The 230686-nt window shown below is 53.2% G+C and carries 184 protein-coding genes and 2 tRNA genes (2 of these 186 cut by a window edge); 84 read left to right on the top strand and 102 right to left on the bottom strand.

All coding sequences use genetic code 11. From position 1 onward, the window contains the following. Positions 1-4001, top strand: partial view of a M56 family metallopeptidase gene (locus HG66A1_RS27180; protein WP_145191709.1) — the 3' portion only. Its footprint begins 136 nt before the window's first position; 4001 of the gene's 4137 nt are visible here — the last part of the coding sequence; its start codon lies off the left edge, out of view; its stop codon occupies positions 3999-4001. A 224-nt stretch (positions 4002-4225) separates the two neighbouring features. After that, positions 4226-4894 carry an SGNH/GDSL hydrolase family protein gene (locus tag HG66A1_RS27185; RefSeq protein WP_145191713.1) on the top strand — a complete coding sequence of 223 codons (669 nt, stop codon included), beginning with the start codon at positions 4226-4228 and terminating at the stop codon, positions 4892-4894. Between the two features lie 85 nt (positions 4895-4979). Here the strand turns inward: HG66A1_RS27185 and HG66A1_RS27190 are convergent. The 6 genes from HG66A1_RS27190 to HG66A1_RS27215 form a co-directional block, all read right to left on the bottom strand. Next, positions 4980-5053 (bottom strand) — tRNA-Arg (locus tag HG66A1_RS27190). Between the two features lie 306 nt (positions 5054-5359). Beyond that, a complete protein-coding gene (locus HG66A1_RS27195; protein WP_197996837.1) occupies positions 5360-5755 on the bottom strand; it encodes a hypothetical protein in 396 nt (131 codons plus the stop codon). A gap of 489 nt (positions 5756-6244) precedes the next feature. After that, positions 6245-6535, bottom strand: a complete 291-nt coding sequence (locus tag HG66A1_RS27200; RefSeq protein WP_145191717.1) for a hypothetical protein — start codon at positions 6533-6535, stop codon at positions 6245-6247. Positions 6536-6861: 326 nt separating this feature from the next. Beyond that, positions 6862-7794, bottom strand: coding sequence for a fumarylacetoacetate hydrolase family protein (locus HG66A1_RS27205; protein WP_145191720.1), 933 nt, complete (start codon positions 7792-7794; stop codon positions 6862-6864). A gap of 128 nt (positions 7795-7922) precedes the next feature. Then, on the bottom strand, positions 7923-10175 hold the full coding sequence (locus tag HG66A1_RS27210; protein WP_145191723.1) for an ABC transporter permease: 2253 nt from the start codon (positions 10173-10175) through the stop codon (positions 7923-7925). Further along, positions 10172-11305, bottom strand: coding sequence for an HlyD family secretion protein (locus HG66A1_RS27215; protein ID WP_145191726.1), 1134 nt, complete (start codon positions 11303-11305; stop codon positions 10172-10174). The genes HG66A1_RS27210 and HG66A1_RS27215 overlap by 4 nt, the downstream gene beginning before the upstream one ends. Positions 11306-11849: 544 nt before the next feature. Between HG66A1_RS27215 and HG66A1_RS27220 the strand changes: the two genes are divergently transcribed. Both HG66A1_RS27220 and HG66A1_RS27225 read left to right on the top strand, forming a co-directional pair. Continuing rightward, a complete protein-coding gene (locus tag HG66A1_RS27220) occupies positions 11850-12422 on the top strand; it encodes a type II secretion system protein (protein WP_232106685.1) in 573 nt (190 codons plus the stop codon). A 591-nt stretch (positions 12423-13013) separates the two neighbouring features. Continuing rightward, positions 13014-13748 (top strand): flagellar motor protein MotB, encoded by a 735-nt coding sequence (locus HG66A1_RS27225; RefSeq protein ID WP_228030224.1) that lies wholly within the window; start codon positions 13014-13016, stop codon positions 13746-13748. On the opposite strand, the gene HG66A1_RS27230 is transcribed toward HG66A1_RS27225, so the two are convergent. From HG66A1_RS27230 to HG66A1_RS27240, 3 genes are read right to left on the bottom strand one after another with little or no spacing between them, the layout of a single operon-like run. Beyond that, on the bottom strand, positions 13745-15346 hold the full coding sequence (locus HG66A1_RS27230) for a hypothetical protein (RefSeq protein WP_145191729.1): 1602 nt from the start codon (positions 15344-15346) through the stop codon (positions 13745-13747). The genes HG66A1_RS27225 and HG66A1_RS27230 overlap by 4 nt on opposite strands. Positions 15347-15366: 20 nt before the next feature. After that, the gene (locus HG66A1_RS27235) at positions 15367-15987 is read right to left on the bottom strand and encodes a MarC family protein (RefSeq protein ID WP_145191732.1); all 621 of its coding nucleotides are present in this window, start codon (positions 15985-15987) and stop codon (positions 15367-15369) included. A 35-nt stretch (positions 15988-16022) separates the two neighbouring features. Next, positions 16023-17420: a sulfatase gene (locus HG66A1_RS27240; protein WP_145191735.1), complete on the bottom strand. Its 1398-nt coding sequence runs from the start codon at positions 17418-17420 to the stop codon at positions 16023-16025. 165 nt (positions 17421-17585) lie between these two features. Between HG66A1_RS27240 and HG66A1_RS27245 the strand changes: the two genes are divergently transcribed. Then, positions 17586-18572 (top strand): Gfo/Idh/MocA family protein, encoded by a 987-nt coding sequence (locus HG66A1_RS27245; protein WP_145191737.1) that lies wholly within the window; start codon positions 17586-17588, stop codon positions 18570-18572. A gap of 13 nt (positions 18573-18585) precedes the next feature. On the opposite strand, the gene HG66A1_RS27250 is transcribed toward HG66A1_RS27245, so the two are convergent. Next, positions 18586-19827: a lactate racemase domain-containing protein gene (locus HG66A1_RS27250; protein WP_197996838.1), complete on the bottom strand. Its 1242-nt coding sequence runs from the start codon at positions 19825-19827 to the stop codon at positions 18586-18588. Between the two features lie 228 nt (positions 19828-20055). On the opposite strand from HG66A1_RS27250, the gene HG66A1_RS27255 reads away from it, so the two are divergent. From HG66A1_RS27255 to HG66A1_RS27275, 5 genes are all read left to right on the top strand, one after another. Next, positions 20056-20643 (top strand): RNA polymerase sigma factor, encoded by a 588-nt coding sequence (locus tag HG66A1_RS27255; protein WP_145044372.1) that lies wholly within the window; start codon positions 20056-20058, stop codon positions 20641-20643. 119 nt (positions 20644-20762) lie between these two features. Next, a complete protein-coding gene (locus HG66A1_RS27260) occupies positions 20763-21317 on the top strand; it encodes a PspA/IM30 family protein (protein WP_145191743.1) in 555 nt (184 codons plus the stop codon). A 446-nt stretch (positions 21318-21763) separates the two neighbouring features. Beyond that, positions 21764-23296: a hypothetical protein gene (locus HG66A1_RS27265; RefSeq protein WP_145191746.1), complete on the top strand. Its 1533-nt coding sequence runs from the start codon at positions 21764-21766 to the stop codon at positions 23294-23296. 217 nt (positions 23297-23513) lie between these two features. Beyond that, positions 23514-24575 carry a BPSS1187 family protein gene (locus tag HG66A1_RS27270; RefSeq protein WP_232102060.1) on the top strand — a complete coding sequence of 354 codons (1062 nt, stop codon included), beginning with the start codon at positions 23514-23516 and terminating at the stop codon, positions 24573-24575. Positions 24576-24586: 11 nt separating this feature from the next. Next, positions 24587-25195 carry an HAD family hydrolase gene (locus HG66A1_RS27275; RefSeq protein WP_197996839.1) on the top strand — a complete coding sequence of 203 codons (609 nt, stop codon included), beginning with the start codon at positions 24587-24589 and terminating at the stop codon, positions 25193-25195. Between the two features lie 22 nt (positions 25196-25217). Here HG66A1_RS27275 and HG66A1_RS27280 read toward each other — a convergent pair whose 3' ends face one another. Continuing rightward, positions 25218-26030: a methyltransferase domain-containing protein gene (locus HG66A1_RS27280; RefSeq protein ID WP_197996840.1), complete on the bottom strand. Its 813-nt coding sequence runs from the start codon at positions 26028-26030 to the stop codon at positions 25218-25220. 391 nt (positions 26031-26421) lie between these two features. Here HG66A1_RS27280 and HG66A1_RS27285 point away from each other — a divergent pair, with 391 nt between their 5' ends. The 4 genes from HG66A1_RS27285 to HG66A1_RS32235 all read left to right on the top strand — a co-directional run bounded on the left by HG66A1_RS27285 (position 26422) and on the right by HG66A1_RS32235 (position 29689). Further along, positions 26422-26949 (top strand): sigma-70 family RNA polymerase sigma factor, encoded by a 528-nt coding sequence (locus tag HG66A1_RS27285; RefSeq protein WP_145191754.1) that lies wholly within the window; start codon positions 26422-26424, stop codon positions 26947-26949. Further along, positions 26949-28316: a FecR domain-containing protein gene (locus HG66A1_RS27290; protein WP_145191759.1), complete on the top strand. Its 1368-nt coding sequence runs from the start codon at positions 26949-26951 to the stop codon at positions 28314-28316. The genes HG66A1_RS27285 and HG66A1_RS27290 overlap by 1 nt, the downstream gene beginning before the upstream one ends. Before the next feature lie 127 nt (positions 28317-28443). Then, positions 28444-29481, top strand: coding sequence for a DUF1559 domain-containing protein (locus HG66A1_RS27295; protein WP_145191763.1), 1038 nt, complete (start codon positions 28444-28446; stop codon positions 29479-29481). Between the two features lie 37 nt (positions 29482-29518). Then, entirely contained in the window at positions 29519-29689 is a 171-nt protein-coding gene (locus HG66A1_RS32235; RefSeq protein ID WP_197996841.1) for a hypothetical protein, read from the top strand. Positions 29690-29788: 99 nt separating this feature from the next. Here the strand turns inward: HG66A1_RS32235 and HG66A1_RS27300 are convergent, their stop codons facing one another. The 3 genes from HG66A1_RS27300 to HG66A1_RS27310 form a co-directional block, all read right to left on the bottom strand. Continuing rightward, on the bottom strand, positions 29789-30307 hold the full coding sequence (locus HG66A1_RS27300) for a hypothetical protein (RefSeq protein WP_145191767.1): 519 nt from the start codon (positions 30305-30307) through the stop codon (positions 29789-29791). Positions 30308-30579: 272 nt separating this feature from the next. After that, positions 30580-30849 carry a hypothetical protein gene (locus HG66A1_RS27305; protein ID WP_145191770.1) on the bottom strand — a complete coding sequence of 90 codons (270 nt, stop codon included), beginning with the start codon at positions 30847-30849 and terminating at the stop codon, positions 30580-30582. 205 nt (positions 30850-31054) lie between these two features. After that, positions 31055-32434 (bottom strand): hypothetical protein, encoded by a 1380-nt coding sequence (locus HG66A1_RS27310; protein ID WP_145191772.1) that lies wholly within the window; start codon positions 32432-32434, stop codon positions 31055-31057. Between the two features lie 378 nt (positions 32435-32812). On the opposite strand from HG66A1_RS27310, the gene HG66A1_RS27315 reads away from it, so the two are divergent. From HG66A1_RS27315 to HG66A1_RS27335, 5 genes are all read left to right on the top strand, one after another. Next, the gene (locus tag HG66A1_RS27315) at positions 32813-33634 is read left to right on the top strand and encodes a sugar phosphate isomerase/epimerase family protein (protein ID WP_145044386.1); all 822 of its coding nucleotides are present in this window, start codon (positions 32813-32815) and stop codon (positions 33632-33634) included. A 556-nt stretch (positions 33635-34190) separates the two neighbouring features. Continuing rightward, entirely contained in the window at positions 34191-34430 is a 240-nt protein-coding gene (locus tag HG66A1_RS27320) for a hypothetical protein (protein WP_187781869.1), read from the top strand. A 259-nt stretch (positions 34431-34689) separates the two neighbouring features. Next, complete coding sequence (locus HG66A1_RS27325; RefSeq protein WP_145191775.1) at positions 34690-36591, top strand: transglutaminase-like domain-containing protein; 1902 nt, start codon at positions 34690-34692, stop codon at positions 36589-36591. A gap of 246 nt (positions 36592-36837) precedes the next feature. Then, complete coding sequence (gene hflX / locus HG66A1_RS27330; RefSeq protein ID WP_145191778.1) at positions 36838-38193, top strand: GTPase HflX; 1356 nt, start codon at positions 36838-36840, stop codon at positions 38191-38193. A gap of 229 nt (positions 38194-38422) precedes the next feature. Then, the gene (locus HG66A1_RS27335) at positions 38423-40609 is read left to right on the top strand and encodes a tetratricopeptide repeat protein (protein WP_145191781.1); all 2187 of its coding nucleotides are present in this window, start codon (positions 38423-38425) and stop codon (positions 40607-40609) included. Positions 40610-40655: 46 nt separating this feature from the next. Here the strand turns inward: HG66A1_RS27335 and HG66A1_RS27340 are convergent, their stop codons facing one another. Both HG66A1_RS27340 and HG66A1_RS27345 read right to left on the bottom strand, forming a co-directional pair. Then, positions 40656-41663 (bottom strand): ParB/RepB/Spo0J family partition protein, encoded by a 1008-nt coding sequence (locus tag HG66A1_RS27340; protein ID WP_145191784.1) that lies wholly within the window; start codon positions 41661-41663, stop codon positions 40656-40658. 158 nt (positions 41664-41821) lie between these two features. Then, a complete protein-coding gene (locus tag HG66A1_RS27345; protein ID WP_145191787.1) occupies positions 41822-43627 on the bottom strand; it encodes an ArnT family glycosyltransferase in 1806 nt (601 codons plus the stop codon). A 287-nt stretch (positions 43628-43914) separates the two neighbouring features. Here HG66A1_RS27345 and HG66A1_RS27350 point away from each other — a divergent pair, with 287 nt between their 5' ends. Continuing rightward, the gene (locus HG66A1_RS27350; RefSeq protein WP_145191790.1) at positions 43915-44232 is read left to right on the top strand and encodes a tetratricopeptide repeat protein; all 318 of its coding nucleotides are present in this window, start codon (positions 43915-43917) and stop codon (positions 44230-44232) included. A gap of 88 nt (positions 44233-44320) precedes the next feature. Here HG66A1_RS27350 and HG66A1_RS27355 read toward each other — a convergent pair whose 3' ends face one another. The 24 genes from HG66A1_RS27355 to HG66A1_RS27470 all read right to left on the bottom strand — a co-directional run bounded on the left by HG66A1_RS27355 (position 44321) and on the right by HG66A1_RS27470 (position 78070). Next, positions 44321-45136 (bottom strand): hypothetical protein, encoded by an 816-nt coding sequence (locus HG66A1_RS27355; RefSeq protein WP_145191793.1) that lies wholly within the window; start codon positions 45134-45136, stop codon positions 44321-44323. Between the two features lie 89 nt (positions 45137-45225). Further along, positions 45226-45831 (bottom strand): ATP-dependent Clp endopeptidase proteolytic subunit ClpP, encoded by a 606-nt coding sequence (gene clpP, locus HG66A1_RS27360; protein ID WP_145191795.1) that lies wholly within the window; start codon positions 45829-45831, stop codon positions 45226-45228. A gap of 72 nt (positions 45832-45903) precedes the next feature. Then, positions 45904-46530 carry a ClpP family protease gene (locus HG66A1_RS27365; protein ID WP_145191798.1) on the bottom strand — a complete coding sequence of 209 codons (627 nt, stop codon included), beginning with the start codon at positions 46528-46530 and terminating at the stop codon, positions 45904-45906. 481 nt (positions 46531-47011) lie between these two features. Further along, positions 47012-48058 carry a DUF1559 domain-containing protein gene (locus tag HG66A1_RS27370; RefSeq protein ID WP_145191801.1) on the bottom strand — a complete coding sequence of 349 codons (1047 nt, stop codon included), beginning with the start codon at positions 48056-48058 and terminating at the stop codon, positions 47012-47014. Positions 48059-48117: 59 nt separating this feature from the next. Then, on the bottom strand, positions 48118-49173 hold the full coding sequence (locus HG66A1_RS27375) for a DUF1559 domain-containing protein (RefSeq protein ID WP_145191804.1): 1056 nt from the start codon (positions 49171-49173) through the stop codon (positions 48118-48120). 79 nt (positions 49174-49252) lie between these two features. Next, positions 49253-50314 (bottom strand): DUF1559 domain-containing protein, encoded by a 1062-nt coding sequence (locus HG66A1_RS27380; protein ID WP_145191807.1) that lies wholly within the window; start codon positions 50312-50314, stop codon positions 49253-49255. 209 nt (positions 50315-50523) lie between these two features. Further along, complete coding sequence (locus tag HG66A1_RS27385) at positions 50524-51621, bottom strand: DUF1559 domain-containing protein (protein WP_261344697.1); 1098 nt, start codon at positions 51619-51621, stop codon at positions 50524-50526. A 289-nt stretch (positions 51622-51910) separates the two neighbouring features. Then, positions 51911-56860 (bottom strand): hypothetical protein, encoded by a 4950-nt coding sequence (locus HG66A1_RS27390; protein ID WP_145191813.1) that lies wholly within the window; start codon positions 56858-56860, stop codon positions 51911-51913. An 83-nt stretch (positions 56861-56943) separates the two neighbouring features. After that, a complete protein-coding gene (locus HG66A1_RS27395; protein ID WP_145191816.1) occupies positions 56944-58560 on the bottom strand; it encodes a type II secretion system protein in 1617 nt (538 codons plus the stop codon). A 53-nt stretch (positions 58561-58613) separates the two neighbouring features. After that, positions 58614-59930, bottom strand: coding sequence for a hypothetical protein (locus HG66A1_RS27400; RefSeq protein WP_145191819.1), 1317 nt, complete (start codon positions 59928-59930; stop codon positions 58614-58616). Next, on the bottom strand, positions 59927-61318 hold the full coding sequence (locus tag HG66A1_RS27405; protein ID WP_145191821.1) for a Tfp pilus assembly protein FimT/FimU: 1392 nt from the start codon (positions 61316-61318) through the stop codon (positions 59927-59929). Before HG66A1_RS27405 ends, HG66A1_RS27400 begins: the two co-directional genes overlap by 4 nt. A 5-nt stretch (positions 61319-61323) precedes the next feature. Further along, positions 61324-62397 (bottom strand): type II secretion system protein, encoded by a 1074-nt coding sequence (locus tag HG66A1_RS27410; RefSeq protein ID WP_145191824.1) that lies wholly within the window; start codon positions 62395-62397, stop codon positions 61324-61326. Beyond that, positions 62394-63278, bottom strand: coding sequence for a prepilin-type N-terminal cleavage/methylation domain-containing protein (locus tag HG66A1_RS27415; protein ID WP_145191826.1), 885 nt, complete (start codon positions 63276-63278; stop codon positions 62394-62396). The genes HG66A1_RS27410 and HG66A1_RS27415 overlap by 4 nt, the downstream gene beginning before the upstream one ends. A 240-nt stretch (positions 63279-63518) precedes the next feature. After that, entirely contained in the window at positions 63519-64781 is a 1263-nt protein-coding gene (locus HG66A1_RS27420) for a type II secretion system F family protein (protein WP_145191828.1), read from the bottom strand. Positions 64782-64843: 62 nt separating this feature from the next. Beyond that, positions 64844-66550 carry a GspE/PulE family protein gene (locus HG66A1_RS27425; protein ID WP_145044426.1) on the bottom strand — a complete coding sequence of 569 codons (1707 nt, stop codon included), beginning with the start codon at positions 66548-66550 and terminating at the stop codon, positions 64844-64846. Between the two features lie 80 nt (positions 66551-66630). Further along, positions 66631-67752 carry a type IV pilus twitching motility protein PilT gene (locus HG66A1_RS27430; protein WP_145044427.1) on the bottom strand — a complete coding sequence of 374 codons (1122 nt, stop codon included), beginning with the start codon at positions 67750-67752 and terminating at the stop codon, positions 66631-66633. A gap of 402 nt (positions 67753-68154) precedes the next feature. Continuing rightward, the gene (locus tag HG66A1_RS27435; protein ID WP_145191830.1) at positions 68155-69855 is read right to left on the bottom strand and encodes a GspE/PulE family protein; all 1701 of its coding nucleotides are present in this window, start codon (positions 69853-69855) and stop codon (positions 68155-68157) included. A gap of 389 nt (positions 69856-70244) precedes the next feature. Further along, positions 70245-71417, bottom strand: coding sequence for an aminotransferase class V-fold PLP-dependent enzyme (locus HG66A1_RS27440; protein ID WP_145191832.1), 1173 nt, complete (start codon positions 71415-71417; stop codon positions 70245-70247). A gap of 33 nt (positions 71418-71450) precedes the next feature. Next, positions 71451-72452: a GTP 3',8-cyclase MoaA gene (moaA, locus tag HG66A1_RS27445; protein WP_145191834.1), complete on the bottom strand. Its 1002-nt coding sequence runs from the start codon at positions 72450-72452 to the stop codon at positions 71451-71453. 103 nt (positions 72453-72555) lie between these two features. Continuing rightward, positions 72556-72987 (bottom strand): molybdenum cofactor biosynthesis protein MoaE, encoded by a 432-nt coding sequence (locus tag HG66A1_RS27450; protein ID WP_145191836.1) that lies wholly within the window; start codon positions 72985-72987, stop codon positions 72556-72558. Between the two features lie 37 nt (positions 72988-73024). After that, positions 73025-73279 (bottom strand): MoaD/ThiS family protein, encoded by a 255-nt coding sequence (locus tag HG66A1_RS27455; protein ID WP_145191838.1) that lies wholly within the window; start codon positions 73277-73279, stop codon positions 73025-73027. Then, entirely contained in the window at positions 73276-76254 is a 2979-nt protein-coding gene (locus HG66A1_RS27460) for an anaerobic glycerol-3-phosphate dehydrogenase subunit C (protein ID WP_145191841.1), read from the bottom strand. The genes HG66A1_RS27455 and HG66A1_RS27460 overlap by 4 nt, the downstream gene beginning before the upstream one ends. A 256-nt stretch (positions 76255-76510) precedes the next feature. After that, a complete protein-coding gene (locus tag HG66A1_RS27465) occupies positions 76511-77539 on the bottom strand; it encodes an alpha/beta hydrolase family protein (RefSeq protein ID WP_145191844.1) in 1029 nt (342 codons plus the stop codon). Positions 77540-77578: 39 nt separating this feature from the next. Further along, on the bottom strand, positions 77579-78070 hold the full coding sequence (locus tag HG66A1_RS27470; protein WP_232106686.1) for a hypothetical protein: 492 nt from the start codon (positions 78068-78070) through the stop codon (positions 77579-77581). A gap of 107 nt (positions 78071-78177) precedes the next feature. Here HG66A1_RS27470 and mazG point away from each other — a divergent pair, with 107 nt between their 5' ends. Further along, the gene (mazG, locus tag HG66A1_RS27475; RefSeq protein WP_145191847.1) at positions 78178-79116 is read left to right on the top strand and encodes a nucleoside triphosphate pyrophosphohydrolase; all 939 of its coding nucleotides are present in this window, start codon (positions 78178-78180) and stop codon (positions 79114-79116) included. Between the two features lie 6 nt (positions 79117-79122). On the opposite strand, the gene HG66A1_RS27480 is transcribed toward mazG, so the two are convergent. The 4 genes from HG66A1_RS27480 to HG66A1_RS27495 form a co-directional block, all read right to left on the bottom strand. Further along, the gene (locus HG66A1_RS27480) at positions 79123-80079 is read right to left on the bottom strand and encodes an ornithine cyclodeaminase family protein (RefSeq protein WP_145191850.1); all 957 of its coding nucleotides are present in this window, start codon (positions 80077-80079) and stop codon (positions 79123-79125) included. 91 nt (positions 80080-80170) lie between these two features. Then, complete coding sequence (locus HG66A1_RS27485; protein ID WP_145191853.1) at positions 80171-81127, bottom strand: GNAT family N-acetyltransferase; 957 nt, start codon at positions 81125-81127, stop codon at positions 80171-80173. 101 nt (positions 81128-81228) lie between these two features. After that, positions 81229-82182, bottom strand: a complete 954-nt coding sequence (locus tag HG66A1_RS27490; protein WP_145191856.1) for a transketolase family protein — start codon at positions 82180-82182, stop codon at positions 81229-81231. Positions 82183-82293: 111 nt separating this feature from the next. Beyond that, complete coding sequence (locus HG66A1_RS27495; protein WP_145191859.1) at positions 82294-83136, bottom strand: transketolase; 843 nt, start codon at positions 83134-83136, stop codon at positions 82294-82296. A gap of 460 nt (positions 83137-83596) precedes the next feature. Here HG66A1_RS27495 and HG66A1_RS27500 point away from each other — a divergent pair, with 460 nt between their 5' ends. Next, the gene (locus HG66A1_RS27500) at positions 83597-84019 is read left to right on the top strand and encodes a hypothetical protein (protein WP_145191862.1); all 423 of its coding nucleotides are present in this window, start codon (positions 83597-83599) and stop codon (positions 84017-84019) included. A 14-nt stretch (positions 84020-84033) separates the two neighbouring features. Here HG66A1_RS27500 and HG66A1_RS27505 read toward each other — a convergent pair whose 3' ends face one another. Continuing rightward, positions 84034-85629, bottom strand: coding sequence for a sulfatase (locus HG66A1_RS27505; RefSeq protein WP_145191865.1), 1596 nt, complete (start codon positions 85627-85629; stop codon positions 84034-84036). A 128-nt stretch (positions 85630-85757) separates the two neighbouring features. Further along, a complete protein-coding gene (locus tag HG66A1_RS27510; RefSeq protein ID WP_145191868.1) occupies positions 85758-86465 on the bottom strand; it encodes an LON peptidase substrate-binding domain-containing protein in 708 nt (235 codons plus the stop codon). A gap of 156 nt (positions 86466-86621) precedes the next feature. Here HG66A1_RS27510 and nth point away from each other — a divergent pair, with 156 nt between their 5' ends. Then, positions 86622-87299 (top strand): endonuclease III, encoded by a 678-nt coding sequence (gene nth, locus HG66A1_RS27515; RefSeq protein WP_145191871.1) that lies wholly within the window; start codon positions 86622-86624, stop codon positions 87297-87299. A gap of 129 nt (positions 87300-87428) precedes the next feature. Then, positions 87429-88001 carry a dCTP deaminase gene (gene dcd / locus HG66A1_RS27520; RefSeq protein ID WP_145191874.1) on the top strand — a complete coding sequence of 191 codons (573 nt, stop codon included), beginning with the start codon at positions 87429-87431 and terminating at the stop codon, positions 87999-88001. 81 nt (positions 88002-88082) lie between these two features. Here the strand turns inward: dcd and HG66A1_RS27525 are convergent, their stop codons facing one another. From HG66A1_RS27525 to HG66A1_RS27545, 5 genes are all read right to left on the bottom strand, one after another. Continuing rightward, a complete protein-coding gene (locus HG66A1_RS27525) occupies positions 88083-89105 on the bottom strand; it encodes a 2-oxoacid:ferredoxin oxidoreductase subunit beta (RefSeq protein WP_145191877.1) in 1023 nt (340 codons plus the stop codon). Between the two features lie 68 nt (positions 89106-89173). Beyond that, positions 89174-91045, bottom strand: a complete 1872-nt coding sequence (locus HG66A1_RS27530; protein WP_145191880.1) for a 2-oxoacid:acceptor oxidoreductase subunit alpha — start codon at positions 91043-91045, stop codon at positions 89174-89176. A 753-nt stretch (positions 91046-91798) separates the two neighbouring features. Next, complete coding sequence (locus HG66A1_RS27535) at positions 91799-92884, bottom strand: class I SAM-dependent methyltransferase (RefSeq protein ID WP_145191883.1); 1086 nt, start codon at positions 92882-92884, stop codon at positions 91799-91801. Positions 92885-93123: 239 nt separating this feature from the next. Next, the gene (locus HG66A1_RS27540; protein ID WP_145191886.1) at positions 93124-94548 is read right to left on the bottom strand and encodes a sulfatase; all 1425 of its coding nucleotides are present in this window, start codon (positions 94546-94548) and stop codon (positions 93124-93126) included. A gap of 140 nt (positions 94549-94688) precedes the next feature. Further along, positions 94689-95057, bottom strand: a complete 369-nt coding sequence (locus tag HG66A1_RS27545; protein ID WP_145191889.1) for a chromosome partitioning protein ParB — start codon at positions 95055-95057, stop codon at positions 94689-94691. Positions 95058-95357: 300 nt separating this feature from the next. Here HG66A1_RS27545 and HG66A1_RS27550 point away from each other — a divergent pair, with 300 nt between their 5' ends. Together HG66A1_RS27550 and HG66A1_RS27555 are read left to right on the top strand one after the other, a co-directional pair. Next, positions 95358-96335 (top strand): YihY/virulence factor BrkB family protein, encoded by a 978-nt coding sequence (locus HG66A1_RS27550; RefSeq protein WP_145191892.1) that lies wholly within the window; start codon positions 95358-95360, stop codon positions 96333-96335. 53 nt (positions 96336-96388) lie between these two features. Then, positions 96389-96814, top strand: a complete 426-nt coding sequence (locus HG66A1_RS27555; RefSeq protein WP_145191895.1) for a DUF4112 domain-containing protein — start codon at positions 96389-96391, stop codon at positions 96812-96814. Positions 96815-96844: 30 nt separating this feature from the next. Here the strand turns inward: HG66A1_RS27555 and HG66A1_RS27560 are convergent, their stop codons facing one another. Further along, entirely contained in the window at positions 96845-97852 is a 1008-nt protein-coding gene (locus tag HG66A1_RS27560) for an ankyrin repeat domain-containing protein (RefSeq protein ID WP_145191898.1), read from the bottom strand. Between the two features lie 294 nt (positions 97853-98146). On the opposite strand from HG66A1_RS27560, the gene HG66A1_RS27565 reads away from it, so the two are divergent. The 6 genes from HG66A1_RS27565 (at position 98147) to HG66A1_RS27590 (ending at position 101865) form a co-directional block, all read left to right on the top strand. Beyond that, complete coding sequence (locus tag HG66A1_RS27565) at positions 98147-98629, top strand: hypothetical protein (protein ID WP_145191901.1); 483 nt, start codon at positions 98147-98149, stop codon at positions 98627-98629. Positions 98630-98685: 56 nt separating this feature from the next. Continuing rightward, the gene (locus tag HG66A1_RS27570; RefSeq protein WP_145191904.1) at positions 98686-99123 is read left to right on the top strand and encodes a GNAT family N-acetyltransferase; all 438 of its coding nucleotides are present in this window, start codon (positions 98686-98688) and stop codon (positions 99121-99123) included. A gap of 385 nt (positions 99124-99508) precedes the next feature. Continuing rightward, on the top strand, positions 99509-100294 hold the full coding sequence (locus HG66A1_RS27575) for a hypothetical protein (RefSeq protein WP_145044484.1): 786 nt from the start codon (positions 99509-99511) through the stop codon (positions 100292-100294). Positions 100295-100388: 94 nt separating this feature from the next. Further along, positions 100389-100835, top strand: coding sequence for a hypothetical protein (locus tag HG66A1_RS27580; RefSeq protein WP_145191907.1), 447 nt, complete (start codon positions 100389-100391; stop codon positions 100833-100835). 118 nt (positions 100836-100953) lie between these two features. Then, on the top strand, positions 100954-101274 hold the full coding sequence (locus HG66A1_RS27585; protein ID WP_145191910.1) for a transcriptional repressor: 321 nt from the start codon (positions 100954-100956) through the stop codon (positions 101272-101274). A 30-nt stretch (positions 101275-101304) separates the two neighbouring features. Next, on the top strand, positions 101305-101865 hold the full coding sequence (locus HG66A1_RS27590) for a hypothetical protein (protein ID WP_145191913.1): 561 nt from the start codon (positions 101305-101307) through the stop codon (positions 101863-101865). 15 nt (positions 101866-101880) lie between these two features. Here HG66A1_RS27590 and HG66A1_RS27595 read toward each other — a convergent pair whose 3' ends face one another. Further along, positions 101881-102087, bottom strand: coding sequence for a hypothetical protein (locus HG66A1_RS27595; protein WP_145191917.1), 207 nt, complete (start codon positions 102085-102087; stop codon positions 101881-101883). An 18-nt stretch (positions 102088-102105) separates the two neighbouring features. Here HG66A1_RS27595 and HG66A1_RS27600 point away from each other — a divergent pair, with 18 nt between their 5' ends. Beyond that, positions 102106-104025 (top strand): PQQ-dependent sugar dehydrogenase, encoded by a 1920-nt coding sequence (locus tag HG66A1_RS27600; RefSeq protein ID WP_145191920.1) that lies wholly within the window; start codon positions 102106-102108, stop codon positions 104023-104025. Between the two features lie 75 nt (positions 104026-104100). Here the strand turns inward: HG66A1_RS27600 and HG66A1_RS32240 are convergent, their stop codons facing one another. The 3 genes from HG66A1_RS32240 to HG66A1_RS27615 form a co-directional block, all read right to left on the bottom strand. Continuing rightward, positions 104101-104826 (bottom strand): hypothetical protein, encoded by a 726-nt coding sequence (locus HG66A1_RS32240; protein WP_197996842.1) that lies wholly within the window; start codon positions 104824-104826, stop codon positions 104101-104103. A gap of 15 nt (positions 104827-104841) precedes the next feature. Next, the gene (locus HG66A1_RS27610; protein WP_145191923.1) at positions 104842-105408 is read right to left on the bottom strand and encodes a hypothetical protein; all 567 of its coding nucleotides are present in this window, start codon (positions 105406-105408) and stop codon (positions 104842-104844) included. A 396-nt stretch (positions 105409-105804) separates the two neighbouring features. Next, on the bottom strand, positions 105805-107292 hold the full coding sequence (locus HG66A1_RS27615; RefSeq protein WP_145191926.1) for a PLP-dependent aminotransferase family protein: 1488 nt from the start codon (positions 107290-107292) through the stop codon (positions 105805-105807). 118 nt (positions 107293-107410) lie between these two features. On the opposite strand from HG66A1_RS27615, the gene HG66A1_RS27620 reads away from it, so the two are divergent. From HG66A1_RS27620 to HG66A1_RS27655, 8 genes are all read left to right on the top strand, one after another. Next, entirely contained in the window at positions 107411-107902 is a 492-nt protein-coding gene (locus tag HG66A1_RS27620; protein WP_145191929.1) for a carboxymuconolactone decarboxylase family protein, read from the top strand. A 136-nt stretch (positions 107903-108038) separates the two neighbouring features. Further along, complete coding sequence (locus HG66A1_RS27625; protein ID WP_197993691.1) at positions 108039-108410, top strand: cupin domain-containing protein; 372 nt, start codon at positions 108039-108041, stop codon at positions 108408-108410. Positions 108411-108432: 22 nt separating this feature from the next. Then, positions 108433-108879 (top strand): DoxX family protein, encoded by a 447-nt coding sequence (locus HG66A1_RS27630; RefSeq protein WP_145191935.1) that lies wholly within the window; start codon positions 108433-108435, stop codon positions 108877-108879. A 176-nt stretch (positions 108880-109055) separates the two neighbouring features. Further along, entirely contained in the window at positions 109056-109358 is a 303-nt protein-coding gene (locus tag HG66A1_RS27635; RefSeq protein ID WP_145191938.1) for a hypothetical protein, read from the top strand. Positions 109359-109367: 9 nt separating this feature from the next. After that, a complete protein-coding gene (locus tag HG66A1_RS27640; protein WP_145191940.1) occupies positions 109368-109670 on the top strand; it encodes a hypothetical protein in 303 nt (100 codons plus the stop codon). Between the two features lie 246 nt (positions 109671-109916). Then, positions 109917-110459, top strand: coding sequence for a hypothetical protein (locus HG66A1_RS27645; RefSeq protein WP_145191943.1), 543 nt, complete (start codon positions 109917-109919; stop codon positions 110457-110459). 165 nt (positions 110460-110624) lie between these two features. Continuing rightward, on the top strand, positions 110625-112037 hold the full coding sequence (locus HG66A1_RS27650) for a sulfatase (protein WP_145191947.1): 1413 nt from the start codon (positions 110625-110627) through the stop codon (positions 112035-112037). 10 nt (positions 112038-112047) lie between these two features. Beyond that, positions 112048-112701: a hypothetical protein gene (locus HG66A1_RS27655; protein ID WP_145191950.1), complete on the top strand. Its 654-nt coding sequence runs from the start codon at positions 112048-112050 to the stop codon at positions 112699-112701. A gap of 37 nt (positions 112702-112738) precedes the next feature. Here HG66A1_RS27655 and HG66A1_RS27660 read toward each other — a convergent pair whose 3' ends face one another. The 5 genes from HG66A1_RS27660 to HG66A1_RS32580 all read right to left on the bottom strand — a co-directional run bounded on the left by HG66A1_RS27660 (position 112739) and on the right by HG66A1_RS32580 (position 118480). After that, positions 112739-113053 carry a hypothetical protein gene (locus HG66A1_RS27660; RefSeq protein ID WP_145191953.1) on the bottom strand — a complete coding sequence of 105 codons (315 nt, stop codon included), beginning with the start codon at positions 113051-113053 and terminating at the stop codon, positions 112739-112741. A 159-nt stretch (positions 113054-113212) separates the two neighbouring features. Next, positions 113213-115141, bottom strand: coding sequence for a M56 family metallopeptidase (locus HG66A1_RS27665; protein WP_145191956.1), 1929 nt, complete (start codon positions 115139-115141; stop codon positions 113213-113215). 3 nt (positions 115142-115144) lie between these two features. Then, positions 115145-115528, bottom strand: coding sequence for a BlaI/MecI/CopY family transcriptional regulator (locus tag HG66A1_RS27670; RefSeq protein ID WP_197993692.1), 384 nt, complete (start codon positions 115526-115528; stop codon positions 115145-115147). A gap of 160 nt (positions 115529-115688) precedes the next feature. Then, the gene (locus HG66A1_RS27675) at positions 115689-116408 is read right to left on the bottom strand and encodes an NAD(P)-dependent oxidoreductase (protein WP_145191962.1); all 720 of its coding nucleotides are present in this window, start codon (positions 116406-116408) and stop codon (positions 115689-115691) included. Between the two features lie 65 nt (positions 116409-116473). Next, on the bottom strand, positions 116474-118480 hold the full coding sequence (locus HG66A1_RS32580; RefSeq protein WP_232106687.1) for a GDSL-type esterase/lipase family protein: 2007 nt from the start codon (positions 118478-118480) through the stop codon (positions 116474-116476). Between the two features lie 238 nt (positions 118481-118718). On the opposite strand from HG66A1_RS32580, the gene HG66A1_RS27685 reads away from it, so the two are divergent. After that, positions 118719-119246, top strand: coding sequence for a hypothetical protein (locus HG66A1_RS27685; protein WP_145191964.1), 528 nt, complete (start codon positions 118719-118721; stop codon positions 119244-119246). A gap of 10 nt (positions 119247-119256) precedes the next feature. Here the strand turns inward: HG66A1_RS27685 and HG66A1_RS27690 are convergent, their stop codons facing one another. Then, positions 119257-120279 (bottom strand): alpha/beta hydrolase family protein, encoded by a 1023-nt coding sequence (locus HG66A1_RS27690; RefSeq protein WP_145191967.1) that lies wholly within the window; start codon positions 120277-120279, stop codon positions 119257-119259. A gap of 473 nt (positions 120280-120752) precedes the next feature. On the opposite strand from HG66A1_RS27690, the gene HG66A1_RS27695 reads away from it, so the two are divergent. Beyond that, the gene (locus HG66A1_RS27695; RefSeq protein WP_145191970.1) at positions 120753-120992 is read left to right on the top strand and encodes a hypothetical protein; all 240 of its coding nucleotides are present in this window, start codon (positions 120753-120755) and stop codon (positions 120990-120992) included. A 21-nt stretch (positions 120993-121013) separates the two neighbouring features. On the opposite strand, the gene HG66A1_RS27700 is transcribed toward HG66A1_RS27695, so the two are convergent. The 3 genes from HG66A1_RS27700 to HG66A1_RS27710 form a co-directional block, all read right to left on the bottom strand. After that, the gene (locus HG66A1_RS27700; RefSeq protein ID WP_145191973.1) at positions 121014-121532 is read right to left on the bottom strand and encodes a hypothetical protein; all 519 of its coding nucleotides are present in this window, start codon (positions 121530-121532) and stop codon (positions 121014-121016) included. A gap of 100 nt (positions 121533-121632) precedes the next feature. Next, positions 121633-124725 carry a M56 family metallopeptidase gene (locus HG66A1_RS27705; protein ID WP_145191976.1) on the bottom strand — a complete coding sequence of 1031 codons (3093 nt, stop codon included), beginning with the start codon at positions 124723-124725 and terminating at the stop codon, positions 121633-121635. Then, positions 124722-125108 (bottom strand): BlaI/MecI/CopY family transcriptional regulator, encoded by a 387-nt coding sequence (locus HG66A1_RS27710; RefSeq protein WP_145191979.1) that lies wholly within the window; start codon positions 125106-125108, stop codon positions 124722-124724. The genes HG66A1_RS27705 and HG66A1_RS27710 overlap by 4 nt, the downstream gene beginning before the upstream one ends. A gap of 253 nt (positions 125109-125361) precedes the next feature. Between HG66A1_RS27710 and HG66A1_RS27715 the strand changes: the two genes are divergently transcribed. Together HG66A1_RS27715 and HG66A1_RS27720 are read left to right on the top strand one after the other, a co-directional pair. Next, positions 125362-126633: a formylglycine-generating enzyme family protein gene (locus HG66A1_RS27715; protein ID WP_145191982.1), complete on the top strand. Its 1272-nt coding sequence runs from the start codon at positions 125362-125364 to the stop codon at positions 126631-126633. Between the two features lie 285 nt (positions 126634-126918). Continuing rightward, the gene (locus HG66A1_RS27720) at positions 126919-128289 is read left to right on the top strand and encodes an MBL fold metallo-hydrolase (RefSeq protein WP_145191985.1); all 1371 of its coding nucleotides are present in this window, start codon (positions 126919-126921) and stop codon (positions 128287-128289) included. A 202-nt stretch (positions 128290-128491) separates the two neighbouring features. On the opposite strand, the gene HG66A1_RS27725 is transcribed toward HG66A1_RS27720, so the two are convergent. The 6 genes from HG66A1_RS27725 to HG66A1_RS27750 form a co-directional block, all read right to left on the bottom strand. Next, a complete protein-coding gene (locus tag HG66A1_RS27725) occupies positions 128492-129904 on the bottom strand; it encodes a HEAT repeat domain-containing protein (RefSeq protein ID WP_145191988.1) in 1413 nt (470 codons plus the stop codon). Between the two features lie 108 nt (positions 129905-130012). Next, positions 130013-130492, bottom strand: a complete 480-nt coding sequence (locus HG66A1_RS27730) for a hypothetical protein (protein ID WP_145191991.1) — start codon at positions 130490-130492, stop codon at positions 130013-130015. Positions 130493-130740: 248 nt separating this feature from the next. Then, positions 130741-130815 (bottom strand) — tRNA-Pro (locus tag HG66A1_RS27735). A gap of 231 nt (positions 130816-131046) precedes the next feature. Beyond that, positions 131047-131739, bottom strand: coding sequence for a GntR family transcriptional regulator (locus HG66A1_RS27740; RefSeq protein WP_145191993.1), 693 nt, complete (start codon positions 131737-131739; stop codon positions 131047-131049). 63 nt (positions 131740-131802) lie between these two features. Continuing rightward, entirely contained in the window at positions 131803-133320 is a 1518-nt protein-coding gene (locus HG66A1_RS27745; protein WP_145191996.1) for a DUF1501 domain-containing protein, read from the bottom strand. 30 nt (positions 133321-133350) lie between these two features. Continuing rightward, positions 133351-136710: a DUF1553 domain-containing protein gene (locus HG66A1_RS27750; protein ID WP_145191999.1), complete on the bottom strand. Its 3360-nt coding sequence runs from the start codon at positions 136708-136710 to the stop codon at positions 133351-133353. A 284-nt stretch (positions 136711-136994) separates the two neighbouring features. Between HG66A1_RS27750 and HG66A1_RS27755 the strand changes: the two genes are divergently transcribed. After that, positions 136995-137975 carry an alpha/beta hydrolase gene (locus tag HG66A1_RS27755; RefSeq protein WP_145192002.1) on the top strand — a complete coding sequence of 327 codons (981 nt, stop codon included), beginning with the start codon at positions 136995-136997 and terminating at the stop codon, positions 137973-137975. Between the two features lie 12 nt (positions 137976-137987). On the opposite strand, the gene HG66A1_RS27760 is transcribed toward HG66A1_RS27755, so the two are convergent. Then, positions 137988-138530 carry a hypothetical protein gene (locus HG66A1_RS27760; RefSeq protein ID WP_145192005.1) on the bottom strand — a complete coding sequence of 181 codons (543 nt, stop codon included), beginning with the start codon at positions 138528-138530 and terminating at the stop codon, positions 137988-137990. Positions 138531-138541: 11 nt separating this feature from the next. Beyond that, the gene (gene proB / locus HG66A1_RS27765; RefSeq protein WP_145192008.1) at positions 138542-139687 is read right to left on the bottom strand and encodes a glutamate 5-kinase; all 1146 of its coding nucleotides are present in this window, start codon (positions 139685-139687) and stop codon (positions 138542-138544) included. A 283-nt stretch (positions 139688-139970) separates the two neighbouring features. On the opposite strand from proB, the gene HG66A1_RS27770 reads away from it, so the two are divergent. Both HG66A1_RS27770 and HG66A1_RS27775 read left to right on the top strand, forming a co-directional pair. Further along, a complete protein-coding gene (locus tag HG66A1_RS27770; protein ID WP_145192011.1) occupies positions 139971-141566 on the top strand; it encodes an amidophosphoribosyltransferase in 1596 nt (531 codons plus the stop codon). Between the two features lie 37 nt (positions 141567-141603). Beyond that, positions 141604-141999, top strand: coding sequence for an acyl-CoA thioesterase (locus tag HG66A1_RS27775; RefSeq protein WP_145192014.1), 396 nt, complete (start codon positions 141604-141606; stop codon positions 141997-141999). Positions 142000-142184: 185 nt separating this feature from the next. Here the strand turns inward: HG66A1_RS27775 and HG66A1_RS27780 are convergent, their stop codons facing one another. From HG66A1_RS27780 to HG66A1_RS27795, 4 genes are all read right to left on the bottom strand, one after another. Further along, a complete protein-coding gene (locus tag HG66A1_RS27780) occupies positions 142185-143168 on the bottom strand; it encodes an acyl-CoA desaturase (protein ID WP_145192017.1) in 984 nt (327 codons plus the stop codon). A gap of 459 nt (positions 143169-143627) precedes the next feature. Continuing rightward, positions 143628-144584 carry a hypothetical protein gene (locus HG66A1_RS27785; RefSeq protein ID WP_145192020.1) on the bottom strand — a complete coding sequence of 319 codons (957 nt, stop codon included), beginning with the start codon at positions 144582-144584 and terminating at the stop codon, positions 143628-143630. 3 nt (positions 144585-144587) lie between these two features. Further along, complete coding sequence (locus HG66A1_RS27790; RefSeq protein WP_145192022.1) at positions 144588-145199, bottom strand: hypothetical protein; 612 nt, start codon at positions 145197-145199, stop codon at positions 144588-144590. After that, positions 145196-145786, bottom strand: a complete 591-nt coding sequence (locus HG66A1_RS27795) for a hypothetical protein (RefSeq protein ID WP_145192026.1) — start codon at positions 145784-145786, stop codon at positions 145196-145198. The genes HG66A1_RS27790 and HG66A1_RS27795 overlap by 4 nt, the downstream gene beginning before the upstream one ends. A 222-nt stretch (positions 145787-146008) precedes the next feature. Between HG66A1_RS27795 and HG66A1_RS27800 the strand changes: the two genes are divergently transcribed. Further along, complete coding sequence (locus HG66A1_RS27800) at positions 146009-146989, top strand: hypothetical protein (protein WP_145192029.1); 981 nt, start codon at positions 146009-146011, stop codon at positions 146987-146989. Here the strand turns inward: HG66A1_RS27800 and HG66A1_RS27805 are convergent. Beyond that, on the bottom strand, positions 146986-147498 hold the full coding sequence (locus tag HG66A1_RS27805) for a hypothetical protein (protein WP_145192032.1): 513 nt from the start codon (positions 147496-147498) through the stop codon (positions 146986-146988). The two genes, HG66A1_RS27800 and HG66A1_RS27805, sit on opposite strands and share 4 nt — an antisense overlap. A gap of 262 nt (positions 147499-147760) precedes the next feature. Between HG66A1_RS27805 and HG66A1_RS27810 the strand changes: the two genes are divergently transcribed. Next, positions 147761-148084 (top strand): ABC transporter, encoded by a 324-nt coding sequence (locus HG66A1_RS27810; RefSeq protein WP_145192035.1) that lies wholly within the window; start codon positions 147761-147763, stop codon positions 148082-148084. 43 nt (positions 148085-148127) lie between these two features. Here the strand turns inward: HG66A1_RS27810 and HG66A1_RS32705 are convergent, their stop codons facing one another. Together HG66A1_RS32705 and HG66A1_RS27815 are read right to left on the bottom strand one after the other, a co-directional pair. Further along, positions 148128-148253 (bottom strand): hypothetical protein, encoded by a 126-nt coding sequence (locus HG66A1_RS32705; RefSeq protein WP_261344698.1) that lies wholly within the window; start codon positions 148251-148253, stop codon positions 148128-148130. Between the two features lie 134 nt (positions 148254-148387). Next, a complete protein-coding gene (locus HG66A1_RS27815; protein WP_145192038.1) occupies positions 148388-149959 on the bottom strand; it encodes a hypothetical protein in 1572 nt (523 codons plus the stop codon). 383 nt (positions 149960-150342) lie between these two features. Between HG66A1_RS27815 and HG66A1_RS27820 the strand changes: the two genes are divergently transcribed. Further along, the gene (locus HG66A1_RS27820) at positions 150343-151449 is read left to right on the top strand and encodes a class I SAM-dependent methyltransferase (RefSeq protein WP_145192041.1); all 1107 of its coding nucleotides are present in this window, start codon (positions 150343-150345) and stop codon (positions 151447-151449) included. On the opposite strand, the gene HG66A1_RS27825 is transcribed toward HG66A1_RS27820, so the two are convergent. From HG66A1_RS27825 to HG66A1_RS27850, 6 genes are all read right to left on the bottom strand, one after another. Beyond that, entirely contained in the window at positions 151427-151819 is a 393-nt protein-coding gene (locus tag HG66A1_RS27825; protein ID WP_145044648.1) for a hypothetical protein, read from the bottom strand. The genes HG66A1_RS27820 and HG66A1_RS27825 overlap by 23 nt on opposite strands. A 3-nt stretch (positions 151820-151822) precedes the next feature. Beyond that, a complete protein-coding gene (locus tag HG66A1_RS27830) occupies positions 151823-153460 on the bottom strand; it encodes a HEAT repeat domain-containing protein (RefSeq protein ID WP_197996844.1) in 1638 nt (545 codons plus the stop codon). A gap of 255 nt (positions 153461-153715) precedes the next feature. Continuing rightward, entirely contained in the window at positions 153716-154552 is an 837-nt protein-coding gene (locus tag HG66A1_RS27835; RefSeq protein ID WP_145192047.1) for a sugar phosphate isomerase/epimerase family protein, read from the bottom strand. A 95-nt stretch (positions 154553-154647) separates the two neighbouring features. Then, on the bottom strand, positions 154648-155307 hold the full coding sequence (locus HG66A1_RS27840; RefSeq protein WP_145192050.1) for a DUF1080 domain-containing protein: 660 nt from the start codon (positions 155305-155307) through the stop codon (positions 154648-154650). A gap of 168 nt (positions 155308-155475) precedes the next feature. Continuing rightward, positions 155476-157350 carry a vWA domain-containing protein gene (locus tag HG66A1_RS27845; RefSeq protein WP_232106688.1) on the bottom strand — a complete coding sequence of 625 codons (1875 nt, stop codon included), beginning with the start codon at positions 157348-157350 and terminating at the stop codon, positions 155476-155478. Between the two features lie 194 nt (positions 157351-157544). Further along, positions 157545-159461 (bottom strand): vWA domain-containing protein, encoded by a 1917-nt coding sequence (locus HG66A1_RS27850; RefSeq protein WP_145192056.1) that lies wholly within the window; start codon positions 159459-159461, stop codon positions 157545-157547. A 427-nt stretch (positions 159462-159888) separates the two neighbouring features. Here HG66A1_RS27850 and HG66A1_RS27855 point away from each other — a divergent pair, with 427 nt between their 5' ends. Continuing rightward, positions 159889-160464: a DUF456 domain-containing protein gene (locus HG66A1_RS27855; RefSeq protein ID WP_145192059.1), complete on the top strand. Its 576-nt coding sequence runs from the start codon at positions 159889-159891 to the stop codon at positions 160462-160464. Positions 160465-160642: 178 nt separating this feature from the next. Here HG66A1_RS27855 and HG66A1_RS27860 read toward each other — a convergent pair whose 3' ends face one another. Together HG66A1_RS27860 and HG66A1_RS27865 are read right to left on the bottom strand one after the other, a co-directional pair. Next, positions 160643-161086 (bottom strand): hypothetical protein, encoded by a 444-nt coding sequence (locus tag HG66A1_RS27860; RefSeq protein ID WP_145192062.1) that lies wholly within the window; start codon positions 161084-161086, stop codon positions 160643-160645. A 64-nt stretch (positions 161087-161150) separates the two neighbouring features. Beyond that, on the bottom strand, positions 161151-162086 hold the full coding sequence (locus HG66A1_RS27865) for a DUF1559 domain-containing protein (RefSeq protein WP_145192065.1): 936 nt from the start codon (positions 162084-162086) through the stop codon (positions 161151-161153). Between the two features lie 546 nt (positions 162087-162632). On the opposite strand from HG66A1_RS27865, the gene HG66A1_RS27870 reads away from it, so the two are divergent. Continuing rightward, positions 162633-163589, top strand: a complete 957-nt coding sequence (locus HG66A1_RS27870; protein WP_145192068.1) for an alpha/beta hydrolase — start codon at positions 162633-162635, stop codon at positions 163587-163589. A gap of 159 nt (positions 163590-163748) precedes the next feature. Next, positions 163749-164177: a carboxypeptidase-like regulatory domain-containing protein gene (locus HG66A1_RS27875; protein ID WP_145192071.1), complete on the top strand. Its 429-nt coding sequence runs from the start codon at positions 163749-163751 to the stop codon at positions 164175-164177. 119 nt (positions 164178-164296) lie between these two features. On the opposite strand, the gene HG66A1_RS27880 is transcribed toward HG66A1_RS27875, so the two are convergent. Both HG66A1_RS27880 and HG66A1_RS27885 read right to left on the bottom strand, forming a co-directional pair. Then, positions 164297-165211 (bottom strand): DUF1559 domain-containing protein, encoded by a 915-nt coding sequence (locus tag HG66A1_RS27880; RefSeq protein ID WP_145192075.1) that lies wholly within the window; start codon positions 165209-165211, stop codon positions 164297-164299. A 236-nt stretch (positions 165212-165447) separates the two neighbouring features. Then, positions 165448-165972, bottom strand: coding sequence for an SMI1/KNR4 family protein (locus HG66A1_RS27885; protein ID WP_145192078.1), 525 nt, complete (start codon positions 165970-165972; stop codon positions 165448-165450). Between the two features lie 409 nt (positions 165973-166381). Here HG66A1_RS27885 and hrpA point away from each other — a divergent pair, with 409 nt between their 5' ends. Beyond that, positions 166382-170371, top strand: a complete 3990-nt coding sequence (hrpA, locus tag HG66A1_RS27890) for an ATP-dependent RNA helicase HrpA (RefSeq protein ID WP_145192081.1) — start codon at positions 166382-166384, stop codon at positions 170369-170371. 1217 nt (positions 170372-171588) lie between these two features. On the opposite strand, the gene HG66A1_RS27895 is transcribed toward hrpA, so the two are convergent. Continuing rightward, positions 171589-172647 (bottom strand): potassium channel family protein, encoded by a 1059-nt coding sequence (locus tag HG66A1_RS27895; RefSeq protein WP_145192084.1) that lies wholly within the window; start codon positions 172645-172647, stop codon positions 171589-171591. 10 nt (positions 172648-172657) lie between these two features. Continuing rightward, entirely contained in the window at positions 172658-174112 is a 1455-nt protein-coding gene (hpnE, locus tag HG66A1_RS27900; RefSeq protein WP_197996845.1) for a hydroxysqualene dehydroxylase HpnE, read from the bottom strand. Positions 174113-174250: 138 nt separating this feature from the next. Here hpnE and HG66A1_RS27905 point away from each other — a divergent pair, with 138 nt between their 5' ends. From HG66A1_RS27905 to HG66A1_RS27920, 4 genes are all read left to right on the top strand, one after another. Continuing rightward, complete coding sequence (locus HG66A1_RS27905) at positions 174251-175009, top strand: ComF family protein (protein WP_145192089.1); 759 nt, start codon at positions 174251-174253, stop codon at positions 175007-175009. A 73-nt stretch (positions 175010-175082) separates the two neighbouring features. Beyond that, positions 175083-176267 carry a DUF502 domain-containing protein gene (locus tag HG66A1_RS27910; protein ID WP_145192092.1) on the top strand — a complete coding sequence of 395 codons (1185 nt, stop codon included), beginning with the start codon at positions 175083-175085 and terminating at the stop codon, positions 176265-176267. A 78-nt stretch (positions 176268-176345) separates the two neighbouring features. Beyond that, positions 176346-177314 carry a hydroxymethylbilane synthase gene (gene hemC, locus HG66A1_RS27915; RefSeq protein WP_145192095.1) on the top strand — a complete coding sequence of 323 codons (969 nt, stop codon included), beginning with the start codon at positions 176346-176348 and terminating at the stop codon, positions 177312-177314. 177 nt (positions 177315-177491) lie between these two features. After that, positions 177492-178613 (top strand): citrate/2-methylcitrate synthase, encoded by a 1122-nt coding sequence (locus tag HG66A1_RS27920; protein ID WP_145192098.1) that lies wholly within the window; start codon positions 177492-177494, stop codon positions 178611-178613. Here HG66A1_RS27920 and HG66A1_RS27925 read toward each other — a convergent pair. Further along, positions 178602-180896 (bottom strand): efflux RND transporter permease subunit, encoded by a 2295-nt coding sequence (locus HG66A1_RS27925; RefSeq protein ID WP_145192101.1) that lies wholly within the window; start codon positions 180894-180896, stop codon positions 178602-178604. The genes HG66A1_RS27920 and HG66A1_RS27925 overlap by 12 nt on opposite strands. A gap of 467 nt (positions 180897-181363) precedes the next feature. On the opposite strand from HG66A1_RS27925, the gene HG66A1_RS27930 reads away from it, so the two are divergent. The 4 genes from HG66A1_RS27930 (at position 181364) to HG66A1_RS27945 (ending at position 187872) form a co-directional block, all read left to right on the top strand. Beyond that, positions 181364-182728, top strand: a complete 1365-nt coding sequence (locus HG66A1_RS27930) for a glycosyltransferase family 39 protein (protein WP_145192104.1) — start codon at positions 181364-181366, stop codon at positions 182726-182728. Positions 182729-182972: 244 nt separating this feature from the next. Continuing rightward, positions 182973-186026: a hypothetical protein gene (locus tag HG66A1_RS27935; protein ID WP_145192107.1), complete on the top strand. Its 3054-nt coding sequence runs from the start codon at positions 182973-182975 to the stop codon at positions 186024-186026. A gap of 14 nt (positions 186027-186040) precedes the next feature. Next, a complete protein-coding gene (locus HG66A1_RS27940; RefSeq protein WP_197993696.1) occupies positions 186041-186475 on the top strand; it encodes a diacylglycerol kinase family protein in 435 nt (144 codons plus the stop codon). A 116-nt stretch (positions 186476-186591) separates the two neighbouring features. Then, complete coding sequence (locus tag HG66A1_RS27945; protein ID WP_145192113.1) at positions 186592-187872, top strand: alpha/beta hydrolase family protein; 1281 nt, start codon at positions 186592-186594, stop codon at positions 187870-187872. 3 nt (positions 187873-187875) lie between these two features. Here the strand turns inward: HG66A1_RS27945 and HG66A1_RS27950 are convergent, their stop codons facing one another. Both HG66A1_RS27950 and HG66A1_RS27955 read right to left on the bottom strand, forming a co-directional pair. Beyond that, complete coding sequence (locus tag HG66A1_RS27950) at positions 187876-189798, bottom strand: DEAD/DEAH box helicase (protein ID WP_145192116.1); 1923 nt, start codon at positions 189796-189798, stop codon at positions 187876-187878. A gap of 62 nt (positions 189799-189860) precedes the next feature. Further along, a complete protein-coding gene (locus HG66A1_RS27955; RefSeq protein ID WP_145044696.1) occupies positions 189861-190433 on the bottom strand; it encodes a hypothetical protein in 573 nt (190 codons plus the stop codon). A 310-nt stretch (positions 190434-190743) separates the two neighbouring features. On the opposite strand from HG66A1_RS27955, the gene HG66A1_RS27960 reads away from it, so the two are divergent. The 5 genes from HG66A1_RS27960 (at position 190744) to HG66A1_RS27980 (ending at position 197934) form a co-directional block, all read left to right on the top strand. Further along, positions 190744-192051 (top strand): phenylacetate--CoA ligase family protein, encoded by a 1308-nt coding sequence (locus HG66A1_RS27960; RefSeq protein WP_145192119.1) that lies wholly within the window; start codon positions 190744-190746, stop codon positions 192049-192051. Positions 192052-192121: 70 nt separating this feature from the next. Continuing rightward, the gene (locus tag HG66A1_RS27965) at positions 192122-193600 is read left to right on the top strand and encodes a sulfatase-like hydrolase/transferase (protein WP_145192122.1); all 1479 of its coding nucleotides are present in this window, start codon (positions 192122-192124) and stop codon (positions 193598-193600) included. Positions 193601-193714: 114 nt separating this feature from the next. Further along, positions 193715-194980: a PQQ-binding-like beta-propeller repeat protein gene (locus HG66A1_RS27970; RefSeq protein WP_145192125.1), complete on the top strand. Its 1266-nt coding sequence runs from the start codon at positions 193715-193717 to the stop codon at positions 194978-194980. 92 nt (positions 194981-195072) lie between these two features. Further along, positions 195073-196668, top strand: coding sequence for a hypothetical protein (locus HG66A1_RS27975; RefSeq protein WP_145192128.1), 1596 nt, complete (start codon positions 195073-195075; stop codon positions 196666-196668). A gap of 57 nt (positions 196669-196725) precedes the next feature. Further along, positions 196726-197934, top strand: a complete 1209-nt coding sequence (locus HG66A1_RS27980) for an SGNH/GDSL hydrolase family protein (protein ID WP_145192131.1) — start codon at positions 196726-196728, stop codon at positions 197932-197934. A gap of 27 nt (positions 197935-197961) precedes the next feature. On the opposite strand, the gene HG66A1_RS27985 is transcribed toward HG66A1_RS27980, so the two are convergent. Both HG66A1_RS27985 and HG66A1_RS27990 read right to left on the bottom strand, forming a co-directional pair. Further along, the gene (locus tag HG66A1_RS27985; protein ID WP_197996846.1) at positions 197962-199434 is read right to left on the bottom strand and encodes an arylsulfatase; all 1473 of its coding nucleotides are present in this window, start codon (positions 199432-199434) and stop codon (positions 197962-197964) included. Positions 199435-199548: 114 nt separating this feature from the next. Continuing rightward, a complete protein-coding gene (locus tag HG66A1_RS27990) occupies positions 199549-200463 on the bottom strand; it encodes a metallophosphoesterase family protein (RefSeq protein WP_145192137.1) in 915 nt (304 codons plus the stop codon). Positions 200464-200646: 183 nt separating this feature from the next. On the opposite strand from HG66A1_RS27990, the gene HG66A1_RS27995 reads away from it, so the two are divergent. The 8 genes from HG66A1_RS27995 to HG66A1_RS32245 all read left to right on the top strand — a co-directional run bounded on the left by HG66A1_RS27995 (position 200647) and on the right by HG66A1_RS32245 (position 209383). Then, positions 200647-200955 (top strand): ArsR/SmtB family transcription factor, encoded by a 309-nt coding sequence (locus tag HG66A1_RS27995; protein ID WP_145192139.1) that lies wholly within the window; start codon positions 200647-200649, stop codon positions 200953-200955. Positions 200956-201008: 53 nt separating this feature from the next. Beyond that, on the top strand, positions 201009-201575 hold the full coding sequence (locus HG66A1_RS28000; RefSeq protein ID WP_145192142.1) for a rhodanese-like domain-containing protein: 567 nt from the start codon (positions 201009-201011) through the stop codon (positions 201573-201575). A gap of 17 nt (positions 201576-201592) precedes the next feature. Continuing rightward, a complete protein-coding gene (locus HG66A1_RS28005; protein WP_145192146.1) occupies positions 201593-202969 on the top strand; it encodes an MBL fold metallo-hydrolase in 1377 nt (458 codons plus the stop codon). Between the two features lie 125 nt (positions 202970-203094). Next, positions 203095-203631, top strand: coding sequence for a tetratricopeptide repeat protein (locus HG66A1_RS28010; protein ID WP_145192148.1), 537 nt, complete (start codon positions 203095-203097; stop codon positions 203629-203631). 83 nt (positions 203632-203714) lie between these two features. Continuing rightward, the gene (locus HG66A1_RS28015; RefSeq protein WP_145192151.1) at positions 203715-204602 is read left to right on the top strand and encodes a M28 family peptidase; all 888 of its coding nucleotides are present in this window, start codon (positions 203715-203717) and stop codon (positions 204600-204602) included. A 47-nt stretch (positions 204603-204649) separates the two neighbouring features. Beyond that, entirely contained in the window at positions 204650-205420 is a 771-nt protein-coding gene (locus tag HG66A1_RS28020) for a DUF480 domain-containing protein (RefSeq protein WP_145192155.1), read from the top strand. Next, complete coding sequence (locus HG66A1_RS28025; RefSeq protein WP_232106689.1) at positions 205417-206862, top strand: sulfatase; 1446 nt, start codon at positions 205417-205419, stop codon at positions 206860-206862. The genes HG66A1_RS28020 and HG66A1_RS28025 overlap by 4 nt, the downstream gene beginning before the upstream one ends. Positions 206863-207019: 157 nt before the next feature. Next, the gene (locus HG66A1_RS32245; protein ID WP_197996847.1) at positions 207020-209383 is read left to right on the top strand and encodes a hypothetical protein; all 2364 of its coding nucleotides are present in this window, start codon (positions 207020-207022) and stop codon (positions 209381-209383) included. A gap of 89 nt (positions 209384-209472) precedes the next feature. Here HG66A1_RS32245 and HG66A1_RS28035 read toward each other — a convergent pair whose 3' ends face one another. Beyond that, complete coding sequence (locus tag HG66A1_RS28035) at positions 209473-210615, bottom strand: hypothetical protein (protein ID WP_145192158.1); 1143 nt, start codon at positions 210613-210615, stop codon at positions 209473-209475. 416 nt (positions 210616-211031) lie between these two features. On the opposite strand from HG66A1_RS28035, the gene HG66A1_RS28040 reads away from it, so the two are divergent. Both HG66A1_RS28040 and HG66A1_RS28045 read left to right on the top strand, forming a co-directional pair. Further along, positions 211032-211493 (top strand): GNAT family N-acetyltransferase, encoded by a 462-nt coding sequence (locus HG66A1_RS28040; RefSeq protein WP_145192162.1) that lies wholly within the window; start codon positions 211032-211034, stop codon positions 211491-211493. A gap of 90 nt (positions 211494-211583) precedes the next feature. After that, on the top strand, positions 211584-212306 hold the full coding sequence (locus HG66A1_RS28045) for a creatininase family protein (RefSeq protein WP_145192164.1): 723 nt from the start codon (positions 211584-211586) through the stop codon (positions 212304-212306). 29 nt (positions 212307-212335) lie between these two features. On the opposite strand, the gene HG66A1_RS28050 is transcribed toward HG66A1_RS28045, so the two are convergent. Then, the gene (locus HG66A1_RS28050) at positions 212336-213466 is read right to left on the bottom strand and encodes a prenyltransferase/squalene oxidase repeat-containing protein (protein WP_145192167.1); all 1131 of its coding nucleotides are present in this window, start codon (positions 213464-213466) and stop codon (positions 212336-212338) included. 342 nt (positions 213467-213808) lie between these two features. Here HG66A1_RS28050 and HG66A1_RS28055 point away from each other — a divergent pair, with 342 nt between their 5' ends. The 6 genes from HG66A1_RS28055 to HG66A1_RS28080 are packed head-to-tail and all read left to right on the top strand — an operon-like array spanning position 213809 to position 219056. Then, entirely contained in the window at positions 213809-214702 is an 894-nt protein-coding gene (locus HG66A1_RS28055) for an RDD family protein (protein WP_145044737.1), read from the top strand. Then, the gene (locus HG66A1_RS28060) at positions 214692-215771 is read left to right on the top strand and encodes a stage II sporulation protein M (RefSeq protein WP_232106690.1); all 1080 of its coding nucleotides are present in this window, start codon (positions 214692-214694) and stop codon (positions 215769-215771) included. Before HG66A1_RS28055 ends, HG66A1_RS28060 begins: the two co-directional genes overlap by 11 nt. After that, entirely contained in the window at positions 215768-216688 is a 921-nt protein-coding gene (locus HG66A1_RS28065) for a hypothetical protein (RefSeq protein WP_145192170.1), read from the top strand. Before HG66A1_RS28060 ends, HG66A1_RS28065 begins: the two co-directional genes overlap by 4 nt. Then, complete coding sequence (locus tag HG66A1_RS28070) at positions 216685-217467, top strand: DUF4129 domain-containing protein (protein ID WP_145192173.1); 783 nt, start codon at positions 216685-216687, stop codon at positions 217465-217467. Before HG66A1_RS28065 ends, HG66A1_RS28070 begins: the two co-directional genes overlap by 4 nt. After that, positions 217439-218689 (top strand): DUF4350 domain-containing protein, encoded by a 1251-nt coding sequence (locus tag HG66A1_RS28075; RefSeq protein WP_197996848.1) that lies wholly within the window; start codon positions 217439-217441, stop codon positions 218687-218689. Before HG66A1_RS28070 ends, HG66A1_RS28075 begins: the two co-directional genes overlap by 29 nt. A gap of 13 nt (positions 218690-218702) precedes the next feature. After that, a complete protein-coding gene (locus HG66A1_RS28080; RefSeq protein WP_145192179.1) occupies positions 218703-219056 on the top strand; it encodes a Rieske (2Fe-2S) protein in 354 nt (117 codons plus the stop codon). Here HG66A1_RS28080 and HG66A1_RS28085 read toward each other — a convergent pair. From HG66A1_RS28085 to HG66A1_RS28095, 3 genes are all read right to left on the bottom strand, one after another. Continuing rightward, positions 219053-219736 (bottom strand): metal-dependent hydrolase, encoded by a 684-nt coding sequence (locus HG66A1_RS28085; protein WP_145192182.1) that lies wholly within the window; start codon positions 219734-219736, stop codon positions 219053-219055. The two genes, HG66A1_RS28080 and HG66A1_RS28085, sit on opposite strands and share 4 nt — an antisense overlap. A gap of 76 nt (positions 219737-219812) precedes the next feature. Next, complete coding sequence (locus HG66A1_RS32735; RefSeq protein WP_145192185.1) at positions 219813-227879, bottom strand: hypothetical protein; 8067 nt, start codon at positions 227877-227879, stop codon at positions 219813-219815. Between the two features lie 84 nt (positions 227880-227963). Continuing rightward, positions 227964-230686, bottom strand: partial view of a hypothetical protein gene (locus HG66A1_RS28095; protein WP_145192188.1) — the 3' portion only. Its footprint extends 838 nt past the window's final position; only the last 2723 of its 3561 coding nucleotides appear in the window; its start codon lies beyond the right edge, outside the window; its stop codon occupies positions 227964-227966.

Below are 230686 nucleotides of genomic sequence, written 5' to 3' on the forward strand. Positions count from 1 at the left end.
AAAAGCGTTATGGTTTTCATCTCGCTGCCCTGTTAATCGGTCTGGCCAGTCTGCCACTCACTTTTTATTACGTCATGCTCCGTACAACCCCCATCAAATCCACAGTGACTCTGATCACCGCACCTCGTTCGACTTCGCTTCCGACTTTGACGCCAGCAGAGAAACCTGGTGACCACATTTTTACGCCTGCCGTCCCCGCAACAGCACCAGCGCCCGACATTCAACCAAAGGAAACAGCTCAACGGCTCTCTCCCCTGCCCGAGCAGCAGTCAGGTTCATTCATTTCCCAGTGGAACTGGAACCGTTACCTGCCCTGGATCGCCGGCGGCTATCTGCTCGGAGTCAGCATCATGCTGTTCCGCCTGTTGAGATCCATGCTGCAGGTGAACCGCTTGAGCTCACGCGCGATACAGTTGACGGAAGGCCCCTTGGTAGAAATTGTCAGCACGCTCGCCTCCCGGTGGTCTCTCAAACTGGCTCCCCGGATTGCAGAAACGAAAGAACTCCTCGTGCCGACTGTCGTCGGCCTCTTCCGCCCGCTGATCCTGCTGCCCACTTCCATGCTGAGTGGCCTCAATCCGGCTGAACTGGAACTGATTCTGACCCACGAACTGGCGCATATCCGACGCTGGGACATGTGGATCAACCTCTTACAGCGTCTGGCTGAGACCATCCTGTTCTTCAACCCCGGTCTCTGGTATGTGAATCGCAAAATCAATTTGCTGCGCGAGTTCTGTTGTGATGAAATGACCTGTAATCATGAGCCTTGTGATCAGCACACTCAGAGGGTCAACTATGCGAGTGCCTTACTCCGCGTTCTGGAACTGGCACAACCCCAACATCCCCGGGCCGCGGATCTGGCTTCCCTGGCCGTCAGTGGTGCCTCACCATCTGAAGTCCGCCGGCGTGTCGCCCGACTATTCGGGGAACCATTGTCTGAACCGTTCCGGCTGTCCCGAGGTTTCTTTTGGGGCGTATTAACACTGGCTCTCCTATCGGGCCCCGGTATCTGGGCTTTTCAGAAAACGCCGGGAGGTAGAAATTCCACTTCCGATGAATCATCGCTCATCTTCAAAGACACCCAAACAGCGCCGGCGGAATTAGAGCTGCTGACACTAGGCACGTATGCAGAGACGCCTCAACACTGGTGGAACAGCGATGGCCGAGCCCAGGACTCAATTCCTTATCAAATTCGAGATACTTCATTACCCCGGGGAAAGAATCAAGTTCAACGTCAGGTGATCTTTCGCTTTCAAGATTTGCCTGAGAATTCGTCGGTGGGCTGTGAATTCTTTCTCCCTCAGGGGGAAGGCGAAAACAAATTTCCGATCTCCTCTCGAGCCACGACTGTTTTGAATGGCAAGCAACAGCTGGCACCCGATGTATTCGCTTACGTGTTTTCTGTTGATCATCAGGCAAAAGCAGTCAACCTGCGTTTTAGAGCCGCCAGCGGTTCCTGGGACACCAAGATCAGACTCCCCGCAGATAACACCTATGGAGATCGGGGCCTTTCAGAATCGGGTGGTTCAGGCGAAACGTATCACATGCAGATGTCCGGGCCTTATCAGCAACAGGACCGTATTGTTGTGGTGGCGACACACGATAATCATGATCGTCAGGTTCGTATCATCGCCGTCGATAAGACGGGGAAAGAACACCGCACCTCACAGTCTGCCAATTCGAGTATCTCCCAGAACAGCTACTTTACATACCGAGCCTATTTCAAGAATCTCAAACTGGAAGACCTTGATTATTTCGAATTCCAGGCACGTCCTTATGAATTTATCGAGATTAATGACGTCCCCTTGAATCCCGTTGAAACAGACTCCACAACACCCCGAAAACCTCGAGCAAAAAAAACTGCAGAGCGGGTCAAAGTCTCAGGTAAAATCCTACTTGAAGATGGTTCGCCTGCTGAAAATCAAGGACAACTCTGTTACAAGAGTCCAGGTATCCAAGGAACGGTTGGCACATTCACAGATCGTTTTCAGGGCCGCTTTCCAGTTGGTGAACTGGTCCTGACCTACTTTCCTGATAATTATGCCCCCGTCCGCCTGGATGCTGGAACCTTAAAAGCCGGCGCTCCCCGCGACGATCTCGAGCTCATACTCAAACCCGGTCATCAACATCAACTCAACATTCAGAACGAGCAGGGTGAGCCGGTCACCGAGGCGACCGTCGTGGTTCACCCAACCTGGGGTGAAAGTGGCTCCGGCCCCATCTTCCCGCTAAAAGTCAACATGGAGGGCGCTCTCACTCTGCAGCATCTGGCCGATACCTCGTACGATGTCAATGTCTCAGCTCCTGGATATGAACCCAGTCAGTCGAAACAGCTTCCCGTCAAAGCAGACGGCACAAGCACGATCACCCTGAAAGCCAGTCAGAAAACCACGGGGCGGATTCTAGATGAAGCGGGCAAGCCGGTCGCGGGTGTGACACTCTATCTGAAACGTCAGTTTGGCGGCCAGCGTCCCAACACATTTACCAGATCCGGCAGAGGGAACTACTGGGGCACTCCCTTAACGAAGACAGATCAGGAAGGTCGGTATGAACTGACAGAGATGACGACGGATGCCGAATACCTGTTCGTATTCGAGGCCCCTGATGGCCGACGTGCCATTGTACAAAACCTCCAGGCAGGCCGGGATCAGGAATTTGTGATTCCCGATCGGCGGGACCTGCGCATCACGTTTTCCAAAGAGTTTCTCCAGAAGTATTCAATCAAAAACGCCTCAAGAGTGGCCATTAGACAGCATGTCATGTGCGAACCTGCAGGACAGATTCGTTTTGGGGAATTGATCGGCGCAGACGTCCCCATCAAGGTGACCGAATCAGAGGGAACCGCGTTCTTTCCCGGTCTCGCCATCAATATTCAATCACAGAATCAGCCTCAAGAAGTTTCAGTCGGACTGCAATATCACAAAGGACCCAAACAGGTTGTAAAGATTAACCCGAGTGAAGAAACCCGAGTCAATTTTACGTTGGCGCACGCTGAGTCTGAAACAGGACAGACGACTGCTCCGAAACCGGCGCCAGCAGCGATTGAGAAATTCCCCGTTGTGATCGCACAACATCTGATGTTGCTCAACGGTCGTCAGCCGATCTCCTGGGGTGAATTAAACACGAAGTTTGCCGAGTTGAAAAATCCTTCGCAAGTACAGCCCACCTTTTACATTACCCGAGGAGCCATGGCTGCCAGGCGAATGGAAGAATTTTTAAAATTCAGGAGCCGGGTATCGCGTAAGGGATTTCAGTTTCATGGGTTCAGTCAGGGGTCGCTTTCAGCTCGGGCTGATTACTACTATGACCACATCCAGACAGAGGCAGACCTGCAACCTGATCCAGCTGATAAACTGACCGGACGGATTGTGGATCTCAATGGCAAACCAGTTGCCGATGCCGAAGTTGTGTTGATCACTTCCGTTCCCGAACCGATCTCTTATAAGACTTACGAAATGGCTCTGGTTCAGGGACGCATTCGCAATCCGCTCGAGCACAGGATGACTCGTTCAAATTCCCAGGGGGAGTTCACGCTTTACCCCCCGGCAGGAGAAAAATACTACATCATGGCCCTGCACCCGGAACAGGGTTTCAAATTTGACAGTAACGAATCTTTTGCGTCTCAAAACGAGATCAAACTCCTGCACTGGTCGGGTCTCAAGGTCAACCTTGCCAAAGTGCCGGAAGAAACCCAGACCGTCAACCTGAGTACTCGCGTCGATGCCCGCGCGGGCTTGCCTGAAATCTCTATCAATCAATATTGGAGCGACCTGCCCGCGGAGGCGCAGAAACAGCAGTTCGCCTATCACCATATTCCCCCCATCAATCAGACACTGATCTCTCGCAACTTTCATAACGAGGACGGAAGCAGTATTGGACTGGCAGGCGTTTCAGTCAGCCTGTTACCAGAAGAAGTACGCGAAATCAGCCTCGGCCCCCTTTCCAAACAGCAGTCACAACAACTGGAATGGATGCGCAAGCGCTCAAGCAGTCAAAAGTAATTCCTGAATATCGGCTTCTATTGCATCAATTATATTGATGCCATCTCGCGAGTAGAATATTGTTTACTGCAGTCGGTGTACTTCAGCAGGGCGCGGTTCAGGTGCTTCAACTGATTAAATTCACGCCACTCGCTCCGATTAAACTCACAGGAATAACTATGAACAAAATGCATCTGCTCAGAAATCCCCCTCTCTCTTTAATACAATGTCCTCTGGTCTGGTCCATGATAGTTGTAAGCTGCTTGCTAATTCAGCCTGCTCAAGCGGAAGAAACACAGCCTGCAAAGCAGTTCCAGAGAATCCTGTTTCTGGGGAACAGTATCACCCTGCATGGTCCTGCTCCCAAGATTGGCTGGAAGGGCAACTGGGGAATGGCGGCCAGCGGTCCCGAGAAAGACTACGTGCATCTGGTGACTAAAGCACTGACGAAGTCTCCGTCCGAAAAACCGCAAACGATGGTGAAAAACATCGCCACGTTTGAAAGAAACTATGCAGACTACAATCTCAAGGAACACCTGCAGGATGCGTTCTCATTCAAACCGGACCTGGTGATCCTCGCGATTGGTGAAAATGTTCCGCAGTTGAAATCCGATGCGGAACAGGCCCGCTTCAAAAGCAGTGTAGATGAACTGCTGAAACTGGTGCAGTCAGAGAGCCAGCCTACGATCATTGTCCGCAGCAGTTTCTGGTCAAATCCCGCCAAAGACACGGCGCTGAAAGCAGCCTGTGCGCAGGCCGGTGGCACCTTTGTTGATATCAGCAAACTGGGTAAGAATGAAGCGAATTACGCCCGCGCGGAGCGAAAATTTGAACACGCCGGCGTAGCGGCTCATCCGGGCGACCAGGGAATGCAGGCGATCGCGAATGCCATCGTGAAAGCAGCGAAACCGTAGAAAGCCCCCGGAAACGCAAAAAGCCTTCGTCAGAGTGACGAAGGCCTGTCATTTGTAAGCGATTATCTCAAGAGGAGATAATAAGTACACCCCGCAGGGTTCGAACCTGCAACCTTCGGTTTCGTAAACCGATGCTCTATCCAATTGAGCTAGGGGTGCCCGTCCCGATTGGGAAAGAGTATTTTAGCGAGCCCGTTCTCCGTTTTAAAGCGTTTCGGAAGCTGCATTTGAATCTTTTTGGCAGCTCATCCCCGGTTTTGGGAGTGGAATCACTCCCACAGTATGCTTTTTGACGGTTTTTCGGGCTCGAATCCATCCATTTGACGATCGGCGCCTGTTGATATGAGACAGTTTTCAGCCTGATCAGGTTCCCGACCGCACAAGAAAAAAGGCTCTGTTCCCTGGAAACAGAGCCTGGTCTCACTAAAAGACGGGACTAATCTGAGAGCTTTCTCAGTATCAACCTTAGTGATGGCCGTGATGGTGATGACCACGATGTCCATAACCGCCACGGTATCCACTTCGGTAACCGCTGCGATATCCGCCATAATAGCCGCCCCGGTAGCCGCTACCGCTGTAAATTCCGATCCCGAAGGAAGGACTGCTGTAGTAAAAGCCGCCCGATCCATAGCTGGGATAAGAATTATAGTAACCACGGTTTCCGTAACTGGGATAGGAATAGCCATAGCCACCGTATCCATAACCGGAATAGCATCCGTGGCCTGCTTCAGCCTGTTGGGTCGGCATCAGTAAAAACGTACCGCCGAGTACCAGTCCCATACACAGTGCCAGCTTCAGTCCTTTACGCTTTTTGGGAGTAGCTGTTTTGCCTGCATCAACCGTATCTGTGCTCTTTTGCATCGTTTCGCTCCTTGGAAAAATGAACCATGTGAGTGTCACAGACGAGTTGGAATCAGCATCCTCGCTATTTGTCTGGCACTCGGTTGCAGAACGGTTGAGAATCCTTCACTCATTACATACTTGTCCGCCTGCTCTGATTCTGAAAATCGCTATAAGTGTGCCAAAATCCCAAACTGTAGATGGCCATCCCTAACCTGTGTTTTAATTCAGACTTAGGAAAACAGCTGATTCCGGCACCAGCGGCGGGTTAGAAAAAAGCGTCTCAGTCTTGCAACAGACGAGATCAATCTGATGCCAGTCAACCTGACCATTACGGCAGAAACTGCCGATCGAGTGGGTATAAAAAAACAAGCCTCCCATTCAAATGATCGGGCCGAACCAGATGAATGAAAGACTTGAGAATATTTGCCAAATTGAACCTGTCAGACAGGAACCGGCCCGACAAGATCAGCTAAAACCTGATCAGGGCGGATCTATTATAAATATGGATTACCATCCATAGTAGAAACCGAAACCGGGTGAGTAATAACCGCCCCGGTAACCACGGTACCCACGATAATAACTACCATGGTTGTATCTGCGGTTATGTCGGCGGTAATGGTTTCGGTATCGATTGTAGGAACGCTGATAGTCCCGCCTTGCATGGCGGTAATTTCGTTCAAATTTACGATAGTTGTTACGTGCCCGTTTCCAGGCAGGTGGCCTTGCCTCGGTTGTGTGTGTGGCCCCGAGTAAAAATACACTACTCACGAGCAGGGCGACGGTCAGTGCACGTTTCATGGTCTTGTCTCCTTGATAAGAACCCTGTTGTTGCCTGACTTCATCCCTGTTTGAATGAAACCAGAAGTCAAAAAATCTTTGACTGTCTTATCAGAGGGAAAACGCAATAGCTGTGCCATTTGCGTAGAATTTGACGATCAATCGCCTAAACCATGACAGAGTTTTGGTTTAAAGAGAGTTTTTTACTCAAGTCGAAGCAGGGCCACTACTTGAAACTGTTGTAGAATTGAAAAAAGTGTGGTCGAAAAGAGAACAATTAAGCCGCCCACCGGCCAGTTTTGCTGATTGATGGGCGGACAACTCTTGTTCTCTGCAAGAACCTGCATTTAAACAACAGGGTTTTGCAGGACACCAATTCCTTCAATCTCGGCTTGCATCTCATCCCCATCTTTGAGGAATTTGTTTTTCGAGGCACCAACGCCGCTGGGCGTTCCGGTGGAAATAACATCACCCGGTTCCAGTTGTACAAAGCTGGAAATAAATTCAACGATCGCTGCTACGGGAAAGATCATCTCAGCGGTAGACGAATCCTGCTCCACCTCTCCATTCACGGAGAGTTTCATTTTGAGCTGCTGTGGATCCTCAATATCACAGGCCGGAGTGACACAGGGGCCCATCGGGCAGAAGGTATCGTGCCACTTACCGTGTAACCAGTCGAAGAAGCCGTCCTTTTCCCGCTGGGTCCGCTCCGGGTTGGGACGGAACTTGCGGTCGGAGATATCATTGATCACGGTATAGCCGGCCACGTAATCGAGGGCCTCTGCTTCTGAGACTCCCTTACAGGATTTCCCGATCACAATCCCCAGTTCCAGTTCCCAGTCAATATGATCGGGTGAGACAGCAGGAATTTTCACCGGCTGTCCCGGATGAGTGAGCGTCGTCAATGGAGGCTTCATGAACACATAGGGAAACGTCTTCTGGCGCTCCTCGGCTTTGCCGCCCCCTTCTTCGATGTGTTTTGAATAATTCCCAGCCAGAAGCAGCAGCTTGGAAGGCTCAGGCACGGGGACGAGCAACTGCACATCTTCCAGAATGATCGACATCGGAAAGAGTTCTTCATCCATGGACTGCTTCAACTGCCGCTCGATCACCAGGATCGTTTCCCGCTGTGCTCCGCCGGGGAGAAAGGGAATCAGTCCCTCAGATTCATCTATCTCGACGCCCGCCAGGTCAGCTGCAGCACTCAGGGGTAGAACGGAATCTTCTGTATAAAAACCGCAGGCAATCTGGTTATCTAACTGATAGCGACACAGTCTCATGGTCTTTCAACTCCTGATCGGGATCTGCAAATCGGTGGGTCAGTCTTGATGACGGAACGAATTCCTGAATGAGTCTCTCCCTGTTCATGCTAACGTCTGCGGCAGGAAAGACCAGTTTGCAGGAACGTTTATGTTAGCTGCTTCTGAAATCTCTTTAAACTCACAGCCAGGATGACCACGCAACAGAGACTGAGCCCAGTGAAGTAAGGGAGCAGATCCGTGATCCCCGCCCCCCGCAGAACAATGCCTCTTAAGATCTCCAGGAAATAAGTTACCGGAATGATGAAGGTAAACAGGTAAATCGGCAGCGGCATCTGGGAACGGGGGAACATGAATCCCGAAAGCAGCACTGAAGGCAGCATAATCAGAAACGCAAACTGCACCGCCTGCAACTGTGTCTGTGCGATGGTGGAGACCAGCATCCCCAGCCCAAGGCCGCAAATCAGGAACAGCAGCGAAAGTGTCAGCAGTTCCCAGAGATTACCATGTATCGGCACGCCGAACAGGAAGACCATCACTGTTAAAACAATCAGGGTTTCCACAAATCCGATCATCGCATAGGGGACCAGTTTTCCCAGCAGCAAACCGGACTTGCTGACCGGCGTCACGAACAGCTGCTCCAGTGTCCCCAGTTCCCGTTCGCGGACGATGGCAAACGAAGTCAGGAACAGGGTCACCAGTTGCAGAATAATTCCAACCAGACCAGGCACGAAGAAATGTGAGCTATCCAGATCCGGGTTGTAGAGCAACCGCGGTCGGATCTCCACCGGGAGCGCAACCTTCCCTTCGGCATTGCGAGAGGGCACGACATTCAGTGTTTCGGCAAACTGTTTTGTAATGTTGGTCGAGAAATTAAACCCGAGCAGGCTGGAAGCATTAAGCGCCGTCGTAGCGACCTGGGAATCGCTGCCATCAATTAATACCTGAACCGAGACCTGCTCCCCCTTGAGCAGACGATCGGAATAATCGGGCGGAATAACGACCCCCACCTTGGCCCTGCCAGACTCGAAGGCACGACGGAAGGCATCATGATCATAAACCCGATCGATGATCATAAAGGTACGGGTGTTTGCGAACGCCTCACGGAGCTCGCGCGCACTGGAGCGACCGTCCAGATCAAAGATGACCGTCGGTATGTTTTCAATCTGGGTGTCGATCGCAAAGCCGAAGATCAGGGTCTGTAATACCGGGACAGCAAAGGCGAACAGCAGCGTCGATGGTTCACGTCTGATATGCGAAAATTCCTTGACCAGAATGGCCCAGAACCCCGCCAGCATCTTCTGCCTGAAATGGGGAGCCTGCTTGCTGCGGGCTTTAGTATCACCTGGTAATTTCTCAGGAGCAATTTGTGGCTCAGTCAGCGCGTCACTCGTCTCTGCCTGTGCTGCAGATGCCTGCGTTGTAGTTGCCTCCGGCACAGTCCCAGTGTGAGTATCTTCGTCGTGATTCAATCCCTCCGCCCGGCTCAGGGTCACAAACACATCTTCGAGTGAAGGTGTGATCGGCCTGACTTGAACGGTCCCCTGCGATTCTGGAATACGGTTAACGAAATCATGTTCTGACAGACTCTGATCCGCGAGCACGTGAATTGTTTGACCAAACAGAGTGGCGTCGTGCACGCCGTCCATATCGCGATAGGTACCCAGCCACGTCGCTGGATGAGGAATATCGATTTCCCAGCGCGCCGATCCGGGGGGAGTCACGCTGGATAACTGTTTCAACTCTTCCGGCTTTCCACAGACAATCAGTCGCGAATTATAAATATAGCCCACATCGCTGCAACGTTCGGCTTCATCCATGTAATGTGTGGTCACAAACAGGGTCACCCCCTGCCCCGCCAGTTCAAAGAGCAGGTCCCACAAATCGCGGCGGGCAACCGGGTCAATCCCGGCAGTCGGTTCATCCAGAAACAGCAATTCCGGTTCATGAATCAGAGCACAGCCCAGAGCCAGACGCTGCTTCCAGCCTCCGGATAAATTTCCCGCCAGCTGATCCAGGCGGTCGCCCAGAGAAGTCAGCTCTATGATCTCCTCAAACCGCTGTTCCAGTTTCTCGGGACTCAACCCGTAGATTCGACCGTAGAATTCGATGTTCTCCCGGACGCTCAAGTCGGCATAGAGACTGAAGCTTTGAGACATATAGCCAATCCGGCGTTTGATCAGCTCGGCTTCGGTACTCACGTCATAACCCAGAACCTGTGCTCCGCCGCCCGTTGGTTCCAGAACGCCACACAACATGCGGATGATCGTAGACTTACCGCTGCCATTCGGTCCCAGCAGGCCGAAGATCGCCCCCCGTTCAACTTCAAAGCTCACCTGATCAACGGCCCGCAGAGCACCAAAGTCACGCGTCAGCTGATCAAGCTGAATCACCGAGTTCATGAGCGGTCTCCCCGTTGATCCAGCCAGACATCAGCCGCCATCCCGGGACGGAGCAGGCGTTCTTCATTCTGCAGCCTGACTTTCACTCGAAAGACCTGCTTGGACCGCTCTTCGGGTGTCTGCACGTTGCGAGGCACAAACTCAGCCTGACGAGAAACGAATGAAATGACACCTTCAAAGCTGCGATCAGGATAACTGTCGATGGTGACCTTAACCCGCTGATCGATGCGAATACCCAGATGGTTTTCAGGAACGTAACAACGAACCCAGAGGTGATTCAGATCCAGTATGGAGATGACCGGCGCGTTGCTTCCTACCAGATCTCCCGGTTCCAGGTTAACGGCTTCAACAACCCCGTCCGCAGGCGAAATGATTTTCAGCTCGCTAATCTGCTTTTCAATTGTCTGCAGGGTTGCTTCTGTTTTTTTCACTGCCGCTGCCGCCTGTTCGATATCTTCCCGGCGACTTCCGTTTTTCATCAACTGCCAGGCATCCTCTGCCTGCTTCAGTTCTGCCCGTGCTGCATCGATCTCCTCTTTGCGGGTGCCCTCTTTGAGCAGTTCCAGTGCCTGCTCCTTGACCGATTTTCTGGCGGCTGCCACCTGGAATTCCGTGTTGGCGGTATCCAGCTCGTCCTGGGAAGCAGTTTTTTCAGCAAACAGAGTTTCGATGCGGGCCTGTTGCGCCTGTGCCAGTCGGAACTGGGCATCAGCGAGTCTGAGTTCAGCAACGGCCGTTTCAATTTCCTGGGGACGTGGTCCATTCACCAACTGTGTGAGATGCGCTTTGAGCTGATCGACCTTTGCTGCCGCTTCAGCGATTTCTTCCGGGCGAAAGCCGGCTACGAGTTTACTGTGATATGCTTTCGCTTCCGCCAGTGCCGCTTCGGCCTCGGCCTTTCGTTCCAGCAGATCGTAAGGCTCCAGTTCAATCAGCAGTTCTCCCCTGCTGACCTTTTGTCCCTCTTCGATAAGAACCTGCCTGACTCTCCCCCCCACTCTGGAACCGGGTCGAATATCATCCGCCTCAATGAACCCGGAGACCTTTAAGGGTTCATAGCGATTCTGGCTCATGACCAGGGCCAGGATCAGAATCACTCCCAATCCAATCAGTCCCAGAATTTTCTTCAATGGTCTATCCTTGTTTGAAAGTATGAACACGTCTGGCAGGTAGATCGCATTATATACATTTAAGTCCGATTCATCTTAGCGGGCCTTTAGAGAATTCCAAATGAACGCCGGGAATCGAATCAGTTCCCCTGTATCAATCATCACGTCCGCATTCTCAACCATCACAGCTCGACAGGGTAGCAACCGCAGAGAGCTCCCTTGATGCTGCTTAAGAATCGGGCAGCTCTCGATGGTGACTGCGGGAGTTTGATGATTCAAAAAATAAATTCCTCTTAACACACCATATCTTCAGTCGTCTTATCTCTTTTAATCTATTGAGGATAGAGCCCCAGGCAATGTTGTTTTTTCGGACGAAAACAGATTTGGCACATCATTCGCTTTAGTACCAAATCACAATAATCATCAAACAGAAACAATCCCTTAAACATGTGCCCTTATAAATCCGGGCGTTAAGAGTTTGTGCTCGTAACTGTTTGTTGAGCATGTTGTGGTTTTCGTTAAATAAGGAGAGATGATGAGAACATCATCATCTAAGAAAAGAGGAATGAGAAGAGGATTCACACTAATCGAATTGATGGTCGCTATCGCAACGATAGCTGTTTTGATCGCATTACTTTTACCAGAGATTCAGAAGGCACAGGATGCCTCCCTGCAAAGTAAACAGAAATCGGGCCCCTATTGGGTATACCGCGAATACGAATACGCGGGTGGTCCGGTAATCACCGAAATTTCGGGAACCTATAAACACTCCCTCCAGGAAATCCTGGACATGTACGCCATCAACCTGAAAAAACAGCAGAAAGCTCATGCAGATGAACTGATGGCTGAAGAAACAGGTGAAGAACCCGTTTCTGCCCCGAAAGTAGTTGCCCTGGCATCTGCTCCCACCAATGACATCACTGAAGTCAATGACACTGTGACACATGACCCTAATCTGGTCGAATACGATCACGTAGAGATGACCAAAGAAGAAAAGATAGACAAAGCTAAACGAGCTTTAAAGAACTTTAAATATGATCTGTCTCAGAATACCGCCTCACTGGTTGCACGCCGGAATTTGACTGAAGCGATCGAATTGCTGAAGCGGGATCTGAAACGCCTGGAAGCAGAACCGTAAGCCCGAATCTATTTCCGCTATACAACGAAGACACTCTCCTGAAAACAGGTGGAGCTTGATTTGAGCGTCAAGTTTCACCTGTTTTTCTTTATTAATGGTCTGACCGCTGCAACTTACGAAGACCCATTTTTTGTAGATCTTTCAAACTGAAAAAATGCGATCTTTTTTAGGAAAGTTGGTCTTGGCAGAAAAAATCAATCCCATTATAAATCCGCCTCTGCTGACTTCTGAATGAGTAAAACTCTCTCACTTCACTTTACTGATTCAGGCCTTCAGCGGGACACGTCCCCACGTGTCATATCTCAAAACCTACCACCCCATCAAAATTGATTTTTTTCCATTCATCTTTCCTTGAATCAGCTTGGCTTTTCCAGGAACTGTGATGCGTCGTCCGATGTTCTCGATCCCCGGATCAATTTCACATCGCCTCGATGAATCGCGCCCTGGCAAATGTGATTCTATTCAGAGATCGATAAAGGAGCACTTAAGATGCCCATCTTCGTACGGGTATGCCTGCTTAGCGCAGTAACTTTATTCAGCATCACTCAGGTCGGTTGCCATCGCGGGCCAAACGCGCAGGTACGGCAGAGCATGTATCGCTCACAGCAACTCTATGATCAGAACATGGAGTTGGCCATGCAGCGTGATCAGTTCCAGCAGTCTGCATCTCTGTTGCAGCAGGAACGCGATCAGCTGGCCATGCGGGCGCAGACGCTGGAATCGAACCTCAACATTGCTAATAAGCGGCTCGACAATCTGAATGCAGAGCGTTCAGAAATGCAACAGCGTTATGTCAGTCTCATGAAGCAGGCCAAAGGACAGCCCAGTCCACTGGATGGCGAAGCCACTCGTCGCTTCCAGGAACTGGCTGATAAATATCCTGACTTCGAATTCGATCCGCATACTGGCGTCAGTAAATTCCATTCTGACATCCTGTTTTCCTCTGGTAGCGATCAGCTCAAACCTTCGGCCAGAGAGATCCTCAACCAGTTTGCAGCCATCATGAACGATGGGAATGCGAAACGTCTGAATGTTCTGGTTGTCGGTCATACCGATGACAAACCGATCTCCAAAGCAGCCACACAGCGGCATCATCCGACCAACTGGCACCTGTCTACCAACCGGGCTAACTCAGTCGTCCTCTCACTCTCGAAATTTGGAGTCAAGCAGGAACGCATGGGAGCCGCCGGTTACAGTATGTTTCAGCCGGTCGTACCGAATGCCAACGATTCCGCCCGGCAGAAAAACCGCCGTGTTGAGATCTTCGTCCTCGCACCGGATGCCGTCGTTGCCGGCTGGGATCCGAATCCGACACTGCTGAACTAGTCGGCTCTTTCCGACGCTCCAAATCTTAGATGTCTTCCCGGTAATGGCTCACCATGTGACTGGATGGTGAGCCAGCCGATGACTCCGCATAGTAGCGGAACAGCCAAAGCAACTCCCACGCTGGTCCACAATTTGAACGACCAGCGTGTATCTTCAGCCGGCCAGAAGTCGCTCGGCAGAATCTGATCCGTTTCCAGAGTTCGTACGACCAGCATCGTGCAGAGCGCACCTGTGATCCAGAACGAGATCTGTACGACAAACACCGCCCGACTCTCCAGTCGGGGCAGGTTCCCACAGAAATCTCCTGCGAGCGACATCCAGAGCATCAGCAGGAACAGCCATTGTGCCCGCCCCAGGTTTGATCTGGGAATGAGAGCCAGCTGATGCCGCCTCGCCTGACAGATCGCAGAGCCAACCGCTACCGAAAGCAGAATTCCCACGATCAGAAACCAGAACATACCGGAAAGCCCGGCAAATTCGTCTGGCACCCAGCCCGCCTCCTGCCAGCGAAACACATTTTTATGCAGGTTCTTCCAGGGTAATACGATCAGCAGAAAGATCAAACCGATGAAGTTCATTCCCCTGGATTCCACATCTTCCTGAGGCGCTGCCAAAGCGATGACGGGAATTGGTTGCCCATTCTCTCCCTGATCCGATCTTGGAGCGGTCTGTTGCCGTGCGAAAGTTTGTGCGCCCCAGCCGATCCCGGCCCCCATAATCAGCCCGAACAGCTGCTCCATCCATTTCCAGTAATCCAGACCCTGTAACACGGGCCAGGCGCCGATGATCGACCACTGGGCTCTCCCCAGCATGTTCACAAAATCCCCCAGCAGAAAACCCAGCCCTCCAAACAGAAAGCCATAGCCACACCAGCGCAGAGCGGCCCGATTCTGTTGTTGCCTGAGTTCATATATCAGAGCCAATAAGACACCGACACAGCCGGCCCAGTTATCCCCGCGGGGCGGCGTCATGCGGAGTCCCAGCACGAGTGTCAGTAAAAAAAAACCGAGCAACCAACCGATCGCCAGCCGCAGCATCAAACCACAGGGGGCGTGAAAGTCCGAGCGAGCGCGGTAGAGCATCAAACTGACCAAAGCAGCAGAACCGGCAGCCACCCAGTCCACATCATACGGGTTCCAGAGTTCGAACAGCCAGGAGGTCAAACCGCTGAAGTCCAGTGCCAGCCAGAAGAGCCACAGAAAGACCAGCGGAACCGTAAAACGCTCCAGCTCGGATCGTTTCAGGGTAACCGACAGCGCCAGAATTCCGGCACCAATGCCTCCCCAGAGTGCTCCAATCAGAAACAGGCTGGCGTAGCCATAGACGACATCCGGAAGTTCCATTCCCGCGGTATAGCCGATCACGCGGCCATAACTCATCTGCCCGCCGAACGACCAGCCAATCGCCCCCAGGAATGCCATCAGGGTGGACCGCTGCCACCATTCGGGCCTGTGCGAAGTAAGACAGACGGCCAGAGCAACCAGCGCTCCCGGGACCATCGCCCCGGCTTCATGTCCGTAATTCCCACGAAAGCCCCAGCCAACAGACATGGCCAGCGCGGGTAACAGAATCTGGCTGCAATGGTGCGCGGATCGCATACATCCCCCCAAATCTCTGATTACAGAGCAAAGTAGCTTTTGATTCCACTCAATACGCTGTCGACGGCCACTGAGGCCAGAATGAGACCACTGATCCGGCTCACAATACTCGCCCCGGCATCACCAATCACTTTCTGAATTGGTCCGGCCAGCAATAGAAACCCATACGTGATGATCAGGACAGCCAGCATTGTGATCGTAGCGAGAAACTGTTCGCCCACATGAAACCGGTGATTGTCCGTGATCAGAACGACTGCCATCATTGCTCCGGGAGAGGCGATCGAAGGAATCGCCAGTGGAAAAACCGCTTTATTCTGGTGATAGTTGGCACGATTCGATTCTTCGATCTCTGACTCAGGTTTACTCTCGCCAAAGATCATCGTCAGGGAAAACAGAAAGAGGACAAGTCCCCCGGCAATCTGAAATGCAGAGAGGGGAATATCCAACTGCTCCAGCAACAGCTGACCGCCGACAATAAACAGAATCAGTACGAGTGCCGCAGTAATGATGGCACGCAACGCGATTTTACGTTGTACCGCTCTGCTGGTCCCCGCAGTCACGGCGATAAAAACCGGAATACTCCCCACAGGATCGACAACCGCCCAGAGGTAGATAAAATCCTTGAGAATGTCGTCCCACATGAGATGTTATGTCTTTCCTGTTACCCGGGGTCGAGTCAGTTAGCCTGTTGATAATGAGGGTTGGGATCGGAAGGAATCGCCGCTTGGACCTGTTTCTGCCAGCGATGCAGTTCGTTTGTGAGAACTGTTGCTTTTTCCGGCTGGCTGTCAATCAGGTTCATCGTTTCGCCGATGTCACTGCGGGTGTTATAAAGCTCCCGATGCCCGTCTTCAAAAAACTCCAGCAGCTTCCAGTCTCCCTGTCGGATGACCGAGACTGGCGTTGTACGAAATCGCTGCTGCATGCCCTGGTATTTTTGCAGATAAGCCGGAAAGTGCCAGAACAGAGACCGTTTTTTCAGGCTGCTTTGTGGATCTTTCAACAGGGGGACCAGACTTTCGCCGTCTAACTGGTAATCTTGCGGAACCGGAATCTCCGTCAGATCCAGAAAAGTCGGGTAGAGATCCAGATTGATCACTGGTTCTTCACTGGAGCTTCCCGCCTGTGTCACGCCGGGCCACTTAATCAGCAGCGGCACACGGATGCCTCCCTCATACAACATTCCCTTGGAACCGCGGAGAGGTTTCATCGTGGTCGCGGGGCCGTAACCACCATTGTCCGAAGTGAAGACAACGACAGTGTTCTCTTCCAGCTTTTGTTCTTTCAGAGTCTGAAGAACACGACCGATACTGTCATCCATACTTTTCACCATCGCCGCATACGTTGCATGCTGATGCAGCTTGCCTGCAGGTTTGTCTTCAAAATGTTTCTTATATTCCTCTTTGGCCTGCAGTGGTGTGTGCACAGCATAATGTGTGAGGTAGAGGAAAAAGGGAGAGTCCGCGTTATCTTTGATGAAACTGCAGGCTTCCGCGGTCAGTCGATCTGTCAGGTATTCCCCCGGATCTCCATTCGAGAGTTGCGGATTGCGATAGGGACTGAAGTAACCGCCCCGCGGACTGCCCGACTGATTTCCGGCGATATTTACCTGAAAACCCTGAGAACGCGGTGACTTACCGAGATGCCACTTGCCGATGCTGGCACACTGGTAACCCGCTTGAGAAAGTGTCTCAGCAATCGTCACGAATCGATCTGCCAGCACGACATTATTTTTAGCGGGGATCAGCTTGCGATAGCGGTCATTCCCACGTGCCGGATCACCAACCGTGTAAACGCCATGTCGAGGCGTATATTGTCCCGACATCAGACAGGCTCGACTCGGTGCACAGTTCGGAGCTGCTGCATAAGCCGAGGAGAATCGCATTGATTTCTGTGCGAGCTCATCGATATGGGGTGTTTCGTAGAAGTCACTCCCCATGTAGCCGACGTCACGCCAGCCCAGGTCGTCGATGAAAAACAGGACAATGTTCGGTCTGTCAGGAGCAGCGGAGATTGGCGTAAGCAGACCAGGCATCCAGCAGAACAGGCAGGTAAGAACCAGCGAGCGAAGCATCAGGTTTCCTTCCGGGACGAAGATCGAAATGAATGGTTTTTCTTACGACGATGGTTTAGGATTGAAGCAGATTTATTCTAAACCCCCGGCGAACGGATGTCATTCCTTTAGCTGGCAATTCGAACCAGATATGGAATCACTCGCTTACAGCCCGAAGGAACCAGCATGGTAGACAAGATCAAAGTCGGACAGATCGGTGTAGGACACCCTCACGCCGGCGGTAAAATGCAGGCCTTTCGCAAATCGGCCGACTATGAAGTTGTAGGCGTCGTAGAACCCGACCCACAACTTCGCAAGTATGCAGAATCGACGGGCATTTACCAGGGGCTCCCGTTTCTGACGGAAGAGCAACTGCTCAATATCGATGGCCTGCAGGCGGTCGCCGTGGAGACCGAGGTCCCCGATCTCTTGAATACTGCGGAAACCTGCATTCGGGCGGGCAAACACATCCATCTCGATAAACCGGCTGGACTTTCACTACCCCACTTCAAACGAATTCTGGATCAGGCCGCCCAGAAACACCTGCTGCTGCAGATGGGTTATATGTATCGCTACAATCCCGGTGTGGTGCTGCTGCGAGATCTCCTGCAAAAAGGCTGGCTGGGTGAACCATTTGAAGTACACACTGTCATCAGCAAGAAGATGGATTCTGCCAGTCGAACTAAACTCGAACCCCAGCCGGGAGGAATGATGTTTGAACTGGGGTGCCATGTGATCGACCTGGTAGTTCAGATTCTGGGCCGCCCCGAAAACGTCACTGCGTTCTCACAGCATGCGTCCCAGATCGATGATCAACTGCAGGACAACATGCTGGCTGTGTTTCAATATCCCCGAGCGCTGGCCACGGTGAAATCGAGCTGTAATGAAGTGGATGGTTTCAACCGACGCCACATTCTTGTCTGTGGTTCCGAAGGCACTTATCATCTGCAACCATTCGCACGACCGACGGCAAAACTGACTCTCGAGAAAGCCAAAGGCAAGTACCGCAAAGGGTCACAGGAAATTTCCTTCGACGGATATACCCGTTACCAGGATGATGTGGCGGACATGGCTCGAATCATCCGACGTGAAAAAGATATGGACTTTTCCTATCAGCATGATCTGGACGTGCAGGAAACTGTGCTTAAATCGGCCAGCCTGCCGATCACCTGAGTTGCAAATCCACTCAGACCTGCTTGAGTTGACCGTAGGTATGCTGCGCAGAAGCGATCACGGTGACTGTCTCGTCGGTCTGCAGCAGGCGGCGGATCTCTGCTTCGTCTTCCAGGGGGATGATAAACAGATCTTCGACCCGGTCGCTGTCCGCCTGGCTTAACAGACAGACCAGCGCCCAGTCACCCGCCAGCGCAAGTTGGGTCGCAGCCACCAGATCCAATGGCAGTTTGTCACGGAGTGGTTTGATCGCATCCAGTGGTTCATGACAACTGGCCAGCAACTGCATGCCTTCACCAAAGTCTGCGTCGATTTGAGTCAGTAGCACAACGCGACCATCCTGCGTCACCAGATTGCGTGCCGTCTCCAGGACGCTTCCCAGCTGATTCCACTGGTGCCCCGCTGGTCCGCTCTCTATCGCAACCAGGATCATCTCGGCTTTATATTCCGGCTCGACGCGCCAGACACGATCGAGCAGTTCCTTGCCTTTTCGAAATGCAGCTTCCAGGCTGCCAAATATAATATCCGCAGCCTGTTGACCGCCGGCAGGAATGACCTGCAGGCTGTATTGTAATCCCAGCATCCAGCCCACTTCATCGATCAACTGCCGCAGGGGCCGACTGTCGGAGGGAGTCAGCTCACGGTGCGACTGCCCTCGACTTCTAACGATCGCTTCCATTGAGGAGAAGCCGGGGTACAGCGAACTGCCGCCCCCCGCATATCCGATGAGCGGATCGTAGCCGACTTTTTCGATCGGCAGAATGAAATCCGCTTCCAGCAGATGGCGGGAGAGGTAAATCCGTTCGCCTCCTGTCGACGTGCCCAGATATCCGAGGTCGTCTTGCGACTCAGGATTGTGAACGACCCAGTTCGCCTGTTGCTGCAACTCATCTGACACTGAGTTCTGAAGATCCGATGCCCCACCCTCAGAATCAATGGCGGCCTGCAGAATCGTCAGATCTTCGATCGAAATTCCACATTTTAAAAGATACGCCCAGACGGCATCGATGATGGTCCCGGCTTCCGGTGCCTGCGGATCAACCAGGATGGTAATTTTATCTCCCGGTACAATGGCCAGATTGAGAGGCGGGAGTTCCAGCGGGCTGTTTAATGCCTGCTGCATTTTCTGCTTCACATCGGACAATGGTTCGGGCGACTGATGGTAGCAGATGACTCTTTCGGACGGGATTTCACATTGGAAATCCCCAGTCTGACCATATTTCAGTTCAATTTTGACAGTATCCGTGAGCGACACAACTTGATCCTGACTGACGCAACAACACTGGCTGATCCGATATGACGCGTCGAATCAGGGATTCTGGTTGTTGATTTAAGTGAAATCGGGTGACACACTGAAATGTTAGCGGTTTAGAGGTGAATTCTACAGGAATTGTGATCACAATATTAGAATAACATTGCAGATTGCGGTTCAGGAACCCGACCAGTTTCTTGAACAGCACCTGTTTTTTCCAGAAAGGTCATCATGACAGAAGACGATCAATTAATGATTCGAATTCAAAGTGGTGACCAGCGCGCCTTCGATGAACTTGTGGAAAAATATCAGGGCCCCCTGATTGGATTTTTTTTCCGGAACACCCGCGACTCCCAGCTCTCTGAAGACCTGTCCCAGGAAACGCTGCTGCGGGTCTACAACCAGTCGTGGGATTACCTGCCCCAGGGACGGTTCCGGGGCTGGATGTATCGAGTGGCCCGCAATCTGATGATCGACAGCATCCGCCGACAGTCGCATGATGCCCTGATCAAAGCATATACGGGAAAAAAACAGGACGAAGATGATTCCCTGAATCGACTGGCCAGCGAGGTCGTCTCGCCGGAAGAGAAGGCAAATATCAAGGAATTAGCGTTGATTGTAGATGAACTGCTGGGAACAATTCCTGAAGACCAGCGACTGACCTTCACACTGCACCATTATTCCGAACTGACCCTGAATGAGGTCGCGGACGTCATGGAAACAAACCTGGCCACGGCCAAAAGTCGCCTGCGGCTGGCTCGCGAGAAACTGCGGGAAAAACTGAAACTGATGGGCGTCACTGGCCCGCAACAAAATTAAGAAATCACGAACTTTAAAAAGATATGAACCCACCGGCAACCGATTGCGTTGGTGTGAGCGGGCCTGGGAAATCGCATCCATTTTCATCAATTAACTGAAACAGTACGGAGAAGAGGGGAATGAGCTATTTCAGCCGGCTCACTGATATTGTGACCTGTAATCTGACTCATCTGCTGGAAAACGCAGACGATCCCATTCAGGAAATCGAGCAGATCATAGCCGAAATGAAAGAAGGCCTCGCGGGCGCTAACCGCAGCGTGAAAACTGCGACCTCCAACGAACGGGCGATTCAACAGGAACTGGAAGAACATCAGCAGCAGATCTTTCAATGGAAAGAGGCAGCCAAGAACGCCCTGGCGCTGGGTGATGAAGCGGAAGCCCGCAACTCCCTGGTCCGAAAACAGGAGATCGAAGATCTCAAAGCCGGCCTGGAACAGCAGCACCGGGCAGCAGTCGCAACCCGCGAACATTTGACAACCACGCTGCACGCCCTGGAAGCCAGACTGGCCGAAGCCCGACGTAAGCAGGTGGAACTGACACAGCAGGCAGGAATCAGCAACGCTCCTGTCGAGGAAGTCGCCGAGGCTCCGGAACCGGAATCGACGGTCACTCCCTCCCGCTCCGAGCAGATCGACTCAGAACTGGCTGAATTAAAGCGGGAACTGGGACAATAACAACAGGCCCCGTCCGCTGACCCGGATTCGCGGTAAACTCCTCGATTTCGACAGGCATCATAAATCCGGCATAACCAGTTAAACTGGTTAGATTTAGGATAACCGAACCACCTTCAATCTGGACAGATGGTTCGAATGAGAAATTGTTTCTGAAGAAACCGCCAATCAGCAAGAAGGTACTTGCAACGGACCGGTTCTCATTTAGAATAAAAATAGATAAATAAAGGGGTTCGGAAGGTTTGAGCCTTGAACCGTCACTATCAGCCATGAGGTTGGAGCGACCGGTGCGGCTGGCATTATTCACCGAACCCGTATCTTCTTCGCCAAGGCATTCGTCTACCGTTTTTCAGGTTTAATCGGACTGAAATTCCCGAGACAATTGTCCGATGACGAATAACACAACTTCATTTCTCAATTTACATCATTGATGTCGGAGTCGCGCCACCATGGCCAAAAAGTACCTGAACCTCGAAGAAGCAGCAGCGCAGCTGGGCATGGAAACTGAAGAACTCAACCGCCTGCGGGAAGCGGGCGACATTAGAGGCTTTGCCGACCGGGGTGCATGGAAGTTCCGTCTGGAAGATATCGAAGAACTGGGGCGAACACGGCAGGCAGATTCGGATCCCGCCATTCCCCTGTATACCGAAGATGCGGACCTGGAAGACGACGACCTGTTCGACTCCGGAATTCTGGATGAAGAAGAAATCTCCGCTGAATCAGACAGCGTAATCGATGAAGATGAAGTCGGTGAGCAGGCGACTGTGATTCGGGGCAGTGTCCATGACGATGATGATGAGCCAGTTGAATTAAGCAGCTCTGACAGCGATGTTCGTTTAGTAGTCGACGAAGGCGATGACCTGCAACTCGACAGCGAGCCCGAACTGGTTGCCGTCGGCGAAGACTCCGACAGCGATGTTCGCCTGACCGACGATTCGGGCATTGACATGAGCAGTGACAGTGATGTGAAGCTCGTTGATGCCGATGCGGAACAGGACGAGGAACTCATGGATCTGGACCTGGGAAGTGACAGCGATGTGAAACTCGTTGCTGATGACTCCAGTCCGATGGGCAGCGAAAGCGACGTTGCTCTGGTAGGCAATGACGGCCTGGAACTGGTCAGTGACAGTGATGTCGCCCTGGTTTCAGATGAAGGCGATGATTCTTCCATCCTGGCCGAAGACAGTGGCATCTCACTGGCGTCGGACAGTGGTATCTCGCTGGCCGGCCCGCTGGACAGTGGAATTTCCCTCGAAGCGGCCGATGAAAGTGGGATCTCACTGGGGGGAGACGATGACAGTGGTCTCTCGCTGGCCGATGATGAAAGCGGCATCTCACTGGAAGACGATACAGGCAGCGATATCTCGATTACAGCCGATAGTGGAATCTCGCTGGAGCCGTTCGATGCTGAAGAAACCAATCCCATGATGGCATCCGGCGCGAGCAAAGATGCGACCATGGAAATTCCCGCGCTGGATGACGACGACGACAGCAGCTTCGACCTGTCTGCCGATGATTCGAACGCAGATACCAGCGTACTGATGCTGGATGATGAAGGCAGTGCCGGTGGATCTTCTGGATCCGTCATTCTGGACTCCGATGAAGATGGTGAATCCGGCATCTTTGATGAAGACGACGACTTCGCCAGCGACGACGGCATGTCAGATGTCTTTGATGAAGACGATGATGACTTCGACGACATCTACGACGCTGACGACGACGACTTCGACGATTCATTCCAGAGTGGAGAAAGCCACGCCGAGTTTGTCGCTCCCGCTTCCTTCGCCGGTGGACGTGGTGGTGCGATGGCCGCTCCCGAACCGGAGTGGGGGGTTGGCACCTTCGTCGCCCTGGGCTTCTCAACAGTGCTGATGTGTCTGTGCGGCGTCATGATGTATGATCTGGTTCGCACGATGTGGCACTACGACGATCCGTCCACATTCAGCTCGACTCTGCTGGATACTTTCGGCGGCTTGTTCTAAGCTCGCAATCAGACATGTGACATACTTACACAGACCGCAGGACACAGTTACCCTGCGGTCTGTTTTTATGCGCAGTTGAAGCTGCAAAGATGAAAAACTTCCCCCTTCTCAGGAGATCAATCCGGTCTGGGTGGGAATCAGGTCAGGCAGATCGATATAATCAGATCTGGTAAGTTTCAAATCGCCTCTTTCGTTTTCAATACTATCTGGTGTCTTTATGCTGAACTGCAAATCGCTGCTCGTCTTTGTTCTCCTCGCTCAATTCTCCGTCTCCCCTGCCCTGGCGCAGGAACGTCAGTTAACATATCGCGATCGACGACCGCAGGAATACAAGCTCACCGCACGGGCCAGTGAAATCGACCCCCGCGCCAAAGAACATCCGGAGATCGACTACGTCTTCGAAGCAAAGGGAAAAGTTCAGGATCTGGAACACGCCGTGGTCGATACACGGAAAAAGCCACGCGGCAAACTGGTCATCTGGCTGATGGGATATAACAGCCAGCTGTTTGACGGACTCTCTAAATTAGGTTTTCACGCGATTCAGGTGCATTATGCAAACCGCTGGTTCTCCAAAGTCTGTCGCGAGAATCCGGTTGGCGAGACCTGCCGGGGAAATGTGAGGCTGGAAGCTGCTACCGGCGAAGACTATAGCGATCAGGTTTCCATCCCGAAGCCCGATGGTATGAAAGAGCGGGCCCTGCAGTTCGTAAAATGGCTGGCGAAAAACAATCCCCAGGGAAAGTGGGACTATTACCTGACTCCCGACGGCAACGATCTGCGCTGGGATGATGTGATCATGGCGGGCAGTTCGCATGGTTCGACCACCGCTGCCCGTTTTGCCAAGCATCAAAAGGTGAGCCGGGTTGTGATGTTCTGTGGCCCCCGCGATCAGTATCAGAACTGGCAGTCCCTCCCTTCAGCAACTCCGACAAACCGCTACTTTGGATTTTCCCATGTGCTGGACGGCGGTTGGACCGGCGACCATTACTGTCGTTCCTGGGAGCTGATTGGTCTCAATGAATACGGGCCGATTGTCAACGTCGATCAGTCGAAACCTCCTTATGAAAATACACGGCGGCTGATTACCGACTTCGATGTCAAAAACAATACCCGCCGTGCCCATTCTTCCGTCGTCCCTGGTGGCAGTGCTGGTAAAAATGCGAAAGGCCAGTATATCCATGAAGCGGTCTGGCTGTACCTGTTTACGCATCCGGTCGACAAAGTTGGTAAGCCGGTTCCATTGGATCCGGGATGCGAGAAAAACCAGCGAGACAGCTGAGAGCTGAAACCGTGATTAAGGCCGTTATTTTTGATCTGTATGGGACTCTGCTGGAACTCACGCAGGATCACAGACCATTTTTACAAGTGGCGAAACACTGTACCTCGCTGAGTGTTCAGGCAGCCATTCACAAAGCACTGGTCAATGACTGCCCCACTCTGGATTCTTATGCCAGTCTGCTCCGGTTGAAGACACAGCTCAACCTGGAGCGACTGGAACAGATCCTTGCTGATGACCTGCTCAAGGTGAGGCTCTTTCCGGATGTGCGATCTGCATTAGAAAAGCTTCAAAGTCGGCAGGTGAAAATTGCGGTCATCTCCAATTTAGCCACGCCTTACATCCGCCCCTTCGATTCGCATAATCTTCGCACTCACTTCGATGTTATTCTCTTCTCGTGTGAATGTGGTCTCGCGAAACCTGATCCTGCGATTTATCAACGGGCCATCCAGCAACTGAATTTAGCCCCTGAAGAAATACTGATGGTTGGCGACAGCTATGCTTCGGATGTTGTCGGACCAGCGACAGCAGGCATCAAAGGCATTCATCTCGTGCGTTCGGGTGAAGGCAGTTCAGCATCGGCTGTGATCTCTGGTTTGGAATCACTGTTCGATTTTGTCTGACTGGATCGGCCCGACACGCAGCTCACCCCTGAGGTAAACGTCCCCAGACCTGCACAATGCGGGGTAAGCCGGTGACGGTTCGCTCGTCTGCGGCAAATACATTGAGTTCATCCACGATCTGGTCAATTTCCTCTGTGGAAGCCAGTCCGTCTGCCAGAACCGTGTCGGCAATGTTTTCCATCGTCAAACCATTGAGCAGTTTGACCTCACCAGTCAGTCCCGTGGGTTGCACGACTGAAACGTGAATCGATTCCAGTCCAGCATCTTTCACGAGCACAGGCAAGCGCTGTCCGATATGCGGATCACCGCCCCGGTTCTGAACGACGGTGCAATACAGTTCATAGAACCTGCGAAACGCACCAGCTTCCGGCCAGGCAAATGAACCACTGAAGTCGATGTCCTCCAGCGCCAGGATTCCTCCCGGACGTAACTGCTTTAGAAAAGAGCTGAGAACCGCTTCCGGATTGCTGAGATGAGTCAGTACAAAACGGGAATAAACGACATCATATTCCGGCGGGCCTGCTGCATCCCGCACATCGACCCGACGATATTCCAGGTTGGATAAACCCAGGTCACGAGCTTCCTCTTGCGCGACGGAGAGTTTGGTGGCATCAAGATCAATGCCGACAGCCCTGCCCGCGGGAGCAATGCGGCGGGCCAGTTCGCGCGTCACGTCTCCTCCGCCGCAACCCACATCCAGACAGTTCTGACCATCAACCAGTTCCAACCGGTTCAAAAACGAGGAAGTGCTCTCCAACATGACACGTGACAGAACACGTAACCGTTCCCGACCAGGCAGACCACCTCGAATCGCATAATGTGGAGTCTCAGTCATCCTTGTGTCCATTCCTTTGTTGAATAGATTGAAATGTATGCTTATCAACAGCACGACGCTCTGCGACTTCTGCTGAAGTAACGCAAATTGTCGTCAGCGACTACCTTCTTTTTGAGAAGAGGGTGAGATCCGTGCCCAAAGATGACTCACAGGGAAACTTCTATAGTAAAAACCAGAAGAGCAAACGGTTAATTCCCACCAGCCTGTTACTTACATCAAATTCCCGGTACGCGCCACTTACGATCATGACGACTGAGAATCAGAATACTCTGAATTTATTCAGAAAATCAGAAAAAACCATGTAGTCTGCCTGCTTCATCTGGAATGTAGTTAGAAGGGGCCCTCTCCATTGGATTTGAGACACTGAAGTAGATCATATACAGGCCTACTGATGAATGAAGTTATCGTTAACAATGAGTTCTTTCAGCTGCTGTTACAGCATCAGGGACCCTTACACGCCTACGTACTTTCCCTGGTAGGTAATACTACTGACGCCCGAGATTTACTGCAGGACATCAATCAATGTCTGCTCGAAAAACGGGACACCTTCACCACGGACAGTAATTTCCTGGCCTGGTCTCGCAAAGTTGCTTTTTACAAGATCCAGTCATACTGGCGCGACAAACACCGTAACCGCCTGCTGTTCGACGACGAGTTACTCAACAGCATGTCCGAGACCATCGACAGCCTGCCCGATCTATATAACGAGCAGATCGAAGCCCTCAAATCTTGTATCAACCACCTCCCTGCTGACAAACAGACCATGATGCAACAACGCTACGGGCAATTCATGCCTCTCAAACAAATTGCTGACTACTGGGGAAAATCGGAAAAAGCGATCAGCGTCATGCTCTTGCGGATACGCTTGCGGCTTCAGGATTGCATCCAGAAAACACTCTCTGCAAGGCCCCGCATCTGATGATCTCTGAAAACACTTCAAACTGGGAAGACCCCCTGCCTCGGCTGGTCGCTTTGTATTTCGATCAGCGACTGGATGAGTCCGAACTGCAGCAGTTGCAGACGCGACTGAAAACGGACCCGGATGCAAGAGTCTTTTTCGCTCAGTTTTCGATCCTGCAGACTCAGCTGGAATGGGTCTGCACCGACTCAGTCTCACCACGAGAAATGACTCATATTCCGGCCTCCTATCATGCCAGAGCGCGTAACTGGAATCTGATTCTCTATATCTCATGCTGTATCTGCCTGGCGATCGGCGGACTGTTTTTCATGTATCTGACAACTCCCGTCGCTCACGTTTATCCAACCGCTGACAGCCACTGGGAATCCGGTTTGATCGCAGATGAGGAAACGCTGCTTTCAGGTTCGCGCAGACAGCTATCGAATGGTGCCATTGAAATTCGCTTCACTTCCGGATCGATCATTAACCTGCAGGCACCAGCGCTGTTTACAATCCAGGGATCGAATGCGGTCTTTCTGGAAGCGGGAAAGCTGGTTGCCGACATCCCTGAAACAGGACATGGCTTTACCGTGGAAACACAGTCCGGTCAGATTGTGGATCTTGGCACATCTTTTTCCGTAAACGTAGAGGCGGACCGAAACACGGAAGTCAAAGTCTATCGGGGTAAAGTCCAGGTCGCTGGTACAACAGATTCGCAAACTCCGCTCGACCTGTCAGCCAACCAGGCGGTGGAGATCGACTCCATATCCAGGTCAATCCTGCCCCGAGACTATACCAGCAGCGATTTCATCCCACTGATTGCCCGCGATTACAGCGTAGGCAGTTTCAGCGAAAATGTTGTGTTTCAGGAACAGTTTCCGGATCAGATCGCCCGGGGAGAGTTTCAGCTTCTTGAACGAGATGGCACGGTCTTTCTCTTTCCCGAACTGAGAGAGATCCAGCTCTACAATAACCTCAATGTCTCCATCAGCCAGCCTGGCAGCTACTGGTCCTACGAGCAGATAGAAACGGATACCGATTTCATCCCACGGGGAATGAAAGTCGACTGCTACCGACTCTATTACGATCCAGCCAGCAACAAGAATGAAATGCTGCCGGTAGAAGGCACGATTCACTTTCATCAGCCTGTGTTGGGAATGATTACCACCAGAAACCGGCTGCTGGAAACCGACCACATTCTCAATCCCCTTTGCCAGGGAGGTAACTGTCCTCAGATTAAACACCAGGAAATCGAAACCCGAGTATCAGAGGATGGCAGCCGCCAGGACATCATTACACTCTCCGAAGACCGCAAAACGCTCAACTTCAAACTATTCACAGGTACAAACTACATCGATGAATTCAGGGTGCTGGTTGCAGCCCCCTAGCCCCTGCGCAATGCGCTTGTTTTCAAAGTCATCCCGGGTCGGCTATATCCATATTTTCACCAGTGAGCTGAGACTGTGAATTGCCATACCGAGTTGTTATCTGCTTCATTATTTAAAGGAGTTTTTTATGAAACCTGATCGTTCTGCTAAATACGTTCGAGGCTTCACATTAATTGAGTTACTCGTTGTAATCGCGATTATCGCCATTTTAATTGCCTTACTCCTGCCTGCAGTTCAACAGGCTCGCGAAGCGGCGCGACGCTCGCAATGCAAAAACAATCTCAAACAGTTCGGTCTGGCGATGCACAACTATGCCGACACGCATGGTGTGCTGCCCTGCCTGAAGGGAGGCGCAGGGGGAGATGTATCCGGTGCAGGGCTGTTAGACACCGGAACGGGCAACCGCAGCTGGATGAGTGGCATTGTCTTTCTGCTTCCCTTCCTCGACCAGGCACCTCTGTGGAACCAGATCTCGAGTCTACCCGGTCAGGGAGGCCGACCGAATGATCCCAATTCATTCCCCCAACCTCATCTGGCTCTCATGCTCTGCCCCTCCTCACCGGTGCCACCACGTGCAGAAGGTGGGCTGGCACCTCGCAGCTACTGCTTGAGCGTAGGGGACACCATCAATGACAACATCTCATCCAAGAATCCCCGCGGACCTTTCGGCTGGCTCTCAGACACCCGGATGCGTGATTTTCTGGATGGGACCAGCAATACCATTCTGATGGCAGAACGAGAACTGGGAGGCACCGGATCCTTTCTGGGGCGTGCTGCCGCTTCCATCTCCAACCTGGACACGAACCCCGCAGCCTGCCTGAGTACGATTTCAGGCAACACCTATAACGTCACCATGGACGGTCATCGGATGGGTCAGCGCTGGGCCATCGGATATCCGTTTTACTCCGGGATCACCACGGTACTTCCGCCGAACAGTCCTTCCTGCTCTTCAAGCGGACACCAGGGATGGGGCATCTATTCTGCCAGTAGCCTGCACACAGGTGGCTGCCACGTGTTGATGGGAGATGGTGCGGTACGCTTTGTCAGTGAAAATATCGATTCCGGTTTCCCCTCTGATCCACAGGTGACGACCGGTCCCAGCCCCTACGGTGTCTGGGGCGCATTGGGAACCATGAGTGGATCGGAAACCATTGGAGAGTTTTAATCCTCTACTCAACACAACAAACAGAAAGGATAGCCATATGAATCACACCTGGAAACAACTCCTACTCAGCCTTACCCTGCTCTGCGCTGCCGGCCTGACTACCGGTTGCGGTGATGACAGTGGCCCTGCTGATGCTCCGAAAGAAACGACCCCCGCACCAGGGGACACCACACTTCTGGAACAGTGCCTGCCCGGTCAGATTAGCTGATCACTGTTGCAGAATACTCAAGACGCCTGTCTGATATAAAATCTGGCGGGCGACTTTTTTTTCGATTGAGATCCCTGCCTGCTTCGTATCAGAGACAGGTCAACTACCTGGAGCAGTTTCCTGTGGCGGAGCCTGTTCTTGAGATTCGGGTTGCTTTTTCTCTCGGGATAACTGCAACACCAGGAAACCCTCGCCCCGATATTTCAGATTCAATCGCATTGCTCCTTTGTAATGCTGTTTCAGATACGAAGTGAGCAAGGGAACCTGTTTCTCACGGGTGATCAAGAGCAGACGATCTGAATCGAGTAATTCATCCATCGGTGACTCAATCTCATACGCGCGCAGCTTATTTAGAAAATGGGGAGATTGCTGCAGTCCGTTCAGGAACAGAAACTTGAGTTCCCTGATTTCGGATTGATTGTCATAGGGCAGAAAACAATCGATGGGAAGCATCCACATACTGAGAAACACCTTCTCCGGCCAGCGCTGAGTCTTCTCTGCCAGATTCTGCTTGAAACCGGCGTTCTTAGAGACAATCTGATCTGACCACCGTTTCTGGTCCCAGACCAGCAGCGCACATCCCAGCAGCAGAACGACGACTCCGGTTTTAAACAGCATATTCAGTGAACGTGGTTGTGTCTTATGAGACTAAGTCCAACCGGTCTGATTCAACAGCAGGGTAATGCACAAAGGGAGCGCGATCAGACAGGTTAAAACCTGCGATGGCAATTTCAGATAAACGATCAGCATGACCTTGAGCAACATCCACCTGATAATCGAACGCTGCCAGGACCGTCTCTGGTTCAGTCGATTGAAGACAATCGTAGTGAAAAGTGAAATCAGAAATACAGGATGCACGACTACATCTCTGGCTGAGTGTACCCAGGCATTTAATACCTGTGGAATTGACTGAGTCTCAGGACATCCGTTTCCTCTTTGGCTTGCTGTAGTCGTTCCAGGCTTAATTCTGTTAATAATTCAGGCAGTCGTAAAACCGCGATTCCAGCACACCACAGATCACGAGCGCTGCCGGTAGCAGATACAGCTTCAGTGGAACGCTTCTGGCGAATTTCCAGCCGACGGTCACGATCAACGGCGGACTCGCCAGCCAGACACAGCATCTGCAGACTCGCATAGCGAACCAGACTGGCATAGAACATTCGTGGGTCAAGTCAGTCTTTAATTAATAATGCTGACCTGCTTGTGGTTCACAGTTACCATGTCATTCATCTCCAACGATTACACTCGAAGTCTACTTCCATGCCTGGCGAGGTCTACAACAAAAAAGGGCGGCTGATCTGAGATCAACCGCCCTCTCGCAGTTTCCATTTTCAGTTGCTGAAAATTCTTCTGGCGTCTCGTTTTCTAGTTGCTACAAGTCTTCGGCTCTGGTGCAGTGCAGGTCTTGGGTGCCGGAGCCGTACAGGTTGGCTGCGGGCAGCAGACGGGCACTTTACGACAGACCTGTCGCGGTACACAACGTGTCTTGGTTACACAGACGGTACGCGGAACACATTTGGTTCGGGTAACATACCGTGTGCAGCAGACCTGCTCACAGGTTGTGTAAGGAACTTTGCGAGTACAGGTTTTTTGCTCATAGGTGCAGGTTGTGTAAGGAACCTTGCGGGTCCGACACTCTTCAACCATGGTGCAAGTGGTGTAAGGAACCTGTTTCGTTACGCATTCTTCCTTCCAGCAGCAGGTGGTGTAAGGCACTTTGCGTGTCCGGCATTCACGTACCATTTCGCAGGTTGTGTAAGGAACCTTCTTGGTCCGTGTTTCGCACTCGTAACGCACGCAGGTGTAAGGTACCTTACGGGTAACGCAGCAGGGAACTCGCTCACATACGGTGTAAGGAACCCGCTCGGTTACACATTCGCGTTTGTAAGTTGTGCAGCAGACTTTCTTGGTGACCGTCTTGGGGCACCAGATGCGTCGGCAGATGGTAGTGCCGGGACACTGTACTTTCACTGTTTTGCAGCAACCGGGTTTGTAGACAGGGCAGCATGAGCTGCAGTCGTATTCCCAGGTTCCTGGTTCACAGACACATTTTTCTACAACCGGACCGGGGCAGTGTTCGGTAACCGTCTTCCATTCACCACAGCAGACTTCAACGTCGTGCCAGGTGTGGACAGGCTTGCAAACAGTGCGACAGACATCGCGGTAGCAGGTCTTGTAATTGGTTTTGTAGATCGTGCTGCAGACTTCACGGTAGTGAGTCTCGCAGATCGGACGTCTGACGGTGTAGCAGACATCCCGGTAACAGGTGTTGTAAACCGGCTTGCAGACTGTGTAGCAGACGTCACGGTAGCAGGTATTGTATACCGGGCGACGGCGTTTGCAGGTCACAGTGCGATAGCAGGTCTTGTAAACGGGACGGCAGACTTTGTAGCAGACATCCCGGTAACAGGTGTTGTAGACCGGTTTGCAGACCGTGTAGCATTCATCACGGTAGCAGGTCTTGTAAACATTCTTAGTGTATTGAACGGGAACTTTTTCGCAGATCGTATCGTAGACTGTCTTCTGACAGGTATAGTTCTGCTTTTCCCAAACGGTTTCAGTGACGGTTTTGTAGCAGGTACTTGAGCACTCTTTGGCAGCACAGTAATCACCACAAGAAGTACATGCTTCTGTAGGACAACACTTATATCTGCCTGCTCCCAGGTAACCTGCCTGGGCTTGCTCCCCAAAGCAGGCCATAATCAAAGCGGCCGCCAGAAGGGGAATCCAGGTTGCGTGTTTCATTGGTCTATTCCTCTATTTGTAATTTCAGCAAACAAAATTGAAATCTGGAAACAGTTAGAATCTACTTCGTCAACTGAAACAGCCCCCCTTCACTGAGACCGCCATTTCTCCGCAACTTACTGCACAACCTCTTCTACTGAGTCACGATAAACCATTCGATCACTACAATCGATACCCATCACGATACGTTACATCCCTTCAGTGACTCTCAGGCAAGGATCCCTGGCAGAATAAATGACCTAAATCTTCTCCTGACAATCTTTAAAAGTGATCGAAGAGAGTCTTTATAGACTCGATGAATGCGAGACAGCCTGTTATCCTCAACAGACCGGACGCGTCGTTTCATCATTAGTTCAACAGATAAAGTGAGAGATTTACATGAAGTTTGCCATTTGTCAGGAAATGTTTGTCGACTGGGAGTGGGAAAAACAATGCGACCTGATCGCGGAGATTGGTTATACGGGCATCGAGCTGGCACCTTTTGCTTTTGCCGATCATCCATCGAAAATTACTCAAGAAGAGCGGGCCTCCCTCAAGAAAACAGCTGAGGACCGCGGGCTCCAAATCTTTGGACTGCACTGGCTTCTGGCAAAAACCGAAGGTCTGCATCTGACCACTGCTGACTCCGAAGTTCGCAAAAATACTGCCGCTTACCTGGTTGAGTTAGGGAACCTTTGTGCCGATCTGGGCGGAGACCTGATGGTCTTTGGTTCTCCATTCCAGCGCAACATCGAAGAAGGCATGTCGCGCGAACAGGCTTATCAGAATGCAGCGGAAGTTTTCCGCAACTGTCTGCCGGCGATCGGCGAACGCGGAGTTCGCATCTGCATGGAACCGCTGACAACCAAAGAAACGGATTTCGTGAATACCTGCGCGGAAGCCATCGAGTTAATCGACATGGTTGGCGCGGACAACTTTGTTCTGCATCAGGATGTCAAAGCCATGGCTGGCGCAGAAACAGAATCGATTCCGGAACTGATTCACAAGTACGCTTCGCGGACGGGTCACTTCCATGTGAATGACACCAACCTGCTCGGACCTGGAATGGGAGAGACCGACTACCATCCGATCTTCAAAGCGCTGAAAGAAACGAAGTACCCGGGATGGATTTCAGTTGAAGTGTTCGACTACAAACCGGGCAGCGAACACATCGCGCGCGAAAGTTTTCGTTACATGAAAGAGGTCTGGGAAAGCGTCTGAGAGACTCAAAACAAGCGATCGGGCAAAAATTTTTTTGAAAACGTGAAAATATTTCCGGCCCTTTTTTCGCGTTGTTTTGCCAGACAAACGAGACTCTATAAACATGCAGTTTAAGCATGTCAACTGAGAAACAAAAAACAGAAGAGATCGGTTTCAGCCTATAATAATAGAGCGAAATCGATCTCTTGTTTTATATCATAACTGAAAAACACGGTTCATCCCGTTTCTAATTTTCAGCGTTTCGTTTTTAAACGCTAAGCACATCGCAGTTTACAACAAGCTGGAAAAAGGCTTTTCATATCAGAATTGGCTTGCAGAATTTTACGAAATATTTACGATGATGCCCAATAATTAGATGTAAGTCCTTAGTGCGTAATGAGTGTCAATTAAAAATGTGTTTTGATTGAATTTACACACACCAATAAAGGGGATGAACATCGGAGTTTGTCAAGGTTGACAGACTCACTTCTTATTCGTTGTGGCAGACCTTTGCCGACTTATAGCCCGGAGCCAGCGGCAAGGCAGCCCTCGTTTAACTCTCAAAGGAGGATTTGCGGTGGCAAAGAAAAAGGCAAAGAAAGCAGCACCTAAGAAAGCAGTAAAGAAAGCTGCACCAAAGAAAAAAGCAGCCCCTAAAAAGAAAGCAGTGAAGAAAGCTGCTCCTAAGAAGAAAGCTGCTCCAAAGAAAAAAGCTGCTGCTAAAAAGAAAGCCGCCCCAAAGAAAAAGGCAGCTGCAAAGAAAAAAGCAGTTAAGAAAGCTGCTCCAAAGAAAAAAGCCGCTAAAAAGAAGAAGTAATTCTTCTGCACTTAGCTGCTGGAAACAACAAGCCATAACGAGTAAGAAGCGATCGTTTTTTTCGATCGCTTCTTCTATTTCCCCCCCTGAGTATTTCACGCCTCTTTCTCAGCAAAATCTCGCCTGGATTCATACCCACACACAAAGTATCAATTTGTATATTATTGCATCATATATGCTGTTTCACTGCCTGCAGTTAACGTTACAATAGTTAGCCAGAACGTTTGCCCCAATTCTGCAGTCTGAAAGCAAGCCGGCATTGAACAGCTCCCCCAACGTGACCCCTGTCAAACCCAGGCGCAAATTATGGCGGACCCGGTTTAAACTGGCGCGCAACGTCCTGCCATTTGCTCCCCGTATTTCGTATGCGGATATCATTCCTGATTCAGCCATTGATGGCGAACTCCAACACTGGGGTGAGGTCATCTTACTCTCAGACCTGGCCGCCGTTCTACATCGTGATGGAACCATCACCCGCAGAGCGCATCACATCGCCAGCCTGCACGCCAACGAGTCGTTGTCTCAATGGGACGAAATCTTTCGTTTTTATGATCGCCAGACAGCGCTGCATAAAATTCAGACCGCCAAAGTATACCTGCCCGATGGCAGTCAGAGAAAAGCCCGCAGGGTGGTTCAACCGTACGGACAGATCGCCGTTCAATTTTATCCCCTGCGTCCCGGGGTAACTGTCGAGTTGGAAGAGCAACAGGACTTCTTCACCCCAGACCGGATCTCAGCCTGTATGTGGGGCCAGGAGTACCTGCGGTATTCGATTCCCTGTCAAAGACTGCGCTGCACGATTGCCGTCGCGGAACCCTTCGAACTGCAGTATGAATTACATCAGACGAACCAGGAACCGCGTTCCTGGAAACAGGGAACCTATCAGGTCTATCAATGGGATCTGCAGGCGTTACCTGGCTATGAAACTGACGACGCCACTCCTCACCCGCGAGACGTCATACCCTGGGTCGACTTTACCACACTGACTAACTGGGAACCGATCGCGAAGTTCTATCGGCAGGACCTCGAGCCGCCATCCAAAATCCCGGTACAGATTCAAAAACTGTCGGAGGATCTGACGCGCGAATCAGAAACGACTGAGGATAAAATTTACGCCCTTTATGAGTATGCCTCTGACGATGTCCGCTATGGCAGACATCCCAACGAACTGGCTTTGGAAAAAACCAGGGAGGTCGGTTCGATGCTGGAGGATATGCGCGGAGACTGCAAAGACAAATCATCGTTACTCGTCTCCCTGCTCAGGCACCAGGGAATTGAAGCCGAGGTCGCAGTTCTGCTGACACGCGCGAATGGAACAATCCCTTTTCTGCCTGGAGCTCGCTTCGATCATGCGATTGTCTGCGTTACCGATGAGCAGGGAGTCAGACTCTGGCTCGATCCGGCTGGCGGCCCGATGACTTTCAAAGATCTGCCTTATAATGATCAGGGTATGCAGGCACTGTTGTTAAATCTTCCAGCGGGAGAACTGACCACCATTTCCTGCGGCGGTCCGGAAACTCATCAGGTACATCGGCAATGCGAGGGGAAACTGTCCGAAGACTGCAGCTACGAGTTCGGCACCAATGTCTCAACGACAGGTGACACCGCCATGGAATTTCGTCTTCGCTACATCAACCGCAACGAAGAATACCAGAGCCTGACTCTGGAACGGGAACTCGCGTCTTCTCTGACGGGAGCCCGCATCGATGCTCCTCTGTTTCACAACCTGACAGATCTCTCGCAGCCCGTCACCTACTCCTGCAAAATGACACTCGATCAATGGGCGCGCAAAATTGAAGACATCATTCTGTTCCGGGTTCCCTGGATCGGGGCGATGCACACGGTGGCTCTCGTCAACGTGCAGAAACGCAACTCAGCCCTGCAAGCCCCCTGGCCAATCCGCTTCTCCGACCAGCACAGAATCGAACTCCCCCCTGGTTATCACGGTTACGGATTGCCTTACCAACAACGATTTGAATGCGAATGGGGCCGCTACGAAACTTCCATCTATGAGGAAGATTCTCACCTGATCTGCCACCGCCAGGTAGACCATTTGGGAGGCATCGTCCGTGAGGAGCAGTATCTGGATTTCAAGCAATACTGGGAACAGTGTACCCGCGCGGATGCTCTGGATGTTGTGCTCATGAAAAAGCCGTCCTGAACATACACACAAGTATTTATTGATCTGTTCGTGATTAGAAAAGTGCCAGGAAAAGTCAATGACTTTCTGAACATGGAATCCAGAAATGGTGTCAGTCCGTCACAATGAGCCTATTCTCTCATGGGCAACCTGTTAAAATAGAGAGTAGGAGAGGGGAGGCTTTCGACTCTGGAGATATCCAAAGCTGGGAAAGCCCAGCCCCAAATGAACGCTCCATCCTCAACGAATATAGAAAGTGGAAACTCCTTGGCGGATCCTAAACGAGAAGAACTACAAGTCAAAGCGAAACGAGCCATCCTGGTCTCGGTCATCTCTCCTTCGAGTCATATCAATAAAGAGCAGGCCCTGGATGAATTAAAGGGGCTGGTCGAAACGGCGGGTGTGAAGGTCGTAGGCACCCTGGTGCAGAGCCGCGAAAACCCCCATCCGGCAACCTGCCTCGGGAAAGGAAAACTGGCCGAGCTGAAATCAATGGTCAAACCCGTTGATGCCGAGTTGATCATCTTCGATAACAATCTGTCCCCTTCCCAGGGACGAAATATTGAAGAAGAGACCGGTACGATCATCGTGGACCGTAGCGAATTGATCCTCGATATTTTCGCGACCCACGCCAAAACCTATGAGGCGAAACTGCAAGTCGAGCTGGCGCAACTGCTCTATTTCCGTCCCCGTCTGAAACGCTTGTGGACCCACCTTGAGCGTATCGAAGGGGGTGTGGGTGCCGGCCGTGGTCCTGGTGAAAAGCAGCTGGAAACCGACCGCCGACTGCTGGATAAACGCGTCGCTGAATTGAAGCGTAAACTGTCCGAAGTTGAAAAGCGTCGCGAGCGCACTGTTTCCAATCGATTCCAGCAACTCACGGTCTCGCTGGTTGGATATACCAACGCGGGAAAAAGTACGCTGATGAATGCGCTCACCGGCGCGGACGTCTACATCGCGGACCAGCTGTTCGCCACGCTGGATACCCGTACGCGGCGCTGGGAGCTTCCGCACTGGGGAGAGATCCTGCTCAGCGATACGGTTGGATTCGTCCGCAACCTGCCTCACCATCTGGTGGCCTCATTCAAGTCAACACTCGAAGAGGCCCGGCAAGCGGACCTGCTGTTGCATGTGGTTGACAGCAGCAATCCGGAAGTCGAGCACCATATTAAGACCGTTAATGAAGTGCTTGAGGAGATCGGCATCGACTACTCGAACGCACTGCTGGTATTCAACAAAAGCGATAAGGTGGAAGACCGCTCCAAGCTCGATGTCCTCCGGCTGAAATACGAGAATGCAATCACCGTCAGCGCAGTATCAGGTGAAGGGCTGGATCGTCTCTCCCAGGCAGTCATTGATCGGCTGGCTTCCGGTTATGTCATCGTCGAAATCGAAACCCCCGTAGGAAACGGCAAACTGCTCTCTCAACTCGAAGAGCATTCGCTGATCCTCTCGCGGGAGTATTCCAGCGACGACACTCGCGTTACCTACCGAGCCCGGATTGCACGTCGCTTTCTCCCCGTGCTGAAGAGCAGCGAAGACACCGAAATCCGGATTCATGATGACGGGGACCAGGGATCCCCGAATCAGCTACAGCATGAAGAATCCATCCACGAGGTTTAGTTTCCTCAAGCGTATGCTGTTCAGGCAGGACGTCTCAGTCAATCTTCCCGCCGGCTGGCGACAGTCATTGCAATCGGTCTGGCGGGCAGGGTATCATCGGTAGAAGGGCGTGTCATCGACGGTCGGAAAGTTTTTCCTTCCGGTCTGCATGCTCTCTCCCTTGACCGTTCTGATTTGGACCTTCCCCTGCGACTGACTTCCTGAGAGAAACTGACGAAACTCATACGCGATGAAAAAACGATGGATCTATGGCGTCATCATTTTCCTGTGTCTCACTTCGATTGGCCTGGCCATCGACTGGTGGACCGCTCTGCCTGAAGGCGAACAGGCAACCTACGTCGGTCGTCAGACCTGTTTCGAATGCCATCAGCAACAGGCAGAAGAGTGGAAAGAATCTGACCACGATCTGGCGATGAACCCTGCAACTCCCAAGTTCGTTCTCGGCGATTTCGATAACACCGAGCTCGAACACTTTGGGATCACCTCCCGCATGTCCCGGGAGGGCGACAAATACTATGTCACCACCCAGGGACCCGATGGGGAGATGTCCCGCTTTGAGGTCAAGTACGTCATCGGCGTGCATCCCCTGCAACAGTATCTGGCAGAACTCGAACGCGGCAAGATCCAGGTCCTGCCGGTAACCTGGGACACAGAACTCAAACGGTGGTACTACGCCAGCCCGGATGAACCCTTTGGTCCGGAAGACCCCCTGCACTGGACCGGCTCCGCTCAGAACTGGAACCACATGTGCGCGGAATGTCATACCACGAACTGGGCCAAGAATTATGACATCGCCACCGACACTCATCATTACTCCTTCTCCGAGATGCGCGTCAGCTGCGAAGCCTGTCATGGCCCCGGATCAATCCACGTGAAACTGGCCAACTCGCATTCGCTGTTCTGGGATCGTCGCTATGGCTATGGCCTGGCGAAACTGAAAGGTGAAGACGCGACCGCGCAACTGGAGAGCTGTGCTCCCTGCCATTCTCATCGGCGGCATGTCTCACCCGGTCATACTCCCCTCGACCGCTTCCATGATCATTACGCTCTCTCCCTGCTGGAAGATCACCTCTACCATCCCGATGGTCAGATCGATGAGGAAGTCTACGTCTTCGGATCGTTCACCCAGAGCAAGATGTATCGCAAGGGAGTCCGTTGCACAGACTGCCATAACCCGCATTCATTGAAATTGAAATTCGAGGGAAACAAACTCTGCACCCAGTGCCACCTCGAGGCCAAGTATGACGTGCCCGGTCATCACCACCACAAGGTTGACAGTAAAGGAGCCGCCTGCGTGGAGTGCCACATGCCGACCAAGACCTACATGGGAGTCGACCCTCGCCGGGATCATAGCCTGAGAATTCCCCGCCCCGATCTTTCAGTCAAACTGGGAACCCCCAATGCCTGCAACCAATGTCATACGAAAGCGGACGAGACGCCGCAGTGGGCTGCGAAGAAGGTCGATGAATGGTACGGTCCCAAGCGTCGAGACGACCCGCACTATGGTGAGATCCTGGCTGCAGGTCAGGCAGGCAACCCGGACGCGGAACGCGCTCTGATCAAGTTGACCCGGGAAAAGGAAGTCGGTCCCATTGTTCGGGCAACCGCTGTCTCCCTGCTGGCCTCCCGTTACGACACCCCCGAAAGTCGCAAGGTTGTCGAGCGGTCTCTCAAATCAAATGAAGAGCTGGTCAGGATGGCGGCGCTGCGTGGATTCGAAGGCTGGAACCCGCGTTCGGAAGCCGAGGCCAGCCGGGTGGGTAAGCTGCTCGCGGAAGGACTGACGGACGACTCGCGTGGAGTCCGGACGGAAGTCGCCCGGATTCTGTCTTCGTTACCCATCATGCCGAACACGGATTCGAACCGGAAGGCACTCGAGCGGGCACTCAAAGATTACAAGAATAACCTGCTGACCGATGGTGACCAGTCGGGCTCTCACATGAGCCTGGGGATCCTGTATGCCAACGAGGGTGACCTGAAGAAAGCGGAAGCCGAGTTCCGACTGGCCATCAAACTGGCACCGGCTGTAGCGGGAGCCCGATCCAATCTGGCCCAGTTACTGGAACAACAGGGGCGCACTCAAGAGGCGCAGGAACTCAGATCTGAAGAGGTTGAGTTGCTGGCCCGCGATGCCCGTCTGCTTCCGGACAATGCCCTGCTCCAGTACCGGGTGGGCCTGCTCTACTACCTGCTGGGTCGAGAGGACGAAGCGGCTTCAGCCCTGGAGAAGGCCTGTGAACTGGAACCGCAGTCCGCCGACTTCCGGTTGATGCTGACTCTGCTTTACGAGAAACAGCAGAAGTGGGAACAGGCACTGGACTCGGTCAAACGCTTGATCCAACTGCAACCAGAGAACCCCACCTTCCGCCAGATCCAGATGAACCTCCAGCAAAAAGCAAACCCGCAAGGCAAGTGAATGCCTTACGGGTCTCTTGAGTTTCACGTGATTCTGGACTCAGCGATCAGGCCGACTTGCGGAGCACTCCAGTAATCCGCTCGAAGGTATCGTTCGAATCGAAGGGAATCACAATCTGACCGGACTGTTCGGTCTTGAGTTTGATCTCCACTTGGGCTCCCAGAATTTCCCGCAGTTGCTGCTGCAGGTCAATCAGGTGATTCGTCATCTGGGGAGCATCAGCGGGTTGCTTCGGTTTGGGATTCTCAAAGGGCACGGTGTCAGCTTCACCTTTGAGGATCTTCCGCACCTCAGCTTCAGTTTTTCGGACCGAGAGGGACTCGGACTGAATCTGCTCACAGAGGGCGACCTGTTTATCGTTATCCAGGCTCAACAGGGTCCGGGCATGACCGGCTGAGATCTTCTCTGCCTGGAGAGCCTGCTTGACGGGTTCCGCCAGATCGAGCAACCGGATCATGTTATTGACGGTCGAACGGTCCAGACTCAATCGCTGTGCGAGCTGCTCGATCGTACTGTCGAACTGGCTCAGATAGTTTTTGAAGGCCTGGGCCTTTTCGAGTACATTCAAATCTTTTCGCTTGAGGTTCTCCTCGATCGCGACTTCACAGACTTCGCGTTCTTCCAGATGGAGCACCCGGCAGGGAACCGTTTTCAGTCCCGCTTCACGGGCTGCCTTCAAACGGCGTTCCCCGGCGATCAGCTGATAGGCACCATCGAACGGACGGACCAGCAGCGGTTGCAGAATACCGTGTTGACGGATACTGCCTTCGAGTTCCTTGAGGGATTCCGCTGCGAAATCCTGACGAGGCTGATACGGATTCCGTTCGATCAGATCAATGTCGATCTGGTCGGAGGACTGAACTGGTGCCGGATTCTCTTGCGAGTCTGCACCTGCACCGTCCTGATAATTTTCTGAATCTGGTTCTCCCCCACGTCCCAGCAAGGCGTTCAAACCACGGCCTAACCGTCGACGAGGGACCCCAGGATTTTCTGATTGCTCAGCTGCCGGATCAACTGGATTCTGGTTTTGATCTTCCTGATTATGATCTTCCATGACCTTCTTCTCTTATACTTAAACTGCCTGACAAAAACGGGAGATTGAAACGAGGCGCGGGATTTTATTTCGAATGGCTATTTGAAGCAAGAGAGCTTTGCGGCAGAGTTGCCTTCCCTCGGGCAGGTGTTCCACGTGGAACACCTGTGTTACCACGCTTACCGGACACGGTAAAGACGGACCGATTCATTCACAGATTCATCTGGTAGCTGCGCCTGATTCAGTCGGACCAGCAGGCTGGGATCATACTCGTAGGACTGGACCAGATCGAGTCGATCTTGAGCCTGATCGAATTGCTTCACAAACTCGGGGTCGCGCTCCGCATGTGGTCCCGCGATCAAGTAGACCGGCATCTGGGGTGGAAGCGAATCCAGAAACTGGAAGTCAGCTACCGGACCGGTCAGCTGATGCCCCTCTGCTTTCAGGTTGAAGAACAACCCAGGCTCGGCATAGATGTAGAGAATCGCTTCATCCGAGTTGGCGTGTTCCTGCCGGAGGTCCGCCAGCAACTGACGGGAGATCGACGCAAGTCCGTTTCGAGGTTGCCAGGCATCGACCGACCAGGGTCGCGCGATCAGAATCACGAGGAGGGCGACACCCACAAAAGTGACTCCCCCCATGATACGCGCGGGCTGAGTCCTTAGCTTACCAGATCTCGATAAGAGTTCGCAGAGGGAGCAGCCTGCTCGTGACTCGAGCCAACCCACCAGCGCGGCGGTACCTAACCAGGCAGAAATCATCCAGGGAATCGTCAGACGGGGATAGGGATGGTAGAGCGGAGTGGCCAGTAGCAGACCACAGAACCAGGCCGCCAGTAACCAGGCTGCCAGCGGTCGGGACAGTCCTAATGAATCATCTCGGGAATCAGATTTCGATCGCTGTCCCGACATGCAGAACAGCTGCAGCAGAATTCCGATGACAGCCAGGATGGCGAGGACCGGGGTGATCCCTACCAGCCAGCCCCCCAGTACGGGGAGTCCTGCCAGGCAACCAACCAGCATCGTGTTCCACGTGGAACGCCCACCTTCCTCATTCTTGTTTTCATTTCCGGAGTGAGTTGAACTCCAGCAACCGACATGGAGTGCCAGCAGGCATCCCACCAGACAGACCAGCCCGAGGCTGATTGCTCCGAATGGTCCCTCGAGCAAACGCAGGTTGAGGAGTTGTCGCGTACAGGAATCGAACCAGCCCGAGAAGCCAACAACATACCGACTGTGATTGGCAGCGACGACAGAATAGCCTCCCCACTTCTGCAGCCCGATCAATACCGGCGACCAGACAACCACAGCCGTCAGAGTAAAGACGACAGCGCGTGTCAGGTAGCTGGTCAGCGGGAGACGGTCACGGTGGTAGATCCAGAGCCAGGGAACAATTCCAGAAAAGCCGATGGCCAGCGGGAGCCAGCCGTTGTACTTGATCGACCACCCCAGGCCAATGGCGACACCAGCCAGTACCGGCCACTTCCAATCGAGCGAGAGCCAACTCCGCCAGATGAGGTAGACGCTGAGCAGCAGAAAGAATCCGAGTGCAACATCTGTGAGCGCAGTTCTTGTATAGAGCAAATGCAGGTCACTGCCTCCCGCCAGGAGTGCTGCCACCAGTCCGGCGGAAGAACCAAACCAGGCACGAGCCACCCACCAGATCAAGAGCACAGTCATGACGCCCAATAGCAGTGAGGGGAGAAACACACCCCAGACACCGCTGCCCAGGAAGATCATGGACCACTCGATCAGAAACGGCAGCAGAGGCGGCGCGTAAAAATAGCGGCCTGGATACTCGGCCCCCTGCTCTGCGGAGAACCAGAGATTGGATGCATAGACGCCTTCATCAAAATGCTCGACAGCCACATCGGAGAAGAACATCACCCGTGCCAGACAGGAGACCAACAGAACGATCCCCAGCAGGATCAGCTCCAGTCGGGAGTATGTGGCGGAGGGCTCTGCTGTCGGTTTAGGAGAAGGCACATCGAACCTTTATGAAAACGGTGATCAGTGATATCAGTCCAAGTCACCAAATTCTACAGGAAGCAGGTCGCTTTGCCTATGAAACCGAGCAGCCCGTCAATTATCATAAACAGAGGCAGGAATCCGGTCAGACAGAGGTCTGACCAGATTTGCCGTATTGGTATTTTGCCCCACAGGCCTAGAATTCAAATAGCGAGCTGATGATAGTTCTGTCGTGACGACAGAACGGTCTGCATGCGATCCTCATACTTCAACAGAACATTTGAAAGAAAAGCGAGATTAAGCAGATGAGTACTCCATCCAGTCTGTACGATGAAGCAGTCAAAACTTACGAGAGTGGGGACGTGGAACAGGCAGTAGAGAAACTGAAGGAAGTGCTGGCCCAGGATGAAAATTATGTTCTGGCTCACTCAGCCTCCGCGGTCTATTACCAGAAGCTGGGAAAGTTTGATGAAGCCATCGAGCATGCCAAGAAGGTCACCGAACTGGAACCGGAAGACAACTTCTCCTACCTGCAGCTCTCCGTAATCTGTCAGCGATGTGGACGCATCGCGGAAGCAGAAGATGCTCTGGCCAAAGCCCACTCCATGGCACAGAAGAAATAATCGCGACGACTTCAGCACGACGAAAACAAAACAAGCTCTCATCGGTTGACCGGTGAGAGCTTGTTGCATTTGGGAATCAAACGTTTGGCTATTCCTGAATCACCCGGAACGGCGAGTCGGATTCGGTTGCTGACGCCGGTTCAATTGTCTCGGCAGACATCTGCTGGAAAGGGTTCTCCTCAGCAGGTTCTTCGGTCACCATCGCTGGCTGCTCTTCGAAGGAGATTCGTGCAGGCTCAGCTGGCGTGAGCTGTTTCCGTGAACGAGGCTCTTCGCGGCTGGCGGTCTGAATCTGAGAGCTGCTTTCCAAGCGAGCCACTCTCAGTGAAGAGGTTGCCTGGAAGGTACGACCATCCTGAGATTTCATTCTCACCAGCAATGTCAGATCCTCGCTGGCGGGGGCACTTTGCCAGGGGAGTTCGAAGCGGAAGCCCGAACCGGCAAAACCTGAGTACCAGTGAGAGCGAACTTCCTGGCTGTCGAATTTCCAGATCCCGACGCGACGCTGATTCTCGGGTTGATTCAGATCGACCAGTTCCAGTTCCAGGTCGGCGGGCAGTTTGACGGTTTCGCCATCCACATCGTGTGGTGTAATGACAGTGGTCCAGAGTTCGTCTCCCGGCTTGCTGTCGAGATCGACTCCCCCGGTCAGCAGGCTGTTGACTTTGACGCCCGTCACCCGAAACAGCGTCTTGGACTGCTCGGGCAGCAGGCCACCGTTAGACGATTTGGCCAGCTGCCTCTGCATGGATTCAGACTGCTCGCGGGCAGACTGCAGCGCCTGCTGCGAATCTTTGAGATCTCGCTGCAGAGCAAAAATGTTGTCTTCCTGATCGCGCAATCGCGCTTCAAGAAGATCCGTGTTGCCGCGACCTCCACACCCGAAGAGGGTGAGAATCAACATCAACGACATCCATGTCGTAAGGTATTGCTTCATTGGAAATCAATTAAAACAGAAGATCCCTCTTCTGTCTCCTCTTGTCAGAGTTAAAACTATTCTTTGGTTCCGGGCAGATCCAGGTGCTCGAGCACGTTATCGATCAGTCCGTAAGCTTTGGCTTCGGTGGAATCCATGAAGTTATCCCGGTCCGTATCCTGCTCGATTTTCTCGAGCGTCTGACCGGTATGATGCAGCAGAATCTCGTTCAGACGCCGCTTCATTTTCAGAACTTCTTTGGCATGAATTTCCAGATCGGTAGCCGTACCCTGCATCCCGGCGAGCGGCTGGTGAATCATGATGCGGCTGTTGGGCAGTGCGTTGCGTTTGCCCGGAGCACCGGCTGTCAGCAGCAGAGCGCCCATACTGGCGGCCTGCCCGATACAGTATGTGGCCACATCACAAGAGATGTATTGCATCGTATCGTAGATGGCCATCCCGGCAGTCACTGAGCCACCGGGAGAGTTGATGTAAAAGTGGATGTCTGCTTCAGGATCATCAAACTGCAGAAACAGCAGCTGAGCCACCAGGCTCTGAGCCACCTGATCATTGACCTGAGAACCCATCATAATGATACGATCCTGCAGGAGACGACTATAGATATCCATGGCCCGTTCATCGCGGCCATTTTTTTCGATCACATAAGGTGTTAGGACCGTCATGTAAAACTCACTTCAATTGATGGTAGATTGATGTTGGATCGTCATGGGGCAGCATGTCTGCCGACGTCTGTTTTATTTCTTGTCTTTGTCGCTGGTATCACGGACCAGAACTTCATCGACCAGACCATATTCGACCGAATCGGCTGAAGAAAGGAAGCGGTCACGAGAAGTGTCCTGCGCAATTTTTTCAATACTCTGACCGGTGTGGCCAGCCAGAATTTTATTCAATACCTCACGGGTATCGAGAATGTCTTTGGCCTGAATTTCAATGTCAGAAACCTGACCACCGACTTCCCCGAAAGGCTGGTGAATCATCATTTTGGCGTGCGGCAGAATATAGCGTTTGCCCTTCTGTCCCCCGGCAACCAGGATCGCTCCACCACTGGCAGCCAAGCCAACACAATAGGTGGCGACATCACATTCGATGAACTGCATCGTATCGTAAATGGCCATCGTAGATGTCACTGAACCACCGGGTGAGTTGACGTAAAGATGGATGTCCTGGTGGCGGTTTTCGGACTGCAGATAGAGCAGTTTCATCACGATCAGATTCGCACTGGCATCATTAATGACGCTGTCCAGAAAGATGATCCGGTTGTCCAGCAGAAGGTCGCCAATGCCCATCTGGCGCTGCTGGGAATAGCTTCTGGCACGTTGATTCGCCTGAGTCGGCATCTGCCCTGATAAGGGATCGAACATGATTGTATCCTGAGATGTAATAGTATGCTTTAGTGAATCGTGACGAGGTTAATTCTAGTTAACGCTCACATCTGTTTGAACCAACGACTATCGCTGCTGCTGGAAAAACCGTCAAGTTGCAGCCCGTTATTTTCTCTGGCTCGAAGCGGCTGAGACACTCCCCTGTCTGATCCCCAGGCAGGCGCACAGTCACTCCTATTTTAGTTTCTAAGTTTATATTGTTCCTTATCCGATTTCCCCTTGTTTCGTCAAGAGACGTTATGCGGAGATCCACTTGACGGGACAGTGCTTTTAACCAGGCACCGCTCTCATATGAAAAGCTTAGGGGCGCACCTCACCAGCAAAAAGTGTACAGGACAACAGATTGTATTCCACGACGTAAAAAAACACCAGAGACCATAGAATCTCTGGTGCAATGAGTATAAATCGAACGGCGAGCAGTCAGTCGACATTCAGAAAAATCGCCAGTCCCCCTGTTTTATCAGAATCCATATTGGGGGACCACATCCTGACCGTATCGTAAACCAGCGGGTGTCAGCAGGCGGGCATACACTCGGGGATCCATCTTCGGTGACAACGATCTTCCACTGCCGTCACACAAGACAACATTCACAGCACCACTGGGGTGGTTAGAGCTGGGGCGCCAGGCTTGCCCTTCCCCGGCGGAATAGTTCGCATTGATCCGCGAATCAGAGTGGTCGGTTTTCAAATTAAAATCAGCCGGCAACTTCAGAGAGGGACCAGTCAGAATTCCTTCCACGTCGACTCCAAACCCCAGGTCGCCGGTATAGATTGAGGACCACTTTCCCGCCTGCAGGTTTTCTGAGAGCATCAGAGTCTGCGTCAGTCCATCAGCTGCTGCGATATAATCGAGCGTCATGCCGGACTTCCAGGGCCGCCAGAATACTCCCGAGGCAAACTTGACGGGCAGGTCTGTGTCATTGTCGGGATCAGAATCAAATCCCCCATCTGGACTGTCCACAACGTGAGACGTATCTGCTGCGGAATTATATTGGGACGTCACATATCCGATGTTCACACAATAAGAGAGCCCGCCAGATTTCACTGTATCAGGATCATTCGGGCAGACAAAGATCGGAATTTGAGCCGCGTTGAATCGATCGAGATCTGCTTTCGCACGCAGCTGGGCCGCGGACGTCTCCCCCGCCGCGATATAGGCAGCCAGTTCCCAGCGTTGATAAAAGGAGACCTGATCCAGATATGGGAGGATCATCACATACAGCGACATATCGTCATTGCCAGTATTCTTGCCAGGTCCATTCATCTGGCTGGGACTGACCAGCGGGGGCAGATACGCATTCGCCTCGGAAGAATAGTTGATCACAGCCAGACCGACGTTCCTCAAATTATTGAGACAGGAAAGGCCTCTGTAATTATTCCTTGTCCTCTGAATCGCGGAGAGACTGAGTGATCCCAGCAGCGTGATCACGGCCAGTGTGATTAACAGTTCGACCCAGGTAAATCCCCACCGCAGGGAGCTCTCATTTTTCCGTTTCCCGCTCTGCATTTCACACTCTCGATTCCCGATATGATCAGCTCATATCAGATTGGATTTGGACACCTGGATCAGAAGGAAGAACCATCCACTTCTGCCTGGCCATAACGCAGCCCTGTCGGAGTCAGTAGCCTGGCATAGATAGCAGGGTCCATCTCAGGTGTGAGTGATTTACCACTGCCATCACAGAAGATCACATTTACTGCACCACTGGGATGATTGGAACTGGGTCGCCAGGCCTGCGATTTGGGAGCACCCAGATTTGCGCCGATACGCGAGTCGGTCCCAGTTGTGATGTTTTTCAGATCAAAAACGATCGGTAAAACGAGTGTCTCAGATCCCTTCGAATAGACGCCCTGCATATCGATGCCAAATCCCAGACTGCCTGTATCGGTCGACGACCAGTTGCCTGCCTGAAGATTTTCAGAGAGCATCAAAGTCTGGGTCAGTCCATCTCCTGCCGAGATGATATCAAGTGACATGTGAGTGGTATAAGGTCTCCATATCACTCCGGAGGCAAACTTCACCGGGATGTCTTCAATTGTTGTCACATCGCCATCCAGACCGCCATCGGCGCTGTCCGGACGGTGCATCCTGTCACCTACGGTATTATAATTTGCGGTCACATAACCCACATTGGCAACATAAGAGAGCGCCCCTGGCTCATCGTTCAAGGGGTCATTCGGGCAGACAAAAATGGGGAACACCTGCTTCTGCAAATCTGCCAGGATCTTTAACTGAGTATCGTCAGCATCAAATCGTGCTGCCTGAGCCGCCGCCTGATCCCATCGCAGTCTGAACATGACCGCATCCAGGTAAGGAAGCACTGTAATACACCAGTTGACATCATTATTACCTGCATTCGCGTGAGGCACCGTCACCAGGGACGGATCCGAATTTGTTTCCACAAGCAGGGGCAGATGTGAATTAGCGCCTGATGAATAATTCACCACTGCCAGTCCAATGTTTCGCAGACGATTTAAACATTGTACTTTTCTGGCAGCGCGTCTACTGGTGGGTACCATAGGCAGAACTAATGCGAACAGGAGGCAACTGACTACAATCACAACGACCAGATCTGTCAGCGAGAACCCCCGCCGCGAAGAATTAGCACTCATCCGCTTCATCTCAATTACCTCCTGAATCCAGGCTAAATCATTCCTGATCCATAAGGATCACGCTTCGGCCCGCTGCAAGTAGCCTGGATCAGAAGGAATCTTCGTCCAGCTCTGCCTGGCCGTTCGGTTGCCCAGCTGGTGTGATGAGTCGGGCATAGATTCCCGGATCAATATCAGGGCTCAGCGATCTTCCACTGCCATCACAGAAGATGACATTCACTACACCACCGGGGTGATTTGAACTGGGCCGCCAGGCCTGACTTTTTTTAGCGTCGGTCTGGGATCCAATGCGTGAGTCCGTCGAGGTTGTGGTATTCTCCAGAGTGAAATCCGTCGGCAGTGTGAGATGAGTAGTGCCGCTGGAATAGACGCCCTGCATGTCGATGCCAAAACCGAGGCTGCCGGTATCGGTGGATGACCAGTTGCCCGCCTGCAGATTTTCTGAGAGCATCAATGTCTGTCTCAGACCATCCCCTTTCTGGGAGATGAAGTCGAGTGACATGCGGGATGTATATGGACGCCAGAAAACTCCGGTGGCAAATTTCACCGGGATGTCTGCTGTTGTCTTGATGTCGCCATCCAGCCCGCCGTCGGCACTGTCGGGACGGTGCGCTCGGTCAGTCGCGGTATTATAATAAGAGGTTACATAACCCACATTCGCGACATAAGAGAGTGCCCCCTGCTCTGTGTTCGCCGCGTCGTCAGGGCAGGTGAAGACGGGGAAACGTGTCGCATTCAGATTCGTCAGTAACGAAATCGCTTCCGCACTCATCGTGGCACTGGAAGCCTGACTGGCGGCCGCATCCCAGCGCTGTCGAAAACCGACGTTATCCAGGAAAGGCAGAATCGTCGTGCACCAGGTGAGGTCATCATGCGTCGCCTGTGGATTGGGGGCATCCTCGGTAGAAACGGTCATATTCGGATCCACCAGCAGCGGCAGTTCCGAATTTGCTCCGGAGGAGAAGTTAACGACCGCCAAGCCCACGTTTCGCATCTTATTGAGGCAGGCTATTTTTCTGGAGGGAGCCCGGGCGCTTTCCAGCGCGGGTAGAGTCAGTGCCACCAGGATTACAATAATCACCATCACCACAATTAATTCGGTCAGCGAGAAACCATTTCGCTCCGGACGTTTTGTGTTTTGAATCTGCATGCGAGTGCCCCTTGAAAGAAATGACAAAGAGAGGTGTCTCGTGCGCCTCTAATGTCTATTTTGAAACAGACGAACAGAAAGCACACGCCCATACAGTATGCGGTCGAGATATGAAAAAAGCACCAGAGACCCGCTGATCTCTGGTGCCCGTTTGTTTGAACCGATTTGAGAAAATGACTCAAATGATGGTTGCAGGATCAGTCTTCAGATTAGAAGGATGATCCATCAACAACAGCCTGTCCATAACGCAGACCAGCAGGTGTCAGCAGACGAGCGTAAACGCCACCATCCATCTGGGGTGTCAGTGATTTTCCACTGCCGTCACAGAGGATCACGTTCACAGCACCACTGGGATGGTTTGAGCTGGGACGCCAGGCGGATCCCTTGGCTGCGGCCAGGTTAGAACCGATGCGGGAATCATTGCCTGTAACGCTATTCTGCAGATTGAATGTTGGGCTGGCGGTGCCTAAGTTCAGAGAACCTGTATTCATGCTCAATCCAGCCATATCAACGCCGAACCCAAGACTGCCTGTATACAAGTTACCATTATCCAATGGATCCACGAATGACCAATCACCTGCCTGCAGGTTTTCTGTGATCATCAGTGTTTGAGTCAGACCATCCGCAGCCGAAATGTAATCGAGTGACATCCGCGAGGTGCTGGGACGCCAGAAAACACCAGTTGCAAATTTGATGGGAAGAGTTGCTGTTGTCATCGCAGTCCCATCCAGGGCAAGGTCGCTGCCTGGGCCATGATCCAGATCGCCAGCGCTGTTATAGCTACCAGTGACATATCCGGTGTTCACAACGTAAGAGAGTGCTCCCACGTCAGTGTTGAACTGATCGTCGGGACATGTGAAGACAGGAAAACGGTTCCGGTTCATGTTAATAAAAGCATTGAAGTTCGGATGCGAGCTCCCCCCGCTCGTGGCATCTGCGATCTGACTGGCGTATTGATCCCATCTCTGACGGAAACCAACATTGTCGAGGAATGGCAGAATAGTGGTACACCAGGAAAGGTCATCCCAACGATGGTTGGTATTGGTCCCAGATGGATCGTACACTACGTTATTGTCAACGAGCAGCGGCAGCTGTGAGTTAGCGCCTGAGGAGAAGTTGACCACAGCCAGGCCGACGTTCCGCATGTTATTCAGGCAGGACACTTTCCGTGCAGCGGCACGGGCACTCTGGATCGCCGGCAGTGTCAGCGAGACCAGGATACCGATGATGGTGATGACCACCAGCAGTTCGATCAGCGTAAACCCTTTACGCTTTTGCAGTTTTTGTTTTACTCTAAGAGTATGCATTGTCATTCTCCTCACTAAGAATACGGTTCAAACTGATTATATATTACTTGTTTACAAGTAGCAAAAACAAACTCTAATTCGACGTGTTTTGACAGGAATCCGACGCTTCTCCGGCTTTAACCTGCCTGATCGGAACAGACGTTGTAAACATCCACCCCTCATGACTTTACCCAGTGGCCCGCAACCGAAGTTGTTCACTCAGGTAACATGGCTTTCCCCCTCCCAGTTGTGTCAGATTTATCAATTATACCCCATTGTCCAGTTAGACAAGCCGGGCAAAACAGTAGTTTTATTGTTGAATCGTATGGCGATAACGAATCAGGTTTTTCCAGTGGTCAAATTTACCCGTGCTGGGTTCAAATGCCTGCTCTGCCCGCGTCCGGTCGATGACGAAGAAGCCTCGATAGTCAGGCTGGTTCGCGGTCCGTGTCGCATCAAAGGGTGACAGTCGCCCCCCGATCTGCACCGGACTGCCGTAGGTCGTAGTGCCTGCACCAGTAGCTTCGAAGTAAGCCACCGACAGGAAGACCACAAAAGTGTTACTCCGCGTAGTCGTGTTGCCAGTAATCTTAGACAACAGGCGATTACGCGTATGGAAATCAACTTTGTTTAGCGGACCAGCCGTTCCCAGGTGCTCTGCCCCGGTGGCGACTTCAAACAGCAACCGTTTATTGTTATTCCCGGTATCCGCCGGCAGACTGCGATAGACCGTACTCTCGCGCAAATCGTTGACATTGCTTGCCCGGGTTTGATGCAAACCACGGAACGGTGTTGCCTGTTGACCGAGTACTTTGGGGTTCCCCGGAATATGTGGCTCATCACCTGATAAACCATTAATGCCGTAACATTTCGCATCGCGAGACTGGATAAACTGAGCCCACCAGTTCGAACCACCAAGGTGCGGTGCATTTAGACTGGGATTAACAGCGCTGCCAGACATATCCATGGTAAAGGCATCAGAATCGTCGAGTAAGGCTGCGAGTACCGAGGGATGTCGTATCGTGTTGAGATTCAATTTACCTGGAACCCGAGGCTCACTGAGTGGGTTCCCTAGTTGATGGTGCATCCGGGTAGGAACCTCGACGAATTCGAGCAGTCTGTACCAGCGGTTGTCATCATTGTTGTTAGTGTCATCGGGACCATTCGGATCCAGGAACTTCTGAATGCCTGCAAAGCGAACATCATTTGCCCGATCAACGTTCGTTGTGGTGTCACTTCTGGTCTGCCAACCTGCTTCCGTGGCCAGATCGCGTGTCACCCGATGAGGTCCGATGACCGGAATTGAGAACAGCTCCACTACAGACGCGAAGTCACGGTCAAAATGAGGTTGCCAGATATCGAAACGAGAGCGGTCATCAGAAAATGCCCAACCGCGTTCCGCAGCGTTATCGGGAGTCGAGTCACCATCATCATCAAAGGTCGCGATCCCTGGCAACCCGTCAGCGCCCAGATTACCGGCACCGGTATTGGAGTTCGTCGTCCCTACCGTGTTGGCACGATAACCTGTACCGGAACTGCCTGCAGCATGGGATGCTTCACCAGCACCACGTGCATAGAGTGGTTGTGACCGTTCAAAACTTTGCAGCTGATTCAGCTGAGTTTGAATCTGCGTGCTCATGTCTGATTCCTGCAACGCAAACTCATTCATGTTGTTGATGACCATACTATCTACTTCAACCCATGGGTTATCATCGTTATCGGCAACATTACTTAAACCTGGAGCAGCACGCCCCAGATGTGCCCGACGCATCAGACGCACAACGAATGTCAGATCACTGAAATTCGTACTGCCTGCATCCGTATTTGAACCGTTCAGAAAATCCCCCCGCGTTGACATGGGAGTAACGGTGTCTGCTTCGGTAGTCATCCGAAAGTCATTTGCATCATCATCGGTAATCAGGTCCGTTGCAGGAGTCGTGATGTCCCGGGGAACGATTGTCGAATAAGTCGGTGAGCCCCCTGAGAAGTTAGGATCGACGCGGAAATAACTCTCGCGCGGCATCCCCGACATCGGGTCCATGTTTTCATTGTCGCCCGCGGAACGAATACTGTAGATTCCGCCGCCACCCACTGCGCCACTCCGTAGAGTGACACGTCGTTTATGAGTATCGTTCAAGACAGGATCAGGGGCAAGGCTGTCCAGATCTGAGTAGTCACCGCTGATACCAGTTCCATCGGTGCGTGGTTCCAGACGAATCTGCCAGCCATCGTTGGCAAAACTGACGGTGCGGGTACTCGCATTTCGCAGTTCGATGTAAGAGAAGTAGCGATCTTTTTCATCATCGTATTCGGTCGCGTCATGATTGACCGGATTTGAGGACGAGTCTTCGACCTTCGGTGCTTTGATTGCCAGAAATTCGCCGAGCGTCAGTTTTTGCGCTTCGACACCGTACACAACTCCTCTTTGACCTACTTGAACGTCATCGCCTGTCTGATAAGGATTGTCACCCAGCCCCCAGCCATCCCCAAGGTTTTTATCGTATTCGAATCGAGTAATCACATCATCGGGATCCAGGGCATCAACCACATTGACAGCGTACTGCGCCATTTCCTTAAGCTGAGCGTCACTGTATAGCACATTACCTGAATTGTCTGATCGATAATCCAGAAGGTCATTAGCACCTCCAAAGGTATACAGCAAAACGTAGATATCACGGGCCATCAGCTGTCGATCATAGCGGGCCCAGAATTCCTGTTGTTGAGTATTGGTGGGTGGATAGCTGGGTAAATTTGCACTGTTCCAACTGCTATTAATTGCGGTGGCAGGTAGATTGTCCAATACATTATTACCATTGAGGTCTTCACCTGGATCCAGAACACCATCATCGTCGACATCTTCCCCCGGATGAGGTGTAAGAGGGCGAGTCGTAACAAAACGACCGGTCCCTGTATCATCAAAGACGAGCACCTCATTGAGGTTCAGTTTCATCTGCATTTTGGGTTCTGATACATTTCCGATTTTAACATTTAACAATTCCTTCAATGGCGGCCGGAAAGGGTTTAGGTTTTGCGGAAATGCATTGAAAGGAGGAAACTCTTTACGAGCAAAATCGATTTCATATTCTCGAAAACCAGGAGGAAGTGACAAGCCAAACTGCTTGCGGTCCCAGCTCATAGTGGTAAATTTTTTACGGATGGATTCACCACGTGCGTTAACAGTCGATGCTCGACCAAAGTTGAAGGGGAGCAGTTCTGACAATCGTGAACTGACACCCGTATTATCCTGATCAGACTGAGCCATGTGCAACATTGCAAGATCGTCGGGAATATAAGGTTCATCATAGGGTCGTCTGACTTTTTCCAGGTCCACTGTTATCTCATCAGATTCATCAACGAGGGTTCCTACATACTCATTCGTAGTAGCAACCGAATTTTTGAAAAAGGTCAAGTCACTGTTGTAGCGAATTCCCCCGGCGATTTCGAAATCTTCATAGCCTTTCCAGCCATTGTATCCAATGTTGGCCAGTCGATAACCAGCCCCCGTCTTGTTATTACGCCCCGATCCGTTATAGGCCAGAGGATGCATAAATGAGTGGGTGTTACCTCGATTACCAGTCAGTGAACCAGCAAATACACCTCCCTCAAATCGGTTGCCGTTATCATCGATTAATGTCCGCCCGGGACGTGGAAAGGCTTTGATCGTACTACCAGTGGTGTCCACAACGAAAATATTATCGGTAGAGTTATTACGCTGTGCTTCATAGAGCCGGTCCGGTTCCCCCCAACGACCCGAAATCAGATCGGTGATCTCGGTTTTGGTTGCCCGGGTGCCAGACGAAGGTGCGCTGAATTCGGGGCGTCCGTAATTCAGGAAGAAATATTCCATATTGGAATTTTCCCGCCAGTCGCGAGTACTTTGATAGGCGGTCTGAAAATCACTCGCTGTGTAGGTACGCGGAGATGGGAAACTACCATGAGGATAAGGGTATGCTCCAAAGAACCGCGAATGCTGATCAAATACATCAGCCAGAGAAGCCGAGTCAACCAGATCTCCCCCAGAGGAAACACGTTCCGGACGGGCATTTAGCGCCCACTGTGGATTGATTTCGCCAGGCGAGGAAAGCCCCATGTTGGATCGAGAGAGGAACAGATACTTGTCGGTATAAATCGAACTGTGTTCGCCAAAGAAATTACTGCTGGGATTATAATTCAGATCGATATCACCGGGCCGCCGCATGTTGCCGGCTGTATTCAGGTTGATCAATCCATCGAGGTCATAGACCGTAAACGAAAACAATGGCAGGATATATTTAGTTGGATCATTAGGATTCTGAATAGGAGGAAAATCAAGATCCATCCAGATTCCTTCGACAACACCGTCGTTATCGTTGTCGACATCAAGTTCAATTACTGGAGCGCCTGAGTTGAATGAATTCGTAAAGATCCCCAGTTCGCCATGCAGACTGGCATTTCCACCAGGATTGGTCAGTGGCTGAAAGGGAAACGAACTCGAAAATCGGCTGGTCCCTGAGGGAACTCCCTTATAATCGACAAATTCATGCTTGGGATGGGGCCGTAATAATTTCGTAGTGGTTTCATTAGCAGGATTGACCGATCCATCGTTTTCATACCAGTCAGTCACATGAGCACCAGTTGAAGAGTTACGCAAATACTGTGGCCTCAAAAAGGAGGGGATCACAACCCGTCGCCAGGTGCCTGACGATGACATAAATGCATAACCATTGTAAGCCAGAAACAGGTTGTTGATGTCTGGGGCCGTGTAATCTACATCAGGTTTTGGAAACTGGTCTGCACTGGTTGATGGAGGACCACCATGGGCTGCATAGCTTAGATTTAAGTCGAGAAAGTCCTGGTTACCCGAAGGTCCTGAACCAGTATAATTCTGATCGACGACAACGACGCCATTTGTGTCCATGATGACATTGATCCCCTCACCACTGTAAGGGTGCAGATCAGTGCCAAACATATTTGCCAGCAATGAATGGCGTTTGCCGTGCAACGCGCTATTGTAAAAACTTTTTTCAGGCCCCTTGATTAATTGCTCCAACCCCCAGTTAAAAAGAACGTCGGCATCAAGTCCGGTATCAGCTTCGTTCAGCGATGCTTCTGTAAAATACTGCGAACTGCGTTCTTCCTGGGCAGCGAAGGTGTAGAAGACCACCCCGAGCAGGGAGAGCATCGCCAGCAGCGCAATCACGACCAGCAACGTCGATCCACGACGGTCGAGACTCTGCTGTGTTTGAACCATTTGTTTCAATTTAAGCTTCATAGATTTCATCTCTTAACCTCCCAGTGTGACCAATGGCCGTGGCCCGGACCGGCACAATGGGGAACGTGCCTGCTGAATTGTTTTCGCTAACCCTATTCCGCAATAGATGACTTATTCCGCAATGAATGAATCAGTGTCATTTGCCTAAGCTGTCCGGATGAGGGGTCTTCGTACCTGACTACAATGCGAATAGCCGACAATGGTTTCGGGATATGTTCAGTTGTCTGATTATCCAGATCGTAAAGAGGATCAGCCGCTGGAGTATTATCAGCCAGTAACGGATAAGGGGGATCAACGTCAGAACCAACTGATATATTCGGATGCCAGGTATCAAATACATTTTTATAAGTCGCGTTACCATGGACTGTATTCTGCTTAGGGTCGATATTACTACCGGAGTTTGTGCCAAAGCGACCATCGGCGAATCGACCGATGTCAACAAAGTCCCCCTTGAGATCATCGAATACTTTGATATCAAACGAGCGGACATTGGAGAGAACAAGATCCTCTGAACGACGGTCACCTTCTTCAAGCCCCTGCACAACTCGCGTTTCATAATCAACCAGTAAACTGGGACCAGAAGCATCCATCGGATTACCTCCACCACCGATTGAAGCAGGCATAAGATCGTGTGGATAGTTAAAATCCTCATGCGACGTTTCTTCGTGTGTAAATCGCCCGATAAATGTCGGCAATGTTGGGCTGGATGGCGCCGTGCTGGTCATGAATTCGCGTGATAAACCAGTGAGATGATTAAAGCCATAACGAAAATGTGGTATTCCGAGGGGGTAAAGCACCGTATTTCTACTGGCATCACTATTATCGAGTTCTGATAAATCATGGAAGCGGGCATAATAGACCCCTGACCCAGGTGGCGTAGCTTCAGCACGGAAGGCCGAAAAATCAAAGTCGCGCCAGAAATTGTGCCTACTGTCAACCGTTTCTCCATAAAGCGGGGCCGGACTGCCCGTACTGGATCTGAGAAAGTACGGGACACCTGTAGCTGTTACCGGTTGCGAGGTATTAACCCCCGAAATGGTTAATGGTTCCCGGATCAGCAACACCCGGCGATAGAGATTACTTCCCCGAAGGAAGTAACTGACTTCAGCCGCGGATGACTGCGATGTTCCATCGGCAAGAATACGCCCATCGTCGGCATCAGGCTGATTGGGATGCGCTGATAACTGAAGAGCTGCTGACGGAATATTAGGCTGAGCCATATCCGATTTACCATAGTAAAAGTCTTCCGTATCATCCTTCTGATTTGGATCAGCAAAGCGTGAGACGGTGAACTGCAGAATGTCATCCGTATCGTCATTGACATCGTTTTCGGAAATGTAGAAATATCCCAGACGTTCAGTTTTGCGATACTCAGGGCTCCGCGGATCTGTGGGCAGTGGTTTGGTCATCGGTGGCGTCGTGAAATCACGATAATTTGCCAAGGGCAGCAGATACTGAAAGGTTCGATTATCCAGATCTGACTGGAAGAGCGTTACCAGGAGCCGCTCGCGCTGATCGTTTTCTGAAATCCCGCGCTGGGTAGTCATTGACCCTGAGAGCAACTGGAAAATTTCGGTAAACATCAGCATCATCAGCAGAACGAGGGCGACTGAAACCAGCATTTCGACCAGCGTAAAACCGGTACGAACGCTGTCGATTTCAGCGCTGCGATTTGAAAGGCCCTGTTGTCTGCTGTGAATTCTGTTCATAAATAACTTCGCTTTATAGTTGTTTACTGCCTGTCGTTTTTGCTTTTTGAAGACTAACGAGTTTTATTTCCCAATGGGTAAACTTGAACAACATTAGGCATGATAATCAGCCCTGCTGTTGGCGTTCCGTCAGCTGTGGGATTGATCGACTGTAAGATAGGTTGATCCAAAGTAATCTCCGCAGTGACCGCGGTTTCATTTTCGATTTTCTGAATACGGTACCAGTGAGCATTGATAACGTCGAAGACATACCCCCCCTTTTTCAAGAGCGGCTTTTCGACACTTGTGTTGTAGCGGAGACGAAACCTACGACGCCGGTAATCATCAGACCCTGGCCAACCGGCTTCTCCTTCTTTTTCGTCAGTCGCACCTCCATCGTCTTTATCACCGTCGTCATCTACACCAGCAAATCCCCAGCCCATGTCGTCACCGGGTAACCACTCGGCAACGAAGTTTTCGGTCTGGTGAATGGCTTCATATTCTGGAGTGAAATTACGACGAAAAAAGACAACCACGTCGACAGCAGCAATATCAGTGGCGATCGACCGACGGACAGTCAGCAGGTATGTATATCGCTGCTCCAGAATCTCAAAGCGTATTTTGGAAATCCCATTGTAGAGTCCATTGTCCGGCAGCGGTGTCCCCAGGCTGACTTCACCTGTGGTCGCGTTAATACTTGATCCGGAAACGGCACGAACCTGCATCTGTTTACCAGTGGTGTCGTAAATGATCAGGCGTCCGTTGCCAACCGTGCTATTCAGAAGAGTCTGTAGCTCTGTTAGTGACAGAATCCCGGAAGGATTCGCGCCGGACAGAATATCGTTTGCATCAATAGAGATTGTATCCAGGGCAGTATTAATTCCTGTCGGTACGCCCTCAAAGAGTAAGGTCCAGCTATCCGAAAGTGAAAAATAATTGATGAGTGGCAACTGGGTCGTCAGACCAGCATCAAACCGACGCACAAACATGGCGGGGTTATTGGAACCATCGTTACCGAAATTATCTTCCAGACCTGTACCATCGAGATTCGCATAATATGCGCCCCAGGGATCGACTACATACTTGCGGTTAGCCCGCTGATGTCTTACGTGTCCATTAGCTTCTAATGTTCCATCCGGATCAAAAAGCAGCCGCTGAGGGAGTGAATCGATCAGAGCTTCCGCATTGTAGCGGAGCACAGTTGAATTCGTGAGTTGAGTGGCCTGAACCCCACGCAAAATCGAAATGGGAAACAATGACGCCAGCGAAACAACGCCGATGCTCATGATCATCACGGACATCAGCACCTCCATCAGAGTCACACCCTGACGTCCAGGTTTGCTGCTGGTTTTCATGTACAATTTGCCGGTATTGAAACGAAGCTTTTTCATTTGGCTGTCTCCCCGGTCTCAGCATATTTAAACACATCAGGTGCCCCTCCAGAAGAAACCGATCCTGAGCCGGCATAAAAGAGCGGGTAGGCGCTGATATTTCCAGTGCGGGTAAAGATTGATAGTAGCGAAGGAGTCGTATTCAACTCGACCTTCCAAGTTACACCGCCATCAGTGGCGAAAGTAGTTCCTTCGGCACGCGCAGTGCCATCAAGAAAGACGCTGGAGATACTGCCACTTGTTCCCCCCTGCGTGCAGGTATAGACACGGTCGTAAGGTCTGAAATTAAAATCAGAACTTTGAGGAGACCGGGGAATTACCCTGGCTGGTACCAGAACATGATCCCCTTCATAGTATTCCGTCGTACTCCTCCAGGTAGATTGCACATTTTCGATGGCGTCAATCACAAAATGGATTTTACCCCCACCTGCCTCACTGCCAGTAACAGAGCCACGTGGAGAGAACATTAAATCCAACTGGCTGGAATAGAGGCGATGATCATCGCTACCAGCCCAGAGGTATTCATTGAGGTCGTCATTGCCACCGGAACCATCATCATTAACACCAGCCACACCAGGCTGACCATCATCACCGAAGGACCGTCCTGTTATCCGCCAACTGGCTGGCAAATAGGAGCGATCGAGATCAATACATGTGTTGTTGGGCAGCAGGGTAGGCTCCTCACCTGAAAGTACCACAGGAGGTAATTCCAGAAGGTAGGTAGACGGCCCACTGCCTGGTGCAAACGCAACCTGTTGATCAGGATCAGAAGTTCCTGGATCACGATAGGGGGTCGACAGCCGTAGTATTTCGTCCGTCCTCCAATTGTATTCGTTCGGCAATGGAGAGTTGGGATTTGCTGGTTCAGGTTCTGAAATTGGTGAATTATTGAGATCGATTGTATACCAGGAACCACTGGCATCACCGGGGATCTTGATGCGGGCTCCATCCTTGAGTTGTTTGCGTAGATATAGAAATCGCCAGTCAGTCCCGTTACCACGTACGTGCAGGATTGTATCCGGGGTGGAGTTTCCAGTTGTGTCTATACGTTCCAGGCGGATGACGCCCTGAATCCAGTCGGGGCTGGAGGCGATATAGACCATGCTGGTAACGATTGTGGGATCGTTCGGATCAATCAGGAAACGGACTCCCCGCGGCTCCTTAGCATAGATGGCCCGGTCACGGGCACCAGCCAGGTAAGACTGCACCTGGCGTGAGGCACTGCGTGTCACATCACTGGAGAGCGCGAGATTAATCGAAGAGACGGTCATCACGACGAGAATTGCCAGGATTGAAATCACGACCAGTAACTCGACCAGCGTAAAGCCAGTGCGGCGTTTCATCGTGAATCGCTGCGGTAACTGATTGTCCTTATGAAAGGCGTACATAGACGTTACCTGCCTCCGGCTCGTTGATTGTGATTGGTGATGTTATCAAAAATCCCTTCGGCCACAGGAATGACTGGCTGTGCCAGCACACCTGTATTGGTTTTATCATGAGGTTCCTGCAGCCCCAGAATTCCATCTTCACCAGCGGAAACGATCAGGGGCATCCAGAAGGTATTCATGACGCCATACTGCCCAGTCAAATACTGAGCATCCAAGTTACTGTTAAACAGAGGAGTCAAGAGATCGCCCGAGCGCTCGTTTTCATGTTGAATACGTGACAGAGGATCGTCGGCATCTATTTCAAGTGGATCCTGTTCATTAAAGCCGGCTGCAGATGCTGGTGGCAGACCATTGAAAAATGCACCGGCAATATCCCGCCGAATGGTCGAACCATCGGGCTTGATTAGACGGGTTGGCCAACGATAGAACCGCAGTGGTCTCCCCCACCCGTCGACGAATTCCATCAGACCATCTCCATCAGTGTCAGCAACTTCTGAAGTCGAAAAAGAATCTTCTCCGACCGGCGGTAACCCATATGTTTCATGGTTCGTTAAAATATAATACAGGTATTCCGAACTGATACTGGCCCCGGCATCTGCGCCAAGAACACCGGCAGCCGCCCCCATTTCTCCGTTTACCTGAGAATTCTCTTCGATGTACTGTGGAAGATTCTGTCTAAAAATATCTTTGCGAACCAGAATTTCGACGACCGGTTTAGGAATACTGCGGTATTTTGCTCCATAGTTATTAACCAGTGATGCATATTTCTGCCCCACCAGTGATTGAATCTGTGACTGGTTTTTGGATGAATCGAGCGCCTTCCGCATCGCTTCAATGCGGTCCTGCACCATGCCGTTCACTTTGACTATTGTCGCCATGGTTGCTTTTTCCCGCGCCTTATTACCAATGTTTCGCACGACAAATGCGGATGTGGCAACTAGAAAGAGCAAAATGCTAATGACAATCATCAATTCGACAAGTGTGAAACCACTTCGATTGAATCGAATTACCTGATTAGTTGCTATACGTCGCATATATAAACCTGACCCGGCTTGATTAAGATTCTTGACCCATATCACTGAATGGATGTATTGACGAAATTCGTAATATTATCTGATTCGGCGGATCGATTACCTGGGAGATTTCTCTTCGGATCGTAATTCCCTCCGGTACCGTAATCGAAATCAGCCCCAGGAGAAATAATCTGGTAAGACTTGGCCTTAAAAGGAACGTCGTTTGTCGGGGGGGGCGTTGTAGGATCTCCCAAGCGATAAACGTCTACCATTCCAGTCCCGGTAACTTCCGAAACACGGTAGCCGCGTCCGTCATAACTACTGAAATACAGGTATGGCTTCTGTTGACTGGGAAATGAATCCAGATATTCGGGAGCACCGTCTGAATCAATATCCACGAAGCGGGATGTGTCGAATTCCATATAGGGCCCGAGGCGTCCGCCACCGGCATTTGCCACGGCAAAAGGATTTGCCGAATTTTTCGAGAACCCATTCGGCGTTTTCCCGGAAACATCCCAGATGCCTCCCAGAAAGAACACGAGGCACTCACCTGCGTTGAGGGGGATTTGCCCCGCAGCCCCGGTAGAGACTGTGCCGTCTTTGTTAATATCTCTTCCCAGGCTAAAATCGAACTGGGGCCACATCTTACGAATCAAACCCTTACTGCGCTGATCACTTGCCCATCCAGAACTAGTTTCATACAAATTGATACCACTGGGAGGATCCATACCAAAATCCTGCCTGAAGGCAGTGATAGCTGCTTCCAGGCTCCCAATTTCCGAGCGTACCTGTTGCTGCTGCGCCCGGAGACGGACGGCACCTACGGCGGGAATGAGGAGGCCGATCAGAATCAGGATGATCACGATCACAATCATGAGCTCGATCAGAGTAAACGCACTCCTGTTGTGCTGCGACGCCGAAGGGGCTTTTGGCGACCGTTTTTGCATTTCTAACTCCTAACTCTTTTCATTGATTCATTTTAGCATTAGAAAACATCCCTTTTGCCTGATACAGGCGGGTTTAGCCGGGACTTTTCTACGATATATATAGGGCAAATTTTATGCCCGACTTTCACTATTCACAATAAGTGATACTTATAATTAGACTTATCGCATAATGGTCAGTACCAGAAAGGGGCGAAATGTTGTATTATTCTGCAACACCCCTCTCAAAATACTACGATATAACTAGGACAAATCGTTGAGCAATTTAATCAGAGGCATGAAGAGTGCGATCACGATGAAACCTACGATGAGCCCCAGTACGATTACCATCAGAGGTTCCAGCAGACTCACCAGGGCATCCACGAGCACGGCGACCTCTTCGTCGTACACATCCGCCACCTTGTAGAGCATGTCGTCGAGTGCACCGGTCTCTTCACCCACGTCCACCATGTTGACCACGATATCATCCACAATCCGGGCTTCCTTCAGTGGAACCGCCATGGTCTCCCCTTCGCGGATCGCGGCATAAATCGTATCGAAGGCCCGCTGGAAAACCATGTTCCCCGCCGTGTCACGGGCGATGATAATCGCTTCCAGAATGGGCACCCCGGATGAAATCAAAGTCCCCAGCGTTCGACAGGTTCGCGCGGTCACCGACTTACTGATAATCTTGCCTAGCAAGGGTATTCGTAGCGAAATCCAGTCGACAATAAACGCTCCTTTCTTGTTCTTCCTCACAATCTTGATGAAGATCCAGAGCGCAATCGGAACGGCCGGGAAGAGATAAAAGTAGTTCACCACGATATCACTCATATTCATGAGCATGAGCGTAATACCGGGCAGTTCGGTACCGAAGTCGAGGAAGATTTTTTTGAACTTCGGAATAATCCAGTACATAATGAAGCCCACGATCAAACTGGCTACCGTGATCACGGCGACCGGATAGATCATTGCCCCCTGCACTTTCTTCTTCAGACTCTGGGCCCGTTCCTTGAACTCGGCCAGACGCTGCAGAATGATTTCGAGCGCACCACCTGCCTCACCGGCTTTCACCATGTTGACGTACAGGTTATCGAAACACTTAGGCTGCTTGGCCATGGCTTCGGAGAGCGTGTTGCCCGATTCAATGTCTTCAATGACGCCATCCAGGGAAGCTTTGAGCGGCCCCGGCTTGGCCTGCGATTCCAGAATTCGCAGACTTCTCAGAATGGGCAGACCAGCGTCCTGCAGCGTGGATAACTGACGCGTAAAGGTACAAAGCTGTTTGGGACGCACGCCGCCGATGGAGAATCCACCTTTCTTGGCGCTGGCTTTCTTGGCAGCTGCCCCCCCTTTGCCGCCTGCTCCTTTTTTCTGTTTTTTGCCGCGGCCTTTTTCAGCAATTTTGGTAACGAAAAAGCCCTTCTCTTTGATCATGGTCTGGGCATCGGCTTCGGAAGGCGCTTCGATGGTGTCTTTGACCTCGAGCCCTGTGTTATCCATGGCCTCATACTGATAAACCGGCATGGCGTTACTCCGTCATTAGTCGTCTTGAAAAGTGTGTTTTGCATGTACCTGGTGGTACCAGATTATTCGATATCTTCCATAACGGTTTCCCGTACGACCTCATCGATCGTGGTGACTCCGTCAAAAATCAGTTTCAGCCCGGCTTCACGCAGCGTGGTCATTCCCTGGCTGCGTGCCACATTCCGAATGTCGTCGACCGACGCGTCCTCGGTAATCAGGTCGCGAATTTCATCGGTGACGTCCATGAGTTCATACAGACCGGTACGGCCTTTGTATCCCGAGTTATTACAGGTGGCACAACCTTTTCCGTAGTAGAAGCTGTACTGTCGTGCCTGCTCGATGGGTAGCTGCAGTTCCATAAGCAACTCATCACTGGGCTCGAACTCGGTCCGGCACTCTTTACAGATGGTTCGCACCAGACGTTGTGCCTGAATTGCTTCAACCGTTGCGGTGATCAAGAAGGTTGGAACCCCCATATCGCGCAGTCGGGTGATCGCCGACGGTGCATCGTTGGTGTGCAACGTGCTGAATACAAGGTGACCGGTCAACGCACTCTGCACCGCGATTTCGGCGGTTTCGTAGTCACGAATCTCGCCGATCAGAATCTGGTCGGGATCGTGTCGCAGAATCGCCCGCAGCACTGAAGCGAAGGTCACCTGGATATCGGGATTCACCGGGACCTGAATCAGTCCGTCGATGTCGTACTCGATCGGGTCTTCGGTTGTAATAATTTTTTCTTCGATGACGTTGAGTTCGTTCAGCGCCGAGTAAAGGGTCGTGGTTTTCCCACTCCCCGTCGGGCCGGTCACCAGTACGATCCCGTTGGGGCGATGAATCATTTCGCGGAAACGGGTGAGTGTATTGGGATCCATGCCGATTTTATTCAGGTCGAGCTGAACCACGGTCCGGTCCAGAACTCGCATAACGACCGCTTCGCCGAACAGGGTAGGCAGCACACTGACACGCAAGTCGACCGGGTTGCCGCCGACGTTCAATTCGATACGACCGTCCTGCGGCAGACGCCGTTCGGCGATATCGAGGTCGGCCATAATTTTGATACGGGAGACGATGGCATTCGCCAGGTGGCGGGGAGGGGGAACCATTTCATACAGCACACCGTCGGCGCGAACACGGATCTTGAATTCATCTTCAAACGGTTCCATGTGGATGTCGGAAGCTTTATCTTTGATCGCCAGCAGCATGACCATGTTGAGCAGCTTACGAATTGGAGCCGCATCGACGAGTTCATCCGTATCAGTGATGTTGTAGACGTTTTTGCCGGTCTCCTCACCCAGTTCATCCTCGATGGCACCGATGACGTCTTCGATGCTGTCCTGATGCTCGGAGTAATGCCGTTCGATGGCCGCTTCAACATCTTTCAGGTTCGAAACCGCACCGCGGACGTCGTATCCCAGAAAGTTGCGCAGGTCATCGAGGGCTGCCACGTTCTGAGGATCAGCCATGGCGACGGTTAACACGCCGTCCTTCAGGGAAACGGGCATGATCTTGTAAATCGAGGCCATCGTTTCCGGAACCAGTTCCAGCACCTTGGGAGGAATATTGGTTTCACTCAGTTCAACAACAGGCATACCCCACTGTTCGGCGAGTGCCTGGGTGACCTGCTCGTCAGTCACGAGGCCCATGCGGATCGCCACCTGGCCGATCACTTCCCCCGGACTCTGCTTCTGTTCTTCCAGAATATCCCACAACTGATCTTCTGAAATGTATCCCAGATCGACCATGATTTGACCAAGGCGTCGTGCTGCCATGTGTGTCTACCTCTGATTAACACCTAGTTTATTCCAGACAGAAAAGGACGACGTTACTGTGTCGCCTTTCTGCTTTGATCTCAATCCTCAAAGTCATCATCTTCGTCGTCATCATCGTCATCTTCAAGGAGGCCCTTCTTGGCCATCGCAATCTTGGCTTTCAACTCACCTGGATTATTGGAGCGAATGACAACATCTTTTTCTTCACACAACCCGTCGCGCCAGAGATTAAACAACGCATCGTCGAGCAGCTGCATCCCGAATTTACGCCCTGTCTGAATACTGGAGTTGATACGATAGGTTTTCGCTTCGCGAATCAGGTTCGCGATCGCGGGCGTAACGACCAGCATTTCATAAGCGGCGACCAGCCCCTTGGGTTTCTTGGGCATCAGCGCCTGACTTAGAATCCCGATAATCGAACTGGAAAGCTGCGTGCGGATCTGGTCCTGCTGACTGGTAGGGAACACGTCGATAATTCGGTCTACCGTTCCCTGAGCACCAGTGGTGTGCAGCGTTCCAAACACAACGTGCCCCGTTTCCGCAGCGGTAATCGCCGCTGAAATGGTTTCCAGGTCTCGCATTTCCCCCACGAGAATCACGTCCGGGTCCTGTCGCAGAGCACGTCGCAGTGCTTCGGGGAAGGTCGGCACATCCACGCCGATCTCACGCTGGTTAATGGTCGATTTTTTATGCTGGTGATAGTACTCGATCGGATCTTCCATCGTGATGATGTGGTGATCCATCGTATCGTTCATGTGATTGATCATACTCGCGAGGCTGGTTGTCTTTCCTGACCCGGTTGGACCTGTCACCAGGAACAGACCTCGGGGACGTTCCAGCAGGTCACCGATTACCTTGGGCAATCCCAGCTGTTCGAACGTGAGGAACTCGTTAGGAATTCGACGCAGCACCATACCGATTTGGCCGCGCTGCTTGAAGACGGACACTCGAAAACGCGCTTTTTCCCCAAAGGCGAATCCGAAGTCGGTCCCCCCGACTTCCTGCAGTTCCTGCTGGTTTCGTTCGGGTGTGATACTCTTCATCAACGCGACAGTATCGTCCGGCTCCAGACTTTTGGTTTCCAGGCGGACCATGCGGCCCCCGACGCGTACAACAGGAGGCTGCCCGGTGGTGATGTGCAGGTCACTCACCTTTTCTTTAACGACAGTCTCCAGCAATTTATCAATCTGAACTGTTGCCATCCAAAGTACTTTCTGAAAACGCGATATTTGGATCTGGAGCGTGTTCGACGAAGATCGGAAATGCGATCAACGCTGGAAATCAAGGATCATTCTGTGACTTGAGGCAATCCTTTTCTCAGAACGATCATGAACTTCCGGCTTTCCGTGAACCACCTGATGTAACAAGTTATCCGAGAACAAAATAACGTAGATTTAGATAAGACGATTTAGAAATGTATTTATGAATTCGGGCCGCTTTTGAGTGCGAATCCGATGTAATTATCCGGTAATGTCAGGCAAAACTCAACAAAATCAGGGAATTTAGATCAATATCTTCACATGAAAAGTCAGAACGATCTGCACCTGGAACCGGGTGATTGCCTTTAAAATACTCCTGAAACAGCGTGCCTAAACGCGACCAGATTAAGAATCCATGCCCTTAGCCAGCTTCATTGCTTCCGAGAGTGTTGTGATGCCCAGCAGGGCCTTATCAGTAGCATCCTCTGCAAGTGATTTCATCCCGTGCAGGATGGCCTGCCGCCGAATATTTTGTGAAGCCTCACTGCGGAAAGTCATCTCACGTATAGCGGAATTCATCATCATCAGCTCAAAAACCGCCTTACGCCCTTTGAAGCCAGTATGTGAACATGTGTTACAACCCTTGCCTCGATTGAAGATCGCTTTCTCCATCTGGCTGGAGGTGATACCGAGGTACTCCAGCTCCCCTGGATCGGGTGTGTATTGCTCCACACATTTACCACAGACAACACGTACCAGACGCTGTGCCATGACCGCCATCACACTGGAAGCCACAAGGAACGGCTGTACACCCATATCGATCAAACGTGTAATAGAACTGGGCGCGTCGTTCGTATGTAGCGTACTGAATACCAAGTGTCCTGTCAAAGATGCTTGAATTGCCATCTCGGCAGTTTCCACATCGCGAATTTCCCCAACGAGGATCACGTTGGGGGCCTGTCGCAACATGGCACGAATAATTCGAGAGAAGTCCAGGCCGATACTGTGCTTCACCTCCACCTGATTGATACCCGGCAGATAGTATTCGACCGGGTCTTCGGCGGTAATGATCTTCCGGTCGGGTCGGTTCAACTCTCCCAGAGCACTATACAAAGTTGTAGTCTTACCACTCCCCGTCGGCCCCGTCACGAGAAAGATGCCGTTAGGGCGCCGAATGATCGTCTGGAAGCGGCGGTAGTTCTCTTCTGAGAACCCGAGGTTTCGAATCCCGACTTTAATGTTATCCCGGTCCAGAATACGCATGACCACTGCCTGGCCATGGTTGGTTGGCAGAATACTGACACGCAGGTCATAGTCCTTACCGGAAATGGTGGTCTTGATCCGACCGTCCTGAGGACGACGTTTTTCGGCGATATCCATTTTCGCCATAATCTTGAAACGGGAGACCAGGGCGGACAGCAGACGGCGGGGAGGGCTGTCTCGCTCGATCAGCGAACCATCGATCCGGTACCGAATCCGGATCCGGTCTTCGAAGGGCTCGACATGAATATCACTGGCCCGCATATTAACCGCTTCACTGATGATCAGGTTAGCCAGACGGATAACGGGGGCAGTCTCGTCCTCTTCTTCCACGCTGGTGGATGTCGCCAGTTCGGTCGCGGTGATATCAATCTGAGTTTCAGTGAACTCTTTCAGCATCGTATCGACCGACTCAGTCTCACTTTGACCATAATGCCGGTTGATTGCGGCCTGAATCGCTTCGATGGGGGCCATCACCACGTCAATATCGCGGTTGATAATGAATCGTAGCTTGTCCAGAACTTCGTATTTCATCGGGTCGTGCAGGGCGATCTGCAGCGAATCCCCCCGCATACCCACTGGAATAACCGTGTTTTCACGGGCCATGGACTCCGGCACGAGTTCGATCACGGACTGGGGAATTTCCAGGCCTTCCAGTTCAACGAACTCATAACCATACATGGATGCCTGGGCCTGGGCGATCACTTCGGCTCCCACGTAGCCCAGTTTGACCAGTGCTTCCCCAGGTGAAATCCCCATCGAACTGGCCAGACTGGAGGCTTCGTCCAGCTGCGCGGGACCAAGATATCCATCATCGACTAACTGTTGCATCCAATCATCGGCCATTCAATTTCTCCACGGATTAGAATCAGATTTCACCAGCAACGCTTTTTGTTTGTCCCATAACGCATGCAGGGAATCAAGACTCTGGTTCGATCTGGTTTGTGAAATTTCTATGAACTCAAGGCGATTCGCTCGGCAGAAACAGGCCCCTGTTACGACTCCAGCACCGATCAAACCCAGTTCGACTGAGCTGATTAATCTCGGTTCATCATGTTTCGTTCAGGATAAGAGTTTGCAGATAGGTCGAGCTAGAATTGCCTATTTTAATTTTGAAGTGAATGAGGAAGAGTGTCAAGCAAGTAATTGCTATACAAAAAATACTCGAAGAGTTTTCCCCGGCAGGTTTTACGCCGAAAATGGCGTCTCTATTCACTCATCGTCATTAACGGGGATCAGACTGAAAAAGAAACAGCCAGCTCCTGCATGGCAGAGAGCGTTGTCTCAATCTGAGACAGTGTTGTAAAAGGCCCGGGACTGAAGCGAATCGTGCCACCCCACTCTACGGAACGAATTGAGTCATGAATGCGCGGAGCACAGTGCAGACCGGCTCGAACCTGAATCCCGAAGTTTTCATCAAGAATCGATGCCAATACCTGTGGTTCCACCGCCTGATTGATCAGGCTGACCACCCCCACCCGGTCTGCTACCTCCTGCGGTCCGGGTACTTCAAAGCCAGAGAGAGAACGAAAGCCTTCCAGAAGACACCCGGTCAACTCCTGTTCGTGGCGCCTGATATCTTCGAGGCCTCTGTCCCGCAGGTAATCCAGGGATGCTTTCAAACCAACCAGCCCGGGAGTGTTGTGGTTACCCGCCTCGTATTTATCGGGCTGGGTCAGGGGCTGGGTCTCTTCTTCGCTGCTGGTTCCTGTCCCGCCCTGCTTCAGGCTTTCGACCTGCTCCGCCAGATCGGCCCGGATATAAATCAGCCCTGTTCCCAAAGGCCCGAGCAGGCCCTTATGCCCGGGACAAGCCAGAAAGTCGATCGGCTGAGCGGAAACGTTCAAAGGGAGATGCCCGACAGACTGTGCTGCGTCGACCAGAAAGAGTACCCCCGCCTCGCGTGCGATCTCTCCTACTTCGTTAATGGGTTGAATGCTGCCGGTGACATTCGAAGCGTGGTTCAGAATGATGAGCCGGGTATTTTTGCGGAGTGCCTGTTTAAAAGCGAGCGGATCGACGACTGACTCTGCATTCGCGGGGATATATGTGACCTCCAGCCCCCAGCGCTGTTTCAGTGTCTGTAAGGGACGGAGCACGGAATTGTGCTCAACATCGGATGTAATGACATGATCGCCCGGGCGGAGCAGACCATGAATCACTGTGTTGAGACTGTCGGTGCCATTAAACGTGAAACTTACTTCTTCAGGTCGGCTCGCCCCCAGGACTTCGGCTGCCAGCTTGCGGCACTGATCGACATCAGATTGTACCTCGACCGATTTTCGATAGGCCCCCCGGCCGACAGGTGCACCGCAGTGGCGATTGTATTCATCGATGGCGGTGTAAACTGTCTCCGGCTTGGGATAGCTGGTCGCCGCGTTATCCAGATAGATCAACTGCTCGTTCATGAATCGTTCACCGTCAGGAAGGAACCTGCGAGATCAGCCTCCGATGGAATACATGGGACGATCGGGCTGGATGAAACGGGCGGTATTGATTTCGTGCCCCTCTTTTTTGGCAGCGATGCTCTTTTTCACGGCGTCGATGACTTCCGCATCAGGTGCGTCTGTACGGAAGAGTTTGCGGATATCGGTCTCATCCAGACTGAAAAGGCAGTTTCTTAACTTGCCGTCCGCTGTCAGGCGAAACCGGTTACAGCTCATGCAGAAAGGGTTACTGATCGAGGCGATAAAACCAATTCGCCCGACGCCGTCTTCAAACACAAAGTCAGACGCGGGCGCACTTTTGTCGGTCTGCTCGACAGGTACCAGCGGCATGATCCCTTGCGTGAGGATTTCGCGGATCTCCTGTGCGAACAGAACCTTGTCGCGTTCCCATTTGTTATCTGCATCGAGGGGCATGAATTCGATAAAGCGGATTTCCGCCCCGGTTTCCCGGGCCAGCTGGCCAAAGGGAACAATCTCATCTTCAGTGAGATTACGAATCGAGACGGCATTGATTTTAATGGGATCAAAGCCAGCCGCGTGAGCAGCACGAATTCCTTCCCGCACTTTCTCGTAATCGTCCCGTCGGGTAATCTCCTGGAATTTCTGAGCGTTCAAAGCATCCAGGCTGATATTGATTCGCCTGAGCCCGGCATCGAACAGAGCTTGTGCGTATTGAGGCAACAGAATGCCGTTGGTCGTGATCCCGATATCCTGAATACCGGGGATGTCGGCGATCATCTTGACCAGCTCGGGAATGTTCTTGCGAACCAGGGGCTCTCCCCCGGTCAGGCGGATTTTATTGACCCCGAGCGGGGCCACCAGTCGCACGAAACGTACGATTTCTTCAAAGGAGAGGATCTTGCTGCGGTGGACAAACTGGACATCTTCCGAAGGCATGCAGTAAAAGCAGCGGATATTACAGCGATCGGTAACGCTGATTCTCAGGTTGTTATGCGCCCGTCCGAATGAATCGATGAGCTGATTCTGCAGTTCCATCAATGCCTCTCGCGTTTGACGTCGGTTAAACGCTGACGTGGTTATTAAGATCCAATGATTAGTCTATCTACTATTATAGCCGCGACCTGTGATTCCAAAGGAATTATTCTGCCGTGACCCCCGGATGTTCCCATTCCGTGGTCCCGTCGGCCCAGTTCTCTTTTTTCCAGATAGGAACAATTTCTTTGAGACGATCAATCAGAAACCGCCCCGCCTCGAATGCTTCACTGCGATGAGCCGAGCTGACAGCGATCGCCACACTGATTTCTCCCAGCGTCAGATGCCCGACGCGATGTTCAATGCCGATTAAATGCACGTCCCATTTCGCGCGGGCTTCGTCGATCAACTGCTGCATCGTTTTATAAGCCATCTCCGGGTACGCTTCGTAGTCGAGCGCGACGGTCTGCTTGCCCTGGGTCATTTCCCGGACCGTCCCCATGAACAGCACCACGGCACCACAGGCATTCGAACGAACCTGTTCGGTCAGGGCAGTGTAGTCAATCGGTTCTTCTACAATCGCAATCGAGTCGGGCATGATGCTCCCAGTTTTAATGTTTTTTTACTCGGACGAGTCATCCACCGCTTACCGGCGGGAAACAGGCGATTTCCTGTTCTGCGGTGAGTGGCTGTTCTTCGCCTGCATAGGCATTGTCGATGGCGATAAACAGTTGACCGCTCAAGGATTGCAGTTCGGGATACTGTTCTGCAATCGCAGACCGTAGCCTGGCTACCGTCATGTTTTCAACAGCTTTGACGCTGATGGTATCACTGCCGGCCAGTTCCCGGGCTCGGGCAAATAATCGGACCTGAATGGAGGAGGCTGTCATGATATGACCAGTTTTTTCTTCTGGGGCTGCAAAAACCGTTCGAGTTCCGGCATGAGTCCATAAGAAAGCGCCAGTAGCTTGATCGGATGAATGGTGGGAATCGCAGATTCCTGTTCCATCTGCATTTTACAGCTGCTGCACTCCGTCGCACCCGCGTGAACATTCGTTATTTTCATATGATCGATCAACTCCTGACCGATCTGCTTGGAAGTCTCAAAGGTTTCCCGGGCCAGGCCGTAAGTACCAGCCATACCCGAGCAACCTTTTTCAATTGTATTCACCTGCAGCTCAGGAATCAAAGCGAGAAGCTCTTTCAGAGCGGACCGCGACGATAAAGCCTTGATATGACAGGGGGTATGATAATCCAGTTCCATCGCCAGTCGACCAAAATCGGTCCTCAGACGACCTGCATCACGCCGCTCCCACAGATATTCTCCCGCTTCCAGTACCTGGCTCGCGATTACCTCGCTGTCTTCTCCGGGGACCAGCATCGGATATTCCTGCTTGAGACAGATGGCGGCTGCCGGCTCGGTACAGACGATGCGATGCCCTTCGCGGGCGAATTCACTCAAGATCTGAATGTTTTCCTTGGCCAGGCCACGGGCCGCAATCAGATCCCCTGCCGACACCATCGCCATGCCAGAAGCAAGCTGCAGAGGCGGGACGTAAACCGGAATCTGGTTATGTTGCAGAATGGCCAACAGGGCATGCGCGAGTTCTGGATCATGGTAGTTGGCGTAGTAATCGACGAAAAAGATCACAAGATCGGGGTCGCTTCCCGGCCGAGGGCGTTTTGTCAGTTTGCGGGGAACCGACCGTAGAAATGACCTACGGGAGAACAGGGGTAACTTTCGGTGCCGATGAATGCCCATCATCTTTTCCATGACCCAGCGGGCCGTCGAATTGTTGATCGCCCAGTTGGCAGCCATGGAGAGGGTACTACCGAGCGCACCGAAGGAATGGGCGCGGGAGAGAATCCAGTCTGTATGGTCGAGCCCATTGGCAGAAACGTAAGCGGCCTTGGCTTCAATGGCCATCTGTGGAATATTCACCGAGGAAGGACAGTCGAGCACGCACTGCTTACAGTTCACGCAGGTATCCGCGAGTCGCTTGGTATCCTGGGAGGAGAGTTCATTAGGATGAATGGCTCCCGAGAGCAGACCGCGAAACAGGTTGGCCTTGGCGCGGGGTGATGCTTCTTCGACAGGCTCAATCCGGAAGACGGGACACATGCGGGAACCGTCATCCTGACGACGACAGGAACCACAGCCATTACAACGACTGGCCTCGTTCTGCAGTTCCTGGGGCGTCCAGCCCAACTGCAGGTCGATCAGTTCGGGAAATTTTTCAGGCACGGGACGCAGGTTGCGAATGGTCACGTGAGGATCATCGTTGATGATCTTGCCGGGATTGAGCAGGTTACTGGGATCGAAGATATCTTTGACTTCGCGGAAGACACGATACAGATCGCCGTACTGGGAACGGAGGAACGCCGTGCGTGCCAGACCGTCGCCATGCTCTCCACTGATGGTCCCGTTAACGGAAAAGACCGTCTGGTAGAGATCGCGGGCAATGCTTTCCAGAATGGGGGCATTCTGCTCGGTCAGAGCAGGCAGAAAGGGCCTCAGGTGAATCTGCCCCGAGGCGGCGTGTGCGTAAAACGTAGCAGTCACCTCGTGGCGTTGAAAGACTTTCTGCGCTTTCTGTGAGAACTCGTTAAGCCGTTCCGGAGGCACCGCGATATCTTCGACAAAGGGCTGTGGTCGGGACTCCCCTGGGAGACGACTGAGTGAAGGCACTACCTTTTGAGGCAGCGACCAGAGAAAATCGACCTCGTCCGGCTGATGGGTTTCCATCGCCACCACCACGCGGGAGTTAATGTTTTTTACAGCCAGCGTGACATTGTGCAGACGCTGCTGAACCTGGGCATCACTGAAGCCTACCTGCTCTACGAGCAGTGCCGCTTCGGCTGCAGGTGAAATCAGTGAAGCGAAGCGGGGATCAGCGTCCCGTGCCAGCGACAACAAACGACGGTCGAGCAGGTCGCATGCCGAGGGTTGCTCTTGGATGATGGTCTGCACGGCTTTGATCGCAGAGGAGAGATCCCCGAACAGAAGCAGCGCCACGCCGCGATGAGCGGGTAACGGAGAAACGTGCAGAATCGCCGAGGTGAACAAGCCGAGTGTTCCTTCGGATCCCACGAGCATCCGCGCCAGGTTGAGGTGCTCCCGTGATTTAATCCCTTTGAGAAAGTAGCCGCTGCAGTTGGGAATTCCGGTACGCTGCTTCTCCTGAATGAGCTGAGCATTATCGGTGAGCAGCTTCGACATTTTACTCAAAATCGTCCGTCGGGCCTGTTCGCCACGTACTTCGGGGGACGGTTCACTGAGCAGAGAAGTACTCGAACCGGCGACAGGCTGATTGAGAATCGACAGACTTTCGTTTCCCACATCAAAGCAGGTTCCGTCTGCCAGCACGACTTCAATGCGATTGACATGATCGCGGGTCGAACCGACGCGAATTGCCCGAGAGCCAGCAGCATCAATGGCCAGCATGCTGCCGACAGTCGTGACCTCTGTATTGGATGGATCCGGAGGGAAATAGAGGCCCAGCGGTTTGAGATAGCGATTGAGACGCGCATGGACCACACCGGGCTGGACCAGAATCAGATTGTCATTGAGCAGTTCAAATCCGGTCATGAACCGCGAGCAGTCAATTACAATTCCGGTGCCGATCGCATCTCCGACCAGGCCCGTTCCTGCACCACGGGGAATGATGGGGATATGCATCTCAGAGGCATACCGGGCGATGGCGATCATATCCTCGCGATCGCGGGGATAGGCGACACAGAGGGGAGGCAGCTGATAGAGGCTGGCATCGCTGGAGTAAATGGACAACGACACCGGATCGCATCGCACATCGCCTGCAATCAGGCTGGAGAGATCTTCTGCGATTCGTTGCTGTTGACGGTCCAAAGTAACTGACTCTCAGGTTGAAATAATTCGCAAGCAGGTTCGAGGCTTGGGACAGCCTGTATTGTACGCGAAGGCGGGTCAGAGTTTGAATAGTCAATTGACCGAAACGATCCGACCTAAGCGAATTCGAAGACTGCTGCGCAAGAACCCGCAGAACAGGCTTATTCCGCAAGCGCTCTGCAGATCCCCCTGAAGCAGCAGATTAACCAGGCACACGTCAACAGCCCCAGTGAAGCCTGTACACGCCCTTCCGATCTCAGTCTGACCCTTTTCCAAAGCTCGAAGTATCACGAGACTGCTGCGACAGCCAGGCGCAGGCTGGTTCCGGTAACCCTTCATGCCCCCCTTCAAAAATGGTGACGCGGGCCTGCCCCGACTTGCGACGGAGATGAATATCGCGGCCATAGGTCTCGTCAGGGGTCTCATCAGCAGACTGAGGCTTCGTGAGTTTCCCCTGGTCCCATAATTGTTGCATTTCTGCATCAGTGATTAGGGGGCTGTTATTCTTTTTCGCCAACTGGTTATAGGCTTTCAGCGTGTGCATGAAAGGTACGGAACCGGTCTGGCCATCAGTGACACCGGCGTTGAGATCCAGCGGTACTTCACTGGCATTCGCAATCCAGTACAAAGGGGAGCGGTCACGGTACTGGGCATCTACTTCTTTGCTGGTTCCGGGTTTGGCAGTCAGCGACTTGAGAATCATCTGGGCATACCGCTGGGGTTTCCCATCTTTGACGTGGAAGCGATACCAGTCCGCGAGATCACTGATGCCGACCCAGGCCGAAGCGGCAGAGAAACGATCCGGATGATGACCAACCATGAGCATTGTCATGTGTCCGCCCCCCGAAGAACCCGCCAGGTAGATTCGCGACTGATCGACATCGTAGTGTTGAATGACATAGTCGATCGCATCGAGAATGTCCTGTCGAGCCAGGTGAGAACCACAGGCTTCCGGCTGCTGATTGACGCCCCGGAAGTTGGGGTGCAGGTAAATCCACCCCCGCTGCTGTGCCTCTTTGAGCCACTTGGCGTTGTTCTGCTTATAATTGCCACTCCAGGAATGCAGGAAGACAAACAATGGTGTGGGACTGGATTTCGCAGACTTCGGCGCCCAGATGAGTGACGGCTGCATACTCTGATCCAGCGAGCTTTTGACTTCAATCTTTGTGAGAACCGGATTGTCCGCCGGCTGTGCTTCAGGCGACTTTTCTGCAGCGGTCAATGCTTGAACGCCAGACAAACCCCAGGCCAGCATCAGGGCGACGGAACATAATTTTCGGAACATCAATGGGAACTCCTCAGTTAGCTGAATCAAAGGCTGCTGTTACTTGTCGTTTTCAGAATCGGTTTTCTCTTTGGCGTACTCAATTTTACCCCAGAGGTTTCCGCCCACTTTACCGTGCTGCCAGGTCCCCGCATAACGACCATCGTAGAACATGACCCGGGAAGTGAATGCGTTACCGAGACCGGGGATCGAAATATTCGTCAGTGAGATCACCGGAGTGTCGCCGGCCCAGTAGACATTCAGTGGGATCGGGACATTGACATCGTTGTCACCGTACTTGATACGGGCTGTCAAGACCCACTGGTCACCCTGCAGTTTTTTGGCTGAGGCGATTTCATAGCGTTCCTCACGGAGTGGGTTTCCGTTCTCTCTGCCATCAATAGTAAAATGCCCCACCAGCGTGGCACCCGACATCTCTTTTTCGAATTTCTTTTCCAGTTCCGCCTGCTGAGTGGAATCGTCGGCGAACGCAGCACTCAGAGACAACATCATTACACAGACTGCCAGTGAACTTTTCTTGAGAAAACTCATGATTTATGCCTCATCGATTGGTTGTGAATTTTCAGGAACAAGCGAATTCGCTACGATACATTCATCCTACACGATCCGAGCCTTCAGGTGAATCATACGGTAGCACAATGACAGATTCTGTCCCCCCAGCCCGATCCGAGAACACCCAGGGTAGCTCCGCTCCCCTGCCGGGTACTCCTCCCGATTATAGCATTCTAACCCCCGCCTTTGAAAAGCTTTGCGACGTGATTGCCCGACTGCGATCGCCGGAAGGCTGTCCCTGGGACCGGGCACAGACGCTGGAAACGATCAAGCCCTATACCCTCGAGGAGACCTACGAACTGCTGGAAGCCATCGATTCGGGCAATGATCAGCATATCATCGAGGAACTCGGGGACCTGCTGCTGCAGATTGTGCTCGACTCTCAGATCGCGGCGGACGAAGGTCGCTTTGATTTGACTCATGTAGTTGACCGCCTGACCCGCAAGATGATTGAACGTCATCCGCATGTGTTCGGTGACGTGAGTGCGGAAACGCCGGATGAAGTCCGCAAAAACTGGGACCAGATCAAAGACCAGGAAAAACAGCGACGCTCAATCTTTGATGGCCTGCCCGAGGCACTGCCGGCTTTGGCTCGTGCATCACGGGTCGCGGAGAAAGCGGCCAAGGTGGGTTATGATTTCCCTCACCGCGACATGCTGTTTGATAAACTGCGGGAAGAAATTCAGGAACTGGCAGACGAACTGTTTCATGATGGACGACTGCCTGAAACACCAGCTACCGTGGAAGCGGAAGTCATTGCGGACCAGGAACTGGACGATCCTGAACTGCAGGCCCGGGTGGAAGGCGAACTGGGAGACATCCTGTTTGTGGTCGCGAACATTGCCCGTCGCTGGAAGATCAACCCGGAAGAAGCCCTGCGAAAAAGTAATCGCAAGTTCCAGGCGCGGGTCCAGAAAATCGAACAGGCCCTGGAAACGGAAGGCCGCTCAATCCAGGAAGCGACTTTGCAGGAGATGGAAGCTATCTACCAGGCAGTCAAACAGCAGGAACGTGCACAGCGCTGAAGCAATTTAGAACGGCAGATCGACGCCGAGCCCTTCTTGCAGTGCATACTCATAAACCTGAACGCCCATCGCGACATCTTCGGCTGCAATGCCTACCGACTTGAACAGAGTCACCTGATCGTCGGTAGCCCGTCCGGTTTCGCGTTCGGCGACGATCTCTGAGAGATTGTGCATCAGCCGCCAGTCCGTGATTCCATCGTCGACCGGCTGCATGAAGTCGCCGGCTTCGATCTTACACTGTTCGATGTCGTCACAGACAATCACATCGGCCCGTTTAATCGTGGTGCGATCAATTTCACGACGGCTGCGGTGATTTGAACCGACGACATTCAAATGCGTCCCTTCATCCAGAACCCGTCCATCGAAGAGGGGGGCCTTGGCGGTGGTGGCGCAAATCACAATGTCTTTTTCAGCTGCCGTCTCGTCGGGGGTATGACAGGCACTGACTTCGACATCACAGAGTTCGGTCATTTCTTCAGCGAAGCGGCTGCAGTTTTCGTAGTTGCGCGAATAGACCTGCACGAAGTCAATCTTGCGGGTCATACAGATGGCCTGCAATTGAGTCCGTGCCTGCAGTCCGGAACCAAACAGACCGACGACCTTGGAATCCGGGCGAGCCATGAATTCGGTAGCGACAGCACTGGCTGCGCCGGTGCGTAGCTGGCCGAGAAAATCGGCTTCGATCAAGGCCCGCATCTCGCCCGATTCCTGATCGTAGATCGCTACGTGAAAGCGGGCTGACTCTTTGGTGGTGGTATATGCTTTCCAGCCGACGTAGTTCAGATACTCATTGGCGGCAGACATGGTATGCAGCATGACGCCTGGAGCCCGCACCCGTTGTCTAGGGGCATTCATCACTCGCCCGCTTGCGATTTCTTTGAAAACCTTGTGCGTGATGAGAATGGATTTCTCCATGTCCATCAGGGAACGGACATCGTCTTCGGAGATATAGAGAGCCGCCATCTACGGTTACCTTTCCATGGACATTTCGGAAATCAGCAGAACCAGCGTGCCTGTCGAGAGTTATACAAACGACGCAACAGTCAGTTACACGCTAACGAGAAACGCGCTGATATACAATACCAGTATCCACCTGGTAATAGCCCACCGCTTCTGCGACGTGCCAGGCAACCGCGTTTGTTTCGGCGACGTGCAGTTCGAGCTTGGTGATCAGCTCGTCCTGTAGACGACGGCCAATTTCCAGCAGGAGCGACTGACCGTAGCCTTTGCCCCGTTCTGATTCTTTCACGTAGACATCTGTGAGACCGATCACGCGCTCTTCCCATTTGGGAATATAGAGGTCCAGCCCCACGACGGTCGCCGAGGCCATGGCATCATAGCCGGATTTGGGCACAAGTTCGAAATGCAGCGTTTCGAGTCGTCCCAAGCGTGTCAGCCACCACCAGTTGGGAGCCTGGTAATCATCGGAGATTTCCAGCTGCATTTTTCGGCGGAGGTTCACGAGGTGAAATTTAATCGGCGGTTTCTGACCGAGCAGATCACGCTGATAGATGCGCGTAGAGCCGATGGCTTCGTAGCCGAGGCTTTCAAAAAAGGGAGCCGCCAGGGGATCGGAAAGCAGAAACCCAGAGGGGCGTGTCCCGCCATACAGGCCGACCAGGTAAGGTGAGAGCAGTCCGGAGGGTCCGGCCGTGATTTGCGTGGCGCCTTTTGCGAGCAGGTATTCCTCTGCCTGACGGACCAGTTCGCGACCAATGCCCCGACGTCGGAATTCCGGATGTACGATGACGGCACAGATGACGCCTTCAGAGAAACTGAGAGCCGAGAATTCCTGATTAGGACCGAAGCCAGCCAGCACGAAACCAACGATCGCACCATCTTCCACGGCGACGATTAACCCTTCCGGGTCAAAGTAGGGCTGGGAAAAGATGAGAACTTCGAATGCGTCGTTCGTGAGACATTCTGCGGCACCTCTCCCTAATCCTGCAGAATGCCAGAGTTTCAGCAGCTGCGGCGGGTCAGTGTTGTGGAAGGCGCGAAACTCAGTCACAAAGTTCTCTCACAGAATGTGAATGGGTCGAATGAATCAATTTATCAGCAACAATTATAGACAAAGCCCCCCTGAAAAATCAGGGGGGCTTGCCATTCTGCTTATTTCACTTTTTTGACAGCTTCAACGATCGCATCAGCAGTCAGACCGTACTTGTCGAGCAGTCCCTGAGGATCGCCACTTTCAGCGAAGCAGTCGCCGACGTTAACGAATGCCATGGGGACCGGATCGATCTGTGAGACAGCCATGGCGACAGCAGATCCCAGTCCGCCGTGCGCCAGGTGTTCTTCAGCGACTACAATCCGACCTGTTTCACGGGCTGCTTTGGCAATCGCGTCCGTGTCCAGCGGCTTGATGGTGTGCATGTCGATGACGCGAGCGCTGACACCTTCTTCAGCCAGCTTGGTGGCAGCGTCCATCGCACCGGCGACCATCAGGCCGTTAGCGATGATAGTGACATCGTCACCTTCACGAACGGTATTGGCTTTACCGATTTCAAAGCTGTCACCATCTTTGTAGATTTCAGAAACGTTGGGACGTCCCAGGCGCAGGTAGACAGGACCTTCGTGCTCCAGCATGGCTTTGGTTGCGGCTTTGGTGGAAAAGGCATCAGCAGTTACCATCACAACAACGCCAGGCAGACTGCAGGCCAGGGAGACGTCTTCAATACCCATCTGTGAAGGACCGTCTTCACCGATAGAAATCCCGGCGTGAGTACCAACCATTTTGACGTTCATGCTCGGGAAAGCGATCGACATTCTGATCTGGTCGTAAGCGTTGCACATCAGGAATGCGGCAAAGCTGGCGACGACGGGGATATGACCGGTTGAGGCCAGACCACCGGCTACGCTCACCATGTTGCTTTCTGCGATCCCGACGTTGAAGGCACGTTCGGGGTATGCCTTGGCGAAGACTTCGGTACGAGTCGAGTTTCCTACGTCACCGTCAACGGTAACGACAGTCGAAAACTGGTCACCCAGATCTTTCAATGCATCGCCAAACGCATCGCGGGTGGCCTGTCCGATTTTCAATCCGCTAAGTTCACCTAAATACATAATGCTTTATCTCTTTTGTCTGTGTTTTGCCTGTAGATATTGTTTGATTCGAACTGCCGGCAACCTGACGCCGCCCGGATGTTTACCGAGCGGTCAGGAACAGCAGGGGTACTAACTGAGCAAGGCGAGTGCTTTTTCTGCCAGTTCGGGAGAGAGCGGCTTGCCGTGGTAGTTGGTATCGCCGGCTTCTTCGAGGACCGGCAGGATGCCATACCCTTTTTTGGTCTGCGAAATAATGGCCTTGGGCCGGTCGGTGACTTTAGCGGCTGCTTCCAGTGCTTCGACTACCGTTTCCTGGCAGTTACCGTTAATGGTCTGGGTGTGCCAGCCGAAGGCGGCGATCTTATCTTCGAAAGATCCCATATCCAGAACGTCTTTGGTGGCACCGGTCTGCTGGTAACCGTTCTGATCGATAATCGCGGTCAGGTTACCGAGCTTGTATTTCTCAGCAGCTGCGAGTGCTTCCCAGACCTGGCCTTCACCCATTTCACCATCACCGATAACAACGAAGACGTTGGCACCGTTTTTATTCAAACGAGCGCCGAGGGCCTGACCGATACCCAGTGAGAGTCCCTGACCCAGTGAGCCGGTTGAGGCTTCAATCCCGGGCAGACGCTTCATGTTCGGGTGACCTTCGAAGGGGCTGCCCAGTTTACGGAGCGTCATGACATCATCAGTGGAGAAGTAACCGGCTTCCGCCATGGCGGCGTACAGCACGGGAACCGCGTGACCTTTACTCAGAATGAAGCGATCGCGAGCTTCCCAGGTGGGGTTCTGTGGATCGTATTTCATGAACCCGCCAAACCAGAGTGCGTTCACCACTTCGACGGCAGACAGACTGCTGCTGGGGTGTCCACTGCCAGCTTCGGTCGTCATTTTGATGATCAGACGGCGAAGGACTTTTCCTTTTTCCTTCAATTCTTCCATTGATAAGGCATTTGCTTGAGCAGCCACTGTATTTCCTTCAATTCTTCTAAACGAACCATAAATCATCACGCGCCCGACTCTGAATCCAGTTCCCCTCTGCGATTATGGAACCTGCTGTCTTCAGAGGACCGAAAGAAGGGTGTTACCTGATCTGACAATCAGAGAATGGAGCTGTGACAGCATTCAGGCGCCACCAGGCGCAACTTAAGCGCGTCAATTTTCTTCCGGTATGCTAACGAGCAAGCCTTCCAGCCACAACCATTTGAGCTGCAGAAACCCGTTTGTGCACTGGAAAAGCCGGCCGACGACCTACTTTTTCTGTAAAATACCTGCTTCCCCTCAGGAAGCTTTCTTCAGAAATTAATGGTTTGCTCTTTCTGGTCAAAATCACAACTGTTTATCCGACTAGTCTTTAAAGCGAGAATTCATTCGTCCATAATGAAGCAGTCGTTAAGAATTCTCCCGTACTCTTCCTCTGGGATACAGCATGACTGAAAGCAGCTTCACTGATCAGGAATTACTGTCATATCTGGATGAAAGTCTGTCGACAGACCTGATGTCTCAGATCGAGGCGGCACTCCGTCAATCCGATCGTTTACGGGTCCGGCTGGCGGAACTTGCGCGACAGCGCGACGAAGGAGTGCATTCTGTCGGCGAGATCTGGAGACGGAACCGTTTGAGCTGCCCGACCCGGAGTCAATTAGGGGGCTATCTGCTGGAGACCCTGCCGGCGGAATTCCAGAGTTTCGTTGAATTCCATCTGCAACAGACCGGTTGCCGCTACTGCAACGCGAACCTGGAAGATCTGAAGGCGGGCCTCTCGAATCTGTCTGCCGACTCCCAGCGCCGACGCGAAAAGTACTTTCAGTCCTCGGCCGGCTACTTCAGTTCCCAACAGGATGACGAATAAATCCGCGTCCCACTTCAGTCGAGTGGAGCAGCTTCAAAGTCCGTCTTGTTAACCCAGCCCGCTTTCAGCGGTTCTCCCCCCATGTAGCGTTCATAGAAATTCCGCGTGCGGGGATCGGAATACTGATAAGCTTCGAAGACGCCCCCCTTGCCTGTCATCCGGGGATCCTGTTGCGCTTTGAGTTCCGCTTCCAACTGCTGTTTCAGGGCCTGTTTGACTTTCTGGAATTCCGGCGCTTCTGCCAGGTTCGTCATACACTCCTGATCATCGTCGATCGCGAACAGTTCTTCGGACGGCCGTTTCCCGAACGCAAGCTCCCAGAACTGCTGCTGACTGCCGTCGCGACGGAGATCAAGGATGACTGACTTCGTCGGGCTGCCATCACAATTCAGGTAACCGGTCTCGGGATTGCCGCCGGGCCAGCGTCCCGTTTCGTAATTGTGCAGGTAAAGCATCCCCCCTTTGACGATACCACGGATCGGATATCCCTGATCGTGAGGGCGACCGATGTCGTGGCGTTCTTTGCCGATGAGGACATGATCACGGTCCGGATTGACCTGCCCCGATTTGGTTGACTGAAAAATATCGGTCAGGCTGTGACCCGCTGCAGGCTGCATTCCGGTCTGATTCCACTTGAGTCCCGCAACTTCAATGAACGTGGGCGCAAAATCGATGAAGCTGACATAATCTTTGATGACGCGTCCCGGGGCTTTAATGCCATCCGGCCACATGATGGCCAGGGGGAGATGGTTGGAGAGTTCGTATTCCTGCCCCTTGATGCGAGGGAAAGGCATTCCGTTATCCGCAGTCACCACGACCAGGGTATTGTCCAGTTCACCCCGCTCTTCCAGCATTTTCAACATACGTCCCAGGTGCTGATCGAAGTGTTCGATTTCGTACGCATAGTCGAGCATGTCGTTGCGAATGACTTCGTTATCGGGCCAGTAAGCGGGTACGCGATCGATGTCCGTGATTTTCTTGCCGGCGTTCTTCGCCCCTGAGCCGTATTCGTAACGTCGATGCGGTTCGAAACCGCCGTACCAGAAACACCAGGATTTCTGTTCGGGGCAGGTCTGGAGAAATTCACCAAAGTTTCCGGCATAGTCAATGGAAGAAATGCCGGTAGAGGGCGGTTTGATTTTTTTACTGTTAAAGGCGGGACCGGCCAGGTTACGGCGTTTGCCTTGTGCATCGACGGCCACACCAGGTGCCCAGCCTTTGGCCGTTTTCCCGACGACATAGCCGTGCTCTGCCAGGGCTTCGACATAAGTTTTGAATTCCGGCGGAAAGAACGCCATGTGATTGCCGGCCTCTTTGAGCTGCCAGGAATTGCGTCCGGTCAGGATGCAGGCACGCGAAGGAGCACACTTGGCATTCGGTGTATATGCGTTCGTAAAGAGCAGACCTTCGCGAGCCACCCGGTCGAAGGCGGGCGTCTTGACCCAGGAACAACCATACGCGCCCATGTGCGGATAAGAGGCATCATCGGCGATACAGAATAGAATATTGGGGAGAGTGTTTTCGGCAGCCTGCGATTGGTCAGTCATGAACCCAGCGAGCAGCAGACAGACACAGATCACCTGCCAGAAATTTGTGAAGCGCAAATTCATCAAAGTCGATTCCCGGAGAAGAGACTGGGGATAAAGAATCAAACAGTTGACTTTATCTTAGGCGAGAGAGTCAGCAGTCACAAGCAATTTTGCTTATCTGGAAATGCACATAGAAATGGAAGAGCACTTCAGTTCAGGCTGAATTCGTTGGAAGGGATCGCGGCGGCAGGATCGCGCTGTTGCTGGCGATGGATGCTCTTCAGAAAACTCAGAAGCAGATCACTCCGCTGGTCGACATCCTGTTCTGCCAGGATCAGTTGCTGCAGTGGAGATTCGAGCGGCAGCGAACCAGCGAGCGTATCACAGAGAATGCCCAGCTCGATATCTCGGTGCAGTTGATGGAAGTATGTGGGTTCAGAAACGTGATCGGTAAAGATCCGCGAATAATGTTCGATCAGTTCCAGTTGACGATGTTCCCGGTGAATCACCGGTTCCTCGGGATAGTAATCGGGTTTGAGATCCAACAGTGCGGTACGATAAGGCGTATCCGTATTGAGCAGCGTGACGGAACGGGCCCGACAATGTCCTTGAACCAGCAGCGAATAGTGCCCCGCTTCCAGATGAGCTGGTGAAACGATCGAAGCCAGACAGACAGGACGAATTTCTGTTCCGGGAGAGAGAATTGATCCCGTTCGTGAACAGACCTGTTGCAGATCGATGGCGAGCAGAGATCCGGAAGCGAGCACATCCGAGACGAGTTGGCAATCGAGGGGCGCAGTGATTCTCAATAACTGCAGCGAGTGGGGCAGCAGAACCGTGTTCTCCAGACTCAAAACCGGTACAACACCTGCGCTGGCTTCCAGCCGCTGCTCAATCATTTCCGAATCAGATACCATCTGCTAATTCCTGTCGATTCATTGAAAAAGAATCCGGGGTCTCCCATACTGAGACCAGTTCACATGCTCGCCGGTGAATACCTGCGATGCCACTCAGCGTAGCACTCCAGTTTGGGAAATGTCATTCAGAATATGGCCAAAAAAACGAAACCCGTTGTGTCAGGTTCCAGTTATGCCGACTCACTTGATGATAAAAAGAAACATGCCCGCAAAATCGCGCGCGGACTGGCTCGCCTGTTCCCTGAACCCGAGTGTGCCCTGATTCACGATTCACCGTTTCAACTGCTGGTTGCCACGATCCTCTCAGCGCAGTGCACCGACGAACGCGTGAATGCGACGACGCCGACCTTGTTCAAAAAATATCCCACGGCTGCAAAACTCGCGGCCAGCAAACAGGACGACGTGGAAAAGATCGTCTACCCGCTCGGTTTTTTCCGCGCGAAAGCGACCAACATCCGCAAGATGGCCCAGGCATTGATGGACGATCACGAGGGGGAAGTTCCGAAGACGCTCAAAGAACTGGTCGCCCTGCCGGGTGTCGGCCGCAAGACCGCCAATGTGGTTCTGGGAACGGCTTTTGATATTCCCAGCGGTGTGGTCGTTGACACGCATGTGAAGCGGATCTGTAATCTCTTCGGACTGACGACCAGTAAGAACCCGGAGATCATCGAGCGGGATCTGATGGAGGTCCTGCCGAAGAAGGAATGGATCGCCTTTTCGCATCGGGTCATTTTGCACGGTCGGGCAACCTGTGTCGCCCGCAAGCCGCGCTGCCGGGAATGCGCTCTGCTGAAAATCTGTCCGCGAATCGGTTTAAAACCCCTGGACCAATAATTGCCTTTCGGTTAACGACTTGTTCCCGATTCTGAAAACGTCCGCCTGAACTGTTGAAAGCCGGTACGCCGCGGTTTATGGTTCCAGTATGCGAAGTTTTCCTTCAACCTTCACAATAATGAGTCGCCGATGATCCTGACCGGGAAAGAAATCGAAAAACGCCTGGGAACTGATATTGTCATTGAGCCGTATAATGAAAAGTATCTGAATCCCAACAGCTATAACCTCTGTCTGCACAATGAGTTGATGGTCTACGAGGAAATCGTGCTTGATATGGCCCGTCAGAACCGGCTGGGGAAATATGTGATCCCCGAAGAGGGGATGGTTCTTTACCCCGGGCAACTCTATCTGGGACGAACCGTCGAGCGGACGGAAACCCACAACCTGGCTCCCCTGCTGGAGGGCCGCTCTTCCATCGGACGACTGGGAATTTCTGTTCACGCTACCGCGGGGGTAGGTGACATCGGATTCTGTGGTTACTGGACTCTGGAAATCACCGTGGCTCAGCCGGTCCGCATTTATGCAGGCATTCCGATCTGCCAGATCATTTACCACACCGTGGAAGGTGAGATCGTCGAATACAACAGTGACAAGTACCAGAACAACAAAGGCATTCAACCCAGCCTGCTGTTCAAAGAGCTGAATCCCAACGAGAATCGCCAGATGCGACTCTCTTTCGGCGAAGAGAAAACGTCGGACTAGACGTCAGCAACAATTCACTCAATGAAAAAGGCGTTACAGCAGAAACTGTAACGCCTTTTTTGATGGACTGATGCGAGCCGTTTACACGGTCCAGGTATCCCCGGTGTTGAACAGGGCTTCCAGGTTTCCTTCTCCGTTACGTTCAGTAGCGGATTTAACCTGATCGTAGACGGCTTCGTTATAGGTCGGATGTTCGACACAACGGAAGACGCCCATGGGTTCGGGCATTTCCGGATATCGCATGCTGGCCAGCAGGAATGCGAGATTCATGTCTTCCGATTTTTCATCGTGGAACAGCAGGTCGTCTTCGGTAATGCCTTTACCCAGTTCGACGACTTCAGGCTGATCATGGCTGTTGAGCCGAATCCCCTTGTCACGATCTTTACCGAAAATCAGCGGCTTGCCGTGTTCGAGGTAAATAACGTTTTCTTCCTTTTCGCCCTTCTTCGAGGCGAATGCGAAGGCACCGCTGTTGAAGACGTTACAGTCCTGGTAGACCTCGACGAAGGCGGTTCCCTTGTGGTTGGCAGCCCGTTCGAGCACGTTACAGAGGTGCTTGATATCGACATCGACCGAGCGGGCTGCGAAGGTAGCACGAGCACCGATGGCTACGGACAGCGGGTTCAACGGACGGTCCACCGAACCGAACGGCGTACTTTTGGTTTTAGTACCCGTGGGGCTGGTCGGTGAGTATTGTCCTTTGGTCAGACCATAAATCTGGTTGTTGAACAGAATGACTTTGACATCCACATTCCGCCGCAGGACATGCATGAAGTGGTTCCCGCCGATGGAGAGCGAATCGCCATCACCGGTAATCACCCAGACCTGCAGATCGGGGTTGGCGAGTTTTACGCCTGTCGCGACTGCCGGTGCACGACCGTGAATACTGTGCATGCCGTAGGTATCCATGTAGTACGGGAACCGGCTGGAGCAGCCGATACCGGACACGAATACAAATTTTTCCTTGGGAATTCCCAGGGTAGGCAGAACTTTTTTCATCTGGGCGAGAATGGAATAGTCGCCGCAGCGCGGGCACCAGCGGATTTCCTGGTCACTGGCAAAATCTTTTGGCGAGAGGACAGGTAGCGAGGTGTCTACACTCATTTTATTATCCTTAAACGCAATCAATCGTTTCTAAAATAGTTTAGCTGTTGGTCTGTGAAAACGATGGTTTATTTGTCTTCGATCACTTCTCTGATCTTCTGCTTGACTTCGCTGATCAGGAACGGTTTCCCCTGGACCTTGTTCAAACCAACGGCGTCTGCCAGATAGGTGCCGCGAATGATCATTCGCAACTGCCCGGTATTGAGTTCCGGAATCAGGACTTTCTTGTAGTTCTTGATCACGTCGCCCAGATTTTTGGGGAACGGATTCAGATACCGCAGGTGAGCGTGTGCTACCGAAAGACCTTCTTTGATCGAATGTTTGACGGCGGTGCGGACAGCACCGTAAGTTCCGCCCCAACTGATCACAAGCAGGTCGCCTGATTCGGGGCCTTCGACTTCCTGTTCCGGAATGAAGTCCGCGATACCGGCGATTTTATTGGCTCGCAGAGTCGTCATGTACTGATGGTTCTGCGGAGAGTAATCGACGTTGCCGGTGACATCCGATTTTTCCAGGCCACCCACGCGGTGTTCACAGCCGGGAGTGCCGGGCACAACCCAGGGACGGGCTTTCTTTTCATCCCGCAGGTAAGGCATGAACTGCTCGCCATCCTTCTGTCTCTTCTCATGTGAGACTTTGATCGGCTTAAGCGAGGACATTTCCGGAATCTGCCAGGGCTCGGCACCGTTGGCGATGTAACCGTCACTGAGCAGCATGACGGGGGTCATGAATTCCACAGCAATCCGCATCGCTTCCTGTGCCATGTGGAAGCAGTCTGCGGGAGAAGCAGGAGCAACCAGAGGCAGCGGGCAGTCGCCGTTACGTCCGAACATGCACATATACAGGTCGGACTGCTCTGTTTTGGTCGGCAGACCGGTACTTGGTCCGCCGCGCTGGACATCGACGATGACCATCGGCAGTTCCATGATGGCACCCAGTCCCATGCCTTCCCCTTTGAGGGCAATCCCGGGACCACTGCTGGCGGTAATCGCCAGGTCGCCTGCATAGGAGGCTCCCACCACACTGGTGATGGCGGCGATTTCGTCTTCCGCCTGGAAGGTGACCACGTTGAAGTTTTTCAGTTTGGACAGCTCGTGCAGGATATCGCTGGCAGGTGTAATCGGGTAACCGCCGTAAAACAGTTTCTTACCGGCCAGTGTGGCTGCAGTGACGAAACCGAAGGCGATCGCTTCATTACCGGTGACTTTGCGATATTTGCCTGGTGGCAGTTCCGCAGGATCAACACGATAGTGCACGGTCATCGCTTCGGTGGTAATCCCGAAGTTATAGCCGGCCTGCAGTGCCTTGAGGTTTGCTTCGACCAGTTCCGGTTTCTTGGCAAACTTACTCTTCACCCATTCTTCGGTCGGTGTCGCATCCCGCTGGTAGAGCCAGTAGACCAGACCCATGGCGAAGAAGTTTTTGCAGCGTTCTGCTTCACGAGGCGACAGTCCCAGCTCTGCGACAGCGTCACGGGTGAGGCTGGTCATCGGCACTTTCTGAACCTGGTAAGCTGCCAGTGACTCTTCATCATCGAGTGGATTACTGTCATATCCCGCTTTAGTTAGATTGCTCTTCTCGAACGCGTCTTCATTGACAATCAGGGTTCCCCCCCGTTTGAGGTCGGCAACGTTCGTCTTGAGAGCAGCGGGGTTCATGGCAACCAGGGTGTCGACTTCATCGCCCGGCGTGTAGATGTCGGAACTGGAGAAGCAGATCTGGAAACCACTCACGCCACCCAGCGTACCGGCGGGTGCGCGAATTTCTGCGGGGAAATCCGGTAATGTGCTTACATCATTACCGAAGACGGCCGACACGTTGGTAAACTGCGTGCCAGCCAGCTGCATCCCGTCTCCACTATCTCCACAAAAACGGATAACAACAGCATCCAGTTGTTCGCTGATTTTGCCGTTAGCACCAGGCACGTCTGTGGTCGCCATTCTGATTGTTACTCCCTGGCAGTCTGTTCTGTTGCCAGTTCAGACTGTTTCAGTTGAAAGAAGATTGTATTGTAAGTTTTTTGCTGCGTTTTTATTCCTGACAGCAGCCTGTCTATTCGACAGCAGCCCGTCTCAGGGATGTCCGTTCTTCTGGTCTGGCCCTGTGATCTGATAACGCAAAAACCAGACTGTTCATCAATAAATAAATGAAACCAGGGAAAACGCGAAGTGGTCTCTCAGACATGACACGGGCCCGGTTGAGCATGACCCTGATGAGGAGGGAAAGACGCAGGAGTATTTCACACTTGATTTCACAATTTGATGAATCATTCCGTCTGGCAAGCGAAATCGATTCAACCCCCGTCAGGGACTGAAGTTCGGCTTCAGACTTCCATATATTCCTCATTGATCGTTCACCATCGCTCCATCAAACGGTAAACCCAATGAAATAGAATTATTCCTTATAATCGGCATTTTTACACCAAATTCACCACAGGGAAAGCCTTGAAATAGCACATTCTTGCGTGTTTCTTGAGAAATTCCATCAGAATGTACTCAAGCGACTTCCCCTGCCGGAATTATAGTCATAACCGTTACAGATCCAAACCAAACCGTACATTTGCATCCATTTTATTGGGGGAATGACTTTAAGCTCAGTTAAATCAACAGATTCAGGGAAGAGCCATAAAAAAACGACAGCAGAAACGTCATTATTTCTGCTGTCTTAGAGGACACATCACAGCCTCAAAAGGCTCAGGCTGCCTTGGTGGTCGTATAGAAATAATTCATGATGTCATGGGGCAATTCCTGTACATCCACTTTCTCAAAGCCGGCGGTCTGGAGCATCTCGCAGGCGAGCTCTTTCCCCCAGCAGGTTCCGAGCCCTGCCCCGCCCTGGGCAAGTGAAACGGTCATGCAGTGCATGGTGGAGATGGTATAGAACATGGGTCCCAGTGGATTGCTGATGTTCTGTTCCACATTGCTCGAAGCGGCGATGTCCTGCATCAGGAAGGTGCCGCCCGGTTTCAGCGAAGCATTGACCTGACTGAGTACTACATCTGGCTGGGCCTGATCGTGAATTACATCGAAAGCGGTAATCAGATCAAAGGCTTCCGGCTGGTCTATGCGGGCCACGTCCTGCACTCGAAAGGTGATGTTCGTCAGACCGCGTTCCGCCGCAGAGGCCTGCGCCCGGCCGATCGATTCTTCCGAGATATCATAGCCGTTGAAGCGGCTGTTCGGAAATGTGGCTGCCATTTCGATCAGTGCCATCCCGCTGCCACAGCCGATATCCAGTACTTCGATACCAGTCTGCAGTTTCTCTTCCAGTCCGGGAACGAGGGGCAGAATATGCTCGAAGAGTCCGCAGACCACCGAGTTATAACTCTCCTCCGCCATCACTTCGTGGAAGCGGGCAAATTCGGAATAGGGTACCCCGCCCCCTTCACGGAAGCAGTCGACGATTTGATCTTCGACACTCCCCAGCACCGAGAACCACTGCATCGTCGTCGCGAAATTGTTAGAGCCGGCGGCCCGCGTCAAGAGGGCTGCGTGTTCTGCTGGCAGGAAGTACGTCTTCAGCACCGAATCGTACTCCACAATGCCTCCGGTCACCATGGCTCCCAGCCATTCGCGTACATAGCGTTCATTCAGGCCTGACTGTTCGGCGATCTGACTGCTGGTGGCGTGTTCCATTTCGCTCATGATGTCAAACAGACGAGCGCGGTGCCCGATGGAAATCATGAAAGAGAGTCCGCTGTGATTGACGATCTGCAGCAGTTTCTGTCCGAATTCGTCTGTCCGCTCGGCATCAATATTCAGGTTACAGTTATTACACATGATCGCTCATACTCCTTTGCAGTAATGTGACAGCAATTTGTATTGGGGGACAAACACAGGCCCGCTGTCCTTCCATCTGAATGACAGAGCGGAGAACCAGGGAGTATGTTACCCAGTTTTTTGAAAAAACGGGCATCGGGACCTGACCGACCCCACCTAAACACCAACCATCAAGACAGTTATGCAAATAAATAACTGATTGATTTCATTTCGAACGACTTCAATTACTCGCCGTAGAGCTACTGTTTACTCGCTTTGAAAGTTGGATTCCGGAGTGGCATCTGGGCTCCCACCTGTTTGAGGTGAGTCTGCAGCCGCTGGTAGAGTCGGGAGGTCAACTCTGGCTGTTCGGCTGACAGATCTCGTGTTTCGCCCAGATCCTCAGTCAGATTGTAGAGTTCATTGCGGCCGTCTTCGTAGTAATGGATCAGTTTATGATCGCCGACACGGACGGCACTGTAAGGCACTCCAATAAAGACGTTGTAATGCGGGTAGTGCCAGTAGAGAGCATCGCGGTTGAGTGCAGCCTGCGGATTTTTGAGAACGGGAACCAGCGAGATGCCATCCACGTTTTGATTGTGGGCGGTGTTTCCCTGAACGCCGGTGATTTCAAGAATGGTGGGATAGAAGTCCATCGTGATCGTGGGAGTCTGGCAGACTGTCCCGGGACGAGTGACACCAGGCCAGAGGACGATCACAGGCACACGGGTTCCCCCTTCCCAGTGCTGGCCTTTTTCACCTCGCAGGGGAAGGTTGCTGCTGGTCTTGCGACAGACGCCGCCATTATCAGAAGTGAAGACGATCAACGTGCGATCTGCGATTCCGCTCTGTTCCAGTTGAACGCGGACACGACCGACGGCAGTATCGACGGAGTGGACCATGGCTGCATACTCGGGGTTATGATGATGTGTACCTCGAGGTTGTTCTTTGAATTTCTGCACCAGGTCGGGTCGCCCCTGAATCGGCGCGTGTACCGAATAGAAGGCATAGTAGAGGAAGAAGGGATTATCCTGCTGCTCACGGATGAGAGTCACTGCCTCGTCGGTGAGCCGATCGGTGAGGTAGCGTCCCGCGCGCTGTTCTTCGGTCAGTCGACTGTCCCACTTCAATGCATCACCGCCGTAGGGAAAGTGATAGCTGCGGGGCAGTCCCCGGTTCGTACCGCTGATGTTAACATCAAAGCCGTGATCTTCAGGCAGGTTGCCTGGCCCGCCGAGATGCCATTTGCCGACGTGCAGAGTTTTGTACCCGGCCCCTTGTAACGCTTCAGGAAGCGTTGTGTATTTCTGTGCGAGGTGCTGCTGCCACACGGGTGGTTTGAGTGGAAAGTCGCGGTACTGTTTCGCCCAGCCGGGAATCCAGTCGGTCAGGTGAGTGCGGGCGGGATACATGCCCGTCATCAGGGCACCGCGGGTGGGCGAACAGGCATTGCAGGCCGCATAGTTCTGTGTGAACTTCATCCCCTCTGAAGCGAGACGATCGATGTGCGGCGTCTGATAGTAGTCACTGCCATAACAGGCCAGATCGGTCCAGCCGAGATCATCGACGAGAAAGAAGACCACATTCCAGGGACGCTCGGCTGCGGTGAGGTTTGGAGTCCCACGACCAAGGGTGATGAGCAGGACGACACTGAAACAGCAGACACGTTGCAGCAGACGGACCATGGAAGTTCCTCTGATCGGGGATCATTCAACTGAGCCAGGAAACAAATTGAAACGCTTGCTGCATTGAATGATAACGATCACAGAAGTCAGATGAAACGTTGAGCATATGAAAGACAGGTCAAGGTTTGCTGCCGCTCGCATTAATAGATCGAGTCCACGATTTCATCGGGGGGTGGCAGTTCCAGAAGTTTCACTGCCTGGATTGTAGTTTCTCCCTGGCTGAGTGCTTTCGCCACGCGATGGGCCCCGTCGAACAGCTGGCCGTCCGGATCGAGAATGATCGGATAGTGAGAATCGACGTGTTCCATTCTTATGAAATGTTCGACCACGTTACGGAGAGTGGGCGGGAAATCGTCATCGAACCAGCAGACGCCATCGAGGTGTTTGAGTGATTCGATCTCGATCGTAATCACCGGCAACTGTGCCGCCAGTTTCCAGAGTCGCTCCGTATACCAGACGTGGTACTTGTCACCCACCTTCTGCGTTGTGCGATCGATGCGTCGTGTCACTCGGGCGCTCCGTTTGTGATCTCATGTAGCTCGTTCCGTTCTCTCTGAAATTCAGAGGCGGAAAATATCTGCAGATTCATCATACCAGAATCGTGAGTCTCCGAGCCTGTTTTGCAATGGAAACAGGCTCTGTCAGGGATTTGCTCATTCTCACAAGACTGGCAGCCCACAGACCAGACCGTAGGCTGAGACACCCATGTTCAGTGCTATTTTCACTAAAACACCACCTCAAAAACTCTGGCATATGAATTGCGACTGACAGAAGACGTACCTCCGTATCTCATACAGGAGCGATAACCCATGGATTATCAAAAATTACGTAATGTTCTGAAACGAGCCGGCTCTGATTTCCTTGATGACGAATGCATGTCCAGCGGCGCTGCGATTGCGTATTACACCATTTTTTCGCTGCCGCCTCTGCTGGCAATCGTCTTCGCATTGACCACACAATTCTGGTCTGCGGAACAGGTCTCTTCAGTAATCAATTCCCAGTTGGGACTCCCAGTCGAACAGTCTACGGAAGAGGCGGATGACGCAGATACGTCTGCAGGATTCGACCTGACCAGTGTTGCGGAGCGTGTGCAGTCAGGTCAGACACCTGAGCGGCCACTATGGTCCCGATTTCTGGGAGCAGCCGTACTGATTTTTTCAGCCAGTGGTGTGCTGGCCCAGTTGCAGTCCGCGTTGAATAAAGCCTGGAATGTCGAACCGGATCCGGAACAGGGTGGCATCATGTCTTTTATCAAAAAACGATTGATCTCACTGGCGTTTCTGATCGTTGTCGGTCTGCTGTTGTTGATCTCACTGGTGCTGACCACCTTTGTCGATGAATTTACGCGCTGGCTGGACTACGGATATCTGGATGTCGGAATCCTGTCTGCAGTCATGATTGTGAATACTCTGCTGACGCTGGGTCTGGCGACACTGTTGTTTGCTGCGACTTTTAAAGTCCTGCCCGACGCGAATATCAGGTGGCGGGATGTATTCATGGGAGCGGCAGTGACAGCCATACTATTCACGATTGGTAAAAGCGGCATCGCCTGGTATCTGCAATTCTCTGAGGCGGGGTCCAGCTGGGGAAGTGCGGCGACATCCATGATCGGGATCCTGATCTGGGTCTATTACTCGTCCCTGATCATTTTGCTGGGAGCCGAATTCACACAAAGCTGGTCCATCGAATTTGGTGACGGCCTGAAGCCGGCCCCCGGAGCCGTACTGGTAACTGCTGAGAAAATCTATCACCGCAATGAACCAAAGAATCTGTCCTTTAAAAGCTAACTCCGTCTCTTACTCCATCATAACACGACTTACCGAACTGAAAGGCGAGTCCCATGATTCAGAAAATAAAACAGAACCGTTCCCTGGCCGAATATCTTTTCCCTCCGTCCGTCAATCAGGGTGCATATCGCGCGGAACGCGTCGATCGTTTTGCCCGGTTTGAAAAGCTGACCAGCCTGCTCGACGATTCGTTTACCATCCCGGGAACCAATATCCGCGTTGGCTGGGACTCGATCATCGGCATTGTGCCAGGGCTGGGGGACATGATCTCCACGGCTTTATCGGGGTATCTGATCTACCAGGCAAAGCAACTCGGCGCTTCCAACTGGGTACTGGCCCGAATGGTCGGTAATACGGGTCTGGACTTTCTGCTGGGTTCGATTCCAATCGCCGGAGATATTTTTGATGTGTTCTTTAAATCGAACCGCCGTAATTCACGGTTGCTGAAAAAACATCTCGACCGCCGTAACGCGAGTTGAACCAGGGTTGGATGACTCTGATCATTTCCGTCAGGAATGATCCTGGGATTGATTCTGTATTGTCAGTAACTCAGCAAGCAGCTCCTGGTTATTCTGGCTGATGCGGAGCACATGCTGCTGATCTTCTGCAGAGAGTCGGCAGCCGTACTGCAACAGGATCCGCAGTGTCCCCAGTTGCCAACTGTGAATGGCATATCCGACCGCGTTCAATTCGTAAACCAGTTCACCAGCCGCTGCTGGATTCTGATCCATAATACGTTGCGTACCTGCTGCATCACCACAGGCGACATAGCAACAGAGATGAGCGTCGGCTCCCTTATCGATCAGGTACTGTATCAACTCATCACTGCATTCCTGAGAAGTTCGATGCAGGGCCGCGATGCTCACAGGATCGGACCGGTTCAGGTCGGCCCCACGTTCAACCAGCAGTTGTACTGCCGCCAGTTGATTATTCTGAGCCGCACGATACAGGGCTGTTTTCCCCTGTGGATCAAGTTTGTTAATCAGACCTGGATCCTGATCGAGAAGTCTGTTGAGCTGACGAAGCTCTCCCAGCGCGGCTGCCTGAAACAGATCCACGTGTGCTCCCTGATCGAGCAGCAGTTGAATGATGTCCGCCGCGGGTTCTGATTTCCAGGGTCCCGGATGGCTGGCTTCAAGCAGGCAGGTTCCACCCCTTTGATCGACGGCATTCACATCGGCACCGTAGCTTAACAACAGGCGGGCCAGATCGTAGTTGCCCGTTCGGGCAGCCCAGTGCAGGGGCGTCAGTTTGTCGGGAGTGGACTGGTGAACCAGATCCGGATCTGTCTTTAGCAGGTGTTCCGCTCGATCTGGTAGTCCAAGGTAGATAGAGGCAAAGATATCAACGGTGGCCTGCTGCTCCAGAAGATAATTCACTATCTCCCGGCGACGATACAGGGCTGCTGTATACAGGGGAGGCAGACCTGACCCATTTAACTGATCGACGGCCTGTGGATCGCGGTACACAATCTCACGGATTGCCTGCAGATCATTTTGAACGATGAACTCGTGCATGGTTCCTTCTGCCGATTTAGAAGTGGATTCTTAATCTTTGATCATGACAGCTTGAGGAAGTTGAGATCCAGTGCAATCCACCCTGACAGCGTGTGTAATCTGGATACAGATACGACTCTGATTATGGTATCATGTTCAGGTAGCGAACGATACATTTTGAATGACGGATCTTTATTTGTGGATCGGGGCACGAAAGTCGTTCCCCTCAGCTGGTTGAAAATGACAATGGCGAAAAATAACAAAATTTCTGTAGACCATCCATTACTGAAACGTTTGCGAGAACTGGATCGAAATATGAGCGATTCCGAAGATCTCGGCGATGTTGGTCTCTATATTGGACATGAAAACGAACCGGGGTTCTACGATGACAGTCCCCAGGAGGCCATTGCATTTGCCGCGACAGGCGGAGATGGAGACCATTACTCGCTGATTGCTGTTGAGGGCGTCGTTACGGAACGTTCCCCCGTTGTCCTGACGTGGCCCTCTGAAGGTGAAAATATTGTCGTTGCCCCCGATTTGGAAACATTTTTACGAGTCGGTCTGCATTGCGGCTTTTTTGTTTATCTGGACGTTCTTGATCCGGAAATAACAGGAGAGGGGGAAAACTGGCTCGCAGACTATCTGGATGACGAGCAGAAAGAAGTCCTTCAGCGTCTCGCTCGGGAACTGAATCTGACTCCTCTACCTGCCGAGGCCTTACAGTTTGAAGAATTAAATCAACAGTACGCTGATCGCTTTCAGAACTCTGTGAATAAAACGGGCCGCTTTACCGAGTAATGACCAGCGTTTACATCCGATATTAATCTCTATGTCCTGAACATAAAGGTCTCACAGTGGATGCTCAAATCAGAGAAGCCCATGCCGAGTCGATTGAAGCCGAGGTCAGCCGGATCCTGTCTGCGAATGCTGAGACGACGGGATTTCCCTACGCGCCGGAACCGCTGAAACTCAAAATTGAGCAGGACGGAAAGCTGGTCGCGGGACTGGTTGGGTTCACGCTCTGGGAATGGCTATACATTCAGACGCTGGCAGTCGAAGCGGATTTGCGGGGACAGGGGCTGGGACGCCAGCTGGTGCTTGAAGCGGAACGGATCGCCCGCGACAGAAAGTGCCACGCTGCCTGGGTCGATACCTTCACCTTTCAGGCCCCGGCCTTCTACACGCAACTGGGTTATGCTCCGTTTGGGACGCTGGCAGACTTCCCCACCGGACAGGAGCGGATCTTTCTTTATAAGAAGCTGACAACAGAGCCGTCTCAGTCTGACGACTGAATCATTCAGTGAATGGACTCACGCGTCCCATCAAAGGGATTTGATATTTCCCTTTTCAGGCCTGTTTCAAGGCTATTTAGTAACCTGCATCTCATAGTCCGAATCCTCTCGACCTGTTTGTCTCATTTTGTGAGGAATTGCTATTTGTGATTTTGGGCAAATGACTTAATATCGCGGCCCTGATTCAAGTCAGTCCCAGATGGCGAGCGCTCGTTCCAGTTGATTCTGTAACGACACAGTGAATGGATTCACCTACTCTGGAGGCGATTTTTAAATCGATCTCTGGTCTGCATTCACCGGGCTGCTCTCTACTCCCGGATCTGATCGTGTTAAACCCACAATACTACTGGTCCTTCTGGATCAGCGTCAGAAAGTAGAGTCACCGATGGAGCTTGCATCCCCGTCCGCCAGTTCACAGATTACCCAGCACGTGTTATCGCATATGATCAACCGCTTGAGTGCCGTCGATCCGTGTGAAGATCCTTATCCCCACATCAGCGTTCGCGATATTTTCCCGCAGGACGTCTATGCCGATCTGATTGATCTGCTGCCGGAAGATTCCGTTTACACCACCATGGGTAAGCGGCACATCATGGAAAACGGAGAATCGAATCGTTTTGAATTTCAGCTGTCTGCGGAGAACATCGACGCGAACCTGACCGACAGCCGTCACACACTCTGGACCGGCATCCGTAATGCGTTGAATGCCCCCGAACTGAAAAAGGCGGTCTTTAATCGTCTGAGTGCAGGCATCGGATACCGGTTTGGTATCGATCCCAAAGATGTCAACCAGGTAGAAGCGTTTCCCCGTCTGAGCCTGATGCGGGAAAAGCCGGGCTACTTCATTACGCCTCACCCTGACACCCGTAAAAAGCTGGTCACGTTTCAGATCGCCCTGCCCCGGGATCGCTCGCAGCTGGACCTGGGAACCATGATCTACAAACGCAACCTGTCACCTAAGTTTCTGCTCAACCGTCCCAAGGGATTTCGCGGCTTCGAAAAGGTGAATCAGTATCCGTTCGAACCAAACAGCGCTTTCGCATTTTCCGTGATCAATTCCGTTCGCAAAAAGAGCTGGCACGGCCGCGAACCTCTGGAAGGGGAATCGGGCATCCGCAACAGTCTGCTCTGCATCTACTATGCATCCAAAGAGAATGCAACGACCTACTAAAGCGGGGCGTAAAATAATAAAATCGAACAGGCCGGGGCTTTTATACAGAGTCCCGGCCTGTTTGCGTTTCTGAAATCAATATGGGGGAACAGTCATGAACTTTAAAACGACTCTGCTGACAGCCGTGGTTGTTGTGCTTTCAGTGGTCACAACACTGTTTGCCATACAGAAACAGGCCGTCCGTCAAACTCCCCGTGCGATCCGGGTTGGTCAGAATATTGAGGAAGCGATCCAGGTCATGGAACGGGCCGGGCTCAAAGAATATCTCCCTTTGCAGATCGCCCCTGCAAAAAAAACGGAGCGATTAACCGGCTGGCCCGTGAGTGAGGGGCATCTGATAGCCTGCTACTCAGTTATCGATCATAAGATTGTCGACCTCGAATTGTACCTCGTCGACAAGGATTGCCAACGCCGCATTAAAAGCGAGCAGGTACGGAATCTGACCTTCGAAGTGAAAGCCTATGCGCCGGACACCGGGGATATCCTGATGAAGGTCCCCCACAAAGGCATGCCATCTCAACAGCGTCCCCAGTCCAGATAACCGTGAATTCGACTGTCGCTGCTGCTGGAACCACGCGTCAGATCACGCTACGATTGAGAGCCGTCTGTTATCAGGACATACTTGAGACAGCCCAATCGTAACAGAGGTCTGTGGAAACATGATCCGCCGCAATCGAAGTTACCTCGAAGAATTCGCCATCCGGATTCGCGAACATAACCTGTTCAAGGCAACCAGGGAACGGCTGCTGATTGTCCGTCACATCCATGAGCAGTACCGCCAGCGGGAAAGCTTTACCGGCGTTGATGTCGCGAAATCGATCAAGGTAGCGACACCGCGGCGGGTTTCCCTGTCCACGGTCTACCGCACACTCAAATGCCTGGTCGAAGTGGAACTACTGGACCGGCTGGAACAGGAACCGTCTTCTCAGTCGGATCCCCCAGTAATTCTGTATCGTTTGCCTGTTGCGTGGCGTGACTGACAGTTTGTTTTCGAAGGACAAGATGTGATCATGTCTATTCCCGATCGACTGAAAATCAAACCGGTAGACGAAAACGTGGTAGCCCGGATGCTGGAGTTGTTACCCGATATCGAAGAGGAACTGGAGGCGGGGGGCGATGCAGAGGCTCTGCTGCAGCAGTGGTACCAGCATGCGAATCACAGATATACGACAGATGCTTTCCTTAACTACTGGAAATCGACTTCTGAAGAAGATTTCGTGCTGACTGCCTTGAATCCAGAGCCAACGGTAGATCAGGAATTGCAGTTCTTAGAAGCCTGCGCCGTGATTGATGCCTTCAAGACAGGCGAACTGTCGGAACATGAAACCGATTACTATCTGAACTGGCTGGAAATTCAATTCCCTGAGAGTAACATCAGCGATCTGATATTCTGGCCCGACGAATGGTTCGGGGATGCGTCGCTGTTCCGGGATCCGGGTGGTGCCTTTCGTCCCGAGTCTGAGCTCACCTCAGAGCAGATGGTGGGTTATGCGATGGCTCGTTGCGGTCGCAGTCTGCCGGGAACACCCGACAATCTGGTTCTGCCACACCCCCTGCCCCCGACAGGGTAAGGTTCGGTTTCAACTTTAGGCAGGACGGTCAACGCCTTGAGTGTCCTGCGATACTGATCTGCTGTGAAGCTTGTTGTTGCGATGCTGAAATACGCTGCCAATCTGCCTCAGGCGTCCGTTTATTGTTGATTCTGCCCGTGAAATATTGGATAACAGGGGTAACTCAAACATTCTCGCCTGAAGTTCTGCAACTTCATTCCCTCCATTAAATTGCTGATTCATAAAGGAAGCGCACCTGTGATGCTAAACTTAAAGACCAAGCTGACGCTTATGTTGTCTGCCTGTCTGTCACTGTCGACAGTCTCGGCGGCGGAAAACTCTGACGACGCAAATAAACTTTCCACCGCGGAAAAGAAAAGTGGCTGGAAGCTGCTGTTCGACGGCAAGACCACCGAAGGCTGGAGAAATTATCAGAAAGACAGCGTCAGTGATGGCTGGAAGGTCAAGGACGGAGTGCTGACCCGCGCTGAAAAAGGGGCCGGCGACATCATCACTGAAGATGAGTTCAAATATTTCGAACTCTCGCTGGATTACAAGATCTCCCCAGAGGGAAACAGCGGACTGATGTTCCACGTCACCGAGGAAGAAAAAACTCCCTGGCGGACCGGCCCCGAAGTGCAGATCCAGGATAACGTTGACGGCCATGACCCTCAGAAAGCGGGCTGGCTCTATCAGTTGTACAAACCGGCTCCACCCCGGGCTGGCACTGAAGAAGAAATGAGTAAACCTGCCGATGCCACACGTCCGGCCGGCGAGTGGAACAACCTGTTCCTGCGCATCGGCCCCGATCGTTCCGAAGTCGTAATGAACGGCATTCGCTACTTCCGCTTTAACAAAGGGAGTGCCGACTGGGACAAACGGGTGGCTGCCAGCAAGTTTTCCAAGTTCCCGAAGTTCGGCAAAGCTGAGAAAGGGCACATCTGTCTGCAGGACCACAACGATCTTGTCTCCTTCCGTAACATTAAAATCCGGAAGCTGGCCGACGACGGTTCTGCGCCTGACCCAAGTGATGGCGAACTGGCAATCAAAGGGGTTCCCGCATTTCCCGGTCTGAAATGGGAAGGCTGGGAAGCCGTCAATGAGGAGACCGGTAAGGTTGTTCCACTACGGCCCTTGGTTGTGAAGAGTGCTGATGACAGTGGACGCCTCTTTGTCGCGACTCAGCGGGGCATGATTCACACAATCGACACCAAGTCTCCCAAACAGGCAAAGCTGTTCCTCGACATCCGCGAGGCAGTCGCTCCCTGGAAGAAGAACAACGAAGAAGGTCTGCTCGGTCTGGCGTTCCATCCCGACTTTGCCAGGAACGGACAGTTCTTCGTCTACTACACGGCTGAAGGAATGCCACGGAAATCAAAGATCTCCCGCTTCCAGGTTTCTGACAGCGATCCCAACAAGGCGGATCCAAAGAGCGAAACCGTGATCATGGAAATCGATCAGCCGTTCGGAAACCATAACGGCGGTTCCATTGAATTCGGTCCCGACGGCTATCTCTACATCGGTCTGGGTGACGGCGGTTCGGGCAATGATCCGCTGGGTAACGGCCAGAACCTGGAAACCCTGCTCGGTTCCATTCTGCGAATCGACGTCGATCAGCAGGCAAACGGTAAGAACTATGCGATCCCCGCGGACAACCCGTTCGTCGATCGTGCCAAGGCTCGCCCGGAAATTTACGCCTACGGACTGCGGAATGTCTGGCGACTGAATTTCGATCCCAAGACCGGAACGCTTTACGCCGGTGAAGTCGGACAGGAACTGTGGGAAGAGATCGACATCATCAAAAAAGGTGGCAACTATGGTTGGAGTGTGCGTGAAGGCACACACAACTTTGGTAATCGTCCCGAGACCGCGCAGGAGAAGCCGATCGCCCCGATCTGGGAATACGATCATGGTATCGGTCGCTCTGTCACAGGCGGTACCGTGTACCGCGGCAAGAAGCTGCCTGAACTGGACGGCATGTACGTTTACGCCGACTTCGTCTCGGGCAAAATCTGGGCGCTCAAATATGATGAGCAAGCGGGAGAAGTGACCAAGAACCTGCGTCTCTCCACCAGCACGGTTCCCGTGATGGCCTTCGGCACCGACGCAGACGGTAATCTGTACTACTGCGTCGAAACCGTCAAAGGGGGCGAAGGAATCTTCCGGCTCGAAAAAGAGTAGCCTGAAGTAAGAAACTGATTTTATGATCGGTGCCAGGTTCCAATGCGGGGCCTGGCATTTTTTTGGAATCCAGATTCAAAATATTGCAAAGACATTAATTATTAAGTCTTCAATGTGAGCAGACGCTTTGTGTTCAGCTACCTTAAGTGAATTTGGATGTCCACAGCCATTTCTGAGTGTAAGTGCTTTTTTAAGTTCCTGCTTAACATTTTTGCCCAAAACTGACAATGCTTGTAGAATATCTAAAAAGGTATCCTCTTTCATAATACCTAGATCGTCGACTGTCTTAGCATTTTTCCACTTTGAATTTCGCTTAGTAGCCTCTGCATTAAAATCTGCAAGTCTATTATTAATGATATGATGGTGAAGTACTGATACTGCACCGACCCACGATAAGACAATTGCGGCACGAAATTGCCGAGCTTCGAAACAGACAATCGCCTCTTCCGCAAATGTCTGAGTATCTGGATCTGTAATTTTTACTAAGTGACTACGTAAAGATGATGCTACGATCGGAATAGGAGAATTCAATAGTGGACCGGCTAGCTTCGCAACATATTGGCTTCCTGCAGATGTCAACTCCCAACCCTTTGTAGCCCTAACAGCTAATCCATCTGTCGCCTTGAATATTGCTGAAAGGTTTTTCCTTTTAACCTGACGCCAACCAGCACCAAATGCTAAAGCCGTTACATCTTTTATTTCACGTGGCCCGACTGGATCAGTTGCCAAGCATATCAAAGCCTTATCCCGATCCCTAAGATCTTGAGAAAGCAAATCTTTCAAAGCATCTTCTGGCAGCATTTGAATCACCTAATCCTAATGTGTTTGGGACATTTCCTTTACTAAGTTTGCTGCAGCCCTTAAGCCAGGCGCTGGTAATGTAAATCCATTATTTTTTGTACCAGCCACAACATTCCCCAATTCACTCCTATTTTTTGCGTGATTTTTTCTATCATGGCAACCTAAATGTTTGCAAAGCTCAATTGCACATTCATCAGAAAACCTAGGTTCATCCGAGGACAGAAGTGCCTGAATTCCAGCAAGCAAATAGCAGTTATGTGTCTGCATCTTCTTGCCATTGCCCGGAACTTCACTGGCAATTACTTCCACTTCATCCCCGTCAATATGGAATATTTCGCTGATCATAACGGCTGAGATATTATTTTGATCCATCCATCTCTTTGCTCTTTGACCGTAAGTGGCATCATCCCCAGCATCACCCGAATCTTTTTTCCCCTCTCCGTCATTACGGCCTGGACGAGGCATAGCATCCCCCAGAAGTGCCATCACAGAGTCCACCACTTTCTGGCGATCTTCCGACTCAAGAGGATCAAGCAGAACGAAAATGTCTTGTACAATTTGGGGCAACGTCTTTTTTCCCATTTAAATACTCCCTTCTACAGAATAACAACAATATTCCCCTATTATTTCAATTGATGGATTATAAAACACCCAACCCATTAATCAAGACTTATATCAAAAACAACAAAGACTTTTTCCTATATATACCCTTAATCATTATACTACAACATGTTAAGATATATATTAATTAGGATTTTCACCTAGCACAATAGGATCTCTATCTTTAACAAAAAACTATCATTGACACTCTCCCACCCAAGCAGACAACTCACTCCGTTCGAACAATCCCCCTAACACCTTTTCTATTCACGTGTTACCGCCGCTTATCTTCGCCCCGCACAGCCCTGCAGTACCAAGCTCACAATGCTTAAACATTGCCAGCGGAACTTTGCTCGTCAACCTAATAACCAGCCTGGCTCAGCGCTGGTTGAATTCCTGGGCCCAGTTGCGGACGGCTTTTTTGATTTGCTTCTGATCGAAGGCGGCGAAGCCGAGAACCATGCCTGGGACCTGCTCCGGTTCCCGCGCATACATGCGAACGGAGTGATATTCCATGTTAGCCCGGTCGGCGGCGGCCATGAGTTCCTGATCCAGTTGCGGCGTTTTCCCCTGCACCACCAGATGCATGCCCGATTCGGGTAGATCGACGTCGATTACGTCTCCCAGTTCCTGCATGAGCATTTCATACAGACAGGTCTGACGCTCCTGATACAACGAGCGCATCTGCCTGATGTGTTTGAGAAACTGGCCGGACTCGATAAACCGGTGCAGCACCATCTGCGTTAAAGGGGAGGAGAAGCGATCATTCAGCCAGCGGGCGTAGGAGAACGCCCCGGCGATCTGTTCGGGAACGATCAGGAAGCCAAGCCGAATCGCGGGGAAGAGCAGCTTGCTGAATGAGCCCATATAGATTGTCTGGCCGCGATGGTCCAGGCTGCTCAGTGTCGGATACGGGCGCCCTGTGTATCGAAACTCGCCGTTATAATCGTCTTCGATGATCCAGCTCTGATGCCGTTCCGCTTCCGCCAGCAGTTGTTGCCGTCGATCCGGGCTCATCGTCATTGCCAGGGGCCATTGTCCGCCCGGCGTGACATAGATCAGTTTGGGAGAGGTTTTCGGCTCAGGGACTCGCGTGAGGTCAATGCCTGACTGGTCCACGGGGACGGGGATGATGCGGAAGCCGAGCAGTTCCATGAGTTGATTTGCGGGGGCGTTGCCCGGTTCTTCCACCCAGATCGCATCCTGGGGCTCAAGTAAAATCTGCGTCACCAGGTTCAATCCCTGCTGGGCTCCCGAGGTGATAATGACCTGCTCACTACTGCAGGAAACACCCCGCGAAACACCCATATATTCAGCGACTGCCTGTCGCAGCGGTTCGTATCCCTGCGAATCGCATTGATCGAGGTGACGCATCGACCAGCGGGCCAGTTCGCTTGCGAGACGGTTCCAGGCTGCGGTGGGGAATTCTTTAACTGCGGGGAGGTGCGGGCGGAAGGCCTGTGGAATCGGTGCAAAATCGGGCATCCAGCTGGCGTAGCGGGCCAGTAGTTTTCCTGAAGTCGACAACAGTTCTTCAAAGCTGCCTGTTGCCTGGGAAGTCTCTGGCTGCTCTACGTACTCGAACGCTTCGGGCAGGAATTGGGCGACGCGGGTCCCCGAACCGGTTTCCGATTCCAGATACCCTTCTGAAATCAGCTGGTCGTATGCGGTCAGCACGGTATTCCGCGAGACTCCCAGCATTCCAGCGAGTCGGCGACTGGAGGGGACGCGTGAACCTGCCGTTAACAGGCCACCTGTAATCGCTTCACGGATCTGATTTTCCAGTTGGCGATACTGGCTCTCGCTGGCAGAACGATCAATGGAGATCGCTTCAAATTCGAAGTGTTGTTTAGCACGACGGCCCATGCAAGTGGCCCTATTGAATTCACCCAAAGTGGTTCTTTGACGGTTTTATCGTAGCCGTATAATCAGGGCATCACAAGCAACTCACTCATACCAGTTTCCTGAAAGGAAGGCGATAATCATGTCCGGAAAACGCGTCAATTACTACAAACATGTTGGAAAAGCAGCCGAACACCTGATGGCCGTTGAAGCTCTGCTCGAGCACTCTTCCCTGGACCCACGACTGCTGGAACTGGTTCGCCTGCGGGTTTCGCAGATCAACGGCTGTTCCTTCTGTGTGAACTACCACACGCAGGTGCTGAATCTGCTGGAAGAAACGCCCGAACGTATCTGTCAGGCAGCGGTCTGGGAAGAAGCCCCCTGCTTCACCGAACAGGAGAAAGCCGCATTTCGCTGGGCGGAAACGCTGACCAAAATTGCCGATACCCGGTTCATCAGTGACGAGCTCTACCAGACAACAGTCGATGCCTGGGGAGAAGCCGGGATTAGCGAACTGACCATGGCAGTCGGCATCATCAACACCTGGAATCGGCTGGGCATCGCTTTCCATAGCGATCATGGCCTGATTGATCAGCTAATGCGGGCCAAACGGGCCGAGCTGGCGGGCGTTTGAACCAGATTCATATCCAACTGAAGTTAAATTTCTGAAGAGACAAGAGGAAACCACCGTGAGCATACAGAAGATATTTCGAACGACCATTTACAATTGCTGTGCCTGCTGGATGATTGTCTGCACAGCAGCAGCGACGATGTCAGCCGAACCCAAAGTGCACGTCAAAGTCTTACGCAGCGATGAGCTGGAAGTACTGCAGGAGGGGAAACCGACGAAGGCGACCATGCTGGAAGTCACCCTGGATCCTCGTGCGGGCAGCCCGCCACACCGGCATCCCGGTGCCGTCTCTGGTTATGTAGCGGAAGGGACGTTCGAATTCCAGGTTGGCGACGGGCCGCTGCAGACGTTCAAAGCCGGCGATACGTTTTTTGAACCCGCGATGATCCTGCATCGGGTCGGGCGAAACCCGGATCCCGAGAAGCGGGCACGGATTATCGTCACGATGGTGCACCCTGCGGATGCGAAACAACTGATGATTCCCGAACCACCCGAAAAAAACAGACCTTAGAATTGTGACAGAAAGTAATTTCGTGAACCACGCTCCACAGCTTCCGACTTCCACACCCCGTTTTGCTTTGTACTTTGTCCGTTTTGCACTGGCGGCCTCATTCCTGTCCGCCGTCGCCGACCGCTTTGGCCTGTGGGGCGCTGCCGGCACAGGTGAAGTCTCCTGGGGGGAGTTTCAATCGTTCCTTGAATTTACCAGCCTGCTGCTCTGGTTTCTGCCAGAGCCCCTGGTTGTATTCTGTGGCTGGGCAGCGACAATTCTGGAAATCGTCCTGGCGGTCGGCCTGATTACTGGTATCCAGCTCCGCGCGGTTGCCCTGGGCAGTTGCCTGTTATTGTTGACCTTTGCGTTGTGCATGACGTTCGGCACCGGCCCCGAAGGGCCGCTCTCGTTCTCGGTCTGGACGGCATCGGCGGCTTCCCTGCTGCTGGCCACTCATCCACAATTACACACACCGGCTGCCGCTTAGTCAGACTTTAAATCACAAAACTTGCTGCGCATCATGGTTTTCAGATTCATATTTTAGTTGGGGGCGCTGTATTTTATAATACAGCAGAGTGGCATCAGACAGTGGCTGTCACAACCAGTCTCATATTTCGTCAACGCTGATGACATGATGCATGCCTCCTGCCGGCGAGTTGTCACATGATCTCCCTGGAAATTCTACAAACCGCATTTGTGGTGATGATCGTTATCGCAAATCTTTCTGCGTTCCGACTTTTAGCACTGTTGAAACAGGCTGACTGCTGGCAACCAGTGAAGGCATTTGGCTTTGATATTTATAACTGGGGATTTCACGGGAGTATCGCGCATTTCTGGAAACAGCGTGCACAGGTCGATGCGGCAATCAGGAAGAAGATCTACTTTCATCTGGTATTTGGCCCGCTCTGCTTTATGATGACAGTATTGATGTTGCTGTTGTCTGCATTTAAGGCCCCGACTCCCTGAAAGTCTGTCATGATTCCGCATTCGAGTTCTGACAAACCGTTCGCACGCGTGATGTATGGCGTCTTCTTCGTCATCGGCGTCACGGTGATCTACTTCGCCACCCTGTTCCGGAAAGATGCCTGGCTGATTCTGGCGATCACGTTCGCGCTGTATGGGATCTTCAGCGTTGCGGGGAGGTTGCTGGTCGGCGTGTCGGAGTCATCTATTCATAAACTAGAGAAAGTAACTTTCTACCTGTTTGTGGTGGGTGCTCTCAGTCTGGTCGGGTATTGTTTCTGGGCAGAGATTATTCCCGTGAAGTTCCTAGGCTGACAGGCAAGAGGCAACATTCGCAGCTGTTCCTGTCGAACCGCTGTTTCATTTCCCCTTCACTGTAGATCGGCTGTGAATTCCATGCCTGTTTCCAACGAGACCCTGATACGCATTGCACATGCAAGCGTGATGAAGGATATGCTCTTCTCTCAATCCCTGGATCATTGGCAACGCCAGAATCGGGAGGATTATTCGGTTCAGGCAACTCCAGGCCGCCACGACACTACCAGTTTCAGAGGAGTCCCTATGATGGTCATTGAAGGGGACTGTCATGAGGACCTGGAGGCAGATGAGGGGGGCCTGATCCATATCTACGGGAACCTGAATGCGACGATTGAAGTCAAAGGTATTTCGGAGATCATTATCACCGGTGATTTAGGACCCCAGGCGGAAATCAGAGCGGATGGAATCTGCCACATTTTTATCGGAGGGCGTTTCACCGGCAGACTTCACTCTGTTGACTCGCTGAAAGTCTGGATTGAATCCGACTTCGATGGCATCGTGAAAACCGGGGCGCCTCACACAGACATTTACGTCGGCGGGAACTTCCATGGTGAGATTCTGCCTGTTGAGAAGGGGGCGTTGCTCGGGCTGACCATAGTGGGCTTTGCTTCACAGCATTCACTTAACAGAATCAAGGATTACAATTACACCCAATTTCATGCTTCGATTGGAATCAGTGATGTGGCACCGGGGTTGTACCCTCAGACAGAATACTATCGACGGACATCCGATGAAAACAGTTACAATCGCTGGTGTGTAAGAACAAAGAGGCAACCGGTAGAGTGATAATCCCACCGATCCCATTTCGATCTTCATGACTTGAGTCTAGAGAAGATGGAAGACACTACCACTGGCACCTGATACACTAAGTAATCTGCTGAAATTAAAAGATTGACGGTCCGCACCGTCCCCACGCAACATTGATCCCGTTTTTCGATTCAGGAATTCAAAATGAAAAGACGCTCGCTACTGTTCCTGTTTGTACTCTGTTTCGCTGTTCCTGCTTTCGCTGCAGACAAGCCGAATGTGCTGTTTATTGCCGTCGACGATTTGCGGCCTGAACTGGCCTGTTATGGGAAGCAGCACATTCACTCGCCGAACATCGACAAGCTGGCGGAAAGCAGTACGCTGTTCGAGCGGACCTACTGCATGGTCCCTACCTGCGGGGCTTCGCGGGCGAGTCTGATGACCGGAATTCGCCCGGCCCGTAAGCGGTTCGTCAACTTTCTGACCTGGGCCGACCGCGATGCACCGGGCATTACGACTATGAACACCCAGTTCAAACAGAACGGCTATTACACGGTTTCCATGGGGAAGATCTTCCATCATCCTCAGGACAGTGCACAGGGCTGGTCGGAGCCGGCCTGGCGTCCCAAAGGCGTCGCCTGGTATCAGCGGCCCGAAAACCAAAAACTGCACGAGGAGCGACAGAAACAGGGCAAGCGGAAGGCCAAGGGGCCCGCATGGGAATCAGCGGATGTCCCTGACAACGCTTACGCGGATGGCGTGCTGGCCGAACAGGCAATTTCGAAGCTGCAGCAGTTGAAAAAGCAAGAGCAACCCTTCTTCCTGGCCGTCGGTTTCTTCAAGCCACACCTCCCCTTTATCGCACCCCAGAAATACTGGGACCTGTATGATCATGATAAAATTCAGCTGCCCGAGAATTATAAAGTGCCGCAGGACGCACCGGAGGAATCGATTCACAATTCGGGTGAGCTGCGGGCTTACGCGGGCATTCCCCGCAAGGGCCCCGTGTCCGAAGCGACCGCCCGCAACCTGATTCACGGCTACTATGCCTGTGTGAGTTATACCGACGCCCAGATCGGTAAGCTGCTGGCGGAACTCGAACGACTGGAACTGAGCGACAATACAATCGTCGTGCTCTGGGGCGATCATGGCTGGAACCTGGGTGATCATACCCTGTGGTGCAAACACAGCTGTTACGAAAGTTCGCTGCAGATTCCCCTGCTCGTCCGGGCACCGGGCATCCAGGGAGGACAGAGGCGGTCGGCGTTGATCGAAACGATTGACGTCTACCCTTCCCTCTGCACACTTGCGGGGATTCCACGACCCGAACACCTGGCGGGCCAGAGCTTTGTCGAACTGATGCGGAATCCGGATACGAAATGGAAAGGGGCTGCCGTGAGCCGTTTCCGTAACGGCGACACGATCCGCACCGACGCATTGCGTTACACGGAATACACCAATCCCAAAGGGAAACGGACATCACGCATGCTCTACGATCACAGCTCTGATCCGCTGGAAAACCGGAATGTGGCGGAGAAACGAACCGACGAGAGTAAAACACTGTCAAAACAGTTGAACCAGATCAAAGGCCGCGACGGGAAACCTGGCGGAAAGTGATTACATCCGTATGATGGATTATCGTGTCATCTTAAGACGCGTGGGGCTGGCCTGGATAGGCTTTGGTCTGCTTGATATCGGGTTGATGATCTACTGCCTGATGCAGCGCCAGAACTATTCATCCAGCTTCAATCTCTTCGCTGTCATCCTGGGTCTGTTTTTATATCGAGGGAGCCTGGGAGCAACAACGCTGGTCACCTGGTTCTCCGCGTTCATGCTGATGCTGTTTGCCGGCGGACTGCTGCTGGCACCCCTGTTGCAACCCGTGGGACTGCTGGTCAGTCTGATTCGCCTGCACCCCGGACAGTGTCTCCTGTTGGGAGTCTATTATGCAACGATGGTTGGTTTGCTGATCTGGACTTATCGGCAGATGCGTTCAACGCCGGTATTGGAAGCACGTCGGGAAAGTGGTCGTCGTACCGGCAGACCGCAGTCCGCGTTTCTGGCAGGCTTTCTGCTGGTTGTATTCGTAGGCGTGCTGTTCAATGTCCTGCTTAAAGGTTCTGCAGGAACCAAAGCTGTGGAACTGGCGCGACAGAAACTGGGGCCAGACTATCATTATGCCATTCAGTCGATCCGTGTGAGCGGAAAGGCACACAGTGGAGTGGTTGCCGCTTACAATGTGCATGAGATCAAATATGTTCCTGTGTTCTGGAACGAGTGAAATAAGCCATCAGACTTTAATCTAGTTTCGCACCGCATCAGTTCTCGTTATTCACTTCCAGTTCGAGATAGCCTTTGCGGTCGATGAAGACTTTATAGAGGCTGTGAGCGCCGTGCCAGCTGGGGAGTCCGCTGCGGACCGTCAGACATTGATCGTGAGTGCCATCGATTTCCAGAGTTCGACTGCCGCACAGATCGACGCGGGCTTCAATCCGATGTTTCTGTGGATTGATTTCGGAGTGAAGCGTTTCCCCCTCCGCGATGGAGCCGATGGAAACGCCGTCCACCAGAATTGAAAACTTGCGCATCTTGTCGGCACAACCGGGTTCACGTTTGACTGTGAGTTTCGACATGACAGGACCTCCCTCTCTGCAGCAAACAGAATTCGCGTATGAATTACATTTGTACGATTGAGTTGGCGTCCTCCTATTTTAGGCAGTCCCTGTCCGGGTTTCCAGAAAAATCAACGGCGGCCATTTACACCTTTCGATAAGCCTATATCTCACAACAGCTTACCGGTCCTGGGGAGCGGGCGGTAGATTAGTCTGGGGTACAATCTGAATCGCATTGAACATGGAATAATCGCTGTCCGCACGAAAGCTGGTCAGGGTCAGTTCCTGGCCTGTCTTGATGTCAAAATCAAAGCTGACGTACTGCACGCCTTCACGGTAAGGCTGATTGCGATAGTTCCAGGTGCCGTCACTGGCGGTCGCTTTCTGACCGATGACGCGATTACCGACTTTGAGTTCGATTTTCGCGTTCTGATTCGGAGCATCGCCGTGCGCGAAAACATAGATTTTGTATTTCCCGCCTGGCAGATCGAGTACCCTGGTCTGCAGATCGACACAGCGGCAGTTGTGATAGATGTAGCCCTGAAAGATCCCAGACTGGCCCTGGATGCCCCACTCACCATCGTGCCGGGTAATACGCAGGCGAACGGTGCTGGGTGTGGCATCGCTATACCGCGTGTAGTCAACCGCGGTCGTGCCGAGGTCAACCATGTTCCAGATATCCTGCGGACGCCCCACGACGCCATCGTAATTTCCGATTCCCGGATCGTGGGCAAAGACGATATTCAGTGAACGGACCGCAGGACGGTGCTCTTCGAACACCCGGGGTTGCTGTTTTCCGTTTCTGAGCATGACCTTGCCGGGAGGCTCAGGAAGCGGCTCCTGAACGCTGGTCTGTGCTGGGAGCTGTTGTGATTGTGCCACAGCTTTCAGCGGGACGTCCGGTCCTCCGCTGGGTTCGGACTTCGCGGGGGCTGTGATTTTTGCCTCTGTCTGCAGCGGGCGATCGATTCTCGCTACCTGATGTATCTGCGGTAGATCAGCAGATGCGTCTATCGCGAAGGCGACCGGGAGGATCGCCAGTAGCCCCGTCAGCGCGATAAAGGTGAAGGTGAGTGCCAGCCGCGTGCGGAGGCTGACCGGACGTCGGTCGCGGGTTTCCTGCAGAATGGACTTCAGGCGGCGGGAAAACCCACTCTCTGCGGCCAGCGAGACGGCTGTCAGTTTCAAACTGCGGCTGGATCGAAACGCGGAGACCACCTGCAGCAGTTGATCTGCATAGTCAGACGCCCGGGTGCCGTGCTGCAGAACGATGTCATCACAGGCATGCTCTCGTTCGAGATAGAGTTTCCGCGAGGCAAACCAGACCAGGGGATGGAACCAGTAGCAGGCATGTGTTAGTTGCACGAGCAGCTGCCAGAGACAGTCGCGACGGGCCACGTGTGCCAGTTCGTGCAGCAGGGCACAGCGGACTTCCCGTTCCGTCCAGTTCTGTGCTTCGCGGGGCAACAGAATCGATGGACGCCTTACCCCCCACGTCATGGGGAGCGAACGTTGATCGGTCGTTAACAGAGTGACAGGCTGAGAGCAGTTCAGTTCAACGCGACATTGTTGCAGCAGATCGAAGAGCGGCCCCTCTGCGATGATGTTACATTGTCTGCTGAAAGCGTGGAGGCGAAACTGCAGCAACGCCAGCCGAATCAGCATCACCAGAACTCCCGTCAGCCAGATGGCATTCCAGTGAATGTCGACACGCGGGAGGGATGCTGCGGGGGCATGAGCATTCTGGAGTTGTGTATTACCCGCCGCTGGAAGCTTCATATAGTCCGCAGGCTGTGCTGAGATTTCAGGTAAAGATCCGGGGATCGTCTGTTGTGTGTTGCTGGTCAACGGTGCGGAGAAGGACGATGCTGTTTCCTGAGTCGCGAGCGCTGGTCGCGTCAGCTTGGGCATACTTCCGTTGACGAAGATTAAGGCGAGCACCGCCAGCAGGGCGCCGCTCCAGACCGTGTGACGAACGGCTGCACTGGCCTGTGGGAGCAGTCGCGTGGCGACCAGTGCGACGAGCAAGACAACGGTCGACTTGATAATCAGGTCCAGCAGGAAATCAGGCTGCCCGATGAACGGAATGTATTGCAGAATCGTTTGCATCGCTTAGTTTCCTTTTTCTCGAGCTGCTTTAATCAGTTTGACCATTTCGCGTAATTCGTCGTCAGTGAGGGCTTCGTCATCACTGGCGAGCTGTGCTGCGAGGGCCTGCTTGAAGGAACCATCAAAGAAGGTCTGAACGACATGTTTGAGGGCTTTGGTGCCCTCCGGGCGTCGGGGAGACGTGGGGGCGTAAACAAATTCACGCCCCTGTTTGTGCCGCTGGATCAGTGACTTGTCCATCAGGATGCGGAGCATGGTGCGAATTGCAGTGGGAGTGGGCGGACTGGGCAGATCACTCTGGATCTCCAGCACGGTCGCTTCCCCGCGCGAATAGAGCGAATCCATGATCTGGCGTTCCCGCCGACTGAGTTGGGCCTGTTGTGACATGGGCTGTTCCCTGTGCATGGCAGCAATTGTTACGCTAATTTTTTAGCGTTTCTGCAAAGCGGCGTCAACATGAAAAGCTAATTTTTTAGCGAATACATTTTCCAAGCGTGTTTTGCGTTCCTCGGGTTACGGAATGTAAAGCATCTAACCCGAGTCAATCTCACCGGTTATAGATCACGGGCATCTGCCCCTGCCACTGTTGCCAGGTTTCGTCGTGGGTCACCAGTTCCGCCATAAAGTGGGCCACGTTGATGCGGCTGGTCTTGCCGGGGTTGAAGATTGCACTGCGCGTTGGTGAAGGGAAAACGTCATACGCAGTGACTTCATCCAGATTGATCAGGGAATCGGGGCGAACGGCGGCCCACTGAATTAGGTCATGGTTCTGACCGATCTGCATGCGCAGGTAGTCGGCGGCCTGTTCGTTATCCCGATGCGGAGGGACCAGGGTGCGGATGAGACTCACCACGCAGCGCTGGGCGAACGACACCGGCTCCGCAAGATCGCGGTTCCTGTTGCCCGCGGTATTCATGAGCACCACGCGCACAGGCTGCGCTGTGCCTGAGCCAGGAACCGCTGCACACAGTTTGCGGATCGTATCGGTGACGAGCAGCCGCGGTTTGCCGAAGATTCCTTTGAATGTCATGTTATGCCCCAGGCAGGAGGCAAGCGCGGTGCAGCCTGCGACATGACGCGCCAGTTCATCGGGACTCAGGTCAAGCACGCTGGCCTGGATTTCGGTGAAGTCGGGATGTGTGGTGATGAATTCATTGAACGTGCCGGTCCGTCGCACGAAGGCTTTCACGGGTTCGTTCCGTTTGAGTAACTGTTCCACGAGCAGCCGTCCGGTGGCACCGGTAGCGCCGACAACGAGGGTGGTCATACTATGAATCTTTCACTGGTGATTGCAGTCGGATCGCCTGCTGAGCATACTGCCCACGTCGTTCGTTACTGTTGCGGAATGAATTTCAGTTCTGCGAGCCATTCCAGGGACTGTTTCTGCCAGGCATCCCAGGAGGGACCTTTGTAGCCGTTAAGGCCGTGTCCGCCATCGGGAAGTTCGAGCAGTTTGGATGGAATCTGTTTTTCCTGCAGGGCTGCATAGAGTGCCTGGCTGTTTTTGATGGGCACCGGTTTATCGTCGACCGCGTGGGCTAGAAAGATTGGCGGTGTCTGATCTGTGACCTGTTTTTCATTCGAGAAGAGTTCGATCATCTCAGGCGTTGGATCGGGACCGAGCAGATTCTTTTTCGAGCCGCCATGCGTGGTTTCGCCCATGGTGACGACGGGATAGACGAGAATCGCGAAATCGGGACGGGAGCTTTGACGGTTGATGGAATCCTGTGCCTGGGAATCGCCGGCATCAAAGTGTGTGGCGGCGGTGGAGGCCAGGTGCCCGCCTGCGGAGAAGCCCATGATGCCGACCTTCGCGGGATCGATGCCCCAGTCTTTCGCATGCGCGCGGGCCGTGCGGATCGCCCGCTGGGCATCCATCAGCGGCACGAAGGAGCGACCTTCGGGCATGCGATACTCGAGGACAATCCCTGTCACGCCATGCCTGTTGAGCCAGGCAGCGATGCCGTGCCCTTCTCCGCCGGTGACGACGCGCTGATATCCGCCGCCGGGACAGATGACGATGGCAGCGCCGTTCGGTTTTACGGGGCGATGCAGCGTGAGTTTCACGTCTGCCTCTTCGAACTGGTCAGCACCGATCGGGGCCTTGCCGTCCCAGAGGGAGAAGACTTCGGGGGGCAGACTGGTCTCTGAGGCGGCGTTGGTTTCGTCTTCAGGAATGAGCAGCGTTGAGAGCACCTGGGCATAGACGCGGTGCCCGAAGTCGTTGGGATGATTCACGCCGTTACCGGTCAGGTCCCAGTCCTGTTTGTGTTTGAAGAATTCGGTCCAGAGGGAGGTCATGTCGGCTAAAGCGACTCCCCTTTTTGTAAGCTCCGCCAGTGCGTCGCGATACTGGGGGAACAGTTCATGTTTGAGTCGAATCCAGTCCCGGTTCCCCAGCATGGGGGCGACCAGAATGAATTCTGCCCGGGGCTGTTTTTTCTGAATCTGTTCGATCAGCGCTTTAGTGTTGGCTTTAAATTCTTCCGCCGAACGACCGGCTGAGTCATTCATACCGAAGGCGATGATGACCAGGTCGGGGTCGGCTTTGACCACTTCGTCTACTTGTGTCAGCGCCCACTTCGTGTCTTTACCGCCGACGGAAAGATTGGTCAATGCGATCCGGTTCTGATAATGGTGCTGCAGGTTCTCCTGAAGCAGTCCGAAAAATGCCGGCTGGAAGGGAGCCCCTCCGGCCCAGCCCGAGGCATTGCAGCCGGTGGAAATGCTGTCGCCCAGCAGGACGATGGAGGTTGTGTCATGTTTCTGCAGTTTCTTGATCGTACGGGGCAGTACTTTGGCATCAAAGACCGGAGTAATCTTACTCCAGTCGACGGGTGCGTGGGTATAAGTGATGCAGGTCTGCAGGTCGTGGTATTCGAGTTGTCCGCCGAAGAAGATTTCACCGTGACCATCGCGGTGCGTCAGCTTGTGCCGTTGTGAGTTCGCGGGGCGCCGCATCTGGGTGGGAAACTTCCAGACGATGCGTGTGTTTTCAGGGAGTGTGATTTCGCGCGAGCCGGGTTTCCACTGGTAGTCGCGACCTTCTTCGTAAGTGATGTCTCCCGCGCTGTTCGTAATCTTGAGCACTTTCTGTGCTGGGAACAGCAGCGAAGCTTTCGTTTGACCCGTTCTCAAATCACGAATAAACAGGGCTGATTCTCCGCGTACGGTATCGCCTTTCCAGACCGGTTCGAGCAATTCCTCTGAGAACTGCCACTGTGGTGATGCGGGTTCCTCTGCGTGAGTGAGAGACGTCAGACAGATCAACGTCAGCAGACTGAAGACCAGTGTTAAACAAACAAAGGGGCGACGCGCGGTGGAAATTGGCTTGAGCACGGGAATCTCCATTAGTGAGGACTCTGAAGAACGTTCACAGGTGTTTGAGAATAGCCTTTATTATAGCTGTGCATATCCCCTGTGTCTGCTCATTCTCAAAGAAGAGTTGCCCCGGAATCGAGAAGAATTCTCTTAGGATCTGCAGCTTGACCCGGTATGATGAATGTACCTTTCCCTTAAGTGCTCAAACGGGAACTCTCAGTTTCAAACCCAGATTCTCCTATTCAACGGGCTCCTTATGATTCATTTCCGTTCTGTGTTCTTAACGCTGCTGATGATCCTGCTGGTAGACAACGCTGCTGTAGTGGCAGATGCGGAGAAGAAATCTGAACTTGAGCTGAAGATCACCGAGCCGAAACTGGATAATTCGGACGTGGAATGGGAAGGCAATTTCTTTGGGTTTTATCCACGCATTTCCCGGCGGGCGACCCGGTTTGCGAAACAAATTTCCCCGGAAGATAAAAACTGGCTGCTGAAGAATCTGAAACACAAAGACCGGACTGCGATCTGTCATCTGCTGCTGATCGAGTACTGGGGGCCACCTGCCGCAGAGGGTGAGATCAAGCACTCACTCTCCGCCTGGTACGGATTGACGGCAGAACTGCAGGCCTCCGGTGAAATACGCTATGACGAGGCAGACCGAGAAAAACTATTCAAGCTCTGGACTAAAGTGTTGTCCGACCCCAAAAACAGATTTAAGCACGGTAAAGGTGTTCTGCTGGATCCGTTTAAACGGAAAAAGAAAAAACAGTTGGACGATCAGTAAGCCAGAACCATTAATTTTTAACGGGCCCGGTTTTCGAAACCTCTAACTGCCATTCGTCCTCGGGATCGAGTTGCCCACGACAGGCTTTGCCCTGCAGCCACTGGCGGGCCTGTTTGCTGTCGAGGAGGTAGGTATCCCAGAAAGCGGTGGTGACGGCGAGAATCGATTTGTGGTGGTTGGGATTCCGGCGCGCCAGACCGCGGCGCTGTCGTCCGTCTGAAAAAGCGGAGTGTTGCGCGTCGAACAGGACGAGTTCGTATTTGTCGATGCTGTCCGGCAGTCCCTGGTAGACTTCGCGGCGGTCGGCGACGGTGGTGTCGTTAATGGGTGAGGTATCTTTGGTGCCAGTGAGTAACATCCAGGGAATCGAAACCTGTCCGAAGGAGTCTGCAGGTTCCGCACGGCCGTGAATGCTGGGGCTGAACATGACAGCGGCTTTGATGCGGGGATCGGTATAACGTTTTCCCAACAGCCGCCAGGACTGACCGCTGACGCCCTGCGTGGTCACTGCTCCATAAGAGTGGCCCGACATGCCGACCCGGCTGAGGTCCATTCGCTGATGAAACTGATGCTGTGATTCACCATTCCAGCGGGTGAGCTGATCGAGGACGGCACTCACATCCTGGTAACGATCGATGGTATTCTGCAGGGTGGTCGCGGACTTGAGTGCCCGCAGACGCTGTAAGACGGGGACGTCTTTCCAGACCGCTTCATCACTGCCCGGATGCTGCAGGTAAACCACGACATAGCCGCGGGCCGACCAGTGCTCTCCCAGATACTGTGAGCCGGTACGGGCGCCTCCCAGACCGTGACTGAATAACACGACCGGCGCGGGCTGTTCTGATTTCGGAAGATAAACCCGCAGGGGGATATCGCGATTTCGACTTTGATCCTGCATGGTGAGATCAATGGGAGCTGCGGATTTGCCTGACTCTGTTTTAAGGGGATCGTACTGCGCCGCCTGCGTGACAGAGGTCAGTGAAAACAGGAGTCCTGAATAAAGCAACCACGGAGAGGGTCGTAAGACATTCATGCTCTTCTCTTTCGACGGAAACAGCCATCTACCTGGCATAAGTAAGCGGCTTACTGATTGAACACCGGCGATCACAGCGCGTCTCTAAAAGATAATGGAAATCCAGCGGATTCAAATCAAATTTGGCAGCAGACCTCAATATTAAAGATTATTAATAATTAATGGGATTAAACGAATAATCAGGTTGACCACTAATACACAAATTCACATACTAATCTCAGACATGGTCTTCTCCGTGTCTGGCACCCTTCCCCCCAACACGTTCGATGTGATTCACAACGAGACCAAAACCCTTAAAAAACAGGCACAATACATTTCTTCCTAAACTTTACGAACAGTTTTGGCGGGTTCCCGCTAATTCAGAAAGAGGGTGCTCTATGCTTTCGCGTTTGTTACGTTTGTCAGGATCAATTTTACACGGACCATCTGGTTTATGCGCGTTTTTATTCGCGTTTCTGACGGGTCTGCTGCTGTTGTTAAATCACCTGATTTTTGTCGATGCAGAAGGGGTCACGCTCATACCGGCGAATAAGAACATTCGGGGAATGGGGCCGGTGACACGCGAGCTGATCGAGCTGACCCAGGATATTGACTGGGCTAAAAATCCGGAAAAGAAGAAACGCGTGTTTGAGTTAAACTCCCGTCTGACGGATCCGGAGCGACAGAACAAACCTTCTATCGATCCGGTCCCCTACCCGGTTCAAGTCGACTGAGAGAATTGGAATGGATGTCTCTCAGTCTTCACCTGTGACACGATCCCGGTATGCTTCCCAACCTGCGAAACCTTGCTGCAAAAAGGCGCCCAGTTCTTCAGCAGAAGTAAGAACGAGCACGTCAGGCCAGCGGGAAGCCACCCGATCTGCCACTTCGCGCGAGGTGACCAGGGGACGTGTCTCTTCCATCGCGGGAAGCATGACCATGTTCCCTGCCTCGGCCAGAGCATAAAGCACGTTGAGTATTTCCGTAGTCAGTTCACGCAAGGCAGCCATGCCTCCCGAGACATCGGCATCGGAGTCGAGGTGATCCATGAAAAGTTCAAAGCCGGAACCATCGGAGAAATCAAACTGGTAACAGTTGGAGTCCAGTGGCAAGGTCGCTCCATGAGACGTCAGCAATTCGCGTAACGCATCACGGTCGGCCGATGAAAGGGACTCCCCCACCGGCTTCTGCATGACTTCGCCGGTAAAAGGATTCACGGCTTCCTCGGTCTGATCACTGAGTCGAGACGTCTGGAAGAAAATATCAAAACTCATGGGAGTTCCTTTGGCTTCTGACGGGGAGTGGGAATTCAATTTCAGATCAGACTAACTGTTGCGGGACGATAGTTCAATTAGAATTTTAATGTGCCAGGGTTTATTCAGCCCCTGAAGAGGGAGAATTCAGATCGCCGAGAGAGATTTGGCCGAAATCGTGAGTGTTGCCACTCGTTGTCTGAAAACGCAGATGGATGCCATTGGGCGTTTTATACCGCGTATGAGAGAGCGACAGGTAGTGCTCGAGTCCTGGTAACACACCTTTGAGGCGGAAAGAACCATCGGCGGCGGTGGTCGTGAGTTCTCCGACAGCCGTGTAAGTGTCGCGGTCGCCCTGCTGCTTTCGATAGAGAACAATTCGCGTGCCGGCGATCGGCGCGCCGGTTGGTTCGTGCACAGTCCTGCCTTCCACAAAGCCGAGCTGCTGCAGTTGGACTTCGATTGGCTGTTCGAGAGGAGCATTCTGTGGGGGACGCTGCACCAGTAATTGCGCGCCGAGCGTATCGTCGGCATTGCGGATGACAACTTCGTGCAACTGTTTTTCCTGATCGGAGGAATCCGTCATGAAGAGCTGATCGAGCCGATACTCTCCCCGTGCATCGGAGACACCATGAATGGGTATAAAACTTTGAATGACGCTCCCATCCATCAACTGAACCGATCGTGTACTGGTTGCCGCAGTGCGAATGTCGGCCCCAGGGACCGGTTGGCCCTGGGGATCTTTGATGATAAGTTGAATGCGGGGTGCCGGCTGCAGTTCGATGACAGGTTGGCTGTCAGGCCCTTTTTGTGAGACGCTGACTCGTTTTGCGGGCTGTGGCTGCGAGGAGTTGAATTGAAAACCCCGCATGCGCCCCCTCGTCTGGAAGGCAAATTCTCCCGACGGACAGTGAACCAGAAAATAGCCGTCGGCATCAGTCGTCACAACGTGAAGTGGATGCAGGTGCGGAGTCTCAGGAATGAACTGCGATTGCTGCAGGTTCCAGGCAACCGGGGCATCTGGCACGCCGGCTCCTGTTGCCTCGTTGATCACGCGACCGCGGACCGGAATTCCTTTTGGCAACCTGATCTCGACTTCCAGCAGACGCGTTTCCGCGGGCCACGTGAAGAGGTTGCTGTAAGCGAGGTAGGCGGTGTGTTCCGGCGGATAGACGGTTGCCAGGAACTGCGGCTGCTTGAGATGCGTGATTTCGATAACGCCGTCCGGATCGTGCTGGCGGGGAGGGACCTGGTAGCTTTGTTGATCAGGGATATATCGCACTCCGGGAATCAGTGTTCCCGTTTCATCATCGACAACCCGCAGACGGAGACGGTACCCCGGTTCCAGTGTCACTGCGATTTCGCCGGTCTGAACCGGACGTTTCGACAGGGCTTCCATCTCGGGGGCCAGTTGAGGAACAGTCGCTGCGTAGAGATCGTGCAGCAGGTATTCGGGATGCGAGACCTGCAGGCAAAGTCCCCGCTCTGCGACGAGCCCTTTGAGTTCAAAGCGACCTGTGGCATCGGTTGTGGCCACGGGCGCGTCCCGGAAACCATCGAGGGCGACAAACTGGCGATCCTTCCAGCTGGGCCAGCGTCCCTGCTCCAGGTCAGCCTGTGTGATGTGCCGGAGTGACATCAGATGTTTGAGGCGCACTTCGGCGTGGGCAACGGGCTGACCTGCTTCATCTATCACGCGGCCCGTTGCTGCAGTCGGCTTCTCAAGGGTCAACCTGATGTTGGTCACCGGTCTGGTGGTGAGCACGTGCTTCCAGCCCAGGGCATAGCCATCCTTCAAAGCGACGAGATCAACGGGGTCGAACACGCGATCCTGTTCGACATCCAGTACGTCTACAAAACGGAATTTTCCCTGTGCATCGGTGGTTGTGCGTGCCAGGTCCTGCCAGGGTCTGGGAATTCCCCGACCGCTGCGGGCACGCATCGACTGTCGCAGATAGACGGTGGCTCCGGCAACAGGTTTTCCAGCCAAATCGAGGACCTTTCCAGACAGATCGGGAACCGGCACACCGTCTGTGACAAACCGCTCAATCGACGGCGCTGCATCGTGACTGTGGACCGATTCTACTACCGGTGATTTCACTACCTGCTGTAATGCTACGTTTGCCCGGGATACCAACCCGAGTGAGAACATGCAGAGAGCCAGACAGATCCAGAGAGCAATCCCCGATCCTGAACCAGCGCGTTTCAACCCCAGCAGGGCGTGAATGCGGATGGTGAGATCACTGCCTGTTGCTGCTAAGGCAGGTGACGGGAGTTGCGCCTGTTCGGCGAGGGAAAGCAGTGCCCGGGAAAAGGTGAGTTTGTCTGCGGTGAGTGCGACGACCGCGGCATCGCAGGCGAGTTCCCGCTCGAGCCGGATGCGGCGGGAGAGCCAGTAGACTCCCGGATGGTAAAAGAACAGGGTTTCAATCAGGCATTGCAGGAGATTGACCAGAAAGTCGTGGCGGCGGAGATGGATCAGTTCGTGCAGTAACAGGCACTCGATCTCTGCGGGAGTGAGTGTTGTAAACAGGGATGCCGGCAGGAGAATGACCGGCTTGACCCAGCCGAGCGCTTGCGGCACTTGGACCACGGAGGATTCGATCCAGCGGATGGCACGCGTGAGCTCAACCAGATCTGCCAGTTGGTTCACGCGGGCAGTCCATGTATCGCGTAGGGGATTGCCGTTGCTGACATGGTTGCGTGCGATCAGCCAACCGCCGATCATTCGCAAAGATAAGATGACCACGCCACAAGCCCAGACTGCGACCAGCCAGGGGAGCGTGTTTACCAGAGCAGAAACCTGGAAGAGACCTGGTTCGTTTGGGGGAAACGGCTTTGCATCAGTCGAGCTCGGTGCTCTGGACGCTGCAGGAGACTCTGCTCCCTGAAGAAGTCTGTCTGTTGAAGTAGTTCCCACTTCTGGAACGTGGGCGAACGGAGCGGCGTTTGTCGTCGATTGAGCTCCTGCGGCCGGCGTTTCGCGCTGAATGTGTTCTCCCAGGTTCAGCCAGGTGATGACAGGGCAGAGCAGCATCAGGAACAGGCAGCCGGTGGCCAGCAGATAGCGGAGTTGAGCCGATTGCCGCTGACACATCCAGAGTACCACCCAGGCCAGCAGCGCGAGCGCGGCTCCCTGCCAGACGAAGTGCAGCAGTACGGCGCCCCAGTGGGTCACCAGCGGATGATTCAGGAATTCGTGGAATCCATTCATTCTGATTTCTCCTCGAGTTGGTCCAGGAGTTTGCGGAGAGATTCAATTTCCGCGGGGGTGACTTTGCGCAGGGAGAGTGCCTGCATGACGAGTTTTTCAGTGGCACCGCCAAACGCCTGCCTGACCAGGTCGTCGATCAGTTGGCGTTGCGTCTGTTCCGCCTGTATTGCGGCGTGGTAGATATGCGACCGGCGGGATTCGTCGCGGGTGACGAGTCCTTTGTCAGCCATCTTCTGCAGGATTTTGAGCGTGGTGGTGTAGCCTGTCTCTTTGCCTTGCGAGAGGATTTCGTGAATCGCCCGGACGGTCGCCGGCCCGTGCTCCCAGAGGACAGAGAGGATTTCCAGTTCAGCTGTGGTGGGTTTGGGGCGTTGCTGGTTCATTCCAGCAATATACGACACCAGTCGTAGATTGTCAACGACGTTTGTCGTACTTCAATCCCATGACTCCCATCGATGGTGGCTGACACCTGCTCTCGAACCCCGCTTTCTGGCGATTCTTTTCTGAATTCCCGGTTTAATTTGCTCATATGTGCAGATAGAATCAGAACCCATTTCCGAACCAGGAAACACGCGCCCACTCAAACCCTTATTAGAACAAGCCAGACTGGGCAACTATCCCGAGGTCGATTCTCCCATGAGCGCAACACAACCGCCTGCTGATTTTAATCCGTATCACAAATGGCTGGGCATTCCCGAAAAGAAATGCCCGCCAACATTCTATGAACTGCTGGGAATCTCCCTGGATGAAGATGACCGGTCCGTCATCGAATCAGCGGCGAAACGACAGCGGACTCACGTAGAGGAATACCTGGGCACGGAGTGGAACAAATTTGCCAACCAGGTGATCAGCCAGATTGATGAAGCAGAATTGACTCTGGTGAGCCCGGAACTGCGGCGGGAATATGATCGCAAGATCAGTCTGTTTAAAAAACGCCGGAAGAATCGGCAGATCGATCCCTATGCACCTCGTCGCGCTCGCCCAGCGGGAGGAAAAAGCAACCGGGTTGTTGGTGAGGGGAGTGGACTGCTCCGCGACTACGCGGGAATTGTTTTGATTCTGGCGATCGCATTTTTCGGAATGGCGGCAGCTTCTTTCTGGTTACCCTGGGGCAAACTGCAGGCTGATCCTGAGCAAAGTGAACAAGTCAACGAACCTCCCGTGAAAAAAAAAGAGGTCGTCGTGAAAGCAGAGGAACCTCCAGAACCTCAACTGGGCGTCGGAATGGAATTTAAACGTCTGCCGGCGGGAACTTTCGTGATGGGAAAAAAAGGAAATAAGAGCCCCAACACACTTCTGCACCAGGTAACCATCAGCAAACCATTTGATATGGGGATTCATGAGGTAACTCAAAAACAATATGAAGCCATCATGGGTTCCAATCCCAGTCAGTACCCAGGTCCGGATAATCCAGTTGACAGTATCAGCTGGCATGAAGCGAATGAGTTTTGCCAAAAGTTATCTGCCAGGCCAGAGGAAAAAGCAGCCGGAAATGTGTATCGCCTGCCCACGGAAGCAGAGTGGGAATACGCGTGCCGTGCTGGAACTTCCACCGTATTTTGTTTTGGGGATGATGAATCTTTATTGGGAGAGTATTCCTGGTACAAACAGACTGCCCAATCGACGACACATCCTGTTGGGAAAAAGAAACCGAATCCCTGGGGAATTTACGATATGTACGGCAACGCCTATGAGTGGTGCCACGACTGGTTTGAACCTTATCCTTCCGAGCCTGTGACTGATCCGCAAGGCCCCGAAACAAGTAGAGGCCGAGTTCTCCGTGGTGGTGGTTTCAGTAATAGTGCGACTTTCTGCGGTTCGGGAGAGCGTGCTTATGTTTCTCCGGAAATCAACAGGCATTCTTATGGTTTTCGGGTAGTGCGGGAGACGGCGTCTGTGCAGGAATGATGCAGTATCGACGAGTGACCGTCTCAGGATACAGAACAAAACTGGATGAGCCTCTGACATATGAATTGCCTCCAGACTCAATTAATGCATTACATCCATTATCCATATGCACACATTCCTGCCTCGCATAAATATCCACTTATTTACACAACTGTTCATTCGAAAACATTTGACATACTAATCGACTCCGCTAGGATGAGGTCTTACCAAATTCAAATACACCTGTGTCCACTTCATTGAAGGATACACAAGAATATTCATGGATCCTGATTCATCGGAGGAACAATGGGGACCACTCTGCACTTTATCAATCACGCTTCTGTGATTATCGAATACAATGACGGACAGAACCAGCAGATGGTGATGACAGATCCCTGGTTCCAGCAACCGGCTTTTGGCTCCTGGTTGCCTAATCCACCAACCGCTTTTCATCCGGCCCTGCTGGCCTCACTTTCTTACGATCACCCCAACTTCTCATTCCTGATCTCCCACGGTCACGATGATCACTTTGACGACCAGTGGCTGAAGCTGTTCAACAAAGACATCCGCATTTTTACCGCCAACTATGATGCCCCCAGCGTCCGGAATCGTCTGAAAGCACTGGGGTTCCATAATGTAGTGGAAGTCACTCCAGAGCTGTCTGTGCACGACCTGTTCCGCATCCGCTGTTTCATCAACACGGATGTCTCGAATGACGATTCGCTGTATATGATCACCACACCTGACAGTTGCATCGTGCATGCAAACGACCTGTGGTATCCACTCAAAGATGAAGCGGTTTCGATCATTAAAGAAGAGATTGCTACGGTTCCGGAAGGACGCTCGGTTTATATGAGCCAGTCCAATTCTGCCTCGGGCTATCCAATGACCTACCCACAGATTGAGGATCGGTCACAAATCCTGATGGAAAAGGTCACCAAAATGACCACCCAGGGATTGCGGAATGCCAAGACTGTCGATGCGAAATACTTTCTGGGGTATGCAGGCTATTCAAGTATCTTCGTCAAAGGGAAAGAAGAATACCTCGACAAAGCGATCTTCCCTTCTCCCCACTGGATGCGATCCCATTACCAGGAATTAATCGATGAGTTGGGTGTAGAGATGCTGGACATGTTGCCCGGAGACCGGTTTGATTTTTCTGAGGTGCAGCAAAACCTATGGTCGAAGTATTCACAGGATGCTTCGATCAAGAACTGCACCATCGACTATTACAAACAGTATGATATTATCAACCAATGCGATACCTATCACCTGACGGAGTCACTGGATAAAGAGGAAATGGTTGAGAAACTGGAAGGTTTCCTGACCGGTTTCGATCAATTTGTCCAGCGTTACCTGGAGAGGAAAGAGTTCGAGAAAACCATCGTCGGGAAGGTCTTCACCATTGAAGTGGAAGACATGGACATTACCCGCTCGGTGAAAATTGGCGAAGGGCTGGTGGAAACCGATGACTTCAATAAAAAGATGCGCGTCACTCCTGAAGTCATGACAGCAATTCTGAACAAGCAGATCCTGTTCGAAAATACGTCAACCGGCTACGAAGCGAACTTCTTCCGCGAGCCACTCGAAACGTACAACCGGGATTTTATTGTATACCTGACAATGTACAGCTACGTATATAAGAAATCCAAGGACCGAGCGACGTCAACTGTCTGAGAACCACTGACCAGGAAGGAGGACAGGGGCTTCGCTGACTCCTTCCTGAGTGTAACATCTCTAAACTTTGAATCTGGTAGGTAGAATGTTTTCAGGCTGCGCGGAAAGGATTTAGCTACCACGAAAGTCACGAAACACACGAAAAGGCTCTCACTGATGGCAAGGTCAATGCATTGATCAGAGATTTCCGTGAGATGGTTTACTACTTCCTTTCGGATGATCCCTCTCCCGCGTCATCTGCATGATTCTGTTGACGGGCTGAGTTCTTAATCTTTCTGATCGCCTCGCTGGCGAGATCCTGGAGATGTTCGTCGTCTGAGTGACTGGCTTCGATGAGATCAGGAATCGCCGATTTCGCTGCGGGGCCGATTTTGCCCAGTGCCAGCGCGGACTCAATTCGGACATCGAAATGCCACTCTTTCTTTTCCCGTAGCGCGGCTCTTAACGCAGGGACTGCTGTTTTCGCAGGTGGTCCAATTTCTCCTAACGCACGTGCGACTGCGGCTCTGAGAGATCCAAACTCTGATTCATCCGGAGCCTGTAAGGTTTCACTGAGCGCTGCAACCGCAGCGGCATTCCCGATCATGCCTAAGGCTTCAGCAGCCTTTGCCTGGGCTTTTTCTTGATCCTGCAGCGTCTGGATCAGAAACGTCATTGCCTGTCTGGCAGAGGTTTTCTCAGGAGAGATTCTTACGAGTGCGGCAGCTGACATGATGCGTGTGATCTCATTCTCATCCTGTTGCATGAGCCTGATTAATGAGGGTTCCGCCACTTTTGCAGGTGGTCCGATTGCTGCCAGTGCCCGGACGACATCGGTGCGCACTGGCACTGTAAATCCAAAATCGGCAAACGAGTCCCAGCGAACTTTTGTCGTGGTCAGCGACTTACTCAATGCATTCACAGCTAGTCGAGCCTTGTTGTTATAACTTCCCAGTGTCCGTGCTGCCGCCGCCATGACATCGCCGTCGGAATCGTCTAAGGCTTCGATCAGAAGGGGCATGACCATTGTGGCTTGCGGATCCGCGTTCGCCAGAGATTCCAGGATAGACACACGAATGTAGTCGTCTTTATCAGCACGTCGATATTTCTGTTCCAGCAGAGGTACCACCACCTGCGGCGCTGCCCCTACTCTGGCGATGGCAGCAACGGCACTGTCGCGTACCCAGGATTCAGGATCATTCAGAGTTCTGGAAAGTTCAGCAAACGACGCATTCGCGTCGGGTCCCAGTTTCGCGAGTGTATCGGCAGCCATGGCACGAGTTGCAGGATCTTTATCCCGCAGAGCCTTAATCAGCGCAGGGACAGTCGGACGACCGATGCTGGCCAGCGCATCGGATGCAGCATTCCTGACACGAGGGCCTAAATATTGAACATCATATTTTGTCGGGGCACCGAGATCATTGAGGGCCGCGATCAGAGGCGGGATGGCGGGTTCTGCTGTCGGACCGAGCTTTTGCAGCGAGCGGGCAGCTTTGTACCTGACTTCAGGTTCCTCAGACTTCAATAACGTAACCAGATGATTGACCTCATCTGCAGCAGGGGCCACGACGGGTATTATAAAGTAAAAACAAAAGAGTAAGCTACAGAAACGAGACACGTGCATGATCTTCCCCATCCCCAACTAGAACTCTATTCAGGTTAGCAGACAGACAACGTGTATTCAAATTTTGAGTTTTAGAACGTAAAGGTTTCGAAAATCAAGGCGTCCATTTTTTAAGCCTGTTCAGCGTTTCAATGCTTCACAGATTCGGTCCAGATCTTCACCTGGTGACTCTTGGCGGGCGCAGCGGAATACATGGGACATCCGCTTGCGCATTTCGTTGGTAATCGTGATGAATTGCCCGTTTTGCTGGATGAGATCCAGAAGCCAGTCGACGCCTCCATACTGCAGCAGTTCCCAGGGATCGTTGTGGACCATTAACTCGATAACCTGCTGGCCAATATCCTCATACTCGGTCTGAATTTTTGCGAAGCTGGTGCAGTAATCATCTCCGGTGATATAGCAGCGATCGCCAATCCAACTGCCTACCAGCGGATGGTCTTTCACGCCGGTTGCGTATTCGTTTTTGTCGAGTAGCAGATAGCTGAATGCCCGGGAACCAATATTATGTCCCACCGCATATTGCTTGATGTCTCGTCCCGATGGATCGATACAGAAATATTGAGATCTGGTTTCGTTGACGTAGTAGTAATAGACGCCCATGAAAGTCATTCTCCCGAAAGTCTGTTGAGAAATGAATCACACAAGAAAATTCAGGCACTAGCCAGGCGTCTGGGAACAGAGCATGCGATGTGACTTACCTGGAGATGATATTATGACCAGCTGCGGCCTGTGTGAGGTACCGCGCATAAAAAAATCGCGAGTGAATCGCGATTTTCTGTGGTCCCGGTTTCTGATGGTTGTGTGCGAGATAAGATCTCGTAAACCCATTACCAGAAAGGGTTTAAAAGTCGGGGCGACACGATTCGAACGTGCGACCTCTTGCTCCCAAAGCAAGCGCTCTAGCCAAGCTGAGCTACGCCCCGTGACTTGTTAGTGGCACAGTTTAGAGAGACACGGAGAAGCCGTCAATGGTTCTCACTATTCTCTTCATAAAATAGGCCAGCTGAGTCGGTTGGAAGGATTCCAACGGAATTGACACGAATATTTAAGACTAGATCAGCATTCAGCGGGCAGATCTTTAATGAAATTCCCGCGAACACCAAATGGACGCTGTTTTCGGCTGATAAATGGATTGAAACAGGGTTTCCCGCCCTTTATGCCTCTTGTTCGAACAGATCGCGGACCAGGCCGATGGGGGTCTGGGCGAGGTGATCGTTCATTGCCTGGGCGGCTGCTTCCGGATCTCCTGAGGCGAGGGCCTGGACGATGCGCAGGTGCTCTGCGTTTTCTTCCATACGGTCGTAGTCTTTGACGTTCTGCCGTTTGTTGTGACGGACCTGTCTGAGTGTGCGATGCAGGGCTTTGTAGCGGCTGATTTCGAGCACGAGCCGTTCGCTGTCACAGGCGCGGTAAATCAGTTCGTGCAGGTAGTCGTCCCATTCCTGGGTCTTTTCCGACCAGGCCACGGTCCGCTTGGCCGTGGAAAGCTCAGTAAAGATCTGTTCCAGCTGGGCGAGTTCGTGGGGTGTGATGTGGCCGCAGGCACAGCGGGCGGCTTCACTCTCGAGGATGCGGCGGACCTGACAGATTTCGCGGAGTTCCCTGGCACCGAAGTTCCGCAGGACGGCGCCCCGGTTGGGATAGATTTCGACGATGCCAATGCCTTCCAGTTCGACGAGTGCTTCGCGGACGGGGGTGGCACTGACGTTCCATTCGCGGGCGAGGGACTGGACCGTCATCCGCTGGTTGGGCTGGTATTCACCCTGAAAAAACTTGAGCAGGACCTGCTGAACCAGGGTCTGGCGACGGGATCCATGCATTAACTCTTTGGAAACAACTGCAGCCATTCACTTTTACTCTTTGAAATTAAATTTACTTTTCGGTCGTAAAACTCAACTCACTCACACTGTTCAGGCCAGGATCTCTTTCACGACGGTCCCTTCTACATCAGTGAGTCGGCGTTCGAGGCCGTTGTGATAGAAGGTCAGGCGTTCGTGATCCAGTCCGAGCAGGTGGAGAATCGTCGCGTGGAAGTCGTGGACGGTGACGACATTGTCGACGGCCTTGTAGCCGAATTCATCCGTGGCTCCGTAGGTAAAGGGGGCTTTGACCCCTGCACCGGCGAGCCAGCAGGTGAAGCCTTCGGGATTGTGGTCGCGACCGCTGGCCCCTTTCTGGAAGGTGGGCATGCGACCGAATTCGGTACACCAGACGACCAGCGTGTCTTCGAGCAGGCCGCGCTGTTTCAGGTCTTTGATGAGAGCTGCGGTAGGCTGATCGAGGACCGGACCGTGGATGCTGTACTGATCCTTGATCTTTTTGTGTCCGTCCCAGTTGCTGACCCCTTCCCCGCCCGTCTGGTAAGCACCGTTGAAAAGTTGAACGAAGCGGACGCCTTTCTCGATCAGGCGGCGGGCGAGGAGACAGTTCTTCGCGTAAGCCGCTTTGAGCTGGTTTTCGCTGTCATCAATACCGTACATATGCAGCGTGCTGGCTGATTCCTGCGAGAGATCGCTGATTTCAGGGACGCTGAGCTGCATCCGGGCAGCCAGTTCGTAGCTGGAGATGCGGGCTGCGAGTTCGGAATCGCCGGGGAAACGGGCCAGGTGCTGTTCGTTGAGCCTTTGCAGGAAACTGCGGGTGGCGCGATCGGTTTTTGCATTGATGGACGCGGGACGGTCCAGGTTACGAATGGGCTGGGCAGCGTTGAAATCGGTTCCCTGGAAGGCCGCGGGGAGGAAGCCGGGCCCCCAGTTATTGACGGAGGCCTGCGGCGTGCCGCGGGGATCGGGTATCGCGACGTAGGACGGGAGGTCCTGATTTTCGCTCCCCAGAGCGTAGCTGGTCCAGGCGCCCATACTGGGGAAGCCGTCGAGGGTGAAACCGGTCGACATGTAGTTTTCGCCCGGACCGTGTGTGTTCGTCTTGCCTTTGATGGAATGCAGGAAGCAGATGTCGTCGGCCAGTTCCCCGAGGTGGGGCACGAGGTCGGAAATCATCTTGCCCGATTCGCCTCGCGGCTTGAACTTCCAGGGACTCTGAGTGAGGTTCCCCTGCTGCCCCTGGAAGGTGACGAGTTTGTCGCCGCCGGGCATCGGCTTGCCGTGCATTTTGACGAGCGACGGTTTGTAGTCGAACGTATCCAGATGACTGCAGGCTCCAGAGCAGAAAATGACGATGACATTTTTCGCCGCGGCCGGGAAATGGGCATCGCGGGGGGCGAAGGGCTTGCCGGGATCGATTTCGGGCCGGATGGGGGCTTTGCCCCCCACGGTCAACCGGGGTTCCTTCTCCGCGGCGAGCAGATGCTGTTCGGCGAGCATCGCGGAGAAAGCGATACTGCTCAAACCGCTGACGGTCTGACCGAGGAAGTTTCTGCGGTTGAGCAGATGACGATTCGCTGGAAACGGGTTTTGAGGAGCGCTCATGTGTGACTCTCAATGCCTGGTGAAGTTGACCTATTGAATAAACAGAAGCTCGTTGCTGTTGAGCAGCGCCCGGCAGAAAGCGGGCAGTTGTTCCGCCTGGATGAACTGAACGGAATCACTCAGTTCGGACTCGGTGGGGGGACGCGAATAACAAAGTTCGAAGGCCCGTTTGACCTGGGCCTGTTGATCGCCGGGATGCTCGCGTTCCAGACGCTGGGCGAACAGGTCGGCCTGTTGCAGCAGGAACCGGCTGTTGAACAGATTCAAAGCCTGCAGCGGCGTTGTGGAGCGACTGCGTTTGGCGACGGAGGTGGCAGCGTCGGGACAGTCGAATAGACCGAAGACGGAATCCTGTTCCATGCGGACTTTGGTCATGTAGATCATGCGGCGCCAGTCAGCGGGACCGTAGGTTTTCTTGGGGTGATAGTGCCTTACGTTCTCTGCTTCGACTTCGAAAGCACTGAAACCGGGTCCGCCCATTTTCAGATCCAATACGCCGGTCACCGCGAGAATTGAATCGCGGATCGGTTCGGCTTCAAGACGGCGGGGCGGGAAACGCCACCAGAGCTGGGAGGCGGCATCCACCTTGAGTGCGCGGGGATTGGGTTGTCCGGACTGCTGATACGTGGCGGAGGTAAGAATCGTGCGATGAATGTGTTTGAGGGACCAGTCGTGCGCGATCAGTTCCTGCGCGAGCCAGTCGAGCAGTTCGGGGTGCGTGGGTGGCACGCCTCCGGCTCCAAAGTCGCTGGGCGTTGTTACCAGTCCCTTACCGAAGTGGAACTGCCAGAGGCGGTTCACGATGACGCGGGCAGTCAGCGGATTCTCGGGGGAAGCGATCCACTCGGCCAGCCGTTTGCGGCGTTCATTTTCGGGAGCGGTGGTACTCAGTTTCAGATCGGTAAAGATCTCGGGGGCATTCGGCGGAACCTGTTCGCGTTTGGCCAGGGGTTCGCCACGATAGAGGCGGTGGGTCGGTCCAGGTGGCATGAATTTACCTGCATAGACGATGTCTGATTTCTGCAGGCGTTTGAGGTCGCTCTGTTGTTGCTTCAGTTCAGCGAGCAGCTGCTTCCCAGCCTGAGCCTCTTTGGCGGGCAGGTGGTCGAAATGGTAGGTGGTGCTGGCGGCCTGGAGTGTATCGGCAGGCAGCGTGAGGGGGAGTCGATCGCTTGAGCCGGCGATCGTCTGCCAGTCGGTGCCGGTCTCTGAGACTTCGATGACATAGTCGACGGGGACGCGGTCGCTGTATCTGCCTTCACGATCCCTGCCCCATTCGATGCGATCGATGGTCGTGGTCTGCGGGAGTTCAATCTGAATCCAGCCGCCGCCGTTCTCGTGGGAAATCCAGCTGTGGCTGTTGCCGTATTTGCCGTCGTTGATGTGCTCCAGCTTGTGAATCGGATAGCCGGGCAATGCACTGGAACAGGTGGCTTTTGCGCCGGTGGAAGCGAGGGCGACATTCTGCCCGCCGGAGAAGATTTCGAGTTCATCCAGACAGGGTGCACTGCTGTTGGTGGCGTGAACCGTAAAACGTACGAAGCGGGTTTCCACCGGGCTGATGCGTTCCACATTGTGGGTGGGTTGCACCGGTTTCCGGAAGGCTGGTTTGGGCAGGCTCTGATCGGAGGGGGAGAGAGTCACTGACTCCCAGAGAATGAGGTCCGCGGTCACAGCGGTACCGTGTTTGCCGCCCACCAGGAGCAGTGCATTCTGTGGTTCGAGTGTAACGATCCCTGCATCGTGGAAACCGCTCCAGAGGGCCGCTCTGCGGGCTGGTTTCGTTCCATCGGCGAAGCGTTGCTGATCGACCTGGGCGACTTCCTGCCAGTCATCTGTGGTCTGCGGGTTTCCATCGCGGTCCAGAACATAACGGACATCGGTGCTATGCGACTCGTACCCACAGCCCCAGGAGAGCCAGAGGCGATAGTCGCCGGTTTGCCCGGGCTTCCAGGCGACCAGGGGTTTGCCCGGCTCGTTTTTCCACCAGCTGTATTTACCGCCACTCAGGTTGGGCGAGCGAGTGGGGCTGCCGGGATCGTCCTTTGCACCTGGATCGGTGCCTGCGGGATTGGCGCCGAAACCAGCACGCGTCTGCAGGACTTCGAGACGGGGGGAAGGATTGTCCGGCGAAAGTTGATCGTCGATGGAAACGAAGCGGCGGGACTCGGGTCGGCGGCGATAGGGTTCCAGTTCGGATTTCAGTTCCGCGATACGCGTCTGTTTAACGCGGATTTCTTTCTGTTGTGACGCGGGAGTCGGCAGACTGCGGTCGCCATGCCTGACGCCGGCAAAGATGGCCTGCATCGAATAGTAGTCGGCCTGGGTCACGGGATCGAACTTATGATTGTGACAGCGGGCACACCCCAGGGTGAGGCCCAGGAAAGCGGTGCCCGTGGTATTGATCATGTCGTCGAGTTCGTTCTGACGCTGCATGAGTGTCAGGTTGATGTCGGGGCTTTTGACCTGATCGTAGGGGCCCGCAACCAGATAGGCGGTGCCGGTCGGGTCACCCAGAATGTCGCCGGCAATCTGTTCTTTGATGAACTGGTTGTAAGGCTTGTCTGCGTTGAGTGACTGAATGACATAGTCGCGGTAAGGCCAGGCATGCGGTCGTTCGCGATTGGTTTCGAATCCATGTGTTTCGGCGAAGCGGACGAGATCGAGCCAGTAGCGAGCCCAGCGTTCGCCGTAGTGCGGGTTGTTGAGTGTGGCGTCGACCAGTTTCTCCCAGGCGTCGGGGCTCTCGTCGTTCAAAAAGCGTTCGACTTCAGCGGGCGTCGGGGGGAGACCGAGGAGGTCCAGGTAGAGTCGGCGGATGAGAATTCGGCGATCGGCGCGGGGATTATGGGTCAACTGTTTCTGCTGAAGACGACCCAGAATGAAAGCGTCGATGCCGGTACGGACCCAGGCATCTTTGGTTTTGGGAGGCGTGACTTTGGCCAGAGGCTGAAAGGACCAGTGATCGGTCGTCCGTTTTTCCTCTTTGACGACGCCGTCCGGTCCGGGCCAGGGGGCCCCCTGATCGATCCAGTCCGCCAAGAGCTGGATCTGTGCTGCGGTGAGCCGTTCGGATTCGTCGGGGGGCATCAGCAGACCGGCCTCTTCTCCCCGCACCAGTTTGAGCAGGTGACTCTTCGCGCTCTGGCCGGGAATGATGGCTGGTTCACCCGAATCGCCTCCCCGCAGCAGGCCAGATTTGCGGTCGAGGCGGAACTTGCTTTCCTGGGTGTCGGCGTTGTGACAATCGAAGCACTTCGACTGCAACAGGGGAAGGACCTGTTCCTCGAAATCGATTTTTTGCTTCGCTGCAGGCGGCGCTTCCGCAGCACCGAGGGGTGATACCAATACCAGAGGAATCAGACAGAGCAGACATGTACGCGCTAACATGGCAGATCATCTTTGTGTTAATTGATTCAGAGACTCAGGCGGGAGACGAATATCCTCATTATGGTCCCTTTGCGGGAGGTCCTGGCAAGCCCAGATAATCTATTATTCTGCCAAATTATATATAATCCTGCAAATCAAAAATCGAATTTCTGAAGCAGACTGGGAACGGGGCGAAAAATATATTTTCCATTTTCAAAAAAGTGAGGAACACTTTTGGATGGATCGGGGGTTTGTTTGAGTACTGTATTTCAGTTTCAATTTCACAGGAAGTGTTGAGGGGCGCAATGCCGGTTTTCGTAACACGTGTCGTTTTGGGAATCGTTTTTCTGGGAATCGTTGTCTGCCTGATCCCGGACGTGGAAAAAAAGCAGGAGAAAGAACCGGCGCGCCAGCTGAGTTCCATTCCCCGTTCTAATATTGTGCCCCTGCCCAAAGACCTGAAAGTCATCGATGATGTTGTCTATCACCCCGGCAAAAAGACCCGCTGGCGGATGAACCTGGTTCTGCCTCAGCAGGTGGAAACTCAACCACGGCCGGCTCTGGTCTTCGTTTATGCCGGGGGTGGTTCAGGCGGAAACAACACGACTCGACACTCTCGGACAGGTCCCCTGCATTACGCCCGCAAAGGGTATGTCTGTGTCAGCCTCTATCATCGACTTTCGGATGACACCCCTTTTGCAGAATGCCTGGAAGATCTGAAGTGCGCCATTCGCTGGATGCGGGCACATGCGGACAAATACCAGATTGATCCGGAACGAATTGGTGCCTTTGGAAATGCGAACGGCGGTTCCATGGTCTGCCTGGTCGGATTGATGAAACAGAGTCAGCAGGTTGATTCAAGTGCCCCCTGGCATGACAAGTCCAGCGAACTGAATGCGATCTGCGTGACCGCGACGCCGACAGACTACCTGAGCTGGGCAGATGGCATCGAGCATCTCCCGCGGATGATCCATTTGACATGGAAGAACGAAGACGAATTGAAAACGGAAGTCGCGAAAATCTCGCCGATCACTTACGTCCGTGCGGACGCCCCGCCGATGCTGGTGATGCATGGCGTACTGGATCCCTTCGTGGATGTAAGCCAGGCAGACCAGTTCGTGGCTGCGTTGAAATCTGTCGGTGCCCGGGATGTGACTTACTATCGTAGCGACGAAGCCGGCCACGCGGTCTTCTTAAGAGACCAGACCCAGACGTTCCCGATGATGGAAGACTTTTTCGCCCGGACCCTGGGCTATCCCAAGGGTTACAAAGTGGCCCAGAGATAATCTTCGGTCTGCTCAGCGAACGGCCATTGGCTGCAGTTCGTCGCCGGTGATCGGATTCAGCCGCCGGGCTTCGGTGACCTTCCATTCGCCCCCGATCTGCTGCCAGGTCAATTCCCAGCGGGTGGGGGCGCGACCGCTGATGCCCTTAAAGGTGGCCGCGCCATTGGCACGAAAATGCGTTTTGGCGATCGAGTCGTCGGCCAGCATTTCCGTTTCGACATCGGTAATCCGCAGATCTCCGTCGATGGTGACTGTATTCAGGGCCAGCATGACCAAGGTTTGCAGCGGAATGGCGCGGGGGCTGATATAGCCCATTGTCGCATCTACTTCTTTGTGCTGAAATGCATCGGCCAGTGCATAAAGGTCGGCTTCGACACGTTCGCGGGGTGTCACGATGCTGATTTCAACCAGGTAGGAAACTACCAGCATGACCAGCGCAATACCCATGCCCACGAGGTATTTTGACTGTCGCCTCAGGTAGTACTGAATAAACAGGATGGCTGCAATCACGGAGCAGATGGCAATGGGGGGAATGGCTGTTTCGGTAAACCACATTGAATTGTCTCCTAGACTGCAGGATGATTTTCCAGGACGGCCAGGTTGTCGCGGTGAATCACTTCCGAATAGGGAACGGATCCCAGGATGGAAGCGATCTGATCGGAACGGTGCATAATGATTTTTGCCAGATCGCCGGAATTGTAATTGGTCAGACCCCGGGCAAATTCTTCTCCGCTGGGACTGATAAGGGTGACTGCTTCGCCGCTCTCAAAGGTGCCATCAATCGAGCGGATGCCGATCGCCAGGAGCGACTTGCCCCCTTCGCGAATGGCGCGGGTGGCACCTTCATCAAGATGAAAGCGCCCCTTGGGACGGATGGTGTAACCGATCCAGCGTTTCCAGGCAGAAACCGAGGCTCCCTGGGCGTGAAACAGCGTGCCGACATCTTCGCCCTGCAGGATGCGGTCCAGAATCCCCTCCTGAGTCCCGTTGGCGATAATGACATTTTCACCGACGGCGGTCGCCGAGCGGACGGCCTGCAGTTTTGATTTCATGCCCCCGGTTCCCCGCGAGCTGCTGTCGTCGGTTGCCAGCGCGAGTAATTCGGGTGTCCAGTCCTGCACCGAAGAGATGCGGGTGCTTTCAGGAGATTTCGGATCGCCATTATAAAGACCGTCGACGACAGACAGGATCACCAGTAGCGGCTTTTTGACCAGGCTGGTGACCATGGCGGCCAGGTGATCGTTATCGCCAAACTTGATTTCCTGGATGCTGACAGTGTCGTTTTCATTCACAATCGGGACGGCACCATACTCAAACAACGTATGGATGGTGTTACGTACATTGAGATAGCGGGTCCGGTTTTTGAAATCATTGGCGGTGACCAGGAGCTGGGCGGCGTGATAGCCGTGTTTGCGTAAGTAGCGGTCATAGCGACGGATGAGGTGTGCCTGTCCGACAGCGGCGGAGGCCTGCAGGTGCCCCAGATCGCGGGGGCGTTCTTTGAGTCCCAGCAATCCCATGCCGGCACCGATGGCACCACTGGAAACGACGACGACTTTGCGGCCGGTCGTTTTGACACGGTGAATCTGTTCTGCCAGCGTTTCGATCCGTGCGGGGTCGAGTGTATCGTCCGGGCAGGAGAGAACGTTTGTTCCAATTTTAATCACCAGCGTTTCCGCTGAGTCGATGACTTCGCGACGGGTTAGACTCACAGTCTGCACTTTTTCCGGGAATCACAAAAAAATTTCAAAGAGGTACTCGCCACCGGGTCCCTATTTCTTAATATTTATATAATATAGAAGTCCGGGGCCGGAGCATAGACAATCATCAGCGCGAGCATGTCGTAAATCAAAGGGATTTCCTGTAAAACGGCGTTTTTCTCTCTCAATTTGCTGATTCTGTTTGACGCTCAAGCAGGGCTCGGGAACAATTTACCGCATAGTTCACCCGGTTCACACTGATTTCGAAACTCTATTTCACGAACTAAGGCAATTTATGTCGGAACTATACCACGAATGTGGAATTGCAGCCGTCTACCATCTTCCCAACCGAGATCCCAGTCCTCTGACTCCCCTGGGCGACCCTGAAAAGACATCGCAACTTATCTCCCGGTTACTGCTGGATATTCAGAATCGCGGCCAGCTGGCTGCGGGAATGACCACGTTTAACCCTGGCCGGAATCAGTTGATCGATACTCACAAAGATGTGGGAACCGTCACCGAGGTGTTCCAGCTGAATCATCAGCAGACCTTCAACAGCCTGATGAAGAAGTATGAGGGCCCCGCGGCGATTGGCCACGTGCGGTATGCGACCTGTGGGAAAGATGACCGCAGCTACGCACAGCCGTTCGAACGCCATCATATCCAGAAATCCAAATGGTTCGCCTTTGGTTTTAATGGTCAGTTGGCCAACTACCAGGAACTCTGCAAGGAAATCCTGACCGAGTCCGACTTCCATCTGGCCCGGGAAACCGATACCGAAATTCTGATGCACCTGATTTCGCAGGAGCTTTCCAAAGAGAGCCCCGCCGATCTGTTCGACATGCTGACCACGCTCAGCAAACGTCTGGACGGTGCTTACAATATTGTCTTCCTGGATGCGTTGGGGAATATGTTCGTTTCCCGCGATCCGGTGGGACTGCGTCCGTTATGCTATGCCTTTGATGGTTCTCTGTTCGCAGCTGCCTCTGAAAGTGTGGCGCTGGCCAACATGGGCTTCGAAGCCGAGCAGATCAAGAGTCTGCCCCCCGGATGTGCGATTGTGATTCAGGATGGCGAACTGACAATCCGCGAATATTCGAAGCCAACACAGAAGGCACACTGCTTCTTCGAATGGATCTACTTCGCGAATGTCTGCAGTACCCTGGACGACCAGAGTGTGTATATCACCCGTAAACGCCTGGGTGAAGAACTGGCCGAGCAGGAAACCGTGCCCATTGATGAAGATACCATCGTCGTACCTGTGCCTGACACCGCGAAAGCAGCCGCCGACAGTATGGCGTATACCCTGCGAGTGCCCTGTCTGGAAGGCTTGATCCGTAACCGTTACATCGGGCGAACCTTTATCGAAGGGGCCAACCGTAAAGACAAAGTACGGGCAAAATACACGCCGCTGCCGGAAGTTCTGGAAGGGAAGCGGGTGCTGCTGGTGGAAGACACCATCGTCCGCTCAACCACGATGAAGGCATTGATCAGCCAGTTGAAGGAACGGGGTCGAGCTAAGGAAGTACACGTCCGCGTGGCCTGTCCGCCGATCATTGCTCCCTGTTTTTACGGCATCGACATGTCGACGATCAACGAGTTGTTCGCCCCCAAATTCCTGAACGGTGGCGAAATGAGCCCCGAAGTGGAAGAAGCGATGGCCGAGGCGATTGGCGCTGATACGCTGAAGTATCTGCCCAAGGCTTCGATCGCGCGTGCCGTAGGTCTGCCCGGCAGTTCTCTCTGCCAGGCCTGTATCGATACGACTTACCCGACCGAATCGGGTCGTCAGCTGTATCAGATCGCTGTGGAGAATTCGCTGAACGATAATGGCGAAGAAGCACACCGGACCTACGATGTGACTCTCTCCAGCAGTCCGGTTCGCTCCTGAGACGCATTCTGATTTCGACAAAGGATGGTTTTGACTGATGTCTAACTCGCATGAGATCGAAATCCGGGTCCGTTATAACGAAACGGACGCCATGGGATTTCTGCATCATGGTAACTACTTCACGTACTTCGAAATGGGCCGCACCGAGCTCTTCCGTTCCCAGGGTGGTAACTACCGCGAGATGGAAGAGAAAGGCTACCTTCTGGTAGTCGCTAAAATCGAATGCAAATACCGGCTGCCGGCCCGCTACGATGATGTGCTGACGCTGCGAACGCCCCTGGAAAAAGTGACCGGGGCCAAACTGGTACACAAGTACGAGCTGTTTCGCGATGGTCAAAGCGTGGCGGTGGCCCAATCGGTGATTGCGTGCGTGGACCGGGAAGGCAATATCCAGCGGATGCCCGCGGCGATGGAGCAGTTGGGGACGGAGTGAGCGCTCGTCCGCTGTTGAGAATTCCTAAGGATACATCCTCGAAACATGCGGGCTGGCACACAGGCCAGCCCCTACTGTAACGGGCATCGGAATGTTTTGCTCTTAAACAGCTCGACTTCCCTGACAGTTTCCTGCTCGCTGCGCTCGGCTCGGATTTCATCCGAGCCCACCCGTTGAGCGTGACTTCAGTCGACCTGTGCCTGGACTGCCTGCTGTTGTGTTGCGAATTTGGGTGGTTTGACGGCAGTCGCTTTGTCGTTGGGGGGAATGGTTTTGACAACCTTCCAGGCGAGGCCCAGTTTTTCGAGCACGAGAATTGCGCCGTAGGTCATGTCGAGTTCCCACCACTTGTGGCCGTTCTTGGCCATCCGCTGGTATTTGTGATGATTGTTATGCCAGCCTTCGCCGTAGGTCATCAGAGCCACCCACCAGAGATTGCGGCTGTCGTCGGTCGTTTCATAGTTGCGATAACCCCAGATGTGAGTCGCGGAGTTCACGAACCAGGTTGCGTGCAGGACGTAGAACAGACGCACAAACATGCCGTAGACGAGCAGGCTGAGGCCCAGTTCTGTACCGCCGGCCCAGTAGCCGATACCGTAGAGGAGTGCGCCCAGACCCAGGTGCCAGTACAGGAAGGTTCGCTGCAACAGACGCATGAACGGGTCTTTCAGCAGATCGGGGGCGAACCGCTGATGGGTTGCCTGAATTTCCTCTGCACTGTGAAAAGGAACGAGCCAGAGGATGTGGCTCCACCAGCGACCATCGCGGGGCGAATGCGGATCGCCGGGCTGGTCGCTGTGCAGGTGATGTTTACGATGATTGGCAACCCACTGGATTGGAGGCCCCTGCCCTGCCAGCAAGCCGATCAATCCAATCAGCCGATTCATGAACGGATAGGTCTGGAAGCTGCCATGCGTGAGCAGGCGATGATAGCCCAGGCAGATACCGATGCCGCCGGTAAGCCAGCCCAGGAACATACAGGTGAAGAGACCGGTCCAGGTGAAGCAGAACGGTGCTGCGAGGACGCCCAGATGAATGGCGACGACCCAGCCGATATTCGCCCAGTCTGGTGTTGCATATCGCCCCGACTCAGGCATCTCAGCAGACGTGTTTTCAGGAACAAGAGGATCCGTTTCCGGAGGGGGCACGAGTGTCTGCTGGGAATTCATTCAATAGGACCGATGCTGTCAGAGTGTGGAGTACCAATAAAAAACCGGCCGATTCTAGGGGGATTGGGCAATCGTGTCTATAGTGATGGGGTTTGATGGGAGGAAATCACCCGCAGGGGGTAACGTCTGCTCAGTTTTTCTGTGTTTCGTGCTGGTTTTGTGACGTTTTTGAGCAGGTTCTTTCTGTACTCGATGGGATTATTTCTCACTTGTGTCGTTCGTGAGGTTCGTGGCGGCACCTGTTATGTCTGAGCTGATCAGGGCCTTGCCAGGCGGGCGGACACATGGGTCCGCGTCCTACATTTTCTGGTGAGGTGCGTTGTTGCTGAACGGGCTAAATTCTCTGAGACCTCTTGCTCGATGCGCTCGGCTCGGATTACATCCGAGCCCACCAATTTTCAGGGGTTCTGATACAGTCTTGAGATGCCTATTGGTGAGTCAAAGGTGTCTCCCTTCGCTTTAGGAAGGGATGGACTTCTGGATTTCAGCGAGCTGCTTCTGCTGTTGATCGCTCATTCCATCGATGCAAAACTTCACCGGTCGGGCACAAAACGGAGTTGCGTGAACCCGGAGTAACCAGTCCAGGGCGCGTTTAGAAATGAAGTTGGAAACCACGTAGTCGCCTCCGGTACCGTAGACAAAGTCGGATCCATCCCAGCGGCTGCCTTCCAGAACGGGAATCTCTCTTTGTGAGAGTGGTGAGACAATCAGTTGCTGATCGGCGGCCCCCCCATGTTCTTTCTTAATCGTCCAGGTACCTTTTTCGCACGCAGGGCAGGTCGAATTGCCGTGTCCACATGACTGACAGATTAATGGTTTGTGACCACAAAACGGGCAGGCATTTTCAGCGCCTTGAACCTGGGAGGGGCGCAAACATGATTTGCCTCGAAACTGGAAGTCGAACAGAGGCGGAAGCGTTTTTTCCAGGGGCCCTTCCGGATCCTTGATGGATACCGGAACGAAAGCAGCCCCGGTCAAACCACTCTGTTTGATTCGTTCCACAAATGTTTTGGGCACCAGCACTGCATCTGCATCACACGGCATTTCATACCAGGGTTTCGTGAGATTAAACTCGGAGAGCAGAATTTTCTGATCTGCAGAATTCCAGACTTCGACTTCCAGGCTGGCAAAACCGCTTTGAGTTACATGCGACGGATCGGCGGGACAATGTTCCAGTTTGACGTATTTGGCTTTGGTAATCCCTGATTCCAGCCAGGCCCGCTCCTCTGCCTGAGCTGCATCGGCTGCTTCAGCCAGCTCGAGCTCGGTCGGCGAACGCTTGGAGATATACTCCCAGCCGTCTGCCTTTGGGTGATCCAGCTCTGCGATATCGGAATCCAGGGGAATGGAGAATTCATAAAAGAGGTCTGTTCTCAGTGTCCCTGAGTCATCCTGGTAGATGTGGTATTCGTACATATTTCATTTCTTCTCTGAATGCGACTCATGTAGTTCGTCAGTGAGATTCCAGACCTTCCTCATTGTTTCTTCTTTAGTCAGCCAGGTCCTGGAATACTCGCTCAATCCTGTCATGAACTCTTCAACGGTCACCTGAATCGGAAGCCGCGTATTTTGTCCCTTGTACTTTCCATATGTGGCAGGGAGGTTCAGGAACAATGTTTTTCCCATCAGATGGACTTCGTAATTTGCCTGATCCTGGAGACACAATCCAATAGTAAACCAGTCATGACTGTGAAATCGACTCTGTATCGTTCGTTTTTCTGGTTTTGCCGGGACAATGATCCACGTTGAATACTGATCATAATTCGGAAACGGACGATTTCCAGGACGCCCTGCCCCCGGATTCAGTGGTCCCTGATATTCGGCTCTTAAATCGAATTGCTGACAATATGTTTGAAGCATCTCATTAAACTGACTGACTGTGTAGACATCGATTTGTTTCGCACAATGTTCTGTCGGCGAAGCTGGTTGCTCAAGTACCGCCTGTTTCGCTAAGACACTCAGCTGAATAAGCAGGCCGATTATCAACAACATCGATCCTCCCACCAGTCCTTTTCGTAAGAGTTCACTCATTGCTCCTCCTGGTCAATCAGCTGCATATCTTTCAAATCATTCAGTAACGCGACTTGCCATTCCGGCGGTAGTTGCTCTTTGGGCAAACAGAGTTCGGGCAGGCAGGGAAACTGCAGTCGGAAGTCGGTCTGCTCCTCGATCAGAGCTGTAACCTGGTCCCAGGTAAAGGTCTGCCTGATATCGCGGTTATCCTGCCTGTCTGCGATCAGCAAATCCAATTGTGAACGGGAGAGACAGACTTTGATTTCCTGCGGCGCAGTCTGCAGGCACCGTTGCAGAAACTGCTGGAATTTGAAGAGCAGTCGGGAACGTTTGCTGCGAAATCCGAAAATCACGCCGAGGCGGAAAATCATATAGAAGATGACCAGCGGCATCAGGACTCCCAGCACCAGGGAGGGATCTTCGCCGAACAGAAAGAAGACCAGCAGGAAAACACAGAGAAAAGCAAACCCCAGAATCTGTATCAGAAAATAGAGACCATCGACGAGCATGGATGAGAGTGTCAGTGACGCACTCATGCCAAGGGGGCGTTGTTGTGGATCCAGAACGATCAATTCGCAGGGGTCCAGGTCGGAAGAAAGTTGCATCCGGGTTCATCCTCAAATAGTTTCTTGCAGAAAGCATGACTCATGCCTGCACATGAGAGCCTATTATACAGAGCTGTCTGCAGGACGACGCGGTTCATTTATACGATCCCCGGAAATTTCGGAATCCTATTCTGGAAATGCAGGCAGCGGGATTTGGAATGTATTAGAATCAAAGAGTGAAATGTGAACCCGAACCGACCCTGCAGAACACGAGGTGCTCCGATGTTGTGGATTTGTCGCGTTGCTGTTTTCAGTTTGATCTGCTGCTGTCTGGCTGTGCCCCTCAGTGCAGAGGAAACTTTTCCGAATGCACGGAAGCCGGCGACGGATGAGGAGCTGAAATACTGGCTGGAAAACATGTCGCTGTATCATCACTATTCGCTGGATGAAATGCAGCAGGCGACCGGGCTTTCGAAGCCGGAGATCAAGTCGGCACTGAAACGGTTTGAACTGCAGGAGCGACTCGCACCGGAGCGTAAGCCTGCGGATATCTTAACGGTGAAGCCGTATCCGGGCGGTCGGCATCCGCGGATCGGTTTTCTGGAAGGGGCGATCAACCCCCAGCGGGAGACGAAGATCTCCGTGTTTGCCCCCTGGGATCCGGCCAGCTATGTCGTGCTGGATATCCCGGAAGCGATCTGGTCGAACCTGGGTCTGACGTACCTGGCGCACACGCATGTGCCTACGATCTGGACACAGCAGAATAAGGAACTGCCCCCGCAGGAATGGTCAGTCTATCTAGACGGATCCATGGTAGCACGACGCCGACTGCCCAATGGTATCGAATTCGGAACGATCGTGTTGCCTCTTCAGAAAGCGGTGCTGATGGAGATGTGGTTGAAGAATGGCACTGATGAGCCTCTTTCCAGGCTGCGGGTGCAGAACTGTGCGATGCTGAAAATGATGGACGGCTTCACCCAACAGAGCAATGACAACAAGGTATTTCGCGCACCGTATGCCGCCTGCCGGTCTGCTAAGGGCAACCACTGGGTGATCATGGGGTGGACTCCCTGCTTTAAAGCGTGGGGCAATCAGAAGTGTCCCTGCCTGCACTCGGATCCGATTTTTCCTGACTGTCCGCCGGGAGAAATCAAACGGGTTTACGGTATTCTCACGTTTTATACCGGGACTGACATCGAGGGCGAGTTCAAGCGGCTGGAAAAAGAGAACTGGAAGAAATACCTGATGGAGCGCACGTTTTAGACGCCGGCTCCTGTTTTGGTTTTTCGCCGGGCGAGCAGTTTTTCCAGACGTGAAATCAGATGCTGCGGAGAGAGTTGGTCACCATCGACTTTGATCGTTTCCATCACCGCATCATCTTCCGGCGTTTGTACCAGTAGCACGACGCCCAGCGGGGAAAGCGAATCAAAATATCCCTGCCAGGCCTCGAACTGTTCCTCGGAGAGGCTGGTGAGATCGATGCGATAACAGACAACCGGATGCGTGCGCAGGAACTGCAGCATGGCGGGATCGTGCGAGTAGCGTGCCTCTAAAAAAAGGATCAAATAATCTTTGCTTGACATGGCGCTGATCAGGATGACTTTGCCTTGATCCATGTCACGCTGGATGTGCGGCAGGGAATATTCCTGCCAGGCGATTTCTGTCTGTTGAGGCGGCGGAACCAGAAAAAAGAGGGCCGCAACTGCAATCAGACAGGCCAGAAAACAGGCCAGCAGATTTTTATGATAAAAAAATGAGTTCCGACTGGGCATTTTGTAAGCTTCCCGAATTAAATCATTTTCATCTGAACCTGTTGTTGTCATCATACTTGTGATTCTAGCGGATAGAACTGCCTATTTTGACAGAGAAGTCCGCTTTGGGATAATCACAGGAAATTCATCGAACCTTATGTGAAGACTCGTCGTCTCACCGTTATAATATATTAACACCAGTCTTAAGCCTCAATTCAGTGAGGCACATCGGTCCAATGTTCTGTGACCCGCCGTTTCTTTCTTTTGAACAGGGGGCTCTCTTATGAAGTATCAACTCGTTCTGCAATTCACGGGAACTGTAATTCCTGACTATGATTCACTGGTAGACCTGGAGTCGGTGCTGATTGAACAAATTCAGGAAGATGGCAAGGCGACCGTGGACGGACATGATTTCGGCAGTTCGCAGATGAATCTGTTTCTGACCGTGGATGATCCGGAGAACGTCTTGAACCGCATCCGTGGGAAGATTCAACATCCGCTGATGGAACGCGTGCGTGCCGGCTATCGTAATGTGACTGACAATACTTTTCGCGCCATCTGGCCGGAATCGCTGCATGAATTTTCTGTGAAGTCAATTCAGGCCTGAGCGAGTCACGCTTTTTAACTGCTCTTTAGTCTTCCTCTACCGGTCAATCACTGCAGAACAGGACGAAACGTCCGTCAGGTGACATCGACAGACTGAGCAGTTTCTGATCCTGCTGTCTGGGTTCCAGCCTGCGCGGCGGTCCCAGTTTGGTCAGATTGATTGCATACAAGGCAGTCCCTTCCGGAGTGCGCCCCGTAAAGACGCAGGTTCCTGTTTTTCGGAATAGACGGGGCAGCCGGGAACTTCAACGCGTGGTTGACTCGCCGGGCGTGGTTGACTCGCCGGTCTCAGGATCGGCTGATGCTACTTACCGCAGACACTGTATTTGATAAACGGGTACCGGGCTTTGACCTCGTCGCTGAGTACAGCGGATTGTTCTGAACCAATATCACACCATTTGAGCTCGCGCAACTCGGGCATGGTGGCCAGGAGTGTGAGTCGTTTATTGGTCAGTGACTGCGGGTATTCGATTTCGAGGGTCTCTACATGAGAGAGCCAGGGCAGCAGGTGCGCTGATTCATCAGAGAATGACAGCGTTCGCACGGTGAGATGTTTCAGCGCGGGCATGCGGGCGAGGTAGATCAATGTCGACTGATGGAGATTCAGATTACGACAGTAAAAAGATTCGAGCTGATGCAGACGCGTGAGCGGTTCCAGTGCATTGACGTCAGGCAACTTGACTGGAATGTGTACCTGCTGCAGATTCGGAAAGGCAGAGAGCAACTGCAGTGCTTTGCGAGCCTGTTTGCCTTTGAGATGCTCTCCCGTGTCCCAGCCGATGGTCAGCGAGCGGAGCTTCGTATTCTGTTTCGCGAGACGCTCAAGCAGATATTCCATCTCTTCCGGAGAGCCAGAGGGAACTTTAAGTACTTCCAGGTTGGGGGCCAGGGCCAGGGCATCAGCGAGTTTCTGGCGGGGAATGCGTTCCCGGATGGTCCAGCTTTTCAGACGCTGATGATCCCCTTTGGTGAGGAAGTCATACATCATGTCCTGGCTGACTTTTCCACAGTCGACTTCCAGATTGACCAGCGATTCACAACCGGCCAGTTTTTTCCAGAAGCGTCCGACCTCTTTGGGCTCCAGGTGGATCTGCAGTTTGAAGTCTTCCAGTTCAGAAAGATTGAGCAGTTGCTCTGCAGCGATGGTGGACATCTTCTGATCGCCGAAACTGAGGTGCAGGCGACGGAGCTGCGCGAGTTCTGCGATGTGCTTCAGTGCTGTTTCATCGAGATGCGAATGCAGGATTTCCAGATCGGAGAGTTGGGGAAGATCGTGAAGTGCCTCGTACCCGCGTTGACTGATGCGACAATAGGAAAATTTGACGCTGTGCAGTTTTTCAATTTTTGTCAGCGTTTCGACACAGGCTCCCAGTTCCGGATTGGATTGATCCCGGGTTCCATAGAACCAGACACGTACCGGGAACGGGAGTTGATTAATGTGAGGAATCGCGTTGGTGAGTGCTTCGGTGTGGTTAAAGACTTTCTTGCCATCGACTGTCTTCTGTGGATTGCCGACCCAGATCGAGAATGGCTCATCATTCCGGGGAAACCAGATTGTCAGTTTCTGATTGCGGATCTGCTGATAGATCCGTTCCAGCGCAGGGTCCTGCCAGGATTCTGTTTCATGGGAATGTGAGGTACCAGCGGTCTCCGTGATATGAGGGACCCGGCTCGCGAGGATCTGATTGATCTCTTCGAGTTTCCTGGTCCGTTCCAGCACACGAGGATCGGACTGCAGTTTGAGAGGTGGCGCAGGTGAGTCCTGCTGCTTGTCGGCGACGGCATTTTGTGTTGAATCAGAACTCAACAGAAAACAGCCGATTCCTGCCAGCGCAATCACCACGATCGTTGATACTAAAGTCAATTGTCGAAACATTGCCCGCTCTCCCTCTGCCTGCTTCTGAATCCTGACTCAGAAAGTTCCGGCACCGTTTGAACCGCTCCCTTGCAGGAGCCCGTCAGTTAAAAATGTCGCCTTAATTTACTTCATTTCACTAACTGATTGTACACAGCAAAACAGTTGTTGTCCGCCCAGAGTTTAAAGATTTTTTCACACAGATGTCCTGTGATAACGGGAGACATCGTATCCTGTTCAAAATCAAGCATTTACAAATGACGCATCAGCAAACCCCACTGCGAGGTATTCCCCTCCTTTTTCCGTCTCTGCTTTTTTTGAAAAACCCTGTAACAGCTGCTGCGGTTTTGCGCCTGGTAGTCAGTAGAGGACACAAATTCATTTTCTTTGAGGGGAGACTTTGAATGACAACCAGCTATACCACACTGACCATTTCTGAAGATCGGACCATCGCTTTTGAAAACCAGCTGCAAAACAAGATTAACCAGGGAAGCCTGGCGTTGCTGGTCGCATTGGGTTACCGGACGGGGCTCTGGAAAATCATGAGTCTGCTGGAGCATGCCACGAGCAGTGAGATTGCAGCGGAAGCTGGTCTCAAACAAGTGTATGTCGCCGACTGGCTGACGGCCATGCAGGGAGGCGGGCTGGTGGAGTATGATCCGATCTTCCAGACATACCGACTGCCGCGAGAGCATGCGGAAGTTCTGACCGGCTCCGCCCAATACGAGGAGAGCCTGCGCTGGTTGACACTGTTGGGGAAACTGGAGGACGAACTGGCAGAGAGTCTGCGGGCGGGAGCACCGCTATCAGACGAAACCCGCGAACGGATCCTGCAGGCACAGAGTGCAGAGCGTTCGACCTCATTTACAAATCAGCTGTTTCAGCAGATCCTGCCTTTGATTCCCGGTTTGATCATGCAACTCTGCGAAGGCCTGGATGTACTGGACCTGGGTTGTGGCGACGGCAGACTGTTACTGGAACTGGCGACCGCGTTTCCGGAGAGTCGGTTTGTGGGCTACGATCCGTCGACCGAATTAATAAAACAGGCACGCGAAAGTGCCGCAGCGCTGGGTCTGGAGAATATCGCATTCATCGAACGCGAGCTGACAGCCATTCATGCAATCAATGCCTTCGATCTGATCACCGTGTTTGACGTCACCGTGGCGCCGCAGGAACGGGAAGAGATGCTGCAGGCCGTCCAGACGGCACTCAGACCCGATGGAACGTTGCTGCTGAGAGAACTGGCCTGTTCGCGCAGCCGGGAAGAAAATCTGCAGCACCCGCTGTCGGCTTTGCTGTTATCTATCTGCAGTCTGCGGAATCTGACCGGAGCCGAACGTCCAGCAGCGGGTAACGAACGCGGCAGAGAAGCGTTGTGCAACAGTCTGACAGCAGCAGGGCTGGGCGACCTGGAATATCGCCTGCTGCCCGAGGATGTACTGCACGAGTATTACATCGCGCGACCTGGTGTGGCTGCGGAAACCTCGCTTAGCGCTGAAACAGCTTTTTAGAAAGCTCTTCGTAATAGCGGGCATCGGTCCCGCCATCCGAGGCATGCAGGTGCAGGATGCCGGGATCGATAAACACCAGCGCGGGCTGTTCGTGTGCATGTTCTTCCGAGGCTTTGAGCAGGTAGCTGATATCCGTGCGACTCAATCGATGCGTTTTACACAGATCGTAGAACAGCCCCTGTGGCGTATCGGCACTGGCCTTCCGCTGAATCTGCAGGTTTTCCCAGAGATAGAGTCCGAGCCAGATGGAACTGATGACAATCGTCGCGGTGATCAGCAACCAGTTTTCCTGCAGTACTCCACGATTACGAAAGGCACGCGAAACATCATCGGTGTGACCGGCGAGGGTCAGAAAGAAATCATAGGACATCGATTACTCTCCCTTCTCAGTTGCTGATTGGTCAGCGGGTATTTCTTTTGACTTCTCCGGAACCCGCAGGGCTTTAATGGCGACCTCGCGGACCCTTGTTTTCTCATCACTTACCAGGTGCAGCAGTGCCTGTCGGGCTTCGGGGGTGGAAAGCGTGCCCAGGATCTCGGCGCTGGTACGGCGGACCAGTTCATCCGAATCTTCGGTGAGGGCTTTCAGAGCGGGAACCACTTCTCCGTGTAACTGTAAGACCTGTGCACAGCGGGCGGCCTGAATCCGGCGTTTCTTCAACGGATGTGCCATGGCCCGACTCAAATCGATCAGACAACGGGGATCGAGTTTGAGCAACAGCTTACCAACAGAGGGACAGACCTGGGGACTGAATTCTTCAAAATGTTCCAGCACGAAATCGACGTCGAAACTTGCGAGTTCGCGACGGGCGGCTTCCCGCACTTCTTCGATGGGGCTGTCGATTTTTTCAACCAGCAGATTCATGGCATCCGGGACGTGCTGCGCGCGAAGCTGACAGGTCGCCCAGGCCTGTTGCACCGGATCTTCGGAGTCGAGGTTTTCCAGAACCATTTCGGCAACCTCGGCGCGATCGGGATTACGAAGGATCGAGATCGCGGCTTCCTTAGCGGCGGGGGTGCCGTGCTGCAGCATCCAGCGCTGTGCCTGCTTCTTACTCGGCAGATCCAGATCGAGCAGACTGATCAACCGAATGACGCTGGTCTGTAACACAGGTGGAATGCGGGTGAAGTCCTGGTGATCGGCTTCGAGCCAGGCCAGCTTGCCGATCTGTCGGAAGTTGGTCTGCTGCAGTTCTGAAGGATGTTCGGGCAGCCAGCGGAGCAGGTGTGCGATGAACTCGGGATCTTCGCGATTCGCGAGTGCCTCCAGGGCTTTGGTGTTAGGATAGCTTACGCCGGTGAAATCACAGATCAGCTGCATCACGCCGACATGCTTACTCTCGTGAAGAACTTCTTCTGCCAGTCTTCTCGTCTCCGGATCGGAGTGCCAGAGAATCTTACGAATGGCGGCGTCATCGACATTGCCGAGGATCAGCAGGCTCTCCATGATCTCTTCGGGCCGATCGAATTCGGGGAGATTTTCGGCAGCTTTCATCAGCGAACTGAGGATCTCGCGACGGATCTCTTTGGCGTTCTTCAGAAACAAACGGGAGTAAGCTGAGTCAACGCTGCGATCGAGAAAATGCTCGTACAACAGACCGATCAGATGGCGGAGTGTCTGTGTAGCCAGGTCGGGTTGATGATTGACCAGCCGCTTGTTTTCAAACAGATCAATCAGGGCGGGGATCTGCCTGAAGTCGTGGTTGATGCGGACGAACTCCAGGCCACAGTACTGCAGCTCGCGGTTGCCGTGCAGCAGACATTGACGGATGGCGGCATCGAGGGCTTTGGTATGTGTTTCCAAAAGCTTGCGGACAGACGGCGAGTGGATTGCGTACCGACGGATGACTTCGACCAGACCGCGGGCACTCTGCTGCTGGAGCAGCGCAAAGACAGCCTGTTCCTGGATCAACTCGTCTTCGACGTCGAGTGCCAGGATCAAGGCGTTGATCGCATGCGAATTTCTGCTCTGCGCCAACAAATCAAAGGTTTTGGTAATTGAGGAGGCCATGCTGACTTGAGATCGAATTAAGTGCCTGGATCTGCCAACGCAGCGCAAACCCGGGATTAAGAGCCAGGGGTTTGTCCCCTGCCCGTCGCCGGCGCAGCAACTGCGCATTTCCTGCCCGCTATCTTTCAATATCGAGAATCTGAGAGGGCCTTCTGCAGCCAGAGTGTTTTAACCCTGCTATGCGGCATAACCGTTACACTTGCGGCAGGAAGGCCTCAAAAAGCAGGCTGCGACACAGAAAAAGGTGTCGATCTGTCAACCCGTCTGCAGATGCTGCTGGAGGAAGGCAAACGACTCGCGCAGGATATCGGGGGCCATATGACTGTGTCGGCTGAGTTCGACGTGCAGCGCTCCCTGATAGTCAATCTGTCTGAGGCCGGCGAATACATCGTCGAAGTCGATTTCCCCTTCTCCGAAGCGGAGGTGATCGTGCACACCCTGGCGCATGTCTTCGATGTGGATGTTAAAGATGCGCTCACGCCAGGGTTTGAGAAATTCGCTGATGGGCAGTTCTCCCATGCATTGCAGATGACCGATGTCGACGGTCAGTCCGAAATAGGGATGATCAACGAGTGTGAGCAGTTCCTCGAAATCAGCCAGCGTCTCGATGAGCATTCCCGGCTCCGGTTCGAATGCCAGACGCACTTCTTTGTCTGCAGCGTAGTCGATGACCTCGCGACAGCCAGCGGCTAACCTGTTGAGTGCTGCGACGCGGGGCAGGTCTTCTTTTAACTGACCAGCCCAGAATGAGACGGCGTCGGACTGCAGAGCTGCGGCCAGATCAACACAGCGTTTGAGAAAGTCGATGCGGCGTTCCCGCTCTTCCGCGGACGGACTGACGAGCGTCGGCTCGTGTTTGACGCGGGGATCCAGCAGGAAGCGGGCACCGGTTTCGATGACCGTGGAGAGCTGGCATTCCTGCAGCAGTTGCTGTGTCGCTGCCATCTGCCGGGGGAGGTCGGGAGCAAAAGGATTAAGCGTGTAATGATCGACGGTGATGGCTGCGGAGGTATAACCGGTCTCGGCAATCAGGCGGAGGGCATCGTCCCAGCGATGGAAGGCCAGACCGTTGGTGTTAAATCCCGGTTTCACGTCTCAGTTCTCCGCAGCGGATGTCAGTCGAATGCAAACGGCCCTCGTTGTGTAACGAGGGCCGGTATCAGGCTTTCAATATAACGCGATCAGGCTCAGTCAGCCAGTGGCTTGACCTTGATGTTCTTGTAGTAAACCACGCTCTTGGGATCGTGTGCCTGGAGAGCAAAGCTTCCCTTGTCTCCCAGTGAGGGTGATCCGGTGGCCCCTTCGGGTTCGGTGTAATCGATCACGGTTTCGTCGTTGATTTTGACAATCACGTGACGACCTTTGACGATAATGTGCTGCGTCCACCATTCGTTATCTTTGGCGGGTGTCTTGAAGAGTTTGACGCGGTTGTAGAGGCTGCCGGTTTTGACCGGGTCTTTGTGACTCACATTGACCTGCGATTCGTATCCCTGAGTCGGCCAGCCTTCTTCCTGGAATTTAGTGTGGAAGAAGATACCAGAGTTGCTGCCCGGGGTGGTTTTGACGTCTGCTTTGAATTCAAAGTTCTTGAACTCTTCTTCAGTGAAGAGATGCGAACGCTTCCCGGTGACGACGATCACGCCATCTTTGACTTCAAAAGGGCCCCCTTCTGCAATCTTCCAGCCGGTGAGATCTTTGCCGTTGAAGAGGTCAACCCAGCCATCAGAAGAAGCTGCGTTGTTATCACCGGAGCAGGCAGTCGTGCTGCCCAGAACAGAGGAGATCACCAGGGCTGCCATCAGACCGGTGAAGACATTGAAGTAAGACTGCGAGCGGTATTTGTTCATTGTGGGTATCACTCCTGGAAGCGGATCAGAAATAAGACAGAGGTTTCTTGCTCAGTTTCTATATGCTACGCAGGCGTTGCACCCGTTAAAAGGAAACAGAGCACTTCCCGGCTATTTTTCCGAAAAGTGCTCTGCCTGTGTTAAGTATCTTTAGTAATTCAAGCCTGCTTACAGCTTGGGAACTTTGATTTCCTTACCGACTTTGTCGTAGCGTGGATCGCGGAAGTGTTCTACAAAGTACATGCCGAAACCCTGATTGAGTTCGTATTGTGCCCGTTGGGCCCAAGGGGTACCAGGATGCTCTTTGATCACCAGCTTATACTGGTTTTCCGCTTTTTTGAGTTGCTTATCCAGTTCTTCCGGGCTGACCTTGGTGAGTTTGACCTGGACCGGATCCGGGGGCAGCATTTTTTTACCACGTTTCACATTCCAGGTGTTGCTCTTCTGGTCCTTGGGAGCAGGCATGTTTTTAGCATGCGAGTCCATGGCCAGGCAGTACTGGAACAGACGAACGCGGTAGGCCAGACACTGTGCCAGTGTCAGGTCGTAGGCAGCACGCCAGCGGGAGGATTTTTCCTGAGCCCGCAGCGGTTCGATGTCTTCGAGAATGTCGACGGCTTTCTGCAGGAGGCCCATGGCACGGATGGCCTTGGGAACTTCCTTGCTGCCGGCTTCGTAAAATTCTTTCTTCTTTAGTGGGTAGTAAAGTTCCTTGATATTCAACTGCTTATCCAGGTGCGGATTGAGCGTGACGATCACCTTCCAGATAGAAGAACGGAACTTGCTGGCTGAACGGGTAGCATCGTATTCACGACGTGAGAGCAACAGGGGCTGATACTCTTTCATATCCTGGAAACGGAACTGCCGCTCCTGGTTGCTGCCGGCACCGGCCAGACGCTGTTCTTTGCCGGGCAGAACGAAGAAGATACCACCGGTTTCACGGGCGATGCGAACCTGCTCGTAAGGTCCGAACCCGGCCGAGAAGGAATCCCAGCGGCCGTGCAGACCGTCGTATTGCAGAGACTCGGGAAACGCGGTTTCCGGTCCCCGGTTAATCTGAATCCAGTGGGGCAGATTGTAAACGGGATCACGCCAGAGCTGACGGGCATAGGGATAGCCGAAGACCGACTCGCGTCCCAGAATGTAAATCGGAGACTTCATCCGCTTGGCGCGGGTGATGACTTCTTCAACGGCGGCGCCGTCATCGCCGGACTCGTCGGTCACACAGACGATACAGAGACGGCGGTCGGTTTTACGGGCCATGGTACTGTATTTGTCGATCGTGGCCGCGACGGTCTGGCACATGTTTTCCAAGCCGGTTTCATCGATGGGAATTTTGCCGATGGCGTCCTGAACTTCTTTGACGTCCATGGTCGGCTTGGGGGTATGTACGTGAACGGTGGCCCCATAACTGAGAATGGCCGTCAGCAGGGTCTGGTCCCGTTCGCGGGTTTTCTTTTCCTGTTTGGCGGCGATACCAAGTTCGCTGTAGATCTTATTGAAGTTCTCAGAAATTTCTTTCTGGTCGTCTTTCATACTTCCCGATTCGTCGAAGAGCCAGACCACCAGAATTTTCTCTTCCCGCATGATGCGGATCAGTTCTTTGGAGATGCGGCTCATGGCGGTGCCATAACCTTCGACGACCGCACCGACTTCACCGGTGACTTCACCGACACCGAGGTCTTCGCCCAGGATGTCATCGCCGGGCGCTGTGATTTCGCCGGCGTTGATTTTGATTTCCGGTTCTTTGAGACTCTCAGAGGTTTCAATTTTCTGAGAGGAGACGGCGGTTGACGTTGAGGCGCCGACGTTCGTCGAGACCATGCCACCGGAGGTCACACTCAGGTTTTCAGAGACTTCAAGATTGGTTTCCAGAACCTGTTCGAACTCCGCCTGATCGCGTTCGTCATCGAAGATGGTTTCGATGGCGACTTCGGGCTGACTGTCGGTGAGCTGATGATGGATCAGTCCCATGCCGACCAGAATCACAGCGTGAACGATCAAAGAAGTAAAAAAGGCTGAATAGTCTCGCGCTTGAGCCATCAGTAATAATCCCCCCGGCACTTTCTCAGCGAACTGCTTTCAAAGTGTTGTGCCTGTTTTGTTTCAGCGTTGGATGTTGCAGAAACGAGTCTTGAAAAATCAGTTGAAATGATATGTCAGAAACCCGAGGCTCCTGCAATCTCAGGAGCCTCAGTATAAAACTCAAGTGTTGTCGGTGTATTCAGTTAGGTAAATCAGATCTTCAGCGGTTTGTTGGGAGAAACACCCCGTTTTCGGAGGGCTTCATTTCTCTTACGCTGTTCTTCCTCAAAACGTGGGTTCGGTGTTCGGACCCGGTTACCGCTGTTGTCGAGGTTCAGCTTCATTTCCTGCCACTTCCAGCCCAGTGGTTTTTCCAGCTCTTTGGCGGCCAGATAGGACCAGGGAGTTCCCGGATGCTCGTCGATCACGCCATTCAGGAGTTCCATGGCCTGCTTTTCCAGTTTCCGTACAGTTGGGCTGGAACGGGCGTCTTTGGCGGCTACCAGTCTCCAGGCGTTGTTGCCTTTTGTCTCGAAGACTTTGGGATTGCTTTTCATTTCGGCGAGGATCGTGTTGTATCCGTGAGCACGTGCCTGATTGGCCAGGACGCGGCCCAAGGCCAGATCGTAGTTGGCACGCCAGCGGGGTTCTGTGATTTTCTTACGATCTTTGAGCCCCTGTTCCAGCATGACCTGCAGTTCATTCAAGCCGTAGCTGAGCTGCGAGACCGGCTTCTGGGCTTCAGTAATCGCCTGCCTGAGAACGTTATCGGTATTGGCAGGAAATTCCAGAGTGGGCTGAGGCAGTCGACGGTCAGAAAGTCGAGTTGCCGCGGCTGTTCGGACGAGCGCCTGCTTAGCCATGTTTTGTGTGAGCATTCGCTCGTAATCGCGAATGGAGATGTAATCGGGATGGTAGTCCCGCATATCGGCTGCTTCAAAATTGGGAGACGTATCTTCGGTGATGAAGTAGATCCCGTTGGTTTCCGCACAGAGACGTGTCAGTGCGTAGGGACCGTAGCCTGAGCTGATCTGGCGAATGTCGTAATCGGACTGCCCCCAGAACGGCAGTTTGATACGTTCGGGCAATACAGTTTCCGGTCCGGATTGCTGAACAGCAGGAACTTCAATACCAGGTTCGATAGGGAACTGGATGACCACTTCCTGCTGACCAAAGGGAGAGGCGTTCCCCACGACGTAGCATTTAATGCCGTTACGTTTGGTGAGCAGAATGGTTTCTTCCAGGTTCTGAACCGCATCGGTGCCTGCTTCATCGGTTACCACGATGACCATCATATTACGGCGGCTGGAACGTTTGTAGGACAACCAGCGTTTGGAGACCTGGTTCACAGCAGCGAAGACGTTTTCATCGCCGGAGGTATCTTCTTTGATCGAACGGATCTGGGAAACGACTTCTTTGACATCACTGACCGGATCTTTGGTCACGAACTGGGTCGTCGCACCAAAGGCGGCGACAGCGGTTTTGAGTGAAGATTCATTTTCGGCGGCTTCGAGGATGCCCAGCTGTTTGTAGACGTTTTCAAAGCGATCGGCGATTTCGTTACGCCGCTGACTGACTGAAGGTGAAACGTCGAACAGCCAGACGACCAGCAGTTTTTTCTCTTTGACCGCGGCAGCGATTTCGAGGGTCAGACGATCGATGGCCCCCGCTACTCCGCCCGGACGGTCGGTTTCGCCGGTGACTTCCACGGCAGCCGTCAGTTCTTCCTGGGCGGGCTGAGTCAGGTTGTCATCAAAGACCGGTTCGGGAGTTTCAATATCATTTTCCAGCTGATCCTTTAACGCTTCCTGCTGCTCTTTGGCTGAGACAGGGGCGGCCGCCATGGAGGGGGCCAGAATCTCGGTATCGCCGGCGGAACCAACGACGTCCTGAATGGTGGGATCGAGTTTGAAAACGTTGTCGTCCAGTTCTTCGATGGAAGAAATAATCGCATGTTCCGAATCGAGGAGCGTAATGCGGGTGATACTTGCCAGGACAAACAGAATCAGCAGGTGGACCCCGAGACTGATAAACCAGGCGGGAACTTCTTTCATATTGAGCCAGCTGCGGTGTTCGACGTCGACGATTTCTTCGACATGAACGTCTCTGGTGGAATTGGCAATACTCACGGTCTGCTCCTTGGGATGAGACTGTAATTCAAGCACGCGCTTTGTACGTCTGCACGGAAAACGCTGTCACTCACAGGCCGCACGGATACCGCAGCCCGCAACTGACATCAGTTAACATTGATGATTATAAGAAAATCCGTCCATCAATGGTGCGTCAAATGTCAGATTTTACCCCTGAAGGGAGACAAATACAATCATTGCCCTTCCAGACCGCACAGAAATGTATTCATAAGTACACACTCCTGCACATCGTACCCATCACGTGCTACCAGATTAACCTCAAAACCAGGCTTTACATTCGTCTTTATTTTTGCATTCTGCAATAATTTAAGTCGATGGACGAACTGTAAGAGTGCCCCCTGCGACTCCCGTTTTATGAATCCGGGGCTGTTAAACACACTATTCTGACTCAGATCTGGTATCACCTATGTCCTTTGAGTGGTTGACCGAGTGGCTGCCCTTCACGTTTTATTACCTGATGGCGCTGCTGCTGTTCCTGGCGAACTTCGCTGCCTGGGCCTCGATTCTGTTTCTGATTCCGGGCAACTGGATCATGGTCCTGCTTTCGGCACTGTTTTACCTGTTCATGCCCGAAGAGAGTGGCAAGGGTATTTCGCTGACAGTGCTGGTGATCGCAATATTACTGGCGGGGCTGGGAGAACTGGTTGAAGCGCTGGGCAGTTCTGCGGGGGCTGCGAAAAAAGGAGCCAGTCGGCGGGCGATGATTCTGGCGTTACTGGGCACGTTCCTGTTAAGTGTGATCGGCGCGACGGTGGCGACTCCCGTGTTCCCGCCTGTGGGCACGGTCGTGGGGGCGATTCTGGGCGGCGCCGTCGGTGCCTACCTGGGCGCTTACCTGGGTGAAGCGTGGAAAGGGAACCTGGATGTGGATCGCATGGAGATCAGCCGGGCCGCGTTTGTGGGGCGATTGCTGGGCGTGGTAGGCAAGCTGGCGATCGGCGTGGTGATCCTGGTGATGCTGACGATCGATTCGCTGATCTGATTTGCTGTCGCACGAGGAAAAAAAGAAGGCGATCTCCCTCTGCAGAAAGAGATCGCCTCTCGCCTTCAATCTGTTCTGGAACTGTCAACTTCTATCCTGTCAAACCTGCAGTGACCCATTGCCTGAATCGGGACGTATGCGCCCGGACAACGATTGCCTGTCACTGCCGTCTGATAGATTACTCTTCCAGATCAAAATTGATTTCATTGCCCCCCTCTTTGACTTCGGCGGTGAGACCGGAAGTCTTGGGGCTCATGCTGTACTTTTCCGGGATCAGGGAAAGATCCACGTTCGCCTCTGCTGATTCGGCCGGTAGATTGGAGGTATCCCGTTCCGAGATGACCATGACTCCATGCTTGCCGATGGTGGCGCCATCCCCTTTCGTGTAAGTCGTCAGGGTGTAGGTGCCATCTTCCTGAATCTCGCCGGTGGCGGATTTCCCTGGTCCAACCGGAATAAAAGTGACGGTTCCCATTTCGAGAGGCTCACCTTTGTAAGTTACTTTGCCGTGCACTTCAGCGGTCTCCAACTGATCTGAACCGCCGGAGCAGCCTGCTTGCGCAAGCAGCAGCAGGCAGAGCGTGGCTAGTGAAAATTGCTTTAAAGAAAAAATTGCGTTCATTTATATCCTGTTCCTGTAGAGTCTGATAGGTGTTTCTGAATCTGACAACAGCAAAGCGGCGCGATTAAAACTCGCCGACCACTTCGCCGGTGGCACGGGTGGAAAGTCCTTTCAACAGATCCAGACTGGTGCTTTCAGACAGGAACCGGACACTGCCATCACAGAGCAGCATGTGCGCGCCGCCGACGTGCTGACTGCGCCAGCCGACACCATATTGACTGTGACTTCCCGAACCGATGGGATACTGCATCAGCTTGGTGTCGATCATCAGATAACCGTCGGAGCCGTAGTAGTAGGTCGCCCAGGTCCAGGGTGCGATGTCATCCCAGCCCCCTTTGGAACCACTCCAGCCAATGTAGCTGGACAGCTCGCCGAGCAGGAAGGTGTTGGTGGTACCGTCGGTGATGTCGCGCATCCGGGTTTTACAACCGGGATAGAGGACCCCTGAAGTTCCGTAGTGCCGACTCGAATTGGAACCGTTAACGAAGCCGACATCAACGGAACCGCCATTGCCACGGTAGTGCAGCGAGCCGTCATTCCCGGGGTTACCACCCCAGGCGGTTGAGTAGTCGTTAGCCCGTTCGCCAATTTCCGAAGAGGGGCAACAGAAGACCGCGATCGGATCGGTAAACAGGTTTGTATCTCCATTGTGAGGAGATGTTGTGAAGCGATAGGGCTGGATGCGGGTCAGTTCTCCCAGGGAGGTCATCTGGTTGTAGCGGGGTGCCTGATCGATATAAGGCAGAATACGGGCAGCCCAGCCGGTCAGATAGCCTGAGCTATGAAAGTAACCTGTGGGGAACATGGTGAAGTTGTCGTGGTAGTTATGAAAGGCCAGTCCGAGCTGTTTCATATTGTTTTTACACTGGGAACGCCGGGCGGCTTCACGGGCCTGCTGGACAGCGGGCAGCAACAGGGCAATCAAAATCGCAATAATGGCGATGACGACCAGGAGTTCAATGAGCGTGAAAGCACGCCTGCGGGTTGTGGATACTTGCATGAAATTCTCTCGCGTTGGGTAGAAGAATAAAATAGATAAGTACGATTTTTAAAATCGCTGACGAGACAACATCCCTTGAGCGGGGGAAGTGATTCGTATCAGCCGGAAGAACTCCAGCTGTCTTTATTAAGAATTATTAAGATATCTAACTCGATATTAATAATGTTTTTTAACAATTCAATCTTTATTTATTCAAAATCCGACATTCTGACGGTGTTTTTCATCGAACAAACGCATCGCAACATGTTTATCTATTGATATTTGCGTTCCGTCTGTCTAATTGAACACTGTCCCCTGCAGGGGGCTGATCGCTACTTTCGACAAACCACGTCATTCATGTCCCATTCACCACATACTACCTATTATTAAATTCACATAACGAAACATGTGGATACGCGTCCGATACAGATAGCGGGGATGATTTTTCTAAATCGAGAGCTGCCGCGAAACTGTTGCAGCTGAAGTGGGTTTCATGGGGAACTGCGCTGACCTGAACTGACTTGAGCCTGCAACGGACTCACGTCCCATGAACCACTGGAGAACCAGATGCACCGAGACCGCCTGACTTTCATCGCGATTCTACTTACCTTTACCGTCGTCCTGAGCGAATCCGCTTCGGCCCAGCAGCCCCGCCGCGGTGCGCCCCGCTGGGTTCGCGAAAATGCGGACGTGCATCGGAACCTGGAATACGCGGAAGTGGACGGGAAGCCTTTGTTGCTTGATTTGTATCTGCCGAAAGGTGTCGAGCAGCCTCCCCTGCTGGTCTGGATTCACGGCGGTGGCTGGCGAAGTGGCGACAAAGGCCGGGGCGGGATCCTGGTTCCCCTGGGTCTGCAGAACGGTTATGCCTGTGCGAGCATCAATTACCGGCTGAGTGGCGAGGCAACATTCCCTGCACAGATCCACGACTGCAAAGCCGCCATCCGCTGGCTGAGAGCCCATGCGAAAGAGTACGGATACGACGCGACCCGCATCGGCGTGGGCGGCTCATCCGCCGGCGGTCACCTGGTTGCCCTGCTGGGAACCAGCGGGGGCGACAAGCAGCTGGAAGGGACAGTCGGCAAACATGCGGATCAATCGAGTCAGGTACAGGCGGTGCTCGACATGTGGGGACCGACCGATTTTCTGCAGATGGATGCGCATGCCCTGCCCGACGCCCGCTTCAAACACAACGATCCCCGTTCGCCGGAATCGTTGCTGCTGGGCGGACCGGTGCTGGAGAACAAAGACAAAGTCGCACAGGCCAACCCGATCACTTACATCGATAAACAGGATCCCCCGTTCCTGATCATTCACGGCTCGAAAGACCCGCTGGTACCCGTGCATCAGAGCCAGTTAATCGACAAGGCACTCAAAAAAGCGAAGGTGCCCGTGCAGCTGATCGTCGTCGAAGGAGCCGGGCACGGCGGTCGGGAATTCAATACTCCTGAGACCAACGACCGCATCGTGAAGTTCCTGGATCAGCATGTGAAGCAGGCCCCCAGGCAGAAAGCGGGTAACTGATCTTTCCTGCGTCCGGGAAAACAGATTTCCGTCTGGCTTTACACCTGTGCGGCGATTCCTGAGAATGGAGTCTGTTTCAGCAGTCTGCGGACAGATTGTTTCGAGTCTGTGCCGCGGCTGAAGTTTCTTAAGCGCGCCCCTTTTGGATACAGGAACACAATGTACTTTTTATCTCCGCGATCGTTACGCTGCACGGGACTGGTTTTTACGGTATGTACTCTACTGACAGGTTGTTCCGGCACACCTGAGGATCAGCCTGATACCGCATCGGTAAAGGGACTGGTCGTGATGGAAGGAGAGCCGATCGAGGGAGCGGTCGTGACGTTTGCTCCTGAAGCGGGGCGGCCTTCGACGGGTATCACAAACAGCCAGGGGATCTTTGAACTGGCTTATAACCCGACCACCAAGGGAGCCAAGATCGGCAAGCATACGGTTCGCATCTCGACAGCACGCTACGTCGAAAATCCGGATGGAACCACGACCGAAGTGAAAGAGGTCATTCCTGCCAAGTACAATGAGAGCTCGAGTCTGACGGTGGAAGTCAAACCCGGGGAAAACGATTTCCCCTTTAAGCTGGACAAGGAATGAGGTGAGGACTGAGACTGTCCTGTAACAGTTTCCAATTAAGATGAAACGATAAGAGCTCCCTGGCGTCTGAACACCAGGGAGCTCTGTTTATGTCACAGGTAAGCAGAAGTTACTTCGGCTTACCATTCACCGATGACCTGACCATCGTTGATGACGGCCAGTCGGAAGTAAGTGCTGGTTGCGGAAGAAATGGTGCCCGGATTATTGGAAGCATCCATGTTTTCACTGGCGAAGCGAACAGCGCCATCTGCCATGAGCACATGCACGCCGCCCTCATGCAGACTGCTGGGACCAAACTGGTAACCGGTGCCGTTGATCATGGACCAGCCGACACGTGCCTGAACCAGACCGTAACGAATGTTTTCGAATTTGTAGGTAGTCGCAGCACAGGGAGTGACTCCTGCCCAGATCGAACCAATGTGGTTCGTGCCGGCAGCGTCGTTCACGGTGGTTCGTTCTGTGAACGCAAACGTGTTGGAGAGCCCATCGGTAATGTCGCGGATCCGGGTTTTGCTGTCCATGTAGAACATGCCGTTCGGCCGGGAAGTGTTACAACGATAATCACCGTTGCCATTGAAGCCGAGGTAATTGGACAGACCGATGGCCACGCCACTCACTCTGTTGTCTGCGTTCTGAGCCGGGTTGGGATCGGCGCTGGACGGACAGAGGTAGGCGGGCAGAACCGTACGCACATCGGCGAGTACGGTGGTGTTGGTCAGATCCATGGGCCTGTTGGGGCTGATTTTATTGTAGAGAGGAGCCTGATCCATGAAAGGGAGGATAAACAGGTTGCACAACCAGCCGTGATCGTTAATGAATCCGGGTGGGAAGACGCGATGAGTTTCGTTGTAGTTGTGCAGCGCGAGGCCAATCTGCTTGAGATTGTTTTTACACTGACTGCGGCGGGCCGCTTCGCGTGCCTGCTGGACGGCGGGCAGTAAGAGGGCGATCAGAATCGCGATGATGGCAATGACCACCAGCAGTTCGATCAGGGTGAAGCCGCGTTTGCGGACGGTGGGTGCAGATAGACTCATAGCGCTGTTCCATTCTAAATGGAGTAATACGGGCGAGAAACATTACGACAGCAACATAGAAGCTTAGAAGGCAGGAAAATCAGGTGGGACTCTCAGCAACCTTGCATCAGTGATATGGTATATGTGAATCCAGGCCAGTGCAAGGAAGAAGTTACAGGCAGGTATTCAGAGGGGCACGTACTGGATATGTTAGGATTGCTTTGAAATTGATGGAGTGTGGAGCGTGAAGAGACACTTCAATATGGTTCAAACTTGGCGCGGCGTGACGTTACCGCGAATGGTTTCGGCCAGATTTTGCATTTGACTTCGCCGGTAAAGGTGCGGGCCAGGAAGGCGGTCATACCCATTTCGAAGAGTTGATAACGATTGTCGCGGCCAGAACAGACGACGACAGGCCACTTGTTACGGGCGCCGCGGGTTAACCAGAAGAGACTATTGCCGTTGTCATCATTACCCCAGGGTAATAAGCCTGGCGTTTCGGGATAGAACTCGTAGGGAAAAGTGTCGGATAGCATTTGATAAATTTCACAGACACTGATCACACTTTTTTGCAAAGCCAAGTATTCGTCTTTGGAAAAGGGATTATAGACTCGCACGAAACTCCCCAGAAGACCACTGCCGAACTTCGCGACGAACAGTTTATAATCATCGGGCAATTGCAGGCCGAGCTTCTTTTCGACGGCGGCCCAGTTCGGTTTCGCAGGCACTTCTTTTGGCTTGTCCGGTGGTGTGACAATTTTTAACAGTTCGCTGAGTGCCATGCGGGTGACCTTTGCGCTTGTGAGGAGATGCGATTGAGAACATTTGAATATTGTAATCTGGCTCCATTCAGAGTGGCAAGCAGCTTTGCTTCTCTCCCGGCGGGCCACCACACAGGGTGGCCCCTACAACTGGTACTGGTGAGGATTGATGAATCTGTTTCGTTTGATTTCTCTGCGACCTCCCGTTGCCTGCGACAATCTCGGATTGTATCCGAGACCACCCTTTGAGCTGTTTCCTGTCACAGGCTTTTCGTGTTTTTTGTGCATTTCGTGGTTCTAAAACATCACCGTTCCCCACGGATTCCTACAATTCCCGGTGGAAACCCTTCGCGCTGCCGAACTTTCGCTGCATAATGCGGGTCCTTCTGCTTACTATTGTGCGTTTCCCTGTTTTGTCTGTTGATGTGTGATGTCCCGTGGTGATGCGAATTCGGCTGCTGCTGACGCTGGTGCTGCCAGTGAAGATCTGAACGCTGCGCTGAAAGAGCTGCCCGGGCAGATCTCACAGGCGATGGTTGTGGACCAGTTTCGGTTCTCACAACGGCTGCGGTCGATCCGGCAGGCGAAGAAGAACAAAAAGCCGTTCGACAGGAACCTGCAGCGACTGCAGGAGGAACTCAAGAAGTCGCTGGCCCGGCGGGAGGAGCGGCTCAAGCTGCGGCCCGAGATCAAGTTTGACGGCAGTCTGCCGATCCATGACGAACTGGATCACATCAAACAGACGATCGCCGACAACCAGGTGGTGATTATCTGCGGGGAGACCGGCTCGGGAAAATCGACGCAGTTGCCCAAGCTGCTGCTGTCGATGGGACGGGGCATCAATGGCATTATCGGTCACACCCAGCCGCGACGAATTGCCGCCCGATCAGTGGCGGCCCGCATCTCCGAAGAACTGGGACGGGAACAGGGAACCGCCTGCGGTTTTAAGATCCGCTTCACCGACACGACGAACCCGAACACTTACATCAAGCTGATGACCGACGGGATTCTGCTGGCCGAAACGCAGAACGACCGCTTTCTGAATCAGTACGACACGATCATCGTCGACGAAGCCCACGAACGCTCGCTGAATATCGACTTTCTCTTAGGCTATCTCAAACGCCTGCTCGCGCAGCGGCCCGATCTGCGGGTGATCATCACGTCTGCCACCATCGACGCCGAACGTTTCAGCGAACACTTTGCGACCCGCGAAGGGCCGGCGCCGATTCTGAATGTCTCGGGGCGGACGTATCCGGTGGAGATTCGTTATCGTCCGTTTGATGCAGAGACGGACGACAAGGGACAGGGCAAAGGCAAAAACAGTAACCGCGACGAACAGTCGCAGCTGGCGGACGCGGTGAATGAACTCGCGGCGATTGACGATGGGGACATCCTGATCTTTGTGGCGACCGAGTGGGATATCCGCGAGACGGCGAAGCTGTTGCGAGGTCGCTCGATCATCGGTGATGACGGCGGGAGGCAAACGGAGATTGTGCCGCTCTATGGTCGACTCTCGACGGCGGAACAGAATAAGGTCTTTCGCCCGTCCACCTATCGTCGGATTGTGATTGCAACGAACGTGGCTGAATCGTCGATTACGGTGCCGGGCATTCGCTATGTGGTTGATACGGGGCTGGCCCGCATCAGCCGCTATTCGAGTCGGTCGCAGGTGCAGCGTTTGCCGATCGAAGCAGTCTCGCAGGCGTCTGCCAATCAGCGGGCCGGTCGTTGCGGACGTGTCGCCCCGGGGATCTGTATCCGGCTCTACAGCGAAGCGGACTTCAACAGCCGCGATGAATTCACGTCGCCGGAAATTCAGCGAACCAACCTGGCCTCGGTGATTCTGCAGACGCTGAATATGAAGCTGGGTGCGATTGAAGACTTTCCGTTTATCGATCCTCCCAAGCCGGCGGCGATTCGCGATGGCTACAGCACGCTGTTTGAACTGGGGGCGATCGACGAACAGAACCGGCTGACCGATATCGGGCGGCAGATCAGTCGGCTGCCGGTCGACCCGCGAATTGCGCGGATGATTCTGGCGGCCCATGATGAAAACTGTCTGCATGAGATTCTGGTGATTGCGTCGGCCCTGGAACTGCAGGATCCACGCGAGCGGCCGATCGATAAACAGCAGGCGGCCGACGAAGCCCAGGAACAGTTTCGCGATCCCGATTCGGACTTCCTGAGCTTCCTCAAGCTGTGGGATTTTTATCACAAGCTGAAAGAGGATCTGTCGCAGAGCCGATTGCGGCGGGCCTGCGTGCAGAATTACCTGTCGTACAATCGACTGCGGGAATGGGCGGACATCTTTCGGCAGCTGCGTCAGCTGGTCGAAGAGACAGGGCTGAAACCGCATCCGCGGAAAGACGACTCGGCGGCGATTCACCGGGCCCTGCTGCCGGGACTGTTGTCGAACATCGCCATGCGGTCGGACACGCACGAGTACACCGGTTCCGGCGGGCAGAAGTATTTCCTCTGGCCCGGGTCGGGGATTTTTGAGAAGAAGCCAAAGTGGGTCATCTCGGCGGAGCTGATCGAAACGAGTAAGCGGTATGCCCGCACGGTTGCGAAGATTTCGCCGAACTGGATTGAGCCCGCGGCACCGCACCTGGTGAAAAAGACCTGGAGCGATCCCCGCTGGAACGGGGATGCGGCGTCTGCGATGGCCACGGAAAAAGTGACGCTGTTTGGTCTGACCATCGTGCCGGGACGTTCGGTGCATTATGGCAAGATCGATCCCGAACAGTCACGCACCCTGATGCTGCAGTATGGTCTGGTCGAGGGGGATATCACGCTGAATGTCGACTTCCTGGCGCACAATCAGAAGTTCATGAGCGACCTGGAACAGCAGCAGGCGAAGTCGCGGCGGTACGACCTGATCCCTTCGCAGGAGCAGCTGTTCGCGTTTTACGATGCACGGATTCCGGAAGACGTGTATGACGGCGTGAGCCTGAAGAAGTGGTGGAAGGTCGCCAAACGAAAGACGCCGACACTGCTCAACATGCGGCTGGAAGACTTCTTCGACGCACAGGCGGAAGAGGTCGACGAGACCGAATTTCCGAACGCACTCAAGATGGGGAAGATGCAGTTTCCGCTGGAGTATCACCTGGAACCGGGGGCCGCGGAAGACGGCGTGACCATTTCCATTCCGCAGGAGAGTCTCAATCAGTTGTCACCGCAGCGACTGGGCTGGCTGGTGCCGGGGCTGCTGGAAGAAAAGGTGGCGGCGATGATCAAGGCACTGCCCAAGTCGGTCCGGCGGATGCTGGTGCCGGCACCGGAGACCGCGAAGCAGGTCGTGAAGCAACTGGAGTTCGGCCAGGGTTCGTTTGAAGAGAAAGTCGCGACGCTGCTGTCCCAGATTTCGGGAGAGCGGATCACAAAGGAGATGTTTGAAACCGAGCGGCTGCCTCAGCATCTGCAGATGAATATCCGCGTGCTGGACCAGGGGGGCGATGCGATCGCCGTCAACCGGAACCTGACGCAGTTGCGACAGGAATATGGTTCGAAAGCGGCCAGCAGCTTCTCGGCACTCTCGGATGATCACTGGAGCCAGAGCGGGTTGACCGACTGGACGTTCGGCGATTTTCCAGCCGAGGTGCAGATCGATCACGATAATCTATCGCTCACCGGATTTCCAAGCCTGGTGGATGAAGGAAAGTCGGTGATGCTCTGCCTGCGGGATGCACCGGAGCGGGCCGCCTATGAGACGCGGTTCGGATTGCGGCGACTGTTTGTGCTGGCCGAACATCGGCGATTGAAATCACAGGTGGAGAACATCCCGGGCCTGGAACGGATCTCACTGTATGCCGCGGGAATCGGCGGGATCAATCTGCGGGAGCAACTGGTCGAACTGCTGGCGGAGCGGGTGCTGTGCGGACAGAAAGAACGCCAGCCGCGGTCCGAGGCCGAGTATCGTCAGTTGATCAAGGAATGGCGGAACCAGATTCCGGTCGCCGCACAGGATCTGGCGTCACTGTTGCCGACGCTGTTTGAGCAGTATCACAAAATCAAGATCACGCTGGATAAGACCAAGGTTCCCGCCTGGAATGAACCGCTGGCCGACATGCGGGCGCAGTTGAATGCCCTGATCAACGCCCGCTTCCTGGTGAATACGCCCTATCCCTGGCTGCAACAGGTTCCCCGTTACCTGCAGGGCATTGAAATGCGTCTGAGTAAACTCGGCGGGAGCGGACTGCAGCGGGACATCGCGAATATTCGCAGTATTTCGCGGTACATTGAAATATACGCCCAGCGGGCCCGGCAGCATCATGAGCGGGAGATTATTGATCCGCAACTGATCAAGTTCCGCTGGCTGCTGGAAGAATTCCGCGTGTCGCTGTTCGCCCAGAAACTGGGGACGGCGCTGAAGGTGTCGCCGAAGATTCTGGATCAGCAGTGGTCGCTGGTGCGGGATTGATCCTGTTTTTTGCTACCACGAAAGACACGAAAAGCACGAAAAGGGTGACCTGGTTCGATGCTGATTTGTGGTGGGATCGCGGTTGCTGAATTGAAGGCTTGAGCTGTCTGTTTCCTGCTCGCTGCGCTCGGCCCGAATTACATTCGGGCTTACCCGGTTTTTTGAGCGGCAAGGCGCCAGGTAGCGTTTCTTAAATCGGATGATATATAGCAAAGACGTTTCAACCGGGGCTAATGCCCTGCGGCTAATTTCTTTTCTGCTGTTGAAGTCCTGAAAACAAGAGTAACAGCATACCCTCGGCCACGGATCTGTGAGCGTAATAGGACTCGTCACTGGTTCTGAGGTCAGCATCTACCCGTGTTACCGGTGGCCAGCTCCATTCCGCTCAGTTCTGGTGGGGTTGTTTTCACTGTTGGGTGAGCTGCAGTGTTCTCCCTTCTTCGGTTCCGGCTTTTCAGTGCTGCGTGCTGTTTATCTGCGGGTGGTGGGTGCGGTTTCTTATAATCTGCTGTTGGGCAGTTCGTGATTCTTAATTCGAATGCTCCAGACCAAATTCGTTTCAACCGGGGTTAACGCACTGCGGCTAATTTGGTTTTGTGTTGTTGGAGTGCTGAGAACAAAAGGAACAGCAGTCCCTCGGCCACAACGTGATTCCCTCGGAAGTTGACACGCTTAGATCACCGCCAGGCGGGCAGGCACACAGGCCAGCCCCTACGAGTTGATGCGGTCATAAAAGGAATGTCGTCATGGATGAATTGCTTTTCTTCATATACTGGTTCAAGCACTGTCGAGCGAGCCGACGGTGGCACTCGATCGTCACAATTGAGGATGTGAATTTTGTAAAATGGCGGCAGGGGGTCAAGACAGAATTTTGTCCGTTTGTGCCCGGATTTTGTCCTGGTCTGTCCGGGATTTTGTCCTGCTGTGACCGGTTTGTGTCCTGGTTTGCCCTGAACATCGAAGGGCTGACTTTGCGAAGTAGTGCGATCTGTTCCAGTAGACAACCGGTGAAAAGCAATGGGGATTCAGCTGTTGTTGCAGCACTGGTGCCGAATGTTTTAGTGCAGATCACCTGTCTCGCGCGCGAGCCAAAGTTAGAACAGCATACGCATCGGCGGGAGGCGATCAAGGGGAGTTTATGCACTTCCTCTGAGACAGTGGTGAGGCAGATTCAGGTTGCGCGGCAGGTAGTGGCGAACGGAAACCGCGGGCCTTTGTCAGGCGGATGTCTCGGTGGGCGGATTGAATTCTTCCATCAGCTGCGTAATCGCATCCGAGGAACCCAGGGCGAAGATACTGTCGCCCGTGTTGAGAATCGACGAACTGGAGGGGGGCATCTGGGGCTGATGACCGGGACGACAGATGCCAACCACCATTATGCCTTTGGTGCTCAGATCGGTTTCACTCAGTTTCTTGCCGCAGTAGGGGCTGGCGTCGGTGATCTGCAGGTCGGCAACTTCGAACCCACCCACATGTTTGCTGGCGACCTCGACGAAATCTTCGACTGCGGGGTGAATCATGAAGCGGGCGATTTTGACGGCACCGCTGCGGAAAGGACTGACGACTCGATTCGCACCGGCATGTTTGATCTTCTCGCCGGCCTTGTCGTCGCTGGCGCGGGCGATGATCTGAAAGCCGGGATTCAGCATCCGTGCGGTGAGGACCACGTAAACGTTGTCGGCGTCTCCGGGGAGGGCTGCTGCGAGGGAAGCCGCCCGTTCGATGCCGGCACTTTTGAGGACCTGGTCATCGGTGGCGTCGCCCTGGATGTAGTACCAGTTGCGGGGAGTGCAGGTCTGCTCCAGGCGTTCTTCATTGCTGTCGATGACCACGAACTGTTTTTCGCGTTCGTGCAGATACTCACAGATGGAGTGTCCCATCCGACCGAGGCCACACACAATGTAGTGACCTTCCAGATTGGCAATTGTTTTCTGCATGCGTCGTTTCTCCAGAACCGAACTCATTTGCTGGCGCACAATCCACTGACCGAGCTGGGAGACACTGTAGGTGAAAATCCCCAGACCAAACATGAGGTAGAAAATGATAAAAATTTTGCCGTTATCAGACAGCGACACCGGGTCTTCATATCCGACGGTGGTCGCGGTAATCACGATCATGAACAGACTGTCGAGCCAGGAAGCACCTTCGATCACCCGAATGCCGACCGTTCCGAAAATCGTAAAGCCGATCAACAGAACCATGATGCGGAAGAAGTGCGCAAGCGACTGCTTCTGCGAGCGGTTTGGATCCAGGGTTGAGGTAAGCTGCTGAAACATGCGTGAAAGTTTACAGTCTGAAGAGCATTTTGGATAGAAAAGCCGTATTTTCAGGAGGCAGTAATAATGACTCGGGTTTCCCCAGATCGTGGAGCAGTTCCTCGGCCGCGAGCAATCCACTGCGAACAGCCCCTTCCATCGTGGCGGGCCAGCCGGTGGAAGTCCAGTCTCCGGCGAGATACAGACCTGCGACCTGCGTCCGTTGCGCGGGGCGGAGCTGTTCCACGCCGGGCTGAACGGAGAAGACCGCATGATGTTCGGTGAGCATGCGACTATGCAGCAGTTGGGCCTCTGCGGTGACAGGCCAGATCCGGGTGAGCTCGGCGATGACTTCCTGGATGATCTCTTCCTGCGAACGTCCCTGGCGTCCGGCTGCGGTGAGTTGATGACTGGCCGAGATGACGATCTGGTAATACCAGCGTCCGTCGTGCTCCTGCTGCATCAGCTGCGTACGGTTGAACATCCATTGAGAAAGACAATCCACGAAGACCGCATGCGGGAGCGGTGTGATTTCGCGATCAAACCAGAGATGGACGCTGGTGATAGGGGCCGCTTCAAGCTGTTCGATGCGCGACAGTTCTGTGCGACCGGGGAACTCGGCAGGCAACAGATCGAGCACGCGCTGGTGGGGAACGGCGAGCACGACGCGGTCTGCATCGATGTGAGTACCATCCCGAAGTTCGACGCCGGTTACTTTGCCCTCGGTGATGTGGATCTGCTTGATGCCGGTCTTGAGACGGATTTCAGTACCACGTGCGGTCAGCCAGTCACTGATTGTGGTGCCGTACAACTGTTCGAGGGGCGTAGTGGGAATCAGAACCTGCCAGCTGTCGCGGGCGCGAAGAAAGCCATCCACGAAAACCTTGCGGGCGTGCGAGAGGCTGATGCGGTCCAGGCTTTCGCTGAGTGCGCTGACAAGAACTACGTTCCAGAAGCGGTCGATGACGGTTTGCGACTGCCCGTGTGCCTGGAGCCAGTCGGCCATGGTCGGTTCGTTTTCCGGATTGACGCGGGTGCGTGCGAGCTGTTTGAGCCCCTGGGCCAGTTCGCGTTTCTCGCGGAAGTTGAGATAGGAGAGTCGCGCGAAGGCGGGAAACAGATGCAGGGGTGTGGGGAGCGCCGGACTGGAGGCAAAGCGGTTCACCTGAAAGCGGGTGTCGGTGCTGACGGGACCGCTCTGATGGGGACCGATGAAGTAGAGCTGCTCGGCTCGCTCAAAGGAATCGGCGATGCCGACGGTTTCGCAGAAGCGATTGAATTCGTGACAGCAGCCCATGCTGACGTGCTGACAGTTGTCGATCAGCGACTGGGACTGCTGGTCTTCAAAGGAGCTCGCGCGCCCCCCGAGTCGAGGTCGGGACTCGAGCAGCATGACAGGCTGGCTCCGCTCCGCGAGAGCCGCAGCGCAGGCCAGGCCGGCGAGACCGCCTCCGACAATGACTGTTGCTGTGCTGCTGTCTTCCAATGACTTTCCCTGACCAACGTGCCGTGCATGTGAAATCGCCCCATCTGTACATTGGATCTGTATTTTCCGGGACTGCTGCCTTAAGATGTGAGGATATCGAAAATCAGCTGAGATCCCAGTAGTGACTTTGGTGAAATCATGAAATATTCGGGGATTCCCCTGATTGAGACACTTTCCCGCGGCTGGCTGCAGGCGGGGAGGAATTTCGTTTATCCGCCCCGGTGTGTACTATGCGGTGAAGACCGGCTGTGCGAGGGAACGAACTGCGGGCCCCGGATCGACCAGATCGCCCCCCTGATGGCTCACACGTGTGGACGGTGCGGTGCACCAGTGGGACCGCATGTAGAGACGTCTTCCGGCTGCATTCACTGCAGGAAAGATCGTTTTTTATTCAAGCGAGCGATTGCCCTGGGACAATATCAGGGGCCATTGAGCGAATTAATCTTAAAACTGAAGCAGAACCCGGGAGCCCCTCTGGGAGTGAGCCTGGGAAATCTACTATACTACCGCCATCAGGAAACACTGGAGAAGATGGACTTTGATCTGATCATTCCGATCCCGCTGCACTGGACATCCCGGCTCTACCGGTCTCATAATCCGTCGACTCTGATTGGTGAGGCATTGTCGGGCCGCTTGCAAGCCCCTTTCGACGTGAATATACTCGCGAAACGAAAACGGACCCCTGCGCAGCTCGGATTGAATTCTTCAGAACGAAGACGAAATTTACGGGATGCGTTTCGAGTGCGTCGAGCGAGGCGAATCCAGGGGCAGAGCATTTTACTGGTGGATGACGTCCTGACTACGGGCTCAACCGCCAATGCTGCGACGCAGGCGCTGCTGGAGGCAGGAGCCCGCGAGATCAACGTGGCAGTCATTGCCAGGGCCCTGGGCCAATAAAAGATTTAAGATCGATACTCCACGGAAATGGCTGCTGTTTCAGTGGATACAACAGATAAGGTAAGTTATCTCGATGGATGCGAGTACCACACCGCCACCCCCTGGTAAGAATTCGCCTGAACAAAAGGAGAAGAAAAAGATCGGGAGAACCCATCACTTCTTTCTGCGGGGCCTGGCGATCAGCCTGCCGCCGATTCTGACGCTGGTGATCGTCATCTGGGTTGCGGGAATCGTGAATGACTATATCATCACGCCTACCACAACCACGGTGCGCTATTGCATCGCCTACTTCACCGACGATTCGCAGCCGCGGGATAACTTCGTGCAGTTGGAAAGTCTGCCCCCCTTGGAATACTGTCGCAAGGATTACCTGGTCAGCAGAGCAGATGCAGCAGAGCTGGAAGCAATTGACGATCAGACGCTGGGAAGAATCCCCCGACGGCAGCTGACGGACAAAGCCTGGGTCCCGTTTGGAGATCGGGCGGTACCTTACACCGACTATCGGGAAGTGGCCAAACGAATTCGCCCCTCTGACATGCCGACAACGGCGATGGGGCTGTACATGGAACTGGCGACGACCCGCTGGTTCAAAAGTCTGTTCAACCTGAGCGCGGTCGCGGTCGCGTTAACAATTGTGGCGTTGTACTTCCTGGGACGTTTCGTGACGGCCCGGATTGGTGCCTGGATGGTCTACAAGTTCGAACAGGGCGTACTGGCGAGACTGCCTGTGGTGAGCAACGTTTATTCTTCGGTGAAGCAGGTGACCGACTTCTTCTTCAGCGAACGCACGGTCGATTACAGTCGCGTGGTTGCGGTGGAATACCCGCGGCGCGGCATCTGGTCGCTGGGATTTGTCACGGGTGACAGCATGCTGGAGATGACAGTCACTGCGGGCGAACCCCTGGTGGCGATCCTGATTCCCACCTCCCCGATGCCGGTGACCGGGTATACGATGAGCGTTCCGAAAAGCGAGATTGTGGATTTGAATATCACCGTCGACCAGGCGTTTCAGTTCTGCCTGTCATGTGGAGTGCTGGTGCCTCCGCAACAGAGAGTGACTGATGAACTGCTGCGGGAGGAACTGGGCAAGCGTCTTTTGGGCGATCGCAAGCTGGCCGGCTTCAAAGTTCAGATCGCCCCGCCCGAACCCACGACTCAGACCACCACACTCGCCAGCGAACATTCCGAATCGGAAGAAACGACTGATGCTTCCGAGCCAAATTCCACTGACTCTTCAGAGCAGCCACCAGAGAAATAGACCGCGGTCTGACGTTGATCGATTCGGTCCAGAGACACATGGAAACAGAATACGCAGGATAGAAAGCAAATTTGACTGATGAATCAGACAGCGGAACCCCGTCCCTTGCGCATCGCAACCCGGGCCAGCAAGCTGGCGCTCTGGCAGGCAGAGCATGTGTCTGCCCTGCTGGAAGCTCAGGGGAGCGGACGGCCGATTGAAATCGTGCACATCACATCGGAAGGTGACCGCGATCTGACCTCGCCACTGTCCCAGTTCGGCGGACTGGGTGTCTTCACACGCGAAGTGCAGAAAGCGGTTTTGGACGGACGGGCTGATCTGGCGGTTCACAGTCTCAAAGATTTACCGACCGAGCCGGCTCCCGGTCTGACCCTGGCGGGAATCCCGGACCGGGGTCCCTTGTATGATGTGTTGATTCTGCCCGAGGGTTCCGAGCCGATTGAGTCGCTGGCTGATCTGCCCGAACAGGCACGGATTGGAACGGGAAGTCTGCGGCGCCGGGCTCAACTGCTGCATCAGCGAAGTGACCTGGAAATGCTCGAAGTCCGCGGAAACGTGCAGACCCGTCTGAAGAAACTGGACTCCGGCGAATACGACGCCCTCTGTCTGGCGGAAGCCGGAATGGTGCGACTGGAACTGCTGGCCGAAAGGAACTGGCTGCTGTTGAGTCCGCCGGAAGTCTATCCGGCCGTCGGTCAGGGCGCCTTGGGCATCGAATGCCGGGACGACGATACCGAAACCATTGAAATTCTAGGAGCGATTTCCGATCCCGCGGTGCGTGCCGCAACCACGGCGGAACGGAGTCTGCTTTCGCATCTGCGTGCGGGCTGCCATGCCCCGATTGGTAGTCTGTCTCGACTGGAAGAGAATCAACTGACATTGGAAGCAGTCGTATTAAGCGGCGACGGTCAGGAGCGGATCTTCGTTTCCGAGAGTGGTCCACTCGAAGCGGCAGCGGAGACCGGGATCAAGGCTGCGGAGGCACTGCTGGAAGCGGGGGCAGACCGGTTGATTTCGCCCGGTCCCGGCTCGCCGGAGGCCCCCTGAATCGCGAACGACTGGGCGGCGGGACGTCAACCCAAAAAAAGGACCTGTAAATTATTTCCCTATTCATGTAAAAAACAGGCTGTAACGTATGTCGATTCTGTGATTCACTTGGGTTATACTCTGTGCAAATGGACTGCCTCTCAAAATCGTATTCAGGAAGAGCGAAAGGTTTGAGACATGGAACGTCACCCTTATCGCCCCGGGTTAACCGGGATCATCGCGACGGAAACTGAAATCTCACAAATCCAGGATGGTTTAACTTATCGGGGTTACCTGGTAGATGAACTGGCCCGCGAGGCCATGTTCCTCGAAGTTGCTTACCTGCTCCTGCACGGTGAACTTCCCAGCCACGAAGAGATGGCTGACTTTCAGACGATGCTGATCGAATCGGGTCAGCTCCCTTACCCCGTGTTGAAGGCTCTGGAATCAATTCCTCCGCACATCGACATGATGGAAGTGGTCCGCAGCGGCGTCAGCCTGCTGGCACATTTCGACCCGCAGATGGAATACGGAATGTTCATGTCGGACATTTCCAATGCCCAATACCTGCTGGCGATGCTGCCGCAACTGATCTCGTTCCGTTATCATTACGTCAACGGGAAGAAACCGGTGGTGCCTAACTTCCAGCACTCATATGCGGGCAGTTTCTGGTACATGCTTAAAGGGGACGAGCCGACTCAGCTCGAAGAAGAAGCCTTCAATGCCCTGCTGATCTCACAGGCCGATTACGGTCTGGCCCCATCCACCTTTGCCGCCCGCGTGGTAGCATCGACGGGGAGTCCCCTGTATTCATCGATCAATGCCGCCATCGGTTCGCTGAACGGCCAGTTGCACTGCAGCTCCGGAGCCGGCGTTCTGGATGCATTACAGGAAGCGATGCACTCAGGAAATGCAGAAGAGTGGGCCTGCCAGGAAATCACCAAGGGACGTCGGGTACTCGGTTTCCAGCACTCGCCGCGTAAACCACGCGATCCCCGGGCAGCGGTCCTGAAGAATTACTGTGTGCAGGTTGCCGATGCACTGGGCCTGAATGCCATGGAAGCGACCGCGGATGCGATCGAAGATGTCATGGCGAAAGTCTCCCGCGTTCATCCCCGCGTGGAATGGCACGCGAGTCGACTGCTGCATTACCTGGGCTTCGAGCCTGAGCTGTTCACGCCGATCTTTGCGGTTTCGCGAATGGCAGGCTGGGTGGCACACATCGTCGAACAGACGGAGAATAATCACCTGTACCAGCCGCTCTCACGCTATGTGGGCATGGATCAGCGAAAATACAAACCGATGCCGTTACGCAGCTGATTCCGCTTTGTCGGGATAGGTCAGTCGCAGCAGAATGGGCATCAGGACGAGGTCACCAAAAACGCCGCCCACCATAGCGACACTCACCAGCGCCCCAAAATAAATCAGGGGGATGAAGTGCGACAGGGTGAGTACACTGAAGCCGGCAACCAGGGCGGACGTGGCATAAATGATTGCCCGGCCGACACTGTGCTGAGTTGATCGCAGCGCTTCATCTGTAGAAGCACCGCGCGAACGTGCTCTTAAGAAGCTTGAGATAAAGTGGATGCTCGAATCGGTCGTAAGTCCCATTGAAACACTGGCGATCATGGCGGTACCGATATTCAACGTCAGTCCGGTCCAGCCCATGACACCAATCACGACGACAATCGGAAACAGGTTGGGAACCATGGAAATCAGTCCCAGTTTCAGACTGCGAAAGGCGAGTGACATGATTAACCAGATACTGGTGGCAGCGAGCAGGAAGCTGTAAAGCTGGTCCCTGAGCAGACTGTCAATCAAATAGGCGAGCAGAATAAAAATACCGGCGGCCTTACCAGGCTCGTCATGAACAGACTTTGAATCCTGATCGGACTCTTTCGTTTCCGAGCCGGGAAAATGTTTTTTCGCGAGGGCATCGACCTTGTGAATCAGGGAGAGTTTTTCCTCAGCCGACTGTCGTTCGAGGGCCCGCAGGACAATACGCATGCGACCCTGTTCGGGATTGTAGAGGCTGCTTTCGAAGTCCGCCTGCAGGTCTTCGATCTGGTCGAGCTTGGACTGGATCGGGTCGGAGGCGAACGGTTTTGACGGCACGAAGTCGAGCGTGTCCGTAATGGAGATGACTTTAGTTAACTGTGTTTTGTCAGGAGGGTTAACCTGTTGCAGGTCTTCCGCCAGAGCCCGGACGCGGTCGAGGTATTCCTTATTCAGTTGAGAGGGAGCAGGAAAGTTGACTTCCCAGGTGGAAGCACCGCCAAGCCGGGTTTCGACGAAGTCGAGCGCCTTGACGATCTCACTGGAGTCGCGGAAGTTTTTACTGAAATCCGTTTCAATGGTTAAGCGACTGAAGCCGGCAGCAGCAAAAATCACGAAGATCAGCGAACCCCAGAGAATCCGCTTGGGGTAACGCTCATTCATTTGAGCGACCTGTTTCAGCTTTCGGGCCAGACCTTTATCGTCTGACTGTTTTGAAGGCTGACGCAGATATCCCAAAGACATTCCGCCGGGCAGAAGGACCGTGGAGGCGATGAGTACCATCAGAGTTCCCAGCGCCATCATGATACCGAAGCTGCGGACAGGAGCGATTTCACTGGTCAACAACGAGAGGAATCCGGCTGCCGTGGTGGCACAGGTCCAGAAGATCGCGGGTAATAGTTCGACCATCGTCCGGCGGATCGCATCGGGACGGGGAACGTTCTCGCGCTGCAGGGCCTGAAAGTGGACGGCCACGTGTGCGACCGTCGCGATGCCGATGATCGTTACGAGGGAATTCAACATGGAGCTGACCATGCTCAACTGGAGATTGCCGATGACAAGTGTGGCTTCGGTCCACCAGATGGAACAGATCACAACCAGTAAAGGGAGGGCGACCCAGCGCAGCCGACGGAACAACAGCAGCAGCACGACCGCCAGCAGACTGAGCGAGACTTTGAACAGCACATCGCCATCTTCTTCCACGTAACGGAACATGTCATAGACCTGCACGGGCTCGCCGACCACATAGGCGCGGGGCTCGTGAGCATGTGCCAGCTCGCGGATTTGTTTGAATGTTTCAGCACGGGGAACGGGTGATTGATCTTCGGGAAGCAGGCGCAGGACGATGGCCGTGGTTTCGTTGTCGTCACCGATCAGCACACCACGCGAAAGTTCGATCAGTTCATCACGTTTCTGTCGAATCAATACCCGCAAGAGGAAGTTTAATTTCGGAGGGCTGAGCGCATTGGCCAGGTTTTGTGTGACGTCTGTATTGACACCCGGAACCTGACTGAGTTCCTGAGAGAATTTACGGACCTCTTTCAGCTCGTCAGTTTCCCGGGATCCTTCTTCGCCCAGCAGACCTGGTACGGTATAAGCGACGAATACAAATTCATCGCCGCCGAAGAGCCGTTTGCTCTCGAGGTAATCGAGCAGGTGCTGGTCATCTTTAGCGTAGAGAGATTCAATCGATTGTTCGAAGTCCAGCTTCGACGCTGGAAAATAAGCGAAGCCGGTCAGAATCAAAAAAACGACCAGCAGGCCCCAGCGGAGTTTATAGAGCAGGTTTACCCCTGATTCCAGCCAGCTCTCTGGTTGACGACTCATAAGGGGAAACCACTTCCTGTTGCCCGACAGGCAATACGATTAAAATTCGGCCCGTTACGATAATGCAGGAAAACTTCCGCAGCTCTCGCAACCCAGATACTCTTGTCGAACTATAGCTCACGGAAACCGTGATTTCACGACAAAGTGTGCCTTTTTTGCATCGTGTTGTTTTTTTCCAACGGGCATACTTCAGAACCTGCAGCATCGATATTTCCTGATATCTGGATCGTTTCGAATCGCAGGTCTGTTCAGTCCCTACAGACGTCAGAAATCACATAAACCCCTTTTCTGGTGAGCAGAGTCCCCTTGTTTCTGCCGTGTGAGATCTGCATACTTAGGGCAGTCTTCCCACTGGTTAACTGCCGTAATGTTAATACTTTGGGGAATCGAAACACCAGATCGAGAATACGCCGATCCAGTCGGGTTGTCCCCCCGGGATCTCGCTTTTCCACAGTGGAACATTGTCTGTGACCAAAACCGGATTCTTAACGACGGCCCTTGTACTGATTCTACTCCTGGCAGGCGGTCTGCGACTGGGAATCGTAATGCGGCAGAGTGATCAACTGCGGGAAGACCGGGATGCCTACATCGCGATTGCCCGTAACCTCGCTGCGGGAAATGGTTTCACTTCAAGTCGCATGGAGGCGGGACAGGACCTCGAACCGACGGCCTTTCGTCCGCCCCTTTACCCCTGCCTGCTGGCCGTGGGTTACTATCTGAATGCGGGTCCCCAGGTGACAGGGATCCTTCAGGTCCTGCTGGGGATCGCCACCGTCTGGTTCACCTGGAAAACAGGGCAGCGATTACAGTTACAATGGGCCGCTGTGCTCGCAGCGGGAATCGTGGCGACGGATCCGATTCTGCTGCAATACACCTCTTACTCCATGACCGAAGTGCTGGCCACGTTCTTATGCAGCCTGTTGCTCTACCTGCTGGTCTGCAGTTTTTCCACGCGTTCAGAGGAATTATCAGCGTCAACCAACAAACCCCTGCTGTTCTGGACCGGCGCCGTCTGGGGGCTGGCGATTCTCTGCCGGCCCACTTTTCTGGCGTTTCTGGGTATCTGGCTGGTGATCCGCCTGGCGGATTCACTGAAACAGAGACTGCTCTCAAACAGTGAGGAGTCACGCCCCGCATCTGTCAGCCAGCAGCTCGCATTTCTGGCAGCGGGAATTTTACTGGCTGTTTCCCCCTGGCTCATTCGCAATCTGGTCGTGTTTCGCGCACCAATTCTGACGACCACGCATGGCGGATACACGCTCCTGCTGGGGAATAATCCGGTCTTTTACAATGAAGTGGTGCAGCAGCCCTGGGGAACGGTGTGGACAGGTGAGAGCCTGGATGCCTGGCAGAAAAGTCTGGAGGCGGATATCGCGCAGCTGCAGCCAGCCCTCGAGACCGAACAGGAACGGGATCGCTGGATGTACCAGCGGGCACGCCAGAATATTTCATCCCAACCTTCGCTGTTTGCCCAGTCATGTCTGCTGCGACTCAAGCGTTTCTGGAATATCGCCCCTCTCGCAAGTGCGGGGCAGACACCCTCTCGAACCCTGCTACTGGGAGTGGCGAGCTACTACTTTGTTGTCCTGCTGGGCTGTCTCTGGGGAGTGTGCCTGGTAGTCTGGAAAAGAGAGCGAAACTGGTCGCCACTAATCTGGCTGCTGGTGAGCTTTACCATCGTGCATCTGTTCTACTGGACCAACATGCGAATGCGGGCGCCGCTGGTGCCTGCGATCGCCCAGCTGAGCGTTTTCGGCTGGTCCCATCTGATTCATTTCTGCAAAATCGACCGACTCTGGACCCGCCCGAACACGGATCACCCTAAAGTCTGAATAATCAATCACTTACAAGCAGGCTGACTCTCATTCCCGGCCAGTGATTGTTATTGACACTCTTTCAGAAATCGACCTATAATCCGCACCCATTTATCTCGGGTCGACAGACTGAGTTACCGCCTGCCGACCTCAAATCGTTACCCTCTTTACTGCTAAACCCTTGGCAGCAGAGCGTATTCCACTTCGATCCTATCCTCTCATCAGAAGATTGACCTACCCGGTTATCACTTCAGGAGTGCCCGTGTCGGGCGAGATCTATTCCGATTCTCGGTATGTTTCGCTTCGTATCTGGCGAGTGATTTTGCTGATTGCAATCCTCGGCGGTGTCACCACCGTTGCGCCTGCTCAGACCAGTTTCTTCGGTGCTCCCAAAGCGTCTTACGAAGAGTCGGAGTACGAACCATCGGAACAGGAATCGATCCAGATCGAGGCGGAATACTCCCAGCAGTGGGAACAGGATTTCGTCAATGTTTCGATTTTGAAAGGGAACTGCCGCATTCAACAGGGCGACGCTGTTCTCCGTTCGCGACAGATGGTTATCTGGCATGCCAAATCCCGTAAGACGGATCGCATTTCGGTCTATCTGGAAGGGGAAGTCCGCGTCGATCTGCCGGGAGAATCCCAAAGCGAGAACAGTCTGCTCGTCAATCTGGTCACGCAGAACGGTTTGAAAACCAAATACCGTCGCCCGACGAACGGAACGCCCGCCGAGGATGATCCCCTGCTCAAGCGAGCAACACAACGCCGGGGCATGCCCCACGATCATCAGTTGAAGCGTGCCCAGTTCATCGTCGAGAAACCGCCGATCGAAGGACCGGAACTGGCTCCCATGCCCGAACCGGAAATGAACGTCGGCTTCCGCCGCATTCGCCTGTTCCCCCGGAGTGCGGTCCCTTACAACGTACAAAGTTTTCCCTCGACACATACCGTTCCCCCGGAACAGATCTGGGTGATTACCGGCGGGGTCAACCTGCTGATCGACGGTGTGGAAGGACTGGGCATGGTCGACATGTCCGCGGATCGGATTATCATCTGGACCGACGGACGGGATACGCAGAACTTCAACTCGGAAATCCGACAGTCCAAAGAAACACCCTTCGAAATCTACCTCGAAGGCAATATCGAGATCCGGCAGGGAACCTATTATCTCCAGGCCAACCGTGCCTACTACGATGCCCGGGAAGAACGGGGCGTGCTGCTGGACGCGGAACTCAAAACGTATATCCCCGAACTGGGAGAAGACGTCCGCGTCCGGGCCAGCCAGATCCGTCAGTTGTCGAAAGGGGCCTATCTGGCTCAGAACGCCTGGGCAACAGGCAGCCAGTTTGGAAAGCCGGGCTACAAAATTCAATCCTCGGATGTGTTCATCGAAGATCGCTATACAACTCCCTGGCTGGGAACAGGCTCACCGCAAATTGATCCGCTCACGAATGAACCAGTACCGAATAAGCGCGCCTGGATTTCCAGTTCGAACAATACCTTCCAGGTTGGTGACGTACCGCTGTTTTATCTGCCCTACGTCTCCAGCCCGGCCGAGGATATCTATTTTCCAATCACGGGTCTGAGATTCGGGAACGACCGGATCTTCGGTTTTCAGGTTGAGACCGAATGGGATATGTATAAACTGCTCGGCCTCGAGCGTCTGCCCGGCACGAAGTGGGAAGGTCAGGTCGATTACTACTCATACCGTGGTGTCGGCATCGGTCAGTCGGGAGACTATCAGGGAGCCAACATGCTGGGCTTCGATAATGTCTTCCGCGGTGACGCCAAGATGTTCTACATTCACGATACCGGTCTCGATAACCTGGGTGCCGACCGTCGGGCTCTGGTCCCCTCCACTGAGGACCGCTATTTCATTAATATGCATCATCGTCAGGAATCGCCGTTCGGGATGACACTCACCGGCGAAGGTGGTCTGCTCTCAGACCGAAACTTCCTGAACGAATACTTTGAAGAGACGTTCGACACCGGCAAAGATATTGAAACCCTGCTGCACCTCAAGCAGCAACAGGAGAACTGGTCCTGGTCGATGATTGGGCGAACCCGTTTGAACGGATTCGAAACCACCACAGACTGGCTACCCAAAGCGGATCTGTTCCTGCTGGGCGAGCCCCTCTTCGGAAACCTGGTCAACTGGACTTCCCATTCCTCCGTCGGTTACGGAAAGCTGAAGCCCGGCTCCGCACCATACAACCCCTCTCAGGATGTCTTTACTCCCCTGCCCTTCGTTGCGGATTCAGAGGGACTGGTCGCGATGACCCGGAACCAGTTGGAAGCCCCCTTCAATCTGGGGCCCTTCATCATGACTCCTTATGTCATGGGGGAAGCGGCTTACTGGGAACAGGGTCTGCAACAACAGCAGATTGATCGTCTGTATGGTTCTGCCGGTCTGCGGAGCAGCATCATGGCAGAGCGAGTCTTCCCCACGGTTTACAATCCGTTTTTCAATCTGAACGGTCTGGCTCACAAGATGGTGCTCGAAGCGGATTACTCCTTCAGCGACTCAAGTGAAAACCTGACCAACATCGCACAATACAATGAATTCGATGACAACGCTCAGGAACGATTCCGCGAACGTCTGGTCATCAACACATTCGGTGGTACGCTGCCTCCCCAGTTCGACCCCCGCTTTTACGCCGTCCGAACGGGAGCCGCACGGGGTGTGACCGATCCGTACTACGAAATGGTCGACGATCAACAGGTCCTGCGGATGGCGTGGCGGCATCGTCTGCAGACCAAAACGGGTCCCCCCGATCAACAACGGATCAAAGACTGGATGAGCCTGGATCTGGAAGCGTCCTACTTCCCGGACGCGACACGTGACAACTTTGGCGAAGACTTTGGTCTGTTGGGTGGACGTTACCGCTGGTACCTGGGTGACCGAACAACGCTGGCAGCCAACGCCTATTACGACCTGTTCGATGGCGCACAGCAGTTGTGGGACGTGTCATTGACCAGTCAACGGACCCGCCGCATGACGGTTAACGTGGCATTACAACAGATCAAAGGGGGCGGCGGCCTGGACAGCCAGATCATCTCTGCCACACTGAACTACGTCATGAGCGAAAAATGGAGTGCGGGTGTCAGCACCGCATACGACCTGGGCGAAAACATGAACCGCGGACAGACCTTCATGCTCACCAGAACCGGGGCGGACTTCGTCATGAGCCTCGGAATGAACTACGATCAGAGTACGGGTAATGCCGGAATCGGCTTAACCATTATGCCGCGTTTTGGAAACTTTGGAGCCGGGCCAGGGGCTTTCAATTCACTCTTTGGCAATCCGCCTCAATAACAGGAATTTCGACAGTGTTACAATCACCGGAAACGCAGTCACGAAATATTCGCATCCACTCTGCTGGAAATTCAGACACCGAAAAAATCCGTCCCGAATGGCGGCAGCGCCTGGTTGATGTCGAGCGGGGTATCACGTTCGGCGTGCGCCTGGACAGCTCGTTCTTCATCCACTTCTTCACAGGCAGTGCCGTACTCACCACAGGCATGCTGCTGGGCCTGTCAGCCACACACTGGGCGATCGTCATTCTGGCTATGACCACCGTGCTCTGTGCGCAAATGTTTAACCAGGTCTTGAAGTCCATCTGGAAACTGCTGGGAAGCCATCTGCCGGCAGAATCACAGAATACGTTCAAAGTCGGAACAGCAGCGGTCGGCGTGAGTATCATTGGTTCGATCATCACCATCGGGATCATTTTCTGCTCTGCAATTTACCGCTTACTGTTTTAGCAAACAGTAGCGATGAGAACCCTATTTTCATCAGAGTCTTGCTTCTGCCTCAGTCGTATCGGATAATCATCAAAACACTTATCCATTCGAACCTGATATCACTGGTGGCGCTGCTGATGAAACAACAACGAACTTCGATCATCTTATTCCTGCTCTGCGGAATTACCCTGCTCAGTGCCGACGTCGCTTCGGCCGCTGATGTCATTAAACCGGATCCTCGATTGCCGGAATCGACTCCCTGGGATCTGACAGCACTCAGCCAGACCCCCGAATTTGAATGGATTGACCAGAGCGGTCCGGTTCACGAGCTCCTGTATCAGGGACTGGAATACAAAGGGAAGCCAACCCAGGTCTTCGCTTACTACGCTTCTCCCCGTACACTGGGTCTCTCTAAAGACAAGCAGGCAACCTACCCTGGCGTTGTATTGATTCACGGCGGAGGAGGGACCGCATTTCGTGAATGGGCCGAACTGTGGGCGAAGCAGGGCTATGCAGCGATCTCTATGGACCTGGCCGGCAGCCGTCCGCTGGAAGGGAAGAATCCACACAAACGCGAGCATCGCGAGCGCCTGTCAGCAGGTGGACCGAACCAGTCTCATACGGAAAAATTCAACGCAATCAAAGACGACAAATCGGAACACTGGTGCTACCATGCCCCTGCCAACGCGATCCTGGCTCACTCGCTGATTCGCTCCTTCCCCGAAGTCGACAAAGACAGAACCGCCGTCACGGGTATCTCCTGGGGGGGCTATCTGACTTGCATCGTGTCTGGGCTGGACAATCGATTTAAAGCAGCTGCTCCCGTTTATGGTTGTGGATTTCTCAACAACCATTCTGTATTTGAGCGGTCGATCAACCAACTCCCCGACGAAGACGCCAAGCGCTGGATGCAACTCTATGACCCGGGGCACTATCTGCGGGCAGTTCAGATGCCGATCTTATTCCTGAATGGTACCAACGACTTTCATTACTGGCTCGAAGCCTATCAGCGCAGCTACGAAGCGGTCCCCGCATCCACTCCAAAGAACATTCGCATCGAAGTCAAAATGCGGCACAGCCACCCGGCAGGCTGGGAACCGAAAGAGATCGCCCGCTTCTTTGATGAAAAGCTGAAGCAGGCAGCACCGCTGGCCGTTGTTCAGAAACCGGTCATCCAGGGAGAACAGATCACCGCCGAACTGAAGCAGCCGGTCAAACTGAAATCGGCGGTCCTGCAATATACGACGGACGAAGGACCGAACCTCGAACGCAAATGGCAAGCGGTACCTCTGACGATTGAAGGCACAAATATCACCGGACCAGCGCCCCCGAAAAACGCCGTCATCTGGTTCATCAATGTGACCGATGAACAGGACGCTATGACCTCCAGCCCGCTCTCTTCGAAACTGGTAAAGTAACGATCAGGCAGCTGAGTTCGGAACCTTGGGGGCGATCTTCTGGGTCGTATCCCCTTTCTTCTGCTTCAGATCGAACAGGCCGAAGATCTCGGCTGCGGTCAGGCTGCGCGATTCGCAGGTCGTATCGCCATCGCCCAGAATCGAGCGGAACAGTTCCCGCTTCTGTTCAAGCACCATGTCGATCCGCTCTTCAATCGTGTTATTGCAGACAAACTTGGTGACAATGACTTGCGTTTTCTGCCCGATGCGGTGCGCACGGTTAATCGCCTGGTCCTCAATCGCTGGATTCCACCAGCGGTCAAACAGGAAGACGTAACCGGCGAACTGCAGATTCAATCCGACGGCCCCGGTACCATAACTCATCAACAGCAGATGCGAATTGGGATCGTGCTTGAACTGATCCAGAATCGGTTCGCGCTGTTTCGTGGGAATCCCCCCGTGATAAACCAGGGTCCCGAAACGTTCCAGCCGCTGCGCCATGAAGTCCAAAGGCTTGGTCCACTGGCTGAATAGAATCGCTTTTCCCCCCGAGGCAGCGATTTCTTCCATGTCGGCTTCGAGGCGGTCGAGTTTCGCACTGTCGCCGGTCACTGGATCAAAATTGGTGATCTGCTTCAAACGCAGCACGAGCTCAAACACATGCTGCACCGTGATCGAGTCACCCATTTCATTCAACTGGATCACACCATCTTTCTCAGCTGTTTCATAAGCAATCCGTTGCGCCGGATTCAGATCGAGGTAAGCGGGCCGGTCCAGACGGGGCGGCAGGTCGGTCATCACCAGGTCTTTGGTCCGCCGGAGAATGAACTCTTTCGAGAGCGCCTGCAACTGACGCAGGTCGGGTGTGCCCCGGGGCGGGATGATCTCCATCCACTCAAAGAGTGACGACATTTCCTCGTGACGATTCTCAATCGGCGTTCCCGTTAATGCCCAGCTCCGCTTGCGGGGAATCGATCGTGCGACGTCTGCCGTCCGTGAATCTCGGTTCTTGATCCGCTGTGCTTCGTCGAGCACCACCAGATCGAAGCGAGGCAGGTTTTCTTCTCCCATTGCTTCAAAGTCGCGTGCCATCGACTCATAGTTGGCGATCAGGATCGGCGTATTGGGCATTTCCCAGATCATACGGCGGCGATTCGTATCCCCCTGTACCACGGTGACCGGCAGCTCTTCGGCCCAGAATTTGAACTCGCGCTGCCAGTTAGGAATCAACGGTTTGGGACAGACCAGCAGGATCCGACGCACCTGTCCGCTACGCAGCAGCAGACGCACGCCGGTAATCGTCTGCATGGTTTTCCCCAGTCCCATTTCATCAGCGAGCAACGCGGACTTTTTAGAGAACAACCAGGCGATCCCCTCATACTGATAGGGGAATGGTTCGAAAGGCATGATCAGTTCCTGCCCGGCCAGCCAGGTCTCCAGCGGTGGCTGCAACAGGTAGAACAGGCGGTCTTCGAGTGAAAGCGCGTTAGCCGGCGGTTTGAGCCGGGTCGACTTTTTGCGCGGCGCAGCCTCTGCGCCCTCGACTTCCGGGCCTTTCATTTTGCTCAGTTCGGGCTTGTCTTCTTTCTCCTCTTTGGGCGGAATGAACTCCAGGCCGTCGGGAAAGGTCATGCCGAAGGTTCTGACACGTGGCCTGGTCGGCTTCCATTTGGGCTGCAGGCCGGCGCGTTCAATCAGTTCGATTTCAGTAGCATCGAGATTAAATTTCCGGGTCAGGGCACCATTCATGCCGGACGCAAACACGGACGTACTGACTGTCAGCGGGACCGTGTCACTGCTGATCTGCCGTAAAAGTTCCTCGCGATCCGTGTCGGAAATGGATTGTGTTTCGGGGGCTGCAGAAGGGGGAAGAAAATGCGGTCCCCCCGTGTGAGGTACCTTGTGTTGTGCCTGTTGTTGCTGGAATGATGACTCGGTAAAATCCACGTTTCTGCCTGATCTGGAAGTAGTGCCTGATAAATTAATTCAACGCTGCCTCAGAAAGCGGTCTAACGGGAGGACCCCATCTTTACCGCTTCTGTTAAGGCTTCACGCACACGTTCAAACGGCTCCCCAAGGTCAGCATCTCCGGGGATATGCTGACTCGTCTTTTCAATCGCAGACTTTCCAATCTGATGTGCAGCATCAAACCGCAGCCGGTTTCGCCCGACCTGTTCTGTGAGGTAGGCGTCACTCTCTTCGATCAGTTGTTCCACATCAGTCAGGATGGCGACCGGAATCGACGTATGGTTCTGCAGTTCCAGCGCCTGTTCCTGCTCTACGAGGATCAGGCTCGGTTTGACGTTCATCTTGTCAACCAGCGTCTGGCCAATCACTTCCCCCAGCAGGAACGGAACCAGCGTCGGTCCATACAATACCTCTTGTGTCCGGTTCGGTTTGACGGGAGTCGTACATTGAAATTCCAGGGGACGACCAAAATGATTCGTCACCAGCAGGCCTCCGATCAGCGCCCCATCCGGGCATTCAATCGTGGTCAGGAATCCCAGTTTCAACTCTTTGCTGTTACCGTCCGCGGCCATAAAGTTCTCTTCTCCGGATGTCAGTTCTTGTGTTGTCGACAATGATCAGGTGATCCTGATTCTCATCTGAACCGTACTTCTTTCGTCAATCAGGAAAACCTACTGTATCGATATCATCGTCCTCCTCATTTCATGACTTGAGAGGTTGTTGGAATGGTCGTATTAGATAGTTTCACTTCAATAACCCTTGAAATAACAACTGGTTCCAGATTCTCTCATCAGCCGCCTAGAGCACAGTTTTTTCCGGTAGAGATTGCTCATTAGGTTGGAAAATCACTCAAGTTGCGGCAGAATAAGGGATACCTGCAAGAAATCTCCCCCATGCCCCTGCTCCAACCAGACAAGCAAGTTTATGAATCCATCTGACAGCCAGCCGGAAAACCTGAATCGGGACGCCTTAGAAGCCCGCCAACTTGAGCGACTGCAACACCTTCTGAAAGAGGTGTCGGCCTCGAATCCGTTCTGGCAGCAGAAGTGGAACGCCGCGGGTGTCGACGTCAACTCGATCCAGAGCCTCGCGGACCTGCAGAAATTGCCGATCACGACCAAAGCCGAGCTGGTTGAGGATCATCTCTCAAACGCCCCGTATGGCACCAACCTGACCTACCCGCTTGAAACTTACACACGCATGCATCAGACCTCGGGAACCACCGGTTCACCCATGCGCTGGCTGGACACCAAAGCCAGCTGGGACTGGTTTGGGGAATGCTGGGCACAGATTTATCGTATGGTGGGTCTCTTTCCGGAAGACCGCCTGTTCTTTCCCTTCTCATTCGGACCGTTCGTCGGATTCTGGGCAGCCTTCGAAGGGGCCACCCGTCGCGGCAACTTCTGTCTGGCCGGTGGTGGCATGGGCAGCGAAGCCCGATTGAAAATGATCCTCGACAACAAAATCACCGCCGTCTGCTGCACACCAACGTACGCCCTGCGTCTGGCCGAAGTCGCGGAGGCGGAAAACATCGACCTGGCAGGCAGCCGCGTGCGGGCACTCGTGGTTGCCGGAGAACCAGGGGGCAACATCGAAGCGACCAAACAGCGGATCGGCCAGGGCTGGGGCGCCCGCGTATTCGATCACTGGGGCATGACCGAAATCGGCGCCCTCGGAATTGAGCCGCTCGAAAACCCGGGCGGTCTCAACATTCTCGAAACCGAATGCATTCCCGAAATCGTCGATCCGGAAACACTGCAACCAGTCGAACGTGGAGCACAAGGCGAGCTGTTGATTACCAACCTGGGCCGCGTCGGATCCCCGCTCATCCGCTATCGCACCGGTGACCTGGTCTGTGAAGATACCACCCCCTGCCCCTCGGGTCGCAGCCTGCTGCGTCTGAAAGGGGGTATCCTGGGTCGAGCAGACGACATGGTGATCATTCGCGGAAATAACGTCTTCCCCTCCAGCCTGGAAGCGATCCTGCGTACGTTCGAGCAGGTAGCCGAATACCGGATCGAGGTCCGCACCATTCGCGCCATGCAACACATGAAAATCGAACTGGAACCGATAGAATCCCTTTCGACCACCGACCAGCAGAAACAGATCGTTAATGAAGTCAGCCATGCGATCAAAGATCGGTTGAACTTCAATGCTGAGGTCACCACGGTTGCCCCTGGTGCCCTGCCCCGCTTTGAACTGAAAGGAAAGCGGTTCTTCAAAATCGACTGAGGCAGTTCGCTGAAACAGGAATCAGCGGTTCCCTCTCCATCTGTCGCTCATCACAATCAGGAACCTGAATATGACTACCTACCTGAGATACCTGCTGCTAATCCTCTGTTTCCCGCTGGGCGTGCTCATCGGTCCGAGTGCCGTCTCCGCAGCAGAGAAAGCATCCCAGCGTCCGAACATTCTGTTCCTGTTCAGCGATGACCAGCGTGCGGACGCCCTCGGTGCCTATCAGAATCCTCACATTCAAACTCCGAATCTGGATCAGTTGGCACAGGCCGGTTTCAGTTTTCGGAACGCGTACTGCATGGGGTCGATTCATGGCGCAGTCTGCCAGCCGAGTCGGGCCATGCTCAATAGCGGACGCTCCCTCTATCATGTGCCCATGGATCTCAAAGGGGTGATGACGATGCCCCAGTTGCTGAAAGAATCCGGTTACACGACCTTCGGCACCGGGAAGTGGCACAACCACCGCGAATCGTTCCAGAAAAGTTTCACTTTGGGAACAGCCGCCTTCATGGGAGGTATGTCGAACCACCTCAAGGTCCCCGTGGTTGATTTGAAGGATGGCAAATTTGAGAACAAACGCATGGGAGAGAAATTCTCCAGCGAACTGTTCGTTGACGCGACCGTCGACTTTCTGAAAACGCAGCCCGCGAACAAACCGTTCTATGCGTATGTCGCCTTCACTGCACCCCATGATCCACGGATGCCTCCCGCTTCCGCGATGGAAATATACAAAGACAAACAGCCACCACTTCCCAAAAACTTCATGCCTCAGCACCCGTTCAACAATGGCTGGATGACCGGTCGCGATGAAGCACTGGCCGGCTGGCCGCGTCAGCCGGAAGTCGTTCGCGAGCAGTTGACAGAATACTACGCGATGATCACGCACATGGATTCGCAGATCGGCCGTATTTTGAAAACGCTCAAAACGCAGGGGCTCGACAAAAATACGATCGTGATTTTCTCATCAGACCACGGTCTGGCGGTGGGCAGTCACGGGCTTTTGGGAAAACAGAATCTGTATGAACACAGCATGAAGTCTCCCCTGATTTTTAAAGGCCCCGGTATTCCGCAGAATGAATCGAGCGAGGCCCTCGTCTATCTCTATGACATCTTTCCCACAGTCTGCGACCTGACCCAGACCAGTGTTCCCTCTGGAGTGGAAGGCTTAGACCTGGCTCCCATCTGGCAAGGCAAGCAGAAAGGTGTGCGAGATTCACTGTTTACGACTTACGAAGATCTGATGCGGGCGGTCCGCGATGACCGCTGGAAGCTGATCCGCTATCCACAGATCAATAAAACACAGCTGTTCGATCTCAAAAACGATCCTGCTGAGTTGAAAGATCTCTCTGAACACCCGGAGCAACAGGCACGCATCGAACAGATGCTGACAACATTGAAAGAGTGGCAGCAGAAAACGGACGACAAACAGCCCCTCACATCCGAACATCCCAAGTCAGAAAAAATCGACCTGACGGGCCGCAAGCGAAAACCGGACGCACATCAACCTGACTGGATCGTGAAAAAATACTTCGATTCGGAATGAAATCGCGTTTCCGGGCATGTTATAATCGCAGTTCTCACCCAGACTGTGATCCCCATACAAACTGAATGAACCAGAATTCATTCCCACTAATTTACACATACCGAGGTAATCAGAATGAAAGCTTTACTGGCGACTGCCTTACTCTCCCTGTTCATTGCCGCCCCCACCTATGCGGGCAACTGGCCCGGCTGGCGTGGTCCGAATTCGAATGGCGTCGCTGAAGGTAGCGGTTATCCTGTTGAATGGGACAGCTCCAAAAATATTCTCTGGGAAGTCAAATTCCCCGGGCCCAGTGGATCGACTCCCGTGATCTGGGGCGATGACCTGTTTCTGACCACAAACTCAGAAGGTAAGAATCGGGTGATCTGTCTCGACAAGAACACCGGGAAAGAAAAATGGCACACCGACTTCGGAACCGAACGTGCCGGCAAGCACAAAAAAGGGAGCGGCAGCAGCCCCTCGCCTGCAGTCGATGACCAGTTCATCTTCGGTTACTTCAAGAGCGGGGATCTGGCCTGCCTGACAAAAGAAGGAAAAATCGTCTGGCAGAAAAACCTGCAGAAAGAATATGGCGAAGACACCCTCTGGTGGGACCTGGGTACCTCGCCCGTCTTAACCGACAACCTGGTTGTGATCGCCTGCATCCAGAGCGACAATTCCTACATCGCCGCTTTCGATAAAGCGACTGGCAAAGAAGTCTGGAAACAGAGCCGCAACCTGGATGCCCCGAAAGAAGCCAATCAGAGTTACACGACTCCGGTAGTCGCCAAACAGAATGGTAAAGAAATCATCTACGTTCTGGGAGCCGACCATGTCACCGCCCACGATGCACAGAACGGTAAAGAAATCTGGCGCGTGGGGGGACTGAACCCCACTCAGCATGAATACTTCCGCTCGATTTCATCCCCCGTGATCAGCGATGGCTATCTGATCGCTCCCTATGCCCGCGGTGGTTCACTCACCGGAATCAAACTCGGTGGACAGGGAGATGTCACAAAATCCAATGTAGTCTGGACGAAAGAAGGGGAAGGCAAAGGCGCCTTCTCGGATGTTCCGACCCCAGCTGCTATTAACGGTCGCTTCTACGTCTGTTCGGATAAAGGTGAAGTGCTCTGCTTCGACATCAAGACGGGAAAACAGATCTGGGAAGGACGCCTGCCACGCAGCCGTCATAAATTCAGTGCCTCTCCGATTCTGGCGGACGGACATATTTATGTAACCCGCGAAGACGGAACCACCATGGTTGTGGAACAGGGAGACGAATTCAAGCTCGTTTCCGAAAACCCACTGGAAGGTATGGCCCTGGCCACACCGGTCTTCTCGGATGGTAAGATCTATCTGAAGATGACTGATAAACTGTATTGCCTCGGCAACAAGTAAAAACGCCTTCGATCAGGCTTTCTGAGGGACAGGTCACTCACCTGTCCCTCTTTTTTCGACTCAACTTCTGACTAAATGAAGCTAAGAAAATCATGACTGATCAACCTCAAATTAACCGACGCACGTTTCTGGGTGAAACCATGGCGGCAACAGCGCTGTCTGGACTGCGTGTGAACTCTGAACTCCAGGGAGCGGGGACTCAAAAGAAGTATCAGTTGTTCTGGGGCGATTTACATAATCACAACGCCGTCGGTTATGCAAAAGGATCACTGGAACGTTCCATTGACCTGGCACAGGAACACCTCGATTTCTTCGCTTTCACCGGACACGCTTCCTGGCATGATATGCCCAAGATGCCGGGCAACCGTCACATGAAATGGGTCAACGGATTCGAAGTCCACTCCAAACACTGGCCCAAGACCCGACAGTTGATTCAGGATGCGAACTCCGACGACTTCGTGGCGTTTCTGGGCTACGAATGGCACTCCAGCCAGTTCGGCGACTACTGCATGATCTTCCCCGAGGACCAGCCTGAACTGTTCCTGCCGAACCATGTCGAGAAACTACTCGACTTCGCGGAAGGGAATCAGGCACTGGCGATTCCGCATCACGTGGGTTACAAGCAGGGCTGGCGCGGTGCGAACTTCAAGCATTTCCGACCAGGAGCCTCTCCCGTAGTGGAAGTCTTTTCTGAACATGGCTGCACAGAAACCGACCGCAGCCCTTTCCCAATGATCCGCCACAGTAATGGGGGGCGTTCCGCATCGAACATGATTGTCCCCCAATTGCAGAAAGGAATGCGCTTTGGCTTTGTCGCTTCGTCCGATGATCACCTGGGCTATCCCGGTGCATACGGCGAAGGGGTGCTGGGTGTCTGGGCAGAAGATCTCTCTTCGCGTTCGCTGATGGAAGCGATTCGCGCCCGCCGCACTTATGCCGCCACGGGAGACCGAATTGCACTCGAAGTTTCGCTGAACGGTCACCCGATGGGCAGCGATGTGCCTGCAACCACCGATCGTCAGATCGACGTTCGCGTACAGGGCGAAGACGCGATCGCCAAGGTCGAATTGATTCGCAACGGCAAAGTCATTGAACGTCATTTCCCCGAAGATCACCTGGATGATAAACCGATTCTGCCCGGCAAAGTGAAATGCCGTCTGCAATACGGCTGGGGTCCCTGGGCGGATCTGGCGATGGGCCGCACCTGTTATTGGGATATGACCATCAAACTGGACGGCGGTCGTTTCACCCGCGCGATCCCCTGCTTCCAGTCAGCGCCCTTTAATGAAAAGCTGCGTGATAAACTCAAAGTCGTTTCGAATCAGGAACTTCGCCTCGATTCGAACACCACACGCGTCAACTGCTACGCCGAGGATCCCACCAAGGCCGTCGTCACCGAAATCGAAGGCACGCCCGACACCGTGCTCACACTGCAGATTCGCAAACCATACGAGAAAACCATCAGTGCCAAACTGCAGGATCTGATCGACGACAATGTCGTGGAATTCACGGGCGTATTTACCAGTGAAAGCTATATCGTACATCGCCTGGTTGGTCAGAGCGAATATTCGGCTCAAATCCGCTGGCAGGATCAGCGCCCCGATGCAAACTCAACCGACTGGTATTACGTACGCGTGACACAAAACAACGGACAACTCGCCTGGTCCAGCCCGATCTGGGTCGGTTAACCTCAAACACCACACTCCAAGACTCGCCACCTGAACTCACCCTTTGATGGAACCAGCATGAACACTCTACTTCGTCTGACTACTCTCTTGAGTCTTTTAATCCTGGCGGTCCCGTCACTCGCCCTGACTGATGAACCTGCCAAACCAGCCCCGGAATCTCAGCCCGCCGCGGAAGCAGAATTTCAAGATCCGTTACGCTTGATCCTGCCTCCCATCATTTACGCAATCCCCGGAATTGAAACCAGTGTCTACTTTGACAATGTGTCGCTGACGATCAACCCTGGGAACTACGTATTTGACGTGCACTGTAACCGGGGACATCTGCAGCAGGAACGCTGGACTTACACGCCCGACGAAAAAGAGATCGGCGATTACAAGTTCAAGCTGAACGTGCTGGATCAGAACAACAAGATCATCGCGTCCCAGGAATCACGCCTGCGGGTCGTCCCCACAGCGGCCGGTAAAGATAAGCCAACCAGTCTGCTGATGATCGGGGACAGCCTGACCCACAATTCGGTTTATCCCCGACACGTATTTGAACTGAGCGAAAAATTCCAGGGCCCTAAACTGAAACTGATCGGTTCTCACAACCCGAGCAATGAAGCGAATGTGCGACACGAAGGTTACGGCGGCTGGACTGCGGTCCGTTTTGCAACCCACTTCAAGGAAAATGCCCGCCAGGGAAATTACCGCGAACGAGGCAGCCCATTCCTGTATGCCGATGAATACGGGAAGCCGCAACTCGACTTTCCCCGTTACTGCAAAGAGTTCAATGACGGCAACGCGCCTGACCTGGTCACAATTTTCCTCGGCCCCAACGATGTCTATTCAGCCACGGATGAGAGCATTGAAGAACGCACGGACACGATGGTCAAGCATCTGGATATTCTGGTCAAGATGATTCACGATTTTAATCCAAAGACCAAAATCGGTTTCATGCTGCCCGTTCCGCCAGCCGCCAGCCAGGATGCGTTCGGTACCACCAATGGTCGGCAGCAGACACGCTGGCAGTACAAGCGTAATCAGCACTATGTCGCGGAACGGATGCTGAAACATTATGGTGGCAAGGAAGCAGAACAGATCTACCTGGTACCGACACACCTGAACCTTGACTGCGTGCACAACTATCCCGCGAAGCGAGTTCCCTGGAACTCCCACACCACAGAGGAAACACTGCGTCAGAACAACGCTGTCCACCCAGCCAGCAATGGTTACCTGCAGATCGGGGACAGCGTGTTCAGCTGGATTAAAGAAGTTTCCCGGTAAACCGGTCAGACAGTATCACAGAGTCGATCACTGCTGATCCAGTGCCGGAAACGGAAACATCTTTGACGGAGTACGGCCCGTTTTCATAATGGATTTGATGCGGGCCACGACTTCCGGATGCTGATCAGCCACGTCGTGTTGTTCGCCCGGATCATCTTTGAGGTTGTAGAGTTCGATCTTCATCTGCGGATTTTTCTTTCGCAACAGATTCTGACGCACACCTTTCCAGTCACCCATGTGAACCGCCTGCTGTCCCGTGTAAGCCGGAAACTCCCAGTAGAGATACTCGTGCTGCTTCTGCTCCTGCGGTTTGCCCAGCAGGGTCGGTACGAAGCTGATGCCATCAATGTCGGCAGGTGCTTTGGTTCCCGTCAGCTGTGCGATGGTGGGCATGACATCCCAGAACGCGGAGAGATGGTCGGTCACATCACCTTCAGGAATGTGTCCCGGCCAGCGAACCACCAGTGGCACACGGATTCCCCCTTCATATAGACTGCCCTTGAACCCGCGCCAGGGGCCTGCCGATTCAAAGAAGACCGAATCAGATCCGCCCAGGCGATCGTATGTCGGGCCGTTGTCAGAAGTGAAAAAGACCACGGTATTGTCATCCAGATTTAATTCTTTGAGCAGATTCATGATCTGGCCAACGCCTTTGTCCATGTGTGTGATCATGGCTGCATAACCGGCGCGGGGATCGGGGCGTTTGATGTATCCGCGATGTTTATAATCCTCTTCCGGAATTTTACCCCGGTATTCTGCTACCGATTCCTCCGGTGCCTGGATCGCCAGGTGCGGAACCGCGAACGGCAGATACAGGAAGAAGGGACGATCTTTGTTTTCACGAATGAATTCCATTCCGACTTCGACAAATTTGTCCTGCGAATAGGTTTCGCCATTCAAAGTCCGGTCGTTGCCCGGCAGCGTTTCTTTGGTGTGATTCCGCCAGAGGAAGCGGGGATAGTGATTGTGGGCATGCACCTGGCAGTTGAAGCCGTAAAACAGATCGAAGCCCTGCTTATTCGGGTCTCCGGTCGTCCCGAAGTGCCCCAGCCCCCACTTGCCCATGGCACCGGTGGCATATTGTTTCTGTTTGAGCATCTCTGCGATGGTGACTTCGGCATCGGGAATCGGATGCTGCCCCGGATACTCCCAGCCCTCTTTCTCTTTCATGTCCTGCACATAGTCAGGCTTGCCGTTATTCCGCACATAGGCATGTCCCGGATGTTTGCCGGTCATCAGGTTGCAACGGGAAGGGGCACAGACCGCATTTCCCGAATAGAACTGGGTGAAACGGATTCCGTCTTTGGCAAGCTTGTCGATATTCGGCGTCTTGATATATTTCTGGCCGTAACAACCCAGTTCTTTGTAGCCCAGGTCATCAGCGATAATGAAGACAATGTTGGGGGGCTGTTTGTCGGCTGCAGCTGCACTGGACACAGCGCTGGTCAGACAACCAAGAATAAACAGCGAGAATAAGACCACGGGGGCTGAACGGCGCATAATAAGCTCCTGAAGAATCAGACAGATGTAGGATCGTTGATTCATCCATCTTATACGCATCTCAGACCGTGGTGCAACAATGGTCTGCTTCGATTTCCCGGGTCAGAGCCGTTCTCAGCTCCAGTGATAATCCTGCTGCTTGCGAAATCCGTTGAGCATCAGTGAGCCGTCAGCATAGACATCCAGGGTGCTGTACCCGTTATTTGTCGGTCCTGAACCTTCCACCATTGCCACCATTGTGCAGTAATGGATACCACCAATTTCTGAGTATTTATTCCGGTGACTGTGCCCCTGAAAGACCGCAGCGACATTGCCCGCTGATTCCAGGACCTTACGGACTTCCGAAGAATTCTTGACGGCGTGGGCATCCGTGTCTTTCAGATCGAGCGGCTGATGTACAAAGACGATGGTCGGCAGCTTTGTCTGCTGGAGATCATCCTTGAGCCACTTCAATTCAGAGGCAGGCATATTAGCATCAGTCCATTTGAAATTGTGACGCCCGTAAGGTGTACCATCGCTTTTGAAACAGGAATCGAGCACAACAAAGTGATAGCCGCCCCGATCAAAGGAGAAATAGGACTCCTTCTGGCCCACCCCTTTCAGGAACTCTGCTTTGGTCAGCTGGTCGACACAATGATTCCCCAGCACAAAATGTCGCGGGTAGGGAATGGCATCGATGGCTGTAACAATGGTCTGCAGATGTTGCTTCTCCTGCTCCAGCGATTTGCCGGAATCGATCAGATCGCCATGGAAGACCACGAAGTCAGGCTCGTCTTTCTTAAACTGAGTAACTGCTTCGTCCAGTTTCTTCAAAGTTTCCCGATAGTGACGCGAGCCGCCCGGTGGCTTATCTGCGTAGTGCAGGTCCGTAACCAGCCCCACCCGGACGGCGCCCCTTTGTTTCTGATCAGCGGCAGCCGCCAGTTGCCCCAACGGCGCTGCAGTCAGTCCGCCTAGAACCAGGGCTCCCTGCTGGAGAAAAGCACGTCTGCCTAATGAAATTCGGGAGTCAGGTTTGATTGGGGACATGGAATCACCTCTTCTGCCGGTGCCGGTTTTATATTTATTGACGTAAAGTCTTATTGTTGCATATATTTATGAAGATTCAATGACTCAGAAGTGAATTTATCTGCTGAGAATCGGCTGAAAAATCTCAAAGAATCCTCATTGACATATCGTAACATCACGATATTATATACATGAGGTAAGATTATGAAACTGAAAGAAACTCCCAATTATGATGGCCCCGCACTGGAACAGGCAGCTGAATGCCTGAAGGTTCTGGCACACCCGGCCCGTATCCGTATCGTGCAGTTGCTTCTGCGCGGACGGTACACCGTGGGTGAGTTGGCTGAAGACTGTGGAATTCCCAGCAACGTTGCTTCAGAGCATCTGCGGCTGATGCAGCGCTGTGGTTTCTTTGTGAGTGAACGGGAAGGCCGGAGCGTCTACTATAGTGTGGCCGAGCCTCATTTAAACAAGATCATGGATTGCATCGAAGGACGTTTTTTCCAGTCCTGAGCATTTTTTTACAACAACATATCGTATATTCACGACATTACGAGGTATCAATCATGGCAGAAGTCAAAACCATCACACCGGAAGCACTGGCCCGACTGCACAGTCAACAGGACGTTGCAGTTATCGACGTACGGACTCCTGCGGAATTCCGGGAAGTCCACGCTACAATCGCCCGCAACATCCCCCTGGACAAGATCGGGACAGACCATATTGAAGAGCTGACAAACGGCAGCACAGACGAGCCGGTCTACATTATCTGTCAGAGCGGCAACCGTTCGTCCCGCGCCTGCCAGAAACTGATTGATGCAGGCTGCCCGAACGTAGTCAGCGTCGAAGGGGGCACCAAAGCCTGGGAAGCACAGGGGTTGCCCGTTGAACGTGGTAAGAAAACTATTTCCCTGGAGCGTCAGGTTCGGATTGCAGCTGGTTTCCTGGTCTTTACCGGTGCCATGCTGGGCATGTTCGTTAACCCCTGGTTCAGTGGGATCTCGGCGTTCGTCGGGGCAGGATTAATGTTTGCCGGCATTACTGATACCTGTGGGATGGCGATGGTACTCGCCAAAATGCCCTGGAATCAGGTTTCCGGCTGTGAACAGCAACAATGTCAAAAAGCAGCTTAAAAGCGGAGGGACCTGCAATGTTCTTTCAACGTTACTATCTGGATTGTCTGTCGCTGGCATCTTACATGATTGCCGATGAAGAAACGGGCGACGCGGTTGTCGTCGACCCCCAACGTGATATTGAGATCTACCTCGAAGATGCGAAAGAGCACGGCCTGCAAATCAAGCACGTGATCTTGACTCACTTCCACGCCGATTTCATCGCCGGTCACATCGAACTGCAGAAAGCCGTAGGCGCTCAGATCTATCTGGGCAGCAGGGGCGCAGCAGAATTCCCTCACCAGTCCCTCTCGGAAGGTGATGAAGTACTGATGGGTTCTGTGAAAATCACAACCATGGAAACCCCGGGGCACACGCCGGAAGGCATCTCGCTGGTCGTGTATGACCTGAATGAAAATCCGGATCAGCCCAAAATGATTCTGACAGGAGACACCCTCTTCCTGGGAGACGTTGGTCGCCCTGACCTGCTGGCTTCTCTGGGTGTCACCGCCGAGGAATTGGGAGGCATGTTGTATGACTCTCTCCATGAGAAGATTCTGAAGCTGCCTGATGAAACTCTGGTCTATCCAGCGCATGGGGCGGGCTCCATGTGTGGAAAACAGCTCAGCAGTGAAGCGGTCACCACACTCGGTGAGCAGCGGCGCTATAATTACGCCCTGCAGCCAATGAGCAAAGCCGCCTTTATTGACATGGTGACCACCGATCTACCGGAAGCACCTCAGTACTTTGTGCACGATGCGATTCTCAATCGCAAGGAACGTCAGACCCTGGATGAAAGCATCAAAGCCGCCTGGCATGCCTACTCGCTCGTTGAAGTACAGCAGATGCTCAACAGCGGAACACAGGTGATCGACGTCCGAGATGCCGCCGAATTCGCAGCAGGCCATCTTAAAGGCAGCATCAATATCGGTCTGGAAGGTCGCTACGCCACCTGGGCAGGTACGATGCTGGATAAGCAGGCCCCCATCGTGGTGATTGCCAGTGAAGAAGATCAGATCGAAGAAGCAATCATCCGCCTGGGACGGATTGGTTTTGACCACGTAAAAGGATTCCTGAAAGACGGCCTCAACAGCCTTCAGGACCACCCTGAACTGGTCTCTCAAACCAGGCGGATTTCTGCCCAGGCCATGCAGGAACTGGACGAGCAGGTCACCATTATCGATATTCGCACGCCCGCTGAATGGAATACAGGGCATATTGAGAACAGCATCAACATCCCCTTAAATCACCTGGCAGAGCATCTGTCTGAGATCCCCCGGGACCAGACCGTGATCGTCCACTGCCAGGGAGGCTATCGTTCTTCGATTGCCGCCAGCCTGCTGGAAAAACAGGGATTTGACAATATCATCGATCTGGTCGGCGGCTTTAAAGCCTGGCAGACCATCGCTGCCTGAGAATCCTTAGCAGCATCTGATTTTGCGGAAGGCGGAAAATATCGCCACAGGTACAATAGAAAAACCTTTGCCCGATCTATTAAAATGGGGCAAAGGTTTTTTATTTATCCCTGACAGGTTTTACCATGGTACTCCTGCCCGCATCTCGACGGAAACGACATCTCAATGCGGCCGAAGGCTATCTGATGCTGGAAATGCCCGTGCAGGCGCTGCGTGAGCTGTCTCACATTACCGGTCAAGATCGTGACTCGGAAAAGTACTGCCGTTTTCTGGGGCAGTCGCTGCAACTGGCCGAGCGGTTTACCGAGGCACTCGACGCTTATCAGGACGCTTACGAAAAAAATCCCCAAAACCTGACAACGCTGATGGGGATGGCCTGGTGCTTTAAACGTACCGATCAACTCTCCTCTGCAATCGGGATCATGGAAGAAGCCTACCAGCATCATGCTGACGAACCTGTTGTGCTTTACAATCTGTCCTGCTATTTTGCGCTGGCGGACGACAAAGCCAACGCGCTGTCGTGGCTGGGGCGTGCTTTACGCATGGAACCCCGTCTGACGAAACTGATTCCGGAGGAATCAGACTTCAATACACTGCGAAACGATAAAGATTTTCAGTTCGTCGTCGAAGCTGCAGAAGGTAACACATCACAAAATTCCTGACTGCAGGATGACCACCTCACGGTGCATGCAGATCGGACTCTCTTTTTCAAATCGACTGGCCTGGCAAGGAATCGAAAGCCATTATGACGAATATAGACACTCAACGACTGAAGCGGCTCTGTGAAGACCTCTGCCAGTCCATTCGTCCCGCGGAAAGTGAAGCACTGGAAGCCGCCCGCCAGTATGTGATCCGGGAACTCGAAGCCTCCGGATGGGAGATCGAACGGCACCCGTTTCAGGCTCAGGATTCCATGCTGGTCACGTTCTCAGGTCAGAACCTGATTGCCCGGCATCCCCGGTTGTCTGATCCGGAGAAACCATTATTCTGTATCGGCGCGCACCTGGATACGCGTCCCGAATCGCCCGGTGCGGATGACAATACCAGTGCCGTCGCTGCCCTGCTGGAACTGGGACGCCTGCTTCCCGAATTACAACAGACAGGCGGTGCGTGGAGTATTGAGCTGGTGGCGTTTGACCTGGAAGAAAACGGAATGCTGGGTGGAGCAGAACACGCCCGCCTGCACCAGGAAAAAAAGACAGATCTGCGCGGCATGGTTTCGCTGGAAATGCTGGGCTACTGCGATCCCACTCCAGGCAGTCAGATGCTGCCACGTGAGCTCGTCGGCATGTATCCCGATACGGGCGATTTTATCGCCGTCGTTGGTAATCAGAACTCCGGAAAGCTGATCGAAGCATTTAAAACCGGTCTCAAAACAGTGGAAACACTGCCGGTCGAAATCTTACAGGTTCCGCAAAATGGCGAAATGCTGCAGGCCACGCGTTTAAGTGACCATAGTCCGTTCTGGGATGCCGGTTATCCCGCACTGATGATTACCGACACCAGTTTCTTAAGAAATCCGCATTACCATCAACCCTCCGATACCGTTGATACACTCGATTTCGAGTTCCTGACGAAAGTAACGCAAGGGAGCCTGGAAGCAACCAGGCAGATCTTGAACCAGGGCTACTAGACCAACTATCCGTTCCACTCTGCTCGAAAAGGGCTTTTGACAGAAAAATGAATGACGCCACACAGGAAGATAAAGAACTGCTGCAGATCTCTGAACTTTCCAGACCCCAGCGCCGCGTGCTGGGGGTTTTACTGGAAAAAGCGTTTACGACTCCCGATCAATATCCACTGACACTCAAAGCAGTTACCACCGGTTGCAATCAGAAGAGCAACCGCGATCCCATCAGCAATTACAGTGAGACGCAAGTATATGAAACCCTGGAATCGCTGCGTGAATTAGGACTTGTAGCCGTAATTCATTCCGACAGTGGTCGCACAGAACGTTACCGCCATTACATGCGTCATCGTTTTAATTTTACCGAACCCCAACTGGCCATCCTGACTGAACTCTGGCTGCGGGGTCGCCAGACGATGGGAGAACTCCGCGGCCGGGCGAGTCGCATGGTGCCGATTGAGACTCTCGAACAGTTGCGAGCGGAATTTAAGGGACTTCTTGATCAGAAGTATGTACAATCAAATGGCAGCATTGAACGACGCGGCATCGAAGTCGATCACAACTGGTACAAGGAAAGCGAAGGCAAAGCGCTGGGATTCGATTCTTCAGCCGACAGCGAGCCTGAGGAAACGCGTCCTGCCCCCACTCCTGCTCCCGTTGCTACAGTCAACAATGCCAGCTCGGATCTGGGAGCCTTACAAGAAGCCGTAGAGCGTCTGCAGTCCGACAACCAGCAGCTGTCACAACAGATAGCATCCATGGCCGACGTGGTTGAACAGTTACAACAACAGCTGGCAGATCTCAAACAGGAACTGGGCAGTTGAATCTGATTGGTACAGACCGAGGCATCAATATGAAAACGATCTCCTGGGCATCCTGTCTCTGGCTGTTCCTGTTTCTGCTCCTCGCCATCGATTCCACATGTTGCAACGCAGCCTCGCGTCCGAACCTGATTTCCATCGTCACTGACGACCAGGGGCGCTGGGCCATGGGCCTGTATGGAAACAAACAGATCCATACTCCCTATATGGATCAGATTGGAAAGCAGGGAGCGGTCTTTACAAATGCCTTTGTTGCCACCCCGGTCTGCTCCCCCAGTCGGGCCACGTTCCTCTCCGGCCGTTATCCTACCGAGTTGAGAATCACAGATTACATCTCCCCTGATGAAGCCCGCGAGGGCGCGGGGTTGCATGCTCCCATCTGGCCCGCAGTATTACAGAAAGCCGGTTACCGAACGGCCCTGATCGGAAAGTGGCACCTGGGCGAACAGGCCGACTTCCATCCGCGGAAAAAAGGCTACGACCACTTCATGGGATTTCTTTCGGGAGGCACCCGGCCGATGGACCCCATTCTGGAAATCGAAGGGGTAACAGAAAAACAGACAGGCCCCCTGCCCGATTTACTGGTCGATAATGCGATTCAGTTTGTCAGGGAATCCAAAGACAGACCATTCGCACTCTGTCTGCACTTCCGGGCTCCGCATACTCCTTATGGCCCGGTCCCTGCTGAGGACTCATCCCACTACGAAGGCATCGAGATCGAGATGCCCATCGCCGAGGGACTGATCCCGGAACAGATCAAGCAGAAAAACAAAGAATACTATGCGAGCATTTCCTCAGTGGACCGGAACATCGGTCGCCTGCTCAAGGAACTGGATCAGCTACAGCTCACGGAAAATACCCTGGTGATCTTTACCAGCGACCATGGTTACAACAACGGCCGCCACGGCATCAGTACTAAAGGCAACGGTCACTGGCTGGCGGGAGGAATCACCGGTCCCAAACGTCCCAACATGTGGGACACTTCAATCCGCGTTCCGCTGGTGATGCGCTGGCCACGTGTGATACAGCCGGGCACCCGCTTCGATGAGATGGTCTCTAACGTGGACATGTTCAAATTTGTCCTGGGAGCACTCGACCTTCCCCTGCCTGAAAATGCGTCCTTACATGGAATCGATTACTCTCCCCTTTTGTTCGGCAAATCGATTCCAGAACGAACCGCGATTTACGGCCAGTATGACCTGCACAATAACGGGTTGGCCTACATGCGAATGATCCGCACCGAAAAATGGAAGTTCGTCAAACACTATCGGGCCCGGTACATGGACGAACTATATGACCTTGAGGCAGATCCGGACGAGACCCGGAATCTGATACGACGACGGATGCCCCCGGGATCGAAAGACAAAGCCGCAGAGCTGGAACAACAGCTGATCGAGTGGCAAAAGTCGATTCAGGACCCCATTTTGAAACCTGCTTACCAGTAAGTAAACCAATACGATTTAACGTAACGTCTGTTCCCTGTACGATTTGCAGAAGATTACCGTTTTTTGCTTTATATCCATCAACATTTGTACGGAATTCGTATAAAACCGGAATAGGCACCAGTTTTGACCAAATTCTATTTAACCTTCGAGGAATAATATGCTTTCGATTTCCCGCTTTAGCCTGCTACTCTGTCTGCTGATGATTACCGTTGGCTGCCAGAAAGGCTCCGAATCAGGCAGTGAAAATCAAACCGCCGACAGCAGCCCCGCGGAAACCGCTTCCAATGATGCTGAGATGCCTGAAGCCGATAAGACCGCGAAAGCGGATGACAAATCTGCTGAAGAAAAAGAGAAAGAAAACCCCGAAGCGTTCAAAATGCCGGAAACGGTTGAAGGCAACTGGATTCTGGTCCTGCCTCAGCAGCAGCAGTTGATGCCACTCTACCTGTTGCGCGTCATGACCGAAGTCAAATCCGCCGAGGGAGATCAAAAAGAAAAATCCGATTTTCAGGGTGTCAAAATCGTCTCTCAGGGTCCGAACGTAGCCCCTGCCAAAATCGTCTCCTCAAAGACGACCGACCAGACCGTCACATTTGTGGAAAGCCTGTTGGATGATAAAGGCAAGGAATTCATTCAGCTCAGCTTCGAGGGATCACTGAATAAAGAACGTGGCGCGATCTACGGCAATATCAGTTTCAACAACGATAACTGCATTCCCGCCCTGATGCTCTTCACCATTGAAAAGGATCTCTCCAAGATCAAAGAGCCGATGCCTTCTCCCGGTGCCCAGGAACTGATCCAGGCCATGCAGTCGCAAGATCCATTCAAACCGCTGAATGAATTCACCGAGAAGATGCAGATGTTCCCGCTGGCTCTGGATGCATTTCCTCCCCTGCTGGCCTTCGCTTTGAGCAGTGATAAAGATACCAAAACCATCGAAGATATTATTAAACGCTATACCGAAACCTCTGCTCTCTGGGGTAAACGGATGGAGGCCAGCACCCTGGTGCGGATCACGTCCATGCTGGCACGGACTGATAAAAACAGCGATATGGCCACGAAATATATGGATCAGTTCAACAAGCTGGTCAAAGAAGGCGTCAAACCGCTCAGCAGTTGGGATCAGGAAATGGCGCTGGCTAAAGCTCGTGTCGGACTGAAATCCAAAGATCCGGAAAAGATTAAAGCAGCCGGTGCACTTCTGGAATCGGAAGCGAAAAAATATCCTCACGACAGAGAGTTGATTACTGAACTGGTCAGCTATGAAAAAGAACATGGCAGCATTGATAAAGCCATCGAGCATCTGGGAATCCTGGCCAGCTCTCCCCTTTCCGGCCGTGAACGTCAGATGATTGCGGCTTCCAAACAGAGTCCTCAGACAGTCAAGTTCGATGATCCGCGGGAGACTCTGACCGAACTCTGGAAAAAGAAACACGGCTCCACCGAGGGGCTGGACAAATACCTGGCTGAGTCCTTTAAACGCTTCCTCGACAGTTTCGTATCTAAAGAAGCGAAGGAAGTCGACCTCAAAAAAGGAAATCGAACTTCACTGATTGAGTTATTCACCGGTGCTTCCTGCCCACCCTGTGTGGCAGCAGACCTGGCCACCGGAGTAGTTGAGTCTTCATTCCCCGCTTCTAAAGTCATCGTACTGCGTTATCACCAGCACATTCCGGCACCGGATCCGCTGACCAACTCAGACTCCGAAGCACGGTTCTTTTACTACAACCACCGTGGTACTCCTTCGATCAATCTGAACGGTCAACAGGTCTTTGGGGCAGCCGGCGGAGTGGAAGAAGTTGAATCTTCCTATGACTCACTGGTCGAAGCGTTGATTCCAGAACTCTCAGCAGACACCGAAGTCAAAATCGAACTCTCTGCCGCTGCGAAAGATGGCAAGCTGGAACTGGAAGCCAATGTCAGCGGAACAGATAAGATTAAAGAACCGCTGCACCTTGTCGCCGTCCTGGCCGAAGACGAACTTCACTATGAAGCTCCGAACGGCATCAACCTGCATGAAATGATCGTTCGGTCGATGCTGGGTGAACCAACGGGTGTCGCTGCCAAAGATGGCAAACTGAGCCTGACCAAAACCCTGGACCTGGACGAATTCAAAGGTCGTATCAGCGATTACCTCTCCGCCTTTGAGGAAAAATCCGGTGCAAACTTCACCGGTGTCCCACTTGCTCTGGAAAAACTGCACTTCGTGGTATTCGTGCAGGGCGAACTCTCGAAAGATGTTTTCCAGGTTGCTTCGGTTCCTGTAAGTGGTAAGCTCACTTACAAATCGGAACTCGCCGAGCCTGCCAAAGAGAAACCCGCTCCCGCGAAAGAAAAACCTGCCAAGGAAGCAAAACCTCCGGTGAAAGCTGATAAACCTGAAGCCAAAACCGAGGCCAAACCTGAAGCAGATAAGAAACCTGCTGAGGCAGAGAAAAAAGAAGCGGCTAAACCAGAGGATAAAAAACCGGAAGCCTCTAAGCCGGAATCGAAGAAAGAAGCTGCTAAATCTGACAAATAGTTTTCAGCCTGAGCTGTAAAAATAACAAAACAGGGCATGGATCATCCATGCCCTGTTTTAGTTCAAGCCACTTTCAGCCAGGAGACTGTTCACTCATTGTCGGTCGGAGGGTTGGGGACCAGTTTTTCGATCTCACCATCCTGACCTTTGACTTCTTCACCAAACAGGGCATTCCCGTCAAGCGTTGTCAGCTTAGTCATGCGAGCCGGAGCAGGCTCGCGACGAATCTGACGGAACCGGGTTGTGGCTTTGCCCATGCGGGTATCTCGCTGATCCATGATCACGCGGGCTGCTTCACGAACTTCTGCATCGCTCAGTCGCTTCAGGTTACCCAACTCGGCCAGCGGTTCCAGGATGCGGGTCGCTTTCGATACAGTGCTTTCCATCAGGATAATGTCGAGCATTTCGCGTCGCATGCCCTGCATGGAAGCGATCTGTTCTTTCACGCTGTCCTGCAGCTCTCCCAGAACTTCCAGCGTTTCAGCAGCTTCGACCACGCGGTCCGTTTCAGCCAGCAGTTTCGTCTGAATATCCATCAACGATTTCAAGTTGGTGTCAGCCTCCGTCAGTTTCAGATTCTCATCAGTCAGTGTCTGCTGCAGCGAGACCATCAGCTCAGCGTGCTTCTGAGCGGCTGCCAGCGGTTCTGACTGGGAAATCAGGCTCTGCTGCAGGTCGATCATCTTCTGGCTGTTGGTACGGGCAACTTCCAACTGCTCTGACTGATCAACAATCTGCTGCTTGAAATTCAGAAACTCACTAAAGGCTGTCTGAGCATCTTTGATGCCTGTGGACTGATTAGCAGCCAGCTTCTGCAGCTTGATCATTTCATCCAGTGTCGACTGGGTCTGTTTGACCTGCTGCTCCTGTGAGGCCAGGCGATCCTGCATCGCCAGCATATCATCCAGCGCGGTACGGGCTTTGGTGGTTAAGCCTTCCTGCTGGAGAACCTGTTTCTGAAACTGATCGATCTTTTGGATGGAAGCGAGCGCCTCTTCCGTCTGCTCAGCTTCTTTTTCCAGTAAGATTCGAAGATCGCGAATCTCTGCCACAGCTACTTTGGCTTCGGAGAGCTGTTTGGCCTGTGAATTGAGTACGGTCAACAGATTGTTGACCTGCCAGGCACTGGTTTTGGCACCAACCAGTTTATCCATATCCTGTTGGACTGACACCAACTCTGACTGCAACTGACCGATCTGACTCAGCATCGGCCGTGCTACTACAAAATACATACTAAGAAGACCAGCGGCCACTCCAACAAGCATCATTGCCCAGGTGTTCTGGATTGTCGAAAGGCGTGCGTTGGTATCTAAACGATATTGTCTTTCCCCTGAAGTCCTCAAGGCTCTATCTCCCAGCGTGATGATTTAACTCGGACGTAAAATTGGCACATCCTGTAGGTTTTGACCATGCATCCTTGCAAAACCATTACTGCTGTACTACCTAATATCGCCATTTTGACATTTGAAGTTTCTTCATTCTTGCCCAAATCCCCAAACAATTCCAAAAATTCTGCTTGCTCGAATCACGTTCGTGACCTATGTCTGTCACCTGATTTTTCACTCAACCCGTTTGACAGCAATGACAATCGTGGTGCCAACATGATAAAGTGTGTGCTGGCTTTCATTTGAGATACGAGGATATAAGCATGCTGGAAATTCAAATCGATTATGCCACTCTGGAAGACTGCGAAATCATTACGCATTTTAATCTTGAGCTGGCGCGGGAAACGGAATCAAAAAATCTGGATCAGGACCTGGTACGCACAGGCGTGGTGGAGTCACTGGGTGATTCGCGCGGTTGTCAGTATTTTGTGGCCCGCCATCAGGACACCGTGGTTGGTCAGATCATGTTCACCCGCGAATGGAGTGACTGGCGTAACGGAGAATTCTGGTGGTTCCAGAGTGTGTACGTCGATCCGGCATACCGCCGGCAGGGAGTATTCAAACAGCTGTCCGACCACGTGGAAAAACTGGCTCGCTCCAAGCCCGATGTCGTCGGCCTGCGTCTCTATGTAGAAAAAGAAAACGACCGTGCGCAGTCTACCTACCACCAGTTGGGGTTTGGCTTTCCCGGCTACCAGGTGATGGAAAAGATGCTCGATCGTTGACGGAAGGCCCCCAGACGACCAAAATCGAGTCTGGATCTCCGCCTGCGCCACGGCTCCAGTTAACGAATCACTACTCCAGGAAGAACATCCATGTCACAATCTGAATCAAGTGAAATCCTGCTCCCCAAACTGACCCGCCGCGAATTCCGCGAGCGTATGCAGTCCGGCGAACTGAAAGCCTGCATCATCCCCGTGGCAGCCACAGAGCAGCATCTGGAACACCTGGCCATGGAGCATGACTGGAGAAGTGTCATGCTGGTCGCAACCGAGGCCGCTCGCCTGCTGTCACCGGAAGTTCTGGTGGCACCTTCCATGAATATTGGAATCAGCGAACACCACATGCGACACCCCGGTACATTATCCGCACTGCCCGGCAGCTGGCTGAGCGTGCTGTTTGACACCATTCGCAGTATGCACCATGCCGGCTTCACAAATATCCTGGTGCTCAACGGCCATGGTGGAAACATTGCCCCCTGCCTGGGAATGTGGGGACAGTTCCAGCAGCGGCTGGAAATCAATCTGCATTTCGAGTCCTACTGGAATCTACTGCCTGAAGAAGTCGCCCTGGCGAATCTGAAAACCGAACGCTGGCCCGGTCATGCCCAGGAATTCGAAACCGCATTTGCCATGGCGGCGTTCCCGGAAAATGTCCGGAACGACGCGATGCAGGATCAGGAAGACAAAGAACCCCTGGAAGCCACTGCAGAGGCAGGGCAGAAGATGATTGACGAGATCGTCAAACAGGTCGCCGGGTACGTTTCAGGCATGATTGATGGCAGCAACACTGTCGAGATCCCCCCGTTTCACCCCTGAGCATGAAACGGGGAGAATTATTTTAGCCTCTATTTCGCGGGCTGACAGTAACTCAACGCCAGCAACGCATATGCGGTTGCCAGATTGGGATCTGATTCATACCAGCGTTTCTGGGTGTTGGTCCAGCTCCCGTTTTCGTTTTGCAGTTCAGCCAGTTGATTGACCAGTTCGGCCCGCCAGTTGTGGGCCGTACCCTTTTCATCTTTAAACTCATCGACCTGCATCGCATCCAGTGCTTTCGCAAAAGTATGGAAGTAGTAATACAGGCCCATCAGCCCCATGCCGGGATTTTCCTTCAACGTATAATGACGTCGGATCCACTCGGTAGCGGCTTTGACTCGCTTATCCTTCTCATCAACGCCGGCAAAAATCATGCTTTTCAGACCTGCATAGGTCATGCTGCCATAAGAACGCAGTCCGCCATCCGGAGTTGTCCCCGCCTGCGAAGTTCCCCCCGCTGCTGGCGTGTAGTAGAAACCGCCGTCATTGACTTTCGAAGCAAAGGGCGTCGTATTAAATTCCGATTCCAGGTTCTGAGTTCGCGATACGAACACAAGCGCCTTCTGAATTGCAGGGTCGTCTGATTTCACTCCAGCCTTCCGCAGCGCTTCGATCAGAAACTGGGTATTGGAAAGGTCAGGACGCTGATGCCCCCCGTAGCCGGCACCACCATAAAAAGTGTCGGAAGACTCGATTCCTTCCCCTTTATCCCACTGCAGCCCGCGAAGAAATTTCTCTGCATTCTTGATGGTCTGATCATAACGACCATCTTTATTGGCTGCATGCAGCGCCATGATCGAGATACAGGTTTCATAGTTACGGTGATTACTTTTCGAGTAGTAAATTCCGCCATCTTTCTGAATGTAACCTTCCAGTCGCTTCAGGGCTTTCGCCACAACGGGGTCGCTGGCAGGCACACCACTTTCCAGCAAGGCAGTCGTGACCAGTGCACTGATACCGGGTACGGTTTCAGTCGTCCACAGGCCGTCTTCCAGCTGGCTGTTTTTTAAATAATTGATGCCGGCTTTCTGGATCTTCTGCAACTTCTCCACATCGACCTTTTTAGCCGGTGCGTCGGCAGCAAAACTGACTGAAGCCAGCGCAGCCCAGGCCACTGCACAGATTCCGACAAAACTCAAAACTCGTCTGCTCGATAACATCAACAGTTCCTCACTCTCGTTCTTTCAAGGATATCACTCAAAGATCAGCATCATCCCTGCATTCCGGATTTTAGACGGAACTAAAAGAGAACTCAGCTCTGTGACGCCCGGGACAGAGCCTGCACCTTAAGACAGGAAAAACACTACGATGGGGTACCAGAGGGTACATCCTGATTATATCCGTCCCCCATTCAGATAGAAAATGACGATTTCCGGTTTTCATAAAAATTTGTCAGCGTCATGGATAACCGTACCCTGTTTCCTCTATAATCGGCTGTGTAATTCCTGAATTCAGGATTTCTGGCTTAAATTCATTCTCCGGACTGACTCAGTACTCCACCCATGGCGACAGCAACTTCAGAACTGGACCAGGCGCAGACCTCAGCCGTCTATCAGGAAGAGGTCTATTCTAATCAGCCTCGAAAACTGAGCCTGGACATGCAGATTGAAACCCCAGAGAATGTCATTCTGACCTACCAGCTGGCAGGGCCGGCACAACGCTATCTGGCCTATCTGATTGATCTTATCATCCGCATGGTTGTCATGATTGGATTACTGATGTTCGTCATGCCGATGATGAGTCTGGTCTTGCCCGGAACCGCCCTCGGCCTGTTCCTGGTTCTGATGTTCCTCAATACCTGGGGTTACTACACGATCTCAGAAGGATTCTTCAAAGGACAATCCATCGGGAAACACTTTTGTGGTATCCGCGTAATCCGTGAAGGGGGCTACCCAATCACCTTCTGGCCCGCCGTACTGAGAAACCTCGTGCGAAGTGCTGATGCGATTATGTTCTATGGAATCGGCATCACCTCCATGCTGCTGACACGGCGTTTCCAGAGACTCGGAGATCTGGCTGCAGGCACAGTCGTAATCCAGGAGCGTTCGCTGAAACTCCCTCGAAAACCCGTGATTCTGGATAAAATCAAACCCCTCGACAAAAATGAAATCGGCAGCTTCCTTCCGCGAGACGAAGTCCTGTCGCTGATCGACGAATTTATCGGACGCCGTCATGTTTTGACCTATGAACGGGGGCATGCCCTGGCAGCAATTCTGGCACAAAATCTGGCCGATCGACTGCACTATTCCGGGGACCCGAAAAAAGTGACTCACTACCCCATGGCATTTCTCGCAGCCGTCTATAAAACATTCAGCTTCAGTCAGGCTGAAGAAGAACAGGATGTGGTCTCCGAATACCTGAAACAGTCTGGCTTCGGGGAGTTTCATGATGAATAAGCATAAGTTCATTCAGCAACGCAGACCCCAGTGGAAACGATTCGAAGAGTTTCTGTACGGCACCTCCCGCAAATCCCTGTCCAAACTGGAAGCGGAACAGATCACGGAATTTTCCCGGCTGCTTCGTGAAGTTTCTCACGATCTGGCCACCATTCGCTCCCGCGGCTGGGGACACGACCTGATCTCTTACCTGAACGATCTGGTCGCGCGCGGGCATAACCTGTTTTATGGCGCCCCGCCCAGCAATCTCTCCGTTTTTTATCGCTATGTGTCCCTCGAATTTCCCCGTCTGTTTCGCGCCAACATCGGCTACTTCCTGACAGCCTGCCTGTTGTTCTTTCTGCCTCTGGGGATCAGCTGGTACGTGGTGCAGAACAATCCCAGTCTCGCCTCGCGGGTCATCCCCGAAGAAATCATGTCCCGCTTTGACACGATGTATTCAGACCATGGCGAGTCTGATCCGGACAATGCGAGCGAGGAGGATTCAGAGTCGGAATCAGAAGGGAGATCCAGCTTTGGAGATGAACGGGCAACCATGGCCGGTTTCTACATCAACAATAACGTGGGCATCGCATTGAAATGTTTCGCGCTGGGAATTCTGCTCGGCATCGGCACCGTTTATACCCTGCTGTTTAATGGAATTTTTCTGGGAGCCGTCTCCGGTTACGTCATCAGCCAGGGACACGGTGAGCGTTTCTTAAGCTTTGTTATCTCGCACGGTTCTTTTGAACTGACGGCCATTGCCGTTGCGGGAGGCGCCGGACTGATGCTGGGAAATGCCCTGATTCATCCGGGCCAGAGAACGCGATTTCAGTCGTTGCAGGTTCGCGGACTGGAAGCAGTGCAAATCGCAGGCGGCGCGGCTGTCATGCTAGTGGTAGCGGCATTGATTGAAGCCTTCTGGTCTCCCTCTGATGTATCCCCCATGTTGAAGTACAGTGTCGGCAGTGTGCTCTGGTTGATTGTTTTTCTGTACCTCGCTTTTGCCGGACTCCAGTCTGATGAAACGGGTGAGACCGCAGCTCAACCAGGTCCTTCTGAGAAACCAGGGGAGCTTCCATCGGCATGATGCGTTTCGAGAAGATCAATATCGCTCTGGTACCCCGGAAGGCCAGCAGTTGCCTGGACCTGGCGATCCGTTTCTATGGACGGTTCCTGATCCCGATCCTCAAACTCTGGGCGATCATCGCGATCCCGGCCTGCACCCTCGTGTATTGCCTCAGCTATTATTTTCTGCTGGACCTGCGGATGGCACTGACTGTGGCCTTCTTTGCCTCATCGCCGCTGGGGGTTCTGCTCACCTGGAATTCAGCCCTGTTTGCGTTCGGAAACACTCCGGGCATGGGAAGCCTGAGACGCCAGTTCCAGTTTCGAATGATTCCTTTGATGCTGTTCTGCCTGGCAGAGAGAGCCCTGTTCTTTATCGGTCCTGCCCTGCTCTTCTTTTCCGGTAATATGCTCGGCCTGCTGGGATTCATCTACTGTTTCTTTCCCGGCATCTGGATTCTGGTACGCAGCGGATTCCGGGTCGAACAGGCTGTTCTGGATTATGCAGGTGTCGCCTCGCAGGAAGATGCCTCGCACGATCATCGCACAAAAGACCTGATCAAGACCAACTTCGGCTCACTCTTTGGCCGGGGACTGGCGATCTTTCTCTTCTGCTACATCCTGACACTGATCCTGTTTATCACCTTCGACTACCTCTGCTACACCCTGCTGGAGTTCCCGATCCTGATTGGACAGATCCCCTACCTGCTGGATCCGAAAACCGCCGATGATACGCTGATCAATATCATGCTGTTGATGACAACAGACCCCCGCGTGCTGGCCATGCTGACGGCATTCATCCTGCTGGTCTATCCCATTGGCCGCCTGGCCTGGTTCTTTACTTATATCGACCTGCGCGTGCGACTGGACTGCTGGGATATGGAACTCCGAATGACCGAAGTCTCTGAGAATCTGACATTCAAGGAGGTTTCGTTATGACAGCCTCTCGAGTACGCTTCCAGAGCAGAGTCTCCCTGTTTCTCAGTCTGGGAATCCTCCTGCTGACCCCGGTGTTTCTCGCTGCACAGCAGGAAAATGATTATACCGATCTGTCATCTCCTGACCAGGTGATGCTGAAGCAGGACATGCAGGAGATTCTGAAACGGCCCGAATTTCGACATCTGACCCGCGAACGCGAACTCGCTCAGGAAGCCGACGTAGATCTGGATGACTGGATCAAAGATTCTCCCCGACAGAGCAGCTACGACACCTCTGCCATCTCCGGTGTCGCCGGGCTGATTTTTCTCTACCTGTCGTATGCTGCAGTGATTTGTGCCTGTCTCCTTGTTCTGTTCCTGCTGGTGAAAGCTGTGACTGGCTTTAAGCTTTCCAGAGAGCACAACATGAAATCCGACTCCTCTCAACTACAGGGAGAGATGGTTCTGGAGGAGCATGTCTCGCCCGCTGAATTAGCGGCAGCCACTTACCTCGAACGGGCACAGGAACTCGCCCGATCAGGTAACTACCATCAAGCTATCATCCAGCTACTGTATGGATCGATGAGCTTCATTGAACGCTCGGGATGGATCCGGTTCCGTAAAGGATTAACTTATCGCGATTATATGCGTGCAGCACGCCCGCATGGCCTGGCCGGTGAATCACTGCGTCAGATGATTCGCACTTATGAACCCCTGGGATTCGGCCGCCGGGTCGCAACCCGAGAACATTTTGAAAGTACACTCCAGCATTATGAATCAGCCTTCCAGAAAGAAACGTGAACGCAGAAATGCGGGCTGGTTCTGGCTGGCCGCACTCTGTCTGCTACTTCCTTTGCACCTCTGGTTTCCGGAGTTCGGTACCGGTGCGCTGGACGATTCCTACAGTTCCTCCGCCAGCGGGAAAAAAGCATTTTATCTCCTGCTCGATCATGAATCGTTTCAAACAGAACGCAACCGGACTCCTCTAAGCGTCCTGCTGCAAACACTCGATTACGACGAAACCGTCTGCATCCTCGGCCCGGCCCGCTATCCCAGTCCACTGGAATGGTCGTCTCTGCTGGCCTGGGTCGAAGAGGGCGGGCGACTGGTCATCTCAGCTAATCCCAAACATCCGCAGTTCCAGGTGGAACCGCTGGAACTCAGCGTGGAATATCTCGATGAAGTCGAACGGGAAAACATGCCGCGTGTTGAGAAAAAAGAGGATGACGAAGACAAAGAGGAATCCGATCTCAGCCTGCTGATGAAAGGCGAACATGACCTGATCGAAGCCCAGGCATCCACTGTGTTTCCTGATGTCCCCTCACTCGTCTGGGATACCAATGCACGGGTTACCTCCGCAACGGGTCAGGCTCTGGTCACTGCAGGAGAGACCCAGCAGGCCGTCCGACTGCATCATGGCTTGGGAACCGTTGTTGTCTCCGCTTCCTCGGAAATCTTTTCAAATCAGTCCATGGTAGACGGCGGCAGCGTTGCGGCATTTCGGCTCATTGAGGCTGCCGGACCTCCTGAGTATTTCGTCGTTGATGAATCATTGAATGCTTCGGGAACATCGAAAGTCGTCGCCCTGCTGATCGACCCGACCTTCCGCCCCCTGACAATCCAGCTGCTGATCACACTGCTGATTTTTGGCTGGTGGAGAAGCAATCGTTTCGGGCCGATCCTCTCTTCCCACATTCTGCCCCGGCATAATATTGTTTCGCATACCGATAACGTCGGCAATTTACACTATAAAAAAGCCAACGGGCGTGCTTTACTATTCGCGTATATCAAGCAGCTGTTTTCAGAACTGAATCTCAGGCATTTCCGTGGCGAGGAACATCGCGTACTCGACCCCATCGCGAGACGTTTGGATGAAGATCCAAAGCAAATCAAAAGGTTCCTGAAAAAAGCGGCCCAAATCGCGAAGAGTAAAAAAGTGAATCGCCATCAGATGGGTGAGCTGATTCGAAAACTGTCTAAAATCAGACAGGCTGCTTCGCCCGGGAAATATCAGAAGAAATAACGAAAGCCCATTTGTGATTACCTACCATTCGATCGCCAAAGTCGGCGACATTCCGGAAGGAGAAGGACGCGCTTATCATCTCGAAGGCCTGATGATCGCCGTCTTCCTCAAAGAAGGCCAGTATACCGCCATCAATGATTTCTGCCCTCACCAGGGAGCGCCCCTCTCAACCGGCTATGTCGACGAAGAGGGAGCGGTTACCTGTCCCTGGCATGCCTGGCGATTCTGTATCAAGGATGGCACCTGGCTGGATAATCCCAAATCAAAATTACAGGTTCCCGTATACCCGCTGCGAATCGAAGGGGATGACATCCAGGTGGGACTGGAACTCCCTGAAGAAGAGGCCCCCTCGGCTCCCGCTGACTAAAGCTCGCAGGAACTACCCGGTTCCAGTACCACCGGTTCGGCTGTGGTCTGGCTTCGTACCTGATGAGCCCACGCAGCGGCATCCTGTTCAATCAGAGGCCAGGTATTGTAGTGCATGGGAATAACCCGTTTGGGTTCGATCAGTTTCGTCGCCCGTACTGCATCTTCCGGTCCCATAGTGAAGTTATCGCCGATCGGCAGGATTGCCAGGTCAACGCCTTCTTCACCAATCAGCTTCATGTCATAAAACAGACCGGTATCAGCGGCGAAGTAAATCGTTCCCTCATCCAATTTCAAGAGAATGCCACAGGGGCTGCCGCCGTTGCTTCCGTCCGGCAGCATCGATCCATGATGGGCGATCGTCAGCTTGACGGTCCCAAACTCATGTTGATAGGAACCACCAATATGCTGAGGGTGTACGTTTTCGATTCCCTGTTTCCCCATCCATTCGATAATTTCGAAATTGGCAACCACCAGTGCTTTGGTGCGTTTCGCGATCTCGACGGTATCCCCGACATGATCGCCGTGCCCGTGACTGACAATGATTGCATCAGCTTCGACGGCATCGGCGGAGACGCTCGCGCTGGGATTCCCTGTCAGAAAGGGATCCAGGAGAATGGTTTTTCCATTGGTTTCAATCTGAAAGGAGGAATGTCCCAGCCAGGTAATCTTTGTTGCCATGCTTGCCTCGAAGGTAAAGAGAAAGGAGTGATCCTGATTTCCGTACCTGCAAGATACAACAGATCGAAGTCCAATTTCAAGCAGTCGGTTTCATTCGCTGTGAACTGAGCCAGATCGCTCCCAGTAGAAAGCAGACCAGTGCGAAGTTCCCCAACCAGTCGGAGAGGAACAACCAGCCGATCAGCCCTATCAGAGCCAGGAAGATACCGCCCCATTTTCGGAGCACCATCGAATCTCCGTAGCGGGTGACAATCAGAATCAGAAAGATCAGCATCCCTGCCCAGAAGATCGTCCAGATCAGGGCGGAACCGAAGGCAAACGTATTTTCAGGACGGACCTTGAGTGCCAGTTTGGGATGCCCATTGACCTTGGTGAATTCCAGCTTGTGTCCCTTCAGGGGAATATCAAACTTCAGTGAAATTCCGCCAGCTTGCGTCCAGCCAGCCTGTTGTAATTCAGCACCCAGCATCTCAGATTCTGCGGGAGCTTCTCCGAAAGCAGGCCTGGAACCTGGGTCGTAAAGATCCCCCATCGGTTGCCCCTGGATGGCCCCCTGATTGGGTAGCATTGCTCCTCCGAAACCGCCTCCTTGCCCACGCCCTTCAGCCAGGCTGTTATCTCTCCCCCTTCTCTGGAAGGCATCATATTCCAGTGATTCTCTCATATTCTGTGTTCGATCACTGGGAGAGACACCAAATGGAGATCCGTTTTCAAAGTGTTGTCTCTGGTTGAACCGGGGCTGATTCGGCATCGCCTGTTGTTGCTGCAACTCCTGCTGAGGCATCGCAAAATCATTCGCATTCTGCAGGCTCTGCTGACGGCGTAAGGCTCGGCTGTCGGCAGGTGTTGTCTGCTGAATACCTTTCTTCCCATGCGCCTGCTTGGGTGCGGCATTGCGAATCGTAAAACTTTTCAGTTTGGGCAGGTCACTGGCAGTATTTGATGAAGCCGATCCATCACCGTTCGACGATTCAGCCGGGGCGCGATTCAAATTGTATAATGAGGCATTATTTCCGATTACGAGGCTGTTGAAAGCGTCTTCGGAATCAAAATCGGAGAGTCCATTTGTATTCACCGCGTCGTTCAACATTTTATCCTGCTGTGCCTGACGCTGTTGTTCCTTTCGCTGCAGTTCGCTGATCTGCTGTTTGATCCGCTGCCCCTGCTGTCTGGTCTGGGCATCGTCATCCGTATCTAACTGTTTCCCCAGTTCTTTCAGGTTGGAGATAACCCGTTTTCGCACCCGGTCACTCTTACTGCCACTGTATACGGAGTAAAGGTTCTCCACATCTTTCTGAACACTCGTCAGCGAAAGCTGATATTGGGTGAACTCTGATTCCGACAGAACAGGTGACATATTCGTGCGCGAGTTATCCAGTAAGGGAGTTGCCGAATAGTCGTCGGGAACATAAACAGTCCACTTGGTCTGGGCGACGGGAATTCCATACTCGGCATTCTCAGCAGGTGTGACGATCCGCGGCGGTTCCAGATCGAGTGTCTGTCCCTGCCAGTTGAATCTACCCTGAGGCAAACTGGATTCCAGCCGACCGACGAGAATCAGATTGACTGAAAAAGAAAGATCAGCCGCACTCGTTTTAGGGAGTGCCAGCAGATAGATCACCTGCTTTTGTGTTGTTTTTTCTTCACCCTTCTCTGTTGGTTCCGCTATCTGTTTCAGTAATACCGGGGCTGTCGGTACACCTTTGACAAAGGCACTCAACACCTGCGACCGTTCCGGAAGCATGACTGCCAGAAACTGACGTGATCGGTTACGTAAGCGGTATTCTGCATGCGTTTTCCAGCTGCCATCGTGAGCCAGCACGGTCGTCAACTGTGAAAGATTCACCGCAGCGGCGGCTCCCTGGTCTGCCTGGAACTGCTGAATCTGGTACTCGGGGGGCTTACCATTCCCCTGCAGCCGAGCCAGAGTCATCGCCTGGTTAGCCAGGGCATCATCGAGTGTCAGCGGCATTTCATCACGGTCGACCGTCGTGATTGATTCCGGATTCAGCAGGTTCAATCGTGCCCAGCTGTGATTCACCAGCATCAGATAATGCTGCTGGATTTCCAGTTCGGTCGTTTGTGAATCGACCTGGATACTGGTGTCCATGACACGAACCTGGGGAATCTCAATCTTCCCGGTCACCGGCGGTGCCTGCGTGGTTTCTGCGGTGATGAAATACGTTCCTTCGACCGAGTTCTGCAGGTGAATCGTCCATTGGATAATTTCATTGCCGATTACGCGTTTGTTGATCTGTCGAATCGAATCCCCGCGGAAGTCCAGATGTTCTCCGAGCCAGGCAGGTGTCGTAAACGACAACACGTCGGTTGCTGCTCCCTGAATCGACCAGCGAATCCCCACCGTGTGGCTGACCGACACATTACCCACCGTCGTCATCACCAGTGAGTTAGCCGTCACATTTGGCTGAGCCGGAGTCAGTTCCAGTTTGATCCACTCCGGTAACTCTGCCGAGGATCGATAAGCGAATTGGGGTAGGCTCGGACGCTGAGCTTTCAACTCGGGTGACAAATCAGCAGATGAAATCGCCCGCCAGTCTTCCAGTTCGGGAGCACGGGCCACCAGCGCTTCGTCAATCCAGATAGCCAGATCGCTGCGTACAGAAGAGACAACCAGCGGCGTGGGGATCACAACTTCTGCCTGTTGCTGGTTTCCCTCCCGGGGCACCACACCATCAACCACGATTTCTGCCAGACTGGTTTTGAGCTCGGCAAATTCGAGAACCAGCACCCGCATGTCATCGGCGTTCTGTTCAATTACATACCAGTCATCCAGCCCCTGTGCCTGGACACTCAAGACGAGATAGGCTTCGGGTAGTTCCAGCACAAACGTTGATTCGGGAATGCCTTTAAGCTGATAGCGAATGCGGCTGGAAATACTCAGTTTACGAGGCGAAACAAGGACTCCATGCTCAGCGAGGGCCTGTTTTTCAGCTTGTTTTCGGGAAAGGAAGAACTGAGTCTCCACGGGCCGACGTGAAAACCGGTAAGCCCATTGGGGCTGCAGAGTGTGGCCTGCTATTTTCCAGACCGGTGATGCGGTTTCCGGATTCACATACTTCTGAGTATCGATTTGTATCGCTCCGGATATTTTCTCCGGACGAATCTGAAACTGAGGCTCTGCGTAGACGCCGATGGTCCCGGTTTCATTTGTGATGGTTTCAGGAACAAACTGGGGCAGGTTGAGCGAACGATTCTGCTTTCCAACAGACAGCGACTGAAACGCTTCCACTTTGACGCGTGTCCTATCTTTGATATCGCGTCTTAAAAAGACTTTGATACGTCGATCATCTCCGGTCCCCACCATCTCCCAGCCACCCACATCAGGACCGGTTACGGACTGAATGCGAATGTCCCCGGGAACCTTCAATAATGCCTGGTTAATCGTCCCCTGTCGCACCTGATATTGATGCAGACTGTGCAACCGCTGTCCCGCGTCCTGGACAACCGCTGACAGACTGGTATCACAATGCACAATGCCTTGAATCGCACCCCGCTCTTCTGCCTGACGCCAGGAAATCTGCAGTTGGCCTCCCTGATCTACAGGCAGCTCTAGTTTCGCTTTACCTGCGGCTGTCTGTTTCCGATAAGTGGACCGGGTTCCCGTAATGCTGACCTCCGAAGTCGCATCGGGAAGATCGAGTGTCAATCGCCCACTGGCCACAGGCAGGAGATCAAATTTGAAACTCCCCGCCGTCCCGCTCTGTTGTGCGGGAAGATCCAGTTCCAGATCGAGGATATGCAGTCCCGCCTGTGCAATCACGATTGAATACATTGTTTGTGAAACAATTTTATCACTGGCGAATTTGTGTTCCGGATGAGTCAACAAGGTGGCCGACTTTCCATCGAGCTGGGCACTGCTGATGGCCGCTTTCCCTAAAGGCAAGGCGACTGTCACCGGCTGTGAACCAACCGTGTGGATGACCAGACGTCCTTTGACATGCACGACCGCCTGTCCGGTTTCCGCCCCCGGTTTTAATTCCGCGGCATACAGTGCCTGACTGACAGTTCCCTGTGCAGTTGCCTGCTGATCGATGGGTTCATCCGGATGTGCTGCATTCCAGAGTTTCCTGAATTCATCCTGCGGCAGAAAGATGCGTTGTGAGTCGAGCGGATCAGTGCCTGCTTCGTAAGGAATCACCAGGTTTTGAGGCAGGCTGGGAACAGGTGGTTTGACCTCCGTCTGAGCAATTCCGCTTACTGGAGCTCCCAGACAGAAACCGAGCAGGAGCAAAGTGCTGACCGTCGCCTGTTTCTTATCTGCAGAAGCATTCCAGCGACAGCATTCCCGTCCCAGTTTGCCGATCATCCATTCCACACTCCAGCATAAACCGACCAGCAGCGAACCGACGAAAAGACCATCCAGAATCGGTTGTACTCCTGCAGGGAGAAACGCGCTGCAGGTGATCGGGAGAAAAACACCCAATAACAGCACCAGACAACGCTGCAGGCAAGTCCGGCTCCGCATCAACCAGCCCAGCCAGAGCACTCCGACCATCATAACCAGAAACAGACGCCGATTGATTTTCAGGGCCTGCAACGTCACATCCAGCGACAGCCCGGATTTATGTGGCTCGCCGTAATATTGAAATTCCAGTGAGCGATAACCTTCCGGAGCAGGCAGTGGTGCGACAACCGAAAGTCGACCTCCCAGCGCTTTCGCCGGAGCAGGAGGAAACTCTGCCTCTTCGATTAAATCTTCCCCCACAACCACAGAAGCCGGCTTGCCCTGCATACCTCCAGCCAGCCTGTCGGATTTGGCTTTGCTGTCTCGAGATTTCGATTCACCAGACCGATTCATTTCCTCAGATTGCGAAGTTGGTTCCTTGAGTTTTCTCGTCAGCCCATCGACTTGTTGCCCTCTTTGAAAACTTTGGGCAGGAGCCGTCAATGGTGCTGGTGTTTCACCGGAGTTCGGTTCGAATCCCAGTTGAGTTCCACCTGTCAGATCACTCTGCACTGATGACTCAATCTGTCGCATTTCATTTTTAGACATGGAACGGCGTGCTGCTTCTCGTGACTGCTGCACAGCAGGCAGCATGAGTGCGATGACAATACAAAGCAGGATAAACCCGCCAAACAGCGAAATCACCACGTTTACCCCGCCTCTGCGATAGGCGTAGACACTCACCACAGCAATCAACAGTACAAAACAGGCAGCCAGAACACGGCCTCCCATCTCGCGGATCGGAACCACTGAGAGATGCTGGCGGACCCGCTCAATCATCCCCGGGCGTCCCAGAGGCTGGTCGGGGACAAAATCCCCGGTGCTGTCGGTAATGAAAGTATCCTGGGGATACAGAATCGTCCAGGCCTGATTCAAAATCTGTAGCGACTGGATCTGTCCAGCTCCGTCAACAACGGCGACCTGCGGAGGCACTGCAGAGTGTCGATCTTTCCATGCCACGTTTCCACGATTCGCATCGTAGAGGAGTTTCAAGGTATGCGTGCCATCGGTCTGGCTATCCGCAGTCACGGGGATCATGAAAGCAGCACCTGTCTGACGTACCTCAACCGGGGTTCCACCAATCTGGGCCGACAACAGTTCTGCACCCTCGGGAAGTGTGACCTGCAAAGCCTGAATCCCGACAGCAGAAAAGTCGAGTGCAGCTTCGTTCTGAACTTCTCCTGCAGAGCCCAGCACGCTTTGAATCTGAAGCTGATGTGCAATCGTCGTGGGTACAGCCGTCTGATCGAAACGGGTTTCCTGAACCTGTATCTGATGGCCGGCACCCACAAACCGGAATGCAGCGACAATGCGTTCCTGTGGCACGTAAGTGATGGGGGCAGGTAACTCGGCGGCATCGATCGAATTCAGAGCCTGACCTCGGACGCCGGTTGCTTTAATCTGCAGACGCTGATCGCCTTCCGCTTCGAATGCAACTTCTCCATATTGACGATCTGCAGACATGATCTGCAGTTGCGGAATCTGCACAACCTCTCCTTCGGGACGAGGTTGTTCAATGGTTACCGTCAGGGTCTGCTTGCCACTCAAGCGGCGATCCATCTTCAATTTCCAGACGCGGACTCCGTTCTGTGGTTCTTCGGCCGCCTGTTCAATGATGCGTCCCGCGGAATTGATTAATTGAAACTGCAGATCGGTTCCCACACTTTCCGGCAGAGCGACCATCAGAGACCGGAAGCTCCCGCGTTCGACATTGAGAGTTGCCTCATAGTGTGAGAAGAGCGTGGTCTGATCGAGCCGGACATACTGCAGATGATGTGCGGCCATCTGCAAAGGTTTTCGGGAAACGGTCAGGCTGCCTGAATAGCTGTTGTCCTGATATTGATAACCGAACCGCATGTTGGGAATACTTTCCTGCATCGGTTCCAGGCCAGTCAGTTCACTGGGAACCAGATCCCAGTCATTCTCCGCGTGGATGACCAGAGTTCCCTCCAGGATTTTGGCCTGGGGCAATTCAATTTGAGGCAAGTTGAGTAGCTGGCCTTCTGTTTCAGGGGGCCAGTTCTCCAGATCGCGATGTGCGGTAATAATCACACGTGCTTCCTGGTTCGCCGGCAGTGCATCCGGGAAAGGAAGGCGTATCTGTTTGGCACCCGCTTCACGAGATGATTCTTTCCAGTCGATTGGCTGATCTTTAAAAGTCGCTCCCAGAATGGTCCACTCGGCAGGCAGGTTTGCTTCAAACTCAAACATGGGAGCAAACAGGCTTTCCACCGTGGTCACCAGGCGAAGATCCATTCCCTGTTCATTGATGTCGATCACGGTAGATGCTGCCATCTGCACCTCGGAACGTTTTTCCTGCGTGATCAGTGAGATACGAAAATCTTCCTGCCAGAAATCAAAATCCAGGCCTGGCCCCGTAGTCTGTCGCACGGGAGTTCTCTGACGTGTCGCCGGTGCAGTCTGGGCTTTCCGTCTGACATTTCGCGTTCTTTCGACCTGGAGCCGAACTCCCGGCGGGTAGCGGATCAGAATTGAACCGACGTGGGAATTGACCTTCTCAATCAATAAATCGGGAACATCCCAGTCTTCGTCTGTTTCCGTGGTCATGACGCCCCGGCAGATGATCTGTCGTTCGCCCTCGATCGGCTGCCGATAATTCAGGGTAATTTCAGTCCTGTTACGTTCCCGCATGCTGTCATTCAACGTCCAGGATTCCAGCCCCGTTGATTCCACACTGACAATTTCCAGAGACTGGGGCACACTTAGAATCACCCGATCCAGCGACTGTCCGTAGATATTGAGCGTGGTCTGCGCCTGCCAGGCGACTTTACCGGGACTGACAGAAACACCAATCCCACTCTGTGCGAAAATCAGAGAATCGTTGGTCTGCTGCTGTGACTGCTCGGTGATTTTGATGCTGACCTTTCCATCTCCCCCCACCGGGAACTCATAAGCGGCCTGTTCTCCCTCCTGGGAAGTGGATTTCACCTTCAATTCGTTAACCACCAGATGCCGATCAGTGGGAACTTTCATTTTGAACTGACTGGGCACACCGGGCAGTAACTGAAACTGGGAGACCTGATCACTGCCAACCGTATTGAGAGGAGCTGAAAGCTGTAGTTCCAGTTGATGTTCCCCTGCCCCCTTGCTGAATAGCTGCAGTTGCGAATTCTTTCCTGACTGCCGGGCGAGCATGGCAGGTTTCCCGTCCAGTTCCGCCGATTCCACAGCCAGTCCCTGCAGAGGCAATTCGACAGCCGTCAGTTGTTGAGGGAACTGGCGAATCGAAATGCGGGCCTTAATGACTAGTTGCCGATCTGAGAGAGTCGCCTCGTAGGCAGCACCATAGATAACAGATCGTGCATCAGGCAGTCCGGTCCCCCCGTTATTGGCTTCCGCCTGTTTTTTGAGAGACTCATACTGCGCACGCGGCAACAGCACACCGCTGCGGTCACGTGACATTAATGCGTCCAGTTGATCCAGAGGCAGATAGACGGCTGTCTCTGGCCAATGAGGCGGCTTCGGTGCGGGCATCGACTGTTTTTGTTTGACAGCCACTTTTTTACTGTTCGTTTTCTGGGCGGGGAGATCCTGAGTAAACCACGTCGAGAGGCATCCCAGGCAGACTGTGATCGCCAGTGCCAGATTCAGAAATCGGCGTATTTCAGACACAGTAGTAACAGCTGGTGCGGATATCGTTTTTGATTTTATATTCATGGCGAACCTCATGCAGTTAGTCGCTCACAGTCGGATTTGATTCAACTCTCGGTGAATCCGTTTTGATAGTTTCAGACTTATCTGCTATTTCTCGTCAGTCTGGTCATCCTGGAAATCATCGAATACACCGGGAGGCGGAATTACTGCCGCTGATTTACCGGCAAGATCCAGCTGTGAATCATCAGCTTGATGATCAGCGATACCTACGGAGCGGAGTGCTGCGATCGAATACAGAATCCAGATTGCAAACAGAGCCAGAATTCCGTATCGGGCCGCGTAGAGACCATGCAAAATTTTGTCTGCATTGGTCAGACTGAACATGGCTAACAGAAACCCGAGAACAATCAGCACCGTAACTTTGTTTTCCCAGGGAGTCTTTCGCATGACGACGGCAATCACAACCAGAGCAATTCCCAGAACCCAGCTATAGAGGGAAAGTTTCCACCAGGAGACTTCAATCTCCGGACTGCCCCCCAGGCGGGTGAAGCTGTAAGCACGGCCCTCTGTCGGAAAATCGATCAGTGATCCGGCTGAAACACCGATCCAGGAATCGAAAAACGATGCGTCTGCATCAATCCCACCCCGCTTAGGAATCACGCCGGCCAGATGAGGTTCGAACTCCGATTTAAAATCATCAGAGGAACGAACCAGAGCATAGTCATCCGGCACCCAGATCACGGTTTTTAACTGTTGTACTACTACATTCGCTGCCTGCACACCCCCCAGTCGAGGTAATGGCAATCCCAGCTTACCGCCGGGCGATTCAGTAATGCGTGGCACGGACTTGGTAAACATCAGGCTGACGAGGAACGACTCGTCCGATGCCTGATCGCGAGAGACATTTACGAAGTAGCTGGTCCAGCCTTCTTCACTCTCGCTGTCATCTGCTTTTTCCAGCGGAACCGGCTGACCGGCAACGGTGATACTTAAAGGCTCAATGCCCTCAGGCAAGGCGACTTTCAACTGTTGTCGTTCGCTGGACTTCATCAGATAGCGACAACGGTACGTGGAACGTCCCTCTTTACTGACCACAATTTCCACCAGCGACTTCAGTACGATTGTCTCTACGACTTCCTGGATCTTATGACGCGTGGAAGCGAGGTCGAGCATGACTGGCTGGCTGAAATAACGATAAGCGAGAAAACCATCCCGCGGCAGTAAAGTCAGCTCTCTCAGGTCGATCGGCTCCAGTTGATCTGACAACTCAGCGGTAGTTACCGAAAGGGTCTTGGACTTGCTGACAGCGATTTCACCATACACGCGTGCGAGTGGCACGTTTCGCGAGCGTGGCTGGTCATCGGTTTTTTCCAGCCCCAACACTTTTAACGGCTGTAAGGCAATCTGCTTCAGGGCTATATCACCTGAGGGATCCTCGGCTGCTTTCTCTGATTCTTTAGTTTTCTCCTGCTCAGCGTCTTCGTTCTCTTTTGCTTCTTTTTCCCCTGCAGCCGCCGGTTCTGCATCCGCCGGTTTCTTCTCCTCAGGAGCTTTTGCGACTGCCTGCAGGCCTGGTGTGATATCATAACGGACTTCCAGAGTGTAGGGGCCCTGCACATTCCGCTGTGTGATGATCGTCCAGATCACCCAGCCATCAACGGCCTGCTCGGCCCGGCTTTTCTGTTTGATAGAAGGGGCTGGTGCGGGCGAAAGCGATCGAATTTGAACCAGGTCCGCGATCGCCTCCGGAACTGCGAACCGAAACGTATCGACGCCCGCATACTGCACCTGGTAATTGATGCGGCTGGTTACCTCTGCAATCTGTTCTTTGACATTAATCGAAGTGGCGACATCAGCGACCAGTCGCGTCGGTTTGATCTGAATCTCAACCGGAATCACCACGGGACGCCGGTTGTATTCCCATACCGAAGCCAGCGCCAGCCGGGCTGACTGTCGCTGCTGGGGACTGTTGGCCGGCTGGGCACCAACCACATCCGGATTACTGATAATCAGCTCCATCGATTCCGGTGCATACAGGGCAATCTGACCTGTCTCACGTTCAACATCAGTCGCTTCCAGAATGGGAATATTGACCGTTTCGGAAAGGTCGTCCTGAGCCAGATCCCGATGAGCACGAACCTGCAGTTTCAGTTTTCCCTGAAATTTCTGTTGCAGGGACACCGTCAGCAGACGGGACTCTTTGTCGAAGTTGTATTCTTTCAACCCGGAAACATTCACGGAATCGATTTCCAGATCTTCGGGCACTTTCAACTGGAAGGAAAAGATTCCGGCCCGCTGGATATCATAATTGAGCTGCGCTGTGACTTTGATTTCGTCTTCACCGAAATAGCAGTCCGTCTGTTGCGCAACGAAGATTCGGGGTTCGAGGGGCTGCACACGGATCTGCAACGATGCCGAAGGATTGAAAAAGCGATAGTAGACAGCTCCGGGCCGTCGGATGTTCTCGGGGATACCATTGGCTTCGCTGCGGGTCACACCCTCAAACTTCGTGACGGTGAAGGTCATGGTCTCACCCGCATCGATGGCGATCTGGCCGCTTTCGCGGATGACGTCCAGGGCATGAATTCCGTGCGTTGCGGAATCGGAAAGTCCCAGGATCTCAAATGGCTCTTCGGGAATTTCTTTTTCAGTATGTACTTCGATCTGCGCGTCGTCCTGTAACTGATTCAGAAATTCAACCTGAATCACCTGACGCCCATCGCCCTTTACCACTTTCCAGCTCTTGATTTTTGTATTAGCTGATGAGAGATCCAGAATTCGGTCGTTGAGGGGAACGGCGATGCGTGCCGATTTCATGTCTCCCCGCAGGACATCGTATTTTAAAGTGGCCTGGGTATGTACCAGTCCAT

The sequence above is a fragment of the Gimesia chilikensis genome (assembly GCF_007744075.1).
GTDB classification, from domain to species: Bacteria; Planctomycetota; Planctomycetia; order Planctomycetales; family Planctomycetaceae; genus Gimesia; species Gimesia chilikensis_A.

Bases quoted from the DNA above. Each gene is read 5' to 3' on its own strand.
- HG66A1_RS27185 (WP_145191713.1), top strand. From the start codon at position 4,226: ATGATAGTTGTAAGCTGCTTGCTAATTCAGCCTGCTCAAGCGGAAGAA.
- HG66A1_RS27195 (WP_197996837.1), bottom strand. From the start codon at position 5,755: ATGCAAAAGAGCACAGATACGGTTGATGCAGGCAAAACAGCTACTCCC.
- HG66A1_RS27200 (WP_145191717.1), bottom strand. From the start codon at position 6,535: ATGAAACGTGCACTGACCGTCGCCCTGCTCGTGAGTAGTGTATTTTTA.
- HG66A1_RS27205 (WP_145191720.1), bottom strand. From the start codon at position 7,794: ATGAGACTGTGTCGCTATCAGTTAGATAACCAGATTGCCTGCGGTTTT.
- HG66A1_RS27210 (WP_145191723.1), bottom strand. From the start codon at position 10,175: ATGAACTCGGTGATTCAGCTTGATCAGCTGACGCGTGACTTTGGTGCT.
- HG66A1_RS27220 (WP_232106685.1), top strand. From the start codon at position 11,850: ATGAGAAGAGGATTCACACTAATCGAATTGATGGTCGCTATCGCAACG.
- HG66A1_RS27225 (WP_228030224.1), top strand. From the start codon at position 13,014: ATGTATCGCTCACAGCAACTCTATGATCAGAACATGGAGTTGGCCATG.
- HG66A1_RS27230 (WP_145191729.1), bottom strand. From the start codon at position 15,346: ATGCGATCCGCGCACCATTGCAGCCAGATTCTGTTACCCGCGCTGGCC.
- HG66A1_RS27235 (WP_145191732.1), bottom strand. From the start codon at position 15,987: ATGTGGGACGACATTCTCAAGGATTTTATCTACCTCTGGGCGGTTGTC.
- HG66A1_RS27240 (WP_145191735.1), bottom strand. From the start codon at position 17,420: ATGCTTCGCTCGCTGGTTCTTACCTGCCTGTTCTGCTGGATGCCTGGT.
- HG66A1_RS27245 (WP_145191737.1), top strand. From the start codon at position 17,586: ATGGTAGACAAGATCAAAGTCGGACAGATCGGTGTAGGACACCCTCAC.
- HG66A1_RS27255 (WP_145044372.1), top strand. From the start codon at position 20,056: ATGACAGAAGACGATCAATTAATGATTCGAATTCAAAGTGGTGACCAG.
- HG66A1_RS27260 (WP_145191743.1), top strand. From the start codon at position 20,763: ATGAGCTATTTCAGCCGGCTCACTGATATTGTGACCTGTAATCTGACT.
- HG66A1_RS27265 (WP_145191746.1), top strand. From the start codon at position 21,764: ATGGCCAAAAAGTACCTGAACCTCGAAGAAGCAGCAGCGCAGCTGGGC.
- HG66A1_RS27270 (WP_232102060.1), top strand. From the start codon at position 23,514: ATGCTGAACTGCAAATCGCTGCTCGTCTTTGTTCTCCTCGCTCAATTC.
- HG66A1_RS27280 (WP_197996840.1), bottom strand. From the start codon at position 26,030: ATGACTGAGACTCCACATTATGCGATTCGAGGTGGTCTGCCTGGTCGG.
- HG66A1_RS27285 (WP_145191754.1), top strand. From the start codon at position 26,422: ATGAATGAAGTTATCGTTAACAATGAGTTCTTTCAGCTGCTGTTACAG.
- HG66A1_RS27290 (WP_145191759.1), top strand. From the start codon at position 26,949: ATGATCTCTGAAAACACTTCAAACTGGGAAGACCCCCTGCCTCGGCTG.
- HG66A1_RS27295 (WP_145191763.1), top strand. From the start codon at position 28,444: ATGAAACCTGATCGTTCTGCTAAATACGTTCGAGGCTTCACATTAATT.
- HG66A1_RS32235 (WP_197996841.1), top strand. From the start codon at position 29,519: ATGAATCACACCTGGAAACAACTCCTACTCAGCCTTACCCTGCTCTGC.
- HG66A1_RS27300 (WP_145191767.1), bottom strand. From the start codon at position 30,307: ATGCTGTTTAAAACCGGAGTCGTCGTTCTGCTGCTGGGATGTGCGCTG.
- HG66A1_RS27305 (WP_145191770.1), bottom strand. From the start codon at position 30,849: ATGTTCTATGCCAGTCTGGTTCGCTATGCGAGTCTGCAGATGCTGTGT.
- HG66A1_RS27310 (WP_145191772.1), bottom strand. From the start codon at position 32,434: ATGAAACACGCAACCTGGATTCCCCTTCTGGCGGCCGCTTTGATTATG.
- HG66A1_RS27315 (WP_145044386.1), top strand. From the start codon at position 32,813: ATGAAGTTTGCCATTTGTCAGGAAATGTTTGTCGACTGGGAGTGGGAA.
- HG66A1_RS27335 (WP_145191781.1), top strand. From the start codon at position 38,423: ATGAAAAAACGATGGATCTATGGCGTCATCATTTTCCTGTGTCTCACT.
- HG66A1_RS27340 (WP_145191784.1), bottom strand. From the start codon at position 41,663: ATGGAAGATCATAATCAGGAAGATCAAAACCAGAATCCAGTTGATCCG.
- HG66A1_RS27350 (WP_145191790.1), top strand. From the start codon at position 43,915: ATGAGTACTCCATCCAGTCTGTACGATGAAGCAGTCAAAACTTACGAG.
- HG66A1_RS27355 (WP_145191793.1), bottom strand. From the start codon at position 45,136: ATGTTGATTCTCACCCTCTTCGGGTGTGGAGGTCGCGGCAACACGGAT.
- clpP (WP_145191795.1), bottom strand. From the start codon at position 45,831: ATGACGGTCCTAACACCTTATGTGATCGAAAAAAATGGCCGCGATGAA.
- HG66A1_RS27365 (WP_145191798.1), bottom strand. From the start codon at position 46,530: ATGTTCGATCCCTTATCAGGGCAGATGCCGACTCAGGCGAATCAACGT.
- HG66A1_RS27370 (WP_145191801.1), bottom strand. From the start codon at position 48,058: ATGCAGAGCGGGAAACGGAAAAATGAGAGCTCCCTGCGGTGGGGATTT.
- HG66A1_RS27375 (WP_145191804.1), bottom strand. From the start codon at position 49,173: ATGAAGCGGATGAGTGCTAATTCTTCGCGGCGGGGGTTCTCGCTGACA.
- HG66A1_RS27380 (WP_145191807.1), bottom strand. From the start codon at position 50,314: ATGCAGATTCAAAACACAAAACGTCCGGAGCGAAATGGTTTCTCGCTG.
- HG66A1_RS27385 (WP_261344697.1), bottom strand. From the start codon at position 51,621: ATGCATACTCTTAGAGTAAAACAAAAACTGCAAAAGCGTAAAGGGTTT.
- HG66A1_RS27390 (WP_145191813.1), bottom strand. From the start codon at position 56,860: ATGAAATCTATGAAGCTTAAATTGAAACAAATGGTTCAAACACAGCAG.
- HG66A1_RS27395 (WP_145191816.1), bottom strand. From the start codon at position 58,560: ATGAACAGAATTCACAGCAGACAACAGGGCCTTTCAAATCGCAGCGCT.
- HG66A1_RS27400 (WP_145191819.1), bottom strand. From the start codon at position 59,930: ATGAAAAAGCTTCGTTTCAATACCGGCAAATTGTACATGAAAACCAGC.
- HG66A1_RS27405 (WP_145191821.1), bottom strand. From the start codon at position 61,318: ATGTACGCCTTTCATAAGGACAATCAGTTACCGCAGCGATTCACGATG.
- HG66A1_RS27415 (WP_145191826.1), bottom strand. From the start codon at position 63,278: ATGCAAAAACGGTCGCCAAAAGCCCCTTCGGCGTCGCAGCACAACAGG.
- HG66A1_RS27420 (WP_145191828.1), bottom strand. From the start codon at position 64,781: ATGCCGGTTTATCAGTATGAGGCCATGGATAACACAGGGCTCGAGGTC.
- HG66A1_RS27425 (WP_145044426.1), bottom strand. From the start codon at position 66,550: ATGGCAGCACGACGCCTTGGTCAAATCATGGTCGATCTGGGATACATT.
- HG66A1_RS27430 (WP_145044427.1), bottom strand. From the start codon at position 67,752: ATGGCAACAGTTCAGATTGATAAATTGCTGGAGACTGTCGTTAAAGAA.
- HG66A1_RS27435 (WP_145191830.1), bottom strand. From the start codon at position 69,855: ATGGCCGATGATTGGATGCAACAGTTAGTCGATGATGGATATCTTGGT.
- HG66A1_RS27440 (WP_145191832.1), bottom strand. From the start codon at position 71,417: ATGAACGAGCAGTTGATCTATCTGGATAACGCGGCGACCAGCTATCCC.
- moaA (WP_145191834.1), bottom strand. From the start codon at position 72,452: ATGGAACTGCAGAATCAGCTCATCGATTCATTCGGACGGGCGCATAAC.
- HG66A1_RS27450 (WP_145191836.1), bottom strand. From the start codon at position 72,987: ATGCCCGACTCGATTGCGATTGTAGAAGAACCGATTGACTACACTGCC.
- HG66A1_RS27455 (WP_145191838.1), bottom strand. From the start codon at position 73,279: ATGACAGCCTCCTCCATTCAGGTCCGATTATTTGCCCGAGCCCGGGAA.
- HG66A1_RS27465 (WP_145191844.1), bottom strand. From the start codon at position 77,539: ATGTTCCGAAAATTATGTTCCGTCGCCCTGATGCTGGCCTGGGGTTTG.
- HG66A1_RS27470 (WP_232106686.1), bottom strand. From the start codon at position 78,070: ATGAGTTTTCTCAAGAAAAGTTCACTGGCAGTCTGTGTAATGATGTTG.
- mazG (WP_145191847.1), top strand. From the start codon at position 78,178: ATGACAGATTCTGTCCCCCCAGCCCGATCCGAGAACACCCAGGGTAGC.
- HG66A1_RS27480 (WP_145191850.1), bottom strand. From the start codon at position 80,079: ATGGCGGCTCTCTATATCTCCGAAGACGATGTCCGTTCCCTGATGGAC.
- HG66A1_RS27490 (WP_145191856.1), bottom strand. From the start codon at position 82,182: ATGTATTTAGGTGAACTTAGCGGATTGAAAATCGGACAGGCCACCCGC.
- HG66A1_RS27500 (WP_145191862.1), top strand. From the start codon at position 83,597: ATGACTGAAAGCAGCTTCACTGATCAGGAATTACTGTCATATCTGGAT.
- HG66A1_RS27505 (WP_145191865.1), bottom strand. From the start codon at position 85,629: ATGAATTTGCGCTTCACAAATTTCTGGCAGGTGATCTGTGTCTGTCTG.
- HG66A1_RS27510 (WP_145191868.1), bottom strand. From the start codon at position 86,465: ATGGTATCTGATTCGGAAATGATTGAGCAGCGGCTGGAAGCCAGCGCA.
- dcd (WP_145191874.1), top strand. From the start codon at position 87,429: ATGATCCTGACCGGGAAAGAAATCGAAAAACGCCTGGGAACTGATATT.
- HG66A1_RS27525 (WP_145191877.1), bottom strand. From the start codon at position 89,105: ATGAGTGTAGACACCTCGCTACCTGTCCTCTCGCCAAAAGATTTTGCC.
- HG66A1_RS27530 (WP_145191880.1), bottom strand. From the start codon at position 91,045: ATGGCGACCACAGACGTGCCTGGTGCTAACGGCAAAATCAGCGAACAA.
- HG66A1_RS27535 (WP_145191883.1), bottom strand. From the start codon at position 92,884: ATGTGTAATAACTGTAACCTGAATATTGATGCCGAGCGGACAGACGAA.
- HG66A1_RS27540 (WP_145191886.1), bottom strand. From the start codon at position 94,548: ATGGTCCGTCTGCTGCAACGTGTCTGCTGTTTCAGTGTCGTCCTGCTC.
- HG66A1_RS27550 (WP_145191892.1), top strand. From the start codon at position 95,358: ATGGATTATCAAAAATTACGTAATGTTCTGAAACGAGCCGGCTCTGAT.
- HG66A1_RS27555 (WP_145191895.1), top strand. From the start codon at position 96,389: ATGATTCAGAAAATAAAACAGAACCGTTCCCTGGCCGAATATCTTTTC.
- HG66A1_RS27560 (WP_145191898.1), bottom strand. From the start codon at position 97,852: ATGCACGAGTTCATCGTTCAAAATGATCTGCAGGCAATCCGTGAGATT.
- HG66A1_RS27565 (WP_145191901.1), top strand. From the start codon at position 98,147: ATGAGCGATTCCGAAGATCTCGGCGATGTTGGTCTCTATATTGGACAT.
- HG66A1_RS27575 (WP_145044484.1), top strand. From the start codon at position 99,509: ATGGAGCTTGCATCCCCGTCCGCCAGTTCACAGATTACCCAGCACGTG.
- HG66A1_RS27580 (WP_145191907.1), top strand. From the start codon at position 100,389: ATGAACTTTAAAACGACTCTGCTGACAGCCGTGGTTGTTGTGCTTTCA.
- HG66A1_RS27585 (WP_145191910.1), top strand. From the start codon at position 100,954: ATGATCCGCCGCAATCGAAGTTACCTCGAAGAATTCGCCATCCGGATT.
- HG66A1_RS27590 (WP_145191913.1), top strand. From the start codon at position 101,305: ATGTCTATTCCCGATCGACTGAAAATCAAACCGGTAGACGAAAACGTG.
- HG66A1_RS27595 (WP_145191917.1), bottom strand. From the start codon at position 102,087: ATGAATCAGCAATTTAATGGAGGGAATGAAGTTGCAGAACTTCAGGCG.
- HG66A1_RS27600 (WP_145191920.1), top strand. From the start codon at position 102,106: ATGCTAAACTTAAAGACCAAGCTGACGCTTATGTTGTCTGCCTGTCTG.
- HG66A1_RS32240 (WP_197996842.1), bottom strand. From the start codon at position 104,826: ATGCTGCCAGAAGATGCTTTGAAAGATTTGCTTTCTCAAGATCTTAGG.
- HG66A1_RS27610 (WP_145191923.1), bottom strand. From the start codon at position 105,408: ATGGGAAAAAAGACGTTGCCCCAAATTGTACAAGACATTTTCGTTCTG.
- HG66A1_RS27615 (WP_145191926.1), bottom strand. From the start codon at position 107,292: ATGGGCCGTCGTGCTAAACAACACTTCGAATTTGAAGCGATCTCCATT.
- HG66A1_RS27620 (WP_145191929.1), top strand. From the start codon at position 107,411: ATGTCCGGAAAACGCGTCAATTACTACAAACATGTTGGAAAAGCAGCC.
- HG66A1_RS27625 (WP_197993691.1), top strand. From the start codon at position 108,039: ATGTCAGCCGAACCCAAAGTGCACGTCAAAGTCTTACGCAGCGATGAG.
- HG66A1_RS27635 (WP_145191938.1), top strand. From the start codon at position 109,056: ATGATCTCCCTGGAAATTCTACAAACCGCATTTGTGGTGATGATCGTT.
- HG66A1_RS27640 (WP_145191940.1), top strand. From the start codon at position 109,368: ATGATTCCGCATTCGAGTTCTGACAAACCGTTCGCACGCGTGATGTAT.
- HG66A1_RS27645 (WP_145191943.1), top strand. From the start codon at position 109,917: ATGATGGTCATTGAAGGGGACTGTCATGAGGACCTGGAGGCAGATGAG.
- HG66A1_RS27650 (WP_145191947.1), top strand. From the start codon at position 110,625: ATGAAAAGACGCTCGCTACTGTTCCTGTTTGTACTCTGTTTCGCTGTT.
- HG66A1_RS27655 (WP_145191950.1), top strand. From the start codon at position 112,048: ATGATGGATTATCGTGTCATCTTAAGACGCGTGGGGCTGGCCTGGATA.
- HG66A1_RS27660 (WP_145191953.1), bottom strand. From the start codon at position 113,053: ATGTCGAAACTCACAGTCAAACGTGAACCCGGTTGTGCCGACAAGATG.
- HG66A1_RS27665 (WP_145191956.1), bottom strand. From the start codon at position 115,141: ATGCAAACGATTCTGCAATACATTCCGTTCATCGGGCAGCCTGATTTC.
- HG66A1_RS27670 (WP_197993692.1), bottom strand. From the start codon at position 115,528: ATGTCACAACAGGCCCAACTCAGTCGGCGGGAACGCCAGATCATGGAT.
- HG66A1_RS27675 (WP_145191962.1), bottom strand. From the start codon at position 116,408: ATGACCACCCTCGTTGTCGGCGCTACCGGTGCCACCGGACGGCTGCTC.
- HG66A1_RS27685 (WP_145191964.1), top strand. From the start codon at position 118,719: ATGATTCATTTCCGTTCTGTGTTCTTAACGCTGCTGATGATCCTGCTG.
- HG66A1_RS27690 (WP_145191967.1), bottom strand. From the start codon at position 120,279: ATGAATGTCTTACGACCCTCTCCGTGGTTGCTTTATTCAGGACTCCTG.
- HG66A1_RS27700 (WP_145191973.1), bottom strand. From the start codon at position 121,532: ATGAGTTTTGATATTTTCTTCCAGACGTCTCGACTCAGTGATCAGACC.
- HG66A1_RS27705 (WP_145191976.1), bottom strand. From the start codon at position 124,725: ATGAATGGATTCCACGAATTCCTGAATCATCCGCTGGTGACCCACTGG.
- HG66A1_RS27710 (WP_145191979.1), bottom strand. From the start codon at position 125,108: ATGAACCAGCAACGCCCCAAACCCACCACAGCTGAACTGGAAATCCTC.
- HG66A1_RS27715 (WP_145191982.1), top strand. From the start codon at position 125,362: ATGAGCGCAACACAACCGCCTGCTGATTTTAATCCGTATCACAAATGG.
- HG66A1_RS27720 (WP_145191985.1), top strand. From the start codon at position 126,919: ATGGGGACCACTCTGCACTTTATCAATCACGCTTCTGTGATTATCGAA.
- HG66A1_RS27725 (WP_145191988.1), bottom strand. From the start codon at position 129,904: ATGGGGAAGATCATGCACGTGTCTCGTTTCTGTAGCTTACTCTTTTGT.
- HG66A1_RS27730 (WP_145191991.1), bottom strand. From the start codon at position 130,492: ATGGGCGTCTATTACTACTACGTCAACGAAACCAGATCTCAATATTTC.
- HG66A1_RS27740 (WP_145191993.1), bottom strand. From the start codon at position 131,739: ATGGCTGCAGTTGTTTCCAAAGAGTTAATGCATGGATCCCGTCGCCAG.
- HG66A1_RS27745 (WP_145191996.1), bottom strand. From the start codon at position 133,320: ATGAGCGCTCCTCAAAACCCGTTTCCAGCGAATCGTCATCTGCTCAAC.
- HG66A1_RS27750 (WP_145191999.1), bottom strand. From the start codon at position 136,710: ATGTTAGCGCGTACATGTCTGCTCTGTCTGATTCCTCTGGTATTGGTA.
- HG66A1_RS27755 (WP_145192002.1), top strand. From the start codon at position 136,995: ATGCCGGTTTTCGTAACACGTGTCGTTTTGGGAATCGTTTTTCTGGGA.
- HG66A1_RS27760 (WP_145192005.1), bottom strand. From the start codon at position 138,530: ATGTGGTTTACCGAAACAGCCATTCCCCCCATTGCCATCTGCTCCGTG.
- HG66A1_RS27770 (WP_145192011.1), top strand. From the start codon at position 139,971: ATGTCGGAACTATACCACGAATGTGGAATTGCAGCCGTCTACCATCTT.
- HG66A1_RS27775 (WP_145192014.1), top strand. From the start codon at position 141,604: ATGTCTAACTCGCATGAGATCGAAATCCGGGTCCGTTATAACGAAACG.
- HG66A1_RS27780 (WP_145192017.1), bottom strand. From the start codon at position 143,168: ATGAATTCCCAGCAGACACTCGTGCCCCCTCCGGAAACGGATCCTCTT.
- HG66A1_RS27785 (WP_145192020.1), bottom strand. From the start codon at position 144,584: ATGTACGAATACCACATCTACCAGGATGACTCAGGGACACTGAGAACA.
- HG66A1_RS27790 (WP_145192022.1), bottom strand. From the start codon at position 145,199: ATGAGTGAACTCTTACGAAAAGGACTGGTGGGAGGATCGATGTTGTTG.
- HG66A1_RS27795 (WP_145192026.1), bottom strand. From the start codon at position 145,786: ATGCAACTTTCTTCCGACCTGGACCCCTGCGAATTGATCGTTCTGGAT.
- HG66A1_RS27800 (WP_145192029.1), top strand. From the start codon at position 146,009: ATGTTGTGGATTTGTCGCGTTGCTGTTTTCAGTTTGATCTGCTGCTGT.
- HG66A1_RS27805 (WP_145192032.1), bottom strand. From the start codon at position 147,498: ATGCCCAGTCGGAACTCATTTTTTTATCATAAAAATCTGCTGGCCTGT.
- HG66A1_RS27810 (WP_145192035.1), top strand. From the start codon at position 147,761: ATGAAGTATCAACTCGTTCTGCAATTCACGGGAACTGTAATTCCTGAC.
- HG66A1_RS27815 (WP_145192038.1), bottom strand. From the start codon at position 149,959: ATGTTTCGACAATTGACTTTAGTATCAACGATCGTGGTGATTGCGCTG.
- HG66A1_RS27820 (WP_145192041.1), top strand. From the start codon at position 150,343: ATGACAACCAGCTATACCACACTGACCATTTCTGAAGATCGGACCATC.
- HG66A1_RS27825 (WP_145044648.1), bottom strand. From the start codon at position 151,819: ATGTCCTATGATTTCTTTCTGACCCTCGCCGGTCACACCGATGATGTT.
- HG66A1_RS27830 (WP_197996844.1), bottom strand. From the start codon at position 153,460: ATGGCCTCCTCAATTACCAAAACCTTTGATTTGTTGGCGCAGAGCAGA.
- HG66A1_RS27840 (WP_145192050.1), bottom strand. From the start codon at position 155,307: ATGAACAAATACCGCTCGCAGTCTTACTTCAATGTCTTCACCGGTCTG.
- HG66A1_RS27845 (WP_232106688.1), bottom strand. From the start codon at position 157,350: ATGGCTCAAGCGCGAGACTATTCAGCCTTTTTTACTTCTTTGATCGTT.
- HG66A1_RS27855 (WP_145192059.1), top strand. From the start codon at position 159,889: ATGTCCTTTGAGTGGTTGACCGAGTGGCTGCCCTTCACGTTTTATTAC.
- HG66A1_RS27860 (WP_145192062.1), bottom strand. From the start codon at position 161,086: ATGAACGCAATTTTTTCTTTAAAGCAATTTTCACTAGCCACGCTCTGC.
- HG66A1_RS27865 (WP_145192065.1), bottom strand. From the start codon at position 162,086: ATGCAAGTATCCACAACCCGCAGGCGTGCTTTCACGCTCATTGAACTC.
- HG66A1_RS27870 (WP_145192068.1), top strand. From the start codon at position 162,633: ATGCACCGAGACCGCCTGACTTTCATCGCGATTCTACTTACCTTTACC.
- HG66A1_RS27875 (WP_145192071.1), top strand. From the start codon at position 163,749: ATGTACTTTTTATCTCCGCGATCGTTACGCTGCACGGGACTGGTTTTT.
- HG66A1_RS27880 (WP_145192075.1), bottom strand. From the start codon at position 165,211: ATGAGTCTATCTGCACCCACCGTCCGCAAACGCGGCTTCACCCTGATC.
- HG66A1_RS27885 (WP_145192078.1), bottom strand. From the start codon at position 165,972: ATGGCACTCAGCGAACTGTTAAAAATTGTCACACCACCGGACAAGCCA.
- hrpA (WP_145192081.1), top strand. From the start codon at position 166,382: ATGTCCCGTGGTGATGCGAATTCGGCTGCTGCTGACGCTGGTGCTGCC.
- HG66A1_RS27895 (WP_145192084.1), bottom strand. From the start codon at position 172,647: ATGTTTCAGCAGCTTACCTCAACCCTGGATCCAAACCGCTCGCAGAAG.
- HG66A1_RS27905 (WP_145192089.1), top strand. From the start codon at position 174,251: ATGAAATATTCGGGGATTCCCCTGATTGAGACACTTTCCCGCGGCTGG.
- HG66A1_RS27910 (WP_145192092.1), top strand. From the start codon at position 175,083: ATGGATGCGAGTACCACACCGCCACCCCCTGGTAAGAATTCGCCTGAA.
- hemC (WP_145192095.1), top strand. From the start codon at position 176,346: ATGAATCAGACAGCGGAACCCCGTCCCTTGCGCATCGCAACCCGGGCC.
- HG66A1_RS27920 (WP_145192098.1), top strand. From the start codon at position 177,492: ATGGAACGTCACCCTTATCGCCCCGGGTTAACCGGGATCATCGCGACG.
- HG66A1_RS27925 (WP_145192101.1), bottom strand. From the start codon at position 180,896: ATGAGTCGTCAACCAGAGAGCTGGCTGGAATCAGGGGTAAACCTGCTC.
- HG66A1_RS27945 (WP_145192113.1), top strand. From the start codon at position 186,592: ATGAAACAACAACGAACTTCGATCATCTTATTCCTGCTCTGCGGAATT.
- HG66A1_RS27960 (WP_145192119.1), top strand. From the start codon at position 190,744: ATGAATCCATCTGACAGCCAGCCGGAAAACCTGAATCGGGACGCCTTA.
- HG66A1_RS27965 (WP_145192122.1), top strand. From the start codon at position 192,122: ATGACTACCTACCTGAGATACCTGCTGCTAATCCTCTGTTTCCCGCTG.
- HG66A1_RS27970 (WP_145192125.1), top strand. From the start codon at position 193,715: ATGAAAGCTTTACTGGCGACTGCCTTACTCTCCCTGTTCATTGCCGCC.
- HG66A1_RS27975 (WP_145192128.1), top strand. From the start codon at position 195,073: ATGACTGATCAACCTCAAATTAACCGACGCACGTTTCTGGGTGAAACC.
- HG66A1_RS27980 (WP_145192131.1), top strand. From the start codon at position 196,726: ATGAACACTCTACTTCGTCTGACTACTCTCTTGAGTCTTTTAATCCTG.
- HG66A1_RS27985 (WP_197996846.1), bottom strand. From the start codon at position 199,434: ATGCGCCGTTCAGCCCCCGTGGTCTTATTCTCGCTGTTTATTCTTGGT.
- HG66A1_RS27990 (WP_145192137.1), bottom strand. From the start codon at position 200,463: ATGTCCCCAATCAAACCTGACTCCCGAATTTCATTAGGCAGACGTGCT.
- HG66A1_RS27995 (WP_145192139.1), top strand. From the start codon at position 200,647: ATGAAACTGAAAGAAACTCCCAATTATGATGGCCCCGCACTGGAACAG.
- HG66A1_RS28000 (WP_145192142.1), top strand. From the start codon at position 201,009: ATGGCAGAAGTCAAAACCATCACACCGGAAGCACTGGCCCGACTGCAC.
- HG66A1_RS28005 (WP_145192146.1), top strand. From the start codon at position 201,593: ATGTTCTTTCAACGTTACTATCTGGATTGTCTGTCGCTGGCATCTTAC.
- HG66A1_RS28010 (WP_145192148.1), top strand. From the start codon at position 203,095: ATGGTACTCCTGCCCGCATCTCGACGGAAACGACATCTCAATGCGGCC.
- HG66A1_RS28015 (WP_145192151.1), top strand. From the start codon at position 203,715: ATGACGAATATAGACACTCAACGACTGAAGCGGCTCTGTGAAGACCTC.
- HG66A1_RS28020 (WP_145192155.1), top strand. From the start codon at position 204,650: ATGAATGACGCCACACAGGAAGATAAAGAACTGCTGCAGATCTCTGAA.
- HG66A1_RS32245 (WP_197996847.1), top strand. From the start codon at position 207,020: ATGCTTTCGATTTCCCGCTTTAGCCTGCTACTCTGTCTGCTGATGATT.
- HG66A1_RS28035 (WP_145192158.1), bottom strand. From the start codon at position 210,615: ATGTATTTTGTAGTAGCACGGCCGATGCTGAGTCAGATCGGTCAGTTG.
- HG66A1_RS28040 (WP_145192162.1), top strand. From the start codon at position 211,032: ATGCTGGAAATTCAAATCGATTATGCCACTCTGGAAGACTGCGAAATC.
- HG66A1_RS28045 (WP_145192164.1), top strand. From the start codon at position 211,584: ATGTCACAATCTGAATCAAGTGAAATCCTGCTCCCCAAACTGACCCGC.
- HG66A1_RS28050 (WP_145192167.1), bottom strand. From the start codon at position 213,466: ATGTTATCGAGCAGACGAGTTTTGAGTTTTGTCGGAATCTGTGCAGTG.
- HG66A1_RS28055 (WP_145044737.1), top strand. From the start codon at position 213,809: ATGGCGACAGCAACTTCAGAACTGGACCAGGCGCAGACCTCAGCCGTC.
- HG66A1_RS28060 (WP_232106690.1), top strand. From the start codon at position 214,692: ATGATGAATAAGCATAAGTTCATTCAGCAACGCAGACCCCAGTGGAAA.
- HG66A1_RS28065 (WP_145192170.1), top strand. From the start codon at position 215,768: ATGATGCGTTTCGAGAAGATCAATATCGCTCTGGTACCCCGGAAGGCC.
- HG66A1_RS28070 (WP_145192173.1), top strand. From the start codon at position 216,685: ATGACAGCCTCTCGAGTACGCTTCCAGAGCAGAGTCTCCCTGTTTCTC.
- HG66A1_RS28075 (WP_197996848.1), top strand. From the start codon at position 217,439: ATGAATCAGCCTTCCAGAAAGAAACGTGAACGCAGAAATGCGGGCTGG.
- HG66A1_RS28085 (WP_145192182.1), bottom strand. From the start codon at position 219,736: ATGGCAACAAAGATTACCTGGCTGGGACATTCCTCCTTTCAGATTGAA.
- HG66A1_RS32735 (WP_145192185.1), bottom strand. From the start codon at position 227,879: ATGAATATAAAATCAAAAACGATATCCGCACCAGCTGTTACTACTGTG.